139 protein-coding genes (1 of these 139 cut by a window edge) are annotated in these 171,177 nt (G+C 75.5%); 57 read left to right on the top strand and 82 right to left on the bottom strand.

Annotated features, from left to right (window positions below; all coding sequences use genetic code 11):
• Positions 1 to 4 precede the first annotated feature (4 nt).
• Complete coding sequence (locus tag BM165_RS10650; RefSeq protein ID WP_075013464.1) at positions 5 to 2,782, bottom strand: N-acetylmuramoyl-L-alanine amidase; 2,778 nt, start codon at positions 2,780 to 2,782, stop codon at positions 5 to 7.
• 397 nt (positions 2,783 to 3,179) lie between these two features.
• Between BM165_RS10650 and BM165_RS10645 the strand changes: the two genes are divergently transcribed.
• Entirely contained in the window at positions 3,180 to 4,781 is a 1,602-nt protein-coding gene (locus tag BM165_RS10645) for an LCP family protein (RefSeq protein ID WP_075013463.1), read from the top strand.
• Between the two features lie 567 nt (positions 4,782 to 5,348).
• On the opposite strand, the gene BM165_RS10640 is transcribed toward BM165_RS10645, so the two are convergent.
• The gene (locus tag BM165_RS10640; protein WP_083427238.1) at positions 5,349 to 6,374 is read right to left on the bottom strand and encodes a decaprenyl-phosphate phosphoribosyltransferase; all 1,026 of its coding nucleotides are present in this window, start codon (positions 6,372 to 6,374) and stop codon (positions 5,349 to 5,351) included.
• Positions 6,371 to 6,907 (bottom strand): phosphatase PAP2 family protein, encoded by a 537-nt coding sequence (locus BM165_RS10635; protein WP_075013462.1) that lies wholly within the window; start codon positions 6,905 to 6,907, stop codon positions 6,371 to 6,373. The genes BM165_RS10640 and BM165_RS10635 overlap by 4 nt, the downstream gene beginning before the upstream one ends.
• A 211-nt stretch (positions 6,908 to 7,118) precedes the next feature.
• Between BM165_RS10635 and BM165_RS10630 the strand changes: the two genes are divergently transcribed.
• The 5 genes from BM165_RS10630 (at position 7,119) to BM165_RS10610 (ending at position 11,931) form a co-directional block, all read left to right on the top strand.
• Positions 7,119 to 8,708, top strand: coding sequence for an LCP family protein (locus tag BM165_RS10630; RefSeq protein ID WP_083427237.1), 1,590 nt, complete (start codon positions 7,119 to 7,121; stop codon positions 8,706 to 8,708).
• 71 nt (positions 8,709 to 8,779) lie between these two features.
• Positions 8,780 to 9,580, top strand: coding sequence for a TIGR03089 family protein (locus BM165_RS10625; RefSeq protein ID WP_075013461.1), 801 nt, complete (start codon positions 8,780 to 8,782; stop codon positions 9,578 to 9,580).
• A 41-nt stretch (positions 9,581 to 9,621) separates the two neighbouring features.
• Complete coding sequence (locus tag BM165_RS10620) at positions 9,622 to 10,425, top strand: CoA transferase subunit A (protein ID WP_083427236.1); 804 nt, start codon at positions 9,622 to 9,624, stop codon at positions 10,423 to 10,425.
• Positions 10,422 to 11,090, top strand: coding sequence for a CoA transferase subunit B (locus BM165_RS10615; protein ID WP_075013459.1), 669 nt, complete (start codon positions 10,422 to 10,424; stop codon positions 11,088 to 11,090). The genes BM165_RS10620 and BM165_RS10615 overlap by 4 nt, the downstream gene beginning before the upstream one ends.
• Positions 11,091 to 11,109: 19 nt before the next feature.
• Positions 11,110 to 11,931 (top strand): DUF1028 domain-containing protein, encoded by an 822-nt coding sequence (locus BM165_RS10610; RefSeq protein ID WP_075013458.1) that lies wholly within the window; start codon positions 11,110 to 11,112, stop codon positions 11,929 to 11,931.
• Positions 11,932 to 11,971: 40 nt separating this feature from the next.
• Here the strand turns inward: BM165_RS10610 and BM165_RS10605 are convergent, their stop codons facing one another.
• Complete coding sequence (locus BM165_RS10605) at positions 11,972 to 15,094, bottom strand: arabinosyltransferase domain-containing protein (RefSeq protein WP_143108112.1); 3,123 nt, start codon at positions 15,092 to 15,094, stop codon at positions 11,972 to 11,974.
• 129 nt (positions 15,095 to 15,223) lie between these two features.
• On the opposite strand from BM165_RS10605, the gene BM165_RS24745 reads away from it, so the two are divergent.
• Together BM165_RS24745 and BM165_RS10595 are read left to right on the top strand one after the other, a co-directional pair.
• On the top strand, positions 15,224 to 16,654 hold the full coding sequence (locus BM165_RS24745) for a lipopolysaccharide biosynthesis protein (RefSeq protein ID WP_177225164.1): 1,431 nt from the start codon (positions 15,224 to 15,226) through the stop codon (positions 16,652 to 16,654).
• A complete protein-coding gene (locus BM165_RS10595; protein ID WP_075013455.1) occupies positions 16,638 to 17,753 on the top strand; it encodes a glycosyltransferase family 4 protein in 1,116 nt (371 codons plus the stop codon). The genes BM165_RS24745 and BM165_RS10595 overlap by 17 nt, the downstream gene beginning before the upstream one ends.
• Positions 17,754 to 17,774: 21 nt before the next feature.
• Here the strand turns inward: BM165_RS10595 and BM165_RS10590 are convergent, their stop codons facing one another.
• The gene (locus BM165_RS10590) at positions 17,775 to 20,795 is read right to left on the bottom strand and encodes an ATP-binding protein (protein ID WP_075013454.1); all 3,021 of its coding nucleotides are present in this window, start codon (positions 20,793 to 20,795) and stop codon (positions 17,775 to 17,777) included.
• A gap of 195 nt (positions 20,796 to 20,990) precedes the next feature.
• Here BM165_RS10590 and BM165_RS10585 point away from each other — a divergent pair, with 195 nt between their 5' ends.
• The 9 genes from BM165_RS10585 to BM165_RS26070 all read left to right on the top strand — a co-directional run bounded on the left by BM165_RS10585 (position 20,991) and on the right by BM165_RS26070 (position 27,901).
• The gene (locus BM165_RS10585; protein ID WP_075013453.1) at positions 20,991 to 21,617 is read left to right on the top strand and encodes an FMN-dependent NADH-azoreductase; all 627 of its coding nucleotides are present in this window, start codon (positions 20,991 to 20,993) and stop codon (positions 21,615 to 21,617) included.
• A 50-nt stretch (positions 21,618 to 21,667) separates the two neighbouring features.
• Positions 21,668 to 22,009: a rhodanese-like domain-containing protein gene (locus BM165_RS10580; RefSeq protein ID WP_075013452.1), complete on the top strand. Its 342-nt coding sequence runs from the start codon at positions 21,668 to 21,670 to the stop codon at positions 22,007 to 22,009.
• Positions 22,010 to 22,094: 85 nt separating this feature from the next.
• Positions 22,095 to 22,547 carry a nuclear transport factor 2 family protein gene (locus BM165_RS10575; RefSeq protein ID WP_075013451.1) on the top strand — a complete coding sequence of 151 codons (453 nt, stop codon included), beginning with the start codon at positions 22,095 to 22,097 and terminating at the stop codon, positions 22,545 to 22,547.
• Between the two features lie 39 nt (positions 22,548 to 22,586).
• Positions 22,587 to 23,501 (top strand): PhzF family phenazine biosynthesis protein, encoded by a 915-nt coding sequence (locus BM165_RS10570; RefSeq protein ID WP_075013536.1) that lies wholly within the window; start codon positions 22,587 to 22,589, stop codon positions 23,499 to 23,501.
• A gap of 37 nt (positions 23,502 to 23,538) precedes the next feature.
• Positions 23,539 to 23,760: a thioredoxin family protein gene (locus tag BM165_RS26295; RefSeq protein WP_083427232.1), complete on the top strand. Its 222-nt coding sequence runs from the start codon at positions 23,539 to 23,541 to the stop codon at positions 23,758 to 23,760.
• A gap of 65 nt (positions 23,761 to 23,825) precedes the next feature.
• Positions 23,826 to 24,740, top strand: coding sequence for a CPBP family intramembrane glutamic endopeptidase (locus tag BM165_RS10560; protein ID WP_075013449.1), 915 nt, complete (start codon positions 23,826 to 23,828; stop codon positions 24,738 to 24,740).
• Between the two features lie 298 nt (positions 24,741 to 25,038).
• A complete protein-coding gene (locus tag BM165_RS10550; RefSeq protein WP_432276815.1) occupies positions 25,039 to 26,220 on the top strand; it encodes a PP2C family protein-serine/threonine phosphatase in 1,182 nt (393 codons plus the stop codon).
• A gap of 167 nt (positions 26,221 to 26,387) precedes the next feature.
• On the top strand, positions 26,388 to 27,413 hold the full coding sequence (locus tag BM165_RS10545; protein ID WP_244274165.1) for a sensor histidine kinase: 1,026 nt from the start codon (positions 26,388 to 26,390) through the stop codon (positions 27,411 to 27,413).
• 356 nt (positions 27,414 to 27,769) lie between these two features.
• On the top strand, positions 27,770 to 27,901 hold the full coding sequence (locus BM165_RS26070; protein ID WP_280140704.1) for a hypothetical protein: 132 nt from the start codon (positions 27,770 to 27,772) through the stop codon (positions 27,899 to 27,901).
• 576 nt (positions 27,902 to 28,477) lie between these two features.
• Here the strand turns inward: BM165_RS26070 and BM165_RS10540 are convergent.
• The 8 genes from BM165_RS10540 to BM165_RS10500 all read right to left on the bottom strand — a co-directional run bounded on the left by BM165_RS10540 (position 28,478) and on the right by BM165_RS10500 (position 41,328).
• Positions 28,478 to 30,214 carry a PP2C family protein-serine/threonine phosphatase gene (locus BM165_RS10540; RefSeq protein WP_075013446.1) on the bottom strand — a complete coding sequence of 579 codons (1,737 nt, stop codon included), beginning with the start codon at positions 30,212 to 30,214 and terminating at the stop codon, positions 28,478 to 28,480.
• Between the two features lie 1,162 nt (positions 30,215 to 31,376).
• Positions 31,377 to 31,985, bottom strand: coding sequence for a GNAT family N-acetyltransferase (locus BM165_RS10530; protein ID WP_208976708.1), 609 nt, complete (start codon positions 31,983 to 31,985; stop codon positions 31,377 to 31,379).
• A gap of 106 nt (positions 31,986 to 32,091) precedes the next feature.
• Positions 32,092 to 35,334: a heavy metal translocating P-type ATPase gene (locus BM165_RS10525; RefSeq protein WP_075013444.1), complete on the bottom strand. Its 3,243-nt coding sequence runs from the start codon at positions 35,332 to 35,334 to the stop codon at positions 32,092 to 32,094.
• Between the two features lie 98 nt (positions 35,335 to 35,432).
• Entirely contained in the window at positions 35,433 to 35,933 is a 501-nt protein-coding gene (locus tag BM165_RS10520) for a GNAT family N-acetyltransferase (protein WP_075013443.1), read from the bottom strand.
• Positions 35,934 to 35,990: 57 nt separating this feature from the next.
• A complete protein-coding gene (locus BM165_RS10515) occupies positions 35,991 to 38,519 on the bottom strand; it encodes an FtsX-like permease family protein (protein ID WP_075013533.1) in 2,529 nt (842 codons plus the stop codon).
• Positions 38,520 to 38,524: 5 nt separating this feature from the next.
• Positions 38,525 to 39,328: an ABC transporter ATP-binding protein gene (locus tag BM165_RS10510; protein ID WP_075013442.1), complete on the bottom strand. Its 804-nt coding sequence runs from the start codon at positions 39,326 to 39,328 to the stop codon at positions 38,525 to 38,527.
• Positions 39,329 to 39,458: 130 nt separating this feature from the next.
• Entirely contained in the window at positions 39,459 to 39,692 is a 234-nt protein-coding gene (locus tag BM165_RS10505) for a heavy-metal-associated domain-containing protein (protein ID WP_177225163.1), read from the bottom strand.
• Positions 39,693 to 39,798: 106 nt separating this feature from the next.
• A complete protein-coding gene (locus tag BM165_RS10500; RefSeq protein ID WP_083427230.1) occupies positions 39,799 to 41,328 on the bottom strand; it encodes an MFS transporter in 1,530 nt (509 codons plus the stop codon).
• Positions 41,329 to 41,529: 201 nt separating this feature from the next.
• Here BM165_RS10500 and BM165_RS10495 point away from each other — a divergent pair, with 201 nt between their 5' ends.
• The 3 genes from BM165_RS10495 to BM165_RS10485 all read left to right on the top strand — a co-directional run bounded on the left by BM165_RS10495 (position 41,530) and on the right by BM165_RS10485 (position 48,371).
• A complete protein-coding gene (locus tag BM165_RS10495) occupies positions 41,530 to 44,253 on the top strand; it encodes a helix-turn-helix transcriptional regulator (RefSeq protein WP_075013441.1) in 2,724 nt (907 codons plus the stop codon).
• A 183-nt stretch (positions 44,254 to 44,436) separates the two neighbouring features.
• The gene (locus tag BM165_RS10490) at positions 44,437 to 47,145 is read left to right on the top strand and encodes a helix-turn-helix transcriptional regulator (RefSeq protein WP_075013530.1); all 2,709 of its coding nucleotides are present in this window, start codon (positions 44,437 to 44,439) and stop codon (positions 47,143 to 47,145) included.
• Positions 47,146 to 47,255: 110 nt separating this feature from the next.
• Positions 47,256 to 48,371 carry a flavin-containing monooxygenase gene (locus tag BM165_RS10485; protein ID WP_075013440.1) on the top strand — a complete coding sequence of 372 codons (1,116 nt, stop codon included), beginning with the start codon at positions 47,256 to 47,258 and terminating at the stop codon, positions 48,369 to 48,371.
• A gap of 24 nt (positions 48,372 to 48,395) precedes the next feature.
• Here the strand turns inward: BM165_RS10485 and BM165_RS10480 are convergent, their stop codons facing one another.
• A complete protein-coding gene (locus BM165_RS10480; RefSeq protein ID WP_143108111.1) occupies positions 48,396 to 49,565 on the bottom strand; it encodes an acyl-CoA dehydrogenase in 1,170 nt (389 codons plus the stop codon).
• Between the two features lie 159 nt (positions 49,566 to 49,724).
• Between BM165_RS10480 and BM165_RS10475 the strand changes: the two genes are divergently transcribed.
• Complete coding sequence (locus tag BM165_RS10475) at positions 49,725 to 49,931, top strand: hypothetical protein (protein WP_075013438.1); 207 nt, start codon at positions 49,725 to 49,727, stop codon at positions 49,929 to 49,931.
• Here the strand turns inward: BM165_RS10475 and purE are convergent.
• Positions 49,910 to 50,470 carry a 5-(carboxyamino)imidazole ribonucleotide mutase gene (gene purE / locus BM165_RS10470; protein ID WP_075013437.1) on the bottom strand — a complete coding sequence of 187 codons (561 nt, stop codon included), beginning with the start codon at positions 50,468 to 50,470 and terminating at the stop codon, positions 49,910 to 49,912. The two genes, BM165_RS10475 and purE, sit on opposite strands and share 22 nt — an antisense overlap.
• Entirely contained in the window at positions 50,471 to 51,676 is a 1,206-nt protein-coding gene (locus BM165_RS10465; RefSeq protein ID WP_075013436.1) for a 5-(carboxyamino)imidazole ribonucleotide synthase, read from the bottom strand.
• 86 nt (positions 51,677 to 51,762) lie between these two features.
• Between BM165_RS10465 and BM165_RS10460 the strand changes: the two genes are divergently transcribed.
• The 3 genes from BM165_RS10460 (at position 51,763) to BM165_RS10450 (ending at position 54,513) form a co-directional block, all read left to right on the top strand.
• Positions 51,763 to 52,221, top strand: a complete 459-nt coding sequence (locus tag BM165_RS10460; protein ID WP_075013435.1) for a GtrA family protein — start codon at positions 51,763 to 51,765, stop codon at positions 52,219 to 52,221.
• Positions 52,218 to 52,928, top strand: coding sequence for an SGNH/GDSL hydrolase family protein (locus BM165_RS10455; RefSeq protein WP_177225162.1), 711 nt, complete (start codon positions 52,218 to 52,220; stop codon positions 52,926 to 52,928). The genes BM165_RS10460 and BM165_RS10455 overlap by 4 nt, the downstream gene beginning before the upstream one ends.
• 205 nt (positions 52,929 to 53,133) lie before the next feature.
• Positions 53,134 to 54,513 (top strand): acyltransferase family protein, encoded by a 1,380-nt coding sequence (locus BM165_RS10450; protein ID WP_075013434.1) that lies wholly within the window; start codon positions 53,134 to 53,136, stop codon positions 54,511 to 54,513.
• Positions 54,514 to 54,549: 36 nt separating this feature from the next.
• Here BM165_RS10450 and BM165_RS10445 read toward each other — a convergent pair whose 3' ends face one another.
• From BM165_RS10445 to BM165_RS10430, 4 genes are all read right to left on the bottom strand, one after another.
• Entirely contained in the window at positions 54,550 to 57,510 is a 2,961-nt protein-coding gene (locus BM165_RS10445) for an AAA family ATPase (RefSeq protein WP_075013433.1), read from the bottom strand.
• Entirely contained in the window at positions 57,507 to 58,655 is a 1,149-nt protein-coding gene (locus tag BM165_RS10440) for an exonuclease SbcCD subunit D (protein ID WP_075013432.1), read from the bottom strand. Before BM165_RS10440 ends, BM165_RS10445 begins: the two co-directional genes overlap by 4 nt.
• Positions 58,656 to 58,731: 76 nt before the next feature.
• A complete protein-coding gene (locus tag BM165_RS10435) occupies positions 58,732 to 59,364 on the bottom strand; it encodes a PH domain-containing protein (protein WP_075013431.1) in 633 nt (210 codons plus the stop codon).
• A gap of 32 nt (positions 59,365 to 59,396) precedes the next feature.
• A complete protein-coding gene (locus tag BM165_RS10430) occupies positions 59,397 to 60,236 on the bottom strand; it encodes a biotin--[acetyl-CoA-carboxylase] ligase (protein WP_075013430.1) in 840 nt (279 codons plus the stop codon).
• A gap of 19 nt (positions 60,237 to 60,255) precedes the next feature.
• On the opposite strand from BM165_RS10430, the gene BM165_RS10425 reads away from it, so the two are divergent.
• The 3 genes from BM165_RS10425 to BM165_RS10415 are packed head-to-tail and all read left to right on the top strand — an operon-like array spanning position 60,256 to position 62,788.
• The gene (locus tag BM165_RS10425; RefSeq protein WP_075013429.1) at positions 60,256 to 61,881 is read left to right on the top strand and encodes an acyl-CoA carboxylase subunit beta; all 1,626 of its coding nucleotides are present in this window, start codon (positions 60,256 to 60,258) and stop codon (positions 61,879 to 61,881) included.
• Complete coding sequence (locus BM165_RS25650) at positions 61,878 to 62,189, top strand: acyl-CoA carboxylase subunit epsilon (RefSeq protein ID WP_075013428.1); 312 nt, start codon at positions 61,878 to 61,880, stop codon at positions 62,187 to 62,189. Before BM165_RS10425 ends, BM165_RS25650 begins: the two co-directional genes overlap by 4 nt.
• Positions 62,186 to 62,788 carry a Maf family protein gene (locus tag BM165_RS10415; RefSeq protein ID WP_208976707.1) on the top strand — a complete coding sequence of 201 codons (603 nt, stop codon included), beginning with the start codon at positions 62,186 to 62,188 and terminating at the stop codon, positions 62,786 to 62,788. Before BM165_RS25650 ends, BM165_RS10415 begins: the two co-directional genes overlap by 4 nt.
• A gap of 6 nt (positions 62,789 to 62,794) precedes the next feature.
• Here BM165_RS10415 and BM165_RS10410 read toward each other — a convergent pair whose 3' ends face one another.
• The gene (locus BM165_RS10410) at positions 62,795 to 63,577 is read right to left on the bottom strand and encodes an FkbM family methyltransferase (protein ID WP_075013426.1); all 783 of its coding nucleotides are present in this window, start codon (positions 63,575 to 63,577) and stop codon (positions 62,795 to 62,797) included.
• A gap of 137 nt (positions 63,578 to 63,714) precedes the next feature.
• Between BM165_RS10410 and BM165_RS10405 the strand changes: the two genes are divergently transcribed.
• Complete coding sequence (locus tag BM165_RS10405; RefSeq protein WP_075013425.1) at positions 63,715 to 65,481, top strand: acetyl/propionyl/methylcrotonyl-CoA carboxylase subunit alpha; 1,767 nt, start codon at positions 63,715 to 63,717, stop codon at positions 65,479 to 65,481.
• A gap of 59 nt (positions 65,482 to 65,540) precedes the next feature.
• Here BM165_RS10405 and BM165_RS10400 read toward each other — a convergent pair whose 3' ends face one another.
• From BM165_RS10400 to BM165_RS10390, 3 genes are all read right to left on the bottom strand, one after another.
• The gene (locus tag BM165_RS10400; RefSeq protein ID WP_075013424.1) at positions 65,541 to 67,943 is read right to left on the bottom strand and encodes a hypothetical protein; all 2,403 of its coding nucleotides are present in this window, start codon (positions 67,941 to 67,943) and stop codon (positions 65,541 to 65,543) included.
• A gap of 86 nt (positions 67,944 to 68,029) precedes the next feature.
• The gene (locus BM165_RS26065; protein ID WP_075013423.1) at positions 68,030 to 69,847 is read right to left on the bottom strand and encodes a zinc metalloprotease; all 1,818 of its coding nucleotides are present in this window, start codon (positions 69,845 to 69,847) and stop codon (positions 68,030 to 68,032) included.
• 104 nt (positions 69,848 to 69,951) lie between these two features.
• On the bottom strand, positions 69,952 to 71,358 hold the full coding sequence (locus BM165_RS10390; protein ID WP_075013422.1) for an NAD(P)H-quinone dehydrogenase: 1,407 nt from the start codon (positions 71,356 to 71,358) through the stop codon (positions 69,952 to 69,954).
• 124 nt (positions 71,359 to 71,482) lie between these two features.
• Between BM165_RS10390 and BM165_RS10385 the strand changes: the two genes are divergently transcribed.
• Positions 71,483 to 71,941 (top strand): gamma-glutamylcyclotransferase family protein, encoded by a 459-nt coding sequence (locus tag BM165_RS10385; RefSeq protein ID WP_075013421.1) that lies wholly within the window; start codon positions 71,483 to 71,485, stop codon positions 71,939 to 71,941.
• A 178-nt stretch (positions 71,942 to 72,119) separates the two neighbouring features.
• Here BM165_RS10385 and BM165_RS10380 read toward each other — a convergent pair whose 3' ends face one another.
• The 8 genes from BM165_RS10380 to BM165_RS10345 form a co-directional block, all read right to left on the bottom strand.
• Positions 72,120 to 73,022, bottom strand: coding sequence for a hypothetical protein (locus BM165_RS10380; RefSeq protein ID WP_083427228.1), 903 nt, complete (start codon positions 73,020 to 73,022; stop codon positions 72,120 to 72,122).
• A 309-nt stretch (positions 73,023 to 73,331) separates the two neighbouring features.
• Entirely contained in the window at positions 73,332 to 74,543 is a 1,212-nt protein-coding gene (locus BM165_RS10375; RefSeq protein ID WP_075013420.1) for an acyltransferase family protein, read from the bottom strand.
• Between the two features lie 141 nt (positions 74,544 to 74,684).
• Positions 74,685 to 75,671, bottom strand: coding sequence for a methylmalonyl Co-A mutase-associated GTPase MeaB (gene meaB / locus BM165_RS10370; protein ID WP_075013419.1), 987 nt, complete (start codon positions 75,669 to 75,671; stop codon positions 74,685 to 74,687).
• Positions 75,671 to 77,878 carry a methylmalonyl-CoA mutase gene (gene scpA, locus BM165_RS10365; protein ID WP_075013418.1) on the bottom strand — a complete coding sequence of 736 codons (2,208 nt, stop codon included), beginning with the start codon at positions 77,876 to 77,878 and terminating at the stop codon, positions 75,671 to 75,673. The genes meaB and scpA overlap by 1 nt, the downstream gene beginning before the upstream one ends.
• Positions 77,875 to 79,791, bottom strand: a complete 1,917-nt coding sequence (locus BM165_RS10360) for a methylmalonyl-CoA mutase subunit beta (protein WP_075013527.1) — start codon at positions 79,789 to 79,791, stop codon at positions 77,875 to 77,877. Before BM165_RS10360 ends, scpA begins: the two co-directional genes overlap by 4 nt.
• A 37-nt stretch (positions 79,792 to 79,828) precedes the next feature.
• Entirely contained in the window at positions 79,829 to 81,088 is a 1,260-nt protein-coding gene (locus tag BM165_RS10355; protein ID WP_075013526.1) for an amidohydrolase, read from the bottom strand.
• The gene (locus tag BM165_RS10350; protein ID WP_075013417.1) at positions 81,085 to 82,290 is read right to left on the bottom strand and encodes a glutamate--cysteine ligase; all 1,206 of its coding nucleotides are present in this window, start codon (positions 82,288 to 82,290) and stop codon (positions 81,085 to 81,087) included. The genes BM165_RS10355 and BM165_RS10350 overlap by 4 nt, the downstream gene beginning before the upstream one ends.
• A gap of 58 nt (positions 82,291 to 82,348) precedes the next feature.
• Complete coding sequence (locus tag BM165_RS10345) at positions 82,349 to 83,824, bottom strand: insulinase family protein (RefSeq protein ID WP_143108110.1); 1,476 nt, start codon at positions 83,822 to 83,824, stop codon at positions 82,349 to 82,351.
• 134 nt (positions 83,825 to 83,958) lie between these two features.
• Between BM165_RS10345 and BM165_RS10340 the strand changes: the two genes are divergently transcribed.
• Genes BM165_RS10340 through BM165_RS10330 form a run of 3 tightly spaced genes read left to right on the top strand, consistent with a single transcriptional unit; the run spans position 83,959 to position 87,127 of the window.
• A complete protein-coding gene (locus BM165_RS10340; RefSeq protein ID WP_075013415.1) occupies positions 83,959 to 84,810 on the top strand; it encodes a purine-nucleoside phosphorylase in 852 nt (283 codons plus the stop codon).
• A complete protein-coding gene (locus BM165_RS10335) occupies positions 84,807 to 86,432 on the top strand; it encodes a phospho-sugar mutase (RefSeq protein WP_075013414.1) in 1,626 nt (541 codons plus the stop codon). The genes BM165_RS10340 and BM165_RS10335 overlap by 4 nt, the downstream gene beginning before the upstream one ends.
• Positions 86,433 to 86,434: 2 nt before the next feature.
• Positions 86,435 to 87,127 (top strand): haloacid dehalogenase type II, encoded by a 693-nt coding sequence (locus BM165_RS10330; protein WP_075013413.1) that lies wholly within the window; start codon positions 86,435 to 86,437, stop codon positions 87,125 to 87,127.
• On the opposite strand, the gene BM165_RS10325 is transcribed toward BM165_RS10330, so the two are convergent.
• From BM165_RS10325 to upp, 4 genes are all read right to left on the bottom strand, one after another.
• Complete coding sequence (locus BM165_RS10325) at positions 87,060 to 87,605, bottom strand: hypothetical protein (RefSeq protein ID WP_143108109.1); 546 nt, start codon at positions 87,603 to 87,605, stop codon at positions 87,060 to 87,062. The two genes, BM165_RS10330 and BM165_RS10325, sit on opposite strands and share 68 nt — an antisense overlap.
• Positions 87,606 to 87,636: 31 nt before the next feature.
• On the bottom strand, positions 87,637 to 88,113 hold the full coding sequence (locus tag BM165_RS10320) for a DUF805 domain-containing protein (protein WP_083427226.1): 477 nt from the start codon (positions 88,111 to 88,113) through the stop codon (positions 87,637 to 87,639).
• A 112-nt stretch (positions 88,114 to 88,225) separates the two neighbouring features.
• Positions 88,226 to 89,116 carry a Gfo/Idh/MocA family protein gene (locus BM165_RS10315; protein WP_075013524.1) on the bottom strand — a complete coding sequence of 297 codons (891 nt, stop codon included), beginning with the start codon at positions 89,114 to 89,116 and terminating at the stop codon, positions 88,226 to 88,228.
• A 2-nt stretch (positions 89,117 to 89,118) separates the two neighbouring features.
• A complete protein-coding gene (gene upp / locus BM165_RS10310) occupies positions 89,119 to 89,742 on the bottom strand; it encodes a uracil phosphoribosyltransferase (protein WP_075013523.1) in 624 nt (207 codons plus the stop codon).
• Between the two features lie 189 nt (positions 89,743 to 89,931).
• Here upp and deoC point away from each other — a divergent pair, with 189 nt between their 5' ends.
• Genes deoC through BM165_RS10295 form a run of 3 tightly spaced genes read left to right on the top strand, consistent with a single transcriptional unit; the run spans position 89,932 to position 93,238 of the window.
• On the top strand, positions 89,932 to 90,927 hold the full coding sequence (gene deoC / locus BM165_RS10305) for a deoxyribose-phosphate aldolase (RefSeq protein ID WP_083427225.1): 996 nt from the start codon (positions 89,932 to 89,934) through the stop codon (positions 90,925 to 90,927).
• Between the two features lie 2 nt (positions 90,928 to 90,929).
• Complete coding sequence (locus BM165_RS10300; RefSeq protein WP_208976706.1) at positions 90,930 to 92,375, top strand: aldehyde dehydrogenase family protein; 1,446 nt, start codon at positions 90,930 to 90,932, stop codon at positions 92,373 to 92,375.
• A complete protein-coding gene (locus BM165_RS10295; protein WP_075013411.1) occupies positions 92,372 to 93,238 on the top strand; it encodes an aldehyde dehydrogenase family protein in 867 nt (288 codons plus the stop codon). The genes BM165_RS10300 and BM165_RS10295 overlap by 4 nt, the downstream gene beginning before the upstream one ends.
• A 6-nt stretch (positions 93,239 to 93,244) precedes the next feature.
• Here the strand turns inward: BM165_RS10295 and BM165_RS10290 are convergent, their stop codons facing one another.
• Positions 93,245 to 93,733 (bottom strand): MarR family winged helix-turn-helix transcriptional regulator, encoded by a 489-nt coding sequence (locus BM165_RS10290; protein ID WP_075013410.1) that lies wholly within the window; start codon positions 93,731 to 93,733, stop codon positions 93,245 to 93,247.
• A 62-nt stretch (positions 93,734 to 93,795) separates the two neighbouring features.
• Here BM165_RS10290 and BM165_RS10285 point away from each other — a divergent pair, with 62 nt between their 5' ends.
• Both BM165_RS10285 and BM165_RS10280 read left to right on the top strand, forming a co-directional pair.
• Positions 93,796 to 95,004, top strand: coding sequence for an FAD-dependent monooxygenase (locus BM165_RS10285; RefSeq protein ID WP_075013520.1), 1,209 nt, complete (start codon positions 93,796 to 93,798; stop codon positions 95,002 to 95,004).
• Between the two features lie 43 nt (positions 95,005 to 95,047).
• Positions 95,048 to 96,604 (top strand): hypothetical protein, encoded by a 1,557-nt coding sequence (locus BM165_RS10280; RefSeq protein WP_075013409.1) that lies wholly within the window; start codon positions 95,048 to 95,050, stop codon positions 96,602 to 96,604.
• Between the two features lie 161 nt (positions 96,605 to 96,765).
• Here BM165_RS10280 and BM165_RS10275 read toward each other — a convergent pair whose 3' ends face one another.
• The 10 genes from BM165_RS10275 to BM165_RS10230 all read right to left on the bottom strand — a co-directional run bounded on the left by BM165_RS10275 (position 96,766) and on the right by BM165_RS10230 (position 108,638).
• A complete protein-coding gene (locus tag BM165_RS10275) occupies positions 96,766 to 98,232 on the bottom strand; it encodes a DEAD/DEAH box helicase (protein ID WP_075013408.1) in 1,467 nt (488 codons plus the stop codon).
• A gap of 233 nt (positions 98,233 to 98,465) precedes the next feature.
• A complete protein-coding gene (locus tag BM165_RS10270; protein WP_075013407.1) occupies positions 98,466 to 99,542 on the bottom strand; it encodes an adenosine deaminase in 1,077 nt (358 codons plus the stop codon).
• Positions 99,543 to 99,551: 9 nt separating this feature from the next.
• A complete protein-coding gene (locus BM165_RS10265) occupies positions 99,552 to 100,373 on the bottom strand; it encodes an ABC transporter permease (RefSeq protein ID WP_075013406.1) in 822 nt (273 codons plus the stop codon).
• Complete coding sequence (locus BM165_RS10260; RefSeq protein ID WP_208976705.1) at positions 100,370 to 101,275, bottom strand: ABC transporter ATP-binding protein; 906 nt, start codon at positions 101,273 to 101,275, stop codon at positions 100,370 to 100,372. Before BM165_RS10260 ends, BM165_RS10265 begins: the two co-directional genes overlap by 4 nt.
• Positions 101,276 to 101,387: 112 nt before the next feature.
• The gene (locus BM165_RS10255; protein WP_075013405.1) at positions 101,388 to 102,671 is read right to left on the bottom strand and encodes a thymidine phosphorylase; all 1,284 of its coding nucleotides are present in this window, start codon (positions 102,669 to 102,671) and stop codon (positions 101,388 to 101,390) included.
• Positions 102,671 to 103,087, bottom strand: a complete 417-nt coding sequence (locus tag BM165_RS10250) for a cytidine deaminase (RefSeq protein ID WP_075013404.1) — start codon at positions 103,085 to 103,087, stop codon at positions 102,671 to 102,673. Before BM165_RS10250 ends, BM165_RS10255 begins: the two co-directional genes overlap by 1 nt.
• The gene (locus BM165_RS10245) at positions 103,087 to 104,367 is read right to left on the bottom strand and encodes an ABC transporter permease (protein WP_075013403.1); all 1,281 of its coding nucleotides are present in this window, start codon (positions 104,365 to 104,367) and stop codon (positions 103,087 to 103,089) included. Before BM165_RS10245 ends, BM165_RS10250 begins: the two co-directional genes overlap by 1 nt.
• The gene (locus tag BM165_RS10240) at positions 104,364 to 105,617 is read right to left on the bottom strand and encodes an ABC transporter permease (RefSeq protein WP_083427223.1); all 1,254 of its coding nucleotides are present in this window, start codon (positions 105,615 to 105,617) and stop codon (positions 104,364 to 104,366) included. Before BM165_RS10240 ends, BM165_RS10245 begins: the two co-directional genes overlap by 4 nt.
• On the bottom strand, positions 105,614 to 107,218 hold the full coding sequence (locus BM165_RS10235) for an ABC transporter ATP-binding protein (protein WP_083427222.1): 1,605 nt from the start codon (positions 107,216 to 107,218) through the stop codon (positions 105,614 to 105,616). Before BM165_RS10235 ends, BM165_RS10240 begins: the two co-directional genes overlap by 4 nt.
• 343 nt (positions 107,219 to 107,561) lie before the next feature.
• Positions 107,562 to 108,638, bottom strand: a complete 1,077-nt coding sequence (locus BM165_RS10230; RefSeq protein WP_244274164.1) for a BMP family lipoprotein — start codon at positions 108,636 to 108,638, stop codon at positions 107,562 to 107,564.
• A gap of 292 nt (positions 108,639 to 108,930) precedes the next feature.
• On the opposite strand from BM165_RS10230, the gene BM165_RS10225 reads away from it, so the two are divergent.
• Positions 108,931 to 110,187 (top strand): D-alanyl-D-alanine carboxypeptidase family protein, encoded by a 1,257-nt coding sequence (locus BM165_RS10225; RefSeq protein WP_244274163.1) that lies wholly within the window; start codon positions 108,931 to 108,933, stop codon positions 110,185 to 110,187.
• Here the strand turns inward: BM165_RS10225 and BM165_RS10220 are convergent.
• Genes BM165_RS10220 through hisC form a run of 4 tightly spaced genes read right to left on the bottom strand, consistent with a single transcriptional unit; the run spans position 110,105 to position 113,938 of the window.
• The gene (locus tag BM165_RS10220) at positions 110,105 to 111,118 is read right to left on the bottom strand and encodes a YihY/virulence factor BrkB family protein (protein ID WP_244274162.1); all 1,014 of its coding nucleotides are present in this window, start codon (positions 111,116 to 111,118) and stop codon (positions 110,105 to 110,107) included. The genes BM165_RS10225 and BM165_RS10220 overlap by 83 nt on opposite strands.
• 52 nt (positions 111,119 to 111,170) lie before the next feature.
• Positions 111,171 to 111,743 carry a 2'-5' RNA ligase family protein gene (locus BM165_RS10215; protein ID WP_075013400.1) on the bottom strand — a complete coding sequence of 191 codons (573 nt, stop codon included), beginning with the start codon at positions 111,741 to 111,743 and terminating at the stop codon, positions 111,171 to 111,173.
• Positions 111,740 to 112,753: a tryptophan--tRNA ligase gene (gene trpS / locus BM165_RS10210; RefSeq protein ID WP_143108108.1), complete on the bottom strand. Its 1,014-nt coding sequence runs from the start codon at positions 112,751 to 112,753 to the stop codon at positions 111,740 to 111,742. Before trpS ends, BM165_RS10215 begins: the two co-directional genes overlap by 4 nt.
• Positions 112,754 to 112,792: 39 nt before the next feature.
• Positions 112,793 to 113,938: a histidinol-phosphate transaminase gene (gene hisC / locus BM165_RS10205; protein ID WP_244274161.1), complete on the bottom strand. Its 1,146-nt coding sequence runs from the start codon at positions 113,936 to 113,938 to the stop codon at positions 112,793 to 112,795.
• A gap of 56 nt (positions 113,939 to 113,994) precedes the next feature.
• Between hisC and galE the strand changes: the two genes are divergently transcribed.
• Positions 113,995 to 114,957: a UDP-glucose 4-epimerase GalE gene (galE, locus tag BM165_RS10200; RefSeq protein ID WP_075013397.1), complete on the top strand. Its 963-nt coding sequence runs from the start codon at positions 113,995 to 113,997 to the stop codon at positions 114,955 to 114,957.
• Positions 114,958 to 115,002: 45 nt separating this feature from the next.
• On the opposite strand, the gene BM165_RS10195 is transcribed toward galE, so the two are convergent.
• On the bottom strand, positions 115,003 to 116,313 hold the full coding sequence (locus BM165_RS10195) for a hemolysin family protein (protein WP_075013396.1): 1,311 nt from the start codon (positions 116,311 to 116,313) through the stop codon (positions 115,003 to 115,005).
• Positions 116,314 to 116,565: 252 nt separating this feature from the next.
• Here BM165_RS10195 and BM165_RS24740 point away from each other — a divergent pair, with 252 nt between their 5' ends.
• Positions 116,566 to 117,609, top strand: a complete 1,044-nt coding sequence (locus BM165_RS24740) for a CAP domain-containing protein (RefSeq protein ID WP_244274160.1) — start codon at positions 116,566 to 116,568, stop codon at positions 117,607 to 117,609.
• A 935-nt stretch (positions 117,610 to 118,544) separates the two neighbouring features.
• Here the strand turns inward: BM165_RS24740 and BM165_RS10185 are convergent.
• Genes BM165_RS10185 through BM165_RS10170 form a run of 4 tightly spaced genes read right to left on the bottom strand, consistent with a single transcriptional unit; the run spans position 118,545 to position 121,987 of the window.
• Positions 118,545 to 119,768, bottom strand: a complete 1,224-nt coding sequence (locus tag BM165_RS10185) for an NADP-dependent isocitrate dehydrogenase (protein ID WP_244274159.1) — start codon at positions 119,766 to 119,768, stop codon at positions 118,545 to 118,547.
• 55 nt (positions 119,769 to 119,823) lie between these two features.
• Entirely contained in the window at positions 119,824 to 120,777 is a 954-nt protein-coding gene (mdh, locus tag BM165_RS10180; RefSeq protein WP_075013394.1) for a malate dehydrogenase, read from the bottom strand.
• 53 nt (positions 120,778 to 120,830) lie between these two features.
• The gene (locus BM165_RS10175) at positions 120,831 to 121,130 is read right to left on the bottom strand and encodes a DUF3017 domain-containing protein (RefSeq protein WP_075013393.1); all 300 of its coding nucleotides are present in this window, start codon (positions 121,128 to 121,130) and stop codon (positions 120,831 to 120,833) included.
• Positions 121,127 to 121,987: a bifunctional methylenetetrahydrofolate dehydrogenase/methenyltetrahydrofolate cyclohydrolase gene (locus BM165_RS10170; protein ID WP_075013516.1), complete on the bottom strand. Its 861-nt coding sequence runs from the start codon at positions 121,985 to 121,987 to the stop codon at positions 121,127 to 121,129. The genes BM165_RS10175 and BM165_RS10170 overlap by 4 nt, the downstream gene beginning before the upstream one ends.
• Before the next feature lie 103 nt (positions 121,988 to 122,090).
• Here BM165_RS10170 and BM165_RS10165 point away from each other — a divergent pair, with 103 nt between their 5' ends.
• Positions 122,091 to 122,714 (top strand): hypothetical protein, encoded by a 624-nt coding sequence (locus BM165_RS10165; RefSeq protein ID WP_075013392.1) that lies wholly within the window; start codon positions 122,091 to 122,093, stop codon positions 122,712 to 122,714.
• A 33-nt stretch (positions 122,715 to 122,747) separates the two neighbouring features.
• Here the strand turns inward: BM165_RS10165 and BM165_RS10160 are convergent, their stop codons facing one another.
• The 9 genes from BM165_RS10160 to BM165_RS10120 form a co-directional block, all read right to left on the bottom strand.
• Positions 122,748 to 123,416, bottom strand: a complete 669-nt coding sequence (locus BM165_RS10160) for a pentapeptide repeat-containing protein (protein ID WP_075013391.1) — start codon at positions 123,414 to 123,416, stop codon at positions 122,748 to 122,750.
• An 11-nt stretch (positions 123,417 to 123,427) separates the two neighbouring features.
• The gene (gene purH / locus BM165_RS10155) at positions 123,428 to 124,990 is read right to left on the bottom strand and encodes a bifunctional phosphoribosylaminoimidazolecarboxamide formyltransferase/IMP cyclohydrolase (RefSeq protein WP_075013390.1); all 1,563 of its coding nucleotides are present in this window, start codon (positions 124,988 to 124,990) and stop codon (positions 123,428 to 123,430) included.
• Complete coding sequence (purN, locus tag BM165_RS10150; RefSeq protein ID WP_075013389.1) at positions 124,987 to 125,589, bottom strand: phosphoribosylglycinamide formyltransferase; 603 nt, start codon at positions 125,587 to 125,589, stop codon at positions 124,987 to 124,989. The genes purH and purN overlap by 4 nt, the downstream gene beginning before the upstream one ends.
• A gap of 102 nt (positions 125,590 to 125,691) precedes the next feature.
• Positions 125,692 to 126,888: a cell division protein PerM gene (locus tag BM165_RS10145; RefSeq protein ID WP_075013388.1), complete on the bottom strand. Its 1,197-nt coding sequence runs from the start codon at positions 126,886 to 126,888 to the stop codon at positions 125,692 to 125,694.
• Positions 126,889 to 127,033: 145 nt separating this feature from the next.
• The gene (locus BM165_RS24250; RefSeq protein ID WP_143108107.1) at positions 127,034 to 128,122 is read right to left on the bottom strand and encodes a hypothetical protein; all 1,089 of its coding nucleotides are present in this window, start codon (positions 128,120 to 128,122) and stop codon (positions 127,034 to 127,036) included.
• A gap of 207 nt (positions 128,123 to 128,329) precedes the next feature.
• A complete protein-coding gene (gene sucD / locus BM165_RS10135) occupies positions 128,330 to 129,208 on the bottom strand; it encodes a succinate--CoA ligase subunit alpha (RefSeq protein ID WP_075013387.1) in 879 nt (292 codons plus the stop codon).
• Between the two features lie 26 nt (positions 129,209 to 129,234).
• Positions 129,235 to 130,395, bottom strand: a complete 1,161-nt coding sequence (gene sucC, locus BM165_RS10130; RefSeq protein WP_075013386.1) for an ADP-forming succinate--CoA ligase subunit beta — start codon at positions 130,393 to 130,395, stop codon at positions 129,235 to 129,237.
• Positions 130,396 to 130,531: 136 nt separating this feature from the next.
• Complete coding sequence (locus BM165_RS10125) at positions 130,532 to 130,894, bottom strand: hypothetical protein (protein WP_075013385.1); 363 nt, start codon at positions 130,892 to 130,894, stop codon at positions 130,532 to 130,534.
• Entirely contained in the window at positions 130,891 to 131,820 is a 930-nt protein-coding gene (locus BM165_RS10120; RefSeq protein WP_244274158.1) for a hypothetical protein, read from the bottom strand. Before BM165_RS10120 ends, BM165_RS10125 begins: the two co-directional genes overlap by 4 nt.
• Before the next feature lie 370 nt (positions 131,821 to 132,190).
• Here BM165_RS10120 and BM165_RS10115 point away from each other — a divergent pair, with 370 nt between their 5' ends.
• Positions 132,191 to 133,087, top strand: a complete 897-nt coding sequence (locus BM165_RS10115) for an alpha/beta fold hydrolase (protein ID WP_075013384.1) — start codon at positions 132,191 to 132,193, stop codon at positions 133,085 to 133,087.
• Positions 133,088 to 133,337: 250 nt separating this feature from the next.
• Complete coding sequence (locus tag BM165_RS10110) at positions 133,338 to 134,249, top strand: M23 family metallopeptidase (protein ID WP_244274157.1); 912 nt, start codon at positions 133,338 to 133,340, stop codon at positions 134,247 to 134,249.
• Positions 134,250 to 134,264: 15 nt separating this feature from the next.
• Here BM165_RS10110 and BM165_RS10105 read toward each other — a convergent pair whose 3' ends face one another.
• Entirely contained in the window at positions 134,265 to 134,816 is a 552-nt protein-coding gene (locus BM165_RS10105; RefSeq protein WP_075013383.1) for a TetR/AcrR family transcriptional regulator, read from the bottom strand.
• Positions 134,817 to 134,895: 79 nt separating this feature from the next.
• On the opposite strand from BM165_RS10105, the gene BM165_RS10100 reads away from it, so the two are divergent.
• The gene (locus BM165_RS10100) at positions 134,896 to 135,558 is read left to right on the top strand and encodes a GAP family protein (protein WP_075013382.1); all 663 of its coding nucleotides are present in this window, start codon (positions 134,896 to 134,898) and stop codon (positions 135,556 to 135,558) included.
• A gap of 6 nt (positions 135,559 to 135,564) precedes the next feature.
• On the opposite strand, the gene pcrA is transcribed toward BM165_RS10100, so the two are convergent.
• Entirely contained in the window at positions 135,565 to 137,856 is a 2,292-nt protein-coding gene (gene pcrA, locus BM165_RS10095; protein ID WP_075013381.1) for a DNA helicase PcrA, read from the bottom strand.
• A gap of 278 nt (positions 137,857 to 138,134) precedes the next feature.
• Between pcrA and BM165_RS10090 the strand changes: the two genes are divergently transcribed.
• The 4 genes from BM165_RS10090 to BM165_RS10075 all read left to right on the top strand — a co-directional run bounded on the left by BM165_RS10090 (position 138,135) and on the right by BM165_RS10075 (position 141,169).
• Positions 138,135 to 138,398: a chorismate mutase gene (locus tag BM165_RS10090; RefSeq protein WP_075013380.1), complete on the top strand. Its 264-nt coding sequence runs from the start codon at positions 138,135 to 138,137 to the stop codon at positions 138,396 to 138,398.
• Between the two features lie 570 nt (positions 138,399 to 138,968).
• On the top strand, positions 138,969 to 139,541 hold the full coding sequence (locus tag BM165_RS10085) for a carboxymuconolactone decarboxylase family protein (RefSeq protein WP_075013379.1): 573 nt from the start codon (positions 138,969 to 138,971) through the stop codon (positions 139,539 to 139,541).
• Positions 139,538 to 140,425, top strand: coding sequence for an RNA polymerase sigma factor SigJ (gene sigJ, locus BM165_RS10080; RefSeq protein ID WP_075013378.1), 888 nt, complete (start codon positions 139,538 to 139,540; stop codon positions 140,423 to 140,425). The genes BM165_RS10085 and sigJ overlap by 4 nt, the downstream gene beginning before the upstream one ends.
• A gap of 9 nt (positions 140,426 to 140,434) precedes the next feature.
• Positions 140,435 to 141,169 carry a PIG-L deacetylase family protein gene (locus BM165_RS10075; RefSeq protein ID WP_075013377.1) on the top strand — a complete coding sequence of 245 codons (735 nt, stop codon included), beginning with the start codon at positions 140,435 to 140,437 and terminating at the stop codon, positions 141,167 to 141,169.
• Positions 141,170 to 141,181: 12 nt separating this feature from the next.
• Here the strand turns inward: BM165_RS10075 and BM165_RS10070 are convergent, their stop codons facing one another.
• Positions 141,182 to 141,364, bottom strand: coding sequence for a hypothetical protein (locus BM165_RS10070; protein WP_143108106.1), 183 nt, complete (start codon positions 141,362 to 141,364; stop codon positions 141,182 to 141,184).
• 255 nt (positions 141,365 to 141,619) lie between these two features.
• Between BM165_RS10070 and BM165_RS10065 the strand changes: the two genes are divergently transcribed.
• The 4 genes from BM165_RS10065 to BM165_RS10050 all read left to right on the top strand — a co-directional run bounded on the left by BM165_RS10065 (position 141,620) and on the right by BM165_RS10050 (position 146,145).
• Positions 141,620 to 143,116: a bifunctional cytidylyltransferase/SDR family oxidoreductase gene (locus BM165_RS10065; protein WP_208976704.1), complete on the top strand. Its 1,497-nt coding sequence runs from the start codon at positions 141,620 to 141,622 to the stop codon at positions 143,114 to 143,116.
• Between the two features lie 14 nt (positions 143,117 to 143,130).
• Positions 143,131 to 144,006, top strand: a complete 876-nt coding sequence (locus BM165_RS10060) for a glycosyltransferase family 2 protein (protein ID WP_075013375.1) — start codon at positions 143,131 to 143,133, stop codon at positions 144,004 to 144,006.
• 91 nt (positions 144,007 to 144,097) lie between these two features.
• Entirely contained in the window at positions 144,098 to 145,336 is a 1,239-nt protein-coding gene (locus tag BM165_RS10055) for a CDP-glycerol glycerophosphotransferase family protein (protein WP_075013374.1), read from the top strand.
• Complete coding sequence (locus BM165_RS10050; protein WP_075013373.1) at positions 145,333 to 146,145, top strand: CDP-alcohol phosphatidyltransferase family protein; 813 nt, start codon at positions 145,333 to 145,335, stop codon at positions 146,143 to 146,145. The genes BM165_RS10055 and BM165_RS10050 overlap by 4 nt, the downstream gene beginning before the upstream one ends.
• A 4-nt stretch (positions 146,146 to 146,149) precedes the next feature.
• Here BM165_RS10050 and BM165_RS10045 read toward each other — a convergent pair whose 3' ends face one another.
• Both BM165_RS10045 and BM165_RS10040 read right to left on the bottom strand, forming a co-directional pair.
• Positions 146,150 to 147,214, bottom strand: a complete 1,065-nt coding sequence (locus BM165_RS10045; protein ID WP_208976703.1) for an endonuclease/exonuclease/phosphatase family protein — start codon at positions 147,212 to 147,214, stop codon at positions 146,150 to 146,152.
• Between the two features lie 200 nt (positions 147,215 to 147,414).
• Positions 147,415 to 148,737 (bottom strand): fibronectin type III domain-containing protein, encoded by a 1,323-nt coding sequence (locus BM165_RS10040; protein ID WP_075013372.1) that lies wholly within the window; start codon positions 148,735 to 148,737, stop codon positions 147,415 to 147,417.
• Positions 148,738 to 148,914: 177 nt separating this feature from the next.
• Here BM165_RS10040 and BM165_RS10035 point away from each other — a divergent pair, with 177 nt between their 5' ends.
• A complete protein-coding gene (locus tag BM165_RS10035; RefSeq protein WP_075013371.1) occupies positions 148,915 to 150,162 on the top strand; it encodes an acyltransferase family protein in 1,248 nt (415 codons plus the stop codon).
• Positions 150,163 to 150,223: 61 nt separating this feature from the next.
• Here BM165_RS10035 and BM165_RS10030 read toward each other — a convergent pair whose 3' ends face one another.
• Both BM165_RS10030 and BM165_RS10025 read right to left on the bottom strand, forming a co-directional pair.
• The gene (locus BM165_RS10030) at positions 150,224 to 151,756 is read right to left on the bottom strand and encodes a glycosyltransferase family 2 protein (protein ID WP_075013370.1); all 1,533 of its coding nucleotides are present in this window, start codon (positions 151,754 to 151,756) and stop codon (positions 150,224 to 150,226) included.
• 275 nt (positions 151,757 to 152,031) lie between these two features.
• A complete protein-coding gene (locus BM165_RS10025; RefSeq protein ID WP_075013369.1) occupies positions 152,032 to 153,543 on the bottom strand; it encodes a DUF6056 family protein in 1,512 nt (503 codons plus the stop codon).
• A gap of 425 nt (positions 153,544 to 153,968) precedes the next feature.
• Here BM165_RS10025 and BM165_RS10020 point away from each other — a divergent pair, with 425 nt between their 5' ends.
• Together BM165_RS10020 and BM165_RS10015 are read left to right on the top strand one after the other, a co-directional pair.
• Positions 153,969 to 155,018, top strand: a complete 1,050-nt coding sequence (locus BM165_RS10020; RefSeq protein WP_075013368.1) for a glycosyltransferase family 2 protein — start codon at positions 153,969 to 153,971, stop codon at positions 155,016 to 155,018.
• On the top strand, positions 155,018 to 155,443 hold the full coding sequence (locus BM165_RS10015) for a GtrA family protein (protein ID WP_075013367.1): 426 nt from the start codon (positions 155,018 to 155,020) through the stop codon (positions 155,441 to 155,443). The genes BM165_RS10020 and BM165_RS10015 overlap by 1 nt, the downstream gene beginning before the upstream one ends.
• Positions 155,444 to 156,402: 959 nt before the next feature.
• Here BM165_RS10015 and BM165_RS10005 read toward each other — a convergent pair.
• The 8 genes from BM165_RS10005 to BM165_RS09970 all read right to left on the bottom strand — a co-directional run bounded on the left by BM165_RS10005 (position 156,403) and on the right by BM165_RS09970 (position 166,776).
• Complete coding sequence (locus BM165_RS10005) at positions 156,403 to 157,323, bottom strand: DUF6270 domain-containing protein (RefSeq protein WP_143108105.1); 921 nt, start codon at positions 157,321 to 157,323, stop codon at positions 156,403 to 156,405.
• Positions 157,320 to 160,241 carry a bifunctional glycosyltransferase/CDP-glycerol:glycerophosphate glycerophosphotransferase gene (locus BM165_RS24245; RefSeq protein ID WP_075013364.1) on the bottom strand — a complete coding sequence of 974 codons (2,922 nt, stop codon included), beginning with the start codon at positions 160,239 to 160,241 and terminating at the stop codon, positions 157,320 to 157,322. Before BM165_RS24245 ends, BM165_RS10005 begins: the two co-directional genes overlap by 4 nt.
• Positions 160,238 to 161,977 (bottom strand): stealth family protein, encoded by a 1,740-nt coding sequence (locus BM165_RS09995; protein WP_075013363.1) that lies wholly within the window; start codon positions 161,975 to 161,977, stop codon positions 160,238 to 160,240. Before BM165_RS09995 ends, BM165_RS24245 begins: the two co-directional genes overlap by 4 nt.
• A gap of 49 nt (positions 161,978 to 162,026) precedes the next feature.
• Positions 162,027 to 162,776: an ABC transporter ATP-binding protein gene (locus tag BM165_RS09990; RefSeq protein WP_075013362.1), complete on the bottom strand. Its 750-nt coding sequence runs from the start codon at positions 162,774 to 162,776 to the stop codon at positions 162,027 to 162,029.
• Positions 162,776 to 163,630 carry an ABC transporter permease gene (locus BM165_RS09985; protein WP_208976702.1) on the bottom strand — a complete coding sequence of 285 codons (855 nt, stop codon included), beginning with the start codon at positions 163,628 to 163,630 and terminating at the stop codon, positions 162,776 to 162,778. Before BM165_RS09985 ends, BM165_RS09990 begins: the two co-directional genes overlap by 1 nt.
• Complete coding sequence (locus BM165_RS09980) at positions 163,627 to 164,688, bottom strand: glycosyltransferase family 2 protein (protein ID WP_075013361.1); 1,062 nt, start codon at positions 164,686 to 164,688, stop codon at positions 163,627 to 163,629. Before BM165_RS09980 ends, BM165_RS09985 begins: the two co-directional genes overlap by 4 nt.
• Positions 164,689 to 164,842: 154 nt before the next feature.
• On the bottom strand, positions 164,843 to 165,511 hold the full coding sequence (locus tag BM165_RS09975; protein ID WP_280140701.1) for a response regulator: 669 nt from the start codon (positions 165,509 to 165,511) through the stop codon (positions 164,843 to 164,845).
• On the bottom strand, positions 165,508 to 166,776 hold the full coding sequence (locus BM165_RS09970) for an ATP-binding protein (RefSeq protein WP_244274156.1): 1,269 nt from the start codon (positions 166,774 to 166,776) through the stop codon (positions 165,508 to 165,510). Before BM165_RS09970 ends, BM165_RS09975 begins: the two co-directional genes overlap by 4 nt.
• A 123-nt stretch (positions 166,777 to 166,899) precedes the next feature.
• Here BM165_RS09970 and BM165_RS09965 point away from each other — a divergent pair, with 123 nt between their 5' ends.
• Together BM165_RS09965 and BM165_RS09960 are read left to right on the top strand one after the other, a co-directional pair.
• Complete coding sequence (locus BM165_RS09965; RefSeq protein ID WP_075013360.1) at positions 166,900 to 167,811, top strand: PspC domain-containing protein; 912 nt, start codon at positions 166,900 to 166,902, stop codon at positions 167,809 to 167,811.
• The gene (locus BM165_RS09960; RefSeq protein WP_075013359.1) at positions 167,804 to 168,097 is read left to right on the top strand and encodes a hypothetical protein; all 294 of its coding nucleotides are present in this window, start codon (positions 167,804 to 167,806) and stop codon (positions 168,095 to 168,097) included. Before BM165_RS09965 ends, BM165_RS09960 begins: the two co-directional genes overlap by 8 nt.
• An 80-nt stretch (positions 168,098 to 168,177) precedes the next feature.
• Here BM165_RS09960 and BM165_RS09955 read toward each other — a convergent pair whose 3' ends face one another.
• Both BM165_RS09955 and BM165_RS09950 read right to left on the bottom strand, forming a co-directional pair.
• On the bottom strand, positions 168,178 to 170,982 hold the full coding sequence (locus BM165_RS09955; protein WP_143108102.1) for a PA14 domain-containing protein: 2,805 nt from the start codon (positions 170,980 to 170,982) through the stop codon (positions 168,178 to 168,180).
• A 179-nt stretch (positions 170,983 to 171,161) separates the two neighbouring features.
• Positions 171,162 to 171,177, bottom strand: the 3' end of a protein-coding gene (locus BM165_RS09950) for a dienelactone hydrolase family protein (RefSeq protein ID WP_075013509.1). It continues 569 nt past the right edge of the window; only the last 16 of its 585 coding nucleotides appear in the window; its start codon lies beyond the right edge, outside the window; it ends in the stop codon at positions 171,162 to 171,164.

The raw sequence follows: 171,177 nt of genomic DNA, 5'->3' as shown, positions 1-171,177 counted from the left end.
GCTGTCAGCGTGTGGTGACGGTGAGGGCTCCGGTCCGGGAGTTGAAGGTGATGGACCCGTGCTGGAAGTCACTGCGCCGCCCGTCGCGCACGCCGTACTCGTTGCTGGTCGGCAGCCCCAGCGCCGAGGTCGGCCCACCCTCCTGCAGGTAACGGCCCAGGATCAGCCCGTGCACCTCCCGCGCCCCGGTCCGCGGCGAGGAGTAGATCCGCCCACCCTGGAAGGTGGCGACCACCGCCGGAGTGCCGGCCACCGGCGTCTCGTCCGAGGTCGGGTACCCCAGGAAGGACTGCTCGGCGTTCAGCGAGGAGTACAGGTCCCGGATCCAGCCGTGCACCTCGAAGGCCCCGGTGCCCGGCGACCAGTAGATCGCCGCACCGCTGGCGAACACGCTCGCCCGCCCCCGCCCGTCGGGCATCGTCAGCTGGTTGGTCACCGGCGGCCCGATCCAGGACGACAACCCACCCAGCCGGGTCCACTTGTCCTCGATCGGCCCCTGCACCGCCCGCGCACCACCGCGCGGAGAGGAGTAGACGACCCCACCGGTGAAGGTCTGGAACACCCCCACCCCGTCCGGGGCACGCTGCTCCCCCGACGTCGGATAACCCAGCGCACTGCGCTCATAGCCCATCGACTGCCACAGCGCACCGATCCACCCGTGCACCGGATGGGCACCCGTGCCCGGCGAGGCGTAGACCCACCCGTGCTGGAACCGCGACACGGTGCCCTTGCCCGTCAACGCCTTCGGCGCGGCCACCGGATACCCCAGGAACGAGCCCGGCCCGCCCAGCGCCAGCCACTTCTGGGCCACCGCACCCACCACCTCGTGCGCCCCCGTGGCGGCCGAGGAGTAGACCACCCCGTTGGAGAAGGTGTTGAACGCCCCCCGCCCGTCAGGAGCACGCCGCTCATCAGAGGTCGGGAACCCCACCGCCGCACTCCCGGCACCGGCAGCCACCCACCGGTCCCAGATCCACCCGTGCATCTCGAAGGCACCCGCCGACGACGCGAACACCCCACCCCGCTGGAAGGAGCCGTAGGCGCCGTTGCCGGTCCTGACCTCGTCGGAGGTCGGGAAGCCCAGGATGCCCTTCTCGCGGCCCATCGCGGTCCACTTGTCGAGGACCCAGCCGTGCACCTCGTGCGCCCCGGTCGACGCCGACGAGTAGACGACCCCGCCCTGGAACTGCTGGTACACGCCCCCGGCGGCCGGCAGCTCCTCCGACGTCGGGTAGCCGAGCAGGCCGGCCTCCCGGTTGAGGGCGCCGTAGCGGTCGAGCACCCAGCCCTTCACCCACCGCGGGCCGACGCCGAGGGTCCAGTAGATGCTCCCGACCTGGAAGGTCGCGTAGTAGCCGGTACCGCTGGGCGTGGGCAGGTGGTCCGACGTCGGCGCGCCCAGGACGCGGGGGCCGCCGAGGGCCAGGTACCGGGCGAGGATGTCCCCCCACAGCGCGTGGACGCCCGTCGACGGGCTCCAGTACATCCGCCCGGAGGCGTACTGCTGCCAGCGGACCCCGTCCTCGATGCGGGGCGACCCCACGGGGGCACCCAGCGTGGTGCGCAGGCCCTGGTCGGCGGCGTACCGCTCGGCGATGCCGTCGCTGACGCCGCGCATGCGGTCGGAGACGCCGGCGCGGATCTCACCCATGCGCGCGAAGCCGTAGCGGCCCGGGCAGGCGGTGGAGCCGACCTCGCGGTGGGCGAAGACGGTGGGCAGGGTGACCTGCCTGCCCGCGGCGAACCGCGAGGTGCCGCCGCCGCTGGAGGTCAGGGTGGTGGTGCCGGCGGGGTGCACGCCGTAGAGCGCGAACTTCCACGCGATGATCGCCGAGACCGACTGGATCATCGCCGGTGTCGTGTCGACGACGTCGTAGTTGCCCAGCATCGAGACGCCGAACGTCGAGGTGTTGAAGCCGCCGGAGTGCGCGCCGACCACCGTGCTCGACAGACCGCCGTAGCGGCCCTCCCACATGCGGCCGTACTTGTCGACGATCACGTGGTAGCCGATGTCGCCCCAGCCGAGCTTGACCGCGTGGTACTCGTAGATGCTCCGGATGATCCCGGCGACCTGGCCGGCGGTGTAGGCGTTGGACCCGGCGGTGTGGTGGATCGTGGCGGCCTTCAGCGTCGGCGCGAAGGTGGGGTTCCAGGTGCGGATCCGCTCGTCGGCGCCCCACTGGGCGCGCGAGTACACGTCCGGCATGTCCATCGCGGCGTCGGCGGTGTCCTGGATGTCGGGCGTCCCGAGGGCGGAGTCCGCCGGCGAGGAGCCCGGGTCGACCAGGTCGAGCTGCACGTCGGTCGGCGCCGCGCCGGACCGGGTGACCAGCTCGACCTCGACGCCGGTGCTCGGGCCCGTCCAGAGCGGCTCGGTGCCGCCGCGGACGTCCGCACCCGGCTCGGCGACCTCGGCGGTCTCGACGCCGACCTCGGTCCAGCCACCCCACGCGCCGGTCTCGTCCTGGACGCGGACCTGCACGAGGGTGTCGGTCACCGCCGGGTCGTGCGCCCAGGTCACGCCGACGAGCGAGAACCGGTCGACGTCGGTCCGGGTGACGGTGAGGACGGGCTGGGTCTCCGCGACGCCCGCGACCGGGTCGGTGAGCCCCTCCTGCACGTCGGCGTCGGCGGCCGGGGCGTCGACCGACCCCATGGGGACCTCGTCGCTGCTCGCCGCGACCGGCTCGGGCTCGGGACCCGGCTGCGCGTAGACGGGGAGCACGAGGAAGGTGCCCGTGAAAACGAGGGACGCGAGCGAACCCGTCACGAGGCGGCGCACGAGGGCAGACCTCCGGTGTGGTGCGGTCCGGCCGTCCCCCGTGGGACGGCCGGCTGTCCCCAGAGGATCGGCACGGCGCCCCCCGAGCTTGAGTCGACGACACGCCGGGAACCGCCACGACCCCGTCACCACGGCACCACCGGTCCCGTGTCCCCCGCCCGTGACGGATCCGTCCACCACCGTCCGCACCCGCCGGCGGACGGCGTCCCGACGGCGGCCGGGCGGCGGCCCAGGGGTGGCGCCGCCCGGCGGGACCGCAGGTCGGAGACGTGTGACGGCTGTGTCGTGCGGTGCCGGGCGGGACCAGGCGGACTGCCGGTGCCGGCGGGGATGAGACGGAGCGTTCCCACTGTGTCGGAACCCCGTCGGGCGATCGGGCCGCCCCTAACCTCGCCGCGTGAGCCGAGACCGCAACGACCAGGGCCGCCCGCCGGGACCGCAGCTCCCCGCCCGGCTCGACCCGCGCGCCGGCCGGCCGGCGCGGCCCCGGGCGGCCGGTGGGAAGGACGCCGGGAAAGGCGCCGGTGCGGGCAGCGGGACCGGCCGCGAGGCCGCCGACCGGCAGGCCGGCGGCTCCCGGCGCCAGGCCGTGGCCGTCGGGCGCGTCGTCGCGGCCGTCCTGTCGGTGGTGCTGCTGGCCGGCAGCGGCTGGGGCTGGTACCTCGGCCGCGTGGCCGAGGCGACCGTCAGCCGTACGGACGCGATCCCGTCGGACGGCAACTCCGGCTCCGGCGGCGCCCCCGAGGCGACCAACCTGCTGCTGGTCGGCAGCGACAGCCGCGCGGACCTCACCCCCGAGCAGGAGGACCAGCTCCACACCGGCGGGTCGAGCGGCCTCAACACCGACACGATGATCCTGGTGCACCTCCCGGCCGACGGGTCGAAGGCGTCCTTCGTGTCCTTCCCCCGCGACTCCTACGTCGCCATCCCGGGCCACGGCAGCGACAAGCTCAACGCCGCCTACGCCTACGGCTACGGCGACGCCGACGAGGGCCTCGCCGAGGACGAGAAGCGCGCCTCCGGCGCCCGGCTGCTGGTGCAGACGATCAGCCAGCTCACCGGCCTGCAGATCGACCACTACGCCGAGGTGGACCTGCTGGGCTTCTTCGAGCTCAGCAGCGTCGTCGGCGGCGTCGAGGTCAACCTGTGCAAGCCGGTCGACGACACCCGCTACTCCGGCGCCGTCTTCCCCGCCGGCGTCCAGACCATCTCCGGCGCCGACGCGCTGAAGTTCGTCCGGCAGCGGCACGGGCTGCCCCGCGGCGACTTCGACCGGATCATCCGCCAGCAGGTCTTCATCGCCGGCGTCGTCCGCAACATCCTGTCCGACGACGTCCTCCTCGACCTCGGCAAGCAGCGCGAGCTCGTGCAGGCGGCGGCGAACTCGCTCACCGTGGACAACGACCTGGACCTGTTCCGGCTCGCCGAGCAGATGCAGTCGGTGGACCTGGGCAGCGTGGACTTCCAGACGGTGCCCTACGTCGGTGACGACCGCGACGAGCAGGACCGCTACATCCTCCGGCTCGAGGACACCGAGACGCTGCACCGCTTCTTCGCCGAGCTGTCGGCCGAGCCGCAGGCCCAGCGGGAGCAGCCGGCGGAGGAGCCCGCACAGGAGACCGTGGCGCCCGGCGAGGTGGACGTCGCCGTCTACAACGGCTCCGGCACGCCCGGCCTGGCGGCCGAGACCGCCGCGGGCCTGACGGCGGCGGGCTTCGTGGTGACCGGCACCGGCAACGCGGACAGCTCCGACAACGCCACGACGCAGATCCGGCACGCGGCCGGCGACGAGGCCGCGGCGCGTGCCCTGGCCGCGGCCGTCCCCGGCGCCCAGGTGAAGAAGGCCGACGACCCCACGCCCGGCACCGTGCAGATCGTCCTGGGCGCGGACTTCAACGGCGTGGGCCAGCCGGTGACCGAGCCCCCGGCCCAGCCCGAGGCGCCGGCCACGGAGGGCAAGGACGCGCGGACGGCGGCCGACACCTCCTGCATCAACTGAGGACTCCCTCCGGAGGGGCCCGGGCGGTGACACCGCCCGGGCCCCTCTGCGTGCGGGGCGCGGTGCCGTCGCCGGGACCGGACGCGGAGACGTCCTCCCTCCGGTGCGGTGACCCGGCGCCCGGGGCGGTGTGCCCGGGTGGTGCCGGCGGCCCCGCACCACCGCTCCGGGGCGGAGGGAGGCCGGGCCCCGTGCCCGGTGCTGCCGGCGTCACGGGTCCGCGCAGGCGACCCGGGCCGGCCGGGTCGTCGGTCCCCTCGCCGACGGACCGTGGGTGCGGGCCGCCGCGCCCGGAGCCGTCCGGCAGGCAGCGGCCCGCACGCCGACCTCGGCGACCGTGGCCCGGGGCCGCCGTCGTGCCTCCCTCCGGCGACCCCGACGACCGCGGCCCCCCCGCCCGGGCCGCACCGTGCCGCTGCCCGGCCGGCACACCCCCAGCCCGCATGTCCCTCACCGGTGTCCGCCCGCCGGCGCGCCCGGCCACCGGACGACCGCCGCACCTCCCCGGAACGCGACGCGGCCCCCGGCGCGGGTGCGCCGGGGGCCGCGTCGCGCCGGCCGGGTGCGTCAGCGGGTGTAGATGCCGATCGCCACGAGGGCGGCCCAGAGGAGGCCGAGGGCGAGCAGCACGCGGTCGCCGAGGACGATCTCCTCCGGCGCACCGGCGGCACCCTTGTCGACGTCGCGGGCGTAACGCAGGACGCCCATGACGAACGGGGCGATGGAGATGGTCGACCACGGGACGCCCTGCTGCATGCGGCTCATCTCGAACGCCCAGAGGCAGTAGGCGGTGGAGGCGACACCGGCCGAGAGGCTCCACACGAAGCGCAGGTAGCTCGGCGAGTACTCCTGCAGCGTCTTGCGGGTCGCGGCGGCGTCGCCGAGGACGACGAGCTCGGAGTACCGCTTGCCGGCGACCATGAACAGCGAGCCGAACGCGGCGACCAGCAGGAACCACTGCGACAGCTCCAGGCCCGCGGCGACGCCGCCCGCGATGCCGCGCAGCAGGAAGCCCGAGGCGACGACGGCGAGGTCGATCACCGGCTGGTTCTTCAGGAACGTGCAGTACGCGAGCTGGATGACGACGTAGGTGCCGAGCACGCCGGCCAGCGCCGGCCGCGTCAGGACGGCGGCGGCCGTGAGCGCCACCGCGAACAGGACGACGGCCATCGCGACGGCCAGCCAACGCGGGATGATGCCGGCGGCGATCGGCCGGAACCGCTTCTTCGGGTGCCGGCGGTCCTCGCGGACGTCGATGGTGTCGTTGACGAGGTAGACCGCCGAGGAGGCCAGGCAGAACAGCACGAACGCGATCGCGGTGGGGCCGAGGACCTCCGGCCGGTGCACGACGCCGGCGGCCATGGGCGCCGCGAGCACCAGGACGTTCTTCACCCACTGGCGCGGGCGGACCGACCGCACCACGGCCCACGCGAAGGAGCCGCGCCACCCGTCCAGCCGGGGCGGGAGCGGCGGGTCGGCCGGAGCGCGGTCGGCCTCCGGGGTGGGAGGCGCCGGGACCGGGGCCGCGGCGTCCGCGGGGGTCTGCGGGCGGGGGTCCGCCGGGCGGGACTGGGGGGACACGGTCACGGTCATGCCTTCCAACCTCGGGTGGTGATCAGACGACGCCGGACCACCGAGCCGACACCGGCGCCGATCAGTGCGCCGGAGACGACGTCGGAGGGGTAGTGGACGCCCAGCAGCACGCGCGAGACGAGCATGAGCCCGGTGACGCCGGCCATGAGGGGCCGGCCGACGAGCGGGCCGAAGCCGACGGCGGCCGCCGCGGTGGAGCAGCTGTGCGCGCTGGGGAAGGACAGCCGGCCCGCGGTCGAGACCAGCGCGGGCACGTCCTCGAGCGCGGGCCGCACCCGGCGGACGACGCGCTTGACGACGACGCCCGCGGCGTGGGCGGCGAACACCCCGGCCGACCCGGCCAGCCAGTCCTGGCGGTCCCTGCCGCGCAGCGCGCCGACGGCACCGAGGGCGAGCCAGCCGAGGGCGTGCTCGCCGAACAGGGACAGCGCGCGGGCGGCGGGCACGGCGGGCGTGTCCCCGAGGGCCCGGCGGGTGCTGCGGAGCAGGGCGTGGTCGGCGCGGGTGAGCGCGGCCAGCGGGTCGGCGGTCATCGGGATCCGACTGTAGAGCCGTCGACGGCGCGGCCCGGGAGCCGCGGGGTGAACTGTCCCGTCACGCGGAACACCGGCCCCGCACCCCACACACGCCCCACCCCCCGGACCGGCCCGGTCGCGCCGCTGGACGGCACCCCACCGCGGGGATCGGCGCCCCTCCGGCGTCGCGGGCCCCGCGGTGGTCCTGCCCGCCCCTACCCTTCGGTCCGTGAGCCGAGACCGCAACGAGCACGGCGACCCCGCGGGCCGGCCGATCCCGCCGCGGCTCGACCCGCGTGCCGGCCGCCACTCCCGGCACCGTCCCCCGGGCGCCGCCGACGGCCACGGGACGGGGCCGGTGCACCGGCCGCCCGCCGCGCCGCGGCGCCGCACGCCCCGCGCCGTCGTCGCCGGCCGGGCCATGGCCGCCGTCCTGTCGGTGGTGCTGCTGGCCGGCAGCGGCTGGGGCTGGTACCTCGGCCGGGTGGCCGAGGCGACGGTGAACCGCACCGACGCCATCCCCGCCGACGGCAACGCCGACTCCGGGGGCGCGCCCGAGGCGATGAACCTGCTGCTGGTCGGCAACGACAGCCGCGCCGCCCTCACCCCCGAGCAGCTCGCCGAGCTCAACGCCGGCGCCGATTCCGGCATCAACACCGACACGATGATCCTCGCGCACGTCCCCGCCGACGGGTCGAGCGCGTCGTTCGTCTCGTTCCCGCGCGACTCCTACGTGGAGATCCCGGGGCACGGCATGGACAAGCTCAACGCCGCCTACGCCTACGGCTACACCGCGGTGGACGGGTCCGACGCCGAGAAGCAGGCCGGCGGCGCGCAGCTGCTCATCCGGACGCTGAGCCTGCTCACCGGCCTGCGCATCGACCACTACGCCGAGGTCGACCTGCTCGGCTTCTTCGAGCTGACCAGCGTCGTCGGCGGCGTCGAGGTCAACCTCTGCCACGCCGTCGACGACTCCGAGTACTCCGGCGCGGTGTTCCCGGCCGGGGAGCAGACGATCAGCGGCGCCGAGGCGCTGGCGTTCGTGCGCCAGCGCCACGGGGTCCGCCCCGACGGCTCCGCCGCCCTCCCCCGCGGCGACCTCGACCGCATCGTCCGCCAGCAGGTGTTCATCGGCGGTGTGCTGCGCAAGATGCTGTCGCAGGACGTGCTGCTCGACCTGGGCAAGCAGCGGGAGCTCGTCCGGGCGGCGTCGGAGTCGCTGACCATCGACCGTGACCTGGTGCTGCTCGACCTCGCCCAGCAGATGCAGTCGGTGACCGCCGGCAGCATCGAGTTCCAGACGGTGCCGATCGCCGGCAACGAGCGCGACGAGCAGGGCCGCTCGATCCTGCGGCTGGCCGACGAGGAGACGCTGCGCGCCTTCTTCGCCCAGCTGTCCGACGAGCCCGAGGAGACGCCCGCCCCGGCCCCGGAGGCACCGGAGACCGTCGCGCCCTCCGAGGTGCCGGTCGAGGTCTACAACGGCTCGGGCACCCCCGGCCTGGCCGCGGAGGCGACGGCGGACCTCGAGGCCGCCGGCTTCACCGTCACCGAGACCGGCAACGCCGACAGCAGCGACTACGAGCAGACCGTCGTCCGGCACGCCCCGGGCGACGAGGCGCTGGCCGCCACGGTCGCCGCACAGGTCCCCGGAGCGGCCACCGAGGTCGGCGAGGAGGCCTCCGCCGGCACGGTGCAGCTGGTCCTGGGCTCGGACTTCACCGCCGTCGGATCGCCCGTCCGGGCGCCCGACGCCGGCGGGTCCGGGGAGCCCGCCGAGCAGCCGCGGACGGCGGCCGACACCACCTGCATCAACTAGCGGGAGGACACTCCCGCTCCGCACGCCCGGGCCCGGACCCTGCGCCGCGGCCCGGCTGGGAGGCTGGGGGCATGAGCACCGCGCCCAGGACCCCCTCGGACCTGCTCGCCGCCGCCCTCCGCCGGGACCCGGCCGCGCCGCTGGTCACCGCCTACGACGACGCCACCGGCGAGCGGGTCGAGCTGTCGGCGACGACGCTGGCGAACTGGGTGGCGAAGACGGCCAACCTGCTCCAGGACGAGTTCGACGTCGGCCCCGGCAGTACCGTCGCCGTCGCGCTGCCGGTGCACTGGCAGACCGCAGCGGTGCTGCTGGGCACCTGGAGCTGCGGGGCCGCGGTGCTCGACACCGCCGCCGAGGACGACGGCCGCCTCGACGCCGCCGACGTCGTGCTCGCCGCCCAGGACCGGCTCCCCCCGCTGGAGGAGCAGGACCTGCCCGACCTGATGGGCCTCTCGCTGCACCCGCTGGGCCTGGGCATGGCCGGGTACGCCGGCCCGGCCCGCGACTTCGCGCTCGAGGTCCGCGGGCACGGCGACGTCTTCACCCCGTACGTGCCGCCGGACCCCTCCTCCCCCGGCCTCACCGCCGGCGGTCCCGGCCTGACGCTCGGCGGGCTCGCCGACGCCGCCGGCGAGCTGGCCCGGCGCCTCGGCGTCGTCCCCGGCGACCGGGTGCTGGTCGACGAGGCGACCGCCGTCGAGGCCGGCCCGGTCGCCTGGCTGCTCGCGCCCCTGGCCGGTGGCGCCTCGCTCGTCCTCTGCCGGCACGCCGACCCCGCCGCCCTGCGCGCGCGGGCGGAGGCCGAACGGGTCACCGCTACGCTCGGTCTCCGGATCGAGGGCATCCGCGAGCTGGGCCGACCCGTCTGAGTCGCCGGCCGGCCGCGCCGGGAGAGAGCGGTGGTCACCTGATGGACAAGGTCGTCGCGAACGCGCGGGAGGCGGTCGCCGACGTCGGCGACGGCGCCGTCCTCGCCGTGGGCGGGTTCGGGTTGTGCGGCGTGCCGGTCCGGTTGATCGACGCGCTGCTCGAACAGGGCACGCGGGACCTGACCACGATCTCCAACAACTGCGGCGTCGACGACCAGGCGCTGGGCGTGCTGCTCTACGCCGGCCGCATCCGCCGCACGATCAGCTCGTTCGTCGGCGGCAACAAGGAGCTGGCCCGCCTCTACCTCTCCGGGGAGCTGGAGGTCGAGCTGACCCCGCAGGGCACCCTGGCGGAGCGGCTGCGCGCCGGCGGTGCCGGCATCCCGGCGTTCTACACGCCGACCGGCGTCGGCACGATGGTCGCCGACGGCGGCATCCCGGTCCGCTACGACGCCGACGGGAACGTCGTCGAGACCTCCGCGCCGAAGGAGACCCGCGTCTTCGACGGCACCGAGTACGTGCTCGAGACCGCCCTGACCGCCGACTTCGGCCTGGTCCGCGCCGCGGTCGGCGACCGGCACGGCAACCTGGTGTTCCACGAGTCGGCCATGAACTTCAACCCGCTCGCCGGCATGGCCGGGCGGGTCACGATCGCCGAGGTCGAGGAGCTCGTGGAGCCCGGCGACATCACGCCCGAGCACGTCCACCTGCCCGGCGTCTTCGTCGACCGCGTGGTCGTCGTCGGCACCGAGGGCAAGAAGATCGAGCGGCGCACCACCCGCCCGCGGCAGTCCCCCGCACCGCTGGCCGCCGCCGGCGACGAGGCCACCGAGGAGAGCCGATGACCCTCACCCGTGACGAGCTGGCCGCCCGGGTGGCGCTGGAGCTCGAGGACGGCGCCTACGTCAACCTCGGCATCGGCATGCCCACCCTGGTGCCCAACCACGTCCCCGACGGCGTGCACGTGGTGCTGCACTCGGAGAACGGGGTCCTCGGCGTCGGGCCCTACCCCTACGAGGGCGAGGAGGACCCCGACCTCATCAACGCCGGCAAGGAGACCGTCACCATCCTGCCGGGCGCGAGCTTCTTCGACTCCGCGATGAGCTTCGGGATGATCCGCGGCAAGCACCTCGACCTGGCGATCCTCGGCGCCATGCAGGTCAACCCCCGCGGCGACCTCGCCAACTGGCTGATCCCCGGGAAGATGGTCAACGGCATGGGCGGAGCCATGGACCTCGTCCACGGCGCCCGCCGCGTGGTGGTCATGATGGAGCACGTGGCCCGCGACGGGTCGCCCAAGCTGGTCGGGGAGTGCTCGCTGCCGCTGACCGGCAAGGCCTGCGTCGACCGCGTCGTGACGGACCTCGCCGTCGTCGACGTCACGCCCGAGGGCTTCGTGCTGCGCGAGGTCGCGCCCGGGGTCACGCCCGACGAGGTGGTCGAGAAGACCGGCGCTCCGCTGGGCGTGCCCGGCGAGGTCCCCACGATGGCGCTGCCGGCGACGGTCTGACCGCGGCACCGCTCCCCCGGTGACGTTCTCCGTCGTCGCCCACGACCCGGTCACCGGGGACATGGGCATCGCGGTCTCCTCCTGCATCCTCGCCGTCGGCCGCGCGGTGCCCAGCGCCCGGCCCGGTGTCGGCGTCGTCGCCGTCCAGGCGCGCAGCCCGCGCGGCCTGGGGCGGGTGCTGCTGGGCGGGCTGGCCGAGGGCACGGCGCCGGCGGTCCTGGTCCGCCGGGCCGCGCACGCCGCGGAGGACGTCGACCGGCAGATCGCCGTGCTCGCACCCGGCGGCGCCGTCGCCGCGGACACCGGCCCGGGCTCGTTCCCGGTCAGCGGCCACCTCGTCGGGGACGGGTGGAGCGTGCAGGGCAACATGCTCGCCTCGCCGGAGGTGCTGCCGGCGATGGCGCGGGCCTGCGAGACCACCCGCGGCGCGCTGCCCGACCGGCTGCTGGCCGCCCTGTCGGCCGGTCAGGAGGCCGGCGGGGACCTGCGCGGCCGGCAGTCGGCCGCGCTGCTCGTCGTCAGCGGCCGGCCGGCGTCGGAGGAGGACGACGGCGTGCGGATGGACCTGCGCGTCGACGACTCCGGCGACCCGGTCGCCCAGCTGCGGATGCTGCGCAACCTGCAGCGGGCCTACGACGAGCGCGACTACGAGACCCTGGCGCTGTTCGCCCCGGAGGGCGCCCGCGACCTCTACGCCGCGCTGGCCGCCTCCCGCCGCGGTGACCGGGAGGCCGCCCGCCGGGCCCTGGCCGCGGTGCGCCGGCGGCCGGGCTGGTCGGCGTGGCTGGCGTCGATGGCCGGCGACTCGCGGCTGGCCGCGGTCTCCCGCCTGCTCGACTGAGCGCGCCCGGGGGTCCCGACGGGGACCCCCGGGCACCGACTCAGATCCTCGGGTAGGGCCAGCGGGCCTCCTCCGGCCCCTGCCAGCCCCAGCGGGTGTCGGTCGCCGTCTCGACGTCGTAGGCGGCCGGCGCGTACGGCGCGACCACCCGGAACACCTGGACGTCGGTGATGGCCGGGAAGTCCCGGAACGTGCCGCCCACCAGCGTCATCGACGACGAGCGCGGCGCCGGCGCGAACAGGCCGCCGCGGAAGAGCTGCCAGGTGTTGTCGTCGACGCCGGCCACGCCCTGGGTCCCCAGCATCACCGCGTACTGCATGGGCTCGGTGATGCCGCTGCTGATGTCGAGCTGCCGCTCCTCGGGGAACAGCCAGGAGAACTGCCAGGCCACGGCGACGGGGGCGTCGGCCGGGGTGTAGGCGCTCAGCGGCACCACGGGCACCACCGACGGGCCGGTGAACGCCAGCCAGCCCGGCCCCGTGGTGGTCCCGTCGAGCGCGACCAGCCGGACGAGGTCGGCCCCGGCGTCGCGGGCGGCCGCGGCGTCGAGGCGCTGGGTGCGCCAGATCGCCGACTGGGCGCCGTCCTCGAGCTCGGTGGCGGAGACGACCGCCGGCTCTCCGGTGCCGGTGGACCGGCCGTACTCGACGGTCAGGCGGTTGCCCTCGCCGTCGAGCTTGCCGGCGACCAGCACGGCCAGTTGCTCGCCGTCGGCGAGGTCGGCGGGCAGGTCGAACCACGGCGAGGTGAACGAGCCGACGGCCCCGCCGTCGGTCTGGCCGTCGAGGCTCCCCCAGGCGTAGGTCGCCGGGCCGTCGCCCACCGGGGTCGGTGGCGGGCTCGGCGGGTACCACCCGCTCCCCGGCGCGAAGACGTCCGGGTCACCGGAGCCCCCGCCCGACGGGGTCAGCGCGCGGGCCGACTCGACGTCGAGGACGTCGATCGCCCGGGCCGCGCCGCCCTCCCGGGCCAGCGGGTCGGTGAGCGCGTCGGCCCACGGCGAGTAGGTGTCCAGGGTGCGCACGGCGGCGAGGGCGAAGCTGCCGAGCAGGTGGACGACCGTCGTGGCGAGGAACACCGACGCGACCAGCGGGACCGCGGTCAGCCACGGCCGGCGGCGGGGCAGGCCCGCCCGGCGGCCGGCGAGACGCACCAGCAGCACGACGGCGAGGGCGCCGGCGAGCCACAGCAGCGGGCTGTCGAGGGTGAACCGGGAGACGAACGGCGGAACGTTCGCGTGCGGCACGCCCTGCAGCCACGAGTACGCCCACGAGTTGGGCCCGTGCAGGGACACCGACGCGACGACCACCACGGTGCCGATCGCGGGGACCGCGGCCAGCGGCCCGGGCCGCCGGCCGGGGAGCGTGCGCACCAGCACCGGCAGCGAGGTGAGGAACAGCGCGAGGAACGCCGGGCCCAGGCCGGAGAGCGCGCCGAAGTGGTGCGTCCACTTGCTCGGGGTGATCCACAGCAGCAGCAGCGCCGCGGCCAGGCTCTGCCCGGCGAGGACCAGCTGGGGGCTCAGCGTGCGGCGCGACCGCGAGGCGGCGGCGATCACGGCGAACCACAGCAGCGAGGCGACGCCGAGCACCACCGCGGCCCGCTTGGCGTAGGAGCCCATCGCGATCGGCGAGAAGAGGAAGTTCCAGCGCTGGTACTCGTCGAACCAGTCGTTCTGCTCCTGGACGGACAGGAAGATCTCCTGGCCGCGCAGGAAGTCGTTGAGCGTGCCGTCCCCGAAGGCGGCCACGCCGGCGACCGCCCCGGGCGCGAGCACCGCGAGGCCGCGTAGCCACCCCGCCGCGGCGGGGACGCCCTCGCGCACGATCCCGACGATCGCCGGCAGCCCCACCAGCAGCGGCGCGAGGGCGACGAAGCCGGTCGGGTGGGCCACCATCCCGAGGGCGGCGGTGAACGCGGCGAGCCCGAGCGGGGCCAGGCGGCGCTGCCGGATGCCGGCCGACACCGCGAGCAGCGTCGCGGTGGCCAGGAACCCGACCGCGGCCTCGGGGCGCACCCCCATGCCGTAGGGCAGCCACCACGCCAGGACGGCGAGGGCGAGGACCACCTGCAGGCTGCCCCGGCCGCGCCGCGAGCGCTCCAGGACGGCCGGCAGCGCGCCGGGCCGGGTCGTGTACCAGCGCAGGGCCCACCAGGTGAGCAGGCCGGTGACCAGTGCCGGGATGCGCTGCACCACCGCGCTGTCGCCGAGCACCTGCCACTCCCCGAGCACGCGGTAGAACCAGGTGAACGGCGTGAAGTTCTGGTTGAGCAGCTGGTAGTAGTTCCCGACCATGCCCTCGTCGGCCGCGCTGCGGGCCATCGCCGCGTAGTAGCCGTCGTCGTCGGACATCGGGGCGAGGAACACCCAGGACAGCATCACCGCCGGTACGACGAGGTCGACGACGGAGAAGCGGCCCCCCGTCCGGCGCTCGCGGACGCGGCGGCGCCCGGCGGCGCGGTCCTCGGCGACCAGGAACGCCAGCGCGAGCACCGCGCCGACGACCACCAGGGCGATGAGCACCCACTTCAGCGGCGACGGCGAGGTCGCGAACTGGTCGTCGACGACGAGCTCCACCGACAGCTGCTCCCCCGCGCCCGCCGAGAGGGCGTCGATCGAGGTGGCCAGCACGTCGACGGCCGGCAGCATGCCGGGCTCGCCCTGCGCCACCGGGACGCCGTCGCGGGCGACGGTCAGCCCCGCGGCGTCCCCGGTGACGGTGTAGAGGCAGTCGCCGTTGATCGGGGCACCGGAGACCAGTGCCCGGTCGTCGGCGGTGACGTCGAGCGTGCCGTCGGTGGCGGTGACGAGCAGCCCCTGCAGCCCGGCGGCGGGCTGGTCGGGGCTGATCGTGGCGAGGACCACACCCCCGTCCGTCCCGTCCGCCACACGCGCCGCGGCGCAGCTGAAGCGTGCGTCGATCTCCAGCGGCGTCTGGGCGGTCAGCTGCAGCATCGTCGAGACCGGCGCGGACGCCGACTGCGGCCAGGTGACGACGGGGCGTTCCATCTCCACCGGGGCGACCGGCAGGAGCACCGTGGCGAGCACCGCGACCACCGCCGCGACCAGCGCGAAGCGGGTCCACCGGGGCCGGCGGCGTGGCGGCTCCACCGGCCGGGGCGGCGTCCCGACCGGGCGGGAGGCGATCCCGGATCGTGTCACTGTCACTCCTCGTACTGGAACGGTGTCTCGCTGTATCAGTGAACACCGGCGCGGCGGTGTCCCCGGATGTGACGCGCTGGTCCCTCACACCTGCGACCGGCGGGGGCGCTCCCCGGTTACCGTGCCAGAGTGCGGAAGCGGGCGGCCTCGGACCAGGCCACGAGCCCGGCGGTGAGCCCGGAGGCGACCCCGGCGGTGGCACGGGTCGGGGACCCCGGCACCGGTCCCGCCACCGTCCCGGCGCCCGCCGCCACCGGCCGCGGCGTGCTGGGACTGGGCGGCGTCGCCGTCGCCGTCGTCGGGTCCGGCGTCTTCACCTATCTGTACCTGGCCCTGGTCGCGCGGTCGGTGCCGGTCGAGGACTACGGCTGGTTCGGCTCCTACTGGTCCCTCGCGATCGTCGTCGGCTTCGGCGCCTTCCAGCCGATCGAGCTCGAGCTGGCCCGCCGGGTGCACCTGCGCCCGCCCGGCGCTCCCCTGCCCCGCGGGGCGCTCGCGTGCCTCGCCGTCCTGACCGTGGCCACGACGGCGGTCGTCCTGCTGGCCTCGACCCGGCTCGTGCCGGCCCTCGGCGGGGAGACCGGCTTCCTGCTGGCCCTGCTCGCGGTCTGCGTCGTCTCGGCCGGGCAGTTCCTGCTGCGGGGGCTGCTGCTGGGGACCGGCCGGCTGGGGCTGCACGGCGCCGTGCTGCTGGCCGACTCTGGCCTGCGGGTGCTGTTCGCCCTGGGCCTGACGCTCCTCGTGCCCTCCGCCGGGGGTGCCGGCTACGCCTGGACCCTGGTCGCCGCCATGGCGCTGGCGCACCTGCCGCTGCTCGGCTGGGTGCTGCTGCGCCGCCGGTCCTCCGCGCGGCCCCGGCAGGCCGACGACCCGCCCGCCCGCGACCTCGCCGGCGCCATCGGCCACCTGCTCACCGGCTCACTGGCCGCGCAGGTGCTGCTCAACGGCGCGCCGGTGCTGGTCACCGTCCTCGCCGGGCCCGGCCAGGACGCCGCGGCGGCCCGCTTCGTCGCCTCCTTCACCCTGGTCCGGTTGCCGCTGTTCGTGGCGGTGCCGCTGCAGAGCGCCCTGATCCCGCTGCTGACCCGGCTGCAGACCGAGGGCGACGCCGCCCGGCTGCGCGGCCTCGTCGTCCGGGGTGCCGCGCTCGTCGGCGGGCTGGCGGTCCTCGCGGCCGCGGGCGGGTGGCTGCTCGGTCCCGCGGTGGTCTCCCTCGTCTTCGGGTCGCGCTACGCCCTCGCGGGCGGGGAGATCGCCCTGCTCGCCGTCGGCAGCGTCCTGCACCTGGGCCTGCTGCTGGCCAGCCAGGCCCTGGTGGCGGCCGCGCGGCACCGCCGGGTCGCCGTCGTCTGGCTCGCCGGCCTGGCCGCCGGCGCGGTGACCCTCGCCGTCGTCCCCGACCTGGTGCTGCGGTGCGCGGCCGCCTTCACCGTCGGCTCCGGGGTGGCCCTCCTGGTGGCGGCCGGGTCGCTGCTGTGGTCCGGTCAGGGCGGTCCCGGGCAGCCGGCCGCCCGGCCGCCGTCCCTCCGGGAGGAACCCCGCCATGCCCCGCACGCATGACGTCCTGATCGGCGTCAACTACTACGCGCCGTACGTCAGCGGGCTGACCAACGTCGCCCGCGACGTCGCGGTCGGCCTCGTCCGGCGCGGCATGCGGGTCAAGGTGGTGACCAGCCGGCACGACCCCGCCCTGCCCGCGGCCGAGGTGGTCGACGGCGTCGAGGTGGAGCGGACCCCCGTGGTGGCGCGGCTCGGCAAGGGCGTGATCAGCCCCGCCTTCGTGCCCCGCCTGGTCGCTGCCAGCCGGACGGCGGGGGTGACCAACCTGCACCTGCCGATGCTGGAGGCCGGCCTGGTCGCCGCCCGCTGCCACTCGCCCCTGGTGCCGACCTACCACTGCGACGTCAGCCTCCCGAGCGGGCTGGTGAACGCGGTGCAGCGCACGGGCATCGACGTCTCCAGCCGCCGGGCGCTGGGCCGCGCCGACGCCGTCGTCGTCACCAGCGACGACTACGCCCGGCACAGCCGCCTGTGGCCGGCCATGGCGGGGCGCACCGTCGTCATCCCGCCGCCGTGCCACCAGCGCCCGGCCGGGTCCCCGCGCTTCCGCGACGGCGGGGGCCTGCACGTCGGGTTCCTCGGCCGGATCGTCGAGGAGAAGGGGCTGCAGTACCTGGTGCGCGGCTTCCAGGAGTTCGCCGGGCCGGACGACCGGCTGCTGATCGGCGGCGACTTCGCCAACGTGGCCGGCGGCTCGGTGGTCGGCGAGATCCGCGGCCTGGTCGACGCCGACCCGCGCATGCGGCTGCTCGGCTTCCTGCCCGACGAGGACATCGCCGACCTCTACGCCTCGCTCGACGTGTTCGCCCTGCCCTCGATCAACGCCTTCGAGGCGTTCGGCATCGTGCAGGTCGAGGCGATGATGGCCGGGGTGCCGGCCCTGGCCAGCGACCTGCCGGGCGTGCGGACGCCGGTGCAGGAGACCGGGTTCGGGGTCGTGGTGGCGCGGAAGGACGCCGGCGCCATCGCCGAGGGGCTGCGCCGGCTGGCCGCCGAACCGCCCGACCGGGCGACCGGCGCGGCGCGCGCCCGGGAGCGGTACGGCCTGGAGACCGTCCTCGACGCCTACGAGCGGCTGGTCACCGACACCGCGCGCTGAGCCCGGCCGGGAGGCGGGCGCTCACCCGTCTCCCGGGCCGGACCCGTGGCCGGGCTCGCGGCCGGGCCGTGCCGCCGCGGCCGTGCTGCCGACCCGGTCCAGCAGGTCCTCGGTGGCCTCCGACCGGCCCCGGACCAGTGCCGGGTGGCGGTCCCCCAGCTCCCGGCGGAGTCGGGGCGCCCACCGGTCGACCCGCCGCTGCTGCAGCTCCCGCCTCGGCAGCCGGCCGTCCGCGCGCAGGGTGTCGGCGTGGCCGAGGAGCGCCGCGGCACCGGCGGCGTCGGTGGGGAGGGTGGCCTCGGCGAGCAGCTCCAGGCCCTCGGCGACGGCGGCGGTGTGCCCGAGGTCCAGTGCGGTGCGGATCGCCCGGAGCAACGGCGTCGTGGCCGTCGCCGGCTGCCCGAGGGCGAGGTGCACCTCCCCCAGCGTCTGCAGGGACGCCGTCACCCCCTCGGGGTAGCCCACCGACTCGAAGACCGCGAGGCCCTCCCGGGCCAGCGGGGCCGCCTCCTCGACCGCGCCGTCGGCCAGGCAGGTGCGCGCGTGCTGGTCCAGGCACAGCCCGACCAGGTGGGGGTCCCCCACCCGGCGCAGGACGTACCGGGCCTCGAGGAGCAGCTCCCGGGCGAGCCCCGGGTCCTCCTGGTCGAGGGCGGTCCGCGCCCGGAGCACCAGGGCGAGGCCCACGCCGCCGTCGTGCCGCGCGGACCGGAACAGCCCGACCGACCGGTCCTGGGCGGCGGCAGCCTCGTCGAGCCGCCCCAGCGCCCAGGCGGCGGTACCCAGGTGCAGGAGGCTGCGCGCCTCCCCCCGGACGTCGCCGGTCGCGGCGAAACCGGCTGCCGCCTGCGTGCACTCGCGCTCCGCCACGCGCAGGTCCCCGACGGACTCGGCGTGCATCCCGGCGGCCAGGTGCAGCCACGCATCGGTCCGCGGGTCGTGCGGGCCGGCGTCCCGGGCCGCGGCGATCCAGGTCCGCGCCTCGGCGAAGGACCCCTCGTGGGACCAGAACCAGGACAGCGAGCACACCAGGCGCGCACCCAGGGCCGGCTGCGGCCGGGGACCGTGCAGGCAGTGCCGCATCGCCGCGCGGAGGTCGGCGCGGGCGTCGCGGAGCCCGGCCAGCCAGCCGGCCTGCTCGGCGCCCCGGATGTACTGGTCGGCGTCCTCGGCGAACCCCGCGTACCAGCGGGCGTGCCGGTCGGCCGCGTCCTGCGCCTCGCCGGGGTCGGACGACAGCCGGTCGGTGGCGTAGGCCCGGACGGTGTCCAGCAGCCGGAAGTGGTCCTCGCCGGCCACCGACACCAGTGACTGGCGGACGAGGCTGAGCAGCAGCTGGAGCCCGTCCGTCGACAGCCCGGGGCCGGCGACCCCGACCCCGGCCTCCAGGGGGAACGTCCCGGCGAAGACCGACAGCCGGTCGAGAAAGCGCGCCTCGTCCCCGGACAGCAGGCCGTAGCTCCAGTCGATGGCCGCCCGCAGCCCGGCGTGCCGGCCCCGCGGTCGGCCGCCGTCCCCCAGCAGTCGCAGGCGGTCCTCGAGGAGCCCGGCGATCGTGCGCGGGCTCAGCGCCGCCGCGTGACCGGCGGCGAGCTCGATGGCCAGGGGCAGGCCGTCGACCAGCCGGCACACCGTGGCGACGTCGGCGGCGTTCGCCCGGTCGAGGACGAAGCCCGGGCGGACGGCGGCGGCCCGGTCGCGGAACAGCCGGACCGCGGGCGAGGCCTCGATGACCGGCAGCGCCGTCTCCTCGGGACCGGGGACCGGGAGCCCGGAGACGGGACGCACCAGCTCACCGGGCACCCCGAGCGGCCGGCGACCGGTGGCGAGCACCCGCAGCCCCGGACACCCCGCGACGAGGGCGACGGCCAGCCGGCCGGCCGCGTCCACGACGTGCTCGACCGTGTCCAGGACGAGCACGGCCGCCCGGTCGCCGATCCAGCGCCGCAGCTCGGCCACGGCGTCGTCGGCCGAGGCGAGGCCCGTACCGACGGCCGCGGCGACGGCGGCCTCGACGCCGGACCCCGGGGGGACGGCACCCAGGTCGGCCCACCACACCGAGCGCTCCGGGTCCGGCGGGCGCACGGCCTCCGCGGCGAGCCGGGTCTTGCCCGCTCCCCCGGGTCCGGCCAGCGTCAGGAGCCGGTGGGCACCGAGCGCCTCCCGCACCGCGGCCACCTGTTCCCCGCGCCCCACCAGGGGCGTGAGCGCGACCGGCACCCCCGGCGCGTCCGGGTTCGCCGGGGCGGGTGCCGCCGGGGACGGCGCCGCCGCCGGCGCCGGTGTGGACGGCGGCGGCACGGCGTCCAGCTCGGGGTCCTGGCGCAGGATCCGCCGTTCGAGCTCCTGCAGCCGGGGGCCCGGGTCGAGGCCGAGTTCCTCCACCAGTGCCGACCGCGCCCGGTCCAGCGCCGCGAGCGCCTCTGCCTGCCGCCCCGCCCGGTACAGCGCGAGCGCGGCCTGGGCGTGCAGCCGTTCCCGGAAGGGGTGCTCCCGGACCAGCCGGGCCAGGTCGGGCAGCGCCTCGTCGTGGCGGCCGAGGTCGAGCACGGCCTCGATCCGGAGCTCCTCCGCCTGCACCCGGAGCTCGTCGAGCCGGGCGATGGCCGCCTCGGCGAAGGCGTCCTCGGCGGCCTCGGCCAGCGCCGGCCCCCGCCACAGCGCCAGCGCCTGCGACGCCGCGCTCAACCGGCCGGCCGGGTCGTCTTCCGCCGACGCCGCCCGCCGGACCAGGTCCTCGAACCGGTACGCGTCGACGCGGTCGGGGTCGACGACGAGGCGGTAGCCGGTGGGCGCGCGGTCGATCCGCAGCTCCGCGCCGGCGATCGTCCGGCGCAGGTAGGAGACGAGGACGTGCAGGGCGTTGTCGGCGTCGACCGGCGGGGCGTCCTGCCACAGCTGGTCGATGAGCGTCTCCTGCGGCACCGGGTCCCCCCGGCGCAGCAGCAGCGACAGCAGCAACCGCCGGGGCCGGCCGCGGCGCACCGGGGCCGGCCGCCCGTCACGCCGGACCTCGAGCGGGCCCAGCACCAGGATGTCCACCGGCCGGCGCTCCCTCGACACACGGATGACAGCAGCGGCGCGAAGCTACCCGGCACGGACGCCGATCCGGACCCGCACGGCCGCCGGTCGCGGCGGAGCACGGCCGTGACAGCCGCACGACAGGAACGCGACAGGGCCGGACCCGAGGGTCGGACCAGACGCGGCGCAGGGCCGCGGCCGATCCCAGGAGTCCCGATGTCCCGACTGCTGCACGTCTCCTCGTCACCGCGTGGGCCCCGGTCCGAGTCGCTGGCCCTGGCGGCGACGTTCCTCGACACCTACCGCGAGCACAACCCGCTCGACGACGTCGACACCCTCGACCTCTGGGACGGCACCCTGCCGGACTTCGGGCCGGCCGCCGCGGCCGCGAAGATGGCCGTCTTCGCCGGTGAGGAGCCCCAGGGGGCCGCCGCCGAGGCGTGGTCGCGGGCCGTCGCGACGTTCCGCCGGTTCGACTCCTACGACCGGTACCTGTTCAGCGTGCCGATGTGGAACGCCGGCATCCCCTACGTCCTCAAGCAGTTCATCGACGTGGTCAGCCAGCCCGGGATGGTCTTCGGCTTCGACCCGGTCTCCGGCTACACCGGCCTGCTGCGCGGCAAGAAGGCCGCCCTGGTCCTCACCAGTGCCGTCTACGGCCCCGGTCGCGGACCGGCCTTCGGCTCGGACTTCCAGGCTCCCTACCTGCGCGACTGGCTCGCCTGGGCAGGCGTCCCCGACGTCGAGGAGGTCGCCTTCCGCCCGGACCTGGCCACCGCCGACGCCGCGGCCGACCGGCTCCGCGCGCACGAGGCCGCCCGCCGCCTCGCGGCGAAGTTCTGATCCCCGGGCGCCGTCCGGCGCCCGGTCCGCACCACTCCCGAGGAGCCGTCATGACCGCACTCATCTCCCGCGAGGAGCTCGCCGCGGCGATCACCGCCGGGCGCGTCACCGTCGTGGACGCACTGCCGGAGGCGTACTGGGCCCAGCAGCACCTGCCCGGGGCGCTCAACCTCGTCCAGGACGACGTCGACCGGGTCGCCCCGGCGCTGCTGCCCGACCGCGACGCCACCGTCGTCACCTACTGCTCGAACGCGGCCTGCCCCAACTCGCACGCCGTCGCCGCCCGGCTGGAGGCGCTCGGCTACACCGACGTCCGCAGGTACCGCGAGGGCATCCAGGACTGGGTCGAGGCCGGCCTGCCGGTCGAGTCGGCCCCCCTCGCTGCCCACTGACCCGCCGCCCACTGACCCGCTGCCCGGCCGGGGCCGTGTCCCCGCTCCGGCCGGGCAGCCGGTGTCCCTGCCCGAGGAGACCGCCGTGTCCACCCCCGCCGCACCCGCCGGCCCGCCCGCCGCGGAGGACGTGGTCCGCGGCTTCCTGCGCGACGTCCGCTCCGGGCGGCGCCTCGACCGTGCCCGCCGCTACCTCGCCCCCCGGGTCCGGGCGCACCAGGGACGACCCGGGGCGGTCTCCGCCGTGGTGGAGCGCACCCCTGAGGAGTACGTGGCCCACGTGCGCGACATGCTGGGGGCCGTCGGCCCCTGGGTGTTCGAGGTGCTCGACGTCGCCGGCACCGGCGGACCGGTGGAGGCCACCTGGCGGCAGACCGGCGTCGCCGCGCAGGGGCCGGACCGGGGCCGGACCGTCGTCGAGCACGGCCGCGCCGGCTACGTCGTGCAGGACGGCCGCATCACCGAGTACTGGATCGAGTTCCACCAGGAGACCGCACCGCCGGATCGGTCCCCGACAGCCCGCCCCGGCCCGTCCTGACCGGCCGGGGACCGTCTCCCTCACCCCGTGGAGCCCGCGATGCCCTCCCCCGAGAACCGGACCGCGACCGGCCGGACCGCCGCCGCCGAGGTCCTGCGCTACACCGCCTTCAGCACCGACCCGCGCGGCGGCAACCCGGCCGGCGTCGTCCTGGACGCCGCCGGGATGACGCCCGCCGAGATGCTCGCGACCGCCGCCGACGTGGGCTACTCCGAGACCGCGTTCCTCGTGCCCCGCGGCGACCGCGTCGACGTCCGGTACTTCAGCCCCCGGGCCGAGGTCAGCTTCTGCGGCCACGCCACGATCGCCTCCGCGGTCGCCCACGCCGAGCGCCACGGACCCGGTCGCCTGACGTACGCCACCGCCGCCGGGCCGGTCGAGGTGGTCACCGGCCGGGCCGATGACGGGTCGTGGCAGGCGACGCTGACCAGCGTCCCACCGAGGTCGGCCCCGCTCGGGACGGACGACCGCCGCGACCTCCTGGCCGCCCTGCGCTGGTCCGAGGACGACCTCGACCCCGCGCTGCCGGCCCGGGTGGCCTACGCGGGCGCCTGGCACCCGGTCCTCGCCTCGGTGACGAGGGCACGGCTGGCCGCACTCGACTACGACGGGGACGCCCTCGGTGCGCTGATGGCCCGCCGGGGGTGGACGACCGTCGCACTGGTCTGGCGGGAGGACGCCCTGACCTTCCACGCGCGCAACCCGTTCCCGCCCGGCGGTGTGGTGGAGGACCCGGCCACCGGTGCGGCCGCCGCCGCGCTCGGCGGCCTCCTGCGCGAGCAGGGCCTGGTGACGCCCCCGGCCACCGTCACCGTGCTGCAGGGCGCGGACATGGGCCGGCCGAGCCGGCTGACCGTCGACGTCCCGCAGGACCCCGCGAGCGGCATCCGCGTGACCGGGAGCGCCGTCGCCCTCCCGGACGGCGGAGCCGGCCGCTCCGGTCCCCGTCCGTGAGCTCACCCGCCCCGTCTCCCCACCAGCCGAGGACGTCCTGTCCAGCCGCGTCCCCGTGCTGGTCGACGTCACGGCCGCGTGGTGCCCGCCGCGCCGGATGGTCGAGCCGGTCCTGCGGGAGATCGCCGCGGACGGGTCCCACCGGCTGCGGGTGCTGACCCTCGACGTCGACCGGGACCCGCTCGATCGTGCAGGCCCCGGAGCCCCACCTCGGGCCAGCCTCCGCGCGCCGAGCCCACGCGACCCGTCACCGGCGTGACAGGTCGGCGACAGCGCACCGCAGCAGCCTCGGCCCCGCATCCACCCGACGACAGAGGAGGGACCATGACCGTTGAGACGACGTCACCGCTGCCCGGGCCGGCCCACCGGCCACCCGCTCCCAGACGGCTCCGGCGGTGGGTTGCCCGGCGGCCGCTCACCGCGTTCACCGTGCTCGTCTTCGCCGCCGGCTGGCCCGTCCTGGCCGTACCGGCGCTGTCCGCGCACGGGGTGCTCCCGGGCGGGGCGCTCCCGGTCGAGCCGTTCGTCCTGGCCGCCCTGCTGCTGGTCATGCTCCCGGCGGCCCTCGGCGTGACCGCCGTCGTCGACGGCCGGCCCGGCGTCCGGGCGCTGCTGGCCCGGGCCCTGCAGTGGCGGTTCGGAGCCGGCTGGTGGGCCGCGGTGGTCCTCGGCCTGCCGGTCACCACGCTCGCCGTCGGGCTCGCCTCCGGCCGGACCCCGACCGTCGACGGCGCCGCGGCGGTGCTCCTCGACGCCGTGGTGTCGATCGGCACCGCGCTGCTCCTGGTCAACCTGTGGGAGGAGACCGTCTGGGCCGGGTTCCTGCAGACCCGCCTGCAGCGACGCCACGGCCCCGGGACGGCGGCGGGGCTGACGGCCGTGGCCTTCGCCGGCATCCACGTGCCGCTGCAGCTCACCGGGGAGGTCACGGTCGCCTCCGTCGCCTCCGCCGTGGGCCTGCTGCTGGTCCTCGGGCTGCTCGTGCGGGTCCTGGCCGGTGTGGTCCTGGCCGGGACCGGTGGCAGCGTGCTCGCCGTCGCCGTCCTGCACGCGCTGTTCAACGCCTCCACCGCCGAGGACGACCTGGTCGACCGCCTCCTCTCCGGTGGCGCCCCGCTCCCCCTGGCGGTCCTCGCCGCCGTCCTGCTCACCGCGGCCGCCGCGGCGGCACTGCGGGCCCGCCGCCGCGCGGGACGGCAGCGGGCCGGTCGTCCTGGCGCAGCCCACCGCGGGCGATGACCAGCCGGCGGATCCGGTCGATGCCCTCGTGCACCCGGGTGGTCCAGGACCGCTGGCGGCAGGGTCCGTCGCCGCGTCCGCGCTGCGACTCGTCGACGTCGACGCGATCCGTCCGGTGCAGGCGACGGGCGGGCGGTCCCTGGCCGGCACGGACCACCGACGTCCCGGTCCCCGGGCACGGCCATCCCGGTCAGGTCGGCGACGACGTGGTCGACCACACCGTCCGAGGTCACCGCAGGGCGGCCGAGCTGCACCTACGCTGACATCGACGTGATCGGCCGATGAACGGATGAGCTCGGTGACCGACCCCCTGAGCTCGCTGTTGCGGGCCGCACACCTGCTCTCGCCGGCCGAGCTCGGCGCCACCGTCGCCACGTACGCGCGCGAGCTGGGGATCGCGGAGACGGTGCTGTACCTGGCCGACTACGAGCAGGTCACCCTCGTGCCGCTGCCCGGGAGGGGCGTCCCCGAGCGGCACGGGGTGCCGATCGAGGGCACGTTGGCCGGCCGGGCGTTCCGCCGGGGCGAGGTGCTGTCGGCCTCGACCGACGGCGGGGTGCGGCTGTGGGTGCCGCTTCTCAACGGCGTGGAGCGCCTCGGCGTGGCGGAGCTGACCCTGGGGGAGGCGCCGGACGAGGAGTACGAGACGCGGATCCGGGCCTTCGTCAGCCTGGTCGCCGAGTTGCTGGTCGTCCACGGCGCCTACAGCGACGTGTTCGCCCGGCTGCGGCGCCGCAAGGCGCTGAGCCTGGCCGCGGAGATGCAGTGGGAGCTGCTGCCACCACTGACGTTCGGCACCGACCGGGTGGTCATCACCGGGGGGCTCGAGCCCGCCTACGACGTCGGCGGGGACTCCTTCGACTACGCGGTCAACGGCGACATCGCCGACCTGCTGGTCATCGACGCGGTCGGGCACGGGCTCCCGGCGGCGGTGCTGGCCAGCGTGGCGATCAGCGCCTACCGGCACGCGCGGCGCAACATGCTCGACCTGCCCGACATCGCCACGGAGATCGACGCCGCGATCGCCGGGCAGTTCCCGGGCAGCCGGTTCGCCACCGCGGTCATCGCCCGCCTGGACCTCGCCACCGGCCAGCTGCGGTGGATCAACGCCGGCCACCCGGAGCCGCTGATCCTGCGCGGCACCGCGTTGATCGCTCCGCCGCCCTGTCCGCCGGCGCGGCCGCTGGGCCTGCAGGACGGCAAGCCGGCCTGCTGCGAGGTCCGGCTGGAGCCCGGTGACCGGCTGTTGCTCTACACCGACGGCATCACCGAGGCCCGCTCACCGGCCGGGGAGTTTTTCGGCGAGCAGCGGCTGGCCGACTTCATCAGCTCCGCCCTGGCCACCGGCGACCCGGCACCGGAGACGGTGCGGCGGCTGATGCGCCGGGTGCTGGACCACCAGGCCGACCAACTGCAGGACGACGCCAGCATCGTCGTCCTGGAGTGGCGCACCGGCGACGAGCAACAGCTCCAGCTGTAGTCGTCCGCACCGAGCAGGGAGCCCGTGTGGCCTCCGGACAGGCCGACCGCCAGGTCCGGCCCGGGGCGCGGTGGAACCCCCGCTCGGCGCCGGTGTGCGTGCGGCGCCGCGGTCGGCGGATGAAGCGGAACTGGAACGGCGTCTACCGTGTAACGGGTTACGACCGCGTGAGCGGCACGATGGGGGATGACGCGTTGGGCCTCGGGACCACGGGGAGCAGCGGACGCCACGCCGACCCGACCGGCGCCGATCCGGTGGGCTGTGCGGCGCCGGGCTTCCGGCACGACGCGCTGCTCTACGACTCCGCCGAGGAGCTGGCCGCCATCGCCGGCCCGTTCCTGCTCGAGGGGCTCGCCGCCGGTGACGGCGCGGTGATCGCCGCCGGCCCCGACGTCACCGCCGTCCTGCGCGAGGCGGTCGACGAGGACCCGCTGGTGCTGGTCCTCGACCGGAACGCCCTGTACCGCTCCCGCACGCCGACCGCGATCACCACCTTCCGCGGGCTGGCCGAGCAGGCCAGCCCCGGCCGGCGGGTCCGGGTCGTCGGTGAGGTCGACTTCGGCGCCACCGCTGCCGACCGGCACGAGTGGCAGCGCTACGAGGCCGTGATCAACTCCGCGTTCGCGACCTCGCCGCTCTGGGGGCTGTGCATCTTCAGCACCGCGCTGCCCGAGCCGCTGCTCACCACGGCCCGGCAGACCCATCCCCATGCGGTCAGCGCCGCCGGCCGCACGGCCAACCCCGGCTACGTCGACCCAGCGGCCTACCTGGCCGGACTGCCGGTGCCCGAGGAACCGCTGGAGCACACCCCGCCCGCCTTCGCCGTCGACGACGTCACCGACTTCGTCGGTCTGCGACGCGCCGTCCGCAGGCTGCTGTCCGCCGTCGACGGCCCGGAGGACCAGATCGAGGACTTCCTGCTGGCCGTCGACGAGATGGCGTCGAACGGGATCCGGCACGGGCGCCGTCCGGTCAGCCTGCGGCTGTGGACGGCACCGGGGAGGCTGGTGTGCACCATCGGTGACTCCGGTGGCGGCCCGAGCGACCCTTTCGCCGGGTACGGGCCCGCGCACGGCGAGGACCTGTCAGCCGGTGGCATGGGACTGTGGCTGGCCCGGCAGCTGTGTGACCACGTCGCGCTGCGCCGGGACGCGCACGGCTCCAGCGTCCGGCTCGTCACCCGGTGGACCTGAGCACGTCCGCCACCCGGCCCCGCCCGCGTCGGACCCGACCATCCCCACGGCCTCGCTCCCACAGCCGCTGTGCCGCGGCAGGCGGATCCCCGGCGCCGGGGTGTCCCCACTCCTCCTCGACTCGCCGCCCGCCGACGTCCTCGGGCGGCGCCACGCGATGACGTCGGGAGCGCGCCGACGCGCCCGCAGTCACGGCCGTCGCGCGCCGCAGGCGTTGCCCAGGGCGGGCGGCACCGAGCTCACTCCCCCGCGTGGGGGCAGGGCATGGCCGGGTTTGCCCCAGAGCAGCGCGGGCAACGTCCGGCACTCCACTGCGCCCCGCTGCGGCGCGACACCGGAACGCCGAGGGGCCGGCCGTGGACATCGCGAGCCGCTTCGTCGAGGAGCTCGACGCCGAGGCCGGCGTCGCCGGCGACGATCCGGACCTGCTGCCGGTGCGGCTGGCCAGTGCTGCCGCCACCGTTCTCGGCGTCGACGGGTCGGGCTGAGCATCCACGGTGAGCCCGGCCTGCGGACTCCTCTGGCGGCCAGCAGCGACGTCGCTGCCACCGCCGAGCGGCTGCAGTTCACCGCCGGCAGCGGGCCGTGCCTGCTCGCCGCGGAGACCGGGTTCCCCGTCTCCGGCAGCGAGACGGCTCTGGCGCGCCGGTGTCCGGTCTTCCACGACCTGCTGGTCACCTCCACCCCGCTGCGCAGCGCGCTCGCCTTCTCCCTGCCCGGGCGGCTCAGGGGGATCGGTGCGATGGACCTGTACTCCACCGACCCCGCCGGTGTGACGGCCGTCGACGTCTTCGCAGCCCGGTGCGTGGCCGAGCTCGTCTCCGACCACCTGGACCTGGCCGCCGACTGGTCGGTGTGGACGCCGACCGAGCTGCCGGCGTGGTCGGACACTCCCGACGCGCGTCGCCGGCCCGGCTGTGGATGGCCGTCGGCATGCTGCTGCCGGCGCTGGAGGCACCCGGCACCGACGCGCTCGCGGTCCTGCGCGGCTACGCCCACGCCGCCGGCCGGACCGCCGACGACGTCGCCGACGATCTCGTCGAGCAGTGCGGTGAGGTGCCCCGCTACACCCGGGAGTGGCAGCGGAGGACGAGCACGGCGATGTCGTCGTCGGTGCGGCCGTCCACGATCCGGGTCAGCATCTGGTCGCAGAGCTCGTCGAGCGGCAGGTGCACCAGCTCGGCGAGGACGCCGGTGAGCCGGGTGAGGCCGTCGTCGATGCCGCTGCGGCCGTGCTCGACGACGCCGTCGGTGTAGAAGACGACCGTGTCGTCGGGCCGGAGCAGCGTCTCGTGGTCGGTGTGGGGGCTGGCCGCGCCGGTGCCGAGCAGCCGCTCGGCGGCAGTGTCGAGCAAGCGCACGGTCCCGTCGGGACGCAGCAGCACCGGGGGCAGGTGCCCGGCCGAGGACCAGCGCAGCGTGCGCAACCCCGAGCGGGCCTGGTCGGCCGACTGCTCGACGCGGGCGACCAGGACGGTGGCCAGCGAGCCGATGGCCAGGCCGGCGAGGACCTCGTCGACCCGGGCCAGGGTCTGGGCGGGGCTGCCGCCGCGGTCGTAGGCGATCGCGCGCACGATGCTGCGGACCTGCCCCATCGCGGCCGCGGCGTCGACGTTGTGCCCCACCACGTCACCGATGACCAGCAGGGTGGCGCCGTCGGGCTGGGTGAAGGCGTCGTACCAGTCCCCGCCGACGTGCATGTGGGTGGCCGCGGGCACGTACCGCACGGCGATCTCCAGCTCGTCCGGCTGCGGTGGCGGGGTGAGCAGGCTGTGCTGCAGCGTCTCGGCGACCTTCAGCTGCCGGCTGTAGAGGCGGGCGTTGTCCAACGACACCGCGGCCCGGCGGGCGACCTCGACGGCGGTGGCGATCTCCATCTCGGTGTGCGCCGGACGGCCGGCGCTGATCATCAGGACCAGGGCGCCGAAGGTCTCACCGCGCGCCCGCAGCGGCACGATCGTGCAGGAGGTGGCCTCGAGCCGGTCCCAGGCCGCCCGGACCGCCTCGGTGGACAGGGACGGCTCGACCAGCGCCTGGTCGATGGCCAGCTGCACCGGTTCGCCGCTCAGCAGCGCGGCCACCAGCGGGCTGTCGTCGCCGGCGCCGCGGATCCGCCCGGCGAGGTAGGTGTCCAGGTCGGCGCGGCGGGCCGGATCGGTGTGGGCGTGCGCCTCGGCGGCGGGGCGGCCGTCGTCGCCGATGAGGGAGACCATCGACCAGTCGCCCAGTCGGGGCAGCACCAGCTGCGCCAGCTGCGCGGCGGACTCCCCGGCGTCGAGAGTGGAGATCATCGCGTCGCTGACCTCGGCCAGGAACCGCAGCCGGTCTCCGTCGGCATCCCGATCACGCTCGAGGACCCCGGCGTCGGTGACACCGTCGTCGTCGGTGACACGGTCGTCGGCGCCGGCCGGTGCCCGGCGTCCGGCGCGCGCGGGACCGGTCTCGCGGAAGGACAGGTGCAGCAGCCCGTCGGCGACCACGGCGGTCGCCGTCAGCCACCGCCCGGCCGGTGCGTAGAAACCCTGCCAGGTCACCGGGCTGCCGGTGCCGGTGCCGGGAGGGCCCGTGCTGCGGGCGTGCAGCAGGAGACTGTGGAAGACGGTTCCGCCCAGCTCGGGCAGGGCCGTCCACAGGTTGCGGCCGACCAGCGTGCTCGCGTCGCAGCCCAGCAGCGCCGCACCGGCCGGGTTGACGTAGCAGACGGTCCACTCGCCGTCGAGGACGGCCACGCCGTCGGGTAGGTGTTCCAGCGCCGCCGCCATCTGCCCGGGCCCCAGCCTGGCCGCAGCGGTCTCGGTCACGTCTGCTCCTCCACCAGCCGGGGACGTACGGCAGCATCATCCTGGACGGAACGGTCGCCGGGCGCGGCCGGCGGGAGGTCAGCGGACGGTGGCTCCGGGCGCCGCGGGGGCAGGTCGTCGTCGGAGGCGCGGAGACCTCGCCGTCGAGGTGACAGCACATCGGGCGGCCGTCGTCCGGCCGGGCGGCGACCGTCACGTGCGGCTGACCCGCCCGGTGCGCAGGTCGGCCTCGTCAGCGGGACCGCCATGTCGCGCCCGCCCGACGCCCCAGCGGAGCGGACCTGCCGGCAGCTCGCCGCAGCCGCCCCAGATCCTGCTCGGTCGGTGCGCAACCGCCTGTGCAGTCGACGTTGATCGGTACCCCGTCGAGCAACCCGACCGCCGCCATGCGACCGCACCGGGGACAGGTGTCCCAGCGCACTCGTTCGATCGCCACGTCTCTCCCGGCCGGCACCCGAGCACCGGCGGAGGAGGCCGCCGACACCCTGGGCTCGAGCTGGACCTACCTCGCTGACCGGGACCTTCCCTACCCGCACGCGAGGTGCCGGAACCCGTTCCCCGAGGGCGAGCCGGTAGAGCCCTCGCTCCTTCGCCGGAGGGCGGGTGTCACTCCCGCGCGTCCGCTCGACCGGGCGGACGCCGGTCGACGTCCTACCGCAGCAGGCTGCGGGCGATGACCATCCGCTGGATCTGGTTGGTGCCCTCGTAGATCTGGGTGGTTGACGACCTCAGCCCTCCGCTCCCCCGCTCACCTGAGCCTTCTCACGGCTACAGGTCAACCGGGAGCGGACTGCGCTCGCCGCCCAGGCCCGGACCGTGTCCGATCGATCGGCTGCTGCAGCGAGCAGGGAGGGCAGACACGTGGGGATGGTCCTGCGCCAGGAGGACTGGGCGGACGGCAACGACGACGTCCTGGCCCTCGTGGGTCCGTTGGGGACGGAGGCGGCAGGCAGGGCGGCGCTAGAGGCGATGCCGGCGGACCTGCCCGCGCCTCCGTCCCGGCACGAGCGGCTGTCCTCGATGCGCGTGACGCCTGCCTGAGCGTCGCGTGCGCCCGTGCGGCGCGCACCGTCGCGGGCTCGCCCCGTCCAGGAGAGACATCCCTGGCCGCAGGCGGCGCCCTCGACGTGCAGCCATCGGCATCCGTGCGCGCTGACGCTCGTCAGGCGCCCGCCCTGCAGGATGCGCGACGCATCAGCCAGGTGCGCGGGCCGCCGTCGGGCAGGTCGACGACGCCCGTCACCGTGAAGCCGAGGCGCCGGTAGAAGCGCAGGTTGGACTCGGCACTGGTCTCCAGGTGCACCGGCAACCCCTCGCGGTCGGCACGGTCCAGGCCGGGAGCCACGGCCGCCGTCCCCAGGCCACGCCCCTGCTGGTGCCGTGCGACGCCGACGCTGGCCAGGAGCACGTGCTCCTCGGTCGGCCGGTGGGCCGCCAGCACCGCCTCGGCCGCGGCCGCGGCGGCCGTCCGGCTGCCGGCCAGCTCAGCGGTCGCCGAGCCGATCTCGGCCCAGACGTGCTCGGGGACCGCGGCGCTGGGCAGCCAGACGGCGACGGTCGCCGGGCCCTCGGGGGTGGTGCCGATGTCCACGTGCCCGTACGGCAGGGCGATGGCATCGAGGTCGAGCCGGAACAGCCGGCACAGTCGCCGGGCGTGGTCGTCGGCGTCGACCGTCCACCGGGTCCAAGGGTAGTCGGTGAAGGCATCGGTCAGGACGTCGGCGGCGGCCGGGACGTCGTCGGGCCCGGCCGGGCGTACGTGCAGCGTCATCCGTTCCTCCATCTGCGCTGGGGGCCCTGCGGCCCGTCGGGGTCGGTCGTCGCGCCGCAGCCCCCGCATGCCGGTGCACGGCATGCGGAGGCTGCCGGGCGTGGGCTCAGGTGGCCTCGACGGTGAACGGCACGGTGATCACGTCGCCGTCGGCCAGGCGGAACTGGGCCCACAGCCGGTAGGTGCCGGCCGTGGAGAACTCGGCGTGGACGTCGAGCTCGGGTCCGAACGTCTGCCCGGGCAGGGCGAAGACCGGGCGGCCGGCGTCGTCCTCGACCTCGGCGTGCTCGTGGGCGAACGTCGCGCCGTCGGCCCGCATGACCACGACGTGGCCGGCGGCGGCGAGGTAGGGCTGCAGGTCGTCGACCGGCCGGCCGGTCGCCGCGTCGGTGAGGCTGAAGTCCAGGTCGCTCCGGCCGCCGACCTCCGCGTCCCCCTCGAGCTCGACCCGGACCCCGTCGACGACGACCGTGCGCGGGCCGGCGGTCAGCACCACCGGCGCCGGCGCGCTGCCGGCCACGGTGACCACCTGCCGCTGGTGGACGTCGCTCATCTCGCCCTGCCGCCGGAACTCCGTGTTGACGACGTACCGGCCGGCGGTGGGGAACGTGAGGTCCACGGCCAGCTGCCCGGGCCCACCGGTCGGCTGCGGGTGGACGTGCGCGAACGTGCCCAGGTCCTCCCGGGTGGCGATGAGGTGCATCCACGCCTCGTGGCTGCGGGTGAGGTCCTCGACCGGCTCGCCGGAGGCTGCGTCGACGACCGTGGCGACGACCCGCGTGGTCTCGCCGGGCCGGACCTGCGCGGGCAGCTCGAGCCGGACCTCGACGCCGGCGTCGGCGGCCTCGGCCGGCGGCACCTCGGCGGTCATCATCTCGCTCATCGCCGGGCGCATCGGCATGCCGGTGCCCTGCATCCAGGCCAGTGTCCCGTTCATGCCGCGCTCGGCGGCGTCCATCCGGCTCAGCGCAGTGAGGCCGGCACCGAGCGCGAGGGCGACGACGGCGACGCCGGTCAGGTAGGCGTACTGCCCGATCCGCGCCCGCGCCGGCGGGTGCAGGATCTCGGCCACCGTGGCCGGACGGCGGAACCGGCGCAGGCGCAGCGCGTTGGTCAGCACGCTGACCGAGCTCATCGCCATCGCGGCGCTCGCCAGGACCGGGTCCAGCAGCAGCCCGTCCCAGGCGTACAGCGCGCCGGCGGCGACCGGGACGAGCAGCAGGTTGTAGCCGAAGGCCCAGGCCAGGCCCTGCTTCATCGTCGTGACCGTGCGCCGCGACAGGGCGATCGCCGAGACGATGCCGCGCAGGTCCCCGCCGACGAGGGTGACGTCGGAGGCGGCGATCGCGACGTCGGCCCCGGTGCCGATAGCGATGCCGACGTCGGCGGCCGAGAGGGCCGCGGCGTCGTTGACCCCGTCACCGGCCATCGCGACGACGTGCCCCTGCTCCTGCAGCCCGCGGACCGCCGCCGCCTTGTCGGCCGGCAGCACCTCGGCGAGCACGTGCTGGATGCCGACCTGGGCGGCCACGGCCCGCGCGGTCGCACTGTTGTCCCCGGTCAGCATCCACACCTGCACACCCAGCGCCTGCAGCTGCGCGACGGCCTCGGCGGACTCGGGCCTGACCGTGTCGGCGACGGCGATCGTCGCGGCGGGCCGCCCGTCGACCGCGACGAACATCGGGGTCTGCCCTGCCGCGGCCGCGCCGGCGGCGGCGTCGGTCAGTGCGGACACGTCCACGCCGTGGGCCTCCATCAGGGCCCGGTTGCCGACGAGGACGCGGCGGTCGTCGACGACGGCGTCGATGCCGTGGCCGGGGACGGCGTCGAAGGAGCCCAGCGCGGGCCGGCGTAGCCCGCGGGCGGTCGCGGCGGCGACGACGGCCTCGGCGACGGGGTGCTCGCTGCCGGTCTCCGCGCCGGCGACGAGGGCCAGCACGTCGTCCTCGGTCCAGCCGCCGACGGTGGTCACCGAGGTGAGCGACGGCCTGCCGCGGGTGATGGTGCCGGTCTTGTCCAGGACGACGGTGGTGACCCGGCGGGCGGTCTCGAGCGCGTCGCCGTTGCCGATCAGGATGCCCAGCTCCGCGGCCCGGCCGGTGCCGACCATGACCGCGGTCGGGGTGGCCAGGCCCAGCGCGCACGGGCAGGCGATGATCAGCACGGCGATCGTCGTGGTGATCGCCATCGTCAGCCGGCCGGTGTCCGGGCCGGACAGCGCCCACGCGAGGAACGTGGCCGCGGCCAGCAGCAGGACGACGGGGACGAACCAGGCCGAGACGCGGTCGGCCAGCCGCTGCATCGGCACCTTCGCGCCCTGCGCGTCCTCCACCAGGCGGACGATCTGCGCCAGCGCGGTGTCCTCGCCCACCGCGGTGGCCCGCAGCACCACGGTGCCGCTGCGGTTCAGTGTGGCGCCGATGACCGGATCGCCGACCGCCTTGTCCACCGGCAGGCTCTCGCCGGTCAGCATGCTCTCGTCGACCGCGGTGGCGCCGTCGGTGACGACGCCGTCGACCGGCACCTTCTCCCCCGGCCGCACCCGCACCAGGTCGCCGACGACGACCTGCTCGACCGGGAGGTCGACCTCCGCGCCGTCGCGCAGCACCCGCGCGGTCCTCGGCGCGAGGCCCACCAGGGCGGTGACGGCCGCGGCGGTGCGCTTCTTCGCCCGGCCCTCCATCCACCGGCCGGCCAGGACCAGCGCGAGGACGACCAGCGAGGTCTCGAAGTAGACGTGCAGCGGCAGGCCCCAGCGCTCGGCGGCGGCCGGCCAGAGGGTGACGAACGCGCTGTAGGCGTAGGCGACGCCGGTGCCCAGCGCCACGAGGGTGTTCATGTTCGTCGACCGGTGCCGGGCCGCCGTCCAGGCCGCCCGGTAGATCTCCCGGCCGGCCCACGCCTGCACGACCGTCGCCACCACGAGGATCGCCGGCATCAGCCAGTCCATCGTGTCCAGGTACAGCGGCACGTACATCAGGACCATCAGGCCGAGCCCGACGGCCAGGGTGACCTGCCACTTCCACCTCAGCGCGGTCAGGTGCGCGTCGTCGCCGGCCTCCGGGGCCTCGGCGGGGCCGGGCGCCGGCTGCGCCTCGCGGCGCGAGGTCGCGGTGTAGCCGGCGCGGGCCACCGCCGCGGCCAGCTCGTCGATGCCCACCTGCTCCGGGTCGAAGTGGACGGTGGCCACCTCGGTGGCCAGGTTGACCTCCGCGGCGGACACCCCGTCCACCCGGGTGAGGGCCTTCTCGACCCGGCCCACGCAGGAGGCGCAGGTCATGCCACCGATCTCGAACGTGCACGTGGCGGTGGCCTCGGTCGCCGCAGGCGGCGGCGCGGTCGTCGTCATGGCGGATCTCCTGGTCGGACGGGTCCTGTGGGTGGACCGATGCTCGGCGGCGGGATCCCGGCTCGGACCGGGGAAACCGCCGGGTCCGGGGGCGGCGGTCAGCCCCGGGCGGCGTCGGCGTAGGCCGCGGGCGTCCACGCGGCCTGGATCTTGGGCCGGAGGGTCGCGCCCAGGCGGCGGTAGAACCGCTGCGCGTCGACGTTGTCGACCTCCACGCCCCAGCGGACGAGCAGCTGCTCGGGAGCGGCCAGGCTGGCGAGGGCGGCCATGAGCCGCCGGCCGACGCCGGCGTCGCGGTGCCCGGGGCGGATGTAGAGGTCGTCGAGGGCGAGGACGTCGCCGCCGGTCCACAGGTGCAGCTGGCGGACCGCGGAGACGTAGCCGACCGCGCGGCCGTCGCGCTCGGCCAGCAGGACGACGACGTCCGGTCGCGCGAGCAGCGTGCGCCACCGCCCTCCGTCGACGTGCACGTGCACGGACTGGTCCTCGTGCTCGGCGATCTCCCGGACCATCGCGGCGACCTCACCGGCGTCAGCCGGTGAGGCCCGCCGGATCCCGGTGGCGGTCCGTGCAGGGTCTGTCGTGGACAGCTCGGTCATGGCGGGCTTCTGGGTGGGTGGGGCGGCGCCGGCCCGGGATGGACCGGCGCCGCGGGATCACTGGGTGGCGATGGCGGAGAGCACGTCGAGCCGGGCGGCGCGGCGGGCCGGCAGCAGGCCGGCGGCCAGCCCGGCGAGCACCGCGGCGACGACGATCGCTCCCAGCTGGGCGACCGGGACCCGGACGACCACCGGGGTGTCCGAGGACAGGCCGGCCAGGGTGGCGACCGCCAGGCCGAGCCCCAGGGCGAGGCCGACGACGACCGCGACGGCGGCGACCAGCACCGCCTCGGCGCGGACCATCCAGGACAGCTGCGTCCGGGTCGTGCCGACCGCCCGCAGCAGTCCGATCTCCCGCGTGCGCTCGACGATGGACAGCGCCAGGGTGTTGGTGATGCCCAGCAGCGCGATGAGGACGGCGAAGCCGAGCAGCACGGTGACCAGTCCGAGCACCTGGTCGACGGCGGCCGCGCGGCCTGCGGCGGCCTCGGCCTGGTCGAGGATCTCCGCGTTCGGGAAGTCCGCGACCGCCGCACGCAGCGTCTGCCGCGCCTCCGCCGGGTCGACGTCGTCGGTGAGGGCGATGTAGACGGTGGCGTCGACGTCTTCGGTGAAGTGCTCCGCGTAGGTGTCCAGCGAGATGACGTAGCTGGTGGACAGCGCCCGGGCCGAGTCGTCGTCCATCAGCCCGACCACCCGCAGCCGCTGCTCCCCGTGCCGCGGGAGCGTCATGGCGAGCGTGTCGCCCACCCGCAGGCCGCGTTCTGCGGCGACACCGGTGGCGAGCACGATCCCGCCGCCGTCGAGGGCGGCCAGTTCCCCGGCGGTCATCTCGACGCTGGCGACACGCGGCAGGGTGGCCGGGTCGACCGCGGTCAGCGCGCTGGTCGTGCCTGCATCGAGCCAGTGCCCGTAGCGGACCGAGCTGACTGCGGCCACCTCGGGCAGGGCGGCGATCCGGTCGGCGACCTCCGGGGAGAGCCCGCCGAGCATCTCGTCCCGGCTGCTCTGCACCAGCAGGTCGGCGGTGATCGCCTCCGTCGAGGTCGCGCCGATCGCCTTCACCGAGCTACCGAGCACCGTCACGAAGACGATCAGCGCCAGCCCGAGGGCGAGGGCCGTTGCGGTGGCGGCCGTGCGCCGCGGGTTGCGCACCGCGGACTCGCGGGCCAGCTGCCCGGGGACGCCGAGGCCCAACAGCGGGCGGCCGACCGCCCGCGCGAGCCGGGGAGCGAGCACCGGGCCGAGCACGACCAGTCCGGCCAGGAGGAGCACCGCACCCACGGCCACGCCGGCGACGTCGCGCAGCAGCGCGGCAGTGACCAGCAGCGCCACGCCCAGGCCGAGCGCAACCCAGCCGGTGACCAGCCGGCGCCGCCGCGGGGCGGACGGGGCCGGGTCGGAGGCCCGCATGGCCGCCACCGGGGCGGTCCGGGCGGCCCGGCGGGCCGGGCCCAGCGCGGCCAGCAGGGTGATCACGGTGCCGGCGGCCAGGCCGACGACGACCGTCCGGCCGGTGACCGTCAGCGGCCCGTCGGGCAGCGCCAGTCCCGCGCTCTGCGCCAGGCCGCGCAGCGCGTGGGCGGCGCCGATGCCGGCCGCGGTGCCACCGGCTGCGCCGGTGACGCCGACCAGGAGCGCCTCACCGAGCACGGAGGCGAGGACCTGCCGGCCGGTGGCGCCGGCGGCGCGGAGCAGCGCCAGTTCCCGGGTCCGCTGGGTGAGGACGATGCCGAAGGTGTTGGCGATCAGGAAGGCGCCGACCACGAGCCCGGCGGCGGCCAGTGCCAGCAGCACGATGCGCAGGTACTCGATGCTCTCCTTCGCAGCGTCCGCGCTGGCCGCGGCGGCGTCCTGGGCATTGGTGACCGCGTACTGCTCGCCGAGAGCGGCGGCCAGGTCGCCGCGCAGGTCGGCGACCGGGACGCCCTCGGCGGCGATGACGTCGACCGAGGTGACCCCGGTGCCGAGGTCGAGCAGCGCCTGCGCGGTGGGCAGGGCGGCGAGCACGACGGTGCTGTCGGCCAGCCCGTCACCGTCGCCGACGCCGGTCAGGCCCACGACGCGGAGCTGCCGGCTGGTGGCCGCCGAGACGACGACCGTGTCGCCGAGGTCGATGCCGTGCCCGGTGGCGGTGGCCGCATCGAGGACGACCTCGCCGTCGGCGACCGGAGCACGCCCGGCGCGCAGCTCGTACGCGGTGAACGGGGCCTCGGCCCAGGTGCCGAGGACGGTCGGCCCGGCCGGTTCGACGGCCCGTCCGTCCACCTGCAGCTGCCCGGGGCCGGAGGCGACGGCCCGCACCCGGTCGACACCGGGGGTGGCGCCGATCCGGTCGGCGAGGGCGGCCGGCAGCGGGTCGCGCTGCACCTCCACGCCCATGGCGGCGTCGAAGGCGGCGGCGCCCCGGACGGTGAGGTCCACGCCGGCGGCGGTGGTGCGGAACTGGTCGTCGAGCAGGCGGGTGCTGGTGTCGGTGAGCACCAGGCTGCCGGTGACGAAGGCGACGCCGAGCGCGACGGCCAGCCAGGTCAGCGCCAGCCGGGAGCGGGAGGCGAGGGCGTTGGAGAGAGCGAGGCGCCACATCGGGATCACGCCCCCACCGGCTCGTCGATCCGGGGCGTGTCGAGGCGGGCGAGGCGGGCCAGCACCGTCTCGGCGGTCGGGTCGGCCAGCTCGTCGACGATGCGGCCGTCGGCGAGGAAGACGACCCGGTCGGCGTAGGCGGCGGCGACCGGGTCGTGGGTGACCATGACGGTGGTCTGGCCGAAGGTCCGGGTGGCGTCGCGGAGGAAGGACAGCAGTGCCGCCCCGGCGCGGGAGTCGAGGTTGCCGGTGGGCTCGTCGGCGAACACCAGCTCGGGACGGGCGACGAGGGCCCGCCCGACCGCGACACGCTGCTGCTGCCCGCCGGACAGCTGGGACGGCCGGTGGCCGAGCCGGGGACCCAGGCCGAGCACCTCGACGAGTTCGGCCAGCCAGGCCGGGTCCGGCCGCTTGCCGGCGAGGGTGAGCGGCAGGGCGATGTTCTCCGCGGCGGTCAGCGACGGCACCAGGTTGAAGGCCTGGAAGACGAAGCCGAGCCGCTCGCGGCGCAGCAGGGTCCGCTCCCGCTCGGAGAGCTCGGTGAGGTCGGTGTCGCCGACGAGGACACGGCCGGAGTCGATGCCGTCCAGGCCGGCGAGCGCGTGGACGAGGGTCGACTTGCCGGAGCCGCTGGGCCCCATGACGGCGGTGAACCGTCCGGTGGGGATCGCGACGCTCGCGCCGTCCAGGGCGCGGACGGCGGCCTCGCCGCGGCCGTGGGTCTTCACCACGTCGATCGCGCGGGCCGCGAACGACGTGGTCGTCGCCGGCGCCGTGGCCGGTTGCCCGTCGGTGGTGGTGGTGGTCACGGGTGCTCCTGGGTGTCAGGGCCGCCACGGCGGCGACCGGATGGGGGCTGACGGTCCGGCGCAGGGATCCCGGCTGCCGGGTCGCCGCTGCCCGGGGGCTCGCGGTCCCCGGGCAGCGGCATCGGGCCCGCTAGGGCACGAGGGCGTAGCCGGCCTCGTCGACCGCGGCGGCGATGTCGGCGCGGTCGACGGGGCGGTCGGCAGTGACGGTGACGGTGCCGCTGGCGAGGTCGACGGTGACGGTCTCGACGCCGGCGACGGCGACGATCTCCTCGGTGACGGCTCGCTGGCAGTGCGCGCAGGTCATGCCGCTGACCTGGAAGGTGGTCGAGCCGATGAAGGTGCGGGGCGTACCGGACAGCATGGGAACTCCTCGGTGGGCAGGTGGTCGTGCGGTCGGGGACGAGAGTCGGCGTGGACGGGGGTGCGTCTCACCGGGAAGACCGCCGGGATCTCCACCGGGTCCGGCGTCAGTGGTGCGCGCCGTGTCCGGGGACGCCGGTCGCCGGCTTGCCGCCGGGGACGGCGAGGAGGGTCAGTACGAACAGGGCGGCGAGGGCGGCGGCGGCGGCGCCGAAGGCGCGGCCGTAGCCGTCGACGAGGCCGTCGACGAGGCCGTCGACGAGGCCGTCGACGAGGCCGGTGGAGGTGGCGAGGTCCCCGGCGACGGCGGTCAGGGCGGCGATGCCGAGGGCGGCGCCGATCTCGTGGCCGGTCATCACCAGCCCACTCGCCAGGCCGGACCTCTCCCCCGGCACGTCGCTCATCGCGGCCACGGCGATGGCGACGAACATGGGGCCGACTCCCGCACCGACCAGCAGGAAGCCGGGCAGCACGTCGGCGGCGTAGGAGGTGCCACCGGCGCGGGCCGCCAGCAGCAGCACGCCGGCGGCCATGACCACCAGCCCGCCGAGGACCAGAGGGCGGGCACCGACCCGGCCGATGACCTTCGACGCCGTGGCCGCGGCCAGGGTGATGGCGGCGGCCAGCGGCAGGAACTGCACCCCGGCGACGACCGGGGACGCGCCGATGACGGCCTGCAGGTACAGCGAGGTCAGGAAGATCGCCCCGACCACCACACCGGTCACGCCGGCCATCACCGCCGAGGCGGAGACCAGTGACCGCATCCGCCAGGTCGACGGAGGCACCAGCGGGTCGGCGGCACGGCGCTCGAGCCGGGCGAACGCGGCCAGCAGGACCACGGCGGCGGCCAGCGCGGTCCAGGTGCGCGGTGCGGTCCAGCCCGCGGATCGGGTGGACTCGATGCCGAACACCAGCGCCAGCAGTCCGGTCACCAGGGTGAGCGCGCCGGGGACGTCGAGCCGGCGCAGCGCGCCGGGCCGGGAGCCGCTCCGGGCCACGGCCCGCAGCGTGCCCAGCACGACGGCCGCACCGATCGGCACGTTGACGAAGAACACCGCCCGCCAGCCCAGCGCGCTGGTCAGCGAGCCGCCGAACAGGACGCCGGCGGCGATGCCGAGGCTGCCGACGGTGCCCCACACGGCCAGCGCGGTCTGCCGCTGCTTCCCGGCGTAGGCGGTCATGACGATCGACAGTGCGGCCGGCGTGAGCAGCGCGGCGCCGGCACCCTGACCGGCGCGGGCCAGGACGAGCGTCAGCGGGGTCTGCGCCAGACCGCTGACCAGGGAGGCGGCGGTGAACAGGCCGATCCCGGCGAGGAACGCCCGGCGCCGGTCGAGCAGGTCGGCGATCCGGCCGCCGAGCAGCAGCAGCCCGCCCGAGAGCAGGACGTACGCGCTGACGGTCCACTGGTAGTCCGCGGCGGACATGTGCAGGGCGTCGCTGATGGACGGCAGCGCGACGTTCACCACCGACACGTCCAGGATGACCATGAACTGGGCGGCGATCATGAGCGCGAAGACCGTCCACGGACGGCGGGGTCCGGCGCCCGGCGCCCCGGGCACCGGCTCCGCGTGGTCAGGACGTGCGTGGTGCGCGTGGCCGGTCGCCACCGGCTCGGTGGGGGGTCGGGTCGACATCGGTGCTCCTCGGTCGCGGGTCCGGGTGGTGGTGCGCCGCCACCGTCGACGCCCCGCACGACCGGTCGCGCCGGGGATTCGGCCGGGGAACCCCGCGGACGGCGCCATGACGGGCCGGGAGCCGGCCACGCGGTCCGGACCGGACCCGACCTCCGCGCGGGATCGGGCCGATCCCGTGCCGGATCGCACTAGGGTCGCGGCGTGCTGGCCGGCCGGGACGCGGAGCGCGCGACCATCGCGGCGCTCGTCGACGCCGCACGGACCGGCCGGGGTGGGGCGCTGGTGGTCAGCGGGCAGCCGGGTGTGGGCAAGTCGGCCCTGCTGGCCGACGCGGTGACCCGGGCGGACGGCATGACGGTGCTGTGCACGCAGGGCATCGAGTCCGAGTCGCCGCTGGCGTTCGCCGCCCTGCAGCGGCTGCTGCGCCCGGTCGTGGCCGACCGCGCCCCACACCTGCCGCAGCCCCAGGCCCGCGCGCTGCGGGCCGCCCTCGGTGAGACCGACGACGGTGCGGGTGACCGCTTCCTGGTCTTCCTGGCGGCGTTGGGCGTCCTCGCCGACGCGGGACAGCACCGTCCGGTCCTCGCCGTCGTCGACGACGCGCACTGGCTCGACGACGCCTCCGCAGCAGCCCTGCTGTTCGTGGCGCGGCGTCTGGAGGTCGAGCGGGTCGCCCTGCTGTTCGCGGCCCGCGACGCCGACGTGCGCACCTTCGACAGCGGCGAGCTGCCCCGGCTCGCCGTCGGCGGGATCGACGCCGACGCCGCCGGGCAACTGCTCAGCACCTGCTCCGGTGTCCCCGTCCCGCCGGACGTGCGCGACAGGCTGGTCGCGAGCACCGGTGGCAGCCCGCTCGCACTGGTCGAGCTCGCCGAGGTGCTGGCACCCGAACAGCTCTCCGGCCGCGTCCGGCTGCCGGCGCGCCTCCCTCTGACCGGGGGCGTGGAACGCGCCTTCCTCGACCGCTACCGGCGACTGCCGGAACCGGCGCAGACGCTGCTGCTGACCGCGGCGGCCGACGACTCCGGGCGGGCGCGGGTCGTCCAGCAGGCGGCGACGTCCCTCGGAGCGGACGAGGAGGCCCTGCTAGCCGCCGAGCGGTCCGGACTGCTGCGCGTCCGCGACGCCGCGATCGAACTCCGGCACCCGCTCGTGCGCTCGGCGGTGTACGGCGCCGCGACGAGCACCGAGCGCCGCCGGACGCACCGGGCGCTGGCCGCCGTGCTCACCGGCCCCGGGGAGGCCGACCGGAGGGCCTGGCACCTGGCCGCGTCGGTCGAGGAACCCGACGAGGCCGTGGTCGCCGAGCTGGACGCCGCCGCCGAGCGGGCCCTGGGGCGCGGCGGCCTGGAGGCGGCCGCGTCGGCGTGGGAGCGCGCGGCCGAGTTGTCGCCGGCCGGGGACCCCCAGGCCGGACGGCTGTACGCGGCTGCCCGCGCCGCCTGGCTGGCCGCGCAGCCCGCTCGCGCCCGTGCGCTGGTCGACGCCGCGGCCGCCCAGGCCGACGACGCGCTGCTGCGCGCCGACGTCCTGCGGCTGCGCGCCCGCATCGAGTGGAACACCGGTTCGCTGCACTCCGGCCGCCGGATGGTGCTCGAGGCCGCCGCGGAGGTCGCCCCGCACGACTCCCAGCGCGCCCGGGAGATGGCGATGTTCGCCGTCGCGCTCGCCGCCTTCGGCGCGCACTCGGCCAGCGCCGTGGACCCCACCGCCCTCGTCCCGCCGCCCGGGCCGGATGCGCCGCTGCGCGCCCGCTGCTTCTCCGACCTGCTGTACGGCCTCGACGCCGCCGTCCGCGGGAGCTGGGAGGCCGCGACACCGCTGCTCCAGGAGGCCTTCGTCCTCGCCGAGGACCTTGCCGAGGAGGACCTGGACCTGCTGCCCAACCTGGGCATCGCGGCGCTCCACCTCGGCGACGACGCGCTGACCCGTCGCTACCACGAGCAGCTGCTGACCCGCGCCCGGAGCACCGGTGCCGTCCTGATGATCCTCTACTCGCTGACGCGACTCGGGTTCGCCGAGCTGACCACCGGGCGGTGGACCGCGGCCCGCGCCGCGGCCGCCGAGGCGCTGCCGATGGCCGAGCAGTCCGGGCAGCGGGGGCTGGCCGCCCTGCCCACCGCCTGGCTCGCGCTGCTGGCGGCGCTGCGCGGCGACGACACGGTCGAGCAGCACCTCACCGACGCGGAGCAGATCTGCACCGATCACCCACTGGGCATCCTGGCCGAGGTGGTGCCCGACGTGCTGCGCTGGGCCCGCGGCGTGCGCGACGCCGCCGATGCCGGCGCCGCACTGCACCAGCTGGAGCAGATCCGTCATCCGGTCACGCGCCGGTTGGCCGCGGTCGACCGCATCGAGGCCGCCGTGCGGGCCGCACGACCGGAGACGGCGCACGCCTGGGTCGAGGAGCTGGCCCGCTTCGCCGAGGCCACCGGCTCTCCCTGGGCGCAGGCCGTGGTCGAGCACGGCCGGGGGCTGCTCAGCGAGGGCCCGGAGGCCGAGCGCCACTTCGAGCAGGCGCTGGCCGCTCATGCCAGGACAGGACGCAGGCCCGACCGGGCCCGCACCCAGCTGGCGTACGGCGCCTTCCTGCGACGGTGCCGTCGTCGCGTCGACGCACGAGCCCACCTGCGCGACGCGCTCGAGACGTTCGAGGACCTCGGTGCGCGGCCGTGGGCCGACCGCGCACGACAGGAGCTGCGGGCGTCCGGGGAGACCGCCCGCCGCCGGGACGCCTCCACCGTCGTGGACCTGACCCCGCAGGAACTCCAGGTGGCGCGGTTGGTGCGGCGGGGACTACCCAACCGCGACGTCGCGGCCCAGTTGTACGTCAGCCCCCGCACAGTGGACTTCCACCTGCGCAACGTCTTCGCCAAGCTCGGCGTCAGCAGCCGCACCGAGCTGGCCGCCCACCCGCTCGACTGACCGACCCGGCGACGCCCCGGCGGTTCCACCGGTGCGACGCGGAGCCGGGTGTCCCCACCATCCGGGTGTGCCCAGCATCCCCTGGACCCCGGTGGCAGGCGATCGGATCCGCACCCTGCTGCCGAGCCGGTGACGGACGCCGGCCCGGCAGCACCTCGAGGACACGTCGATACCGTCGTGGGCGTGCTGGTCGGACGGGACGTCGAGCGTACGGCGATCGCCGCGCTGGTCGGCGCTGCCCGCGAGGGGCGAGGAGGCGCACTGGTCGTCCGCGGCGTGGCCGGGTCGGGCAAGTCGACCCTGCTGACCGATGCCTCGGCCGCGGCTCCGGACACGACGGTGCTGCGCACCTCGGGGGTCGAGTCGGAGTCGCCGCTGGCCTTCGCCGCGCTGCAGCGGCTGCTGTGGCCGCTGCGCGCCCGGATCGACGCCCTCCCGTCGCCGCAGCAGACGGCGCTGCGGGCCGCGATGGGCGAGGTCGAGGGCGAGGGCGACCGGTTCCTGGCGTTCCTCGGGACGCTGAGCCTGCTGTCCGACGCCGCGGAGCGGTCCCCGGTGCTCGCCGTCGTCGACGATGCGCACTGGCTCGACGACGCCTCGGCCGCGGCGCTGCTCTTCGTCGCCCGCCGGCTGCAGGCCGAACGGATCGCGGTCCTGTTCGCCGCCCGCGACGGCGAGGCCCACGGCTTCGAGGCGCCCGACCTGCCTGCCGTCGTCCTGGACGGCGTGACCGGTGAGGCCGCCGGCACGCTGCTGACCTCCCGGGCCGGCGGCGTCGTGGACCCCGCGGTCCGGGACCGCCTGGTGGCCGCCACCGGCGGCAACCCTCTCGCGCTGGGTGAGCTGGCTGCCGCACTCACAAGCGACCAGCTGGCCGGTCGGGAACCCCTGCCGGCGTCCCTGCCCCTGACCGAGGGCGTCGAGCGCGGTTTCCTCGACCGCTGTCGACGCCTGTCCGACCAGGCGCAGCGGTTGCTGCTCGTCGCCACGGCCGACGACACCACCCGGCTGACCGTCGTCCGCGACGCCGCCGGGCAACTCGGGGTGGGTGACGACGCCCTCGACGAGGCCGAGCGGACGGGCCTGCTCCGGATCGACGGCGACACGGTCGTCCTCTACCACCCGCTCGTCCGGTCGGCGGTCTACCGCGCGGCCACCAGCGCGCAGCGCCGCGCAGCGCACCGGGCACTCGCCGGTGTCCTGCGTACGGATGCCGATCGCCGGGCGTGGCACCTCGCCGCCGCCGCCGACCGGCCCGACGACGAGGTCGTCGCCGCACTGGACGCCGTCGCCGAGCGCGCCGCGGCCCGGGGTGGGCACGAGGCCGCCGCGGCCGCGTGGGCCCGCGCCGCCGAGCTCACCGCCGGTGGGGAGGCCCGTGGCCGCCGCCTGTACCTGGCCGCGTCCTCGGCCTGGCTGGGCGCGCACCCGTCGCGGGCGGCGGCGCTGGCGAGCGCCGCGGCGGTCGACGTGCGGGACCCGGCGATCCGCGCCCGGCTGCTCACGCTCCGGGGACAGATCGAGTGGAACACCCGCTCGCTCGACGACGGCTACGACCACGTCGTGGCGGCCGCTCAGGTCGCCGCCGGGGTCGACGAGGCGCTGGCCCAGCAGCTGGCCATGCTCGCCGCCTCGCTGGCCGCGTTCGGCGCCCGGTCACCCCGGGACGTCGACCCGGCCGCGCTGGTGCCCCGTCCGGGACCGGACGCGCCGCCGCGCGTCCGGGCGGCCTCCGCCCTGCTGCACGGGTTCCGCGCCGTCGCCCGGCAGGACTGGGGCACCGCCGCCGAGTGCTTCGGCGACGCCTTCGCCCTGACCGACGCCCTCCCGCTCGACGACCACGTGCTGCAGCCCAACCTGGGGGTCGCGGCCATGCTGGTCGACGACGACGCACGCGGGCTGCGGCTGCACGCGGAGCAGCTGACCGCCGCCCGCGGCGCCGGCGCGCTGAGCATGGTCGAGCACGCCCTGACCCGCGGCGCGCAGTTCCAGATCGCCACCGGGGCCTGGGCACAGGCCGCCGGTGCCGCGGCGGAGGCGCTACCGCTCACCGCCGCTACCGGCCATCCGGGACTGACCGCGTTGCCGACCGCCGAGCTCGCGGTGCTGGCCGCCCTGCGCGGCGACGACGCCGCCGACCGCCACCTGGCCGAGGTGGCGGCGATCCGGGACGCGCACCCGATCGGGCTCAGCGAGCTGTTGGTGGACGACCTGGTGCGCTGGGCGCGGGGGCTCCGCGCGCGGCAGCCGGCGACCGCCCTGCACCACCTCGAGCAGATCAGCTCACCGGGCCTGCGCCGCATGGCCGCGCTCGACCGGCTCGAGGGCGCGGTCCGCGCCGGCCGGGAGGACCTCGCCCGCACGTGGCTGCGGGAGCTGGAGGCGTTCGCCGAGGGCACCGGCGCCCCGGCTGCCGTGGCCGTCGTCGAGCACGGCCGGGCGCTGCTCGCCGGGAACCGCGCCGAGGAGCACTTCCGGCGCGCCCTGGACGCACACGCCACGTCGCTGCGCGTGCCCGACAGGGCCCGGACCGAGCTGGCGTTCGGCGAGCACCTGCGCCGTGCCCGGCGCCGGGTCGACGCCCGGGAGCACCTGCGCACCGCCCTGGCGTTGTCCGAGGAGCTCGGCGCCGCCCCGTGGGCGGAGCGGGCCGCGCAGGAGCTGCGTGCGTCGGGTGAGACCGCGCGCCGCCGCGACGTCACCACCGCGACCGAGCTCACCCCGCAGGAGAGGCAGGTGACCGACCTGGTCCGGCAGGGGCTGTCCAACCGGGACGCCGCAGCGCGGCTGTTCGTCAGCCCGCGCACCGTCGACTTCCACCTGCGCAACGTCTACAGCAAGCTCGGCGTGGCCTCGCGGGCCGAGCTCGCCGCCCTCCCGCTCGACCGCTGATCCGGCCATCCCGCGGGCAGGACCCGGCGGTTCTCCCGGCGTGACGCCCGGTCTCCTGCTCCTAGCGTCGGGTGCGCACACCATCCGGCCACGCCTCTCCAGGAGACGCCATGCTCACGCCCTCCGGTCACCGGGAGCCCCTCGACGTGCTCGTCGTCGGGGCCGGCCAGGCCGGTCTCGCCCTCGGCCACCACCTCACCCGCCGGGGCGCCGAGTTCCTGCTCGTGGACGCCGGCCCGGAGGTGGGCCACTCGTGGCGCTCCCGCTGGGACTCGCTGCGGCTGTTCAGTCCTGCCGAGTACGACTCGCTGCCGGGCCTGCCGTTCCCCGCGCCGTCCGGCACCCATCCCACGAAGGACGAGGTCGCCGACTACCTGGCCGCCTACGCCGCCCGCTTCCGGCTGCCGGTGCAGCTCGACTCCCCGGTCCGGCGACTGCACCGCGACGACGACGGCGTCTTCGCGGCCACCACCCCCTCCGGCACGCTGCGTGCCCGGCAGGTCGTCGTCGCCACCGGCCCGTTCCAGACCCCGTACGTGCCCGCCGTCGCCGGCCGGCTGGACCCGCTGGTCCCGCAGTTCCACAGCGCCCGGTACCGCAACCCGACCCAGGTGCCCGGCGACGGCAGGGTGCTGGTGGTCGGCGCGGCCAACTCCGGGCTGCAGATCGCCGCCGAACTCGCCGCCACCCAGTCGGTCACCGTCGCGGCCGGCACCCGGCCGACCGAGCTGCCGCAGCGGATCGCCGGCCGCGACCTGTTCTCCTGGCTGGACGCGGTCGGGTTCTTCACCGTCCCGGCCGACTCCCGCGTCGCCCGCCGCCTCCGTGCCCGCGGTGACCTGGTCATCGGCACCCGCAGCAGGGCGCTGCGCCGGCGAGGTGTGGCCTTCCGGCCCCGGCTGACCGGCCTGGCGGGCCGCACCGCCTCCTTCGCCGACGGCAGCACCGCCGACGTCGACGCGGTCGTCTGGGCCACCGGCTACCGGCCCGACCACTCCTGGCTGCACGTGCCCGGTGTCGTCGTCGACGGGGTCGTCCGCCACACCGCCGGGTTCACCGACGTGCCCGGGTTGTCCTTCCTCGGGCTGCCGTGGCAGACCTGCCGCGGCTCGGCGTTGCTCGGCTTCGTCGGCGCCGACGCCGCCGCTCTCGCCGACCGCCTGGTCACCGGCGCCGACCACCGGACCGGCATGCGGCGTCCCCGCGCCGGCTCGCCATCGCGATGACCGGCGGGGACGCCGGTCGACGTCCTACCGCAGCAGGCTGCGGGCGATGACCATGCGCTGGATCTGGTTGGTGCCCTCGTAGATCTGGGTGATCTTGGCGTCGCGCATCATGCGCTCGACCGGGAAGTCCTGGGTGTAGCCGGCGCCGCCGAAGAGCTGGACGGCGTCGGTGGTGACCTTCATGGCGACGTCGGAGGCGAACGCCTTGGCCGCCGCGCACAGCCGGCCCAGGTCGGGGTCCACCTTGCCGCCGTCGTGACCGGCCTCCCCGCGGGCGGCGGCGACGTAGACGAGGTGCCGGGCGGCCTCGATCTGCATGGCCATGTCGGCGAGCATGAACTGCACGCCCTGGAAGTCGCTGACGGCCTTGCCGAACTGCCTGCGCTCGCGGGTGTACTGCACGGCCGCGTCGAGCGCGCCCTGCGCGACGCCGACGGCCTGCGCACCGATGGTCGGGCGGGTGAAGTCCAGCGTCCGCAGCGCGGTCTTGAAGCCGGTGCCGGGCTCCCCGATGACCCGGTCGGCGGGGATGGTGCAGTCGGTGAAGTAGAGCTCGCAGGTGGGCGACCCCTTGATCCCCATCTTCCGCTCCTTGGGGCCGACGGCGAAGCCAGGGTCGTCGCGGTGGACGACGAAGGCGGAGATGCCGTTGGCCCGCTTCTCCGGGTCGGTGACGGCCATGACCGTGTACCAGTCGGAGACGCCGGCGTTGGTGATCCAGGCCTTGGTGCCGTTGAGCACCCAGGTGTCGCCCTCGCGGCGGGCGCGCGTCCTCATCGAGGCGGCGTCGGAGCCGGCCTCCCGCTCGGACAGGCCGTAGCTGATCATCGCGTCGCCCGCGGCGATCGGCCGGAGCACCTGCTGCTTGAGGTCCTCCGACGCCGACAGGATCACCGGCATCGAGCCGAGCTTGTTGACCGCCGGGATGAGCGACGCGCTGACGTCGACCCGGGCGACCTCCTCGATGACGATGCAGGTCGCGACCGCGTCGGCGCCCTCGCCGCCGTACTGCTCGGGGATGTGCGTCGCGTGGAAGCCGGCCGCCGTCAGCGCCTTGAGCGCCTCGGCCGGGAACCGCGACTCCGCGTCGACCTCGGCCGCGTACGGCGCGATCTCCCGCTCGGCGATGTCCCGGACGGCGGCCCGGATCGCGTCGTGCTCCTCGGTCAGCTGGTACAGCCCGCTCGTGCTCACGACCAGATGTTAGGACGTCCCAGCAGTCTCGCGGCCGGTCTCCTCCCGATGGGCGAGGCGGGCGCACAGCGATGGACCGAAGAGGCCCGGCCGGTCTGCACCGGGAGTCCGCGGACCACCCCCGGGACGAGCGGGCGAGGCGGCGGGACACGCGTCCTGGTGCGGCAGTGGATCTCCGCCGACGGCACGGTCGCCGGCCCGGACGGGGAGTCGGACGTCGTCGACGCCGTCACCGACTGCCCCTCGGACCGGCACGACGCGGCGCTCCTGGATCCCGCCGGGCCCGGCGTGCGCCTAGCGCTCCAGGAGGCCGAGACGTGGCCGGGCGGCGCGCTCCGGGTGCGCTACGCGGTCCCGGGGGCCTGACCCGCACCCCGGTCGGCCGACGGGGCGTCCGCGGCCAGCCGCGCTCGCAGCGCGGTGTCCCGGGCGACCACCGAGTCGGCGAGGTCGCCCTGGAACCGCTCGACGGCGGCCCGCAGCGCCCGGCCGGTGTCGCCGTCGGACGATGCCAGGATCCGCACCGCGAGCAGCCCGGCGTTGCGGCCGCCGCCGATGGACACCGTGGCCACCGGCACCCCGGCCGGCATCTGCACGATCGACAGCAGGCTGTCCAGCCCGTCGAGGCGGTCCAGCGGCCGCGGGACGCCGATGACCGGCAGCGGCGTGGCCGCCGCGATCATGCCCGGCAGGTGCGCCGCTCCCCCGGCCCCGGCGACGACGACCCGCAGGCCGCGCCCGGCCGCCGCCGTCGCGTAGTCGAGCATCCGCTGCGGCGTGCGGTGCGCGGAGAGCACGTGCACCTCGTACGGGACGCCGAACTCCGCCAGCGCCTGCGCCGCCGGCTCCATGGTGGGCCAGTCGGAGTCGCTGCCCATGACGATCCCGACCAGGGGCTGGGTCACTCAGTGCTCCTCGGGGAAGGCGAACGCGGGGTCGACCTCGCCGTCGGCGAGGTAGCGCGCCGCCGCCACGGCCCGGGCGCGCACCTCGGCGAGGTCCTCCCCCAGCGCCGTGACGTGGCCGAGCTTGCGGCCGGGACGCTGGCCCTTTCCGTACCAGTGCAGCTTGACGTCGGGCCAGTGCGCCATGAGGTGGTGCACCCGCTCGTCGACGCCGGGGCCGGCCCAGTCCTCCGCCGACGCCGCCCCGCCGAGCACGTTGGCCGTGACGACGGCGGGGGCGGTCATCGCCGTCGAGCCCAGCGGGTAGTCGAGGACGGCGCGCAGGTGCTGCTCGAACTGGCTCGTGCGCGCGCCCTCGATGGTCCAGTGACCCGAGTTGTGCGGCCGCATCGCCAGCTCGTTGACGAGCACGCCGTCGGCGGTCCCGAACAGCTCGACGGCCATGACGCCGACGACGCCGACCCGGTCGGCCACGCGCACCGCGAGCTCCTGCGCGGCGAGCGCCGTCTCCTCGTCCAGGTCCGGCGCGGGGGCGAGCACCTCGGTGTTGATCCCGTCGCGCTGCACCGTCTCCACGACCGGCCACACCGCGACCTGCCCGAAGGGCGAGCGGGCCACCAGCACCGCCAGCTCGCGCACCAGCGGGACCCGCTCCTCCACCAGCAGGACCCGGTGCCGCTCGAGCAGCTCGGCCACCTGGTCGGGACCGGAGACGACGAACACCCCCCTGCCGTCGTAGCCCCCGCGCGGGGCCTTGACGACGACCGGCCACCCGACCTCCTCGGCGAAGACGGTCGCCTCGTGCACCGTGTGCACCTCGGCCCAGGCCGGCTGCGGCTCCCCGGCGGCGTCGAGCGCGTGGCGCAGGACGAGCTTGTCCTGGGCGTGCAGCAGCGCGTCGGGGCCGGGAGCGACGCGCACGCCCTCGACGGTCAGCGTGCGCAGGTGCTCGGACGGCACGTGCTCGTGGTCGAAGGTGAGCACGGTAGCGCCGTCGGCCACGGCGCGCAGCGCGTCGAGGTCACGGTGGTCGCCCAGCCGGACGTCGGCGGCCACGAGCGCCGCGGACTCGGCGGGGTCGGTGGCCAGCACGCGCAGCGACTGGCCGAGGGCGATCGCCGCCTGGTGGGTCATGCGGGCGAGCTGCCCTCCTCCCACCATGGCGACGACGGGCAGGCCGGTCCGGGGGTCGGTCGGGGCAGGCATGGTGCGGCCACGGTAGCGAGCGGGCCGCTGCCGGCGCGCGCGTCGTCCGGCGGGCGGGCCGGTGGGGATCCGTACAGTCGGGACCCGTGCCGTCCCCCTCGGTCCCCGGTCGTCGCGCCGGGACCGCCTGGCGGACCCTGCTGCGGGAGGCCTCCGCCTTCGGCGTCATGGGCGGCGCCTGCCTGGTGCTCGACCTCGCCGTCTTCCAGCTGCTCTACGCGCACCTCGGCGTCGGCGCGGTGGCCTCCCGGCTGGCGTCGGCGGCCGTGTCCACCACGGCGGCCTACGTGGCCCACCGCCACTGGTCGTTCGCCTCCCGGTCGCGGCCGGGGGTGCGGCGCGAGTACCCGGTCTTCGTCGCGGTCAACGTGGTCACCGTGACGCTCGGGCTGACCCTGGTCGCACTGGTGCGCCATCTCCTCGGCCAGGAGAGCGTCCTGGTCCTGCAGGCGACCAACGTCGTGTCCATCGGGCTGGGCACGCTGGTCCGGTTCGCCTCCTACCGGCGGTGGGTGTTCCCCCGGGCTCCCCTGGAGACGGCGTGAGCCCACCGCGGCACCGGCCGGGCGTGCGACGGCGGGTCCTGCCCGTGCTGCTCGCCGTCGGGCTGGCCGCGGGCTGCTCCTCTGCCGCGGACGGCACTGGGCCCGCGGCCCCCGCCGCTCTCGCGCTGCCGGGCACGGGCGAGCGGGTCCTGTTCTTCGGCGACTCCTACACGGCCGGCTACGGCGCGACGTCGGACGACGAGGCCTTCCCGGCGCGGACGGCGGCGGCGTTCGGCTGGGTGGCCGACGTCACCGCCGGTCCGGGCACGGGCTTCGTCGCCGAGGGCGGGGTCGGGCGGGACTACCTCGAGCAGCTGGCCGACCTCGACGTCGAGCCGCCGGCGCTGGTGGTGCTCCAGGGCGGTCTCAACGACGCCTTCGCCGACCCGGACGCGGCGACCGAGCGCGACGCGGCCACCGAGGTCCTGGCCGCGCTGGCCGATCGGTTCCCCGGGACGCCCGTGGTGCTGTTCGGGCCGCCCCTGGTGCCCTCCCTGCCCGACGACTCGGTGCGGCGGGTGGACCGGGCCCTGGACCGGGCCGCCGCCGGGGCGGGCGCGTGGTACGTCAGCCCCGTGCAGGACGGCTGGGACGTCGCCTCGCGGCTGACCGACGACGACCTGCACCCCGGTGACGAGGGCCACGCCCACCTCGCCCGAGAGCTGGTCGCGGCGCTCCGGGCGCTGGACGGCCGCTCTCCCCGGTGACGGGCGGGACTGTCCGGCCGGGCGGTGCGGTTGTGACACCTGGGCCGGCGGGGCCGTGACGGAGCGGTCCGGCCGAGGGTGTCGGACTCCAGCCGAGTTCCCGGATCGTTACCTTGCTCCTGCCTGCGCGTCCGACCGCGGGTGGACCCGGTGACCAGCTCCTGACGGGGCGACCGGACCGCGGCACCGAGGGGAGACCAGCCGAGTGCGCACGACCGTGACCTCTGCCCGCACCGAACGGCGCCTGGGCATGCTCGACGTCCTGCGCCTGTTCGCGGCGGTCGCCGTCGTGGCGTTCCACTACACGGCGCGGCACAGCCCCGGGTGGGACGGCGCCGCGCCCGAGGAGCTGGCCGGCGTGGGCCAGTGGGCGAGCTACGGCCGGATGGGCGTCCCGCTGTTCTTCGTCATCAGCGGCTTCGTCCTCCTGATGAGCGCCTGGGGCCGGGACGTCCGGGGCTTCGTCGCCTCGCGGGTCGGCCGGCTGTTCCCGGCGTACTGGGTGGCCGTCGCCCTCAGCCTCGTGCTCGTCCTGTTCATCTGGCCGGAGAACCCGGCCTTCCTCGGTCACGAGATCAGCAAGGCCGGCGCCCTGCTCAACTTCACGATGGTGCAGGGCGCCTTCGGTGTGCCGGACGTCGACGGCCCCTACTGGACGCTCTGGTACGAGGCACGCTTCTACCTGCTCATCGCCGTGTTCATGCACCTCGGCATCACGCGCAACCGGGTGCTGGCCGTCTGCGCCCTGTGGCCGGTCGTCGGGGCGCTGGCCTCGGCCAACGGTGCCGGCCTGGTGTCGACGCTCCTCATGCCCGACTACGCCCCGTTCTTCGCCGGCGGCATGCTGCTCTACCTGATCCACCGCGACGGCCACGACCTCGGTACCTGGCTGCTCGTCGGGCTGCAGGTGACCATCGCGGTGAACTTCACCACCGGCGTCTACCCCGGCATCCTGAGCGCCGAGACCCCGTGGGTCCCGTCCACCACCGTGATCGCCGCCATCTGCGTCGCCTGCTTCGGGCTGGTCGCCCTGGTGACCCTGACGCGGGTGGCCTCCCGCAGCGCCGGCTGGATGACCGTCGCGGGTGCGCTCACCTACCCCGTCTACCTGGTCCACGAGAACCTCGGCTGGTGGGTCATCCACCTGGTCCGCGACCGGGTGGGGCCCTGGGGTGCCGTGGCGCTGGCCACCGTGGTCGCCTTCGCCGCCGCGACGCTGCTCCACCACCTCGTCGAGAAGCCGTTTGGGCCGCGGCTGCGGAAGGCGACCCTCCGCATGCTCAGCCAGTCCGAGGGCGGCCGCGCCTCCGACGACGGGCGCGACGGCGCACACCGCGCCGGCCGGGGCCGCGCCGCGGACCGCCGGACCCCCGGCATCCCCGTCCCCACCGACGTGCGCTCCGCCGCCGACGACCGCCCGTCCGCCGTCCGGCACCCCGTCGACACCGCTCGGCACACGGAACGCCGGCCGACCCCGCGGGCGGACCGGGACGGGTCCGGGCTGCTCGGTCCCTCGACCGTGGCGCTCCCCGAGGAGCGGCCCGAGCCGCGGGGCGCGCTGCTGACCGGCCAGCAGCAGAACTGACCGGGCCGGCCCCGTCCTGACCGGCCGGCGCGCCGGTCAGCCGGCCAGGCGGGACCCCGACCGCCCGGCGACGACCTCCAGCCGGGTGGGGATGCGGGTGCGCAGCTCCTCGAGGTGGCTGATCACACCGACGGTCCGCCCGCCGCGGCGCAGCTCGTCGAGCACGGTCATGACCGCGTCGAGCGCCTGGGCGTCGAGGGTGCCGAAGCCCTCGTCGACGAACAGGGTGTCCACCTGCACGCCGCCGGCCTCCGCGGTGACGACGTCGGCGAGCCCGAGGGCCAGCGCCAGGGATGCCATGAAGCTCTCCCCACCCGAGAGCGTCTTGGTCGGCCGCTGGGCGCCGGTGTACTCGTCGAGGACGTCGAGGCCCAGGCCGCCGCGGGCGCCGTGGCGGCCCAGGGCGTCGCTGTGCAGGAACGTGTAGCGCCCGCGCGACATCTCCTGCAGCCGCCGGCTGGCCACCTCGGCCACCTGCTCCAGGCGCGCGGCCAGGACGAAGGACTGCAGCCGCATCCGCAGCGTGTTGGCCCCGCGGCCGCCGACGAGGTCGGCGAGCCCCGCGACCTGGTCGGCCCGGGCCCGGCGCTCGCCCAGCTCGACCTCCGCGGCCACGACCTCCCCGGCCAGCGCGTCGAGCGCCCCCGCACAGCGCCGGGCCTGGTCGAGCGCGGTGACGGCGTCCTCGCGGCGGGCGGTCACCTCGGCGCAGCGCTGCTGCAGCGCCGCGACGTCAGGCCGCTCCCCCAGGTCGGCGAGGTCGGGGTCGGCGAGCGTGGCGGCCAGCACCGACCGGGCCTCGTCGTGCTCGCGCAGCCTCCGGTCGAGGGTGGCGAGCTCGCCGGCGGGCAGCAGGGCGGCCGAGGCGTCGAGGACGTCGGCGAAGCCGGCCACGGCCGCGCGGTCCTCGGCGGCGGCGCGGGCGGCGGCGACCGCCTCGCGGGCGCGCACCTCCTCGGCCGCCGCGGCGGCGGCCTCCTCGCAGTGCTCGGCCTCCGTGGTCAGCCGGGCGATCCGGGCCGGCAGGTCGGGGTCCTCGCCGCGGGCGGTGTCGACGCGCGCGGCGGCCTCGGTGGCGGCCTGCTCGGCCGCCGCCTGCTCGGCAGTGCGCCGCTGCAGCGCCTCGCGGTCGGCGGCCAGGGCGGCGGCGGCCGCGTCGCGCCGCTGCTCGGCCGCGGCGAGCGCGCGCCGCGCGGCCTCCACGCCGCCGGCGAGCCCGGCCACCCGGGCGAGCTCGGCACGGGCGGCGGCGGCGCGGGCGGCCAGCGCGTCCGGCCGCTCCTCGCCCGCCCGGGCGCGCAGCACGGCCAGCTCGCGCTCCAGCCCCTCGACCCCCGCCCCCGCCGCCGTGCGCCGCTCGTCGGCGGCGTCGACGGCCGCCCGGACGCGGTCCTCGTCGTCGGCGGTGACGCGCGCGCCCGCGGGCAGCGCCGGGCGCGGGTGCTCGGGAGAGCCGCACACCGGGCAGTCGGCGCCGTCGGTGAGCCCGGCGGCGAGCTCGGCGGCCATGCCGTCCAGCCGCGCGGTGCGCAGCTCGACCAGCCGCTCCCGCGTCTCCAGCCAGGCGAGCCGGGCGGCATCGGCGGCGGCGCGGGCCCGGTCGAGCCGGCCGGCGAGCGCGTCGGCGCGGGTGGCGGCGTCCAGGGCGGTGCGGGCGGCCTCCTCGGCGGCGGCCAGGCCGGACAGCCGGGCCGCCGCGGCCTGCGCGGCGTCGAGCCGGGCCTGCGCCGCGGCGACCCGCGCCGGCTCCTCCTCGACGGCGCGCGCCCCGTCGGCGCAGGCGGCGGTCAGCCGCTGCACCTCGCGGGCCAGCCGGGTGGCGTCGACGGCGAGCTCCCGGGACCGCCGGGCCTCGGGCAGCAGCGCGCGGGCGTGCGCCGCCGCGTCGCGCAGCCCGCGGGCCGTCGCCGGGTCGGCGTCGCGGCCCGCGCCCACGGCGGCCCAGGCGGCCGCGGCCTCCGCGTGCCGGGCTCCGGCGCGCTCGGCGGCCAGCGCGGCGCGGCCGCCGGCCTCCAGCACGTCGCGCAGCACCTCCGCGCGGCGGCCGGCGTCGGCGCGGGCGCGCAGCGGCGCCAGTGCCGGCTCACGGACGGTGAGCTCCTCGAGCCGGGCGCGGGCGCGGTCCCGGCGGGTGTGCCGGTCGGCCAGCGCCCGGGCGGCGGCCAGCTCCTCGTCGACCCGGGTGCTGTCGGCGGCGGCCGCGGCGGCCGCGGCCTCCGCGGCGGTGAGCCGCTCCGCGGCCACTGCCCGCACCTGCCGCACCCAGGCGCCCGTCGAGGCGCCGGGTCGGGCGCCCACCAGCTCGGGGGCCAGCTCCTCGGGCACCTCGACGTCGGCGATCTGGGCGACCCGGTGCAGCAGCGTGCTGACCCGGTGCCGCTCGCCCCGCAGGGCCTCCTCGGCGGCGCGCCGCTCGGCGGCCAGCCAGTCCTCGGCGCGGGCGAACCGGTCGACGTCGAACAGGGTGCGCAGCAGCTTCCCGCGGTCCTCGGGCTCGGCGCGCAGGAAGCGGGCGAAGTCGCCCTGCGGCAGCAGGACGACCTGGCAGAACTGCTCGGCCGACAGGCCCAGCCGCACCCGCAGGTACTCCGACCCCTCGTCGATGCGGGTGCTCACCGGCTCCCAGGTACCGCCGGTCCAGCGCTGGACGGTGAGCCGCGCCTGCTCGGTGGTCTCGCCGGTGCCGCGCTTCTTGGGCCGGGTCTGCTCCGGCCGGCGCACCACGAGCAGCCGCTCGCCGGCCAGCGTGAGCTCGCAGCACACCTCGGTGCGCGTGGCGGCGTCGGCGTGGTCGCTGCGCAGCCGCCGCGCCTCCCCACGGGCGCCGGGCACGACGCCGTAGAGCGCGAAGACGACCGCGTCGAGCAGCGTGGTCTTGCCCGCGCCGGTCGGCCCCCACAGCAGGAACAGCCCGTCGCGGGCGACGTCGTCGACGTCGACGCCCTCGGTGCCGGCGAAGGGCCCGAAGGCGGTGAGCGTGAGGGAGTGCAGCCTCACCGGGCCAGCTCCTCGCGGGCCGCCGCACCCAGCGCCCGGGCCAGCAGGTCCCGCTCGGCGGCGGTGGCGCCCACCCCGCCGCGGACGTGGCTGACGAACTCGCCCGCGACGTCGAGGTCGCCGCGGCCGCGCAGCCGCTCCTGGTAGCTGCGGCCGTCGCTGCCGCCGCCGCCGGACCACTCCAGGTGCACGCAGTGCCGGAACCGGGTGCGCAGCCGGCGCATCGGGTCGGCCGGGCGGACGGCGTCGGTGAGCCGGGCGGACACGAACGCCTCCTCCGCGCCCGTGTGCGCCGGGTCGTCCAGCAGCTCGTCGAGGGTGCCGCTGAGGACCGTCAGCGCCCGCGGCAGCGGCAGCGGCACGGCGTCGACACCGGCCAGACCCCCGGCGTCGAGGTCGACCAGCCACACCTGCTTGTCCTGGCCGGCCTCGCCGAAGGAGTAGGGCAGCGGCGAGCCGCTGTAGCGCAGCCGGTCCGACAGCGACTGCGGCCGGTGCAGGTGACCGAGCGCCACGTAGTCGACGCCGTCGAACACCGACGCCGGCACCAGGTCGACCCCGCCGACGCAGATGTCGCGCTCGCTGTCGCTGGCCAGCCCGCCGCCGACGAACGCGTGCGCGAGCACCACCGACCGCGTGCCGGGGCGCAGGAACAGGTCGCCGCGCACCCGGTCCATCGCGGCCCGCAGCACCGCCTCGTGGCTCCGGGCGGCCGGGAGGCCCAGCTCGTGCCGCGCCAGCTCCGGCTCCAGGTACGGCAGGCCGTACACCGCGACGTCGCCGTGCGCGTCGGACAGCAGCACCGGCTCGTCGAGGCCGGCGACCGTGGCGCGCACGTGCACGCCGGAGGCGGCGAGCAGGCCGGCGGCGAAGTTCAGCCGGCGCGCGGAGTCGTGGTTGCCCGGCGTGAGCACCACCGTGGCACCGGCCGCGCGCAGCCGGGTGAGTACCCGGTCGAGCACCGCGGTCGCGTCGGCCGAGGGCACCGCGCGGTCGTAGACGTCCCCGGCCACCACGACGGCGTCGACCCGCTCGGCGGCGACGACGTCGGCAAGGCCGGAGAGCACCGCCTCCTGCTCGCCGAGCAGCTCGGCACCGTGCAGCGACCGCCCGATGTGCCAGTCGGAGGTGTGCAGCAGTCGCATGGGTGCGGAAGGTAGGTCGCGGTACCGACAGAACCGGCCAGGCTCGCCGTGACCGATCGGTCACACCCCGCCCGGCTCAGTGCAGGGGGCTGGTGCCGTGGGCTCCGGTCCGGGCGCCGTCCCACCCGTCGGACCACTCACCGGGCCACTCGCCGGACGCCTGCGCGTCGTCGGCGACGGCCTCTCCCGCCCACCCGGCCGGGACGACGTCGTGCGCGCGTCCGCCGTCGTCCTCGATCAGCTGGGCGAGCAGCGCCTGCACGCCGTCGGGGTCGGGCACGCGGCACAGCACCAGCGGGCCGCCGTCCCCGGCGGACTCGACCGTGACCGTCCCGGAGCGCACGATCCGCTCCCGCAGCGTCTGCCGGCAGGAGACGTCGGTGATCCGGGACAGCGCCACGTCGCGGCCGCGCCAGGTCAGCACGCCCGCGCGGACGAGCACCCGGGAGGTGGTCAGGACGACGTGCGTGGTGCGCCAGCGCAGCACCGGGCGCAGCACGGCGATCACGAGCACGAGCAGCGCGATGGCCAGCAGCGCCATCCGGAGCACGCCCTGCTGCCGGCCGGCCGGGACCAGTGCGGCCAGGTAGGAGGCGGCGCCCACGACGACGAGGAAGCGCACCACCGGCCAGAACAGCGTCGTCCAGTGCGGGTGCAGGTGCGCGACGACCTCCTCGTCGTCGGCGAGCAGCTTGTCGGGGTAGGCCACGCCGCCAGGATGACCGAGCGGCGGCCCGTTCCTCAGGCTCCGGCCGGGCGTGTCCGCACGTGCTGCACGTCGCCGCTGGCCAGCTCGACGGTGCCGGCGCCGGTCTGCACCACCAGCCGGCCGTCCCAGTCGACGGAGGTGGCCGTGCCGGTGAGCGCCGACCCGTCCGGCAGCGTGACGGCGACCTCGGTGCCCACCGTCGAGGACCAGGCCAGGTAGTCGCGGGCCAGGCCGCTGGCGACCGGGTCGCCGAGCGCGGCGGTCCAGGCGAGGTAGCGGCGTTCCAGGCCGCGCAGGTAGGCGAGCAGCACCGGCGCGCGGTCCACCGCCCCGCCGGTGACCAGCGACAGCGACGTCGCGGTGGGCGGCAGCTCCTCGCGGCGGGTGGAGACGTTGAGCCCGGTGCCGACCACCACCGCCCCGCCGCTCGCCTCGGCGAGGATCCCGGCGAGCTTGGCGCCGTCGACGGCCAGCAGGTCGTTGGGCCACTTCAGCGAGGTGCGGACGCCGGAGACCTCGCCGACGGCCTCGGCCAGCGCCACCCCGGTGAGCAGCGGCAGCCAGCCCCGGCGGGCGGCGGGGACGTCGGGCCGCAGGAGCACGGAGACCGTCAGCCCGGCACGCGGCGGGGAGGTCCAGGTGCGGTCGAGCCGGCCGCGCCCGGCGGCCTGGTGCTCGGCGACCAGCACCGTCCCCTCCGGGGCGTCGTCGGCCGCGCGCGCGGCGAGGTCGGCGTTGGTCGAGCCGACCTCCTCGGCCACCTCCACCGAGCGCCACAGCCGGCTGTCGCGGACGAGGGCGGCCTGCAGCGCCGCGGCGTCCAGCGGGGGGCGGTCCAGCTCCGACCAGCGGGCGGAGGGCGCGTCGGGCACTCCCCTACGCTACGGCCCCGTGAGTGCGGCAGAGCTGGAGAGTGCCGGGGAGTCCGTCCCCGGCGACGTCGACATCCACACGACCGCCGGCAAGCTGGCGGACTTCGAGCGGCGCATCGAGGAGGCCGTGCACGCCGGCTCCCAGCGGGCCGTCGAGAAGCAGCACGCGGCGGGCAAGATGACCGCCCGCGAGCGCATCGAGGCGCTGCTGGACCCCGGCTCGTTCACCGAGCTCGACGAGTTCGCCCGCCACCGCTCGACCACGTTCGGCATGGAGTCCCGGCGGCCGTTCGGCGACGGCGTCGTCACCGGGTACGGCACGGTCGACGGCCGCCCGGTCTGCGTCTTCTCCCAGGACGTCACGGTCTTCGGCGGCAGCCTCGGCGAGGTGTACGGGGAGAAGATCGTGAAGGTCCTCGACCTGGCGGTGCGCAACGGCTGCCCGGTCATCGGCATCAACGAGGGCGGTGGCGCGCGCATCCAGGAGGGCGTGGTCTCCCTCGGCCTCTACGGCGAGATCTTCCGCCGCAACGTGCACGCCTCCGGCGTCATCCCGCAGATCTCGCTGGTCATGGGCGCCGCGGCGGGTGGGCACGTCTACTCCCCCGCGCTCACCGACTTCGTCGTGATGGTCGACCAGACGTCGCAGATGTTCATCACCGGTCCCGACGTGGTGAAGACGGTGACCGGCGAGGACGTCACCCTCGAGGAGCTCGGCGGCGCCCGCACGCACAACACGAAGTCCGGCGTGGCCCACTACCTGGCCGAGGACGAGGCCGACGCCCTCGACTACGTCAAGGCGCTGCTGTCGCACCTGCCGAGCAACAACCTCGACCCGCTCCCGGTCGTGGAGGTCCCCCCGGTCGACGCCACGCCGGACGGCGTCACCGACGAGGACCGCGAGCTCGACACGGTCGTCCCGGACTCGCCGAACACGCCCTACGACATGCACACCGTCATCGAGCACGTCCTCGACGACGGCGAGTTCCTCGAGGTGCAGGCGCTGTTCGCCCCGAACATCCTCGTCGGCTTCGGCCGGGTCGAGGGCCGGCCGGTCGGCGTCGTGGCCAACCAGCCCACCCAATTCGCCGGCACCCTCGACATCGACGCCAGCGAGAAGGCCGCCCGGTTCGTGCGCACCTGCGACGCGTTCAACATCCCGGTGCTCACCTTCGTCGACGTCCCCGGCTTCCTCCCCGGGACGTCGCAGGAGTGGGAGGGGATCATCCGCCGCGGGGCGAAGCTGATCTACGCCTACGCCGAGGCCACCGTCCCGAAGGTCACCGTCATCACCCGCAAGGCCTATGGCGGCGCCTACGACGTCATGGGCTCCAAGCACCTCGGCGCCGACCTCAACCTGGCCTGGCCGACCGCGCAGGTGGCCGTCATGGGCGCGCAGGGCGCGGTCAACATCCTCTACCGCCGCGAGCTCGCCGACGCCGCCGACCCCGACGCGCGCCGCGCCGAGCTGATCACCGAGTACGAGGACGCGCTGCTGTCCCCCTACGTCGCTGCCGACCGCGGCTACGTCGACCAGGTGATCCGGCCGTCCGAGACGCGCATCGAGATCACCAAGGCGCTGCGCCTGCTCGCCAACAAGCGCCAGACGCTGCCGCCGAAGAAGCACGGGAACATCCCGCTGTGACATCGCGACCCTCCGGGCCGCACCGCGGCCACGAGCCGTCCCCGACCCGCGCGGAGCCCACCCCGGCCCTCGTCGCGGAGGCCTCCGGCCCCCACTCCTCGGACCGCGCTCTGCTGCGGGTCGTCCGGGGGGAGCCGAGCGCCGAGGAGCTCGCTGCCCTGACCGTCGTCGTCGCCGCGCTCTCCCGGCAGGGGCGGCCGCGGCAGCGGCCGGTCCCGGTCGGCGCCTGGGCGTCCCCCGGCGACGCGCACCGGCCGGGGCTGCGCCCCGGGCCGGGTGGCTGGCGCGCCGCGGGGCGGTTCGGGTGAGCCGCCGGCTGGTGCTCGCCTCGGCGTCACCGGCCCGCCTCGCCCTGCTGCGCCAGGCGGGTCTCGCACCCGAGGTGGTGGTGAGCGACCTCGACGAGTCCACCGTCACCGCCCCGCGCGTGGGCGAGCAGGTGGCGCTGCTGGCCGCGGCCAAGGCCGCCGTCGTCGCCGGACGGGAGGACGACGCGCTCGTCGTCGGTGCCGACTCGCTGCTGGAGTTCCGCGGCCAGGCGATGGGCAAGCCGGCCGACGCCGCCGACGCCCGCCAGCGGTGGCGGCGGATGGCCGGCCGCTCGGGCGTGCTGCACACCGGTCAGGCGCTCCTCGACGTCCGCGGCGGGGCGGTCGTGTCCCGCGACGTCGTCGTCACCTCGACCGTGGTGCACTTCGCCAGCCCGACGCCGGAGGAGATCGACGCCTACCTGGCCACCGGGGAGCCGCTCGCGGTCGCGGGCGCGTTCACCCTCGACGGGCTCGGCGCGCCGTTCGTGCGCCGCGTCGAGGGGGACCCGGCGTCGGTGGTCGGCCTGTCGCTGGCCGCGCTGCGCGAGCAGCTGGGCCGGCGGGGCCTGGCCGTCACCGACCTCTGGCGCCGGTAGCGCGGATCAGCTCCCGGCCCGCGCCGGCGCCGGGCGGCGGTCCGCCGTCGCGTCGGGTGCCAGGGCGAGGCAGTCGTGGTCGCCCGTGGAGCCGGCCAGGTACTCGGCCACCCGTGCCGCCGTCATCGGCTCCCGGCTGACCCAGTCGGGCTGCTCCCCCTCGCGCACGTAGAAGTCGGTGTAACCGCGCCCGGCCAGCGTGTCGATGACCGTCGCCGCGCCGGGCTGGTTCACCTCGAAGAAGACCGAGGGCCGCGCCGCCGTCAGGCCCTTCACGACACCGGGCTCGTGCCCCTCGACGTCGATCTTCACCAGCGCGGGGACCCCGTGCTCGGCCACGATGGCGTCGAGCGTCCGCAGCGGGACGGTGATGGTGTCCTTCCACTCCAGCTCGGCGCCGGCGCCCGTGGCCCCGCCGTTGGCCCGGGTCGCCTCGAGGGTGGCCAGCGCGTCGGCGGAGGTGGTGTACAGCGTCGCCTCGCCCTCGCGGTCGGACACGGCGGTGGCCACCACGGTCACCAGCGGGTCGGTGCGGAAGCGGGTGCGCAGGTGGGCGGTGAGGCGGGGCTGCGGCTCGACGGCGACCACGCGGGCGCCCAGGTCGCGGAAGGCGCCGGTGAACTCCCCGATGTTGGCGCCCACGTCCAGGACGAGGTCGCCGCGGCGCACGAGCTCGGCGAACAGACGACGCTGGCGGCGCCGTGTCCCGGTGACCTTGCGGCCGAGGTTGCGCAGGTGGAAGTAGAGGGTCGGCATCCGTGTGAGCAGGAGACGGTGTGCGGCCAGCATCTGCGCAGGCTATCGAGACAGCCGTCACACGGTCTCCCCCGCGGTGTCCTCCCCTCCGGCGGACGCCGAGGTCGGCGCGGGACGGCGGCGTCCCACTGGCTACAGTCCGGGCGGTCGACGAACGAGGGAGTGCGCCGGTGCAGAAGGTCCTGATCGCCAACCGCGGCGAGATCGCGGTCCGCGTCGCCCGTGCCTGCCGGGACGCGGGGCTGACCAGCGTGGCGGTCTACGCCGAGCCCGACCGCGACGCCCTCCACGTGCGCACCGCCGACGAGGCGTTCGCCCTCGGGGGGACGACGCCCGGCGACTCCTACCTCGTCATCGACAAGATCATCGACGCCGCGAAGCGGTCCGGCGCCGACGCGATCCACCCCGGCTACGGCTTCCTGTCCGAGAACGCCGACTTCGCCCGGGCCGTCCTCGACGCCGGGCTGACCTGGATCGGCCCCTCCCCGCAGGCGATCGTCGACCTCGGCGACAAGGTCGCCGCCCGGCACATCGCCACCAAGGCCGGCGCGCCGCTGGTCCCCGGCACCAAGGACCCGGTCGGCGGCGCCGACGAGGTGCTCGCCTTCACTCGCGAGCACGGCCTGCCGGTGGCCATCAAGGCCGCGTTCGGCGGCGGCGGGCGCGGGCTGAAGGTGGCCCGCACCGAGGAGGAGATCCCGGAGTTGTTCGACTCCGCCGTCCGCGAGGCGGTCGCCGCCTTCGGCCGCGGCGAGTGCTTCGTCGAGCGGTTCCTGGACAAGCCGCGGCACGTCGAGGCGCAGGTGCTGGCCGACACCCACGGCAACGTGGTCGTCGTCGGCACCCGCGACTGCTCCCTGCAGCGGCGCAACCAGAAGCTGGTCGAGGAGGCCCCGGCGCCGTTCCTGACCGACGAGCAGCGGGCGCGCATCCACGAGTCGGCCAGGGCGATCTGCCGCGAGGCCGGCTACCACGGCGCCGGCACCGTCGAGTACCTCGTCGGCGCCGACGGCTCGATCTCCTTCCTCGAGGTGAACACCCGGCTGCAGGTCGAGCACCCGGTCAGCGAGGAGACCAGCGGCCTGGACCTGGTCCGCCAGCAGTTCCGCATCGCCGAGGGCCTGCCGCTCGACGTCACCGAGGACCCCATCCCGCGTGGGCACAGCATCGAGTTCCGGATCAACGCCGAGGACGCCGGGCGGAACTTCATGCCCGCCCCCGGCCCGGTCACCCGGCTGGAGATCCCGCAGGGGCCGGGCGTGCGCTGGGACTCCGGCGTGGAGACCGGCGGCGAGGTGGCGGGCGCGTTCGACTCGATGCTGGCCAAGCTGATCGTCACCGGCGCCAGCCGCGAGGAGGCGCTGCAGCGGGCCCGGCGCGCGCTCGACGAGCTCGTCGTCGAGGGCATGCCGACCGTCATCCCGTTCCACCGCGCGGTGGTCCGCGACGAGGCGTTCACCAGCGAGCCGTTCACGGTGCACACCCGCTGGATCGAGACCGAGTGGGACAACCAGGTCCCGCCGTACTCGGCGGCTCCCGTGGAGGGCGACGCCCCCGAGGAGCGGCAGACCGTCGTCGTCGAGGTCGGCGGCCGGCGGCTGGAGGTGTCGCTGCCCGCGGGCCTGGCGGCCGGCGGCGGTCCTGCGCCGGCGGGTGCCGCGGCGCGGCCGCGCAAGCGGGGGTCCGGTCACGGCGGCTCCGGCGCGTCGGGGAACTCCCTCACCTCACCGATGCAGGGCACGATCGTGAAGGTCGCCGTCGCCGACGGGGACACCGTCGCCGAGGGCGACCTGGTCGTCGTCCTCGAGGCGATGAAGATGGAGCAGCCGATCACCGCGCACCGGGCGGGCACCGTGACCGGCCTGTCGGCCGAGGTCGGCGCCACCGTCACCAGCGGCGCGGTCCTCTGCACCATCGCCGACGCGGCCACGGACTGACGACGCCGGCGCGGGCGCCGGTCCGGTGCCCGCGCCGGCGCGGTGTCAGCGGCGCGGTGTCAGCGGCGCGGGTCGGCCGGGCTGCTCCACACGGTCCGGCCGTTGGCCAGCAGCGTCAGCCGGCCGTCGTCGCGGAGGACGGCCACCGCGCCCGGGGACCGCCAGGTGCCGGTCGACCAGATGGCGCGGCCGTCCGCGGCGTAGCTGACGAGGTTGCCGTCGGGCTGCATGTGCAGCCGGACGCCCGACCCGTAGCGGTGGCTGGCCCAGACGGCGCGCGAGCCGGCGTAGACCACGAGGTTGCCGTCGCTCTGGGTGGTCGCGCGGTAGCGGCCGTTGGGCGACACGATCGCCTGGTCGGCGGAGAGGAACTGCGGCGCCCGCAGCCGGTCGGGGGTGTCCCGCCCGGTCGACCACGCGCGCCGGCCGTCGGTGCGGTAGAGCACGAGGTCGCCGTCGTTGCGCATCACGAGCTTGGCGGGCGCCACGCCCCAGGTCCGCGAGTCCCACACCGGGCGCCCGTCGCGGCGGGACACGACGAGGTTGCCGTCGGTCTGCAGGGTGAACCGGCCGTTGCCGACGGAGGAGCCGCTGGCCCAGATCACGCGCCCGCCCGGGCCGTACACGACGAGGTTGCCGTCGGCCTGGAACGCGGCCCGGTACCTGCCGTCCCCGGAGACCAGCGCCTGACCACCGGTCAGGGACATGCCCGGGCGCAGCCGGTCGGGGGTGTCCCGCCCGGTCGACCAGACCACCGAGCCGTCGGTGCGGACCAGTCGCAGGTCGCCGTCGTCGCGCAGCTCCAGGCGCACCGCGCCCCGGCCGGCCGTCCGGGACTGCCACAGCGAGCGGCTGCCGGAGGAGAGGACGAGCTCGCCGTCGCTGCGCAGGGTCAGGCGGGCGGCGGTGCCGCGGCTGCCGGTGGCCCACAGCACCCGGCGGTCGGGGGCGCGGACGACGAGGTCGCCGTCGGCCTGCACGTCCAGCCGGTAGCGGCCGTTCGCCGAGCGGAGCGCCTGACCGGCGGTCAGCACCTGCCCGGCCGACATGACGCGCCCGCCGTTCGGGCTCGGCGTCGACGGAGGCGCCGGGGTCGGGGTGGTGACCCGGACGGTCGCCGACCCCGCCGCGAGCGCCTGCACGGTCAGGGTGAACGGGCCCACCCTCACCGGCTGCCCGACCGGCAGCGCCGTCTGCAGGTCCTGCAGCCAGTCCGCCTGCGCCGAGGGGGTGGCGTCGAGCAGGAGCGAGGTGTCGTCGAGGCCGGTGCCCGCGCGACGCAGCAGCACCCCCGGCTGCAGGCCGAGCCAGTTGTCGCCGTCGCTCCCGAGCCAGGCGTCGCGGCCGGCGGCGGGGCGGTACTCGAGCCAGGTCACCGCCCCGGAGGGGTCGGCGAGCCGCAGCGCGCGGGTGCCGGTGCGGCCGGAGACGGGGGCGAGGGTGTGGGTGGCGGTCGGCGTCGTGGTGGACACCGTCCGCTGGGCGCCGGGGGCCAGCAGGCCGATCCGCGCGGCCTGGGCGACGTTGAGCGAGCCGACCTGGCCCCAGGAGGCGCCCATGACGTCGTAGTAGTCCTCGTACGGGACGACGGCGCAGGTGCCGCCGTCCACCGCGCGGTCGCACTGGCGCAGCGAGGAGTGCCCGAGCCCGAGGTTGTGGCCCAGCTCGTGGGCGAGCACCGAGGTGTCGACCTCGCGGACGTAGAGGTAGCCGCCGGCGCCCGGCGCGGCACCGAGCTCGGCCAGGCCGTAGGAGCACTCGGGCATCCCGGTCGGGTAGCCGGGGACGTAGAGCAGCAGGTGGCGGCCGGGGCCGCGGGTGAAGCCGACCTCGGCCGCGACGTCGGACCACATGCCCACCGGGTCGCTGCAGGAGCGGGAGGTCTCCACCCAGCCCGTCCGCCCGGCGGTGGCCCGCACCCGGACCGCGCCGTCGCTCTGGCTGCTCCAGAAGTCGGCGACGGGGCCGTTGACGTGGTCGACGAGCTGCTGCGCCGTCGTCCCGTCCGGCCGCAGGGTGGGGGTGGCGACGAGGACGGCGGTGACCTGGTTGGTGACGCCCGTGGTGGCCGGCGCCGTGGCCGGCTGCTCGGTCACCTCGGCGGCGAGCACCTCGCGGGCGGGCTCGAGCCCGTCGCCGGCGGGGTCGCGCACCTCCCCGCCGAGGACCACCTCCACGGTGGCGCCGGGCGGGACCTCGGCGACGTCCTCGGTGTCGACGCGGACGCTCTCGCCCTCGCCGGTGTCGATGAAGCTGACCAGCTCCTCGGCGTGCTCCGGGGCGTCCTCCGGGTCGGCGTGCTCGGTCACCAGCTGGACGAGCTCCCCGGTCACCGTGGTGCCGGCGGGCAGCTCCTCCTCCGCCCCCGCGGTCGAGGGCACGAGGACGATGGTGGCGGCGACGGTGGCGACGACGGCGACGGCGGGCAGCAGCGAGCGCCGGCGTCGGGACACGTGGGGCACGGGGACTCCAGTCAGGTGCGGACGTCGCTGCATCGGCAGCCGCCCGCGCCGCCTTGAGGCCGCCGCGGCACGCTCACCCCGACTGGTCAGGGACGCCGGCGCAGCGACGGCAGCCGCCGGCCCACCAGCACCGCGCCGCCGGCGCCCAGCAGGCCCCCCGCGGCCAGGGCGGGGGTGGCCCAGGAGCCACCGGCCGGCCGCGCGGCGGCGGCCTCCACCGGCACCACGGGGTCGGCGGTGGCGGCCGCGTCCGCGGCGGGTGCGACGGCCTCGGGCGCGACGGGCTGAGCCGCGCCGCCCTCGGGAGCGCCGGCCTCGGGAGCGCCGGTCCCGGGGGCGACGGGCTGAGCCGCGCCGCCCTCGGCGGCGACGGACCGGGGGACGACGGCGGCCGGGGCCGCGGTGTCGGCCGCGGGCGGCGCCTGCTCGGGGGACGCCGGGGCCGCCGCGCCGGCCGGGGTCCCGCCGCCGGACAGCACGCCCGGTGCCGGGACGGTCGGCGCGGGGACGGGGGCCGGGGCCGGGGCCGCGGCGGCGCGGACGACGGTCACCGTGGCGCCGGCGGGTGTGACCGCGTCGACGGTCACCGTCAGCTCGCCGCCGGCGACGACCACCGGCACGCCGGGGCGCAGCGCCGTCTGCAGGTCGGTCTCCCAGCCGGCGGCGGTCGAGGGGCTGCCGTCGAGCAGCAGCGAGGTGTCGGGCATCGCGCCGGAGCGGTGCAGCAGCACGCCGCTGTCGAGGCGGTAGCGGTTGTCGTCGGCCAGCCAGGCGTCCCGGCCGACGGCGGTGCGGTACTCGAGCCAGTAGTCGGTGCCGGCGGCGTCGGTCATCCGCAGCACGCGGGTGCCGGTTCCGGTGCCGAGCGGGGCGAGGGTCGCCGTCGTCGTGGCGGGGCCGGCGGTCCGCACGGCCGCGGCGGGCAGCACCCCGAGCCGGGCGGCCTGCGCGGCGGTGAGGGCGCCCGCGCGGTCCCAGGAGACGCCCATGACGTCGTAGTAGTCGCGGTAGGCGGCGGTGCGGCACTCGGTGCTGCCGGTCGGGGCCTCCACCGTGCCGTCGCACTGCAGGCCGCTGGAGTGGCCGAGGCCGAGGTTGTGGCCGAGCTCGTGGGCGACGAGCGAGGCGAGGTCGTCGCGGACGTAGAGCCGACCGCCCGACGCCGTCCCCGTGCCCACCTGGGCCAGCGCGTAGGAGCAGCCGGGCAGGTCGCGGGGCCGGCCGGTGACGTAGAGCAGCAGGTGGCGTCCCGGTCCGGCGCGGAAGCCGACGCGGGCGGCCGCCTCGTCCCACAGCGCGGTGGGGTCGGCGCAGCCGGCGGTCGTGGTCAGCCAGTCGTGCGCGGCGGTGACCCCCACCGTCACCGCGCCGCCGGTCTGCTCCGACCAGAAGTCGGCGACGTCGTCGTTGACCGTGGCCACGACGTCGGCCAGGGCGGTGCCGTCCGGCGTCCCGCCCCGCGGGGCGACCATCACGACGGTGACCGGGTTGGTGACCGACCCGGCCGGCACGGTTGCCGCCGGCCGCGCGGCCCGCACCACCTGCGCGTCGAGCACCTCGTGCGCCGGCTCGTAGCCGTCGCCGGCGGCCTCGTCGTCCTCGGTGCCGCCGAGCGTCACCTCGACGGTGCTGCCGACGTCGATGCCCTCGACCGCGCCGGACGGCACCCGGACCGAGGACCCGTCGGCCGCCTCGACGAAGGTCAGCGGCTCCTCGTGGGTCTCCCCCGCGTGCCGGCCCTCGAGCGGCGTCTCGGGCCAGGCCCGCACCAGCTCCCCGACCACCGTGGTCGTCCGGGCGCTCCCGTCGTCGGCCTGCGCGGCGACGGCCCAGGGGCCGGCGCTCAGCGCGAGGACGGCGCCGGCGGTGGCCAGGGACCGCGTCAGGACTCGGGAGGCGTGCATCCCTCCCGGCATCGGCGGCCGGGAGTCCCGTGCGCACCATCCGGTCCCCGCCCGTCACAGCCGTCCCGGCCGCCCCGTCCCGGGAGCACCGGCGGCCCCGCGGGTCACGCCAGCGCGTCGGCCCCCATCAGCCTCCGGCCGGCCTCGGTGATCGAGCCCGAGAGCGACGGGTAGATGGCGAAGGTCTGCGCGAGGTCGCTGACGGTGAGGCCCTTGGTCACCGCGAGCGCGATCGGCAGGATCAGCTCGCTGGCGCCGGGCGCCACCACCACGCCGCCGACGACGACGCCGGTGGCCTTGCGGGCGAAGAGCTTCACGAACCCGGTGTGCAGGTCGCTCATCTTGGCGCGGGCGTTGGTGGCCAGCGGCAGCCGGACGACGTCGAGGTCGTGGCCCTCGGGCAGGGTCTTCTCCTGCACGCCGACGGTCGCGATCTCGGGGTGGGTGAACACGTTGGCCGAGACGGTCTTGAGGCGGATCGGCTGCACGGCCTCGCCGAGGGCGTGCCACATCGCGATGCGGCCCTGCATCGCCGCGACGCTGGCCAGCTGGAAGACGCCGGTGACGTCACCGGCGGCGTAGATCCCGGGCACGTTGGTGCGCGAGACCCGGTCGACGACGACGTGGCCGGACTCGCGCAGCTCGACGCCGCACGCCTCCAGGTTCAGCCCGGCGGTGTTGGGCACGGTGCCGACGGTCATCAGCGCGTGCGAGCCCTCGACGGTGCGGCCGTCGGTGAGCTCGACGAGCACGCCCTTCTCGGTGCGGGTGACGCTGGCGGCCCGGCCGCGCTCGGCGATCTGGCCGCCGCGGGCCCGGAAGACGTCGGCGATGACGTCGGCGGCGTCGGCGTCCTCGCCGGGCAGCACCTGGTCGCGGGAGGAGACGAGGGTGACCGGCACCCCGGCCTCGAGGTAGCCCGACGCGAACTCCGCGCCGGTCACGCCGGAGCCGACGACGACGAGGTGCTCGGGCAGCTCCTCGAGGTCGTAGATCTGGCGCCAGTCGAGGATGCGCTCGCCGTCGGGCTCACTGCCGGGCAGCACGCGGGGGTCGGCGCCGGTGGCGATGAGGACGACGTCGCACTCGAGCGTCTCCCGGGCGGCGCCGTCGCGGTCGAGGACCTCGACCCGGTGCTCGACCAGGCCGCGGGCGGTGTCGGCGAGACGGGCCTGCCCGGCGAGGACGCGGACGCCCTCGGCCTCGAGCCGGGCGTGGACGTCGGCCGACTGCGCCATGGCCAGCCCCTTGACGCGGGCGTTCACGGTGGCGAGGTCCAGACCCACCGTGGCGAGGTCGGTGCCGCGCAGGCCGAGGACGGAGGAGTCGCGGACCGAGGTCATCGTGCCGGCGGCGGCGATGAGGGTCTTCGACGGCACGCAGTCGGTGAGCACGCTGGCCCCGCCGAGGCCGTCGCGTTCGACCACGGTGACCTGCGCCCCGAGCGAGGCGGCCACCAGCGCGGCCTCGTAGCCGGCCGGGCCGCCGCCGATGATGACGATGCGGGTCATGGGGTCTCCTGCGTCTTCGTGCGGGGAGGCGGAACGGGTGCGCCCCCATCGTCCCAGGCGGGGCACGCGGTGTCGGCAGACTCACGGGTCGCGCGGGACACACCGGCCGTAGGCTCGGGCGGCGATGGGTCTCTACGCCGCGTACGGGTCCAACATGGACCCCGAGCAGATGCTGCGCCGCTGCCCGTCCTCCCCGCACGTGGGCACCGGCTGGATCCGCGGCTGGCGGCTCACCTTCGGCGCCGAGGAGTACGGCTGGGAGGGCGCGCTGGCGACGCTCGTGCCGGCCGAGGACCGCGAGGCGCCCGGCGTCTTCGTCGCCCTCTACGACCTCACCCCGGCCGACGAGCGCGAGCTCGACGCCTGGGAGGGCGCCGACCGCGGCCTGTACCGCAAGCTCAACCTGCGCGTGCACACCCTCGGCGGCGACGTCGTCGCCTACGTCTACGCGCTGGACGCCTTCGAGGGCGGGCTGCCCTCGGCGCGGCACCTGGGCTCGATCGCCGACGCCGCGGAGGCCGCCGGCGCCCCGGCCGACTACCTCGCCGAGCTGCGCGCCCGCGACTGCCGCTCCGCCTTCTGAGCCGAGGCTCCGCCGCGACGCGCCGGCGCTCCGCCGCGCCCCGCACTCCCCGGCGCTCGCACTCCCCCGCGCTGGCACTCCCCCGCGCCCCACTCCCCGCGCCCCTCTCCCCGCGATCACGGAGCTGACGCGGCGACACGCCGTCGTCGTCCGGCGTGTCGCCACCGCGACTCCATGATCACCGCCGGGAGTGCAGGCCCAGCGCCCGCGCCGCCGTCGCGACCAGCCGCTCGTGCTGCCGGTACACGTCGACAGCCGTGACGTGCAGCAGGGTCCACCCCCGCTCGCTCAGCCCGTTGTGCCGGCGCCGGTCGTCGCGCAGCTGCTCCGGCGTCATGTGCGCCGCGTGCCCGTCGTACTCGGCCGCGACCCGCTGCTCGCGCCAGCCGGTGTCGAGGTACCAGCTGCACCCGTCGCCGAGGACCCGCACCTGGACGTCGGGAGCCGGCAGCCCACCGTCGATGAGACGCCACCGCATCCGCGACTCCATCGGCGACTCGGCCAAGCCGTTCGCGTGCGGGACCAGCAGCCTCAGCCGGACGACCTCGCGGAGTCCGCGGTGCCGCTCCGCCTCCGCGGCCAACTCCGCGCGGGTGCACTCGCGGGTCGCGAGCGCGGCGTCCAGGGTGGCCAGCCCGTGGATCGGGGCCGTCGACCGGACGACGTCGCAGGCGGTCCGCGCCGGTGGGGTGCACCAGACGCCGTCGACGAGGACCGCGTCGTCGGTGCCGAGGACGGACGGGTGGACCCGGATGCCCGGCCGGCTCCGGTTCGCCACCGACGCCGGGCCGAGGAAGTGCAGCGTGCCGCCGTCGCCCAGGACGTCGAAGCCCCACAGCGCCGCAGCGGTGGTGGAGGAGGCGACCAGGTCGGGGCCGACGACGAGCGCCGCGGCACGCACCTGCACCGCGAGGGAGTCCGGCAGCTCGGCGTCGGCGAGCACCCCGCGCCAGCGGGTCCGCCGCCAGCGTCCCGAGGCGACCAGACGCCGCACCTCCCACTCGGTCAGCCGCTCACGGGCCTGCTCGAGGGTGAGAACGCCACCCTGGCGCGCGATCGTCCGGTACAGCGCGAAGTCCACGGCGCGGACCCTCCAGCCGGGACACGCGCCGGGACGCCGTCGCGGACCGGTTGGGGATGCGCGGCCGGCTGTGGATCCCCGTGATCATGGAGCTGCCGTGGCGACACGCCGCATGCCGACGGCGTGTCGCCCCCGGCTCTCCATGATCGCGCCAGAAAGGGGCGACGGCAGGAGGGGCGAGGGTGAGGAGGGCGGGGGCGGGAAGGGCGGCGGCAGGAAGGGCGACGGCGAGGAGGGCGGCGGCAGGAAGGGCGGCGGCAGGAAGGGCGCGGGGCGGCGGCACCGGCGCCGGGGCCGGCGGGGACGGCGTCAGGCCGTGGGGACGCGCTCCGCGACCCGGGCGGTGCCGTGACCGGCTGCCGAGGCGTGTCGCGGGACCGGCGCGGCGGCCGGCCGGGGGGCCGGCGCGGTGACCGGTGCGGCGTTCCCGGACGCCCGGTCGGCTCCCAGCCGGGTGAGGTCCCGCTCGACGGCGCGTCGCAGCCGAGGACCCAGCGGCCGCTCGACGAGGACGTGCAGGCCCCAGGCGACGGCGACCACCGCGGCGGTGACGACGGCGAGGACGACGTACGCGGGCAGGACGGGCGCCAGCTCCCGGATGAGCGCCCAGCCCGGGTACTCGTGCACGAGGTAGAGCGGGTAGGTCAGCGCGCCGGCCGTCGTCAGCCACCGCAGGTCCAGCCGGGCCGCCGGGGTCAGGGTGACCAGCACCAGGACGCCGATGCAGCCCAGCAGCAGCACGGTCAGCGCCCGCATGGAGACGCCCACGCCCGCGACGTCGACCGACCACGGGATGTAGTGCGCCTGGCAGACCCACAGGGCCGCGCAGGTGTTGCCGCCGAGCAGCAGGCCCACCGACGTGCTCCACCCGTCGCGGCGGACCAGGAACAGCAGGATGCCGATGCAGAAGAACGGCGCGTACGTGGGCTCGAGCAGCGCCACGACCAGCGTGCTCCCGGCCTGGGCGCCCATCGCCCCGAGCAGCGGCCACGCCAGGCACAGCGCCAGCACGCGGCCGCGGGTGAAGCCGGCGAGACCGAGCAGCGCGAGCAGGACGTAGAACTTCAGCTCCACCCACAGCGTCCAGAAGACGCCGTCGACGTGCCCCACCCCGAAGGCCGGCTGGAGCATCGTCAGGTTGAGCACGACGCCGGGGAGACCGATCTCCGACAGCGTCGGGACGACCGGCACGACCCACAGCACCGCGGCGACGAGCACGACCGCCGCCCAGTAGGCCGGGTAGAGCCGCCCGACCCGCGAGGCGACGAAGGCCGGGACCGGCCGGCCCCAGGCGCTCATGAGCACGACGAAGCCGCTGATCATGAAGAACAGGTAGGGGCCGAACCCGCCGTAGACGGTGAGCCGGCTCAGCGTCGGGAAGACCTCGCGGACGCTCTCCCCCCACCCGGGGTTGTCCCGCCCGGTGAAGTGGAAGGCCACCACCGCGGCGGCCGCGACGAAGCGCAGCCCGTCGAGCGCCCGCAGCCGGCCGGCGTCCCGGAGCCGTCCCTCGTCGTGCACCGCGTCCCCCGTCCCCGGCCGGGAGCCGTCCCCGGTCGACCGCGGCCGACGGTAGAGGCGGCGCGGACGTGGGCCGGGGCACCACGGGTGCGCCCCGACACGGCCGCGCCGGGTGTGACGGACGGGTCCCGTGGGGGCCGGTCAGGTGGCGCCGAGGAACGCTTCCAGCAGCTGCCGAGCGGCCAGGGCGGGGGTGAGCTCGCCGGCCAGCACCGCCTTCTCCAGCTCCGGCGCCGACGAGCGGACGGCGGGGTGCTCGCGCAGCCGGTGCTCGAGCCCGTCGCGCACCAGCTGCCAGGTCCAGCGCACCTGCTGGGCGCGGCGGCGCTCCTCGAGGGCTCCCGACGCCCGCGCGCGGTCCTGGTGCTCGACCAGCTTGGCCCACACCTCCGCGAGCCCGTCGCCGGTCAGCCCGGCGCAGGTGAGCACGGGCACGTCCCACTCGGAGTGCCCGCGCAGCATCCGGATCGCCCCGGCCAGCTCCCGCGCGGCCTTGCGCGCGTCCCCGGCGGCCGGCCCGTCGGCCTTGTTGACGGCGATGACGTCGGCGATCTCGAGGATGCCGCGCTTGATGCCCTGCAGCTGGTCGCCGGTGCGGGCGAGGGTGAGGAACAGGAAGGAGTCGACCATCTCGGCGACGGTGACCTCCGACTGCCCGACGCCGACGGTCTCCACCAGGACGACGTCGTGACCGGCCGCCTCCACGACGACCATCGACTCCCGCGTCGCCTGGGCCACCCCGCCGAGCGTGCCCGCGGTCGGCGCCGGCCGGATGAAGGCGGCCGGGTCGACGGCCAGGCGCGCCATGCGGGTCTTGTCGCCGAGGATCGACCCGCCCGACCGAGCCGACGACGGGTCGACGGCGAGCACCGCGACGCGGTGACCGGCCGCGGTCAGGTCGACGCCGAGCTGGTCGATGAACGTCGACTTCCCCACCCCGGGCACGCCGCTGATGCCGACCCGCCGGGCCCTCCCCGCGTGCGGCAGCAGCTCGACCAGCAGCTCCTGCGCCCGTTCGCGGTGGTCGGCGCGGCGGGACTCCACCAGCGTGATCGCGCGGGCCAGCGACCGGCGGTCGCCGCCGAGGACCCCCTCCACGAGGGAGGGGACGTCGATCGGACGGCCCATCAGTGGCCGAGGCGCTGCGACAGCGTCCGCAGCAGCTCCTGCGCCGCATCGGCGATGACCGTGCCCGGCGGGAACACCGCGGCCGCGCCCATCTCCCTCAGCGCCGGGACGTCGTCGGGCGGGATCACGCCGCCGACCACGACCAGGACGTCGTCGGCCCCGAGCGCGGCCAGCGCGTCGCGCAGTGCCGGCACCAGCGTCATGTGGCCGGCGGCCAGCGACGAGACCCCGACGACGTGCACGTCGGCCTCGACCGCCTGCCGGGCGACCTCCTCCGGCGTCTGGAACAGCGGGCCGACGTCGACGTCGAAGCCGAGGTCGGCGAACGCGGTGGCGATCACCTTCTGCCCGCGGTCGTGACCGTCCTGACCCATCTTCGCGACCAGGATGCGCGGACGCCGACCCTCGGCCTCGGCGAACGCCTCGGTCATCCGCCGCGTCTCCTCCACCGGTCCGGAGCTGCCGGCCTCGTCGCGGTACACACCGGAGATGGTGCGCACCTGCCCGGCGTGCCGTCCGTAGACCTCCTCCAGCGCGTCGGAGATCTCCCCCACCGTCGCCTTGGCGCGGGCGGCGTCGACGGCGAGCTTGAGCAGGTTCGAGTCCAGCGAGCGGTCCCGCCGTCCCTCCGCGGCGGCGCGGGCGGCGTCGGTGATCCGGCGCAGCGCCTCGGCCAAGGCCCGCGCGTCGCGGGATGCGCGCAGCTCGGCCAGCCGTGCCTTCTGCTGGGCGAGCACGTCGGCGTTGTCGACGCGCAGCACCTCGATCGCCTCGTCGGCCTCCACCCGGTACTTGTTGACGCCGATCACCGGCTGGCGGCCGGAGTCGATGCGCGCCTGGGTGCGGGCGGCGGCCTCCTCGATCCGCAGCTTCGGGATGCCGTCGTCGATGGCCTGCGCCATCCCGCCGTGCTCGGCGACCTCCTCGATGTGCGCCCAGGCGCGGCGGGCGAGGTCGTAGGTGAGCTTCTCGACGTACGCCGAGCCGCCCCACGGGTCGATCACCCGCGTGGTGCCCGACTCCTGCTGCAGCAGCAGCTGGGTGTTGCGGGCGATCCGCGCGGAGAAGTCGGTGGGCAGCGCCAGCGCCTCGTCGAGGGCGTTGGTGTGCAGCGACTGGGTGTGTCCCTGGGTGGCGGCCATCGCCTCCAGGCAGGTGCGGACGACGTTGTTGTAGACGTCCTGCGCCGTCAGCGACCAGCCCGAGGTCTGCGAGTGGGTGCGCAGCGACAGCGACTTGTCCTTCCGCGCCCCGGCGTCCTTCACCAGCCGGGCCCACAGCAGCCGCCCGGCGCGGAGCTTGGCGACCTCCATGAAGAAGTTCATGCCGATGGCCCAGAAGAACGACAGCCGGGGCGCGAACGCGTCGATGTCCAGGCCGGCGGCCTTGCCCGCCGCCAGGTACTCGACGCCGTCGGCGAGGGTGTAGGCCAGCTCCAGGTCGGCCGTCGCCCCGGCCTCCTGGATGTGGTAGCCGGAGATGGAGATCGAGTTGAAGCGCGGCATCTCCGCCGAGGTGAAGGAGAAGATGTCGCTGATGATCTGCATCGACGGCTTCGGCGGGTAGATGTAGGTGTTGCGGACCATGAACTCCTTGAGGATGTCGTTCTGGATGGTCCCCGTGAGCTGCCCCGGCTCCACCCCCTGCTCCTCGGCCGCGAGGACGTAGAGCGCCAGCACCGGCAGGACGGCGCCGTTCATCGTCATCGAGACGCTCATCCGGTCCAGCGGGATGCCGTCGAAGAGCTGCCGCATGTCGAGGATCGAGTCGATCGCCACCCCGGCCATGCCGACGTCGCCGACCACGCGGGGGTGGTCGGAGTCGTAGCCGCGGTGGGTGGGCAGGTCGAAGGCGACCGACAGGCCCTTCTGCCCGGCGGCGAGGTTGCGCCGGTAGAAGGCGTTGGACTCCGCCGCGGTGGAGAAGCCCGCGTACTGGCGGACCGTCCAGGGCTGCGTGGTGTACATCGTCGGGTAGGGCCCGCGCAGGTAGGGCGGCAGGCCTGGGTAGGTCCGCAGGAAGTCCAGGCCCCGGAGGTCCGCCGGCGTGGCCAGCGGCGGGACGGCGATGCCCTCGGGGGTCTCCCAGGTCGCCTCCTCCACGCCGCGCCCGGTCGTCTCCTTGAAGGCCTTGGCCCAGTCGTCGGCACCCGTCCGCGCCGCCGGGCGGCCCAGGTCGACGCCGCCGAACTCGGGGATCGCGCTCATGCCCGCTCCTCCACGTCCTCGCCGTCCGCGCGCGGACGGCGATCGGGGATGCCGAGCTGGGCGTGGACCGTGCGGAGCACGTCCAGCGCGTCGCATCCGGCGTACACGTACCCGTCGACGCCGTCCACCGCGAGCGACGGCTTCCCGGCGAGCCACACCTGCGTGGCACCGGCCGCGCGCAGCCCGGCGGCGAGCGCGGCGGCCGACTCCGCGTAGTCGGCGTCGGTGCCGCAGACGCAGGCGACCGTCGTGCCGGCGTCGGCGAGCCCGGAGGCGCCGTCACCGGCGGGGGTCTCGACGCCGCCGGCCTGGAACAGGTTGCCGGCGAAGCCGGCCCGGGCGGTGTGCCGCGCGACCGGGCCGAGGGTGGCGAGGTAGACCCGCGGGCGCTGCGGCGCGGCGTCGGCCCGGTCGCGCAGCTCCTCGTACTCCTGCGCGGCGCGCACCCGCGGGAGCCCGCCGGAGGGGTGCAGGTCGGCGGCCGGCTGCCGCTGCGGGAGCCGCTCGGTCAGGTTCGGGAACTCGCTGACGCCGGTGATCGCCTCCGCCCGGGTCGCCAGCCGCCTGGCCCGGCGGTCCCAGGCGGCGGCGAGCCGGTCGCGGACCAGCCCCGACGACAGCGCCGCCACCAGCCCGCCGGCCCGCTCGACCTCGGTGAACCAGTCCCACGCCGCCCGCGCGAGCTGGTCGGTGAGCGACTCGACGTACCAGGAGCCGCCCGCGGGGTCGAGGACGCGGCCCAGGTGCCCCTCCTCGACCAGCAGGTTCTGCGTGTTGCGCGCGATCCGCCGGGAGAACGCGTCGGGCAGGCCGAGCGCGGCGTCGAACGGCTGCACGGTGACGACGTCGGCACCGCCCACGCCCGCGGCGAAGCAGGCCACCGTGGTGCGCAGCATGTTCACCCAGGGGTCGCGCCGCGTCGTCATCACCGACGAGGTCACCGCGTGCTGGCGCTGGGCCCGGACCTCGGGCGAGGCGCCGCTGACCTCGCCGACCCGGTCCCACAGCCGGCGCGCGGCGCGCAGCGCGGCGATGGTCGTGAACTGGTCGGCACTCGCGGAGTAGCGGAACTCCAGCGCGCCGAACGCCTGGTCGACCGGCAGGCCGGCGTCGGTCAGCGCCCGCAGGTAGGCCACGCTGGCGGCCAGGGAGCAGCCGAGCTCCTCCACCGCGGTGGCCCCCGCGTCGGCGTACACGGTCGCGTCGACGACGACGGTGCGCCAGCCGGCCGGCGCCCGCCGTGCGACGGCAGCCAGGCCGGTGAGGTCCTGCTCCTCCCCCGATGCGGCGTGCACGCCGAGCGGGTCGAGGCCGAGCGAGCCGCCGGGTGCGAGGTCGGTGCGGCCCTCGACGAGGGAGAGCAGCGCCTCGGCGGCCGGGAGCCCGCCGGAGACGGCGACCGGCGCGAGGTCGAGGTAGACGTCGGCGAGCACGTCCCCCAGCGCGCCGGGCGGCACCGCGCCCTCCCCGAGCACCAGCCACAGCGAGGTGACGCCGTTCTCCAGGTCGGCCGCGACCGCCTCCCTCGTCACCGCGACGTCGGGGTGGGCGTGCCGCTGTCGGACGTCCCAGCCGGCCGGGACGCCGCGCTCGGGCGCGGCACCGGCGCGGGCGCCGCGGACGAACGGCGGCATCCCGGGGACGCCGACCGCCGTCGGCAGGTCGCCGGCGTCCTCGGCGGTGTAGAGCGGGGCGACGCTGACGCCGGTGGCCACGGTGCGCCGCAGCGCGTCCTCGACCGGGTCGGGCAGGTCCTCGCGGCCGGCCCTCCGCAGCACGCCGGCCACGAGCTCGCGCCAGCGGTCACGGTCGGCGGGGGCGAACCCGCCGGCGAGGGAGAGCTCGTCGGGGACCGCGTGCTCGGCGGGGACCTCGTCGTCGCCGGGGGTCGCGGTCTGCTCGCTGGTGCGCATCATCGGGCTCCCGGCGTCGGTCTCGGAGGGGACCGTTCTACCGCCGCTCCCCGGCCCGTGCGCGCCCGGGGTGCGCGGCGGTCGGCGCGCCCGCCGCGTGACCGGACGTCCCGGCGTCGGCGGTGAGGGCCTGCAGCGCCGTGCGGACCATCAGCCGCACCCCGACCGCGATGGCCCGCTCGTCGACGTCGAAGGTGCCGCGGTGCAGGTCGAGCGCGGCACCGCCCCCGTGCGTGCCGAGCCGCGCGAGGGCGATGGGCAGCACGTCGGCGAACCAGCCGAAGTCCTCCCCGCCCATGCTCTGCGGCGACTGGCGGAGGTTCTCGGCGCCCACGGTCTGGAGCGCCGCGGCCCGGATGAGCGCCACCGCGCGGGGGTCGTTGACCACGGGCGGCACCCCGGGCACGTAGTCGACGTCGACCTGCGCGCCGGTGGGGGCGACGACCTGCTCGACCAGCCGGCGCAGCAGCGCCTCGGCGCCCCTCCACTGCTCGCGGTCGAGCACCCGGACGGTGCCGCGCAGCGTGCCGCGCTGCGGGATGGCGTTGGCCGCGACGCCGGCGTTGACCGCACCCCACACCAGCGAGAAGCCGGCCCGCGGGTCGACCTGGCGGGACAGCAGCCCGGGCAGGTCGGTGATCAGCCGGCCGAGCGCGTCGACGAGGTCGACGGTCAGCTGCGGCCGCGCGGTGTGCCCGCCGGGCCCGGTGAGGATGACGTCGACCCGGTCGCAGGCGGCGGTGATCGAGCCGGTGCGCAGGCCCACGGTGCCGACCGGGATCGCGGGGTCGCAGTGCAGCGCGAACGCCCGCGACGCGCCGTCGAGGGCCCCGGCGGCCACCACGTGCGTGGCCCCGCCGGGCACGGTCTCCTCGGCCGGCTGGAACACGCAGCGCACCGTGCCGGGCAGCGCGTCGAGCTCCGCGAGGGCCAGCGCGGCGCCCAGCACGACGGTGGTGTGCACGTCGTGGCCGCAGGCGTGGCACATGCCCTCACGGGTGGAGGCGTAGGGGACGTCCTTGAGGTCGGCCAGCGGCAGCGCGTCGATGTCGGCGCGCAACACCACCGTGGGCGGACCGGACCCGACCTCGACCACCAGCCCGGTGCCCGACGGCAGCCGCTGCGGGGACAGGCCGGCCTCGGTCAGCCGCTCCTCCAGGTAGGTGGTGGTCTCGACCTCCGCGTAGGCGAGCTCGGGGTTCATGTGGAGGTGGCGGCGCACGCGGACGAGGGAGTCGAAGCGGTCGGCCACCCACGCGTCGAGACCGGCGGCCAGCTCCTCGGGGCCGGAGGTCATGCGGCGTGCCCGCCGGCGCACGCCGCGGGGCCGGGGACGGGACCGTCCGGGTCGGTGGCGGGGCCGGTGGTGGGCAGGCCGTCGCGCAGCTCGGCGAGCAGCCCGTCGACGACGGCGCGCAGGTCGCCGCCGGCCGCGAGCGCTGCTGCCCGCTGCCGCTGGTAGGAGGCGCCGACGGCGAGCACCCGCTCGACGCCGGCCAGCTCGGCCTCGCAGCCCAGCCGCCGCGCGACCGGCGTGAGGTCCTCGGCCAGGTCGAGGATCGCCTGCCGGACCGGCCGGACCGTGCCCTTCTCGTCGACGATCACGTCGGCGTCGAGGCCGTAGCGGACGGCGCGCCACTTGTTCTCCCGCAGCACCCACTCGGGCGGGGTGGGCAGGGTGTAGCCGCGGTCGAGCTGGCCGTCGAACTGCTCGACGAGGCACTGGGAGAACGCCGCGACGACGCCGATCTCCTCGAGGGTGGGCAGGCCGTCGCAGATGCGCAGCTCGACGGTGCCGAAGCCGGGGTGCGGGCGGATGTCCCACCACACCTCGCGCACGCTCTCGATGGAGCCGGTGGAGATGAGCGTCTCCATGTAGGTCTCGAAGCCCGCCCAGTCGGCCAGCTGCATGGGCAGCCCCGCCGTCGGCATGCCCTCGAACACCTTGCTGCGCGCCGAGGCCAGGCCGGTGTCGCAGCCGACCCAGAACGGCGAGGACGCCGACAGCGCCAGGAAGTGCGGCACGTACTGGGTGAGCGCGTTGACGATCGGCATCGCCTTGTCCGGCGAGCGGACGCCGACGTGCACGTGCACGCCGAAGATCTGCAGCCGCCGCGCCAGCCACTGCATCCGCTCGACCAGCTGCAGGTAGCGCTCCTTGGGCGAGATGAGCTGGGTCTGCCAGTCGGTGAACGGGTGGGTGCCCGCGCACAGCAGCCCCAGCCCGCGCCGGTCGGCGGCGGCGGCGACCTCGGCCACCGTGCCGGCGAGGTCGGCGGTGGCCTCCTCGACCGTGGTGCAGACCCCGGTGATGACCTCCACGGTCGACTGCAGCAGCTCGTGCTTGGCCTTGGGGTGCTCCTCGGCGCCCTCGGGCCGGATCTCCTCGAGGATCTCCGTCGCGCCCGCGGTCAGCTCCCGGGTCTCCCGGTCGACGAGCTGCAGCTCCCACTCCACGCCGAGGCTGGAGCGCTCCGAGGAGGAGAACGGGATCTGCACCCTGCCGAGGATAGGGACGTGCGGGCCCGGGCACCCTCCGAGCGGTGCGGCCGCCCGCTCAGGCCGGCAGCAGCGCCGGTTCGCGGGACCCGGGCGCGGGCGCCAGCACGGGGCCGGCCCGGTCCAGGACGGCCTCCAGCGCGTGCCGGCCGTAGCGGTCGGGGTGCACGAGCACCGTGCACAGGTCGCGGCTGACGACGGTGACGCCGCGGCCGTCGTCGGTGGGCACCAGCGCCTCGACCCGCGACCACGGGACGCCGTGCACGTCGCCGTCGGCGTCGCGGTGGGCCAGGCCCTCGTCGGAGACGACCAGCGCCACCCGCGCGGCGGGGTCGAGCAGCCGGCGGTGCCACGGCGGGCGGAACAGCGTGCCCTCCGGCAGCTCCGGGACGATGCCACACAGCGGCCGGCGGACCGTGCCGGCCGGTCCGTCCCACGCGGCGGTGTCGGGGACGGCGAGGACGGCGGTCGGCTCGGCCCGGCGCAGCGCCGCCACGACGTCGGCGGGGGTCACCGCGCGCCAGGCCGCCAGCGTCTCGGCGGCCGGCCGGAACGGCAGCCCGGTGGCGGCGCAGTAGGCGGCGTCGGCGAGCTCGGTGCCCACCGCGTCCTCCTCGTCGAGCTCGGCCTCCAGCCCGGCGACGGCGTGCGCGACCTCCTGCCGCGCCGGGCCCTCGGCGCACAGCTCGCCGACGGTGGCCCACACCAGGTCGGCGACCTCGGCGTCGCGGCCGGAGCGGGCGTCGACGACGAGGGCGACCTCCCGTCGGTCGGGCGCGAGGTCGAGGGTCAGGGAGTCGACCGCGTAGGACAGGCCGCGCGCGTGGCGGGCCCGCTCGCGCAGCCGCTCGGCCGCCACCTGCACGCCCACGGCGAGCGCGACGTCGTCGGGGGTGTCGGTGGCCAGCAGCAGGCCGACACCGGGGACGTCGGTGCGGGTCCACACCGGCCCGTCCTGCGGGCGCGGGACGGGCAGCCGGCGCCGCGGGCGGGGGCCGGCGGGCAGCGGCAGCCGCAGGCCCGTGGGCAGCGGGCCGTGGCACCACAGCGCGGCGTTGCCGCGGACGAACCAGCGGGCCGCGTGCGCGCGGACGGTGTCCTCGGACAGGTACTCCGGTCCCGGCCCCGACGAGACGGTCAGCCCGGGGCCGGTCAGGCCGTAGCGTGCGGCCCACAGCGCGCTGACCGTGGAGGACCCGGCCGCGCAGCTCTCCGCCTGCAGGACGCCGGCCTCGGCGGCCAGCCGGTCGGTGGGCAGGTCGCCCAGCGCCCGGCAGACCGCCTCGAGGAACGCGCCGACGGCGTCGGGCCGGCCGGTGGCGAAGAACGCGGTGCTGTCGACGTCGGTGACGGCGTTGCAGCGCAGGTGCGTGCGGGGCAGCGCGGCCATCGCCAGGTGCTCGACGAGGTGGGTGACCTCGATGGTCGCGAACGTCTCGTCGCGCAGCCCGACGCCGAAGACCAGCGCCGCCGTGGTGCGCTCCCGTCCGCCCGCGGAGAACACCGGCACGCCGTCGATGACCGTTCGCTGCACGCCGCCCATGGTCGGGGGGTGGTGTCGCGCCGTCCCCGGCCGACACGCGGCCGGGGACGGCTGGGACGGATGGGTCGGTGCCGGCGCTACCGAGGGGGACGTCGGCGTCCCCGGCGCTGGGTTAGCGTCGCCCGGTGAGCGCACCGTCCTCCCCCGGCACCGGCCCCGCGGCCGGCCGCACCGAGACCGCCGCCGAGACCGCCGCCGAGACCGCCGCCTCCGCCGCGGCCGCCCTGACCGAGGCCGTGGGCGGTGACCACGAGGTCGCCGTCGTCATGGGCTCGGGCTGGGCGCCCGCCGCCGACGCCTTCGGCGAGCCGGCCGCCACCGTCCGCATCGGCGAGCTGCCCGGCTTCGCCGCCCCGACGGCGGTCGGCCACGGCGGCGAGATCCGCTCCGTGCGCGCCGGCGACCGCAGGGTCCTGCTGTTCCTCGGCCGCACCCACCTCTACGAGGGCCGCGGCGTGGAGCCGGTCGTGCACGGCGTGCGCACCGCGGCCGCGGCCGGCGTGCGCACCGTCGTCCTCACCAACGCCGCCGGCGGCCTGTCCCCCGACCACCGCGTCGGCCAGGCGGTGCTCATCAGCGACCACCTCAACCTCACCGCCCGCTCCCCGCTGGTCGGGGCGACGTTCGTCGACCTCACCGACCTCTACTCCGCCCGGCTGCGCGGCCTGGCCCGCGAGATCGACCCGGAGCTGGCCGAGGGCGTCTACGCCCAGCTGCCCGGCCCGCACTACGAGACGCCGGCCGAGATCCGGATGCTGCGCACCCTCGGCGCGGACCTGGTCGGCATGTCCACCGCGCTGGAGGCCATCGCCGCCCGCGCCGCCGGGCTGGAGGTGCTGGGGCTGTCGATGGTCACCAACGCCGCCGCCGGCATCACCGGGGAGAAGCTCGACCACCAGGAGGTGCTCGCGGCGGGCCGGGCGGCGGCCGGCCGGCTCGGGCAGACCCTGGTCGAGTTCATCGGCCGGCTGCCGTGAGCGTCCTCGACACCGCCCGCGCCTGGGCCGCCGCCGACCCCTCCCCGGGCGACCGCGCCGACATCGAGGCGCTGGTCGCGGCCGGGGACACCGCCGAGCTCGAGCGCCGCTTCGCCGGGCCGCTGACCTTCGGCACCGCCGGGCTGCGCGGGCCGCTGCGCGCCGGGCCGGCCGGGATGAACGCCGCCGTCGTCACCCGGGCCGCCGCCGGGCTCGGCGCCTGGCTCACCGGCGCCGGGCACGGCGGGGGCCGCGTCGTCGTCGGCTTCGACGCGCGGCACCGGTCCGAGGAGTTCGCGCACGTCACCGCTGCCGTGCTGACCGCCGCCGGGTTCGCCGTCTCGGTCCTGCCGCGGCCGCTGCCGACGCCCGTGCTGTCCTCGGCCGTCCGGTCGCTGGGTTGCGTCGCCGGCGTGATGGTGACCGCCAGCCACAACCCGCCGCAGGACAACGGCTACAAGGTCTACCTCGCCGACGGCGCCCAGCTGGTGCCGCCGGCCGACCGGGAGATCGAGGCCGCGATCGCCGCCGTCGGCCCGGCCGTCGGGGTGCCCACCGCCGACGGGTGGACCCGGCTCGGCGAGGAGGTCGAGGCCGGCTACGTGACCGCCGTCGTCGAGGCGCTGCAGCCGGACCGCGTGCCGGCCGCCGACCGCGCCGCGCTCACCGTCGCCTACACCGCGATGCACGGCGTGGGCGCGGCGACGACGCGGGCGGTGTTCACCGCCGCCGGGTTCGCCGCGCCGGCCAGCGTGCCCGAGCAGGACGCGCCCGACCCGGCGTTCCCGACGGTGGGCTTCCCCAACCCGGAGGAGCCCGGCGCGGTCGACCTGCTGCTCGCGCTGGCCGGGCGCACCGGCGCCGACGTCGCCATCGCCGAGGACCCCGACGCCGACCGCTGCTCGGTGGTCTGCGACGGCCGCCAGCTCACCGGCGACGAGGTCGGCGCGCTGCTGGCCGACTGGCTGCTCCGCCGCGGCGTGCGGGGCACGTACGCGTCCTCGCTGGTCAGCGGCTCGCTGCTGCACGCGCTCACCCAGGCGCACGGCGTCCGGTTCGCCGAGACCCCGACCGGCTTCAAGTGGATCATCCGCGCCGGCACCGACGACGAGCCGCTGGTGTTCGGCTACGAGGAGGCGCTGGGCTACGCGGTGACGCCGGGCGTCGCCCGCGACAAGGACGGCATCTCCGCGGCGCTGGCCGTCGCGCTGCTGGCCGCCGAGCTCAAGGCGGCCGGCCGCACGCTCGTCGACCGGCTCGACGAGCTCGCGGTGGAGCACGGGCTGTTCGCCACCGGCCAGCTGTCGGTCCGGGTGGAGGACCTCACGCTCATCTCCGGCGCGATGGCCCGGCTGCGGGCGGACCCCCCGGCACGGCTGCTGGGCCGCGAGGTCACCGCCGCCGACCTGCTGCACGAGGACCCGCCGGTCGACGCCGTCCGGCTGCTCGGCGACGGCGTCCGCGTGGTCGTGCGGCCCAGCGGCACCGAGCCCAAGCTCAAGGCCTACCTGGAGACGGTGGTGCCGGTGCACGACGACGCCGGGGTGATCGCCGCCCGCGGCCGGGGCGAGGACGAGCTCGACCAGCTGCGCGGCGAGATGGCGCACGCGCTCGGGTTGTAGCCGTGGACGTCGGGGCGGTCGTCTGCGACGTGTTCGGCACGGTCGTCGACTGGCGCACCGGCGTGGCCCGCGAGGCCGCGCGGCTGCTCGGCCCGGACGTCGACGCGGTGGCGTTCGCCGACGCCTGGCGGGCGCGCTACCGGCCGTCGATGGAGTGGGTGCGCAGCGGCGGGCGGCCGTTCGTGCCCCTGGACGTGCTGCACCGGGAGTCGCTGCCCTCGGCGCTGGCCGAGGTCGGCGTCGCCGCCGTCCCCGACGACGTCGCCGACGAGCTGGTCCTGGCCTGGCACCGGCTCGACCCGTGGCCGGACGCGGTGCCCGGGCTGACCCGGCTGCGACGGCGGTTCGTGCTCGCACCGCTGTCCAACGGCGGGGTGCGGCTGCAGGTCGACCTGGCGCGGCGGTCGGGGCTGCCGTGGGACCTGGTGCTGGGCGCGGAGGTCGTGGGTCACTACAAGCCCGACCCGGAGGTGTACGACTCCGCACCGCGGCTGTTGGAGCTGGCGCCGTCGCGGGTGCTGATGGTCGCCGCGCACACCGACGACCTGGCCGCCGCGCGGTCGCGGGGCCTGCGGACGGCCTACGTGCACCGGCCGCACGAGTTCGGCGGGGACCCGGTGCCGGCCCTCACCGACCCCGGCGCCGACCTGTCGGTCGGCTCGTTCGAGGAGCTGGCGACCGCCCTCGGCTGCTGACCGGCTGCCGCCACTCGAGGGTCCAGCTCTCCCCCACCGGCAGCGCCCGCCACCGGCGCCCGGCGTCGGCCAGCGCGGCCGCCGTGCCGGCCAGCCGGTCGGGTTCCAGGCCCAGCGCCGCGGCCTCGCCGGGCAGCACCGCGGCCCCCCGCGCCGTGCGGGCGACCAGGTCGGCCACGCCCTCGGCCCACTGGACCACCTCCCGGCGCTCCCGCTTCAGCCGCGCCGACCGCTCGGCCGCGTGCGGGGGCTGCCGGCCGGAGACGTGCCGCATGCTGTTCCAGACGACGCCGTCGGCCACGCAGCCCCAGATCCCGTCGGGGATCCCCAGCTCGGTCTCGACCAGCGCGTGCACCAGGTCGTGCGGCAGGTCGGCGCCCCCGCCGGCGCCGCGCATCGAGAGGACGACGCCGTCGTCGCGCTCGACCGTCGTCTCCGCCGGACGCCGGTCGGCCAGCCGGGGGAAGGTCAACCGCACCTCCCCAGGCTGGCCGCGGGGTCAACCGGTTTCACCAGGCCGGCTGGAGCTCCCGCCGGACCGGCCGGTGGGCGGCGTCGTACCGGTTGGGACCCGGGTCGCCGGCGAGGCAGCCGACGACGACGAACAGCACGATCGGGCCGGCGAGGGGGACCAGGCCCCACAGCAGGAACCAGCCGGAGCGGCCGGTGTCGTGCAGCCGGGTGACCGCGGCGCTGATCGCCGGGGCGAACAGGGCGAGGTTGACCAGCAGCATGACCGGGCCGCCCGAGAAGCTCGCCTCGTAGCCGTAGGAGTAGGGGCCGCTGGTGGTGGACGCGCTGTACCAGGCCGTCCCGAGCGCGATGTCGGCGGCGATCGCCGCGACGCTCGCCGCCCACAGCGGCAGTGCGTAGTGCAGCCAGTAGGTGCGGCGGTCGATCCGTCCGCGGCGGACGTACCAGCTGCCCTCCCGGCCGGGGGCGGGCGTCCGGGTGGTGCCGTGTCCGAGGTACGCGTACTCGCTCATGTCGTCTCCCTGTCCGGCCCCGGGTCCCGGGGCTCCGTGTCGTCGGGAGCGACTCTGGCGGCCGTCACTTGACCCGCCCTTGGGCGCGACTGGCGCCCGACCTGGACGCGGCTCAGCGCGGGACGGTCTCCCGGCAGCCCGAGGCGAGGGCGCGCCCGGCGGTCTCGAGCACGACGACGACGTCCCGGCCGAAGCCGACGTCGCAGGGGTGCTCGCCGCCGGTGAGGGCCGCGGCGGTGAGTTGGTCGACCGCCGCCGACAGGCTCTCGACCGCGCTCTCGGTGTCGGGGAGCAGGACCAGCCGGCCGGCGTCGCCGTGCACGGAGAACTCGATGCCGGTGGCCAGCGGCGCCACGCTGTGCGACAGGGTCACCGTGGAGGCCACCCCCGGCGTGGCGTGCTGCAGCACCAGGTGCACGGTGTCCCCGGCACCGGCGCCGGCCTGCACCGACACCACGGGCCCCAGGGCCGGCACGAGCAGCGACAGCGCGTGCGGGCCGATGTCCCACAGCGCGCCGTGCTCGCGCCGCCAGGCCGAGTCGAAGGGGCTGCCGGCCAGCGCGGACAGCCAGGAGGCGGCACCGCCGGCGAGCCGGGTGCGCGAGGCCTGTCCCAGCCAGGTCGTCGTCGCGGTCTGGAAGCGGAAGGTGAAGAAGACCACCGAGGCGACCCCGGCCGAGCGGACGGCCGTCACCACCCGGTCGGCCTCGGCGGTGGTGAGACCGATCGGCTTCTCCAGCAGCAGGTGCCGGCCGGCGGCGGCCGCCTGCTCGGCGAGGGGCACCTGGACGTCCGGCGGCACCGCCACGGCGACGGCGTCGACCTGCTCGAGGAGCGCGGCGAGGTCGTCGGTGCCGGGGACGTCGAACTCCGCGCCGACCTCGGCGGCCTTGCCGGCGTCGCGGCCCCAGATACCGGCCAGCTCGGCGTCGGGGTGGGCGGCGATGGCGGCGGCGTGGACGGTGCGGGCCCAGTGACCGGTGCCCAGGACGGCGAAGCGCACCGTCACACCGCCCCGAACTGGCGGTCCCCGGCGTCGCCGAGCCCGGGGACGATGTAGGCGTTGTCGTTGAGGCCCTCGTCGACGCTGGCGGTGAACACCCGCAGCGGCAGCCCGCTCTGCTCCAGCCGCTCGATGCCGGCCGGGGCGGCCAGGGCGCACAGCACCGTGATGTCGGTGGCGCCGCGCCCGGTGAGCAGGGTGCAGCAGTGCACCAGCGACCCGCCGGTGGCCAGCATCGGGTCGAGGACGAACACCTGCCGGCCGACCAGCGACTCCGGCAGCGAGGCCATGTAGGCCTCCGGCTGGAAGGTCACCTCGTTGCGGGCCAGGCCGACGAAGCCCATCTGCGACTCCGGCAGCATCCCGTGCGCGGTGTCGGCCATGCCCAGGCCCGCCCGCAGCACCGGCACGATCAGCGGCGGCGCGGCCAGCCGGTAGCCCGTCGTCGTGGTGACCGGGGTGGTGATCGGCTCCTCGGCGACCTCGAGGTCGCGGGTGGCCTCGTAGACCAGCATCTGGGTCAGCTCGCGCAGCGCGGCCCGGAACGCGGCGTTGTCGGTCCGCTCGTCGCGCATCCGCGACAGTCGGGCACGGGCCAGCGGGTGATCGACGACGGTGAGCTGCACGGGCGCCACCGTATCGGTCCGCCTCCGGGGGGCGATCCCGCTGCGGAGGCGATCCCGCCACGGCGCCGGCGCGACGGTGGTCCGGGCGAGCAGGGCCGGTCGGGTCGTCGTCGCCACGTCGTCGCGCCGGCACACCCCCATGGGGCGACCGCGGTCCTGGAGGGCCGGTCGCACTGGGAGGATGGCGGCATGACCCACGTTCTCGACCCCGGGACGCTCGCGGCCGGGACCCGGCCCGGCCCGGGGCCCGGGACGCCGTTCGACGACGTCACCCGCTCGGACGCCGCCCTCCGCGCCTTCCTGCACGGCCTGTCCGGTGTCGACCAGGTCGGCGCCGAGCAGCGCGCCGCCACCCTCGGCACCCGCTCGATCAAGACCACCGCCAAGGCGTGGGCGATCGACACCGCGATCGCGATGATCGACCTGACCACGCTCGAGGGCGCCGACACGCCGGGCAAGGTGCGCAGCCTGGCCGCCAAGGCGCGCCGCCCCGACCCCACCGACCCGTCCTGCCCGGCGGTGGCCGCGGTGTGCGTCTACGGCGACCTCGCCGGCGTCGCGCGGGAGGCGCTGGAGGGCACCGGCATCCACGTCGCCGCCGTCGCCACCGCCTTCCCCAGCGGCCGGGCCAGCCGGGAGGTCAAGCTCGCCGACGTCCGCGACGCCGTCGCCAACGGCGCGGACGAGATCGACATGGTCATCGACCGCGGGGCGTTCCTCTCCGGCCGCTACCTCGAGGTGTTCGAGGAGATCGTCGCCGTCAAGGAGGCCTGCGGGGGCGCGCACCTGAAGGTCATCCTCGAGACCGGCGAGCTGGTCACCTACGACAACGCCCGCCGCGCCTCCTGGCTGGCGATGCTGGCCGGCGCGGACTTCATCAAGACCTCCACCGGCAAGATCTCCCCCGCCGCGACCCTGCCGGTCTGCCTGGTGATGCTGGAGGCCGTCCGCGACTTCCGGGCCGCCACCGGCACCCAGGTCGGGGTCAAGCCCGCCGGGGGGATCCGCACCACCAAGGACGCCGTCAAGCACCTGGTGCTGGTCAACGAGACCGTCGGCGCCGACTGGCTGTCCCCCGACTGGTTCCGCCTCGGCGCCTCCAGCCTGCTCAACGACCTGCTCCTGCAGCGGCAGAAGCTGCGCACCGGCCACTACTCCGGCCCCGACCACGTATCGGTGGACTGACGATGAGCTCGATCTTCGAGTACGCCCCCGCCCCCGAGTCCCGCTCGATCGTCGACGTCGCGCCGTCCTACGGCCTCTTCGTCGACGGCGAGTTCGTCGACGGCTCCGGGGAGGCCATGAAGACGGTCAACCCGGCCACCGAGGAGGTGCTCAGCGAGATCGCGGTGGGCACCGAGGCCGACGTCGACCGCGCCGTGAAGGCCGCCCGCCGCGCGTTCACCCGCGTGTGGGGACCGATGCGCCCGGCCGACCGCGGCAAGTACCTCTTCCGCATCGCGCGGATCCTGCAGGAGCGGGCGCGCGAGTTCGCCGTCCTGGAGTCGCTGGACAACGGCAAGCCGATCCGGGAGTCCCGCGACGTCGACGTGCCCCTGGCCGCCGCGCACTTCTTCTACCACGCGGGCTGGGCCGACAAGCTCGCCCACGCGGGCCTGGGCCCCGACCCGCGGCCGCACGGCGTGGCCGGCCAGGTCATCCCGTGGAACTTCCCGCTGCTCATGCTGGCGTGGAAGGTCGCGCCGGCGCTGGCCACCGGGAACACCGTCGTCCTCAAGCCCGCCGAGACCACCCCGCTGACGGCGCTGCTCTTCGCCGAGGTGTGCCGCCAGGCCGACCTGCCGCCGGGCGTGGTCAACATCGTGACCGGCGCCGGCGACACCGGGCGGGCCGTGGTCGAGCACGACGACGTCGACAAGGTGGCGTTCACCGGGTCCACCGAGGTCGGCCGCTCCATCGCACGCGCCGTGGCCGGCACCCGCAAGGTGCTGACGCTGGAGCTCGGTGGCAAGGCGGCCAACATCGTCTTCGACGACGCCCCGATCGACCAGGCCGTCGAGGGCATCGTGCGCGGCATCTTCTTCAACCAGGGCCACGTCTGCTGCGCGGGCTCCCGGCTGCTGGTGCAGGAGTCGGTCCACGACGAGGTGATCGCCTCGCTGCAGCGGCGGATCGGCACGCTGCGCGTCGGCGACCCGCTGGACAAGAACACCGACATCGGCGCGATCAACTCCGCCGAGCAGCTGGCCCGCATCCGGGAGCTCTCCGACATCGGCGAGGCCGAGGGCGCGCACCGCTGGCAGCCGGCCTGCGAGCTGCCCGACCGCGGTTTCTGGTTCCCGCCGACGGTGTTCACCGACGTCTCCCCCGCCCACCGGATCGCCCGCGACGAGGTGTTCGGCCCAGTGCTCAGCGTGCTCACCTTCCGCACGCCCGACGAGGCCGTGGCCAAGGCCAACAACTCCACCTACGGGCTGTCGGCCGGCATCTGGACGGAGAAGGGCTCGCGGATCCTGGCGATCGCCGACCGGCTGCGCGCCGGCGTGGTGTGGGGCAACACGTTCAACCAGTTCGACCCGACGTCGCCGTTCGGCGGCTACAAGCAGTCCGGCTACGGCCGCGAGGGCGGCCGGCACGGGCTGGCGGCGTACCTGAGGAGCACCCACCCGTGAGCGAGCGACTCGCCGTCCGCAAGACCTACAAGCTCTACGTGAACGGGGCCTTCCCCCGCTCGGAGTCCGGCCGCACCTACGAGGTGCACGACGCCCGCGGGGCGTTCCTGGCCAACGCGGCCCAGGCCTCCCGCAAGGACGCCCGCGACGCGGTCGTGGCCGCCCGGGCCGCGTTCGGGAAGTGGTCGCGGGCCACCGCGTACAACCGCGGCCAGGTGCTCTACCGGGTGGCCGAGGTGATGGAGGGCCGGCACGCGCAGTTCTGCGAGGAGGTCGCGGCCGGCGAGGGGCTCTCCGGCGGGCGCGCGCGGGCCGTCGTCGACGCCGCGATCGACCGCTGGGTCTGGTACGCCGGGTGGACCGACAAGCTGGCCGCCGTCCTCGGCAGCGCCAACCCGGTCGCCGGGCCGTTCTTCGACTTCTCGCTGCCCGAGCCCACCGGCGTCGTCGCCGTCCTGGCGCCGCAGCGGTCCTCCCTGCTCGGGCTGGTGAGCGTGCTGGCACCGGTGCTCGCCGGCGGCAACACCGCCGTCGTCGTGACGTCGAGGGCCCGGCCGCTGCCCGCAGTGACCCTCGGCGAGGTGCTGGCCACCAGCGACGTCCCCGGCGGGGTGGTCAACCTGCTCACCGGCGACGCCGCCGAGCTCGGCCCCTGGCTGGCCGAGCACGACGACGTCGACGCCGTCGACCTCACCGGCGCCCCGCCGGCACAGGCGATGGAGCTGGAGCGGCTGGCCGCCGGGAGCATCAAGCGGGTGGTCCGCCCGCCGGCCGAGGAGCCGGACTGGAGCGCCGACCCGGGCACCTCCCGGATGACGCCGTTCCTGGAGACGAAGACGGTCTGGCACCCGAAGGGGGTCTGACCCTCCTCAGCTCGCCGCGGGCGGCTCACCGGCCCGGTCGCCGGTGAGCCGCCGCGTGGCCTCGGTCTGCGCGGCGGTCGCGGCCCGCAGGTAGCGGACGACGGCCGCGAGCTCGGTCTCGTCGAAGTGCGCGCCGAGCGCCTCGAGCCGGTGCACGAGGTCGGCGAAGACCTCCTGCTGGCGGGCCAGGTGCCCGGGGTCGATCTCCACGAGCGCACGGCGGCCGTCGGTCGGGTGCGGCACGCGGCGGGCCACCTGCTTGCGCTCGAGGCGGTCCAGCAGCGCGGTGACCGAGGCGGGCGCCAGCCCGGTGTGCCGGGCGAGGTCGGCCGGGGTCAGCGGGCCGGCGCGGTGGATGACCTCCAGCGCCTTGGTCTCGGTGACCGACAGGCCGGCGAGCGCACCGACGGCCGTGTGGAACATGACCGCCGCCGTGGACAGCTCCCGCCCGGCCGCGAGCGTCTCGGCCACCAGCTCCTCGTGCGCCCTTGACACGGCCGGAGAGTAACCGTCAGGGTCATTTCGTTCGATCGAACGAAACACCCGTGGAGGTCGCCGTGGACGTCATCGTGGTGGGCGGCGGGCTGGCGGGGCCGGCGACGGCACTGGCCCTGCACCGCATCGGCGCGGCGGTCTCGGTGCACGAGACCGCTGCACCGGCCGACGGGCTGGGCGCCTGGCTGACGCTGGCCGCCAACGGCCTCGACGCCCTGGCTCCCCTGGAGGTCGCCGGGCAGGTGCAGGCGGCCGGCTTCGCCACGCCGCGCATGGCCATGCGGACCGCCACCGGCCGGGAGCTGGTGGCCTTCGACGCGTCGGCACCCCGTCCGGACGGCTTCCGGGCGACCAGCATCCGCCGTGCGGACCTGTACTCGGTGCTGAGCGAGGCGCTCGCCTCCGCCGGGGTGCCCGTCCACCACGGCCGGCGGCTCGTCGACGCGCGCCCCCTGCCGGGCGGAGGTATGCGGGCGCACTTCGCCGACGGGTCCACGGCCGACGGCGACGTGCTCGTCGGTGCGGACGGTCTGCGGTCACGCACCCGGACGCTCGTCGACCCGGATGCGCCGGCCGCCCGCTACACCGGGCTGCTCAACGTGGGCGGGTACGCCCGGGGGCTCGACCTGGGCCGCCCCCCGGGCGTCATGGACTTCTGGTTCGGCCGCCGGTGCTTCCTGGGCACCGTCACCGCTCCCGGGGGCGACACGTGGTGGTTCGCGAACCCGCCGAGTCCGCAGGAGCCCACGGGTGCCGACCTCGCCGCCGACGACCCCGAGGCCTGGCGCCCCCGCCTGCGGGACCTGTTCGCCGGCGACGACCTGCCCGCCGACGCGCTGCTGGAGGCCACCGACCGGCTCTTCGCCGGCTGGCCCACCCGCGATCTCCCCCGGGTGCCCACCTGGCACCGCGGCGGCATGGTCCTCGTCGGTGACGCCGTGCACGCCGCGTCCCCGGCCTCCGGGCAGGGGGCGGCGATGGCCTTCGAGGACGCCGTCACCCTCGCCCGCTGCCTGCGCGACCGCCCGTCGGTGCCGGACGCCTTCCGGGCCTACGAGGCACTCCGGCGACGCCGGGTGGAGGCCGTCGTCCGCCGGGGCAAGCGCACCGGGGACGCCAAGGCGCCGGGACCGGTCGGGCGCTGGGTGCGCGACCGGGTGGCCATGCCGCTGTTCGCGCGCCACCTCGCCCGGACGGCGCGGCGGGACCGGCCGCCCGACGCCTGGCTCACCGGCCACCACGTCGACTGGGAGGAGCCGGTCCGGGTCTGAACCCCGGCGCGCGCTCCCGGCCGGAACCGGCAGGATGGGCTCCGTGGCCAGGCCCAGCATCGTCCCGATCGCGCTCACCGTCGACGACCGAACCGGCTACACCCTGTGGGCGCCGCCGTGGGAGGAGGACGGCGAGGAGTGGCAGGCCTTCCTCGGGACCTCCGAGGGCGAGACCGCCACGGTGCACCTCTTCCCCACCCCGGCGGCGCTGGCCGCCTTCTGCCGCACCAGCACCGACCACGACCTCGCCGACCACCCCGTGTGGCCGGTCGTGGCCGGCCTGGGCGCGGAGGACCTGACGCCCGACGACGACCACCGCTACGACCTCGACGGCGTGTACGACATCGCCGCGGAGAACCCCGACCGCTGGGCCGTCGAGGAGCTGGCCGCCACCATCGACATCGTCAGCCGGCTGGCCGAGTGCCTGGACACCGGCGGGGCGGACGACGACGCCGCGCCGGTGGGGTCCCGGGTGATCGCCGGCGCCACGGACGACGACGAGGACGCCACCGCCGACGAGGACGGCGACGAGGACGACGAGGACGAGGACGAGGACGAGGACGACGAGGAGACCGAGTTCCCCACGCTGGCCGAGCTGGTGGCGCGGCCGGAGATCGGCTCGCTGGGCCTGGGCGTGGAGGCCTTCGTCGGCCGCTCGGGTGAGGACGCGTGGCTCGGCGTCGGCGGTGCGCTCGACGAGCTGTGGGAGGACGTCCTCGAGGAGCTGTCGGAGCACCTGGACTGGACCGGCGCCGGCACCACCACGCCGGCGGCCTACCCGTCGGCGGCCGAGGACGACGACCTCGACGCCGAGGACGCCCCGGACGCCGCCACCGACGTGGCCGCCACCGACGTTGCCGACACCGACGTGGCCGCCACCGGCGGCGTCAGCGTGCAGAAGACCGTGGCACGGGGCTCGGACGGCTCGGGGAACCGGCCGGCCGCGGGCTCGACGGCCGCCGCTCCGGCGGAGGCAGCGACCGCCGGTGTGAGCACCATCCGCGGCGGGAGCCGGATCACCGCGACGCCGGCGGCGGTGGCGGCCGCGGCGGAGTTCTGGGAGGCGGTCGGCATCCTGCCGGTGGAGCTGGTCGTCCCCGACGGTGCCGGGGTGACGCTGCGCTGCTACGTCGAGGACGTCGCCCGCTTCCTGGGCCGCGACGGCGAGGTGTGGCTCTTCGACACCCCCACCGACCTCGCCCGGTTCATCGCCCGCGACGAGGACCACGACCTGACCGAGATCGCGTCGTGGCCGGAGGTCGCCGACACCGACACGCTGCCGCTGCCGGCCGAGCAGGACCGCTACGACCTCACCGAGCTCTCGGAGCTGCTCGGTGAGGTCGCCGGTGGCGCCGCCGGCCTGGTCGACCACAGCGCGCTGGCGCAGCCGGTCGAGGGCGTGCGCGACGTCGCCGAGTACGCCGGGCTCTCCCGGGTGGACGAGCTGCTGGCGCCGTCGGCACCGCTGGGCCGGGCCGTGGCGATCGGTGAGCGCGCGCCCGGCACCCCGCTGCGCGCGGAGGACGCGGCGGTGCTGCGGACCGCGTGGGACGACGCCGTCACGGCGGTCAGCGGGGCCCTGGTCTTCCGCCACGGGTAGGCGTGCTCTGAGTCCCCCGCGGACTCAGAGCACGACCGGGCCGGGAACAGCACGGCGGCCGGCCCCGGGAGTCCCGGGGCCGGCCGCCGTGGTGGGGTGCCGGAACGGCCCCGCGTCCCCCCGCCGCGAGCCTGCGAGCGGCGGGGGGACGCGGGGTCCTCCTAGTCGCGCGCGGGCGCCGGACGGTCGAACCGTCCCCCACGCTCACCCGGACCGCGGAAGCGGTCCCGGTCGCCGGAGGGACGGCGCGGCCGGTCGCCCTCGCCGTGGGGCCGGCGGGGACGGTCGCCGTCGCGGCGGGGACGCTCGCCGTCACGGCGGGGACGCCGGCCACCGGGGCCGCCGTGCGGACGCCGCGACTCGCGGGCCGGCCGCTCGACCGGCTCCACGGGCACGCCGCTGGCGACGAGCTCGACGATCGGGGCGTCACCCGGCCGGACGCGGTCGACACGCGGGTCGACCTGCGCCTGGCGGAAGCGCCGCTTGGCCTGACCGACCTGGTCGGGCAGCAGCAGCGACACCACGACGCCACCGGCGCCGGCGCGGGCGGTGCGGCCCGAGCGGTGCAGGTACGTCTTGTGGTCGGCCGGCGGGTCGTAGTGCAGGACCAGCGACACGTCGTCGACGTGGATGCCGCGGGCGGCGACGTCGGTGGCGACGAGCACCGGGCTGCGGGCGTCCATGAACGCCTCCAGTGCGCGGCGGCGGGCCGACTGCGGCAGGCCGCCGTGGATCGCCTCGGCCTTGATCCCGACCGCCAGCAGGTTCTCCGTCAGCCGGTCCACGCCCAGCTGGGTGCGGGCGAAGACGAGGGTGCGGCCGGGACGGGCGGCCAGCTCCTGGGTGAGCGGCACCTTGTCGCGGAAGGCGACGCTGTAGGCGAGGTGCTCGGCCGGCGGGGCGTCGTCGCCCGCCCGCTTCACCTCGTGCCGCGCCGGGTCCTTGAGGTAGCGGCGGACCAGGGTGTCGACCTCGCCGTCCAGCGTGGCCGAGAACAGCAGCCGCTGGGCGTCGGGGCGGGTCTGGTCGAGCAGCTCCTGCACGACCGGCAGGAAGCCGAGGTCGGACATGAAGTCGGCCTCGTCGACGACGCTGACCTCGACCTCGGCGAGGGTGGCCTCGCCCTGGCTGATCAGGTCCTGCAGCCGGCCGGGGGTGGCGACGACCACGTCGACGCCGCGGCGCAGCTGCTGGATCTGGCGGTACATCGGGGCACCGCCGTAGACGGTGACGAACTGGACGCCGGTGGTCTGGCCGAGCGGCGCCAGGTTGTCGGCCACCTGCTGGGCGAGCTCGCGGGTGGGGACCAGCACCAGCGCGCGCGGGGCCCGGGGGCCGCGGCGGGCGGAGAGGCCCATGCGGGCGAGCATCGGCAGGCCGAAGGCAAGGGTCTTGCCCGACCCGGTGGCGGCCTTGCCGAGCACGTCACGCCCGGCGAGGGCGTCGGGGAGGACGGTGGCCTGGATGGCGAACGGCGAGTGGATGCCGCGCCGCTCCAGCGCGGTCACCAGCGGCTGGGGCAGGCCCAGCTGGCCGAAGGTGGGGCCGGCGGGCTCGGGGGTGGTCCGGGGGTCGATCAGGGTGTCGTTCTGGGTGTCGACGACGTCGACGGGGTCGAACGAGGACATGCGGGTGTGGGACTCCGATACAGCTCGGGCGCGTCCCGTGGTGGTGCGCGGGCGCTCCCCCGTCGGTGGGGTCTGCGTCCTCACTGGCGATCGCGGGCGTCGGGGACGCGGCGGATCTGCACGGATGCGCTCATGCCCGGACGGACCGTCCGGGAGGATGTCCGGCGAGTGCCGGCACCTCCACGGTAGCAGCGGAGATCACCCCGGCATTCCGCCCCGAGCAGTGGCCGCGCTCACCCGCGCAGCGCGGCGTAGCCCGGGCGGACCACCTCGTCGAGCAGCCGGGCGCGCTCGGCGTCGTCGAGGAAGGCCGCCGCCAGCGCCCGCTCGGTGACCGTCTGCAGGTCGTCCCAGCCCCAGCCGTGGGCAGCCGCGACGTCGGTGAGCTCGCTGGTCACCGACACCCCGCTCATCAGCCGGTTGTCGGTGTTGACGGTGACGGCGAAGCCGAGCCGGTGCAGCCGGCCCACGGGGTGGGCGGCGATCGAGGGGTAGGCGCCGGTCTGCACGTTCGACGACGGCGCGACCTCCAGCGGCACCTGCTCGTCGCGCACCCGCTGCGCCAGGGGACCGAGCGGACCCTCCCCCGGCACCTCGTCGGCGATCCGCACGCCGTGGCCGAGCCGCTCGGCGCGGGCGCCGTCGAGCGCGGCCCGGATGCTGTCGACCCCGGCGGCCTCGCCGGCGTGGATGGTTCGGTGCGCGCCCGCGCGGTCGAGCAGCGCGATCGCCTCCGGGTGCCGGTCCGGCGGGAACCCGATCTCCGGGCCGGCCAGGTCGAAGCCGACGACGCCGGCGTCCCGGTACCGGACGACGAGGCCGGCGACCTCCTCCCAGCGGTCGGCCTGCCGCATCGCGCACAGCAGCGCGCCGACGGTGATCGGCGTGCCGGCCGCGGCGGCGTCGGCGCTGCCCGCGGCGAACCCGTCGAGGATCGCCTCGACCGCCTCCTCGATCGGGGTGCCGCCGGCGGTCAGCAGCTCCGGCGCCATGCGCACCTCGGCGTGCACGACGCCGTCGCCGGCCAGGTCGAGGGCGCACTCGCGGGCCACCCGGCGCACCGCCTCGGGACGCTGCATCACCCCGACGGTGTGCGTGAACGTCTCCAGGTAGCGCACGAGCGAGCCGGAGTCGGCGGCCTGCCGGAACCAGCGGCCCAGCGACCCGGCGTCACCGACCGGGAGGTCGCGGTAGCCCGCCTCGTCGGCGAGCTCGAGCACCGTCTGCGGCCGCAGCCCGCCGTCGAGGTGGTCGTGCAGGAGGACCTTGGGGGCGCGGCGGATCGAGTCGGCGTCGAGCGGTGCGGGCACCGGGAGACGCTATCCCGTGCCCCGGTCCTGCCAGCGGAAGGTCAGGACGCACAGCACCAGCCCGGCCACGCACCAGGCACCCAGCACCAGCGCCACCCGGCCGAGCTCCCACGAGCCGGCCGGCTCCGAGGCGGCGAGGGCGTCGGGCAGGAACACCGACCGCAGGCCCTGCGCCAGCCACGTGACCGGGAACACCGACGCGAGGTCCTGCAGCCAGCCCGGCACCTGGTCGAAGGGCAGGAACACCCCGGACACGAACTCCAGCACCAGCGCGAGCGGGGTGACCGTGGCCGACGCCGACCGGCCGTTGCGGGCCAGGGACGACACGGCGATGCCCAGCAGCGTGCAGGCCGCCGCGCCCAGCACGGTCACCCAGGCGAAGGTCAGCCAGTCCGTCCCGGAGGGCAGGTCGATGCCGTATACCGCGACGCCGACCAGCAGCAGCAGCGCCACCGTCGCCGCCGTCACGGCGAGGACCTGCACCACCTTCCCGACGAAGTAGGCGCTCTTGGGCATCGGTGTCCCGGCCAGGCTCTTCAGCGTGCCGTCCGAGCGCTCACCGGCGATGTGGATCGCCATGTTCTGCAGGCTCGAGCCGACCACCCCCGCGGTGATCACCCCGGCCATGAAGTACTGCGGGAAGTCCACGCCCGCGCCGAGGTCGTAGTCGAGCACCGCGCCGAGGGCCAGCAGGAGCACGACCGGGAACACGAGGGTGAAGACCACCGACTCCCGCTGGCGGAAGAACTCCTTGACCTCGACGCCGGCGCGGGTGCGGTAGACCCGGCCCAGCGAGGGCAGTGTCGTGCGCTCCGGGGCTCCGACCGTCATGAGGGGCCGCCGATCATCTTCAGGTAGACGTCCTCGAGGGTGGGCCGGCTGACGGCGAGGTCGGGCACCTCGCCGGGGAAGCGCGCGGCGAGGTCCCGGACGAACGCGGTCGGCGTGGCGGTCTCGGCGGTGCGCCGGACGCCGTCCTCGGTCCAGCTCACGACCGCCGGCGCGGTGCCGCGCCCGCCCAGCGCCGACGGGACCGCCACCTCGGCGAGCCGGCCGTGGGCGAGCACGCCGACCCGGTCGGCCAGCGCCTCGGCCTCGTCGAGGTAGTGGGTGGTGAGCAGCATCGTGGTGCCGAGGTCGCGCAGCGAGCGGACCAGCGCCCAGAACTGGCGGCGCGCCTCCGGGTCGAAGCCGGTGGTGGGCTCGTCGAGGAACAGCAGCCGCGGGCGGCCGACGATGCCCAGGGCGACGTCGAACCGCCGCCGCTGGCCGCCGGAGAGCGCGCGTCCGCGGGCCCCGGCCTGCCCGGTGAGCCCGACGAGCTCCAGCACCTCGGCGGGGTCGCGCGGGTCGGCGTAGTAGGACGCCCGCGCCTGCAACTGCTCGCGCACCGACAGCTGGCTGTCCCCGCCGCCGGACTGCAGCACGATGCCGAGGTCGGCCCGCCACCGGCGGCCGCCGCGGGCGGGGTCGACGCCGAGGACGCGCACCTCGCCCCCGTCACGCGAGCGGTACCCCTCGAGCACCTCGACGGTCGTCGTCTTGCCTGCGCCGTTGGGGCCGAGCAGGGCGAAGATCTCCCCGCGGCGGATGTCGAGGTCCAGCCCGTCGACGGCGGCCCGGTCCCCGTAGCGCTTCACCAGGCCACGGACCGAGATCGCGGCGTCGGGGTCCACCGGGTCGCCGGGCTGGGGGCGGCCGTCGGCCACCACGGGCGCGGACGTACTGGTCACGACCGTCCAGTGTCCTCCTGGTCGGCGGGACGGCGTCGGCCGCCCTCGCCCGGGCGGCCCTCCCGCACGGGCCCGCCGCAGGCCCGCGAGCGGTCGGCAGGAGGGCCGTTCCTCAGGAGGCGGAGATGCGGTCCAGCAGCAGGGGCAGCGGCTCGTCGCCGGTGTCGACGCCGACGGCGCCCTCCAGCGCCTCCAGCGCCCGCTCGATGCGGTCCGGGTCGTCGGTGTGCAGCTCGAGCAGCGGCTGCCCCTCGGTGACCTGCTCCCCCACCGTCGCCGTCCACGTGACGCCGGCCGCCGCCGACACCGGGTCCTCCTTGCGGGCCCGCCCGGCACCCAGCCGCCAGGCGGTGACGCCGAGCGCGAAGGCGTCCAGGCGGGTGAGCGTGCCGGTGGCCGGGGCGGTGACCACGTGCCGCTCCGCCGGCTGCGGCAGCGGGGCGTCGGGGTCGCCGCCCTGCGCGGCGATCATCCGCCGCCACACGTCCATGGCGCGGCCGTCGCGCAGGGCGTCGGCGGGGTCGACGTCGGGCCGCCCGGCACCGGTCAGCATCTCCCGCGCCAGCGCCAGGGTCAGCTCGACGACGTCGGCCGGCCCGCCGCCCGCGAGGACCTCCACCGACTCGGCCACCTCGACGGCGTTGCCGGCGCTGCGGCCCAGCGGCCGGTCCATCGCGGTCACCAGCGCCACCGTGTTGACGCCGGCCGCCTCCCCGAGCCCGACCATCGTCCGGGCCAGCTCGCGCGAGGACTCGGCGTCCTTCATGAACGCCCCGGACCCGGTCTTCACGTCGAGCACCAGCGCGTCGGCACCCTCGGCGATCTTCTTGCTCATGATCGAGCTGGCGATCAGCGGGATCGACTCGACCGTCGCGGTTACGTCGCGCAGCGCGTAGAGCTTCTTGTCCGCCGGCGCGAGGTCGTGCCCGGCCGTGCAGATGACCGCGCCCACCTCGGCCAGCTGCCGCAGGTAGGCCTCCTCGTGGACGTCGGCCCGCCAGCCGGGGATCGCCTCGAGCTTGTCCAACGTCCCGCCGGTGTGGCCGAGCCCCCGGCCCGACAGCTGCGGCACCGCCACGCCGCACGCGGCGACCAGCGGCGCGAGCGGCAGCGTGGTCTTGTCGCCCACCCCGCCGGTGGAGTGCTTGTCCGCCGTCGGCCGGCCCAGCGGCGAGAGGTCCTTGCGCTCGCCCGAGTCGATCATCGCCTGCGTCCAGACGGCGAGCTCGTCGCCGTCCATGCCGCGGAAGAACACCGCCATGAGCAGCGCGCTCATCTGCTCGTCGGGGATCGCCCCGTCGGTGTAGGCGCCGATCACCCAGCGGATCTGCTCGGGCGTCAGCCGCTGCCCGTCGCGCTTGGCGCGCAGCACGTCGATGGCGTCGAACGCGGCCATCAGCCCTGCTCCCGCTCGGCCGCGGCCACGAGGTCCTCGGGGCCGAAGGCGTCGGGCAGCACCTCGCGCATCGGCACGATGCCGAGCGAGACGGTCTCGATGAGCATGTCGGCGCCGCCGTGCTCCCACAGCAGCTGCCGGCAGCGCCCGCAGGGCATCAGCGGCTGCCCGTCACCCCCGACGCACGCCACCGCGACGAGCCGGCCGCCGCCGGTGCGGGCGAGGTCGCTGACCATCCCGCACTCGGCGCACAGCCCCAGCCCGTAGCTGGCGTTCTCGACGTTGCAGCCGGTGACCACCCGGCCGTCGTCGACCAGCCCGGCCACGCCCACGGGGAACCGCGAGTACGGCGCGTAGGCGTGCGTCATGGCCTCGCGCGCGGCGGTCCGGAGGACGTCCCAGTCGACGTCGGCCACTAGTGCTCTCCCCTTCGGTAGACCAGGCCGTTGGCCTTCGGCATCCGCAGTCTCTGGCTGGCCAGCGACAGCACCAGCAGCGTGGTCAGGTGCGGCGTGAACGACACCAGGCCCGGCGGCAGCTCCTCGACGGTGAGGAAGCCGACCAGCGCGGCCGCGGCGACGACGGCGGCGATGCCGGCCGGCAGCAGCCTCCCGCGCATCGCCTGCACGACCGCGATCACCGCGAGCAGGATCGCGACCAGCAGGAACAGCCCGACGACGGCGGAGCGGCTGCGCAGCTGCAGGGCGTCGGTGAACCCGAACAGCCCGGCGCCCATGGCGAGCCCGCCCGGCCGCCAGTTGCCGAAGATCAGCGCGGCGAGACCGATGAACCCGCGGCCGTTGACCTGGCCCTCGCGGTAGATGCCGGCGATGAAGACGAGGAACACCCCGCCGAGGCCGGCCAGCGCACCGGAGATGACCACGGCGATGTACTTGAACCGGTAGACCGGCACCCCGAGGGAGTCCGCGGCCGCCGGGTTCTCCCCGCACGAGCGCAGCCGCAGGCCGAAGGCGGTGCGCCACAGCAGCAGGTAGCTCGCCGGCACGAGCAGCACCGCGATCAGGGTGAGCAGGCCGATGCCGCTGGTCAGGCCGCGCAGCACGCCCGCGACGTCGCTGACCAGGAACCACCCCTGCCGCTCCAGCGACCCGAGCAGGTCCGGGCCCGAGGACAGCACCGGCACCGAGAACGACGGCGGGTCGCCGTCGACCGGCGGGGACTGGGTGACGCCGCCGCCGGCCGCGTTGTCGGTGTAGAGCAGCTCGGACAGGAAGCGCACGACGCCGGCGGCGAGGATGTTGATCGCCACGCCGGAGACGACGTGGTCGACGCCGAAGGTCACCGTGGCCACCGCGTGCAGCAGCCCGCCGACGGCCCCGAAGAGCAGCCCGCCGACCACGGCGGCCTGCCAGCCCCACTGGTAGCCGGCGAAGCCGGCGCCCCAGGTGCCCAGGGTCATCATCCCGTCGAGGCCGATGTTGACCACGCCCGCGCGCTCGGAGAACAGGCCACCCAGCGCCGCCAGGCCGATCGGGACGGCCAGCAGCAGCGCCGCGGCCATCGTGGAGGAGCTGGTGAGCTGCTCCTCGCCGCTGATCACGCGGACGATCGAGACCAGCAGCAGGACGCCGACCAGCGCCCACACGATCCGGCGCGGGCGCCCGCCGCCGGTGAGCAGGTCGGTCAGCGGGCCGCGGCTGGGCCGGGTACCGGAGGGGGTCGCGACGCTGCTCATGCTCCGGTCTCCTGCCGCTCGTCGGTGCGCTGCCCGGCGCCGGTGCCGCGGCTGACACCGGCCCCGGTGCCCTCTCCCCCGTCGGCCGCGCCGCCCGAGGCGGCTCCCGAGGCGGCCTGGCCCGGGCCGGTGCTGCCGTCGCCGGCGACGGCGGCGGGTACGGCCGACCCGCGCTCGGCCGAGCGGCGGGCGACCCGGCGGGCGACCTCGTTGGCCACGACGACGGCGAGCACGATCGTGCCCTGGATGATCGTGACGACCGAGGCCGGGAAGTCCTGGATCTGCAGCGGGACCAGCGACCGGTCGAGGAAGGCGAACAGCAGCGCGCCCAGCGCGATGCCGATGGGCTTGTTGCGGCCCAGGAGGGCCACCGCGATGCCGAGGAAGCCCAGCCCGGAGGTGAAGTCGGTGGTGTAGGCGTGCGTGGAGCCGAGGAGGTCGGGCATGCCGACCAGGCCGGCCACCGCGCCCGACAGCAGCATGGTCTTGACGACCATCGCCCGGGAGTCGACGCCGCTGGCGCTGGCCGCCGACGGCGAGAGGCCGGCCGCGCGCAGGTCGAAGCCGAACCGGGTGCGGTTGAGCAGCACCGCGATGAGGACGCCCACCACGACCGCCACCGGCAGGAAGCCGTAGAGCTGCCGGGGCGGGTTGGCCAGGCCGAGGGCGCCGAAGATCCCGTTGAGGCTCGGCATCCAGCCCGACTCGGGGATCTCCGCGGTCGCGATGATCGACGCGCCCTCGGGGCTGCCCCGCAGCGGCCCGGTGAGCAGGAACGAGGCGATGCCCAGCGCGATGACGTTGAGCATGATCGAGCTGATGACCTCGCTGACGCCGCGGGTCACCTTGAGCACCGCGACGATGCCGGCCCAGATCGCGGCGACCGCCATCGCCACCACGACGATGAGCAGCACGTGCAGCGGCCCGGGCAGCGCGACGGCGGCACCGACGCCGGCCGCGAGGATCGTCGCGAGCCGGTACTGGCCCTCGACGCCGATGTTGAACAGCCCCATGCGGAAGGCGATGGCGACGGCGAGGCCGGCCAGGAACAGCGGCACCGCCCGGTTGAGGATCACCACGAGGGCGGTGACCTGCTGCGACGGGGTGTCGCCGAAGTCGACCATCACCTGGAAGACGCGCAGCGGGTCGACCTGCAGCGCGGCCATGACCGCCGAGGAGATGACCACCGCGACGACGACGGCGAGGACGGGGGCGAAGAGCGCCAGGCCGACCCGGCGGAGGACGTTCACGCCGCACCCGCCGTCGTCCGGGCCCCGGTCATGTACCCGCCGAGCTCCTCGGGGGTGACCGCCGACGGGTCGAGGGTGGCCACCAGGCGGCCGCGCAGCATGACGTGCAGCGTGTCCGACAGGCCGATGAGCTCGTCGAGGTCGGCCGAGATCAGCAGGATCCCCATCCCCTCCGCGCGGGCCTCCTCGAGGAGGCGCCAGATGGCACCCTGCGCGCCGACGTCGACGCCGCGGGTCGGGTGGGCGGCCAGCAGCAGCCGCGGCGCGGCGCTCATCTCCCGCCCCACGATCAGCTTCTGCTGGTTGCCGCCGGACAGGGCGACGGCGAGCGTGTCGGGCCCGGGCGCGCGGACGTCGTAGTCGCGCATGATCCGCGCGGTGTCGCTGCGGGCGCCGCGGCGGTCGATGAAGGGGCCCTTCACCGCCGGCGGGCGGGTCTGGTGGCCCAGGATCCGGTTCTCCCACAGCGGCGCCTCGAGCAGCATGCCCTGGCGGTGCCGGTCCTCCGGGATGAAGCCGAGGCCGGCCTCGCGGCGGGCGCGGGTGCTCCAGGCGGTGATGTCCTGCTCCCCGGTCCCCCCGCCGCCCAGCAGGACGGTGCCGGCGGCCAGTGCCCGCAGCCCCATGACGGCGTCGACGAGCTCGGCCTGCCCGTTGCCCTCGACGCCGGCGATGCCCACGACCTCGCCCTCGCGGACGGTGAGGGTGACGTCGTCGACGGGCGGGCGGCCGGTGGGCGCGGCGACGGTGACGTCGCGCAGCTGCAGCACCGGCGTCTCGCGGACCGTCGAGGTGCGGATCTCCGGCGAGGGCAGCTCGCTGCCGACCATCATCTCGGCGAGCTGGTGGGACGTCGTCGTCCGCGGGTCGGCGGTGCCGACGGTGGTGCCGCGGCGGATGACGGTGATCGAGTCGGCGACCTTGCGCACCTCGTCGAGCTTGTGCGAGATGAAGATGACCGTCAGGCCCTCGCGCTTGAGCTCAGCGAGGTTGCCGAACAGCTCGTCGACCTCCTGGGGCACGAGGACGGCGGTCGGCTCGTCGAGGATGAGCGTCCGGGCGTTGCGGTAGAGGACCTTGGCGATCTCCACCCGCTGCCGGTCGCCGACGCCGAGGTCCTCCAGCAGGTCGTCGGGCCGCAGGCCCAGTCCGTAGCGGTCGGAGATCTCGCTGATGCGCCGGCGGGCGGTGGCCCGGTCGAGCCGGCCCCCCTTCGTCGGCTCGCTGCCGAGCACGACGTTCTCCAGCACGGTGAAGTTGTCGGCGAGCATGAAGTGCTGGTGCACCATGCCGATGCCCGCGGCGATCGCGTCGGCGGGGCTGCGGAAGGACACCTCGCGCCCGTCGAGCAGGATCTGCCCCTCGTCGGGGCGGTGCTCGCCGTAGAGCGTCTTCATCAGCGTCGACTTGCCGGCGCCGTTCTCGCCCACGATGGCGTGCACCTCGCCGCGCCGCACGCGCAGCTCGATGTCCTTGTTGGCGACCACCCCGGGGAAGCGCTTGGTGATGCCGCGCAGCTCGACGGCCAGTGCCCCGCCGTCCCCGGGCGTGCCCTTGCTCAGGCTGGCCGGCGCGCCCGCCGGGGTGCCTGCTGTGGCCATGGTGGGCCCTTCCTGGTCGCTGCGGCCCGCGGGTGTGCGGGCTCGCCTCCACTCTCCTGCACCGCGGGCGCGGGATCGACCGCGCCGGGTGCTCCTCCGCGCCGCCGGTCGGCCCGGCGTCCTGTCGGGTGCGCACGCGTCGGGTGCGCATTCTGCACGCCGCGGACGACGGGGACGGCTCCCCCTCGTCGCGGTCCCCCTCGTCACCGTCCCGTGGACCGATCCCGCCCGTCGCCGCCCCACGGACGGCGACCGGTCGTCGCCGTCCCGGGACGGCGACGGGCCCGGGGGTGCCTGCGCTCCCCCGGGCCCGTCCGTGCCCGTTCCGATCAGCCGGCCGGCGTCACGGGGTGGTCGGGACCTCGACCTCGCCGTCGATGATCTGCTGGCGGTAGTCGTCGATCTGGTCCTGGATGTCGTCGATGAAGCCGCCCGAGGTGGACAGGCCCACGCCGTCGGCCTCGAGGTCGTAGACGATGTCCGCCCCGCCCTCGACGCTGCCGTCGACGAAGGAGTCGATGAAGGCCGAGACGGCGTTGTCGACCCGCTTGAGCATCGAGGTCAGGATGACCGCCTGCAGGGCCGGGTCGTCGACGGTGTTGTACTGGTCGGAGTCGACGCCGATGGCGCGCGCGCCACCCCCGGCGGCCGCCGCGGCCGCCTGGAAGACGCCCAGGCCCGAGCCGCCCGCCGCCTGGTAGACGATGTCGGCCCCGCCGTCGTACATGCCCTGCGCGATGATCTGCGCGCGGGCCGGGTCGTTGAACCCGGAGAAGTCACCGGCCGGGGAGATGTACTGGCTGTTGACGGTGATGTCGGGACGGACCGCCTGCGCGCCCGCCTCGTAGCCGGCCTGGAACTTCTGGATCAGCGGCGTCTCGACGCCACCGACGAAGCCGATGCTGCCGGTCTCGGACTTCAGCGCGGCCGCGACACCGGCGAGGAACGAGCCCTGCTCCTCGGCGAACAGCAGGCCGGTGAGGTTGTCGGCACCGAGCTCGACCGCGGAGGAGTCGATGATCGCGAACGTCGTGTCCGGGTACTGCTCGACGACGTCGCCGATGACCTCGCCGTAGGCGAAGCCGACCGCGATGACGGGGTTGTACCCCTCGTCGGCCAGCTGGGTCAGCAGGTCGGCGCGGTTGGAGCCGTCGGCGTTGGGGCTGAGGTCCTGGTACTCACCGCCGTGCTCCTCGACGGCGGCCTCGAGGCCGGCGACCGCCGAGTCGTTGAACGACCGGTCGCCGCGGCCGCCGGTGTCGAAGGCCAGGCCGATGCGGGGCTCGCTGCTCCCGCCGCCCTCGCCGCCACCGCCACCGCCACCGCTGCCGCCGCCGGCCTCGTCGCTGGCACAGGCGGCCAGGGCCATGCTGCCGGCCAGCAGCAGCGCCGCGACCTTCATCTTCCGCGCTCGGCGCAAGAGGCACTCCTCTCTGGGGGGAGCCCCCGCACGGACGGCGGCGGACTCCCGTGGATCCTGGTGCGTCGCGCCCCAGGCGCCCGGCGCAGCCGGACGCCGGACGCGCCGACTCGGCACGCTAACCGCGGTCGGCGTCCGCGCCGCCCTCCCGGCGGCGGACCGAGATGCGATCGTTGCGAACGGGCAGGCCGCCGCGGTGCGCTGCGGGCACCTCCGCCCGGGTGCCGCGGCCGGTGCCGCGCGCGGCTAGCGTCGTGCCGTGCGGCGGGGTCGGCGGTGGCGGAGTCCGCTGGTGGGGGCGCTGGGGAGCGTGCTGGTCGCGCTCGCCGTCCTCCTCGCGGGCGCCCCCGCGACCGCCGCACCCGCCTCGGACGCACCCCGTCCCACGGCCGATCCGGCCGCCCCGACGCCGACCGCGCCGCTGCCCGGCGGGCCGCCGCAGGGGTCCGGCCCCGGTGGCGTCACCGTTGGCGGCGAGGGCCTGGACACCCGCGGCACGGTCGTCGTCGACGGCGCCCCGCCGCTGCCGGGCGGCCTCGCCGCGGCCGGCTGGCTGGTCGCCGACGCGGGCACGGGGGCCGTGCTCGCCGCCCGGGACCCGCACGGGCGGCACTACCCGGCGAGCACGCTCAAGACGCTGACCCTGCTGACCCTGGTCCCCCGCCTGGACCCGGCGTCGGTCGTGGAGGGCACCGTCGAGGACGAGGCGGTGGAGGGCAGCCGGGTGGGCATGGTCACCGGTGGCCGCTACCCGGTGTCGCTGCTGTTCCAGGCCCTGGTCATGCAGTCGGGCAACGACGCGGCCAACGCGCTGGCGCGCGCGGCGGGCGGCGTGGAGGTCACCGTGCAGGCGATGAACGCCCGCGCCCTGGAGATGGGCGCCTTCGACACCGTGGCCGGCTCGCCCTCGGGCCTCGACGTCGCCGGGCAGTCCTCCTCCCCCTACGACCTCGCGCTGTTCTTCCGCGCGCTGGTGGCCGACCCGGTGACCGCGGCGCTCCTCACCACGCGGACGGCGGAGATGCCCGCCGCCGGTGGCCGCGCCGGCTTCCAGATCCAGAACGAGAACCCGCTGGCCGGCTACCCGGGCGGGCTGGGCGGCAAGACCGGCTTCACCGACGCCGCCCGGCACACGTTCGTGACCGCCGCCGAGCGCGACGGCCGGCGGCTGGTGGTCAGCGTCATGGGCACCGAGCCCGTGCCGCTGCGGGCCGCCGACCAGGCCGCCCTCCTGCTCGACTGGGGGTTCACCGTCCCGCCGTCGCTCGGCCAGGTGGGCCGGCTGGTGGGGTCGGCGGCCGAGGTCCCGGCGCCCCCGTCGTCCCCGGCGGCGTCGGCCACCCCGGCCGGGCCGGCCCGCGTGGCCGCCGGGCCGGCCGTCCCGCCTGCCGCGGCCGACGGTGGCCCGCCGCTGCCGGGCCTGCTGGCGCTGGGGACGGCGGCCGCCGCGGTCGCCGTCGCCGTGCTCAGCGCCCGGCGGCGCGCGGCGCGCCGGCACCCGCGGGTACCGGGACCCCGGCCGCCGGGTCGGCCGGCACCACCGGCGTGAGGGACGGCAGGCTCGCCGTCCAGGCCGCGGTGAAGAAGGCGAACCGGACGACCACGTTGATCCACACCAGGATGCCGACGGCGCCGCCGAACGCCGAGGACGTCACGCTGCCCGAGATCAGCGACAGGTAGAGGCTGCCGGCGAGCTTCATCAGCTCGAAGCCGACGGCGCCGAAGACCGCGCCGGGCAGCAGCAGCCGCAGCGGGTGCGACGTCGAGGGCACCACCCGCAGCAGCCACAGGAAGACGACGAGGTCGGTGAGCAGGGCCAGGCCCAGCCCGAGGACGGTCGTCATCACCACGATGCCGGGGGCGCCGTCGAGGCCCAGGACGTCGACCAGCCAGGTGGCCGCCTGGGTGATCGTCCCGGTCAGCCCGAGGCTCAGCACGCCGACGGCGCCGAGGGCCAGCAGCGCCACGAGGTCGGCGAGGTTGTCGCGCCAGAATTCCGGCTCGTCGGCCCGGCCCTTCCACATCTGCTCCATGCCGACGCGCAGCTTGTCCATCGCCCGCAGGCCGGCGTAGACGAAGCCCAGGAGGCCGATGAGGCCCGACACGCCGGCCGAGCCGACCGCGCCGTCGAGCTCGTCGAGGATCAGCCGGCCGGTCGGGCCGGGGAACGCCTCCCGGATCGCCGTGTACAGCTCCGACTGCAGCAGCGCGTTGCCCGCGAGGACCAGCCCGATGACCGAGGCGACCAGCAGCAGCACCGGGAACAGGCCGAGGAAGACGAAGTAGGTGACGCCGGCGGCCATGAGGTCGCCCTGGCTGCGCTGGTAGCGGCCGCCGGCCCGGGCCAGGTGGTCGAACCACGGCCGGCGGCGGCGCTGCCCCTCGACGAGGGCCGTGACCCACGCGCCGGCGCCGGTGACGCGGGCCCACGGGCTGCGTCCGGCGTCGGCCGGCGGCCGGGACTCCCGAGGTGCACCCACTCCGCCCAGTCTGGGCCCTGCCTCCCCGCGTCGCGCGGCGGCGGGCGGGTCGTCAGCGGAACGGCGGGCCGGTGAGCGGGTACTCCCGGGCGACGGCCCAGGCGCCGGTCGGCGTCTGTTCGTACTCGGTGAACGAGTCCACGCGGAACTCGGCGGAGAGGTCGGACAGGCCGGTGTAGGCGAGGTCGAGCATGTCGTGCGGGACGTCGTGGGCCACGGTGACGTGCGGGTGGTACGGGAAGGACAGGTCGCGCCTCAGCGGCCCCTTGCGGACGTCGGAGGCCAGCAGCTCGCAGTTGCCGATGCCCTTGGCCACGGCCACGAACACGACGTCGCTGACCGGGGTGAAGGTGCCGGTGCCCGACAGGTGCATCTCGAAGGGCGGGTGGGCCCCCGCAACCCGCGCCAGGTGCTCGGTGATCGCCGGCCGGTCGACGCAGGGCACCTCGGTGGGCGGCAGCAGCGTGACGTGCGGCGGGACGAGCGTGGCCTGGGCGTCGCCGACCTTGGCCCGCCAGTCGACCAGCAGCTGCGCCCACGGCTCCGGGATCGGCACCAGCACGCCGACGACGGAGGTCGCCACCGGCGCCGTCCGGCTGCGCGGGACGAACGTGTCGTCGTTCACGACACCGCCCCCGCCGGTGGGAGGAAGCCGACCCGCTCGTACACGGTGCGGACGGTCTCCCCGGCCACCTCGCGGGCGCGGGCCGCGCCGGCGGCCAGCAGCCGCTCGAGCTCGGCGCGGTCGTCGAGCAGTTCCTGCGTGCGCTCGCGGACCGGGACGACGAAGTCGGTGACGACCTCGGCCAGCTCCTTCTTCAGGTCGCCGTAGCCGCGGCCGGCGAAGTGCTCCTCGAGCTCGGTCACGGTGCGCCCGGACAGCGCGCTGTGGATGGCCAGCAGGTTGGTGACGCCCGGCTTGGCCACCGGGTCGGCCACCACCTCGCGGCCGGTGTCGGTGACCGCCGAGCGGATCTTCTTCGCCGTCACCCTCGGGTCGTCGAGCAGCAGCACGCAGCCGCCCGGCGGCAGGCTCTTGCTCATCTTCTTGTCCGGCGACTGCAGGTCGAGGACCTTGGCCGCGCCCGGCGGGATGCGGGCGGCGGGGACGGTGAACGTGTCGCCGAAGCGGCCGTTGAAGCGGGTGGCGAGGTCGCGGGTCAGCTCCAGGTGCTGGCGCTGGTCCTCCCCCACCGGGACCTCGTCGGCCCGGTAGACGAGGATGTCGGCGGCCTGCAGGACCGGGTAGGTGAACAGCCCCACCGACGAGCCGGCGGCACCCTCGCGCTGGCTCTTGTCCTTGAACTGCGTCATCCGGCTGGCCTCGCCGAAGCGGGCCACGCACTCCAGCACCCAGGACAGCTGCACGTGCTCGGGGACGTGGCTCTGCACGAACAGCGTGCTGCGCTGCGGGTCGACGCCGAGCGCGAGCAGCTGGGCGGCCGAGAGGAGGGTGTTGCGGCGCAGCTCCTCGGGCTCCCAGTCCATCGTGATCGCGTGCAGGTCGACGACGCAGTAGAACGCCTCGGCCGTCTCCTGCAGCGCCACCCACTGCCGCAGCGCACCGAGGTAGTTGCCGAGGTGGAAGGAGCCCGCCGTCGGCTGGATGCCGGAGAGGACGCGGGGCCGTGACATGGGGGACGGTGGCACGACGGCCATCAAACCAGCCGCGGCTCAGCCGACCGGTGCACCGGTGCGCACGTCGTCGCCCGTCGTGCCCGACGCGCCGGAGGTGACCTCGTCGAGCGCGGCGAGGAACAGGTCGTCCTCCTCGGGCGTGCCGACGGTGACCCGCAGGCCCTCGCCGGCGAACGGGCGGGTGATGACCCCGCGGCCCTCCAGCGCGGCGGCCACCGCGGCGGTCGCCTCCCCCAGCGGCAGCCACACGAAGTTGGCCTGGCTGTCGGGGACCTCCAGACCACGCCCGCGCAGCGCCGCCGTCAGCCGGTCGCGCTCGGCGACGACGGCGGCCACCCGGCCGCGCACCTCCTCCTCGCTGCGCAGCGCGGCGACCGCGGCCGCCTGGGCCAGCGTGGCGAGGCTGAAGGGCACGTGCGTGCGGCGGACGGCGTCGGCGACGGCGGGGTCCTCGGCCAGGAGGTAGCCGACCCGCAGCCCCGCCAGCCCCCAGGCCTTGGACATCGTGCGCAGGACCGCGACGTTGGGCCGGCCGCGCATGAGCTCGACGCCGTCGGGGACGTCGGGGTCGGTGACGAACTCGCGGTAGGCCTCGTCGAGGACGACCAGCACCGTCTCCGGCACCCGGTCGAGGAAGCGCTCGAGCTCCGGCCGGCGCACCGCCGTCCCGGTGGGGTTGTTCGGGTTGCAGACGAAGACCAGCCGGGTGTCGTCGTCGACGACGGCGGCCAGCCCGTCGAGGTCGTGGGTGTCGGGGCTGCCGCCGGGGGACGACGGCACGAGCGGCACCCGCAGGCTGCGCGCACCGGCCACCTGGGCGAGCAGCGGGTACATCTCGAACGAGCGCCAGGCGAAGGCGATCGCCGTCCCGGGGTCGTTGAACGACTGCGCCAGCTGCTGGCAGAGCAGGACCGCGCCGCCGCCGGGGACCACCTGCGCCGGGTCGACGCCGTAGCGCTCGGCCAGCGCGGCGGTGAGGACGACGGCCCCGTTGTCCGGGTAGCGGTGGGTCTCCCCCGCCGTCGCCGCCAGCGCCTCGAGGACGGCCGGCAGCGGCGGGAACGGGACCTCGTTGCTGGCCAGCTTGACCGCGCGGTCGATGCCGAGCTCCCGCGCGAGGTCGGCGGGGTTGCGGCCCGGCCGGTAGGCCGGCATGGCCTGGACGGCCGGACGTGCAATCACCACGGGTTCGTCCTCCGGCACCCGCCATTTCCGGGCGCAACTCCTAGGGTGGCCCCATGCGCGTTCTCGTCGCCGGTGGGGCCGGCTACATCGGCAGCGTAGTCACTGCCGCCCTCCTCGAGGGCGGTCACGAGGTGACCGTGCTCGACGACCTGTCCACCGGCCACGCCGACGCCGTCCCGGACGGCGCCCGCCTCGTCGACGTCCCGCTGCAGGCGTCGGCGCCGGTGCTGGCCGACGTCCGGCCCGAGGCGGTGCTGCACTTCGCGGCGAAGAGCCTGGTCGGTGAGTCGCAGCAGCGGCCCGAGCTCTACTGGGAGCACAACGTCGGCGGGTCGCTGGCGCTGCTGGAGGCGATGCGGGCGGCCGACTGCCGGCGGATCGTCTTCTCCTCCACCGCGGCCACCTACGGCGAGCCCGAGCAGGTGCCCATCCGCGAGGACTCGCCGACGAAGCCGACCAACACCTACGGCGCCACCAAGCTCGCCGTCGACGCGATGCTGACCTCCTACGCCACCGCGTACGACTTCGCCGCGGTGAGCCTGCGGTACTTCAACGTGGCCGGTGCCGCGTACGGCCTGGGCGAGCGGCACACCACCGAGACCCACCTGATCCCGATCGCGCTGCAGGTCGCGGCGGGCACCCGGGAGTCGATGACGATCTACGGCGAGGACTACCCGACGCCCGACGGCACCTGCATCCGCGACTACATCCACGTCGCCGACCTCGCCGACGCGCACCTGCTGGCGCTGACCGCCCCGGAGCCGGGCGAGCACCGGATCTACAACCTGGGCAACGGCACCGGCTTCTCGGTGCAGCAGGTGGTCGACGCCGTCCGCGAGGTCACCGGGCACGAGGTGCCGGTCGAGGTGGGGCCACGCCGGGCCGGCGACCCGGCGCAGCTGGTGGCCTCCAGCGACCGCATCTGCGCCGACCTCGGCTGGTCGCCGCGGCACACCGACCTGACCGGTATCGTGCGCGACGCGTGGGAGGTCTCCCAGCGCCTGCACCGGGCATAGGAAGCTCTCCCCGCGTCTTCCGGCCCCGGACGTGGGGATCGCTTCCTATGCCTCCGCGGTCTCGTCGGCCGTCTCGGGTGCGCGGGTGACCGAGATCCGTGCAATCCGCCGGCCGTCGAGCCCGGTGACGGTGAGCGTGCGGCCCGCGACCTCCACGGCGTCACCCACCACGGGGATCCGGCCGAGCTCGGCCAGCACGTAGCCGGCGACCGTCTCGTAAGGTCCCTCGGGCAGGCGCAGGCCCGTCACCTCGGCGAAGTCGTCGAGGTTGAGCAGGCCGTCGACCTCGTGCGGGCCGTCGGGCGGGTCGTCGGCGTCGGCGACGACCTCCTCGTCGTACTCGTCGTAGATCTCCCCGATGACCTCCTCGATGAGGTCCTCGAGGCTGACGATGCCGTCGGTCCCGCCGTACTCGTCGACGACGATCGCGAGGTGCTGGTTCTCCCGGCGCATCTCCGACAGCGCCGTCAGCACGCCCGCGGTGCCCGGCAGCCGCTTGACCTCGCGGGCCAGGTCGCCCACGGTGGCCGCCCGGCCGGCCGGGTGGGTGGGCAGCAGCAGGTCCCGCACGTGCACGAAGCCGACGACGTCGTCCTGGTCGCGGCCGGTGACCGGGTAGCGCGACCAGCCCGACTCCGCGACCTGGCGGGCGGCGCGGCTGACGGTGGTCGAGGCGTCGAGGAACTCGACCTCGGTGCGCGGCGTCATGACCTCGCGGACCTCCCGGTCGCCGGCGCGGAACACCTCGTCGATGAGCCGGCGCTCGTCGCTGCTCAGCGACTCGTGGGCGGCGACCAGGTCACGCAGCTCCTCCTGGCTGATCGCCTCGCCGCTGGCCTTCGGGTCGCCGCCGAGCAGCCGCACGAGCACGTTCGTCGACGCCGACAGCAGCCAGATGACCGGGCGGGACAGCCGCGCGATCGTGTTCAGCGGTCGCGCCACCACCAGGGCGAAGCCCTCGGGGCGCTGCAGCGCGAGCCGCTTGGGCGTGAGCTCGCCGACCACCAGCGACACGTAGCTGATCACCAGGGTGATGAGCACGAGCGCCAGCGGGTCGGCCGTCCCCTCCCCCAGGCCGCGGCCGACCAGCCAGTCGCTGAACGGCTCGGCGAGCGTGCTCGCGCCGAACGCGGCGGACAGGAAGCCGGCCAGCGTCACGCCCACCTGGACGGCGGCGAGGAAGCGGTTGGGGTCGCTCAGCAGCCGGCGGAGCGCGGCGCCGCGCCGGCCGCGCTCGGAGAGCGCGCGGACCTGCGCCTCCCGGAGGGAGACCAGCGCGATCTCGGCACCGGCGAAGACGCCACCCACCAGCACGAAGACGACGACCAGGAGGATGTCGAGCCAGACGTCGCTCACCGCGGTCTGCTCCTCGGGTCTCGGGTCGGGCGGAGGTGACCATGCTCCCCGGCCGGCCACGGCGCGGTGCCGCCGGGGCTCCTGTGACGACCGGTGTGACCTCGGTCACCACGGGCTGTCTGTTGATCTCTGGCTACGGTTAGTCTCGACGAAGTCACGTTCCGTTGTTTGTCGACTCTCCCGAGGTCGCTCGTGCACCACCGCCGGTCTTCCCCGCCGCCGTCCGCCCGTCTCGCCGCCGCCTGCGGGCGGGTGCTGCGCCCACTGTCCCGGGCCCTCGCCGGCCGCCGCGCGCTGCCGGTGCTCGTGGTCGTCGTGGCCGTGGCGGGCATCGTGCTGGTCGTCCCCCTGATGGCCGCGGGTCGCGGCGGGCTGTCGACCGCCGAGTCCGGCGTGACCTCGTCGGCCGGCTCGAGCGCCCCGCGCAGCGGGGTCGTCACGATGGGCGTCGACGGCGAGCCGGTGGCGCCCGGGACGACCCCCGCCCCCGGCGCACCGGGCACCACCGCCGGCGGGCCGTCGACCGGAGCGTCGCCGGACGCAGCGCCGGACGCAGGGCCGGACGCCTCGCGGGCGTCCTCGCCGGGGTCCTCGACGGCGGGCGGCCCGAGCACCACGGAGGCGGCGCCGGACACCACCGCTCCGGGAACCACCGCACCGGACACCACCGCTCCGGGCACCACGGCCGCGGGCTCCTCCGCCCCGGACACCACCGCGGCGGGTTCCCCCGCGGCGGGATCGTCGTCGGGCTCCTCGACCACGGCCTTGTCGGCCGCGGCGTCGTCCGCGGGGTCGTCGTCCGCGGGGTCGTCGTCCGCGGGGTCGTCGTCGGCCGGGACCTCGTCGGCGGCGCCCGCGCCGACGCAGACCTCCGCCCAGGCCGTGCCCGCGCCGGCTGCGCGCACCGCAGCTCCGGCGGCCTCGGGCACCGAGGCCGCCGTCCTCGAGCTGGTCAACCAGGCCCGCGCGGAGGCCGGCTGCGGTGCCGTGAGCGCCGATCCGGCGCTGGCCGCGGTGGCCCGGGCCCACAGCGCCGACATGCGGGACCGCGGCTACTTCTCGCACGACACCCCCGAGGGCCTGTCCCCCTTCGACCGGGCCGAGGCGGCGGGGCTCACCCACGCGCGGGCGGAGAACATCGCCTACGGCCAGCGCGACGCCGCCGCCGTCATGGACTCCTGGATGAACAGCCCCGGGCACCGGGCGAACATCCTCAACTGCTCGCTGTCGACCCTCGGGGTCGGTGTGGCCGAGGGTCCCGGCGGCCCCTGGTGGACCCAGCTCTTCGGCGCCTGACCGCTCAGCGCGGTGATCACCCCGGCTCGGGAGGGGTCTCCGGCGTCCTGGGGCCCCGCCGAGCCCGGGGTGATCACCCGGCGAGCGCCCGTCCGAGGTCGGCCAGCAGGACGTCGGGCCGGCGTAGGTCGCCCTTCGTCACGAAGTGGGCGCGCCACCCCGCGGCCATGAGGCCGTTCATCCGGCGGCGGTCCCGGGGCAGCTGGTCCGGTGCTCCGTGCCAGGCGCCCCGGCAGTGCACCGACCGCTGCCCGGACGGCGTCGAGGTCCACCACCCGGGCGCACACCAGGCGGTCGAGCAGGACCACCGCCTCGTCCGAGCCGTCCCGCCGGACGAGGTCCACGGCCGTCCGGACCCGACCGGTCCACCGCATCCAGCTCCCGCTCCGGACGACGTCGCCCTCCAGTGGGGCGCTCCGCACGACGACGCCGGGACCCGGTGTCCACCGCGTGCCGGGTGGCACCACCACCTCGACCGGGTCCTCCGCGGTGGCCAGCTCGGGTGCATCCCACAGCACCGCCGCGGTGAGACCGCCGAACGCGGCCGACCGGGGCATCACCAGGCCGACCCCGCGGGCCAGCAGCCGGTGGTCGACCGGCAGTGCGGCGTCCGCGTAGACGTCGCGGCGCAGCCTCCTCCAGGCGCTGCTCCGCAGCTGGTCCTTCGTGAGCACACCCGCCGCCACGGCCCACGTGCCGCGGAAGACGCGACCGCGCAGCACCGGGGGTCGGACGGGCGCGACGGGCACCGGCGGAGCCTGCCCGGGCAGGGCGCGCGGCCGCTCTCGTCGTCCACAGGTGGTGATCACCCCGGGCCAGAGGCCCCTCACCGTCGGCGAGGGCCCGTTGGGGCCGAGGTGATCGCCCCACTCCCGCACCGAGGAACGCGAACGGCCCCCTCACCCGAGGGCGAGGGGGCCGCAGGAGCGCCTACGTCAGGACATGGCCTTCTGCAGGTTGCCGTCGATGGCCGCCAGGAAGTCCTGGGTGGTCAGCCACGGCTGGTCCTTGCTGATCAGCAGCGCGAGGTCCTTGGTCATCTGACCGCCCTCGACGGTGTCGATGCAGACCTTCTCGAGGGTCTCGGCGAACCGGGTGACCTCGGGGGTGCCGTCGAGCTTGCCGCGGTGGGCCAGCCCCCGGGTCCAGGCGAAGATCGACGCGATCGGGTTGGTCGACGTCTCCTTGCCCTGCTGGTGCTGCCGGTAGTGGCGGGTGACGGTGCCGTGCGCCGCCTCGGCCTCGACCGTGCGGCCGTCCGGGGTGGCCAGCACCGACGTCATGAGGCCCAGCGAGCCGAAGCCCTGCGCCACCGTGTCGGACTGGACGTCGCCGTCGTAGTTCTTGCACGCCCAGACGTAGCCGCCCTCCCACTTGAGGGACGCGGCCACCATGTCGTCGATGAGCCGGTGCTCGTAGGTGATCCCGGCCTTCTCGAACTGGTCCTGGAACTCGGCCTCGAAGACCTCGGCGAAGAGGTCCTTGAACCGGCCGTCGTAGGCCTTGAGGATCGTGTTCTTCGTCGACAGGTACACGGGGTAGCCGCGCGCGAGCCCGTAGTTGAGCGAGGCGCGCGCGAAGTCGCGGATCGAGTCGTCGAGGTTGTACATCGCCAGGGCGACGCCGGCGCCGGGCGCCTGGAAGACCTCGTGCTCGATCGGCGCGGAGCCGTCCTTGGGCGTGAAGGTCACCGTCAGGGTGCCCTCGCCGGGGAAGCGGAAGTCGGTGGCGCGGTACTGGTCACCGAAGGCGTGACGGCCGACGATGATCGGCTTGGTCCAGCCGGGCACCAGCCGCGGCACGTTCTGCATGATGATCGGCTCGCGGAAGATGACGCCGCCGAGGATGTTGCGGATCGTCCCGTTCGGGGACCGCCACATCTTCTTCAGGCCGAACTCCTCGACCCGCGCCTCGTCCGGGGTGATCGTCGCGCACTTGACCCCGACGCCGTGCTTCTTGATGGCGTTGGCGGAGTCGATGGTGACCTGGTCGTCGGTGGCGTCGCGGTGCTCGATGCCCAGGTCGTAGTACTCCAGGTTGACGTCGAGGTAGGGCAGGATCAGCTGGTCCTTGATGAACTGCCAGATGATCCGGGTCATCTCGTCGCCGTCGAGCTCGACGACGGTGCCCTCGACCTTGATCTTGCTCACGTCAGACATTTCCCTCTCATGCGGTCCCGGCCCCTCGGGCCGGAGGTCGGACGGCCGACGTCGCTCACAGCTCGGCGACGTCGGACTGCTTGGCGCGCACGGCCTCGGCGGCCTCGCGCAGGCCGGTCAGCTCGCTCTCGGTCAGGTCCCCCTCGACCACGCGGCGCACACCCTCGCGCCCGATCTCGGCCTCCACGCCGAGGTAGACGCCGGAGATCCCGTACTCGCCGTCGACCCAGGCGCACACCGGCATGACGGCGCCGGAGTCCTCGATGACGGCGCGGGCCATGCGGGCGGCGGCCGCCGAGGGCGCGTAGTAGGCCGACCCGGTCTTGAGCAGCGCGACCACCTCGGCGCCGCCGTTGCGCGTGCGGTCCACCAGGTGCTCGATGCGGTCGGCGGGCAGCACGTCGGCCAGCGGCTTGCCGTCGACGGTGCAGCGCGAGGGCACCGGCACCATCGTGTCGCCGTGCGAGCCGAGGGTCAGGGTGCGCACCGAGGACACCGGGACGCCGAGCTCCTCGGCGACGTTGTTGCTGAAACGGGCGGTGTCGAGCATGCCGGCCTGGCCCATGACCCGGTTCCTGGGGAACCCGGTGGCCAGCTGGGCGAGCGCGGTCATCTCGTCGAGGGGGTTGGACACCACGATGACGACGGCGTCCGGGGACGTCTGCGCCACGTTCTCCGCGACCTGCCGGACGATCCCCGCGTTCGTCTCGATGAGGTCCATGCGGCTCATGCCCGGTTTGCGCGGCAGGCCGGCCGTGATCACCACGACGTCGGACCCCTCGGTGCCCTCGTAGGAGCCCCCGCCGACGCCGACCACCCGCGTCTCGAAGCCCTCGATGGGGCGTGACTGGTTGATGTCGAGGGCCAGGCCCTCGGGCTTGCCCTCGACGATGTCGGTGAGCACGACCGTCTCGAAGACGTCGTACTCCGCCAGTCGAAGGGCGGTGGTGGAGCCGTAGAAGCCGGCACCGACGACGGTGACCTTGCCGTTCCTGGGCTGCTCTGCCATGGCCGCCAACCTAGACCCGGCGCCCCGGGTCGGCGCGCCGCGGTCCGGGACGCTCAACTGCCCGGCACCACGACGGACAGCACCGCGACGGCGACCCCGGTGCCCGCCATGAGGACGACGTCGACCGGCCGGCTGCGGACGGCGAGGAACCCCACCCGCCGGACGGGCAGGACCAGGCGCAGCACACCGGCGCCGACCAGCGCGAGCCCGACGACGAGCAGCCCGCGCCGCCAGTGCTCGATCGCGATCATCCCCAGCCCGACCGCGACCACCACGAGCACCGCGAACAGCGGCAGCTGGCGCAGCAGCCCGGCCAGGAACGGGCGCCGGGTGTAGAGCGGGGGCCGGGTCACGGGGCGGGTTCGGCGGCGCGCTCGGCGGCGAGGACGACGTTGCGCAGCAGCATCGCCCGCGTCATCGGCCCGACGCCGCCGGGGTTGGGCGCCACGTGGCCGGCCACCTCGACGACGTCCTTCGCGACGTCGCCGGCGATCTTGCCGTCGACCCGGCTGACACCGACGTCGAGCACCGCGGCGCCGGGCTTGACGACGTCGGCGGTGACCAGCCCGGGCACCCCGGCCGCGGCGACCACGACGTCGGCGGCCCGCAGGTGCGCGGCGAGGTCGCGGGTGCCGGTGTGGCACAGCGTCACGGTCGCGTTCTCGCTGCGCCGGGTGAGCAGCAGGCCCAGCGGCCGGCCGACGGTGATCCCCCGGCCGACGACGACGACCTCCGCGCCGGCGACCGGGACGTCGTGGCGGCGCAGCAGCTCGACGATGCCGACGGGCGTGCACGGCAGCGGCCCCTCGACGCCGAGGACCAGCCGGCCGAGGTTGACCGGGTGCAGTCCGTCGGCGTCCTTGGCGGGGTCCATCGCCTCGAGGACGGCGTACTCGTCGACCTGGCGGGGCAGCGGGAGCTGGACGATGTAGCCGGTGCACGCGGGGTCGGCGTTGAGCTCGGCGACGACGGCGAGGACGTCGGCGAGCGTGGCGGTGGCCGGCAGCTCGCGCTGGATGCTGGCGATGCCGACCTGCGCGCAGTCGGCGTGCTTGGCGTTGACGTACCAGCGGCTGCCCGGGTCGTCGCCGACGAGCAGCGTGCCCAGCCCCGGCCGGTGCCCCGCGGCCGCCAGCGCCTCCACCCGCACGGTGAGCTCCTGGCGGATGGTGGCTGCGGTCGCCTTGCCGTCGAGGATCGTCGCGGGCACCCGCACAGTCTGCCGGAGGCGTCCCCGGACCGGCCGCGGCGGCCCTACGCTCGCGGCGGTGCCCCACCCGGGGTCAGCCCGGCCGGCCCGGCGAGGAGAGCAGATGACCGAGCGCGACCCGTACACCCAGCAGATCCCCGCCGGTCAGACGGGCGACTGGCGGGCACAGACCACTCCCGGGCTCGCGCCGGTGGACGGCGGGGCGTCGGCGGCCGGGCCGGGCTCCTACGGGTACGGAGGGCCCGGCTCGCCCACGCAGCCGGACTACTCGACCCGTCCGGTCGCGGTCCGCGGCCCCGCGTCGCTGGCCGGGCTGCTGCTCATCCTGGCCGGGATCGCGGCGGCCGTGAGCCTGGCGCTGCGCTGGCTGGGCAGCACCACCGACATCGGCCTGGACCTGGTCCGCCGGGGCTTCGACGAGTTCGGCGGCGGCTTCCGCACGCTCGTCGACTCCGGTTTCTGGCAGCCGCTCGCCGTCGTCCTCGGTGGCGGGGTGCTGCTCCTGCTGGGCGTGCTCATGTGGCTGCCGGCCCGCTCGCACCGCCTGCTGGGCCTGCTGGCGCTCCTGGTCAGCGGGCTGGCGATCGCGGCGGTGGTCGTCCCGCTGGTCGCCGAGGAGTGGCAGCCCTCCGCGTTCGGGCTCGGGTTCTGGTTCGCCTGCGCCGTCGGCGTCCTCGGCCTGCTCGGCGCGCTCAAGGCCCTGTTGACGGGCCGGAAGTACCGCTGACCCCGTGCACTTCCGCGGAAGTGCACGGGGCTCTCATCCCTCGACGAGGGCGCCGTGGGCGGCCGCGACCTGGACGGCCTGGGTCAGGTCGATCCGGACGCCGGTCAGGTCGACCCCGCGCCACGGCCAGGCCTCGGTGGCCGCCCCGCGCAGGTCGCTGCCGTGCAGCCTCGTCCCCTGCACCTTGGCGCGGTCGAGGTCGGCGCCGGTGAGGTCGCACTCGCGCAGGTCGGTGTCGGTCAGGTCCGCCTCGCGGAAGCGCTGACCGGACAGGTCGCTGCCGGAGAGGTCGACCCCGCGCAGCGACGTCCAGCTCCAATCGGAGTCGGTGCTGCTCAGCGGCCGCAGCGTGGCGCCGGGGAAGTGCGAGCCGGTGAGCTTGCAGCCGTCCCAGACGACGTCGATGAGGCGGGCGCGGTCGAACCGGCAGGACAGGAACGCGGTGCCGCGGTGGCGCGAGCCGCTCATCCGCACACCGGTGAGGACGCAGGAGTCGAACACGCAGCGCCGGGTGACCAGCTCGGTGAGGTCGGCGTCGTCGAACCGGCAGCGGGTGAAGGTGACGCCCTCGAGCTCGGCGCCCCACCAGTCGACGCGCGCGAGGTCGGCGCCGGTGAGCTCGGCGCCGTCCTCCGGTGGCTGGACGTGCGGTCGTGGCCCCGTGTGGGGACCCGCGCCGAGCTTGCGAGGGGTGGGGGGCACGGGGTCCTTCCTCAGTGCGCGAAGTGCCGGGTCCCGGTCAGGTACAGCGGGACGCCGGCCGTGCGCGCGGCGGCCACGACCTCCTCGTCGCGCACCGACCCGCCCGGCTGGACGACCGCGCGCACCCCGGCGTCGAGGAGCACCTGCAGGCCGTCGGCGAAGGGGAAGAACGCGTCGGAGGCGGCCACCGAGCCCGCGGCCCGCTCCCCCGCCCGCGTCACCGCCAGCCGGGCGGCGTCGACCCGGTTGACCTGCCCCATGCCGACGCCGACGGTCGCCTTCTCGTGGGACAGCAGGATCGCGTTGCTGCGGACGGCGCGGACGCTGCGCCAGGCGAACACCAGGTCGTCGAGGCCCGCGGCGTCCAGCGGCTCGCCGGTGGCCAGCGTCCAGGTGGTGGGGTCGTCGCCGTCGCCACCGATGCGGTCGACGGTCTGCAGCAGCAGCCCGCCGCTGACGGGCCGCAGCTCGACGGCGGCCGGCGGGGCCTCGGGCAGCCGCAGCAGCCGGATGTTCTTCTTCGCCGTCAGGACCTCGACGGCGTCGGCGGTGAACGACGGCGCGACGACGACCTCGGTGAACACGGCGGCGACCTGCTCGGCCATGGCGAGGTCGACCTCGCGGTTGGCCGCGATGACGCCGCCGAAGGCCGAGACGGGGTCGCAGGCGTGCGCCTTGCGGTGGGCGGCGGCGATGTCGGTGCCGACGGCGATCCCGCAGGGGTTCGCGTGCTTGATGATCGCCACGCAGGGGTCGTCGTGGTCGTGCGCGGCCCGCCAGGCGGCGTCGGTGTCGACGTAGTTGTTGTAGGACATCTGCTTGCCGTGCAGTTGCTCGGCGTGCGCCAGCCCCGGCCGGTCGCTGCGGTAGAGCGCCGCCCGCTGGTGCGGGTTCTCGCCGTAGCGGAGCACGTCGGCGCGCTCCCACGCCGCGCCGACCCACGCGGGGAACCCGCTGTCGTCGTCGGGGGCGAGCACGTTTCCCATCCACGAGGCGACGGCGACGTCGTAGGCCGCGGTGTGCCGGAAGGCTGCGACGGCGAGCCGCTGCCGCTGGACGAGGGTGAACCCGCCGGCGGCCACCGCCTCGAGCACGTCGCCGTAGCGCGCGGGGTCGACGACGACCGCGACCGAGGGGTGGTTCTTCGCCGCCGCCCGGACCATCGCCGGGCCGCCGATGTCGATCTGCTCGACGCACTCGTCGGGCGCGGCACCCGAGGCCACCGTCTCGGTGAAGGGGTAGAGGTTGACCACGACGAGGTCGAAGGCGGCGATGCCCAGCTCGTCGAGCTGCGCTGTGTGCTCGGGCCGGCGGCGGTCGGCGAGGATGCCGGCGTGCACCGCCGGGTGCAGCGTCTTGACCCGCCCGTCGAGGCACTCGGGGAAGCCGGTCACCTGCTCGACCGGCGTGACCGGGATCCCGGCGTCGGCGATCCGCCGCGCGGTGGCACCGGTGCTGACCAGCTCGACGCCGGCGTCGGCCAGCCCGCGGGCGAGCTCCTCGACGCCGGTCTTGTCGTAGACCCCGAGCAGGGCCCGGCGGACGGGGACGCGGTCGGGCTGGGTCTCGGTCACTGGGGCTCCTCCGTCCCGGTGACGAGTCGCGCCACCGTCTCCACCAGGAGCGTGCGCTCCACGGCCTTGATCCGTTCGTGCAGGCGGTCCTCGTCGTCGCCGGGCAGCACCGGCACCTCGCGCCGGGCGAGCACCGGCCCGGTGTCGACCCCGGCGTCGACCAGGTGCACGGTGCTGCCGGTGACCCTCGCCCCGGCGGCGAGCGCGTCGCGGACGGCGTGCGCCCCCGGGAAGGCCGGCAGCAGCGCGGGGTGGGTGTTGACCAGGCGGCCCTCGTAGCGGGCCAGGACGGCGGGGCCGACGATCTTCATGAACCCGGCGGAGACCACCCAGTCGGGGCGGTGGGCGGCGAGGGCGTCGGCGAGCGCGTCGTCCCAGGCGGCCCGGTCGGGGAAGTCGCGCAGGCGCACGGTGAAGGTCGGCAGACCGCGACGGCGGGCGTGCTCGAGGCCGGCGGCGTCGCGGTCGCTGCCCACGGCCACCACCTCGGCCGGGTAGCCGTCGTCGTCGGCGGCGTCCAGCAGCGCCGCGCACAGCGAGCCGGTGCCCGACAGCAGCACCACGACCCGCGCCCGGTCGGGACGTACGGCGGCCGGCACGCCGCCGACCCTATAAGGGCCCTCTCGCCCCCCACCGCTCGCACGCTCGCGGCGGGACCCTGCGAGAGGGCCGCCCACGAGAGGGGGCGAGGGGGTCCTCCCTCAGTCGTAGGAGCGCCAGCGCGCGACGGCGGCGGCCAGGGCGGCGGCGATGCCGGCCTGCGCGGCGACGGCGAGCCCGGTGGCCACGGGCGGTGCGCCGACGTCGGCCAGCGCGCCGTCGCCCAGCGAGCCGCCGGCGACGGCCACCGCCAGGCCGGACGCGACGCCCAGCAGCACCCCGGCGAGCACGCCCCACAGCCCCGCCGACACCGTGCCGCCGTCGTCGTCGGTCATGCGGCGGCCCAGCACCGTGCCGGTGACCAGGCCGGCCAGGGCGGGCACGGCCTGGGACGCGAAGGCCAGCAGCGGGACCGCCTGGGTGTCGGGCAGGGCGGCCAGCAGCGGCAGGGCGGGGACCGGGCCGAGGCTCACGCCGTGCACCGAGACCACGGTGGCGGCGCCGATGGAGAACCCGGGGCCGGCCGCCAGCCCCAGCGCGGCGGCGGCCGCGTTGGGCAGCAGCAGCGCCCCGAGGGCGAGCAGGCCCAGGAGCCCCGCGCCGGAGCCGCCGACGGAGCCCGCGACGGCGGCGTACCCGGCGGTGTCGGCGGCCAGGGCGACCGCGACGACCGCGCAGCCGAGGCCGGCCGCGGTGAGCAGCCCGGCGAGGACGGCGGGCAGCACCGCCCCGGCCGGTCCGGGCAGCCGGTCGAGGACGGTGTCGGACAGGCCGCTCTCGCGCAGCACGCCCCAGCCGACGGCCAGGCCGGCGAGGACGGCGGCGCCGACCGCGCAGCGCAGCAGGTCGCTGCGCGCGCCGGGCCCGTCGACGGCCAGGGCCAGCAGGACGGTCAGCAGCACGTGGGTGGCAGTCCCCGCCGCCACGACGACTCCGGCCGCGCCCGCCCCGGGCGGCTCGACGACCCGGGCCACGCCGCGGCCGGCGCGGGCCAGCCCGAAGGCGACGGCGAGGGTCAGCAGCAGCGGGGCCAGCACCAGCGGCCCCGAGGGGAGCACGAGGCCGCCGCCGTTGGCCAGCAGCCACAGCTGCCCGCCGACCCGGGTGGAGCCACCGACCGGAAGGCCGCCGGCGGGGTCGAGCGCCTGGACGACCACGACGGCCAGCCCCAGCCCGACGAGGCCGAGCAGGGTGACCGCCGCCGTCGCGGCGGCGGCGAGGGCGACCGGGTAGGCGGTCCCGCGGGCGCCGGGGACCCGCTGCCCGGGCAGGGGCAGACGCGCCAGCAGGGAGACCACGTCCCCACTGTCGCAAGCCGGACGCTCGGATGCCGGTCGCACGCGCCGGGCACCGGTCCCCGGACGCCGGCGAGGGCCGGCGGCGGGTGCCGCCGGCCCTCGCCGGGTCGGGTGCGTCCCCGTCAGGGACGCAAGGGTGCCGGGGTCAGGAGTGGCCCTGGCCGGAGGCGGTGGACCCGCCGGGTGGGCCGGGGTCGGGAGCCGGCGGCGTCGCGGGCCGGCCGTACTGCTGGTCCTGCTGCGACCGGCCGTAGGGCTGGCCCGGCTGACCCTGCGGCCGGCCGTAGGGGTCCGGCTGTCCGTACGGGCCCGGGTCGGTGGACCGGCCGGGGTCGGTCGACCCACCCGGGGAGGCCGGCTGACCGGAGCCGGACGGTGAGCCGAACTGGGGCACCTGCTGGCCGGCCCACTGCGCGGCGCCGGCGAGCCCGCCCGGCACGGCCGGCTGCGTGCGCATCTCCGGCAGCAGGCGGAGGACGGCGAAGGCGACGACCGCCGCCGTGACGAGCAGGGCCAGCAGGCCGACCAGGCTGAACTCGTAGCCGAGGGTCTGGATCCAGGCGATGAGGGTGAACAGCAGCGCCAGGCCGGCCAGGCCCACGGTGATCCAGCTGCGGGGGAAGCCCAGGCGCAGCTCGGTGACCGCCGGCAGCAGCGCCCAGACGGCGGCTCCGAGGAGCAGGACGAAGCTCAGGGTGACCAGCCCGGAGAACGAGAAGCCGTTCACGTCGTAGCCGCTGGAGAAGTAGACCTCGTCGAAGTCGATCCAGGGCAGGATCGCCAGCACCAGGTACACCAGCGCCCCGGCGGCGACGACGACGTCGGCGAGCCTGAGGCGCTTGAGGTCGAAGCCGGCGCCGGCCTGCCGCGGCGGCTGACCGTGGGGCGGCTGCCCGTAGGGGGCCGGGCCGTAGGGCTGACCGTACGGGGGCTGACCGTAGGGCTGCTGACCGTAGGGCTGCTGCTGACCGTAGGGCTGCTGCTGGCCGTACGGGGGCTGCTGGCCGTACGGCGGCTGGCCGTAGGGCTGGCCGTACGGGGGCTGCTGGCCGTACGGCGGCTGGCCGTAGGGCTGGCCGTAGGGCGGCTGCTGGCCGTACGGGGACTGCTGCCCGTACGGCGGCGGGCTCGGCGGCGCACCGTACGGCGGGGGCTGCTGCCCGTACCCCGGCTGACCGCCCGGCCCCGGCTGCCCGGGCACCCCGGGCTGCTGCGGCGGCTGACTGGACGTCATCGTTCGACTCGCTCTCGTCACGTCGGGTACGGCGTCGCGGATGCTCTCTCCGCGCTCCCCAGCCTGCAACCTCGCCACGCTCTGCCCCACCACGGGGGACGAGATCGTGACCAGGTCGGGACGGAGGCCCCCGGGAACGCCGACCGCCCCGGCTCCTGGGGAGGAGCCGGGGCGGTCCACGGTGCCGTGGCGGGGGGTGGTGCTCCCTCAGCTGCCGACGATCTCGCGCATCAGCCGGGCCGTCTCCGACGGCGTCTTGCCGACCCGGACCCCGGCGGCCTCGAGGGCCTCCTTCTTGGCCTGGGCGGTGCCGGCCGAGCCGGAGACGATGGCACCGGCGTGGCCCATCGTCTTGCCCTCGGGGGCGGTGAAGCCGGCGACGTAGCCGACGACCGGCTTGGTGACGTTGGCCTTGATGAACTCGGCGGCCCGCTCCTCGGCGTCGCCCCCGATCTCACCGATCATGACGATGGCCTCGGTCTCGGGGTCGTCCTGGAAGGCCTGCAGGGCGTCGATGTGCGTGGTGCCGATGACCGGGTCACCGCCGATGCCGATGGCGGTGGAGAACCCGATGTCACGGAGCTCGTACATCATCTGGTAGGTCAGCGTGCCGGACTTGCTGACCAGCCCGATCGCGCCCTGCTTGGTGATGTTGGCCGGGATGATGCCGGCGTTGGACCGTCCGGGGCTGATCAGGCCCGGGCAGTTGGGGCCGATGATCCGGGTGGCGCTGCCCTGGGCGTGCGCCCAGAACGACGTCGAGTCGTGCACCGGGATGCCCTCGGTGATGACCACGGCCAGGCCGATCTGGGCGTCGACGGCCTCGATGACGGCGCCCTTCGCGCCGGCCGGCGGCACGAAGATGACGCTGACGTCGGCGCCGGTCTCCTTGATCGCCTCGGACACGCTGCCGAACACCGGCACGCTGGCGCCGTCGAAGTCGACGCTCTCGCCGGCCTTCTTCGGGTTCACGCCGCCGACGATCGCGGTGCCGGAGGCGAGCATGCGCTGGGTGTGCTTGCGCCCCTCCGAGCCGGTCATGCCCTGGACGATGACCTTGCTGTTCTCGTTGAGGAAGATCGACATCTCTTCAGGTCCTGTCGGGAGTGGGCTTAGGCGGCGAGCTCGGCGGCCCGGCGGGCGGCGCCGTCCATCGTGTCCACCACGGTCACCAGCGGGTGGTTGGCCTCGGCCAGGATGCGGCGGCCCTCCTCGACGTTGTTGCCGTCGAGCCGGACGACCAGCGGCTTGGTCGCCTCGTCGCCGAGGATGCCGAGGGCGGAGACGATGCCGTTGGCGACGGCGTCGCAGGCGGTGATGCCGCCGAAGACGTTGACGAAGACGCTCTTGACGGCCGGGTCGCCCAGGATGATGTGCAGCCCGTTGGCCATGACCTCGGCCGAGGCGCCGCCGCCGATGTCGAGGAAGTTGGCCGGCTTGACGCCGCCGAACTCCTCACCGGCGTAGGCGACGACGTCGAGGGTGCTCATGACCAGGCCGGCGCCGTTGCCGATGATCCCGACCTCGCCGTCGAGCTTGACGTAGTTGAGGTCCTTCTCCTTGGCCGCGGCCTCGAGCGGGTCGGCCGCGGCGGTGTCCTCCAGCGCGGCGTGCCCGGCCTGACGGAAGGCGGCGTTCTCGTCGAGCGTGACCTTGGCGTCGAGGGCCAGCACGGTGCCGTCGGGCGCCTTGGCCAGCGGGTTGACCTCGACGAGGGTGGCGTCCTCCTTGCTGAACACGTCCCACAGCTGGACGGCGATGGCGATGACCTGGTCGCGCACCTCGGCCGGGAAGCCGGCGGCGTCGACGATCTCGGCGGCCTTGGCCTCGTCCACGCCCTTGCTCGCGTCGACCGGGATGCGGGCCAGCGCCTCGGGGCGCTCGACGGCGAGCTGCTCGATCTCCATGCCGCCCTCCCTCGAGGCCATCGCCAGGAAGGTGCGGTTGCCCCGGTCGAGCAGGTAGGAGAAGTAGTACTCCTCGGCGATGTCGGACGCCTGGGCGACCATCACCTTGTGCGTGACGTGGCCCTTGATGTCCAGGCCGAGGATGTCCTGGGCGCGGGCGCGCGCCTCGTCCGCGTCGGCGGCGAGCTTGACGCCGCCGGCCTTGCCGCGGCCGCCCGTCTTCACCTGCGCCTTGACGACGACCTGGGTCCCGATCTCGCGGGCGATCGCCTCGGCCTGCTCCGGCGTCTCCGCCACGCCACCGGGGAGCACGGGGACACCGTGCGAGGCCAACAGGTCACGGGCCTGGTACTCGAAGAGATCCACGGACAGGCACCGTAGACCCCGCCCGGACGGCCCGCCGCACCGGCGCTGGAAGGCGTGGGACGGGTCACAGCACCCCTCCCCCGACGGGAGGACGGGCACGCCGACGTCGGTCCTGCTGAGGGCGTCGGGCCGCCGTTCAGGGGGTCCGGAGCAGCGCCGCGACGACGTCGTCGGGCGGGGTGCCGTCGGGAAGGGCGAGGACGCCCGCGGGCGCGTCGCCGGGGTCCCCGAGCACCGCGACGGTGACGTCGCCGGCGCCTGCCGCGGCCAGCCCGGCGAGCAGCCCGGCCGGCAGTCCCGGCGGCGGGTCCGTGACGACGACGGCGTCGGCGTCCTCCTGCACGGCGGTGGCGGCGAGCCGGCCGGCCGCGGCCGCCGCCCCGGTCAGCACCACCTCGGCGCCGGCGTCGCGCAGCGCGCGGGCCAGGGCGACCGCGCGGTGGCCGCCGGGGCCGTCGGGCCCGGCGACGACGACCCGCAGCCGCTCGGCACCGGTCACGCGGCCGGGCCCCGCCGCAGCCGCCAGGCGAGCAGGGTGAGCACCGCGTAGCCGACCCCGGCGGCCAGGAGGCCGGCGCCGGGCACCGTCCACTCCAGCTCGTCGGACGCGACCGCGTCGCGCAGGCCGGTGAGGCCGGCGCCGAGGACGGTCGCGGCGACGGCGAGGAACCCGCCGACGGCGGCCAGCCGGGGCCGCAGCGACGGCGCCAGCACCGAGCCGAGCACGACGGCGCCGGCGAGCAGCAGCCCGCCGAGCAGGGCCAGGCCCGGCCGCTCGAGCAGCGCCTGCGGGCCCTGCTGCTCGACCACGATCTCCAGGCCGGTGGCCGGGTCGTCGACCAGGCGGTCGGGGACGTCGGCGGCCGGCAGCGCCAGGCAGAGGACGGTGAGGACGCCGAGCAGCACGGCGGCGCCGGCCAGCGCGGGGCGCGCGGGGTCGAGCCGGCCGCGGTCCTCCATCACCGTGCGCCCCCACACCGCGGCGGCGCACGCGCCGGCGAGCACGGTCAGGGCCAGGCCGGTGACCGCCAGCCACCAGCCGGGACCCGTCTCCACCGAGCTGGTCAGCACCCGCTCGCCGGCCAGGACCTCGATGCCGGGCCGCAGCGTGGAGGAGCTGCCCCGGTAGACCTCGATGAGCAGCGAGCCGAGGGCCAGCGCACCCGCGACGCCGGCGTAGGCCAGCCCCAGCCGCGGCACCCGCCCGGCCGCCAGCCCCGCGCCGACCGCGGCCGACGTCACCGGGACGACCAGGCCGGCGAGGACGCCGCCGCCCCCCCCGCCGAGGGTCAGCGCGCGGCCACCCACGACCAGGTAGGTGGGGAACAGGGCGGCCAGGCCGGCGAGGGCGGCGAGCACGAGGAGCCCGCCCGCCACCCGGGCGGCGACCGGGACGTCGCCGACGACCAGCCCGTCACCGGCCACGGGGCCGCCGGTGGCAGGCGGGACCCGGCGGTCCGGGGTGGGCCGGCTGCCCGCGCCGCGACGGCCGGGTCCGGTGGCGGAGGCGGAGGCGGAGCGCCGTGCCGTGGCCCCGCCGGTCCGGTCGTCACGGGCGGAGCGGTCCCGGCCGGCCACGGGTCCCCCTTCGTCGAGATGTGTACAGCGTCGGTCTTCGTCGAGATGTGTGGTTGACCGGCCCCGATCTCGTCGAGACGCGGCACCTCGTCGTGTGACGGCCGCCACACGAGGGCATTACCGTCCTGTGAACGGAGCACGGACGAGGTGCTCCGGCCACCCTCGGGACGGCGTCCCGTGTCCCGGCCGGTGGCAGACGAACGGGGAGGACCTGTCCATGCACACGAGCGCCGAGCCGGGGGCCGGTCCAGCGTCGCACACCGGACAGGCCTCCCCCGGGACGCCACGGGGCGTGCTGCGGGCCCTCGCGACGCCCGCGACGGTGACCGGCGGGCTGACCGAGCTGGCCTGGGTCGGCGCGCACGCGCTCCTGTACCCGCTCGGCACGTGGACCGAGGTGCTGCGGCCCGACCAGCGCCGCCGCCCCGGCGAGCAGCCGCCCGGCGTCCGCGCCCTCTTCGCCGCCGACCCGCTCGCCGCCCGGATCCCGGTCCTGCTCGTCCACGGCCTGGTCGACAACCGCTCGGTCTTCACGCTCATGCGCCGGGGGCTGCGCCGGCGCGGCTTCGCGCAGGTGTGCACCTGGAACTACAGCCCCCTGCTCGGCGACGTCGCCCGCGGCGCCCGCGACCTCGGCGAGCACGTCGAGCGGATCTGCGCCCGCACCGGCCACGACCGCGTGCACGTGGTCGGCCACAGCCTCGGCGGGCTCATCGCCCGGCACTACGTCCAGCTGCAGGGCGGCGGCCGGCGGGTCGAGTCGCTGGTGACGCTCGGCACGCCGCACGAGGGGTCGGTGCTCGCCCACCTGCTGCCGACCCCGATGGTCCGCCAGCTGCGCCCCGGGTCGGCACTGCTGCAGGAGCTCGCCGCGCCGGCTCCGCACTGGGACACCCGCACCACCGCCGTCTACAGCGACCTCGACCAGCTGGTCATCCCGACCCGCAACGGCCGCTGCGACCACCCGGACCTGCGGGCGCGCAACGTGCTCGTCCGCGGCGTGGGGCACATGACGCTGCCGTTCCACCGCCGGGTCGTCGACGAGGTGGCCGCCACGCTCGCCGGCCTGCGCGCGGTGCGGGCCGAGGCCCCGGCCCCGGCCGCCGTCGCCTGACCCTCGCCCGACCCTCGCCTGACCCTCGCCTGACCCTCGCCCGACCCTCGCCCGACCCTCGCCCGGCCGCACCCGCGCCGGGGGACATGGCGACACGCGAGGTCGCTTCCCGCGCAACGGCCTGACGGATCGTTACGGTCCGATCACGGAGCCGGTATCCACCGGCGGGCGCCCGTGGCGCCTCCACCACCGTCGCTCCCCCGGCGGACCGCACCGCGCGGTCCGGGGAGCGCAGACGAAGGGGATCTGCGTGACCACCCTCCTCGAGCCCGCGGCCGGCCGCGCGTCGGCGGAGCTGGAGGCGACCGGTCGCATCCCCGGCCTGCGTCCGGTGACGGCGATCCCGCGCCCGCGGCCGGCGGTCACCGCCGGGACGACCACCGGGACCGGATCCGCCCTGCCCACCCCGACGCCGCCCGCCACCGGGACGGCGCCCGCCGCGACCGGGTCCCCCGCTCCGGACGGCGCCCCGCAGGAGACCGGCACCGCGAACGCCGTCGCGGCTCCCCGCCGCTCGGTGCGCCGCCCGCCGGGCCGCCGGGGCGCCCTCTGGCTGGCCGCCCTCGTGGCCGGCGCCCTGGTCGCCGCGGTGCCCGGCTTCACCGCGAGCGGCAGCACGCCCGTCCCCACGAGCGCGGCCGACTACGGTCTCGGCGCCGAGTTCGGGTTCGCCGGTGACATGGAGGACGCCGGCGTGCGCCGCGGCATCACCGAGGCCGAGGCCGCGGTGCGGCTCTCCGAGCTCGCCGCGTCCCGTGCCGCTCGCGAGCCGCAGACCGCGCTGCCGACGTCGGGCCGCCTGACCACCTGCTTCTGCATGCGCTGGGGCTCGATGCACTACGGCATCGACCTCGCCGCCCCACTGGGGACGCCGATCCACTCGGCCACCGACGGCGTGGTGCTGCGCGCCGGCCGTGCCTCCGGCTACGGCAACGCCGTCTACATCCAGGACGCCGACGGCAACGTGCACGTCTACGGGCACATGCGCTACTACGACGTCGCGGAGGGCCAGATCGTCCACGCCGGCGACCGGATCGCGGAGGTCGGCAACGAGGGCCAGTCGACCGGCCCGCACCTGCACTACCAGATCCACGGCGGCGGCCCGTCCGGCCGGCCGATCGACCCGCAGGAGTTCCTCGCCGAGCGCGGCGTCACCGTCTGAGCCGGACGCCCCGGCTCAGCGGGGGTCCCGGACGGTCAGCCTCAGCAGGGTGTCGGTGACGTACGCCTCGGCCCGGGCCGGCGCCAGCCGGCCGAGCCGCACCCCGTCCGCGACACCGACCAGCAGCCAGGTCAGCGCGGTCAGCACCCACTCCGGGTCGACGTCGACGCGGAACGCACCGGCCTGCTGCCCCTCGCGGACCAGGGCGCGCACCCGCTGCTCCCCGGCGGCGGCACGCTCGAGCAGCTCGCGCTCGACCAGGTCCTCGACGGGCTGGGTGGCGAGCAGACCGTAGCGGGCGCCGAGCGGGACCAGCCGGCCGACCAGCGCACCCAGGGCGAGCGCCGGGTCCGCGTCCTCCGTCGCCCCCGCGGGGTCGGTCGCCGCGACGAAGGACTCCACCGCCTGCCGGCACAGCGTGCCGATCAGCGCTGACCGGGTGGGGAACCGGCGGAACAGCGTGGCCCGGCTGACGCCGACCGCGCGGGCGACGTCGTCCATGGACGCGGCGGGCCGGGCGGCCAGCACCGAGGCCGCGGCATCGAGCAGGACGTCGTCGGAGGGCACCGGGTCAGCCTACGGCCTTGATACGGTGGTGTCTCAGATGAGACGATGGTGTCATGCCACCGAGGACGGACCCCACCGCATGAGCGCCCCCCTCCTCGCCGGCATCCTCGGGCTGGCGCTCCTCGACGCCCTCAACCCGGCCACGATCGGCGGGGTCGCGCTGATCCTGCTCGCTCCCCTGCGCCGGCCGGTGGCCTGCGCGGCGGCGTTCGTCGCCGGGGCCTACCTCACGGTCCTGACCCTGGGGCTGGCCGTCTTCGCCGGGGCCGGAGCCGCCGCGGACGCCGTGACCGGGGGCGTCACCTGGGTGCGCCGGATCGCCCTCGGGCTCGCCGCGGTGCTGCTGCTGGTCGCGGCCGTCCGCCGGCTGCGCAGCCGCCACCGCGGCGCCGTCACGCTGCCGTCGTGGTTCGGCCCCTGGACCGCGGCCCCGCTCGGCGTCCTGGTGACCGGCGCCGACCTGCCCAACGCCTTCCCCTACCTGATCGCGATCGAGCGCATGGTCAGCGCCGACGTCCCGGCCGGGCTCGGCGTCGCGGTCCTGGCCGGTTACGCGCTCGTGTACTGCGCGCCCTGCCTGGTCCTGCTCGGCCTGGGGGCCGCGCATGGGGCGTCGGTGCGCCGGCGGCTGGACGCGGTCCACGAGCGCATCGGCAGCGCCCGCACCGTCCCCCGCAGCGTCCCGGCCGCGCTGGGCCTGGTGACGCTGGCGGCGGGCGTCACGGCCCTCGCCGTGGCGTGAGGACCGTCAGAGCTTGACGAGCGGGGCGTAGCGCAGCACGAGCCGCTTGGTGCCGCCGGAGCCGAAGTCGACCGTCGCCTGCGCCTTGTCGCCGACGCCGTTGACCTCGACGACCGTGCCGAGGCCGAACGCGTCGTGGCTGACCCGGTCACCCACCTCGACGGAGATCACCGCCCGGTTGCCGCGCCCGCCCCGCAGCCCGCCGGTGGACAGCCCGGTGGCCGCCACCCGCTGCTGGGCCGATCCGGTGCTCGGCGCCGGCGTCGGGTCGGTGCGCGCCCAGTGCACGGCGTCGGGGGGGAGCTCGTCGAGGAACCGCGAGGGCGGGTTGTAGGCCGGCTGACCCCAGCTGGTGCGCACGGTGGCGCGGGAGAGGTAGAGCCGCTTCTCGGCGCGGGTGATGCCGACGTAGGCCAGCCGCCGCTCCTCCTCCAGCTCGCGCGGGTCGCCGAGCGCCCGCAGGTGCGGGAAGACGCCGTCCTCCAGGGCGGTGACGAAGACGACGGGGAACTCCAGGCCCTTGGCCGTGTGCAGCGTCATCAGCGTGACGACGCCGGCCTCGTCGCCGGAGACGGGGATCTGGTCGGCGTCGGCCACCAGCGACACCTGCTCGAGGAAGTCGGTGACCGTGCCGCCGGGGTTGGCGGCCTCGAACTCCGCGGCCACCGAGACGAGCTCGTTGAGGTTGTCGACGCGCCCCTCGTCCTGCGGGTCGGTGCTGGCCTCGAGCTCGGCGAGGTAGCCGGTGCGGTCGAGGATGCTCTCCAGCAGCGCGGCGGGGCCCGAGCCGGTCTCGACGAGCTGCTCGAACTCCTCCAGCAGCGCCACGAAGTCCTGCAGCGCCTTGAGCGAGCGCGGCGCGAGCGTGGTGATCTCCGGGCAGCGCCGCAGCGCGGTGGCGAAGGCGATCCGCTCCCGGTCGGCGAACTGCTCGATGCAGGACTCGGCCTTGTCGCCGATGCCGCGCTTGGGGGTGTTGATCACCCGGCGCAGGCTGACGACGTCGGCCGGGTTGGCGACCACCTTGAGGTAGGCGAGCGCGTCGCGGACCTCCTTGCGCTCGTAGAAGCGCACCCCGCCGACGACCTTGTAGGGCATGCCGACGCGGATGAACACCTCCTCGAACACCCGGGAGGCGTTGTTGGTCCGGTAGAAGACGGCGATGTCCTTGGGTTGCGCCTTGCCCTCGTCGACCAGCGCGTCGATCTGCTCGGCCACCCAGGCGGCCTCGTCGTGCTCGTTCTCCGCGACGTAGCCCTCGATCAGCTCGCCGTCGCCCGCGTCGGTCCACAGGTTCTTGGGACGGCGGCCGGTGTTCTTGGCGATGACGGTGTTGGCCGCCTGGAGGATCCGCTGCGTGGAGCGGTAGTTCTGCTCCAGCAGGATCGTCGTGGCCTGCGGGTAGTCGCGCTCGAACTCGTCGATGTTGCGGATCGTGGCGCCGCGGAAGGCGTAGATCGACTGGTCGGCGTCGCCGACGACGCACAGCTCGGCCGGCGGGACGGGACCCTCGCCCGTGCCGACCAGCTCGCGCACGAGGACGTACTGCGCGTGGTTGGTGTCCTGGTACTCGTCGACCAGCACGTGCCGGAACCGGCGGCGGTAGTGCTCGGCGACGTCGGGGAAGGCCTGCAGCAGGTTGACCGTCGTCATGATCAGGTCGTCGAAGTCCAGCGCGTGCGCCTCCCGCAGCCGGCGCTGGTAGAGCGTGTAGGCCTCCTTGAGCACCTTCTCCGGCGCCGTCTGGGGGCTGAACGACTCCTCGTCGACGAGCTCGTTCTTCAGGTTCGACACCTGCGCGGCCAGGCTGCGGCCGGGGTAGCGCTTGGCGTCGAGGTCGAGGTCGCGGGCGACCATCGTCATCAGCCGGACCGAGTCGCCCTGGTCGTAGATCGTGAACGACGACTTCAGGCCCAGCTTGGCGGCCTCGGCGCGCAGGATCCGCACGCACATGGAGTGGAAGGTCGACACCCACATCGCGCGGGCGCGCGGGCCGACCAGCTGGGCCACCCGCTCCTTCATCTCGCCGGCGGCCTTGTTGGTGAAGGTGATCGCCAGGACCTCGCCGGGCTGCACGCCGCGGGCGCCCAGCAGGTAGGCGATGCGGTGGGCGAGCACCCGGGTCTTGCCCGACCCGGCGCCGGCGACGATGAGCAGCGGGCCGCCCTCGTGGACGACGGCCTGGCGCTGGGGGCCGTTGAGCCCGGCCAGCATGCGGTCCAGTTCCCGGCCGGCCGAGCCGGGGGCGGAACGCTGGAGCGCGGCGGTTCCGGGGAGGGCCTGCTGCACGCTGCTCATAGCCACACCACTGTAGTTCGGTCGGGGGACGCTCCCCCGCGTCCTCCACACCCGTCCCACGCGCCCCGCCGGGAGCCCGGGCGGCCGCTGGTCGGGGCCGCTGTGCCACACTCGTCGACGTGCTGCTCGCCACCGTTCGCTTTTCCTACGGCCACCGGGATCCGGTGTCCGTCGCCGCTGGCTGAGCAACCGCCGCAACAGACGCCCCGGGCCCGAGGAGCCCGGGGCGTTTCTCGTTCCCGGGTCCCGGAGGTCCCCGCCCCCGCCAGGAGACCGAGATGACCACCGCCAGCACCGCCGCCGACGAGCGCATCGCCGAGCTGCGCGGCGAGATCGACGCCTGCGACGCCGAGATCGTCCGCCTCGTGCAGCACCGGCTCGCCGTCTCGCAGGAGATCGGCGAGCTGCGCCGCGCCACCGGCGGGACGCGGCTCTCGCTGTCCCGCGAGCAGCAGGTGCTCGCCCGCTACCAGGACGCGCTCGGGCCCGACGGGGCCACCCTCGGCCTGGTGCTGCTCCGCCAGGGCCGCGGCCGGCTCTAGGGCCTGTCCTGCGGATCGTGCGAGCCACCACTGCTGTGGTGCCCTCGTGAGCGGCCCCCGAGGCCGCTCGACACCGTCAGCCTCGGCCCACCAGCAGGCCACCGACGACGAACAGTGGCAGCGCCACGAACACGAAGACCCCCGGAGTGGCCAATCCCGACCGGAGCTGGGTTGCTCGACGTCGGACCTCATGCCGTAGAGAGCGTCCATCTCGACGACAGCGGCCCTGGAGAGGATGGTTCCGCCTGCCAGGCTGAGGAAGCAGGCGATGGCGACCAAGGCGATCCCCACCTTCGGCCGGAATCCGCCACCCTGCACGGTGGACCACACCCCCGCAGCGACGAGTGCCGCAGCGGCCGAGGAGAGCAGCCACGCCAGCGCTTGCCGGAGGGCCCGGACGACGTCCCCCATCGGGCAACGGTGGTGGCGCGGACGCGGTGGGCGACACCCCTGGGGACATGGGCCGGCAGCGCACGAGATCCGCAGGACGGGCCGTGGGCCGCCCGGGCCGCTGTCACACCGCGGCGGGCTGCGTCGTCTCCATGACACGCCACCGGAGAGGACGCCGCCATGACCGAGACCCGCACCGCCCGCATCCCGCTCGACCCCCCGCGCAGCCTGCTCACCCGCGTCGCCGACTGGTACTCGCGCCGCACCTACGGCTCGACGCTCGACCCCGCCGCCGCGATGGGCCACCACCCCCGCGTCCTCCTGACCGAGTACCGCCACGAGCGGTCCCTCGCGAGGTGGGACCGGCTCGACCCCACGCTCAAGCACCTCGCCGTCATGTCCGCGGCGGTGACGGTCGGCTGCTCCTGGTGCGTGGACTTCGGCTACTGGGTCGGCGCCGCACAGCACGGCATCGACCCGGCCAAGCTGCGGGCCGTTCCCTCCTGGCGGGACGGCGACGCGCTCACCGACCTCGAGCGGCGGGTGGTCGAGTACGCCGAGGCGATGAGCACCACGCCGATGGGCGTGACCGACGAGATGGTGGCCGGCCTGCGGCGCGACCTCGACGACGCCGCCCTGGTCGAGCTCACGATGATGGTGTCCGTGGAGAACGCCCGGTCGCGCACCAACGGCGCGCTGGGTCTGTCCAGCCAGGGCTTCCGCGACCGCTGCGAGCTCCCGGCCCGGGCATGACCGACCTGCTGCCGGTCTTCGACGCGCACCGGCGGCTGCTGTTCGGCGTCGCCTACCGGATGCTCGGCAGCGTCGCCGACGCCGAGGACACCGTGCAGGACGCCTGGCTGCGCTGGTCGGCGGCCGACCGCGGCGACGTCGCCGACCCGCGCGCCTGGCTGGTGCGGACGACGACGCGGCTGGCGCTGGACCGGCTGACCTCCGCCCGGGCCCGCCGCGAGACCTACGTCGGGCCGTGGCTGCCCGAGCCGCTGCTCACCGACACGGCCGGCGACCCCGCCGACGACGCGGTGCTCGGCGAGCAGGTCTCGCTGGCGCTGCTCGTCGTCCTCGAGAGCCTCTCCCCCGCCGAGCGGGCGGTGTTCGTGCTCCGCGAGGTCTTCGCGCTGCCGGTGGTCGAGGTGGCCGGCGTCCTCGGCCGGTCGGAGGCCGCCGTCCGCCAGCTGGCGCACCGGGCGAGGGAGCACGTGGCGGCGCGCCGGCCGCGCTCGGTCGCCGGCCGGCAGGAGCACCGGGAGGTCACCGAGCGGTTCCTGGCCGCGTGCCTCGGTGGTGACGTCGACGCGCTCCTGGCGGCCCTCGCCCCCGACGCCGTCCTGCTCACCGACGGCGGCGGGCGGACCAAGGCGGCGCTGCGGCCGATCGCCGGCGCCGACAAGGTGGCCCGCTTCCTGGCCGCCGTGGCCGGCGAGGGCGCGTCCTCGCCGGGACTGCGGCTCGAGCTGGCCGAGGTCAACGGCCTGCCCGGCGTCGCCGCCTGGACCGACGCCGGCCCCTTCGTCGCGATGTCGCTGGGGGTGGCCGACGGCCTGGTGCACCAGGTGCTCGTCGTCCTCAACCCCGACAAGCTCACCGGACTGCGCCCGCGCGTGACGCCCGCTTAGGCTCCGCCGGTGACCGCGCCCCCGCCGCCGAAGCCCGCCGAGCACGTCGAGCGCGCCCTCTGTGTGCTCGCCCACCCCGACGACGTCGACTTCGGCAGCGCGGGGACCGTCGCCACCTGGACCGCCGCGGGCACCGAGGTCACCTACTGCATCGTCACCGACGGCGACGCCGGCGGCTTCGACGACACCCCGCGCGACCGGATGGGCCCGCTCCGGCGGGAGGAGCAGCGGGCGGCCGCGGCCGCCGTGGGCGTCACCGACGTCCGGTTCCTCGGGTACCCCGACGGCCGGCTGGAGCTGACGCTGGACCTGCGGCGCGACATCTCCCGGGTGATCCGGCAGGTGCGGCCGCAACGGGTGCTGACCAGCTCGCCGGAGCGCTTCTGGGAGCGGATCGGCGCCAGCCACCCCGACCACATGACCGTCGGGGAGTCGACGCTGCGCGCGGTCTACCCCGACGCCCGCAACCCCTTCGCATTCCCGGAACTGCTGGCCGACGAGGGCCTGGAGGCCTGGACGGTGGGCGAGGTGTGGTTGGGCGCCAGCCCGCGGGCCGACCACGCCGTCGACGTCACCGACGTGGTCGAGCTGAAGTTCGCCGCGCTGAAGAGCCACGTGTCACAGGTCGCCCACGTGGAGGACCTCGAGGGCTTCCTCACCGGCTGGATGGCCCAGACCGCGCGCCGGCTGGGCCTGCCCGAGGGGCGCCTGGCCGAGGCCTTCCACGTCGTGCACACCGCCTGAGCGGCCCGCGGGTCAGACGCGGGCGGCGGCCCTCCGGCGCCCGAGCAGGCCGGCGACGACGTCGCGCACGGAGTGGCGGAACCGGTCGCACCCGCACAGCCCGCAGTCGGTGCCCGGACGGCAGTGCTCGTGCACCGCGCGCTCGTGGGCGCAGGCCGCGCAGCGGGCGTCGGACTCGAGGGGGTCGCGGGACACGCAGACCACCATGCCCGCGTCCGACGCGGTCCGCGCCGGGACGGGGGGTGGCCCACCCCGAAGGGGCCAGACCCCCGCGCGAGCCGGTCACACCGCGACATGGGCCGGCCACGGCGCGTCGAGGGGACCCGACCACGCGCCCATGCGGTCCCGCCGGCCGGACGAGTCCGTCACATCCATCGCATCCCTCCCCTCCCGTCCCGCTCGACGCGGGACGTGCCGGGGCCGGCGGCGGTGGACACCTATGGTCGGGTAGTGGCGAGATTGCGGAACGTAGCGGTGGTGCTGGCCGGGGGAACGGGCACGCGCGTCGGGCTGTCGATCCCCAAGCAGCTGATCCGGGTCGCGGGCAAGCCGATCATCGAGCACACCATCGGGCTCCTCGACGCCTCCCCGCTCATCGACGAGATCGTCGTGATGATGACGCCGGGCCACCTCGACGCCGTCCACGCCATCCTCCGCCCGGGCGGCTACCCCAAGGTGACCCGCGTGCTCGAGGGTGCCGCCACGCGCAACGCCACCACGCAGCGCGCCCTGGACGCCCTGGGCGACGAGGAGTGCAACGTCGTCCTCCACGACGCCGTCCGGCCGCTGCTGAGCCAGCGGGTCATCGCCGACTGCGTCGACGCCCTGGAGACCTACGAGGCCGTCGACACCGCGATCCCGTCGGCGGACACGGTCATCCAGGTGGACGCGGCCACCGGGACCACGATCGACGACGTCCTGCAGCGCCACCTCCTCCGCCGCGGTCAGACCCCGCAGTGCTTCCGTCTCTCGGTGATCCGGCGGGCCTACGAGCGGGCGGCCCGGGACCCCGCGTTCGAGGCCACCGACGACTGCACCGTCGTCCTGCGCTACGCCCCCGAGGTCCCGATCGCCGTCGTGCGCGGCGAGGACCGGAACATGAAGGTCACCGAGCCGATCGACGTCTACCTCGCCGACAAGCTCTTCCAGCTCGACAGCCACGACGCCCCGCGGCCCGCCGACGACTCGGAGTACCGCGCCGCGCTCGCCGGCAAGACCGTCGTCGTCTTCGGCGGCAGCTACGGGATCGGCGCCGACATCGTGCGCCTGGCCGAGTCCCACGGGGCCGACGCCTTCTCCTTCAGCCGCTCGGACACCGGCACGCACGTGGAGCGACGCGCCGACATCGTGGCCGCCTGCGAGCAGGTGCTGGCTGCCACGGGCCGCATCGACCACGTGGTCAACACCGCCGGGATCCTCCCCCGCGGCGAGCTGGCGGAGACCAGCGAGGAGACCGTCTACATGGCGACCGAGGTCAACTACCTCGCGCCCGTCCACATCGCGCAGGTGTTCCACCCGCACCTGAAGCGGACCCGCGGGTCGCTGCTGCTCTTCACCTCCAGCTCCTACACCCGGGGGCGCAGCGGCTACAGCCTCTACTCCTCCGCCAAGGCCGCGGTCGTCAACCTGACGCAGGCGCTGGCCGACGAGTGGACCGCCGACGGGGTGCGCGTCAACTGCGTCAACCCCGAGCGGACCGCCACCCCGATGCGGACCCAGGCGTTCGGGGAGGAGCCCGAGGGCACGCTGCTGACCTCCGGGGCCGTCGCCGAGACCTCGCTCGACGTGCTCGTCTCGTCCTGGACCGGGCACATCGTCGACGTCCGCCGCGAGGACAAGCTCTCCAGCCACCTGTCCGCCTCGGTCGCCGCGGAGGTCCTCCACGAGGAGGAGCCCGGTGACGTGCTGCCCGCGGGGGTGGACCCGCTGGCCGTCCGCGCGCGCTGATCCGGCGGGTACCCGTGCGACCGGATCCTCACGTCGGCGTCGTCGTCCTCACGCAGGGACGGCGGCCGGAGACCCTCGCCGCCGCGCTGGAGTCGGTGCGGGTGCAGGAGGGCGTGCGGACCGACGTCCTCGTCGTCGGCAACGGGTGGACGCCCACCGGCCTGCCCGAGGAGGTCCGCGCGCTGGCGCTGCCCGAGAACCTGGGCATCCCGGCGGGCCGCAACGCCGGCGTCCCGCACGTCTCCGGCGACCTGCTGCTGTTCCTCGACGACGACGCCGCGCTCACCGGCACCGGCTGGCTGGCCGGCGTCGCCGCGCGGTTCGCCGCCGACCCGGGCCTCGGGCTGGTGCAGCCGCGGGTCGACGCCGACGACGGCGGGCCGGCGCCGCGGCGCTGGACGCCGCGCCTGCGGGTCGGCGACCCCCGCCAGCCGAGCCCCGCGTTCTCGGTGTGGGAGGGCGCGGTCGTCGTGCGGCGCAGCGTCTTCGACGCCACCGGCGGGTGGCCGGCACCGTTCTTCTACGCCCACGAGGGCATCGAGCTGGCCTGGCGGGTCTGGGACGCCGGTTCCACGGTCTGGTATGCCGGGGACGTCGCCGTCTCCCACCCCCGGACGTCACAGACCCGGCACGCCCAGTACCTGCGGCTCAACGCCCGCAACCGGGTCTGGCTGGCCCGCCGGAACCTGCCCTGGGTGCTCGGGGTGCCCTACGTCGCGTCCTGGACCGTGCTGCAGGTGGTGCGCTCGGTCCGCGCACCGGCCACCCTACGGCCCTGGTTCGCCGGCTGGTGGGAGGGCTGGCGCAGCCCCGCCGGCGGCGGGCGGCGGCCGCTGCGGTGGGGCACCGTGGTCCGCATGGCCCGTCACGGGCGCCCGCCGGTCATCTGAGCGTCACACCCGCCGCACGGGTCCCGGCGCCGGGCCCCGGCCAGGTGACCGGCAGGTAGCGTGCGGGCGAACGAACTCCAGGAGCTCCCGCGTGCCTGCCCTCTTCCCCCTCACCCCCGCCCGGCTGCGCTCGTCGGCCGGCCGCCTCGTCCGGCGCCTGGGCCTGCAGCCCGGCGGCGAGCCCGACGCCCTCGGGGAGGACGCCCGGCTCGGTGACGTCGTCCTCGACCAGCGGGTCGTCGTCTTCTTCCCCGAGCCGCTGCGCAACGCCTACCAGCTCGAGCAGTGGCTGGGCCCGCTCACCGCGCTGCACGAGCGGCACGGCGTCGTCGTCCTGACCCAGGACAGCCGGACGACGGCGCGGCTGCGGCAGGTGACCGCGCTGCCGGTGCTCTGCGTGGCCTGGACCGCGACGATGGAGGGGCTGATCCGGCGCAGCCGCGTGGCCGTGGCCCTCTACGTCAGCCACCACCCCCGCAACTTCGCCTTCCTGCGGTGGCCGGAGCTGGCCCACGTCCACCTCGGGCACGGCGACAGCGACAAGGCCGTCTCCGCCTCCAACCAGCTCAAGGCCTACGACCGGGTGTTCGTGGCCGGGCAGGCGGGCGCCGACCGGGTCCTGGACACCCTCATGTGGTTCGACGCCGACCGACTGGTGCACGTCGGGCGGCCGGGACTCGAGCGCCTGCCGGCCCGGGAGCGCCCCGCGGGCGCCCCGGTCACCGTCCTGTACGCGCCCACCTGGGAGGGCGCGCAGCAGTCGATGTCCTACAGCTCGGTGCGCAGCCACGGCGTCGCACTGGTGCGCTCGCTGCTGGCCGCGGGGTACCGCGTCGTCTACCGGCCCCACCCGCGCACCGGCGCCAACCGGGCCGACGTGCGGGCGGCCGACACCGCGCTGCGGGCCCTGTTCGCCGAGGAGGGCGTGGCCGCGACCGGCAGCGTCGTCGACCCCGGGCGGTCCGTCCCGGAGGCCTTCGCCGACGCCGACGTGCTCGTCACCGACGTGTCCTCGCTGGCCGTCGAGTGGCTGCCGACCGGCCGGCCCGTCGTGGTCACCGTCCCGGCCGAGCCGGGCGCCGTCGTCGGGCCCTCGCCGCTGCTCGATGCCCTCCCCCGGCTGGCCGCCGAGGACGCCGCCGGCGCCGGCGACCTGGTGCGCCGCTGCCTGGCCGACGACCCGGAGCGGGCGCGCCGGGCGGAGCTGGTGGAGCACTACCTGGGCGGCGCGGACCCGGAGGCGGCGCTCGAGCGGTTCCTCGGCGCGGTCGACGCGGTCATCCGGGAGCGCGACGCGCTGCAGGCCGCGCCGGCGCGGGCCCTCCGGTGACCGCCGAGCGTCCCGCCCGGCCCACGATCGCCCAGCTGCGCGAGGTCACCCAGCCGCCGGCGATCCGCGGCCGCCGCACCGCCGAGCACTGGACCGGCGACCTCTACATGCGGCAGGTCTCGCCCTACCTCACCCGCGTGCTGGTGCGGGCCGGGCTGTCGGCGAACAACGTCACCTGGCTGATGATCCTGTTCGGCTGGGGCGCGGGCCTGGCCCTGCTGGTCCCCGGCATCGCCGGGCCGCTGCTGTCGGTGCTGTGCGCGCAGCTGCAGATGCTCTTCGACGCCAGCGACGGCGAGGTCGCCCGCTGGCGCGCCACCTCCAGCCCGATGGGGGTCTTCCTCGACCGGTTCGGCCACTACACCGCCGAGTCGCTGATCCCGCTCGGGCTGGGCGTGCGCGCGGCGGGGGGCCCGGGCGCGCTGCTCGACGGCGACGGGTTCGGCTGGGCCTGCCTCGGCGCGCTGCTGGCCCTGGTGATCGTGCTCAACAAGGCCCTCAACGACATGGTGCACGTCGCGCGGGCGGCCGCCGGCCTGCCCCGCGTGGCCGACGACGAGGTGACGACGGCGCCGCGGGCCCAGGGCCTGGCCCGGCTGCGGCGGCTGGCCCGCTTCGTGCCGTTCCACCGGCTGTACCACTCGATCGAGCTGAGCCTGATCGTGCTCGTCTTCGCGGTGGTCGACCTCGTCGCCGGGGGTCTGACCGGCACGCACGTGCTGCTGGTCGCGCTGATCCCGGCGTCGCTGCTGGCCGTGGCGGGGCACTTCGTGGCGATCGTGTCGTCCTCGCGCCTGCGCGCGGGCTGACCGCTCAGCGGCGCACCTGCACGGTGACGGTGCCGACGAGCGGACGGTGGTCGGAGCACGCGCCGGCGGGCAGGTCCGGCCGGCCGGCCACGGAGGTGCAGGTCAGCGGGGTGTCGAGGGCGTCGGCGGTGTAGGCGCCGGTGATGCGGTCCTGCCGGACGAACAGGTGGTCGATCTTGGCGCAGCCACGGGTGTCCGCCGGCGTGCACGGCGCGCCGCCGCCGCACGGGGGCGGGGCGCCGGCCGGGCCGGTGGCGGTCCACTCGCCGGTGCCCGGGCACCCCGGATCGGTGTCGTCGAGCTCCCGGTAGCTGCCGCGCCCGCCTCCCGAGCCCGCCGTCCCGGGCGCGTACCAGCCGTCGAGCCGGCGGTAGTGCGGCTGGGCGTTGAGGTCCCCGGCGACGACCACGGTGTCGCCCGCGGCGTGGCCGGCCTCCACGGAGGCGAGCACGGCCGCGAGCTGCGCCTCGTTGTGCGGCCGGCCGTCCACCGGCGACGCGCCCCCGCTCGTGGTCACGTGCGTGGTGCAGAAACGCAGCCCCGCCGGGTCGCGCGCGGACACGCACAGCAGGGCCCGCTGCTCCCGCGAGCCGTCGTGGGGCAGCGTGACCGCCTCGACCGCGCCGACCGGGTGGGCGCTGAACACCGCGAGACCGGCCGGCCGGCCGGCGCACACGTCGGGGCCGGCCAGCGTGGCCCGGAAGGCCGAGGACGCGGCCGGGTCGGCCGGCCACCCGAGCTCCCGCAGCCGGGCGCCGACGGCCGCGTACTGCTGCTCGCAGACCTCGTTGAGCGAGACGAGGTCTGCGCCGGTGGCGAGGACCGAGGCGACGACGGCGTCGACCAGCCCGTCGGTGACCGAGCCGCCGTGCAGGGTGTTGCCCGCGACGTTCCAGTGCCAGGCCGTGACCGTCGCGGTCGGCTCGGGCTCCGCCTTCGGTTCCGACGCCGGCCCGGGCTCGGCTGCGGCCTGCGGGCTCGTCCGCGGGGCACCGGTCAGCGCCGCGGGGGCCGTCCCGGAGGTCGGCTCCGCGCCGCCGAGCACGAGCGCCGCTCCCACGGCCAGCACGACCGGCAGGGCGAGCGGCAGTGACCACCGCCCGCGCCCTCCGGCCCGGCCCTGGCTCAGGACGGACCGCCCGGGGTCCCGGGTGCGCTCGGAGGTCGGGCGGACACCCGGTCATCATCGCCGCCCGCCGTCCCGCCGACGACGGGAGCCGCCCGTCAGGGTGTGCGGTCAGGCGGTCGCGTCGCGGGACCGCTCGCGCGTCACGGGAGGGTGGTGAGCTTGCGGGTGGTGCCCCACGGGCTGCTGCCGGCCGCACTGTGGGCCCGCACCGTCACCTGGTGGACGGTGCCCCGGCGCAGGCCGTCCCAGCGGTACGTCAGCTCGGCGGCCGGCACCCGGACGGAGGTCCACGCGGTCCACCGCGACCCGTCCCAGTACTGGATCCGCGCCTCGTACGAGGTGACCGGCGCGCCCTGCGGGACGCTGCCGTACCAGCCGAACCGGACGTAGGTGCTCCCCGCGGTGAGGTTGCGGTCGGTGCGCGGGGCGAGCGGGGCGGTGGCCGGGATGCCCTTCACCCAGCCGGTCCAGGCACTGTGGCCGGCCGCGTTGTGGGCCACGACGCGGAAGCGGTAGGTGCGGCCGTTGTCCAGGCCGGTGAAGGTGGTCGACAGCTGCGAGGCCGGCACCGTCCGGTAGCTCGTCGAGTGCCAGGCGCCCACGCTGGGCCCCCAGATCTCGGTCGCGATCGTGTAGCGGTCGATCGTCGACGGCGAGGTCGCCGGGCGCGCCCAGGACAGCCGCACCGTCCGGTCCCCGCGGGTGGCGGTGGGCCGCTGGGGCGCCGACGGCGTGGCGGCCGCGGCCGGGAGGCAGGCATTCGTCAGGGTCGGCGTCCACTGCTGGGCCTTGGGCAGGTCGTTCCACGAGCGGTAGCCCCAGTGCCCGGGGTAGCTGCGCCGGGTCGAGCCCTCGCAGGCGTACAGCGTGCGCGGGTCGATCCGCGGTCCGGTGATGCCGCCGGTGCGCACCTCGAAGTGCAGGTAGTTCGTCCTGCACGGGGCGACGTCGCCGGTGCTGCCCATGGTCCCGATCCGCGTGGCCGGGGTGACCAGCTCGCCGTCGTCGAGGCCCGCGGTGATCGTGTCGAGGTGGTTGTACTTGGTGACCAGGCCGCCGCCGTGGTCGACCCACGCCCACGTGCCGCTGGTCTCGCTGCCCGACGTGCGGCAGCCGGTGTCGCGCGCGCCGACGTGGAAGACGCCGGCGCCGGCGGCGTGGACGGGGTCGCCCTTCTCGCCGAGCAGGTCCATCGCCCAGTAGCCGTGGTAGCCGTTGCAGCCCGCCGGGTACGCCGGCGTGCCCGGGTTGGAGAACGTGCAGGAGACGCGGGCCGGGTCGCGCAGCGGGAACCAGACCGGGTCGCTGAACGGGTGCGCCGACGTGCCGCTCCAGGCGGCCGCGGTGACCGGGGCCGCCGCGGCGGGTGTCGCGGTCGCCGTGCCGGCCGCGAGCGCGGTGGTCAGGACCGCGGTGAGCAGGGCCGCGCCCAGGGGCCGTCGACGGAGCCGGTTGCCGATCACGTGCGCCCTCCCAGGGTCCGGTCCCCGAGGTGATCGGCAGATGAGGGGCGACGTTGAGGCCAGCTCACCCGTCCGTGTCGCGGGGCGCGCGTGACGCGTGTGGCGGAGGCGTCGGGTGCGCCCCCGGCCGGGTGCGAGGTACCTCCCTCCCCCGGACCCCGCCTTTAGCGTGACGGAGTGGTCACCCTCAGCTCTCCGGCTGTCGAGCCGCCGCCGCGCTTCCGGGTGCTGGACGGCCTGCGTTTCGTCGCCGCGATGTCCGTCGTCGGCTTCCACTTCACGGCGCGCGAGAGCGAGGTGTGGGGGACGACGCCCGACCGGGTCTTCCCCACGCTGTCGCAGTACGCGGCGTACGGGACGCTCGGGGTCGAGTTCTTCTTCGTGATCAGCGGGTTCGTCATCCTCATGACGGCCTGGGACCGCTCGGTGGCCTCCTACACCGCCTCGCGGATCGGGCGGCTGTTCCCCGCCTACTGGGCCGGCGCGCTGCTGAGTGCGTTCCTGCTGCTGGTGCTGTGGCCGGAGGGCCGTCCTACCGACGTGGGCGAGGTGCTGGTCAACCTGACCATGGCGCACGAGGCGTGGGGTGTGCACCGGCTCGAGGGCGTCTACTGGACGCTCTGGATCGAGCTGCGGTTCTACGTGCTGGTCGGCCTGCTCATGGTCGTCGGGATCACCCGGGGCCGGCTCCTGGCGTTCTGCGCGCTGTGGCCGGTGGCCGCCGCCGTGGCCGGCAGCACCGGCTCGCCGCTGCTGGAGGCCGTGCTCATGCCCACCCACGCCCCGCTGTTCGCCGGCGGCATGATGCTCTTCTTCATCACCCGCGAGGGCCACTCGCTGCTGGCCTGGCTCGTCGTCGCGGGGAACGCCGTCTTCGCCGCCAACGCCGCCGACCACGGCGCCCGCGGACGCATCGACGACATCACGGCCGTCGAGCACAGCTCCGTCGTCGTGTGGGTGGTGACGCTGGGCTGCTTCGCCGTCGTGGCCGCCGCGTCGATGACCCGGCTGCGCGCGGTCTCCTGGGGCTGGCTGACCGTGCTCGGGGCCCTCACCTACCCCCTGTACCTGGTGCACGAGTTCTGGGGCCGGTACGTGATCGAGCTGCTCAGCCCGCGGCTGCCCGGGCACCTGGTGCTGGCCCTCGCGGTGGGTGTGGGACTCGCGCTGGCCTGGCTGGTCCACCGGTACGTCGAGCGCCCGTTCTCGGCGCGGCTGCGCCGCAGCGTGCAGCGGACGCTGGAGGAGCCGGCCCGCCGGCACCCGGCCGGGGCCCCGTCCGTCGCGCCGGCGGCCGCCGCGGCCGCGCCCGCCGCCGTCCGCGGCCGGAACGTGGCGGCGGACCTCCCCGACGACGAGACGACGCGGATGCCCCCGCAGTCCTTCGCGCCGGCGGGCCGGCACGCCGCGCTCTCCCGCCGCTGACCCCCGGACGCACCGCGGCCTGCGTCCCTCCCGGGGGACGCCGGCCGCGGGCGCTCCCGGCTCAGACCGACGCGGCGGCGGCGGCCAGGGTGGTCGTCGACAGGCCGGCGTCGCGGAGCAGGTCCAGCGCGTAGCCGACCTCCTTCTCGGCCAGCTTCTCGGCCATCTGCCGGCAGCCGCGGGGGTGGGTGCGCGCGGCCGCCAGGACGACCTCCCGCCCGGCCGGGTCCCCGTGGTGCAGCGCCGTCAGCCCCTCGAGGAGCGACCCGTACCAGGGGTACTTGTCGAAGGTCGCCGGGCCCAGGGCCGCCAGCTGTCGCATGCCCTGCTCGGTGCGCGCGAGCTCCAGCGACAGCGTGAAGATCTTCTCCTCCGCGGCAGGCATGACCCGGCGCACGGTCGCGAGGACGTCCCGCCTCTTGCGGCGCGAGTCGTTGGGAGCCGTCACCGACCGCAGGGAACCGACCACGCTCACCCGCACCTCGGTGGGCGGCACCTCCTGCCACTTGGTGGCGGCGAGGAACGCCGGGCGGCCGTCGACGAGCCGGTCGCAGGTGACCACCCGCTCGACGACGTCGCCGATGACGACGCGGACCCGGCAGTCCTGCCCCGGCCGCAGGCCCTCGACGGTGCCGATGACGCCGTCGCGCGAGACCGAGTGGACGACGGGCACGAGCTCGCGGGCCGGGGAGGCGTCGAGCACCTGCTCCAGCCGGCGGACCTCCTGCCGGACGGCGTCGGCCATCCGTGCGGCCCGGTCCTCCTGCCGCGGCAGCTGCACGTACTTCTCGAACATCGCCAGGTCCCGGTGGGCGACGGCGGCGCGGTCGGCCTTGGGCAGCTGCCGGCGGCGCGTCCACTCGGCGCGGGACTTGGTGAAGTAGTGGTGCACCAGCACCTCGCCGTCGACGGCGTCGACGACGTCGATCGGCATGCGGTCGGACCAGCGCGGGCTCTCGTAGCGGTTGTCGGCGTAGCGGCCCCACATGAGGTCGGCGACGTGGGTCCGCATCGCCAGCACCGCGTCGCTGCGGACGACGGTCTTCACGCTCGGGCCGGGCTTCTCCGCGCAGTTGGTGAACCGCTCGACGACGAGGCCGGCGCGCTGCTCCTCCTGACCGCCGGAGCCGAACACCAGCCACGGCAGGGCGAAGGCGGTGATCGAGGGGTCGCGCTCGAGGCCGCGCCGGATGAACTCCTCCACCGTGCCGGTACGCGGCACCACGAACTCGTCGAGGTCGCAGACGAGCACCCAGTCGTACCGCCCGGCATGGTTCTCGAGGAAGTGCTGGTAGGCGTGCCGCTGCGGCGGGACGCCCTCCCGGCGGGGCCAGTGCGTCCGGTGGACGACGCCCGCGGCGTCGAGGGCGGCGAGCACCTCGGAGGTGCCGTCGTCGGAGACGTTGTCGTAGACGTGGATGCCGGCGAAGCCCGCCAGGCGGTGCCAGGCCACCCACTCCAGCAGGTAGTCCCGCTCGTTGCGCGCGATCGCGCACACGCCGATCCGCAGGCCGCCCTCGGGGACGGGCGGCGGCAGGGACGGCACCGGGCGGGCTGAGCGCGGACGGCCCAGGCGGGTGATCAGCGAACGCATGGGGAGGCCTCCAATGGAGCCGGGTCGGGGTGCACGGAGGAGAGGACGTCCGACGGCCAGGGCGCTGCACCATCCTCAGCCGCGGCTGGGATGGGGCACAGTGCATCGCACAGCTCTGCTCTGCCGATGCGTCGGCCGGCTGCCTCGGCCCTGCCGGGGCAACCGCCAGGCACTCGCCGTGTTCAGCCTCGCGCTGGCGTCCCCCGGACAACAGGCACCGTCGGACGTCCCGGGCGATCCGCGGGGACTCGCCCACGCAGGCGCCCGGGCCTGGCTCAGTCGCTGACGCGGAGTTCCAGGTCCTCGGGCAGGCCGTGGAACAACTTGAAGCGAGTGTTGACGACGTCCCACGCGGGGTCCGGGTGGTGCACCTGACCGCGGAAGGGCAGCGGCTCTATGTCGACCTCCGTGGCGCCCGCCTCGACCTCGGCACGGATGTGGTCGAGACGTTCGACCGACGCGACCTGGATCACCGCATAGACGACGACGTGGGCAGCGAGGGTGGCCAGCGCCACGGCCGCCACCACAGGGGTGCCGTATCGACTGGCCCCCTCCCCTGCCGTCTCGGTCACCTCCTTGAGCAGGACCATGACGACGACCATGAGCAGCACGTACGTCGGGAAGAAGCACCGAGGCCCCACGGGCTCGACGATGGTCAGTGGCCCAGCGAGCAGGACGACTGAACCGCAGGCCGTGTACACCTGCTGCCGGCGCCACACGCTGGAGACGAGGAGTCTGGTCACGACCACCAGCAGCCCGAGGAGGAGGAACGCAGCGACACCCGCCAGCATCCTCAGGGACAAGGGCAGCGAGGGAACGGTGTCGGAGTTCCGGAGCACGAGCGTCAAGGTCAGGAAGACCACGGCGAGACCGCCGACAGTAACCGCCGCGCGGTGGCTGACTCGAGGACCAGCCGCGAGGAGCAGAGCACCGACCAACACGACGACGGCCACGTTGAGCAGGACGTTCTGGACCACCAACTGATGGCTGACTACGTCGCCGGCCTTCGCCACGAGCCGCAGCACCGCACCGAGGCCAAGGCTGGAGTCGATCTGCTGGTAGCCGTTCTCCCCGCCGGCCGCAGCCCGGTAAGCCTCGTTCTGGAACATCAGGACGGCACCCGCGGCCAACGCCACGGACCAGCAGGTCGCACGGGCGGAGAAGTGACCGCGTACGACTCGGTGGCACGTCGTGTAGGCCAGGCTAGCCACCACCAAGTACAGGGTGACGTGCTCCATGAACAGGGCTGAGACCACACCGAGCATCACCGTCCCGACACCCTCGACGAGGCCCAGACGGCGCCGGGACCCGTGTCGCCAGTCCGCCTTGACGACTCGGACGAAGACAAGCACGCACAGCGCGGCCAGTGCGTAGTTCGCGAAGCCCGACGTCCACACGACCGCCTGCCGCCAGACGGCCACGGGCATGCCGATGAACAGGAGGGTCGCCAGCGCGTACCCCAGTGGCGTCCTGCTCTCGGCCAGGTCGACGACGAGGAAGACGATAGCCGTGACGGTGGCGGCCACGACGAGTGCCGCGAGAAAGCCCGACCGGGTCAGAACGAGCACAGCGAGATTGCCCGCGTACCTGCCGTTGTAGTTGTCGAAGAAGGTCGATAGGCGCTCCTGTCCGATGCGGGAACCCCACGCCCAGTCGTCACCGCTGAAGGGAAACAGCAGGGCCAACCCGGAGAAAGCCAGGAACAAGGCGACTAGGAACACCCTCTCCCATCCGAGCGTGATGACACGGCTCCGCAACTGCTCGGGGGACAATAGGGTCGAGTTCACGCGCAGGTCCTCCAGACGACCGAGGACCGTGGGACCTCGCTAGACGGCGGCGCGACGGTTCGTCCACAGAATGTGGATGGAACTCGACGCCGAATCAAAGATAAGCGACACGCGCGCGAGACACCGAGCTGGGTGAGGACAATGGGCTGACTGATGCCGCTGGTGCCCCTGGTGCAGGTGATCCGACACATGGGGCGGACGTGTACAGCTCAGGACGGTCACGTCTTCCTCCAACGGGCAGATGCGCTTGACTCTGCACTCGAGAGATGAGGCTGAAGCCGGGACGACAGTCCAGTGACCAATGCGGCGACCGTGACGAGTGATGCGGAGGAGGTCGGACGATCAGTTGCGTCCGCGCAAATGGCATCTCGTCGGCATCCCCTCGACTAGCCTCGAACTGCCAGCCCGGATCGAGTGTCCCTGTCATGGAAACGGATGCCGTGAAGCTCTCAGTCGTCGTGCCTTGCTATAACGAGGAGGCCGTTCTCGACGGACTCGTCGAGGCGCTGAAGGACCACTTGCCTGCGATCACCGACGACTTCGAGGTGATCCTCGTCGACGACGGAAGCCGGGATGACACCTTGGCGATCCTGCGGAGGACGGCTGTCAGCGATCCCCGCTTCCGGTACCTGGCACTGAGCCGGAACTTCGGCAAGGAGTCGGCGATGCTGGCTGGGCTGAGTCAGACGCGGGGCGAGGCGGTGGTCATCATGGACGCTGACCTCCAACACCCCCCGCAGCTCATCGCGGAGATGCTCACCTTCCTGGACAAGGGCTACGACCAGGTGGTGGCCCGGCGCAACCGGACCGGTGACGCCCTGTTCCGGACCCTCGTCTCACGCGCCTACTACCTGGTGATCAACCGGCTGATCGACGTCCGCCTCGAGGACGGCGTCGGCGACTTCAGGGTCCTGAGCAGGACCGCGGTCCGGGCCGTGCTTGCACTGGGCGAGTGCAACCGCTTCTCCAAGGGACTGTTCTCCTGGATCGGCTTCAACACCACGACCGTCGACTACGACAACGTGGCGCGCGAGGCCGGCGAGAGCAAGTGGCGGCTCCGCGATCTGGTGGACTACGGCATCGACTCGGTCGTCTCGTTCAACAGCAAGCCTCTTCGACTCGCCATCCACGTCGGCGCACTGGCCGCTTTCGTCGCTTTCCTCTACGCGGCCTGGGTGGTCACGGACGCCCTCGTCCAGGGCAACGCCGTGCCCGGATACGTGACGACCATCTGCGCGGTAGTGGGATTCGGCGGTCTGCAGATGATCCTGCTGGGCGTCACCGGGGAGTACCTGGGGCGCATCTACGTCGAATCGAAGGGCCGGCCGCACTTCCTCCTCAAGGAGAGCAGTGAAGGGGCCGCTACGCCCGTCACCGTGCCACTGGGCGCCCGCTACGAGCAGTTCGCCCAGCTGAGCCCGACCCTCCGCACGGACACCGAGCGCGAGGCCGCGGACCTCGAGCTCACCCACTGATGCTGGGGCGCCTGCTCCGCTTCGCCGCTGTAGGAGTTCTCAACACCGGCATCTACTACGGGTGCTATCTGGCCCTCCACGCCGCGATCCCATACGTCCTGGCACACGTGCTGGCCACCGCCATCGCGATGGTGTGCTCGTACTTCCTCAACTGCTACGTCACGTTCAACAGGGCGCCCTCGTGGCGCACGTTCCTCCTGTTCCCTCTGTCGAACCTGGCGAACGTCGTGGTCACCACGGCCGGGCTCCCCGTTGCGGTCGACGTCCTCGGGCTGGACGAGCGAATCGCCCCCCTTCCGGTCGCTGTCCTCGCCATCCCGATCACCTACCTCGTGACCGCCACGGTGATGTCTGACGGAGATCAGCGAGCGCGGTCCGGGAGCAACGGAGCACCGACGCTCCGGTCCGCCGCATCCGCCTCCTGAGCGGGTCTCGGCTGGGTCCGGTGCACGTGCCGTGGCCACGGCGTGGAACCTCGCGACTCCCGCCACGGTCTTCATGATGGGTGCGGCAGCACGGTCGCCGCACGCGACGTCCGACGCTGCTCCACCCGGAGCAGGCCGGGGCGGACCCGTCACCGGCGTCGTCCGGGTGAGAGAGCGAGCTCCTCCGCGCCCGCGGCCACGCCACGGCGACGCTGTGTCGGGACGCTCCGGCTCGGCGATGAGCAACCGCCCGACTCGACGCCCATCCTGCGAGACCGCAGCCTCAAGCCACCCCGCGCTCGCCGCGCGCGGAGCATCCCGGAGAGGTGGCGCGCCCGAATCCTCAACCGTCGTCGAGCCTGTACCGCCTGGCGGCGGATACAGGTCGGCGCTCGTCCAGCAGGGGCGCAGGCGCGCCGATCGCGATCGGTGCCGAGTCGAGCTGTCCATGGCCCGCCATGCGCGGGAGGCGGAGACGCTGCAGGAGCGACACCCCCTGTCAGCGCTCTGCCACCTCCACCGGCAGGAGCACCAACACCCCGTCATCACGCAGTCCACGACGCTCCGCGTCGGCGAGATCGCGGTCCCGAGAGGCGGCGATCAGCGCCTGGACTACGGGCTCGGTGCTGCGCGCCGGCAACCCTCGTGGTCAGACACTCGCGACCACGTCGAGCGTCGACCCCTCACCGCGCACCCGAGGCCGACGCTTGAGGCCGGGAGTGCGCGTCAGCTGGTGGTCGCGGACTGTGGTTCGGTCACACCGGACCACCTGGTGAGCGGCTGAGGGGCACCACCGCCCAACGCTCGAGTCGGTGCTCCTCGACACCGTCCGGCTCGCGCACCGTCGTCATGCTCCCGACGGAGCTGGCGTCCCCATCGCTGTGGTCAGGACCGGCACCCACCACCACCTCGCGGAACGGGTCGCCCACGCAGGAGGCCGACGGAGACACGCAACAGGCTCAGCCGACTGGTCGCCGCCGCGTCAGGCTCCTTAGCCCGCCGAGCCGCGCGCGCCCGTGCACGAAGAGGCGCGACGGTACCGAACGCGCCAGGGCCGTGCCGTCGGCGGCGCTCCGGACGTCGGCCAGGACGATCTGGGTCAGCCTGGTCAGGGCGGCCGGGTGGTAATCCAGCGTGTAGTGCACTGCGAACGGGCCCCACGGATGACTGTCGGTGCTGGTCAGGTCGTCCGTGAAGACGTTGATCACCCGGTCGACACCTCGCGAGGACAACTCCGCGTCGAGAGTCTCCCACCAGTCGTTCATGTCCCGCAGTTCCGCTTCCCGGCCCAGGGAGCGCTCCGAGCCGTCTTCAGCCACAGACCGCGTGACGTTACGCGCCCGGTGCAGGACCAAGCGGGTTTCCGGTAGCTCGCGACCGAGGAAGGCCAGCAGGCGGTCCAGCGCGTCGCGCCACATCACAAGGTAGCCCGCCCTGTCCGCCCCAGGGACGAGGTCGACCGTGTCGGATTCCGAGAAGAACGGCGTCCGCATGATCTTCCAGCGGTTACGCGTCAGATAGGACCCATTGACGGAGAAGCAACCGAAGTGCACATCCGCAAACAGGTCGATGAGCAGATACCCCGGCCGTTGGATCAAGAGCTCGTCCAAGAACGACCGCGTGACCTCCTTGGTGACCTCGCGCTGTCCATACGGATCGAGGTTGCCCATCCGGGCCGGGGGTACGTCTACGCGTCCGCTCATCAAACTGATGAGTGACACCTGATTGCTCAGCGCAACACACTCGAACAAGTCTTTGTAGTTGGGATTGAATCGACTGTTGAAGAGATCTCGGCTGACGCAACTCCCCAGGACGGCAACGCGCACTGGCTCGAACGGCATTGGGTTGCTGGAGGGCACTGACACAACGCCGGTGGTCACAGCTGGTCCGCCCCGACCGTCACGCCGTCGGCGCCGACCGCCTCGAAGTCCTCGGAGAGGCCCTCGTCGGCGAGTTCCGGTTCGTGCAGTGCGGCGTCGTTCAGGGCGTCTTCGACCAGTTGGGCGCCGGTGAGCCCGTCGCCGGGCGCCAGACCCTCCGTCGTCGGCGTCCCCGGTCCCTCGACCACTGCCGCCGCGTCGCCGGCCGCCACCTCGACCCCACTGGGACCGGCGACCACCTGGGCTCGGACCGGTCGGTCGAGCTCGCGGATGGCCTTGAACACCTGGTAGCAGGCGTCGCCGGCCGGCTCGCCGAAGGTCGCCCGGATGCGGCGCTCGATCGCCTCGTCGGGCCGCAGGCCCTCGACGGCGAGCTTCTCGAGGGCCGACACGGCCTCCTCCAGCGAGGTCGTCACGGGCCCGAAACCGTCGCGCTCGTAGCTGAAGTAGCCGCGGCGGTAGGGCTGCGCGCCCGAGAAGAACTCGTCGCGGTCGAACTGGAAGTAGACGGTGGGCCGGCCGAGCAGCGCGACCTCGAACGCGATCGACGAGTAGTCCGTGATCAGCAGCGCCGTGCGGGCGAACACGTCCTGGACGTCGACGTCCGCCCACCGCAGCAGCTCCACGTGCCCCGGGACGTCACTGTCGTGCAGGAACGGCGTCATGTTGGGGTGGGGCAGGAACGCCACGCGGGACCCGGTGCGCTCGGCCACCTGGCGCAGCTCCGGGGCCTGCAGCAGGCCGAACCAGTGCTGCGCGTACTCGGATGCGCGGAAGGCCGCCGCCCTCTCCTCCGGGGTCAGCGACTCGGGCATCCCCTCGGCCAGGGACCGGCGCCACGTCGGCATGACGAGGATGCGGTCCACGTCCCGATCGGCGAGCTTCCGCGCCTTCGCCAGCAGGGCGTCGTGGCGGGGAAGCCCCGTCCGCTTGACCTCCTTGGTGGTGAACACGTACGGCGTCCCGTCCCCGGTGAAGGACCGCTCCTCGGCCTCCGTCGTCGTCATCAGGAGGGAGATCCGCTTGTCGTTCAGCCAGCGCGAGTAGTCGTCCTTGCCCACCCCGTGCTGCAGGAAGGTGAACTGCCACTGCGGCCGCCCGTACAGGGCGTGCGGCAGGGGGGCCATCGCGAACGCGTTGGCGTGCGAGGACACCACGTGTCGTGCGTTGAGCAGCAACATGCGCCACTGCACGGACCCGTGCGCGACCAGCTTGAAGCCCTCTCGCTGCAGCCGTCGCCAGTCCGGGGACTGCCGGTCGAGGACGAACCAGGCGTTGACCTGCGGCCGCTTGCGCTTGAGGTAGCGGTACAGGTGCTCGGCACTGTCCTGGGCCTGCTCCTGTCGGTCCATCAGGACCCAGGCGTCGGCGTACCGCCGCCGGGCGGAGGGACCCGCGGCTCGGCGTCGGGTGATGCGAGCCGTCCACTGCTCGCGGTCGACCCAGGCCGCGAACCACGTGACGAGAGCGGAGAGCCACCGCGCCGGAGCACCGACGACGCGTACGAGTCCGGTGGCGCCGACGTCCGGTCCGGAGGCCAGGTCGGGCCGCGAGGCGCCCAGTTCCTTGGACAGGCGGAGCGCGGTGACCTGGTAGGGCAGGTCGCTGGGCGCCCGGGTGGACAGCGGGACCGGCCGGCCGTCGAGCGTGATGCGCAGGGTCCCGTCCGCCGGCAGCCACACGATCCGCTCCTGGGCGACCGCCCGGCCGAAGAACTCGATCGAGCGGACCTTCTGGTGGACCGGCTCGACCTGCCGCCCGCGCCACGAGAACTCCTCCCGCGGCCGGGGTCCGCCGTAGGTGTAGCGGGCGCGCACCAGCCGCTGGCGCTCGTCCAGCTGGTCGAGGCGGACCTGGCTCGGCCTGGTCCGCAGGTCCTTGTAGCCGACGACCAGGGCATTGCGCAGCCAGTAGGCGGTGGATGAGACCTGGAAGCCCATGATCGTCTCGACGTCGATCAGGGCGAAGATCTCGCGGCACAGGGCGTGGAACTCGTCCTGCACCTCCGGCCGCACGGCGCCGGTGGCAGAGATGAGCCTGCTGTCGGCCTTGAAGTACCAGAGCAGGTCGTAGAGCACGGTGTTCTGCAGCCACACCGGTGGCCGGCCGTACCGCTGCGCGCCACGGCGGAGGAGGTCGAGGTACCCGTAACGCGGGACGGCGAGGTACTTGTCGTCCCGCGTCCACGCCGACTGCACCGACGACGTCCCGTCGGCGCGCTTGCGGTAGTAGTAGCCGGCGGACGCGATGAACCCCACCAGCGGGGCGGCCGACTCGAGCAGGTGGACACCGATGAGGTGACCGTCCTCGAAGGTCGGCCGGATGCGCGGGTCGAACCTGTTCCCATTCGCGCGCAGCCGGTCCAGCGGCAGGAACGCCGTCCCAGCCGACAGGTGGATCCGGTTCGGGTACTGGCTCATGTCGACCAGTTGGTTGCCCCGGCCGAAGTTCTTGCGGAGCGCGTGCTTGTCCACGTGCGCGGCCGGGTCGTCGGTGAAGACCAGGAGCCGGGTGGCGAGCAGGTCCGGCGTCTTGCGCTGGGTGCCGAGGAAGGCAGCCACCTCGCTGAAGTAGTCGTCGGCCAGGACGTCGTCCGGGTCGGCGAAGGTCACCCACTCGCCGGTCGCCAGCTCGATCCCGGCGTTGCGGGCCGCGCCCTGGCCGGCGTTCTCCTGACGGATCACGTGGACCCGCGCCGGGGTCGACTCCGCCCACCGACGAGCGATCTCACCGGCACCGTCGGTCGACCCGTCGTCGACCAGGATGATCTCGAGATTCTCGATGCCGTAGGTCTGCCGGTCCAGCGAGGACAGGAAGGCCTCGATGTACTCGGCGACGTTGTAGACGGCCGAGACGACGCTGAACCGGGGCCGCGCCGGGCTCGGTCCCTCGACAGGTGCTGTGGCGGTGGGGCTCACGACTCGCTCTTCTCGAAACTGCTGCGCAGGGGGAAGTACCGGGACAGGAAGCCGTGCAGCATGTGCTGCTGCTCCAGCGGATCGACACCGGAGGTGTCGTGGTCGTTGAGGCAGAACGTGTCGACGTCGCGGCGCTCGAGCAGCCGCTCGAGCCGCCGGGCGGTCTCCGGGGCCGCGATGTCGGCGTAGAGGTACCGGATCCGGCCCTCCACGGCACGCCCGGCCAGGTAGGCGTAGTGGTGGTGGAACGCCGAGACCACCGACAGGTCCCCGGGGTGGCGGAACTGGTGGCCCGCCGTCTCGGCGAACTGCTCGGGGAAGCGCTCCTCCATCTCGGCCAGCACGTCCTTCAGCAGCGCGTTCGGCGCGTGCTTGAACTTGTTGGTGACCGTCCGGTCGAAGGCCTTGAAGAGCAGCTCGCGGTTGTTCTTGCCGCCGCTCATCACCGGCCGGTCGAAGGCCCCGGTCGGCCCCAGGCCGAGCTTCGCCGTCGACGGGAAGAAGTGCGCGATGCCGTTGCCCTCGAAGAACAGGCGCGGGCGGACCGGGCGGCCGAAGAAGAAGTCGTCGTTCAGGTAGAGGAAGTGGTCGCTGAGGCCCTCGACGTGGTGCAGCTGCGACTCGATCGCGTGCGAGTTGAAGGTCGGCAGCCGGCCCCGGTCGCCGAAGAGCTCCCGGTGGCTGACGACGGTGAGCCGCGGGTTGTCGGTGTCCAGCCACGGCGGCACCTGGTCGTCGGTGACGAGGTAGACGTGGCGGACCCAGCCGGCGTACATGTCCAGGGACCGCAGGGAGTACCGCAGCTCGTCGCGGGACAGGAAGCGGGACTCGTTGCTCGCGAACTCGTTGAGCTCGCCGAGGCCGACGGCGGAGTGCACGGCCGCCTTGCGCTCCCGCCACGCGGGGTCGCTGCCGTCCACCCAGGTGTAGACGACGTCGACCGGGAAGTCGACGTCGTAGGCGTGCCGGGGGGTGAGGACGGGGAGGGCCGGCCGGCTGACGCCGTCGACGTCCCAGCGGGCCGGCTCGCCGATCGTGCTGGGGAGGGCGTCCACCCACGGGTTGCGGCGGGGCGCGACCCACGACCCGGCCGCCAGTGGCTCACCGGTGGTGTGGTCGTCGGGCTGGTCCTCGGCCAGGACGCGCCAGAACTCGAGCACGCACCCCAGCTCCGGCCCGCACAGGGCCTCGGCCGCGCCCGGGGCGGCCAGCACGCGGAACACCGTGTACGCGTCCCCCGCCGGGACGCGGCCGGCCGGGCGGGACAGCCGCCGGCTGCGCTCGTTGCCGCGGGGGTGCACCTGCTGCCGGTAGGCGGGGTCCCGCCGCGCCGCGGCGTCCAGCGCGGCCCACGCGGCCGCCCGGTCGTGCTCGGCCACGGCCAGCACCCGGCGGCCGTTCACCGGCGCGTCGACGACCAGGTACCGGATGCCGGCCCCGTCGAGCGCGTCCGCCACGAACGCCGCGTTGGCCGCGAGGACCGCCGAGGCGGAGAAGGTGTCGACGGGGCGGGCCAGGAACCGCTCGCCCCGGTAGCGCACCGCCGTCACCGGGCCCTCGACCCGGTCGGCCGCGGCCCGGCGCATGCGCTCGAGCCGCAGGTCGCGGGCCGCGGCCTGCAGGGAGGTCGACCCCCGGCCGACGTCGCGGACGACCCGCCACGCCGGCGCGGGCAGCGCCCGGTACACCCGCTGCTGCACGTGCAGCGGGACGATCGTGTTCAGGCTCGGACTCATCGGTCCCCTCCCCCGCCGGGTGCGTGTGCGGGCACGGCACGGCCCGCGCTCACGCGCTCTCCCGGGTCTCGTCCGCGTAGGCCGCGAGTACCTCATCCATCGGCCCGTCCCCCACGAGCCGTCCCTCCCGCAGGTACAGCCCGCGCGCGCAGAAGCGGCGCAGGTCGCCGTCGTTGTGGGACACCAGGAACAGCGTCCGTCCCTCCGCGACCATCTCCTCGATGCGCGCGTGGCACTTGCGCTTGAAGACCTTGTCGCCCACCGCGAGCACCTCGTCGACGAGGACCACCGGCTCCTCGAGCCGGGACACGACGGCGAAGGCGACCCGCACCTTCATCCCGCTCGACAGGTGCTTGTACGGGGTGTCGAGGAACTCCTCGATCTCGGCGAAGTCGACGATCTCGTCGAAGCGCTCGCCGATCACCGCCCGCGACATGCCGTGCAGCCCCGCGGTGAGCCCGATGTTCTCGCGCACGGTGAGGTCGGCGACGAACCCGCCGGTGATCTCGATCAGCGGGGCCACCCCCGCGCGCACGTCGACGGTGCCGCGGTCGGGCAGCAGCACGCCGGCGATCAGCTTGAGCAGGGTCGACTTGCCCTGGCCGTTGCGGCCGACGACGCCGATCGTCTCCCCTTGCCCGATGGAGAAGCTGACGTCGCGCAGCGCCCAGAACTCGTCGCGCCGCACGCCGCCCTCGCCGCGGATGAGGTAGTCGCGCAGGCTGCGGTGCCGCCGTCCGCGGTGGAAGCGCACCGCCACGTCCTCGACCGAGACCACCGGGTCCGTCGCTGCGGGCATCAGATCTCCTTGAGCACGGTGCGCTCGAGCCGGGCGAAGACGGCCCAGCCGGCGGCCAGCAGGACGGCGGCGGCGGAGACGGAGATCCCGACCAGGGACCACTGCACCGGCTCGGTGGAGAAGCCCGCCCGGTTGAGCTCGATGACACCGGCCAGCGGGTTGAGTGCGAAGACCGCCGACAGCCGGCCGGGCACGTCGGAGACGGCGAAGATGACCGGGGTCGCGTAGAAGCCGAGCCGCAGCGCGATGCGCACCACCCGCTCGAGGTCGCGCACGAGCACGACCATGGGGGCCAGCAGCAGGCCGACGCCGAGGACGAGCACCGCCATCAGCACCGCGCCGGGCAGCAGCAGGACCAGGTGCCAGTCCAGCGGCGCCCCGAAGGCGAGGGCGAAACCGAACAGGACCGGCAGGCTCAGCAGGAACTCGACGCCCTTGGACAGCACGACCCGCACGACCCACACCTCGCGCGGCACGTTGGTGGAGCGCACCAGCTTGGCCTCGGTGTGCAGCGCCCGCGCCGCCTCGGTGACCGCCCCGTTGAACCACGTCCACGGGAGCAGCCCGGCGAGCAGGAAGACGATGTAGGGCTCCGCGCCGACCGTGCGGGTGAAGACCTGCGTGAAGACGAACCAGTAGATGCCGGCCAGCGCCAGCGGCTCGAGGACCGACCACAGGTAGCCCAGCGCCGATGAGGCGTAGCGGACCTTGAGGTCGCGGGCGACGAGCAGGCGCACCGCGCGGCGCCGTCCCCAGAGCGCGGCCGGGCGGGCCGTGATCCCGCGCCGTGGGCGCCGGGGGTGCCGCGCGGACACCGGGACCGGCACCTCGACGCGCTCGGCGGTCGCCGTCACCGGCCACCGCCGCACGGACGGCTGCCGAAGAGGAAGCCGCTGCCCCAGCTGAGGTGCACGGTGGCGAGGACGGCGGGCAGCCAGGCCCGCGCGCGCCAGGACAGGCCCTCGGACTCCGCCGCGGCGGCGCTCACGACCCCGACGCAGTAGGCGGCCGGCGCCAGCCAGCCCCACTGCAGGGCCTGGTGGCCGGTCACCGCGCCGGCCACGCCGGCGGCGGTCCCGGCGACGATGGCTGCGGTGACGGCCGGCGGGGCCAGGTAGCGGGGGCGCACCGAGTCGGGGTGCCGGCGGATGACCTCGCGGCGCCAGCGGCCGGTGTGGAAGAACTGCCGGACCAGCTCGGTCCAGGAGGAGCGGGGGCGGTACGTGACCGCGAGGTCCGGGGAGAACCACACCACCCCGCCGGACTGGCGGATGCGGTGGTTGAGCTCCCAGTCCTGCGCGCGGTGGTAGTGCTCGTCGAAGCCGCCGAGCCGCTCGAGCACCTCGCGGCGGAACACCCCGAGGTAGACGGTGTCGGCCGGACCCTCGACGCCGCCGACGTGGAAGCTGCCGCCGCCGAGGCCGACCTTCGAGGAGTACGCCCGGGCGACCGCCTGCTCGAAGCCGGTCTCGCCGACGGCGAGCATCAGCCCACCGACGTTGGCAGCCCCGGTCCGCTCGAGGAGGCGCACGGCCCGCTCGAGGTAGCCGGCCAGCAGGATGCCGTGCCCGTCGACGCGGGCGATGATCCCGTGGCTGGACGCCTGGACGGCGATGTTCAGCCCGGCCGGGGTGCGCCCGGTCGGGTTGCGGACCAGCTTGATCCGGCTGTCGCCGGCCGCCAGCTCGCGGGCGATGCGGTCGGTGTCGTCCCGGGACGGACCGAGCGCGATGACGAGTTCGACGTCGCCGCCGTACTCCTGGGCCAGGATCTCGACCACGCTGGTGGCCAGGTGCCGCGCCTCGTTGAGGACGGGCATGACGACCGACACGGACGGCCAGGCGCGCTCCGTCTCGGTGGCGATCCACTCGATGGGGTGACCGTCAGGCGCCGGTGCGTACGTCTCAGTCATGGCGCAGTCACTCTAAGTTCAGTGACGGTTCCGGTCCGCAGTCCCTCGTCGATTCGTCGACATGTGCCAGGCGCGACACGCCACCCGAGTCACACGAGTCACGCCCGACCCGCGGGAGGAGCACCGAGGGGGACGGAACACTCCGTCCGGCCGGTCAGAGCAGCCGGTTGGTGGCGGCCCAGCGGGTGAGCTCGTTGCGGTTGGACAGCTGCAGCTTGCGCAGCACGTTCGACGCGTGCGACTCCACCGTCTTCACCGAGATGAACAGCCGCGAGCCGATCTCGCGGTAGGTGTACCCGCGTGCCAGCAGCTGCATGACCTCGCGCTCCCGAGCGCTGAGCAGGTCCAGCCCGGGGTCGGTCGCCGGGTCCTCCGGCTGCGGGGCCGACGGGGAGGTCGCGGCGAAGGCGTCGAGCACGAACCCGGCCAGCCGCGGGCTGAAGACGACGTCGCCCTCGGCGACGCGCTGCACCGCCGCGACCAGCTCCGGCCCGGAGATCGTCTTGGTGACGTAGCCGCGCGCGCCGGCGCGGATGACGGCGATGACGTCCTCGGCGGCGTCGGACACCGACAAAGCCAGCCACTTCACCCCCGGCAGCTCGGCCCGCAGCGCCTCGAGCACCGCGCGGCCACCGCCGCCGGGCAGGTGGACGTCGAGCAGCACGACGTCGGGGACGGCGGCGCGGATGCCGGCGATCGCGGAGTCGGCGTCCGCGGCCTCCCCGGCGACGGTCACCGCGTCGCCGAGCTCGTGGCGCACGCCGGCGCGGACCATCGCGTGGTCGTCGACGAGGAAGACGGACGGGCGCTGCGGTGCGCTCACGCGGCCGCCGCCTCGCGGGGCAGGCAGAGCTCGACCTCGGTGCCCTCGCCCGGCGCGGACCGGACCACGGCCGTGCCGCCGAGCCGGGTCAGCCGCCCGGTGACCGAGTCGCGCAGGCCGCGCCGGTCGGACGGCACCGTGGCGGGGTCGAACCCGGCGCCGCGGTCGCGCACGAAGACCGACACCTGCTGCGCCGTCACCTCGGTGTAGAGGTCGGCGGAGGGGACGCCGGCGTGCTTGGCGGCGTTGACCAGCGCCTCGCGGGTGGCCGCGCCGAGGGCGGCGACCGCGTCGTCGAGCGGGGTGTCGCCGACGACGACCGGGTCGACGGTGAGCTCGTGGTCGGCCTCCACCTCGGCGACCATCTCCGACACCAGCGACGCCCACGTGCCCCCGCCGGTCACCTTCGCCGGCTCGTACAGCCAGCTGCGCAGCTCGCGCTCCTGGCTGCGGGCCAGCCGCGCGACGGCCTGCTGGTCGCCGGAGTGCCGCTGGATGAGCGCGAGGGTCTGCAGCACCGAGTCGTGCAGGTGGGCGGCGACGGCGGCCCGCTCCTCCGACCGGATGCGGGCGGTGCGCTCGTCCTCGCGGGAGTCCAGCAGCCGCCGCCAGAACGGGGCGGTGGCCAGCACGACGCCGACGAGGATGACCAGCGTCGCGACGAACCCGTTGCGGGCGTTGGCCAGCTGGCCCGTGGTCGCCAGCAGCAGCACCAGGCCGACCGCCGCGAGCACCGCGCCGCCGGCCAGCACCCAGCGGACGCCGGGCCGGGCGAGGGTCCGGTCGGTGTCGATCTGCCGCCAGATGACGGCCAGGCCGCCGCCGACCAGCAGCAGCGGGGCGATGAGCTGGTTCTCGCCCCAGGTGGCGAGGTTGGTGACCAGGACGAGCGCGCCGAGCCCGAGCAGGACCATGGCGAGGGTCTGCCGGCGGCTGGGCTCCTGGGCCACCTCCGGCGCCGCCTCGCCCAGCGGCATGAAGAACCACAGCACCGGATAGACGACGAGGCCGACGCCGGCCACCGCGAGGGCGAGGAACACCGCCCGCACCAGGAGCGGGTCAGCGCGCAGGTGCGCCGCCGTCCCGGCCGCCACGCCCGCCAGCATCCGTCCCGAGCGGGGACGGACCAGCGGGGGGCGGCCGGAGGCCCCGGACGTCGCGGGGAGGCCGGCGTGCGGCACGGTCAGCAGCGGCGCCGGCGGGGCGGCCGGCGCCGTCGCACCGGCCGGGAGCCCGCCCACGGGGGTCGGCACGGTCCTGGTCACGGTCCGATGGTGCACCGCGCGGGCCTCCTCCGGTACCGGGAGGACCCCGGACGGGCAGGACCAGGGTCGGATGGGGGCCTTCCCCGATGCCGCGGCGCGTCCCGGCTCGGCACGCTCTGTGCCATGACCGCTCCCTTCCCTCCCGGGGCCCCGCTCCTCGAACCCCCGCCCCCCCGGCCGGCGCTGCGCCGCAGCCGCACCGACAAGGTCGCCGGCGGCGTCGCCGGGGGGCTCGCCCAGTACAGCGGCGTCGACGCGCTGCTGTGGCGCGTCGGCTTCGTCGCCCTCACGCTCGCCGGCGGTACCGGCATCGCCGTCTACCTGCTGCTGTGGCTGCTCATGCCGGCCGGCCCCCGCACGCCGGCCGACGGCACACCGGCCGCACCGCCCGGGCCCCGCTCCCCCGTCGCCGGGATCACCGTCGCCGGGCTGCTGATCGTCGTCGGCCTGATGGTGCTGCTGACCCGCTACACCGGCCTCGACCTCGGTGCGCGCGGCTTCCTGGCCGGGGCACTGCTGGTGGTCGGCCTCGGGCTGGTCGCCTCCGCGTTCGCCCGGGGACGGGCTCCCCGCGGCGGGTTGATCGCGCTGGGCTCGGTGCTCACGCTGGCGCTGATGTTCGCCTCGTCGGTGCACGACTGGGACGAGGACGGGCACGGGCCCGGCGGCGGCGTGGGGAACCGCGAGTACCAGCCGACCAGCGTCGAGGACGTCGAGGCCGTCTACCGCCTGGGCGCCGGCAACATGGAGATCGACCTGTCGGAGATCGACGGCGACGACCTCGGCGGGCGGGAGATCCGCATCGACCAGGACCTGGGCAACCTCGAGGTGGAGGTGCCCGACGACGTCGCCGTCCGCGTCGTGCTCGACCAGGACGGCGGGAACACCGAGATCTTCGGCCAGAGCGGCGACGGCTACTTCCCGGCCGAGGACGCGGACGAGGACGACGGCGGAGACGAGGACGGCGACCGCGACCCCGCGCTCGTCCTGACCATCGACCACGGGGTCGGCAACGTGGAGGTGTCCCGTGCCTGACTACAGCGAGTTCCCGACCACCCCGACCGCCTGGCAGGAGCGCGCGCTGGCCGAGGACTGGCAGCACACGCCGGCCCTCGCCGTCCCGGAGCCGCGCCGGCGCCGTCCCGACCTGGTGGCCCTGGTGCCCGGCGTCGCCTTCGTGGTCCTGGCGCTGGTGTTCATCGTCGGGGTGACCATCCCGCTCGGCTTCCTCGCCGACGGCGGCCTGCTGTGGCTGCTGCTGATCGGTGCGGGGGTCGCGCTCCTGGTGAGCGAGGTGCGGAAGGTGCGCCACAGGCGCTGACACGACGGGGGCGGACCGACGAGGGCCCGGGGAGCGACCAGCTCCCCGGGCCCTCGTCCGTCGTCAGCCGGGGCGCCGGGTCAGGTCCACGACACCCGGGCCGACGCCTGGCCCGTCTTCTCGAAGTACTCGACCCGGACCTCGTGTGTCCCCTCGGTCAGGGTGAGGGTCGCCGTGCCCGTGCCGCCGGCCGCCCAGCGGTCGATCCTGAGCTGACCGTCGACGTACACGCGGATCCCGTCGTCACCGGCGGCGGTGAAGGTGTGGGCACCGGCGGTGAAGGAGAAGACGCCGGTCCAGCGCGCCGAGAAGTTGTTCTGGCCGACCCCCGGCGGTCCTCCGGTCCCCCAGGTGCGGTTCAGCGGAGCCGCCTCGCAGGCGCTCGAGGCCGGCGTCCCCGACAGCGTCCGGTTGCCGAAGTACTCGGCGCGGAACTGGCCGGCACCGCAGGCGGACCGGTAGGTCGCCGTGTAGGTGACCGGGGTGGCCCCCACGGTGACCTGGTGCGTCTGCGCACCGCCGTCGGACCACGAGGCGAAGTCGTGGACTAGCCCGCCCGACGTCTGCGGACTCGGGGCCGACAGGCCGGTCCGCCCGCCCACGATCACCGTGGCGGTGAACGGGGTGGCCGCCGTCCGCGAGCCCAGCGTGGCCTGCAGGCCGGCGGGCTGCGTGGTCACCGTGACCTGCACGGTCCGCGGCTGCAGCTCCCGCACGACCGTGGCCGTCCGCCCGGTGGCGTCCCGCGCCGTGAGCCGCAGCTCGAGGTGGGCCGGGTACTCGTGGTCCGGCGCGGCGATGGACGCGCCGCTCACCCCGGACCACGACTGCAGCGGGTGGTCGTGACAGGCGTCGGGGCAGTGCTGCAGCACCATCTCCCAGGTCAGCGCGCTCGCCGGGAGCGGCCGGCCGGCCGCGTCGGTCGCCGAGCCGGTGAAGGCGATCGTCTCGCCGACCTGCCACGTCGTCCCCGCCGCGGGGGTGGTGATCTGCGGGACCGGGTCGCCGGTCGCCGGGCCCGCGGCGGCCCAGGCCAGCTTCGCGACGGCGTCGCCGCCGGTCTCGAACCACTCGACGCGCACCTGGTGGGCGCCCGCCGTCAGCGGTCTGGTCGCGGTGAAGGTGGTGGGTGACTGGTCCCGCCACTCGTCGATCACCGGGGTCCCGTCCACCGCCACGCGCATCCCGTCGTCGGTCACGGCGGTGAACGTGGTGTCCCCGCCGGTGAAGTCGAAGGTGCCGGTCCAGCGGGCCGAGAAGTTGTCGGGCCCGACGCCCGCCGGGGCGCCCGTGCCCCAGTCGTGGGACAGCGGGGCCGCCTCACAGGCGGTGGCCGCGGCCGGGCCGGTGAGCGTCTTGTTCGGGAAGTACTCGGCGAGGTACTGGCCCGCCGGGCACGTCGTGGGCGTGGGGCCGGTCCCGGCGTAGGCGACGCGCCGGATGGTCCCGCCGTTGAGGTCGGCGTAGAAGAGCTCACCCTGCGGGGAGAGCTCCAGGTCCACCGGGCCGGCGGCGTCGGTGACGAAGGGGCGTGCCTTGAGCCGGTCCGGGAGGCCGTCGGTGCCCCGGGTCATCACCCAGATGCAGTTGCGCGAGTAGTCGGAGAAGAACAGCGCGCCGTCGTACTCCGCCGGGTAGGGACCGCCCGCGTAGAACTGGAACGAGACACCGGAGGTCGAGGACCCGCGGGTGACGTTGCAGTTGTCGTTGGCGTTGAGCGGCTGACCGTGCCGGTACGGGTAGTAGGGCGCGGTGACGGCGGAGGGGCCCTGCGCGTAGAGGTCCTCGCAGACCGTCAGGTTCAACCCGTCGTAGGCGGCCTGACGGTCGTTGCCCTCGTAGCAGGGCCAGCCGAAGTTGGTGACGCCGGCCGTCGGTGCCGCGAGGCGGTCGATCTCCTCGAAGGTCCCCCAGCCGACGTCGCCGATCCACACCTCGTCGGTGCCGGGGCGCTGCGTCATTCGGAACGGGTTGCGCAGGCCGTAGGCCACGATCCGCCGCGCGTTGGCGTCGGCGGACGCCGCGTTCGGGTTGTCCGGCAGGGCCGCGCCGGTGTCCGGGGAGACGCGGATGACCGTGCCGTCGAGGGTCACCGGGTCGCCGCCAGTCCGCAGGTCCTGGGAGCGGAGCGCACCGCCCTGCGCCGTGGGCGGCGTCATCGCCCCGCCGACCCCGCCCGGCGGGTCGCCGCAGGGGTTGACCGGGTTGCCGTCCTGGCCGAAGTCGGCGAAGTCGAAGCTCGCGCCGTCACCGGCGGAGGCGTAGAGCGCGCCGTCGCGGCCGAAGACGAGGTCCCCGGTGCTGTGGCTGGGGTACTGCTGGCACCAGTCGTGGACCAGGTCCTGCTTGGTCGTCGTCGTGCCGGTCAGGGTGAGCTTGACCAGCTTCCCGCTGACGACGCAGCCGTCACTGGTGGCACCGGGCGGGCTCGGGCAGGGATCGCTGTCGGCGCCCGCCGTCCCCCACCGGGGCGCGGTCCCGCCGACCGGCCCGTCGAAGGTGTACAGCGCGTAGAGGTACGGGCGGGCCGGGAACCCGGGGTCGACCGCCAGCCCGAGCAGCCCGCGGTCCCAGAAGTTGTGGACCTCGGTGCGGAGGTCGGCCACCTGCGTCGGCGTGGTGTCGGCGAGGCCGTCGAACACCTGGACGGTGCCCCGCTTCTCGGCGACGAAGACCCGTCCGTCGGGCGCGAAGCGGACCGCCGTCGGGTTGACCAGGCCGCTGAAGGCGGTGGTGTCGGTGAAGCCCGCCTGTGGCGCGGCGGCCGCCGGCGCCGCGCTCTGCGCGATGACCGCGAGGCACGCCGAGACCACCAGGAGGAGGGCGAGGACCCCGACCCCCGCCGCTCGCGTCGTCCGCCGCAGGTGTCCGGCCCAGGTCGCCATGACCACTCCCCGTGTCCCCCCGGCCGCCGTCGGCCGAGGCGCGGGACGCTAATCGCGGGACGGGAGGGCGACGGCGGACCGGCCCCCGCTCCGGCGTGTGACCCAGACCACACCGGCCCGCCGTCACCGGTGGTGAGCGCGAGAGGCGAGACCGGACGGTCCGGTGCCACCGTCCGCCCTCAGCCGACGACCCGG

The sequence above is a fragment of the Geodermatophilus obscurus genome (assembly GCF_900115395.1).
Classification (GTDB): Bacteria; Actinomycetota; Actinomycetes; order Mycobacteriales; family Geodermatophilaceae; genus Geodermatophilus; species Geodermatophilus obscurus_B.
The sequence above is the reverse complement of the archived record's forward strand: the minus strand, read 5'-3'. Positions and strand labels throughout refer to the sequence as shown.

What these genes read in the sequence shown, in the direction of transcription:
- BM165_RS10640 (WP_083427238.1), bottom strand. Translation starts at nt 6,374, where the DNA reads ATGACCGTGACCGTGTCCCCCCAGTCCCGCCCGGCGGACCCCCGCCCG.
- BM165_RS10635 (WP_075013462.1), bottom strand. Translation starts at nt 6,907, where the DNA reads ATGACCGCCGACCCGCTGGCCGCGCTCACCCGCGCCGACCACGCCCTG.
- BM165_RS10625 (WP_075013461.1), top strand. Translation starts at nt 8,780, where the DNA reads ATGAGCACCGCGCCCAGGACCCCCTCGGACCTGCTCGCCGCCGCCCTC.
- BM165_RS10620 (WP_083427236.1), top strand. Translation starts at nt 9,622, where the DNA reads ATGGACAAGGTCGTCGCGAACGCGCGGGAGGCGGTCGCCGACGTCGGC.
- BM165_RS10615 (WP_075013459.1), top strand. Translation starts at nt 10,422, where the DNA reads ATGACCCTCACCCGTGACGAGCTGGCCGCCCGGGTGGCGCTGGAGCTC.
- BM165_RS10595 (WP_075013455.1), top strand. Translation starts at nt 16,638, where the DNA reads ATGCCCCGCACGCATGACGTCCTGATCGGCGTCAACTACTACGCGCCG.
- BM165_RS10585 (WP_075013453.1), top strand. Translation starts at nt 20,991, where the DNA reads ATGTCCCGACTGCTGCACGTCTCCTCGTCACCGCGTGGGCCCCGGTCC.
- BM165_RS10580 (WP_075013452.1), top strand. Translation starts at nt 21,668, where the DNA reads ATGACCGCACTCATCTCCCGCGAGGAGCTCGCCGCGGCGATCACCGCC.
- BM165_RS10570 (WP_075013536.1), top strand. Translation starts at nt 22,587, where the DNA reads ATGCCCTCCCCCGAGAACCGGACCGCGACCGGCCGGACCGCCGCCGCC.
- BM165_RS10560 (WP_075013449.1), top strand. Translation starts at nt 23,826, where the DNA reads ATGACCGTTGAGACGACGTCACCGCTGCCCGGGCCGGCCCACCGGCCA.
- BM165_RS10530 (WP_208976708.1), bottom strand. Translation starts at nt 31,985, where the DNA reads ATGACGCTGCACGTACGCCCGGCCGGGCCCGACGACGTCCCGGCCGCC.
- BM165_RS10525 (WP_075013444.1), bottom strand. Translation starts at nt 35,334, where the DNA reads ATGACGACGACCGCGCCGCCGCCTGCGGCGACCGAGGCCACCGCCACG.
- BM165_RS10520 (WP_075013443.1), bottom strand. Translation starts at nt 35,933, where the DNA reads ATGACCGAGCTGTCCACGACAGACCCTGCACGGACCGCCACCGGGATC.
- BM165_RS10515 (WP_075013533.1), bottom strand. Translation starts at nt 38,519, where the DNA reads ATGTGGCGCCTCGCTCTCTCCAACGCCCTCGCCTCCCGCTCCCGGCTG.
- BM165_RS10505 (WP_177225163.1), bottom strand. Translation starts at nt 39,692, where the DNA reads ATGCTGTCCGGTACGCCCCGCACCTTCATCGGCTCGACCACCTTCCAG.
- BM165_RS10500 (WP_083427230.1), bottom strand. Translation starts at nt 41,328, where the DNA reads ATGTCGACCCGACCCCCCACCGAGCCGGTGGCGACCGGCCACGCGCAC.
- BM165_RS10485 (WP_075013440.1), top strand. Translation starts at nt 47,256, where the DNA reads ATGCTCACGCCCTCCGGTCACCGGGAGCCCCTCGACGTGCTCGTCGTC.
- BM165_RS10465 (WP_075013436.1), bottom strand. Translation starts at nt 51,676, where the DNA reads ATGCCTGCCCCGACCGACCCCCGGACCGGCCTGCCCGTCGTCGCCATG.
- BM165_RS10440 (WP_075013432.1), bottom strand. Translation starts at nt 58,655, where the DNA reads ATGCGACTGCTGCACACCTCCGACTGGCACATCGGGCGGTCGCTGCAC.
- BM165_RS10410 (WP_075013426.1), bottom strand. Translation starts at nt 63,577, where the DNA reads ATGCTGGCCGCACACCGTCTCCTGCTCACACGGATGCCGACCCTCTAC.
- BM165_RS26065 (WP_075013423.1), bottom strand. Translation starts at nt 69,847, where the DNA reads ATGCACGCCTCCCGAGTCCTGACGCGGTCCCTGGCCACCGCCGGCGCC.
- BM165_RS10390 (WP_075013422.1), bottom strand. Translation starts at nt 71,358, where the DNA reads ATGACCCGCATCGTCATCATCGGCGGCGGCCCGGCCGGCTACGAGGCC.
- BM165_RS10385 (WP_075013421.1), top strand. Translation starts at nt 71,483, where the DNA reads ATGGGTCTCTACGCCGCGTACGGGTCCAACATGGACCCCGAGCAGATG.
- meaB (WP_075013419.1), bottom strand. Translation starts at nt 75,671, where the DNA reads ATGGGCCGTCCGATCGACGTCCCCTCCCTCGTGGAGGGGGTCCTCGGC.
- scpA (WP_075013418.1), bottom strand. Translation starts at nt 77,878, where the DNA reads ATGAGCGCGATCCCCGAGTTCGGCGGCGTCGACCTGGGCCGCCCGGCG.
- BM165_RS10360 (WP_075013527.1), bottom strand. Translation starts at nt 79,791, where the DNA reads ATGCGCACCAGCGAGCAGACCGCGACCCCCGGCGACGACGAGGTCCCC.
- BM165_RS10355 (WP_075013526.1), bottom strand. Translation starts at nt 81,088, where the DNA reads ATGACCTCCGGCCCCGAGGAGCTGGCCGCCGGTCTCGACGCGTGGGTG.
- BM165_RS10320 (WP_083427226.1), bottom strand. Translation starts at nt 88,113, where the DNA reads ATGAGCGAGTACGCGTACCTCGGACACGGCACCACCCGGACGCCCGCC.
- deoC (WP_083427225.1), top strand. Translation starts at nt 89,932, where the DNA reads ATGACCCACGTTCTCGACCCCGGGACGCTCGCGGCCGGGACCCGGCCC.
- BM165_RS10300 (WP_208976706.1), top strand. Translation starts at nt 90,930, where the DNA reads ATGAGCTCGATCTTCGAGTACGCCCCCGCCCCCGAGTCCCGCTCGATC.
- BM165_RS10275 (WP_075013408.1), bottom strand. Translation starts at nt 98,232, where the DNA reads ATGTCCTCGTTCGACCCCGTCGACGTCGTCGACACCCAGAACGACACC.
- BM165_RS10265 (WP_075013406.1), bottom strand. Translation starts at nt 100,373, where the DNA reads ATGACGGTCGGAGCCCCGGAGCGCACGACACTGCCCTCGCTGGGCCGG.
- BM165_RS10255 (WP_075013405.1), bottom strand. Translation starts at nt 102,671, where the DNA reads ATGGCCGCGTTCGACGCCATCGACGTGCTGCGCGCCAAGCGCGACGGG.
- BM165_RS10245 (WP_075013403.1), bottom strand. Translation starts at nt 104,367, where the DNA reads ATGAGCAGCGTCGCGACCCCCTCCGGTACCCGGCCCAGCCGCGGCCCG.
- BM165_RS10235 (WP_083427222.1), bottom strand. Translation starts at nt 107,218, where the DNA reads ATGGCCACAGCAGGCACCCCGGCGGGCGCGCCGGCCAGCCTGAGCAAG.
- trpS (WP_143108108.1), bottom strand. Translation starts at nt 112,753, where the DNA reads ATGTCACGGCCCCGCGTCCTCTCCGGCATCCAGCCGACGGCGGGCTCC.
- galE (WP_075013397.1), top strand. Translation starts at nt 113,995, where the DNA reads ATGCGCGTTCTCGTCGCCGGTGGGGCCGGCTACATCGGCAGCGTAGTC.
- BM165_RS10185 (WP_244274159.1), bottom strand. Translation starts at nt 119,768, where the DNA reads ATGTCTGACGTGAGCAAGATCAAGGTCGAGGGCACCGTCGTCGAGCTC.
- mdh (WP_075013394.1), bottom strand. Translation starts at nt 120,777, where the DNA reads ATGGCAGAGCAGCCCAGGAACGGCAAGGTCACCGTCGTCGGTGCCGGC.
- BM165_RS10165 (WP_075013392.1), top strand. Translation starts at nt 122,091, where the DNA reads ATGACCGAGCGCGACCCGTACACCCAGCAGATCCCCGCCGGTCAGACG.
- BM165_RS24250 (WP_143108107.1), bottom strand. Translation starts at nt 128,122, where the DNA reads ATGACGTCCAGTCAGCCGCCGCAGCAGCCCGGGGTGCCCGGGCAGCCG.
- sucD (WP_075013387.1), bottom strand. Translation starts at nt 129,208, where the DNA reads ATGTCGATCTTCCTCAACGAGAACAGCAAGGTCATCGTCCAGGGCATG.
- BM165_RS10115 (WP_075013384.1), top strand. Translation starts at nt 132,191, where the DNA reads ATGCACACGAGCGCCGAGCCGGGGGCCGGTCCAGCGTCGCACACCGGA.
- BM165_RS10100 (WP_075013382.1), top strand. Translation starts at nt 134,896, where the DNA reads ATGAGCGCCCCCCTCCTCGCCGGCATCCTCGGGCTGGCGCTCCTCGAC.
- pcrA (WP_075013381.1), bottom strand. Translation starts at nt 137,856, where the DNA reads ATGAGCAGCGTGCAGCAGGCCCTCCCCGGAACCGCCGCGCTCCAGCGT.
- BM165_RS10090 (WP_075013380.1), top strand. Translation starts at nt 138,135, where the DNA reads ATGACCACCGCCAGCACCGCCGCCGACGAGCGCATCGCCGAGCTGCGC.
- BM165_RS10085 (WP_075013379.1), top strand. Translation starts at nt 138,969, where the DNA reads ATGACCGAGACCCGCACCGCCCGCATCCCGCTCGACCCCCCGCGCAGC.
- sigJ (WP_075013378.1), top strand. Translation starts at nt 139,538, where the DNA reads ATGACCGACCTGCTGCCGGTCTTCGACGCGCACCGGCGGCTGCTGTTC.
- BM165_RS10030 (WP_075013370.1), bottom strand. Translation starts at nt 151,756, where the DNA reads ATGCGTTCGCTGATCACCCGCCTGGGCCGTCCGCGCTCAGCCCGCCCG.
- BM165_RS10020 (WP_075013368.1), top strand. Translation starts at nt 153,969, where the DNA reads ATGGAAACGGATGCCGTGAAGCTCTCAGTCGTCGTGCCTTGCTATAAC.
- BM165_RS10015 (WP_075013367.1), top strand. Translation starts at nt 155,018, where the DNA reads ATGCTGGGGCGCCTGCTCCGCTTCGCCGCTGTAGGAGTTCTCAACACC.
- BM165_RS09995 (WP_075013363.1), bottom strand. Translation starts at nt 161,977, where the DNA reads ATGAGTCCGAGCCTGAACACGATCGTCCCGCTGCACGTGCAGCAGCGG.
- BM165_RS09990 (WP_075013362.1), bottom strand. Translation starts at nt 162,776, where the DNA reads ATGCCCGCAGCGACGGACCCGGTGGTCTCGGTCGAGGACGTGGCGGTG.
- BM165_RS09980 (WP_075013361.1), bottom strand. Translation starts at nt 164,688, where the DNA reads ATGACTGAGACGTACGCACCGGCGCCTGACGGTCACCCCATCGAGTGG.
- BM165_RS09965 (WP_075013360.1), top strand. Translation starts at nt 166,900, where the DNA reads ATGACCGCTCCCTTCCCTCCCGGGGCCCCGCTCCTCGAACCCCCGCCC.
- BM165_RS09955 (WP_143108102.1), bottom strand. Translation starts at nt 170,982, where the DNA reads ATGGCGACCTGGGCCGGACACCTGCGGCGGACGACGCGAGCGGCGGGG.